This window comes from Xanthomonas sp. D-109 (assembly GCF_017746095.1).
In the GTDB taxonomy this organism is placed as follows: Bacteria; Pseudomonadota; Gammaproteobacteria; order Xanthomonadales; family Xanthomonadaceae; genus Xanthomonas_A; species Xanthomonas_A sacchari.
Window position 1 is genome coordinate 65,759 of sequence record NZ_JAGHWV010000006.1, and the last position, 230,686, is coordinate 296,444.

Annotated in this window: 180 protein-coding genes and 1 riboswitch (1 of these 181 only partly in view); of the genes, 78 read left to right on the top strand and 102 right to left on the bottom strand. The window is 68.5% G+C overall.

Annotated elements, in window-relative coordinates; translation table 11 throughout:
* Positions 1 to 332 precede the first annotated feature (332 nt).
* On the top strand, positions 333 to 626 hold the full coding sequence (locus J7357_RS06480; RefSeq protein WP_017910345.1) for a DUF2782 domain-containing protein: 294 nt from the start codon (positions 333 to 335) through the stop codon (positions 624 to 626).
* A 46-nt stretch (positions 627 to 672) separates the two neighbouring features.
* Here J7357_RS06480 and J7357_RS06485 read toward each other — a convergent pair whose 3' ends face one another.
* The 4 genes from J7357_RS06485 to J7357_RS06500 all read right to left on the bottom strand — a co-directional run bounded on the left by J7357_RS06485 (position 673) and on the right by J7357_RS06500 (position 3,444).
* Entirely contained in the window at positions 673 to 1,095 is a 423-nt protein-coding gene (locus J7357_RS06485) for a hypothetical protein (RefSeq protein ID WP_209245473.1), read from the bottom strand.
* Between the two features lie 55 nt (positions 1,096 to 1,150).
* A complete protein-coding gene (locus J7357_RS06490) occupies positions 1,151 to 1,846 on the bottom strand; it encodes a hypothetical protein (RefSeq protein ID WP_244667327.1) in 696 nt (231 codons plus the stop codon).
* Positions 1,847 to 2,351: 505 nt separating this feature from the next.
* Positions 2,352 to 2,798: a universal stress protein gene (locus J7357_RS06495; RefSeq protein WP_209245474.1), complete on the bottom strand. Its 447-nt coding sequence runs from the start codon at positions 2,796 to 2,798 to the stop codon at positions 2,352 to 2,354.
* Positions 2,799 to 2,883: 85 nt separating this feature from the next.
* Positions 2,884 to 3,444 (bottom strand): sugar O-acetyltransferase, encoded by a 561-nt coding sequence (locus tag J7357_RS06500; RefSeq protein ID WP_209245475.1) that lies wholly within the window; start codon positions 3,442 to 3,444, stop codon positions 2,884 to 2,886.
* 222 nt (positions 3,445 to 3,666) lie between these two features.
* On the opposite strand from J7357_RS06500, the gene J7357_RS06505 reads away from it, so the two are divergent.
* From J7357_RS06505 to J7357_RS06535, 7 genes are all read left to right on the top strand, one after another.
* Entirely contained in the window at positions 3,667 to 3,963 is a 297-nt protein-coding gene (locus tag J7357_RS06505) for a hypothetical protein (RefSeq protein ID WP_244667328.1), read from the top strand.
* Positions 3,964 to 4,254: 291 nt separating this feature from the next.
* Positions 4,255 to 6,192 (top strand): M61 family metallopeptidase, encoded by a 1,938-nt coding sequence (locus J7357_RS06510; protein ID WP_209245476.1) that lies wholly within the window; start codon positions 4,255 to 4,257, stop codon positions 6,190 to 6,192.
* Between the two features lie 118 nt (positions 6,193 to 6,310).
* Positions 6,311 to 7,051, top strand: a complete 741-nt coding sequence (locus J7357_RS06515; RefSeq protein WP_209245477.1) for an endonuclease/exonuclease/phosphatase family protein — start codon at positions 6,311 to 6,313, stop codon at positions 7,049 to 7,051.
* A complete protein-coding gene (gene clsB / locus J7357_RS06520) occupies positions 7,048 to 8,253 on the top strand; it encodes a cardiolipin synthase ClsB (protein WP_209245478.1) in 1,206 nt (401 codons plus the stop codon). Before J7357_RS06515 ends, clsB begins: the two co-directional genes overlap by 4 nt.
* Positions 8,250 to 9,185 carry a UPF0104 family protein gene (locus J7357_RS06525; RefSeq protein ID WP_244667330.1) on the top strand — a complete coding sequence of 312 codons (936 nt, stop codon included), beginning with the start codon at positions 8,250 to 8,252 and terminating at the stop codon, positions 9,183 to 9,185. The genes clsB and J7357_RS06525 overlap by 4 nt, the downstream gene beginning before the upstream one ends.
* A 215-nt stretch (positions 9,186 to 9,400) precedes the next feature.
* Positions 9,401 to 9,907, top strand: a complete 507-nt coding sequence (locus tag J7357_RS06530) for a hypothetical protein (protein ID WP_209245480.1) — start codon at positions 9,401 to 9,403, stop codon at positions 9,905 to 9,907.
* A gap of 54 nt (positions 9,908 to 9,961) precedes the next feature.
* Complete coding sequence (locus J7357_RS06535) at positions 9,962 to 10,507, top strand: hypothetical protein (RefSeq protein ID WP_209245481.1); 546 nt, start codon at positions 9,962 to 9,964, stop codon at positions 10,505 to 10,507.
* Between the two features lie 36 nt (positions 10,508 to 10,543).
* On the opposite strand, the gene uvrD is transcribed toward J7357_RS06535, so the two are convergent.
* Together uvrD and J7357_RS06545 are read right to left on the bottom strand one after the other, a co-directional pair.
* Positions 10,544 to 12,745 carry a DNA helicase II gene (uvrD, locus tag J7357_RS06540; protein ID WP_209245482.1) on the bottom strand — a complete coding sequence of 734 codons (2,202 nt, stop codon included), beginning with the start codon at positions 12,743 to 12,745 and terminating at the stop codon, positions 10,544 to 10,546.
* Positions 12,746 to 12,815: 70 nt separating this feature from the next.
* On the bottom strand, positions 12,816 to 13,697 hold the full coding sequence (locus tag J7357_RS06545; protein ID WP_209245483.1) for a LysR substrate-binding domain-containing protein: 882 nt from the start codon (positions 13,695 to 13,697) through the stop codon (positions 12,816 to 12,818).
* Between the two features lie 115 nt (positions 13,698 to 13,812).
* On the opposite strand from J7357_RS06545, the gene J7357_RS06550 reads away from it, so the two are divergent.
* Positions 13,813 to 15,342 carry an MFS transporter gene (locus J7357_RS06550; RefSeq protein ID WP_209245484.1) on the top strand — a complete coding sequence of 510 codons (1,530 nt, stop codon included), beginning with the start codon at positions 13,813 to 13,815 and terminating at the stop codon, positions 15,340 to 15,342.
* Between the two features lie 168 nt (positions 15,343 to 15,510).
* Here the strand turns inward: J7357_RS06550 and J7357_RS06555 are convergent, their stop codons facing one another.
* From J7357_RS06555 to rpmB, 4 genes are all read right to left on the bottom strand, one after another.
* Positions 15,511 to 16,935 (bottom strand): FAD/NAD(P)-binding protein, encoded by a 1,425-nt coding sequence (locus J7357_RS06555; RefSeq protein ID WP_209245485.1) that lies wholly within the window; start codon positions 16,933 to 16,935, stop codon positions 15,511 to 15,513.
* Positions 16,936 to 17,046: 111 nt separating this feature from the next.
* Entirely contained in the window at positions 17,047 to 18,465 is a 1,419-nt protein-coding gene (cls, locus tag J7357_RS06560) for a cardiolipin synthase (protein ID WP_010342732.1), read from the bottom strand.
* A gap of 159 nt (positions 18,466 to 18,624) precedes the next feature.
* On the bottom strand, positions 18,625 to 18,792 hold the full coding sequence (gene rpmG / locus J7357_RS06565) for a 50S ribosomal protein L33 (protein WP_169411268.1): 168 nt from the start codon (positions 18,790 to 18,792) through the stop codon (positions 18,625 to 18,627).
* 10 nt (positions 18,793 to 18,802) lie between these two features.
* On the bottom strand, positions 18,803 to 19,039 hold the full coding sequence (rpmB, locus tag J7357_RS06570; protein WP_010342733.1) for a 50S ribosomal protein L28: 237 nt from the start codon (positions 19,037 to 19,039) through the stop codon (positions 18,803 to 18,805).
* A gap of 300 nt (positions 19,040 to 19,339) precedes the next feature.
* Here rpmB and J7357_RS06575 point away from each other — a divergent pair, with 300 nt between their 5' ends.
* Genes J7357_RS06575 through J7357_RS06590 form a run of 4 tightly spaced genes read left to right on the top strand, consistent with a single transcriptional unit; the run spans position 19,340 to position 25,401 of the window.
* Complete coding sequence (locus J7357_RS06575; protein ID WP_209245486.1) at positions 19,340 to 19,678, top strand: hypothetical protein; 339 nt, start codon at positions 19,340 to 19,342, stop codon at positions 19,676 to 19,678.
* A gap of 56 nt (positions 19,679 to 19,734) precedes the next feature.
* Positions 19,735 to 20,988, top strand: coding sequence for a TolC family protein (locus tag J7357_RS06580; RefSeq protein WP_209245487.1), 1,254 nt, complete (start codon positions 19,735 to 19,737; stop codon positions 20,986 to 20,988).
* Positions 20,985 to 22,181, top strand: coding sequence for an efflux RND transporter periplasmic adaptor subunit (locus tag J7357_RS06585; protein ID WP_209245488.1), 1,197 nt, complete (start codon positions 20,985 to 20,987; stop codon positions 22,179 to 22,181). Before J7357_RS06580 ends, J7357_RS06585 begins: the two co-directional genes overlap by 4 nt.
* Before the next feature lie 10 nt (positions 22,182 to 22,191).
* Complete coding sequence (locus tag J7357_RS06590; RefSeq protein WP_209245489.1) at positions 22,192 to 25,401, top strand: CusA/CzcA family heavy metal efflux RND transporter; 3,210 nt, start codon at positions 22,192 to 22,194, stop codon at positions 25,399 to 25,401.
* 57 nt (positions 25,402 to 25,458) lie between these two features.
* Here the strand turns inward: J7357_RS06590 and J7357_RS06595 are convergent, their stop codons facing one another.
* The 9 genes from J7357_RS06595 to rsmG all read right to left on the bottom strand — a co-directional run bounded on the left by J7357_RS06595 (position 25,459) and on the right by rsmG (position 33,542).
* Positions 25,459 to 27,273 carry a DUF885 family protein gene (locus tag J7357_RS06595; RefSeq protein ID WP_209245490.1) on the bottom strand — a complete coding sequence of 605 codons (1,815 nt, stop codon included), beginning with the start codon at positions 27,271 to 27,273 and terminating at the stop codon, positions 25,459 to 25,461.
* Positions 27,274 to 27,571: 298 nt separating this feature from the next.
* The gene (locus J7357_RS06600) at positions 27,572 to 28,108 is read right to left on the bottom strand and encodes a transposase (protein ID WP_244667332.1); all 537 of its coding nucleotides are present in this window, start codon (positions 28,106 to 28,108) and stop codon (positions 27,572 to 27,574) included.
* Positions 28,109 to 28,430: 322 nt separating this feature from the next.
* Positions 28,431 to 28,772, bottom strand: coding sequence for a lipid-A-disaccharide synthase N-terminal domain-containing protein (locus tag J7357_RS06605; RefSeq protein ID WP_209245491.1), 342 nt, complete (start codon positions 28,770 to 28,772; stop codon positions 28,431 to 28,433).
* A 1-nt stretch (position 28,773) separates the two neighbouring features.
* Positions 28,774 to 29,496, bottom strand: a complete 723-nt coding sequence (locus tag J7357_RS06610) for a glycosyltransferase family 2 protein (RefSeq protein ID WP_209245492.1) — start codon at positions 29,494 to 29,496, stop codon at positions 28,774 to 28,776.
* 82 nt (positions 29,497 to 29,578) lie between these two features.
* Complete coding sequence (locus tag J7357_RS06615; RefSeq protein ID WP_209245493.1) at positions 29,579 to 30,544, bottom strand: NAD-dependent epimerase/dehydratase family protein; 966 nt, start codon at positions 30,542 to 30,544, stop codon at positions 29,579 to 29,581.
* 203 nt (positions 30,545 to 30,747) lie between these two features.
* Entirely contained in the window at positions 30,748 to 31,056 is a 309-nt protein-coding gene (locus J7357_RS06620) for a helix-hairpin-helix domain-containing protein (protein ID WP_017908743.1), read from the bottom strand.
* Between the two features lie 36 nt (positions 31,057 to 31,092).
* Complete coding sequence (locus tag J7357_RS06625) at positions 31,093 to 32,013, bottom strand: ParB/RepB/Spo0J family partition protein (protein WP_010342746.1); 921 nt, start codon at positions 32,011 to 32,013, stop codon at positions 31,093 to 31,095.
* Positions 32,013 to 32,810 (bottom strand): AAA family ATPase, encoded by a 798-nt coding sequence (locus J7357_RS06630; protein ID WP_010342747.1) that lies wholly within the window; start codon positions 32,808 to 32,810, stop codon positions 32,013 to 32,015. The genes J7357_RS06625 and J7357_RS06630 overlap by 1 nt, the downstream gene beginning before the upstream one ends.
* 90 nt (positions 32,811 to 32,900) lie before the next feature.
* The gene (gene rsmG / locus J7357_RS06635) at positions 32,901 to 33,542 is read right to left on the bottom strand and encodes a 16S rRNA (guanine(527)-N(7))-methyltransferase RsmG (RefSeq protein WP_010342748.1); all 642 of its coding nucleotides are present in this window, start codon (positions 33,540 to 33,542) and stop codon (positions 32,901 to 32,903) included.
* 95 nt (positions 33,543 to 33,637) lie between these two features.
* Between rsmG and J7357_RS06640 the strand changes: the two genes are divergently transcribed.
* Positions 33,638 to 35,245: an alkaline phosphatase D family protein gene (locus J7357_RS06640; protein ID WP_209245494.1), complete on the top strand. Its 1,608-nt coding sequence runs from the start codon at positions 33,638 to 33,640 to the stop codon at positions 35,243 to 35,245.
* Positions 35,246 to 35,311: 66 nt separating this feature from the next.
* On the opposite strand, the gene J7357_RS06645 is transcribed toward J7357_RS06640, so the two are convergent.
* Positions 35,312 to 35,929 (bottom strand): 4'-phosphopantetheinyl transferase superfamily protein, encoded by a 618-nt coding sequence (locus J7357_RS06645; protein ID WP_209245495.1) that lies wholly within the window; start codon positions 35,927 to 35,929, stop codon positions 35,312 to 35,314.
* A 141-nt stretch (positions 35,930 to 36,070) separates the two neighbouring features.
* Between J7357_RS06645 and J7357_RS06650 the strand changes: the two genes are divergently transcribed.
* A complete protein-coding gene (locus J7357_RS06650; protein WP_010342751.1) occupies positions 36,071 to 36,322 on the top strand; it encodes a GlsB/YeaQ/YmgE family stress response membrane protein in 252 nt (83 codons plus the stop codon).
* A 64-nt stretch (positions 36,323 to 36,386) separates the two neighbouring features.
* On the opposite strand, the gene J7357_RS06655 is transcribed toward J7357_RS06650, so the two are convergent.
* The 10 genes from J7357_RS06655 to J7357_RS06700 all read right to left on the bottom strand — a co-directional run bounded on the left by J7357_RS06655 (position 36,387) and on the right by J7357_RS06700 (position 47,051).
* Positions 36,387 to 36,818: a GFA family protein gene (locus tag J7357_RS06655; RefSeq protein ID WP_209245496.1), complete on the bottom strand. Its 432-nt coding sequence runs from the start codon at positions 36,816 to 36,818 to the stop codon at positions 36,387 to 36,389.
* On the bottom strand, positions 36,815 to 37,591 hold the full coding sequence (xth, locus tag J7357_RS06660) for an exodeoxyribonuclease III (protein ID WP_209245497.1): 777 nt from the start codon (positions 37,589 to 37,591) through the stop codon (positions 36,815 to 36,817). Before xth ends, J7357_RS06655 begins: the two co-directional genes overlap by 4 nt.
* Before the next feature lie 79 nt (positions 37,592 to 37,670).
* Entirely contained in the window at positions 37,671 to 38,318 is a 648-nt protein-coding gene (locus tag J7357_RS06665; RefSeq protein WP_209245498.1) for a hypothetical protein, read from the bottom strand.
* Between the two features lie 203 nt (positions 38,319 to 38,521).
* On the bottom strand, positions 38,522 to 39,406 hold the full coding sequence (locus J7357_RS06670) for a peptidylprolyl isomerase (RefSeq protein ID WP_209245499.1): 885 nt from the start codon (positions 39,404 to 39,406) through the stop codon (positions 38,522 to 38,524).
* A 95-nt stretch (positions 39,407 to 39,501) separates the two neighbouring features.
* Positions 39,502 to 40,515 (bottom strand): glycerophosphodiester phosphodiesterase family protein, encoded by a 1,014-nt coding sequence (locus J7357_RS06675; RefSeq protein WP_209245653.1) that lies wholly within the window; start codon positions 40,513 to 40,515, stop codon positions 39,502 to 39,504.
* 585 nt (positions 40,516 to 41,100) lie between these two features.
* The gene (locus J7357_RS06680; RefSeq protein ID WP_209245500.1) at positions 41,101 to 42,537 is read right to left on the bottom strand and encodes a coniferyl aldehyde dehydrogenase; all 1,437 of its coding nucleotides are present in this window, start codon (positions 42,535 to 42,537) and stop codon (positions 41,101 to 41,103) included.
* Between the two features lie 212 nt (positions 42,538 to 42,749).
* On the bottom strand, positions 42,750 to 43,439 hold the full coding sequence (gene yjjG, locus J7357_RS06685; RefSeq protein WP_209245501.1) for a pyrimidine 5'-nucleotidase: 690 nt from the start codon (positions 43,437 to 43,439) through the stop codon (positions 42,750 to 42,752).
* A gap of 119 nt (positions 43,440 to 43,558) precedes the next feature.
* Positions 43,559 to 45,292 (bottom strand): cation acetate symporter, encoded by a 1,734-nt coding sequence (locus J7357_RS06690; RefSeq protein WP_209245502.1) that lies wholly within the window; start codon positions 45,290 to 45,292, stop codon positions 43,559 to 43,561.
* Positions 45,289 to 45,606 (bottom strand): DUF485 domain-containing protein, encoded by a 318-nt coding sequence (locus J7357_RS06695; RefSeq protein ID WP_209245503.1) that lies wholly within the window; start codon positions 45,604 to 45,606, stop codon positions 45,289 to 45,291. Before J7357_RS06695 ends, J7357_RS06690 begins: the two co-directional genes overlap by 4 nt.
* Before the next feature lie 32 nt (positions 45,607 to 45,638).
* Positions 45,639 to 47,051, bottom strand: a complete 1,413-nt coding sequence (locus J7357_RS06700) for a DcaP family trimeric outer membrane transporter (RefSeq protein WP_209245504.1) — start codon at positions 47,049 to 47,051, stop codon at positions 45,639 to 45,641.
* A 215-nt stretch (positions 47,052 to 47,266) separates the two neighbouring features.
* Here J7357_RS06700 and acs point away from each other — a divergent pair, with 215 nt between their 5' ends.
* Positions 47,267 to 49,210: an acetate--CoA ligase gene (acs, locus tag J7357_RS06705; protein ID WP_209245505.1), complete on the top strand. Its 1,944-nt coding sequence runs from the start codon at positions 47,267 to 47,269 to the stop codon at positions 49,208 to 49,210.
* Between the two features lie 136 nt (positions 49,211 to 49,346).
* On the top strand, positions 49,347 to 50,012 hold the full coding sequence (locus J7357_RS06710) for a response regulator transcription factor (RefSeq protein ID WP_010342764.1): 666 nt from the start codon (positions 49,347 to 49,349) through the stop codon (positions 50,010 to 50,012).
* Between the two features lie 42 nt (positions 50,013 to 50,054).
* Here J7357_RS06710 and J7357_RS06715 read toward each other — a convergent pair whose 3' ends face one another.
* From J7357_RS06715 to J7357_RS06740, 6 genes are read right to left on the bottom strand one after another with little or no spacing between them, the layout of a single operon-like run.
* Positions 50,055 to 50,720 (bottom strand): epoxyqueuosine reductase QueH, encoded by a 666-nt coding sequence (locus J7357_RS06715; RefSeq protein ID WP_209245506.1) that lies wholly within the window; start codon positions 50,718 to 50,720, stop codon positions 50,055 to 50,057.
* Positions 50,717 to 51,607 (bottom strand): 3-hydroxyisobutyrate dehydrogenase, encoded by an 891-nt coding sequence (gene mmsB / locus J7357_RS06720; RefSeq protein WP_209245507.1) that lies wholly within the window; start codon positions 51,605 to 51,607, stop codon positions 50,717 to 50,719. The genes J7357_RS06715 and mmsB overlap by 4 nt, the downstream gene beginning before the upstream one ends.
* Entirely contained in the window at positions 51,604 to 52,737 is a 1,134-nt protein-coding gene (locus tag J7357_RS06725) for an enoyl-CoA hydratase/isomerase family protein (protein ID WP_244667351.1), read from the bottom strand. Before J7357_RS06725 ends, mmsB begins: the two co-directional genes overlap by 4 nt.
* Before the next feature lie 38 nt (positions 52,738 to 52,775).
* Positions 52,776 to 53,585 (bottom strand): enoyl-CoA hydratase, encoded by an 810-nt coding sequence (locus J7357_RS06730; RefSeq protein ID WP_209245509.1) that lies wholly within the window; start codon positions 53,583 to 53,585, stop codon positions 52,776 to 52,778.
* Positions 53,582 to 54,760 carry an acyl-CoA dehydrogenase family protein gene (locus J7357_RS06735; protein WP_209245654.1) on the bottom strand — a complete coding sequence of 393 codons (1,179 nt, stop codon included), beginning with the start codon at positions 54,758 to 54,760 and terminating at the stop codon, positions 53,582 to 53,584. Before J7357_RS06735 ends, J7357_RS06730 begins: the two co-directional genes overlap by 4 nt.
* 11 nt (positions 54,761 to 54,771) lie before the next feature.
* A complete protein-coding gene (locus J7357_RS06740; RefSeq protein ID WP_209245655.1) occupies positions 54,772 to 56,286 on the bottom strand; it encodes a CoA-acylating methylmalonate-semialdehyde dehydrogenase in 1,515 nt (504 codons plus the stop codon).
* A 137-nt stretch (positions 56,287 to 56,423) separates the two neighbouring features.
* Positions 56,424 to 56,625, bottom strand: a riboswitch (cobalamin riboswitch).
* A gap of 479 nt (positions 56,626 to 57,104) precedes the next feature.
* Between J7357_RS06740 and mntP the strand changes: the two genes are divergently transcribed.
* Positions 57,105 to 57,680, top strand: coding sequence for a manganese efflux pump MntP (gene mntP / locus J7357_RS06745; RefSeq protein ID WP_209245510.1), 576 nt, complete (start codon positions 57,105 to 57,107; stop codon positions 57,678 to 57,680).
* 85 nt (positions 57,681 to 57,765) lie between these two features.
* On the opposite strand, the gene J7357_RS06750 is transcribed toward mntP, so the two are convergent.
* The 4 genes from J7357_RS06750 to J7357_RS06765 all read right to left on the bottom strand — a co-directional run bounded on the left by J7357_RS06750 (position 57,766) and on the right by J7357_RS06765 (position 66,894).
* Positions 57,766 to 58,353, bottom strand: a complete 588-nt coding sequence (locus tag J7357_RS06750) for a 2OG-Fe(II) oxygenase (protein WP_209245656.1) — start codon at positions 58,351 to 58,353, stop codon at positions 57,766 to 57,768.
* A gap of 97 nt (positions 58,354 to 58,450) precedes the next feature.
* Entirely contained in the window at positions 58,451 to 61,162 is a 2,712-nt protein-coding gene (locus J7357_RS06755; protein ID WP_209245511.1) for a TonB-dependent receptor, read from the bottom strand.
* Positions 61,163 to 61,484: 322 nt separating this feature from the next.
* The gene (locus J7357_RS06760) at positions 61,485 to 63,341 is read right to left on the bottom strand and encodes a sulfotransferase family protein (protein ID WP_209245512.1); all 1,857 of its coding nucleotides are present in this window, start codon (positions 63,339 to 63,341) and stop codon (positions 61,485 to 61,487) included.
* A gap of 121 nt (positions 63,342 to 63,462) precedes the next feature.
* The gene (locus J7357_RS06765) at positions 63,463 to 66,894 is read right to left on the bottom strand and encodes a NahK/ErcS family hybrid sensor histidine kinase/response regulator (protein WP_209245513.1); all 3,432 of its coding nucleotides are present in this window, start codon (positions 66,892 to 66,894) and stop codon (positions 63,463 to 63,465) included.
* Between the two features lie 893 nt (positions 66,895 to 67,787).
* Here J7357_RS06765 and J7357_RS06770 point away from each other — a divergent pair.
* Positions 67,788 to 70,214, top strand: a complete 2,427-nt coding sequence (locus J7357_RS06770) for an AAA family ATPase (protein ID WP_209245514.1) — start codon at positions 67,788 to 67,790, stop codon at positions 70,212 to 70,214.
* A 214-nt stretch (positions 70,215 to 70,428) separates the two neighbouring features.
* On the top strand, positions 70,429 to 70,974 hold the full coding sequence (locus J7357_RS06775; RefSeq protein WP_343237396.1) for a gluconokinase: 546 nt from the start codon (positions 70,429 to 70,431) through the stop codon (positions 70,972 to 70,974).
* A gap of 240 nt (positions 70,975 to 71,214) precedes the next feature.
* Here the strand turns inward: J7357_RS06775 and J7357_RS06780 are convergent, their stop codons facing one another.
* Complete coding sequence (locus tag J7357_RS06780; protein ID WP_209245515.1) at positions 71,215 to 71,829, bottom strand: DNA-3-methyladenine glycosylase; 615 nt, start codon at positions 71,827 to 71,829, stop codon at positions 71,215 to 71,217.
* Positions 71,830 to 72,152: 323 nt separating this feature from the next.
* The gene (locus tag J7357_RS06785) at positions 72,153 to 74,300 is read right to left on the bottom strand and encodes a S46 family peptidase (protein WP_209245516.1); all 2,148 of its coding nucleotides are present in this window, start codon (positions 74,298 to 74,300) and stop codon (positions 72,153 to 72,155) included.
* A 350-nt stretch (positions 74,301 to 74,650) separates the two neighbouring features.
* Between J7357_RS06785 and J7357_RS06790 the strand changes: the two genes are divergently transcribed.
* Positions 74,651 to 76,453: a wall associated protein gene (locus J7357_RS06790; protein ID WP_343237397.1), complete on the top strand. Its 1,803-nt coding sequence runs from the start codon at positions 74,651 to 74,653 to the stop codon at positions 76,451 to 76,453.
* Positions 76,454 to 77,220: 767 nt separating this feature from the next.
* Here J7357_RS06790 and J7357_RS06795 read toward each other — a convergent pair.
* The 8 genes from J7357_RS06795 to J7357_RS06830 form a co-directional block, all read right to left on the bottom strand.
* Positions 77,221 to 77,520 (bottom strand): immunity 53 family protein, encoded by a 300-nt coding sequence (locus J7357_RS06795; protein WP_209245517.1) that lies wholly within the window; start codon positions 77,518 to 77,520, stop codon positions 77,221 to 77,223.
* Entirely contained in the window at positions 77,517 to 78,449 is a 933-nt protein-coding gene (locus J7357_RS06800; protein WP_209245518.1) for an RHS repeat-associated core domain-containing protein, read from the bottom strand. Before J7357_RS06800 ends, J7357_RS06795 begins: the two co-directional genes overlap by 4 nt.
* A 141-nt stretch (positions 78,450 to 78,590) precedes the next feature.
* Positions 78,591 to 78,902 carry a hypothetical protein gene (locus tag J7357_RS06805; protein ID WP_209245519.1) on the bottom strand — a complete coding sequence of 104 codons (312 nt, stop codon included), beginning with the start codon at positions 78,900 to 78,902 and terminating at the stop codon, positions 78,591 to 78,593.
* A gap of 64 nt (positions 78,903 to 78,966) precedes the next feature.
* Complete coding sequence (locus J7357_RS06810; RefSeq protein WP_209245520.1) at positions 78,967 to 79,284, bottom strand: hypothetical protein; 318 nt, start codon at positions 79,282 to 79,284, stop codon at positions 78,967 to 78,969.
* A 64-nt stretch (positions 79,285 to 79,348) separates the two neighbouring features.
* On the bottom strand, positions 79,349 to 81,853 hold the full coding sequence (locus tag J7357_RS06815) for an RHS repeat protein (protein ID WP_244667333.1): 2,505 nt from the start codon (positions 81,851 to 81,853) through the stop codon (positions 79,349 to 79,351).
* 25 nt (positions 81,854 to 81,878) lie between these two features.
* Positions 81,879 to 83,729, bottom strand: coding sequence for a hypothetical protein (locus J7357_RS06820; RefSeq protein WP_209245522.1), 1,851 nt, complete (start codon positions 83,727 to 83,729; stop codon positions 81,879 to 81,881).
* Between the two features lie 215 nt (positions 83,730 to 83,944).
* On the bottom strand, positions 83,945 to 87,784 hold the full coding sequence (locus J7357_RS06825; protein ID WP_209245523.1) for a translocation/assembly module TamB domain-containing protein: 3,840 nt from the start codon (positions 87,782 to 87,784) through the stop codon (positions 83,945 to 83,947).
* Positions 87,781 to 89,562 carry an autotransporter assembly complex family protein gene (locus tag J7357_RS06830; RefSeq protein WP_209245524.1) on the bottom strand — a complete coding sequence of 594 codons (1,782 nt, stop codon included), beginning with the start codon at positions 89,560 to 89,562 and terminating at the stop codon, positions 87,781 to 87,783. Before J7357_RS06830 ends, J7357_RS06825 begins: the two co-directional genes overlap by 4 nt.
* A 213-nt stretch (positions 89,563 to 89,775) precedes the next feature.
* On the opposite strand from J7357_RS06830, the gene J7357_RS06835 reads away from it, so the two are divergent.
* Together J7357_RS06835 and J7357_RS06840 are read left to right on the top strand one after the other, a co-directional pair.
* Positions 89,776 to 90,312, top strand: a complete 537-nt coding sequence (locus J7357_RS06835; RefSeq protein WP_209245525.1) for a GNAT family N-acetyltransferase — start codon at positions 89,776 to 89,778, stop codon at positions 90,310 to 90,312.
* Positions 90,313 to 90,314: 2 nt separating this feature from the next.
* Positions 90,315 to 90,857 carry a DinB family protein gene (locus J7357_RS06840; protein ID WP_209245526.1) on the top strand — a complete coding sequence of 181 codons (543 nt, stop codon included), beginning with the start codon at positions 90,315 to 90,317 and terminating at the stop codon, positions 90,855 to 90,857.
* 165 nt (positions 90,858 to 91,022) lie between these two features.
* On the opposite strand, the gene J7357_RS06845 is transcribed toward J7357_RS06840, so the two are convergent.
* From J7357_RS06845 to J7357_RS06860, 4 genes are all read right to left on the bottom strand, one after another.
* Entirely contained in the window at positions 91,023 to 91,673 is a 651-nt protein-coding gene (locus J7357_RS06845; protein WP_209245527.1) for a DUF480 domain-containing protein, read from the bottom strand.
* Between the two features lie 1,226 nt (positions 91,674 to 92,899).
* Positions 92,900 to 93,316 (bottom strand): hypothetical protein, encoded by a 417-nt coding sequence (locus J7357_RS06850; RefSeq protein ID WP_153751371.1) that lies wholly within the window; start codon positions 93,314 to 93,316, stop codon positions 92,900 to 92,902.
* On the bottom strand, positions 93,297 to 108,572 hold the full coding sequence (locus tag J7357_RS06855) for a hemagglutinin repeat-containing protein (RefSeq protein WP_209245528.1): 15,276 nt from the start codon (positions 108,570 to 108,572) through the stop codon (positions 93,297 to 93,299). The genes J7357_RS06850 and J7357_RS06855 overlap by 20 nt, the downstream gene beginning before the upstream one ends.
* Before the next feature lie 79 nt (positions 108,573 to 108,651).
* Positions 108,652 to 110,292 (bottom strand): ShlB/FhaC/HecB family hemolysin secretion/activation protein, encoded by a 1,641-nt coding sequence (locus J7357_RS06860; RefSeq protein ID WP_209245659.1) that lies wholly within the window; start codon positions 110,290 to 110,292, stop codon positions 108,652 to 108,654.
* Positions 110,293 to 110,636: 344 nt separating this feature from the next.
* Here J7357_RS06860 and J7357_RS06865 point away from each other — a divergent pair, with 344 nt between their 5' ends.
* The 3 genes from J7357_RS06865 (at position 110,637) to pyrF (ending at position 113,004) form a co-directional block, all read left to right on the top strand.
* Positions 110,637 to 111,260, top strand: coding sequence for a hypothetical protein (locus J7357_RS06865; protein ID WP_209245529.1), 624 nt, complete (start codon positions 110,637 to 110,639; stop codon positions 111,258 to 111,260).
* A gap of 95 nt (positions 111,261 to 111,355) precedes the next feature.
* Positions 111,356 to 112,273, top strand: coding sequence for a 5'-nucleotidase, lipoprotein e(P4) family (locus J7357_RS06870; RefSeq protein WP_209245530.1), 918 nt, complete (start codon positions 111,356 to 111,358; stop codon positions 112,271 to 112,273).
* Positions 112,270 to 113,004 carry an orotidine-5'-phosphate decarboxylase gene (gene pyrF, locus J7357_RS06875; protein WP_209245531.1) on the top strand — a complete coding sequence of 245 codons (735 nt, stop codon included), beginning with the start codon at positions 112,270 to 112,272 and terminating at the stop codon, positions 113,002 to 113,004. Before J7357_RS06870 ends, pyrF begins: the two co-directional genes overlap by 4 nt.
* Positions 113,005 to 113,182: 178 nt before the next feature.
* On the opposite strand, the gene J7357_RS06880 is transcribed toward pyrF, so the two are convergent.
* The 4 genes from J7357_RS06880 to J7357_RS06895 all read right to left on the bottom strand — a co-directional run bounded on the left by J7357_RS06880 (position 113,183) and on the right by J7357_RS06895 (position 122,072).
* A complete protein-coding gene (locus tag J7357_RS06880; protein WP_209245532.1) occupies positions 113,183 to 114,700 on the bottom strand; it encodes a tryptophan halogenase family protein in 1,518 nt (505 codons plus the stop codon).
* Positions 114,701 to 114,818: 118 nt separating this feature from the next.
* The gene (locus J7357_RS06885; RefSeq protein ID WP_209245533.1) at positions 114,819 to 117,848 is read right to left on the bottom strand and encodes a TonB-dependent receptor; all 3,030 of its coding nucleotides are present in this window, start codon (positions 117,846 to 117,848) and stop codon (positions 114,819 to 114,821) included.
* 91 nt (positions 117,849 to 117,939) lie between these two features.
* Positions 117,940 to 118,992, bottom strand: a complete 1,053-nt coding sequence (locus J7357_RS06890) for a LacI family DNA-binding transcriptional regulator (protein WP_209245660.1) — start codon at positions 118,990 to 118,992, stop codon at positions 117,940 to 117,942.
* Positions 118,993 to 119,006: 14 nt separating this feature from the next.
* Entirely contained in the window at positions 119,007 to 122,072 is a 3,066-nt protein-coding gene (locus J7357_RS06895; RefSeq protein ID WP_209245534.1) for a discoidin domain-containing protein, read from the bottom strand.
* A 378-nt stretch (positions 122,073 to 122,450) separates the two neighbouring features.
* On the opposite strand from J7357_RS06895, the gene J7357_RS06900 reads away from it, so the two are divergent.
* The 3 genes from J7357_RS06900 (at position 122,451) to J7357_RS06910 (ending at position 127,150) form a co-directional block, all read left to right on the top strand.
* On the top strand, positions 122,451 to 123,389 hold the full coding sequence (locus J7357_RS06900) for a hypothetical protein (protein ID WP_209245535.1): 939 nt from the start codon (positions 122,451 to 122,453) through the stop codon (positions 123,387 to 123,389).
* Complete coding sequence (gene plsB, locus J7357_RS06905; protein WP_209245536.1) at positions 123,389 to 126,061, top strand: glycerol-3-phosphate 1-O-acyltransferase PlsB; 2,673 nt, start codon at positions 123,389 to 123,391, stop codon at positions 126,059 to 126,061. Before J7357_RS06900 ends, plsB begins: the two co-directional genes overlap by 1 nt.
* Before the next feature lie 246 nt (positions 126,062 to 126,307).
* Positions 126,308 to 127,150: a DUF2884 family protein gene (locus J7357_RS06910; protein ID WP_209245661.1), complete on the top strand. Its 843-nt coding sequence runs from the start codon at positions 126,308 to 126,310 to the stop codon at positions 127,148 to 127,150.
* 54 nt (positions 127,151 to 127,204) lie between these two features.
* Here J7357_RS06910 and J7357_RS06915 read toward each other — a convergent pair whose 3' ends face one another.
* Positions 127,205 to 127,783 carry a DUF488 domain-containing protein gene (locus J7357_RS06915; RefSeq protein ID WP_209245537.1) on the bottom strand — a complete coding sequence of 193 codons (579 nt, stop codon included), beginning with the start codon at positions 127,781 to 127,783 and terminating at the stop codon, positions 127,205 to 127,207.
* Entirely contained in the window at positions 127,780 to 127,983 is a 204-nt protein-coding gene (locus J7357_RS06920; protein ID WP_010342388.1) for a DUF465 domain-containing protein, read from the bottom strand. Before J7357_RS06920 ends, J7357_RS06915 begins: the two co-directional genes overlap by 4 nt.
* A 165-nt stretch (positions 127,984 to 128,148) precedes the next feature.
* Here J7357_RS06920 and bamE point away from each other — a divergent pair, with 165 nt between their 5' ends.
* On the top strand, positions 128,149 to 128,727 hold the full coding sequence (gene bamE / locus J7357_RS06925; protein WP_209245538.1) for an outer membrane protein assembly factor BamE: 579 nt from the start codon (positions 128,149 to 128,151) through the stop codon (positions 128,725 to 128,727).
* A gap of 130 nt (positions 128,728 to 128,857) precedes the next feature.
* Here bamE and J7357_RS06930 read toward each other — a convergent pair whose 3' ends face one another.
* From J7357_RS06930 to J7357_RS06940, 3 genes are all read right to left on the bottom strand, one after another.
* Positions 128,858 to 130,225 (bottom strand): XVIPCD domain-containing protein, encoded by a 1,368-nt coding sequence (locus J7357_RS06930; protein WP_209245539.1) that lies wholly within the window; start codon positions 130,223 to 130,225, stop codon positions 128,858 to 128,860.
* An 11-nt stretch (positions 130,226 to 130,236) separates the two neighbouring features.
* Positions 130,237 to 130,710, bottom strand: coding sequence for a hypothetical protein (locus tag J7357_RS06935; RefSeq protein ID WP_244667334.1), 474 nt, complete (start codon positions 130,708 to 130,710; stop codon positions 130,237 to 130,239).
* A gap of 271 nt (positions 130,711 to 130,981) precedes the next feature.
* Positions 130,982 to 131,545: a hypothetical protein gene (locus tag J7357_RS06940; RefSeq protein ID WP_209245541.1), complete on the bottom strand. Its 564-nt coding sequence runs from the start codon at positions 131,543 to 131,545 to the stop codon at positions 130,982 to 130,984.
* A 143-nt stretch (positions 131,546 to 131,688) separates the two neighbouring features.
* Here J7357_RS06940 and J7357_RS06945 point away from each other — a divergent pair, with 143 nt between their 5' ends.
* Complete coding sequence (locus J7357_RS06945) at positions 131,689 to 131,985, top strand: hypothetical protein (RefSeq protein WP_209245542.1); 297 nt, start codon at positions 131,689 to 131,691, stop codon at positions 131,983 to 131,985.
* A 173-nt stretch (positions 131,986 to 132,158) separates the two neighbouring features.
* Here the strand turns inward: J7357_RS06945 and J7357_RS06950 are convergent, their stop codons facing one another.
* The 5 genes from J7357_RS06950 to J7357_RS06970 all read right to left on the bottom strand — a co-directional run bounded on the left by J7357_RS06950 (position 132,159) and on the right by J7357_RS06970 (position 138,784).
* The gene (locus J7357_RS06950; protein ID WP_209245543.1) at positions 132,159 to 134,363 is read right to left on the bottom strand and encodes a methyl-accepting chemotaxis protein; all 2,205 of its coding nucleotides are present in this window, start codon (positions 134,361 to 134,363) and stop codon (positions 132,159 to 132,161) included.
* Between the two features lie 382 nt (positions 134,364 to 134,745).
* Entirely contained in the window at positions 134,746 to 136,338 is a 1,593-nt protein-coding gene (locus J7357_RS06955) for a choice-of-anchor Q domain-containing protein (protein ID WP_209245544.1), read from the bottom strand.
* 287 nt (positions 136,339 to 136,625) lie between these two features.
* Positions 136,626 to 138,176 carry a cryptochrome/photolyase family protein gene (locus J7357_RS06960; RefSeq protein ID WP_209245545.1) on the bottom strand — a complete coding sequence of 517 codons (1,551 nt, stop codon included), beginning with the start codon at positions 138,174 to 138,176 and terminating at the stop codon, positions 136,626 to 136,628.
* Positions 138,177 to 138,228: 52 nt separating this feature from the next.
* A complete protein-coding gene (locus J7357_RS06965; RefSeq protein ID WP_017912123.1) occupies positions 138,229 to 138,387 on the bottom strand; it encodes a DUF2256 domain-containing protein in 159 nt (52 codons plus the stop codon).
* Between the two features lie 34 nt (positions 138,388 to 138,421).
* On the bottom strand, positions 138,422 to 138,784 hold the full coding sequence (locus J7357_RS06970) for a hypothetical protein (RefSeq protein WP_209245546.1): 363 nt from the start codon (positions 138,782 to 138,784) through the stop codon (positions 138,422 to 138,424).
* 159 nt (positions 138,785 to 138,943) lie between these two features.
* Between J7357_RS06970 and J7357_RS06975 the strand changes: the two genes are divergently transcribed.
* The 5 genes from J7357_RS06975 (at position 138,944) to J7357_RS06995 (ending at position 142,826) form a co-directional block, all read left to right on the top strand.
* Positions 138,944 to 139,480, top strand: coding sequence for a DUF2199 domain-containing protein (locus J7357_RS06975; protein ID WP_209245547.1), 537 nt, complete (start codon positions 138,944 to 138,946; stop codon positions 139,478 to 139,480).
* 265 nt (positions 139,481 to 139,745) lie between these two features.
* Entirely contained in the window at positions 139,746 to 140,018 is a 273-nt protein-coding gene (locus J7357_RS06980) for a hypothetical protein (RefSeq protein WP_244667335.1), read from the top strand.
* A gap of 55 nt (positions 140,019 to 140,073) precedes the next feature.
* A complete protein-coding gene (ttcA, locus tag J7357_RS06985; RefSeq protein WP_209245548.1) occupies positions 140,074 to 140,949 on the top strand; it encodes a tRNA 2-thiocytidine(32) synthetase TtcA in 876 nt (291 codons plus the stop codon).
* Between the two features lie 112 nt (positions 140,950 to 141,061).
* Entirely contained in the window at positions 141,062 to 141,967 is a 906-nt protein-coding gene (locus tag J7357_RS06990; RefSeq protein ID WP_010340613.1) for a recombination-associated protein RdgC, read from the top strand.
* Positions 141,968 to 142,034: 67 nt separating this feature from the next.
* A complete protein-coding gene (locus J7357_RS06995) occupies positions 142,035 to 142,826 on the top strand; it encodes a SprT family zinc-dependent metalloprotease (RefSeq protein ID WP_209245549.1) in 792 nt (263 codons plus the stop codon).
* A 716-nt stretch (positions 142,827 to 143,542) separates the two neighbouring features.
* Here J7357_RS06995 and J7357_RS07000 read toward each other — a convergent pair.
* From J7357_RS07000 to hemH, 3 genes are all read right to left on the bottom strand, one after another.
* A complete protein-coding gene (locus tag J7357_RS07000; protein WP_209245550.1) occupies positions 143,543 to 145,738 on the bottom strand; it encodes a methyl-accepting chemotaxis protein in 2,196 nt (731 codons plus the stop codon).
* A 232-nt stretch (positions 145,739 to 145,970) separates the two neighbouring features.
* Positions 145,971 to 146,813, bottom strand: coding sequence for an alpha/beta hydrolase (locus J7357_RS07005; protein ID WP_209245551.1), 843 nt, complete (start codon positions 146,811 to 146,813; stop codon positions 145,971 to 145,973).
* Entirely contained in the window at positions 146,810 to 147,769 is a 960-nt protein-coding gene (gene hemH / locus J7357_RS07010; protein WP_209245552.1) for a ferrochelatase, read from the bottom strand. Before hemH ends, J7357_RS07005 begins: the two co-directional genes overlap by 4 nt.
* A 167-nt stretch (positions 147,770 to 147,936) precedes the next feature.
* On the opposite strand from hemH, the gene J7357_RS07015 reads away from it, so the two are divergent.
* From J7357_RS07015 to J7357_RS07040, 6 genes are all read left to right on the top strand, one after another.
* Positions 147,937 to 148,833: a YSC84-related protein gene (locus J7357_RS07015; RefSeq protein WP_209245553.1), complete on the top strand. Its 897-nt coding sequence runs from the start codon at positions 147,937 to 147,939 to the stop codon at positions 148,831 to 148,833.
* A 125-nt stretch (positions 148,834 to 148,958) separates the two neighbouring features.
* On the top strand, positions 148,959 to 149,189 hold the full coding sequence (gene tatA, locus J7357_RS07020; protein WP_019798768.1) for a Sec-independent protein translocase subunit TatA: 231 nt from the start codon (positions 148,959 to 148,961) through the stop codon (positions 149,187 to 149,189).
* Between the two features lie 15 nt (positions 149,190 to 149,204).
* Positions 149,205 to 149,747: a Sec-independent protein translocase protein TatB gene (gene tatB, locus J7357_RS07025; RefSeq protein ID WP_209245554.1), complete on the top strand. Its 543-nt coding sequence runs from the start codon at positions 149,205 to 149,207 to the stop codon at positions 149,745 to 149,747.
* Positions 149,744 to 150,478: a twin-arginine translocase subunit TatC gene (gene tatC, locus J7357_RS07030; protein WP_010340865.1), complete on the top strand. Its 735-nt coding sequence runs from the start codon at positions 149,744 to 149,746 to the stop codon at positions 150,476 to 150,478. The genes tatB and tatC overlap by 4 nt, the downstream gene beginning before the upstream one ends.
* Before the next feature lie 636 nt (positions 150,479 to 151,114).
* Positions 151,115 to 152,107, top strand: coding sequence for a trypsin-like serine protease (locus J7357_RS07035; RefSeq protein ID WP_244667336.1), 993 nt, complete (start codon positions 151,115 to 151,117; stop codon positions 152,105 to 152,107).
* Between the two features lie 97 nt (positions 152,108 to 152,204).
* Entirely contained in the window at positions 152,205 to 152,504 is a 300-nt protein-coding gene (locus J7357_RS07040) for a hypothetical protein (RefSeq protein ID WP_209245556.1), read from the top strand.
* Positions 152,505 to 152,515: 11 nt separating this feature from the next.
* Here the strand turns inward: J7357_RS07040 and J7357_RS07045 are convergent, their stop codons facing one another.
* The 3 genes from J7357_RS07045 to J7357_RS07055 form a co-directional block, all read right to left on the bottom strand.
* A complete protein-coding gene (locus tag J7357_RS07045; RefSeq protein WP_209245557.1) occupies positions 152,516 to 153,409 on the bottom strand; it encodes a BPSS1780 family membrane protein in 894 nt (297 codons plus the stop codon).
* Between the two features lie 47 nt (positions 153,410 to 153,456).
* Entirely contained in the window at positions 153,457 to 154,227 is a 771-nt protein-coding gene (locus tag J7357_RS07050; protein WP_209245558.1) for a glutamine amidotransferase, read from the bottom strand.
* A gap of 103 nt (positions 154,228 to 154,330) precedes the next feature.
* Positions 154,331 to 156,151 (bottom strand): GspE/PulE family protein, encoded by a 1,821-nt coding sequence (locus tag J7357_RS07055; RefSeq protein ID WP_209245559.1) that lies wholly within the window; start codon positions 156,149 to 156,151, stop codon positions 154,331 to 154,333.
* 76 nt (positions 156,152 to 156,227) lie between these two features.
* Here J7357_RS07055 and glyQ point away from each other — a divergent pair, with 76 nt between their 5' ends.
* Together glyQ and glyS are read left to right on the top strand one after the other, a co-directional pair.
* On the top strand, positions 156,228 to 157,136 hold the full coding sequence (glyQ, locus tag J7357_RS07060) for a glycine--tRNA ligase subunit alpha (protein ID WP_010340858.1): 909 nt from the start codon (positions 156,228 to 156,230) through the stop codon (positions 157,134 to 157,136).
* Between the two features lie 164 nt (positions 157,137 to 157,300).
* Positions 157,301 to 159,562, top strand: a complete 2,262-nt coding sequence (glyS, locus tag J7357_RS07065) for a glycine--tRNA ligase subunit beta (RefSeq protein ID WP_209245560.1) — start codon at positions 157,301 to 157,303, stop codon at positions 159,560 to 159,562.
* Positions 159,563 to 160,199: 637 nt separating this feature from the next.
* Here glyS and rep read toward each other — a convergent pair.
* Positions 160,200 to 162,176 (bottom strand): DNA helicase Rep, encoded by a 1,977-nt coding sequence (rep, locus tag J7357_RS07070; protein ID WP_209245561.1) that lies wholly within the window; start codon positions 162,174 to 162,176, stop codon positions 160,200 to 160,202.
* Between the two features lie 132 nt (positions 162,177 to 162,308).
* On the opposite strand from rep, the gene J7357_RS07075 reads away from it, so the two are divergent.
* The gene (locus tag J7357_RS07075) at positions 162,309 to 162,929 is read left to right on the top strand and encodes a thymidine kinase (RefSeq protein WP_017912189.1); all 621 of its coding nucleotides are present in this window, start codon (positions 162,309 to 162,311) and stop codon (positions 162,927 to 162,929) included.
* A gap of 168 nt (positions 162,930 to 163,097) precedes the next feature.
* The gene (locus tag J7357_RS07080; RefSeq protein ID WP_209245562.1) at positions 163,098 to 163,862 is read left to right on the top strand and encodes a sel1 repeat family protein; all 765 of its coding nucleotides are present in this window, start codon (positions 163,098 to 163,100) and stop codon (positions 163,860 to 163,862) included.
* Between the two features lie 204 nt (positions 163,863 to 164,066).
* Here the strand turns inward: J7357_RS07080 and J7357_RS07085 are convergent, their stop codons facing one another.
* Positions 164,067 to 165,671: a glucan biosynthesis protein D gene (locus J7357_RS07085; RefSeq protein WP_010340796.1), complete on the bottom strand. Its 1,605-nt coding sequence runs from the start codon at positions 165,669 to 165,671 to the stop codon at positions 164,067 to 164,069.
* A gap of 217 nt (positions 165,672 to 165,888) precedes the next feature.
* Positions 165,889 to 166,701, bottom strand: a complete 813-nt coding sequence (mutM, locus tag J7357_RS07090; RefSeq protein WP_209245563.1) for a bifunctional DNA-formamidopyrimidine glycosylase/DNA-(apurinic or apyrimidinic site) lyase — start codon at positions 166,699 to 166,701, stop codon at positions 165,889 to 165,891.
* Between the two features lie 173 nt (positions 166,702 to 166,874).
* On the opposite strand from mutM, the gene J7357_RS07095 reads away from it, so the two are divergent.
* Positions 166,875 to 167,888 carry a cytoplasmic protein gene (locus J7357_RS07095; protein ID WP_209245564.1) on the top strand — a complete coding sequence of 338 codons (1,014 nt, stop codon included), beginning with the start codon at positions 166,875 to 166,877 and terminating at the stop codon, positions 167,886 to 167,888.
* 7 nt (positions 167,889 to 167,895) lie between these two features.
* Entirely contained in the window at positions 167,896 to 168,198 is a 303-nt protein-coding gene (locus J7357_RS07100) for a hypothetical protein (RefSeq protein ID WP_209245565.1), read from the top strand.
* On the opposite strand, the gene J7357_RS07105 is transcribed toward J7357_RS07100, so the two are convergent.
* Together J7357_RS07105 and J7357_RS07110 are read right to left on the bottom strand one after the other, a co-directional pair.
* On the bottom strand, positions 168,164 to 168,508 hold the full coding sequence (locus tag J7357_RS07105; protein ID WP_209245566.1) for an EF-hand domain-containing protein: 345 nt from the start codon (positions 168,506 to 168,508) through the stop codon (positions 168,164 to 168,166). The two genes, J7357_RS07100 and J7357_RS07105, sit on opposite strands and share 35 nt — an antisense overlap.
* 59 nt (positions 168,509 to 168,567) lie before the next feature.
* Positions 168,568 to 169,764 (bottom strand): fatty acid desaturase, encoded by a 1,197-nt coding sequence (locus tag J7357_RS07110; RefSeq protein ID WP_209245567.1) that lies wholly within the window; start codon positions 169,762 to 169,764, stop codon positions 168,568 to 168,570.
* Positions 169,765 to 169,896: 132 nt separating this feature from the next.
* Here J7357_RS07110 and J7357_RS07115 point away from each other — a divergent pair, with 132 nt between their 5' ends.
* Entirely contained in the window at positions 169,897 to 170,739 is an 843-nt protein-coding gene (locus J7357_RS07115; RefSeq protein ID WP_209245568.1) for an ATP-binding cassette domain-containing protein, read from the top strand.
* Positions 170,740 to 170,898: 159 nt separating this feature from the next.
* Here the strand turns inward: J7357_RS07115 and J7357_RS07120 are convergent, their stop codons facing one another.
* Positions 170,899 to 171,363: a helix-turn-helix domain-containing protein gene (locus J7357_RS07120; RefSeq protein WP_209245569.1), complete on the bottom strand. Its 465-nt coding sequence runs from the start codon at positions 171,361 to 171,363 to the stop codon at positions 170,899 to 170,901.
* Positions 171,364 to 171,496: 133 nt separating this feature from the next.
* On the opposite strand from J7357_RS07120, the gene J7357_RS07125 reads away from it, so the two are divergent.
* On the top strand, positions 171,497 to 172,402 hold the full coding sequence (locus J7357_RS07125) for an NAD(P)H-binding protein (protein WP_209245570.1): 906 nt from the start codon (positions 171,497 to 171,499) through the stop codon (positions 172,400 to 172,402).
* A gap of 27 nt (positions 172,403 to 172,429) precedes the next feature.
* Here the strand turns inward: J7357_RS07125 and mnmE are convergent, their stop codons facing one another.
* From mnmE to rpmH, 5 genes are all read right to left on the bottom strand, one after another.
* Positions 172,430 to 173,773: a tRNA uridine-5-carboxymethylaminomethyl(34) synthesis GTPase MnmE gene (mnmE, locus tag J7357_RS07130; protein ID WP_209245571.1), complete on the bottom strand. Its 1,344-nt coding sequence runs from the start codon at positions 173,771 to 173,773 to the stop codon at positions 172,430 to 172,432.
* A gap of 31 nt (positions 173,774 to 173,804) precedes the next feature.
* Complete coding sequence (locus J7357_RS07135; RefSeq protein WP_209245572.1) at positions 173,805 to 176,546, bottom strand: tetratricopeptide repeat protein; 2,742 nt, start codon at positions 176,544 to 176,546, stop codon at positions 173,805 to 173,807.
* 101 nt (positions 176,547 to 176,647) lie between these two features.
* Positions 176,648 to 178,381, bottom strand: coding sequence for a membrane protein insertase YidC (gene yidC, locus J7357_RS07140; protein ID WP_209245573.1), 1,734 nt, complete (start codon positions 178,379 to 178,381; stop codon positions 176,648 to 176,650).
* A gap of 18 nt (positions 178,382 to 178,399) precedes the next feature.
* Complete coding sequence (gene rnpA, locus J7357_RS07145) at positions 178,400 to 178,837, bottom strand: ribonuclease P protein component (RefSeq protein ID WP_029561743.1); 438 nt, start codon at positions 178,835 to 178,837, stop codon at positions 178,400 to 178,402.
* 38 nt (positions 178,838 to 178,875) lie between these two features.
* The gene (gene rpmH / locus J7357_RS07150) at positions 178,876 to 179,016 is read right to left on the bottom strand and encodes a 50S ribosomal protein L34 (RefSeq protein ID WP_003469983.1); all 141 of its coding nucleotides are present in this window, start codon (positions 179,014 to 179,016) and stop codon (positions 178,876 to 178,878) included.
* Between the two features lie 261 nt (positions 179,017 to 179,277).
* On the opposite strand from rpmH, the gene dnaA reads away from it, so the two are divergent.
* From dnaA to J7357_RS07210, 12 genes are all read left to right on the top strand, one after another.
* Positions 179,278 to 180,618, top strand: a complete 1,341-nt coding sequence (gene dnaA / locus J7357_RS07155; RefSeq protein ID WP_209245574.1) for a chromosomal replication initiator protein DnaA — start codon at positions 179,278 to 179,280, stop codon at positions 180,616 to 180,618.
* Positions 180,619 to 180,938: 320 nt separating this feature from the next.
* A complete protein-coding gene (gene dnaN, locus J7357_RS07160) occupies positions 180,939 to 182,039 on the top strand; it encodes a DNA polymerase III subunit beta (RefSeq protein WP_010340416.1) in 1,101 nt (366 codons plus the stop codon).
* Between the two features lie 507 nt (positions 182,040 to 182,546).
* Entirely contained in the window at positions 182,547 to 183,647 is a 1,101-nt protein-coding gene (recF, locus tag J7357_RS07165; RefSeq protein WP_209245575.1) for a DNA replication/repair protein RecF, read from the top strand.
* Positions 183,648 to 183,759: 112 nt separating this feature from the next.
* Positions 183,760 to 186,222: a DNA topoisomerase (ATP-hydrolyzing) subunit B gene (gene gyrB / locus J7357_RS07170; protein ID WP_209245576.1), complete on the top strand. Its 2,463-nt coding sequence runs from the start codon at positions 183,760 to 183,762 to the stop codon at positions 186,220 to 186,222.
* 82 nt (positions 186,223 to 186,304) lie between these two features.
* Positions 186,305 to 187,150 carry a type II CAAX endopeptidase family protein gene (locus J7357_RS07175; RefSeq protein ID WP_209245577.1) on the top strand — a complete coding sequence of 282 codons (846 nt, stop codon included), beginning with the start codon at positions 186,305 to 186,307 and terminating at the stop codon, positions 187,148 to 187,150.
* Between the two features lie 68 nt (positions 187,151 to 187,218).
* Positions 187,219 to 188,025, top strand: a complete 807-nt coding sequence (locus J7357_RS07180; protein WP_209245578.1) for a M48 family metallopeptidase — start codon at positions 187,219 to 187,221, stop codon at positions 188,023 to 188,025.
* A 159-nt stretch (positions 188,026 to 188,184) separates the two neighbouring features.
* Positions 188,185 to 189,378: a tetratricopeptide repeat protein gene (locus J7357_RS07185; RefSeq protein WP_010340411.1), complete on the top strand. Its 1,194-nt coding sequence runs from the start codon at positions 188,185 to 188,187 to the stop codon at positions 189,376 to 189,378.
* Positions 189,379 to 189,530: 152 nt separating this feature from the next.
* Positions 189,531 to 190,205 (top strand): energy transducer TonB, encoded by a 675-nt coding sequence (locus tag J7357_RS07190; RefSeq protein ID WP_209245579.1) that lies wholly within the window; start codon positions 189,531 to 189,533, stop codon positions 190,203 to 190,205.
* Positions 190,206 to 190,302: 97 nt separating this feature from the next.
* On the top strand, positions 190,303 to 191,067 hold the full coding sequence (gene exbB, locus J7357_RS07195; protein ID WP_010340667.1) for a TonB-system energizer ExbB: 765 nt from the start codon (positions 190,303 to 190,305) through the stop codon (positions 191,065 to 191,067).
* 40 nt (positions 191,068 to 191,107) lie between these two features.
* The gene (locus J7357_RS07200; protein WP_010340666.1) at positions 191,108 to 191,533 is read left to right on the top strand and encodes a biopolymer transporter ExbD; all 426 of its coding nucleotides are present in this window, start codon (positions 191,108 to 191,110) and stop codon (positions 191,531 to 191,533) included.
* 3 nt (positions 191,534 to 191,536) lie between these two features.
* A complete protein-coding gene (locus J7357_RS07205; RefSeq protein WP_026143210.1) occupies positions 191,537 to 191,950 on the top strand; it encodes a biopolymer transporter ExbD in 414 nt (137 codons plus the stop codon).
* Positions 191,951 to 192,275: 325 nt separating this feature from the next.
* Positions 192,276 to 192,683, top strand: a complete 408-nt coding sequence (locus tag J7357_RS07210; RefSeq protein WP_010340664.1) for a biopolymer transporter ExbD — start codon at positions 192,276 to 192,278, stop codon at positions 192,681 to 192,683.
* A gap of 194 nt (positions 192,684 to 192,877) precedes the next feature.
* On the opposite strand, the gene J7357_RS07215 is transcribed toward J7357_RS07210, so the two are convergent.
* The 3 genes from J7357_RS07215 to cls (J7357_RS07225) all read right to left on the bottom strand — a co-directional run bounded on the left by J7357_RS07215 (position 192,878) and on the right by cls (J7357_RS07225) (position 195,486).
* Positions 192,878 to 193,630, bottom strand: coding sequence for a pyridoxine 5'-phosphate synthase (locus J7357_RS07215; protein ID WP_209245580.1), 753 nt, complete (start codon positions 193,628 to 193,630; stop codon positions 192,878 to 192,880).
* Positions 193,631 to 193,644: 14 nt separating this feature from the next.
* Entirely contained in the window at positions 193,645 to 193,911 is a 267-nt protein-coding gene (locus J7357_RS07220; protein ID WP_010340662.1) for a hypothetical protein, read from the bottom strand.
* Positions 193,912 to 194,013: 102 nt separating this feature from the next.
* Complete coding sequence (gene cls, locus J7357_RS07225) at positions 194,014 to 195,486, bottom strand: cardiolipin synthase (protein ID WP_209245581.1); 1,473 nt, start codon at positions 195,484 to 195,486, stop codon at positions 194,014 to 194,016.
* 386 nt (positions 195,487 to 195,872) lie between these two features.
* Here cls (J7357_RS07225) and J7357_RS07230 point away from each other — a divergent pair, with 386 nt between their 5' ends.
* A complete protein-coding gene (locus J7357_RS07230; protein WP_209245582.1) occupies positions 195,873 to 196,958 on the top strand; it encodes a PA0069 family radical SAM protein in 1,086 nt (361 codons plus the stop codon).
* A gap of 117 nt (positions 196,959 to 197,075) precedes the next feature.
* On the opposite strand, the gene J7357_RS07235 is transcribed toward J7357_RS07230, so the two are convergent.
* The 6 genes from J7357_RS07235 to J7357_RS07260 form a co-directional block, all read right to left on the bottom strand.
* Positions 197,076 to 197,783 carry a 2OG-Fe(II) oxygenase gene (locus tag J7357_RS07235; RefSeq protein WP_209245583.1) on the bottom strand — a complete coding sequence of 236 codons (708 nt, stop codon included), beginning with the start codon at positions 197,781 to 197,783 and terminating at the stop codon, positions 197,076 to 197,078.
* Between the two features lie 205 nt (positions 197,784 to 197,988).
* Positions 197,989 to 198,261 (bottom strand): hypothetical protein, encoded by a 273-nt coding sequence (locus J7357_RS07240; RefSeq protein ID WP_019799074.1) that lies wholly within the window; start codon positions 198,259 to 198,261, stop codon positions 197,989 to 197,991.
* 190 nt (positions 198,262 to 198,451) lie between these two features.
* Positions 198,452 to 198,949, bottom strand: a complete 498-nt coding sequence (locus J7357_RS07245; RefSeq protein ID WP_244667338.1) for a hypothetical protein — start codon at positions 198,947 to 198,949, stop codon at positions 198,452 to 198,454.
* Between the two features lie 93 nt (positions 198,950 to 199,042).
* Entirely contained in the window at positions 199,043 to 199,366 is a 324-nt protein-coding gene (locus J7357_RS07250) for a hypothetical protein (RefSeq protein WP_010340655.1), read from the bottom strand.
* 256 nt (positions 199,367 to 199,622) lie between these two features.
* A complete protein-coding gene (locus tag J7357_RS07255) occupies positions 199,623 to 200,639 on the bottom strand; it encodes a class 1 fructose-bisphosphatase (RefSeq protein WP_209245585.1) in 1,017 nt (338 codons plus the stop codon).
* A gap of 118 nt (positions 200,640 to 200,757) precedes the next feature.
* A complete protein-coding gene (locus J7357_RS07260; protein ID WP_343237398.1) occupies positions 200,758 to 201,225 on the bottom strand; it encodes a MarR family winged helix-turn-helix transcriptional regulator in 468 nt (155 codons plus the stop codon).
* A gap of 68 nt (positions 201,226 to 201,293) precedes the next feature.
* On the opposite strand from J7357_RS07260, the gene J7357_RS07265 reads away from it, so the two are divergent.
* Positions 201,294 to 202,778, top strand: a complete 1,485-nt coding sequence (locus J7357_RS07265) for an FAD-dependent oxidoreductase (RefSeq protein ID WP_209245586.1) — start codon at positions 201,294 to 201,296, stop codon at positions 202,776 to 202,778.
* Between the two features lie 218 nt (positions 202,779 to 202,996).
* Here the strand turns inward: J7357_RS07265 and J7357_RS07270 are convergent, their stop codons facing one another.
* Positions 202,997 to 204,199 (bottom strand): amino acid aminotransferase, encoded by a 1,203-nt coding sequence (locus J7357_RS07270; RefSeq protein ID WP_209245587.1) that lies wholly within the window; start codon positions 204,197 to 204,199, stop codon positions 202,997 to 202,999.
* A gap of 129 nt (positions 204,200 to 204,328) precedes the next feature.
* On the opposite strand from J7357_RS07270, the gene J7357_RS07275 reads away from it, so the two are divergent.
* Together J7357_RS07275 and J7357_RS07280 are read left to right on the top strand one after the other, a co-directional pair.
* Complete coding sequence (locus J7357_RS07275) at positions 204,329 to 206,455, top strand: TonB-dependent receptor (RefSeq protein ID WP_209245588.1); 2,127 nt, start codon at positions 204,329 to 204,331, stop codon at positions 206,453 to 206,455.
* Positions 206,456 to 206,745: 290 nt separating this feature from the next.
* Complete coding sequence (locus J7357_RS07280) at positions 206,746 to 207,249, top strand: hypothetical protein (RefSeq protein WP_209245589.1); 504 nt, start codon at positions 206,746 to 206,748, stop codon at positions 207,247 to 207,249.
* A gap of 363 nt (positions 207,250 to 207,612) precedes the next feature.
* Here J7357_RS07280 and J7357_RS07285 read toward each other — a convergent pair whose 3' ends face one another.
* A complete protein-coding gene (locus tag J7357_RS07285; protein WP_209245590.1) occupies positions 207,613 to 209,511 on the bottom strand; it encodes a sigma-54-dependent Fis family transcriptional regulator in 1,899 nt (632 codons plus the stop codon).
* Positions 209,512 to 209,756: 245 nt separating this feature from the next.
* On the opposite strand from J7357_RS07285, the gene adh reads away from it, so the two are divergent.
* The 3 genes from adh to J7357_RS07300 all read left to right on the top strand — a co-directional run bounded on the left by adh (position 209,757) and on the right by J7357_RS07300 (position 212,836).
* Positions 209,757 to 211,286 carry an aldehyde dehydrogenase gene (adh, locus tag J7357_RS07290; RefSeq protein WP_209245591.1) on the top strand — a complete coding sequence of 510 codons (1,530 nt, stop codon included), beginning with the start codon at positions 209,757 to 209,759 and terminating at the stop codon, positions 211,284 to 211,286.
* A 126-nt stretch (positions 211,287 to 211,412) separates the two neighbouring features.
* Positions 211,413 to 212,441: an alcohol dehydrogenase AdhP gene (gene adhP, locus J7357_RS07295; RefSeq protein ID WP_209245592.1), complete on the top strand. Its 1,029-nt coding sequence runs from the start codon at positions 211,413 to 211,415 to the stop codon at positions 212,439 to 212,441.
* A complete protein-coding gene (locus J7357_RS07300) occupies positions 212,441 to 212,836 on the top strand; it encodes a DUF779 domain-containing protein (protein WP_209245593.1) in 396 nt (131 codons plus the stop codon). The genes adhP and J7357_RS07300 overlap by 1 nt, the downstream gene beginning before the upstream one ends.
* Positions 212,837 to 212,935: 99 nt before the next feature.
* Here the strand turns inward: J7357_RS07300 and J7357_RS07305 are convergent, their stop codons facing one another.
* On the bottom strand, positions 212,936 to 213,238 hold the full coding sequence (locus tag J7357_RS07305; protein WP_019801302.1) for a hypothetical protein: 303 nt from the start codon (positions 213,236 to 213,238) through the stop codon (positions 212,936 to 212,938).
* Between the two features lie 158 nt (positions 213,239 to 213,396).
* Between J7357_RS07305 and J7357_RS07310 the strand changes: the two genes are divergently transcribed.
* Both J7357_RS07310 and J7357_RS07315 read left to right on the top strand, forming a co-directional pair.
* Entirely contained in the window at positions 213,397 to 213,792 is a 396-nt protein-coding gene (locus tag J7357_RS07310; protein ID WP_209245594.1) for a hypothetical protein, read from the top strand.
* A complete protein-coding gene (locus tag J7357_RS07315; RefSeq protein ID WP_209245595.1) occupies positions 213,792 to 214,772 on the top strand; it encodes a Ku protein in 981 nt (326 codons plus the stop codon). The genes J7357_RS07310 and J7357_RS07315 overlap by 1 nt, the downstream gene beginning before the upstream one ends.
* Before the next feature lie 42 nt (positions 214,773 to 214,814).
* On the opposite strand, the gene lldD is transcribed toward J7357_RS07315, so the two are convergent.
* The 4 genes from lldD to J7357_RS07335 form a co-directional block, all read right to left on the bottom strand.
* A complete protein-coding gene (gene lldD / locus J7357_RS07320) occupies positions 214,815 to 215,975 on the bottom strand; it encodes an FMN-dependent L-lactate dehydrogenase LldD (protein WP_209245596.1) in 1,161 nt (386 codons plus the stop codon).
* Positions 215,976 to 215,988: 13 nt separating this feature from the next.
* Positions 215,989 to 216,789 carry a transcriptional regulator LldR gene (gene lldR / locus J7357_RS07325; RefSeq protein ID WP_209245597.1) on the bottom strand — a complete coding sequence of 267 codons (801 nt, stop codon included), beginning with the start codon at positions 216,787 to 216,789 and terminating at the stop codon, positions 215,989 to 215,991.
* 103 nt (positions 216,790 to 216,892) lie between these two features.
* Positions 216,893 to 217,348, bottom strand: coding sequence for a DUF2214 family protein (locus J7357_RS07330; protein WP_209245598.1), 456 nt, complete (start codon positions 217,346 to 217,348; stop codon positions 216,893 to 216,895).
* 10 nt (positions 217,349 to 217,358) lie between these two features.
* A complete protein-coding gene (locus J7357_RS07335) occupies positions 217,359 to 217,940 on the bottom strand; it encodes an isoprenylcysteine carboxylmethyltransferase family protein (protein ID WP_209245599.1) in 582 nt (193 codons plus the stop codon).
* A 224-nt stretch (positions 217,941 to 218,164) separates the two neighbouring features.
* Between J7357_RS07335 and J7357_RS07340 the strand changes: the two genes are divergently transcribed.
* The 5 genes from J7357_RS07340 to J7357_RS07360 all read left to right on the top strand — a co-directional run bounded on the left by J7357_RS07340 (position 218,165) and on the right by J7357_RS07360 (position 223,819).
* The gene (locus tag J7357_RS07340) at positions 218,165 to 219,262 is read left to right on the top strand and encodes a histidine kinase (protein WP_209245600.1); all 1,098 of its coding nucleotides are present in this window, start codon (positions 218,165 to 218,167) and stop codon (positions 219,260 to 219,262) included.
* Complete coding sequence (locus tag J7357_RS07345) at positions 219,259 to 219,891, top strand: response regulator transcription factor (protein WP_010340637.1); 633 nt, start codon at positions 219,259 to 219,261, stop codon at positions 219,889 to 219,891. Before J7357_RS07340 ends, J7357_RS07345 begins: the two co-directional genes overlap by 4 nt.
* A 356-nt stretch (positions 219,892 to 220,247) precedes the next feature.
* On the top strand, positions 220,248 to 221,453 hold the full coding sequence (fabV, locus tag J7357_RS07350) for an enoyl-ACP reductase FabV (protein ID WP_209245601.1): 1,206 nt from the start codon (positions 220,248 to 220,250) through the stop codon (positions 221,451 to 221,453).
* Between the two features lie 459 nt (positions 221,454 to 221,912).
* The gene (dcm, locus tag J7357_RS07355; RefSeq protein WP_209245602.1) at positions 221,913 to 223,052 is read left to right on the top strand and encodes a DNA (cytosine-5-)-methyltransferase; all 1,140 of its coding nucleotides are present in this window, start codon (positions 221,913 to 221,915) and stop codon (positions 223,050 to 223,052) included.
* Positions 223,049 to 223,819, top strand: a complete 771-nt coding sequence (locus tag J7357_RS07360) for a hypothetical protein (protein ID WP_209245603.1) — start codon at positions 223,049 to 223,051, stop codon at positions 223,817 to 223,819. The genes dcm and J7357_RS07360 overlap by 4 nt, the downstream gene beginning before the upstream one ends.
* A 533-nt stretch (positions 223,820 to 224,352) precedes the next feature.
* Here the strand turns inward: J7357_RS07360 and J7357_RS07365 are convergent.
* The gene (locus tag J7357_RS07365; RefSeq protein WP_209245604.1) at positions 224,353 to 225,375 is read right to left on the bottom strand and encodes a sugar kinase; all 1,023 of its coding nucleotides are present in this window, start codon (positions 225,373 to 225,375) and stop codon (positions 224,353 to 224,355) included.
* Positions 225,376 to 225,671: 296 nt separating this feature from the next.
* Between J7357_RS07365 and J7357_RS07370 the strand changes: the two genes are divergently transcribed.
* Positions 225,672 to 228,449, top strand: coding sequence for a TonB-dependent receptor (locus J7357_RS07370; protein WP_209245605.1), 2,778 nt, complete (start codon positions 225,672 to 225,674; stop codon positions 228,447 to 228,449).
* A gap of 421 nt (positions 228,450 to 228,870) precedes the next feature.
* Positions 228,871 to 230,686, top strand: the 5' end (the start) of a protein-coding gene (locus J7357_RS07375; RefSeq protein WP_209245664.1) for a LamG-like jellyroll fold domain-containing protein. Its footprint extends 1,997 nt past the window's final position; 1,816 of the gene's 3,813 nt are visible here — the first part of the coding sequence; it begins with the start codon at positions 228,871 to 228,873; its stop codon lies beyond the right edge, outside the window.

The following is a 230,686-nucleotide window of genomic DNA, read 5'->3' on the forward strand; positions in this document are numbered from 1 at the left end:
ACTTGCTCCACGAGGCTGCGCCCATACCCTCATCCGCCCCTGCGGGGCACCTTCTCCCGAGGGGAGAAGGGAGAGCCAAAGCCCCTCTCCCATCGGGAGAGGGGTTGGGGTGAGGGTCCGGCGCGAAGCGACGCGCTGACTTGCTCCACGAGGCTGCGCCCGGACCCTCATCCGCCCCTGCGGGGCACCTTCTCCCGGTGGGAGAAGGGAGCAGCGCGAGCCCCTCTCCCGTCGGAGAGGGGTTGGGGTGAGGGTGCGGTCACCATTCGCACACCGCACGCAGACACTCGGCGCATACTCTGCGCCATGTCCTGCCTGTGGAGTACACCGCAATGAAAGCCCTGATCCTCGTTCCGCTGTTGCTGCTGGCGGGCTGCGCCTCGACCGGCCTGGGCCCGGACGGTGCACCGATGGACGTGCGCGGCGCGGAAACGACCCAGCGCAAGATGGACAACGGCGATACCGTCGACGAATACCGCGTGGGTGGTCAGCTGCGCATGGTCAAGGTGACCCCGGCGCGCGGCCCGGCCTACTACCTGTACGACCGCAACGGTGACGGCCACATGGAAGTGGACGGCAGCAAGGACAATGTCTCGCCGGTGTACTGGAAGCTCTACAGCTGGTGATTCACGCCGCGACGGCGCGGCATCGCCAGCACGTTCGCCGGCCCGGTCAGGGATCGAGCCGGCAATAGGCGCCCGGGGTGTATCCGAAGCTATCGCTCATCGCCTGACGGAACTGGGCGAAAGTGAAGTCGGTATCCACCCGCATCAGCACGCCGGCATAGGCGCCGCCGGTGCTGCCGCTGCCGGTGCCCCACTGCACCTGCCAGGTCGCATACGCGTTACCCCCGTGGCTCTGCTTCTTCTGCAGATCCACGCGCAGGCCTTTGACCAGTTCCATGTCAGGAATCACGCCTTCGCTGTTGGCGTAGTTCGCCGGGATTCGAATCACCGTCGTATCGTTGACCTTGTTGCGCGATACGCCGACATAGTTGGCGATCTTCGTCGCGAGGTATTCGTCGAGCACATGCGTGCGGATCTTTTTGGTGGCAGTGCTGAACGTGCCGGTGCCATTGTTGGTGTAGGTGGCCATGGAAAACGTCCTTTGGGGTTGGTGGATGCCCGGATGGGCGCAGGCGCTGGACCGGTCAGAGTTGGTGCAGGCGATGAATGAACGCGTCGCGGTCCTGCATGGGCTGATCTGTGGCGATCAGCGGCTTGCCCTGCCAGGTCGCCGAGCGCACATGGGCTAGGGTCGCCTTGGCATCGCCGAGGTCGTCGGCATCCAGGCCACCGACGCTTGCAGTCAACTGCGCATGACGGAGCAGCACTCGGTCGCGCATCAGGTAAACCACTTGGCTGGACGACGCCGTGGTCACCTCGGCTAGCGCGGTCTCGGTCTGCTGCACTAGTGCCGGCAGCCGGTGCGAGGCCAGCAGTTCGTTGCGAGTGGTGGTGCAGATGCACGACCAGCCGGCGAACACGCCGTTCTCGGTGAGCAATGGAGCCAGTTGCGGCAGCGAGGCCAGTGAGAAGCAGGTATCGACGACCAGTGCCGGCGTGCGAATGCCGATGGCGACAAGATCCGCAATGAAGCCCTGAAAGACATCGGCCTTATCACAGCCGTTGAACTGGCGCGGTATGCCTTTACCGTCGACATCACCGTGGCCGCCGCCAATCCATACCATGTCGTACTGCAGCTGCGGGGGGCCTTGCTCGGTGCGCGGCAAGGCGGCGACGATCCGGTCGTGATCGAGTAGCGTCTTGCCCGGGTGTTGGATGGCATGCACGCCCTTGGGGAAGCGATTAGCCAGATGCGGCGGGTGAAACGCGAGAATGGACATGGGCGGGATCCGTTGGCATGGAGGGACGATGCCCACGCGGCGTACCGCAGGCTCGCGCACCGGTATGACATCGGCGTCCAGCATCGGCGGCGTCGACCGTGCCGCCCATCGGCAAATTGCTGACATCGGCCTGCCTCGCGGCGGAGAGTGGCGCACAACCTGGCGATGCTCTTACGCAGTCCGTGCCAGGGTCTTGCACGGGGCGCTGCATGGCCGTGTAGAGCGTGAGCAGATCAACCGCGCCGTAGTGCTCGATCCGCACGCACGACACCCTGCGTCATGCATGGCTCCCGCCGCCGCCGACAGCCGTGGGGGGGGGCGTGCCTGACGCCACGGTCGTACGGTCCGGCTTGGCGCTACCAGCCTGACAATTCCCAGCCAGGGACTGCGCGCGCTACCGCGATACGACAGACGCGCGTGCACCAACGCCAGCCGGTACGTGGACGCTATCCGGAACGACCGCCTGCCGCGGCGTAAGACGGTGTGGCTCGCGCCCGCGTGGACGTCAGCGGATCACCAGCACCGGGATCTGGCTGTTGGCGAGCACTTCCGCCGTCTGGCTGCCGAGCAGGACCCGGCTCATGCCGCGGCGGCCGTGCGAGGTCATCACGATCAGGTCGCTGTTGCAGGCCACGGCCATGTCGATGATGCCCTCGGCGGCGTAGCGGTCGAGCACGTGACGGCCGTGCGCGGTCACCCCGGTCGCTTCGGCGGCGGCCAGGGCCGGCGCCAGGATCTTCTGCGCGCCGGCTTCGCGGTCCTGGCGGTATTCGGGGCTGGCCTCGTAGCCGACGCTCCAGCCCATCGCGTCGTACATGCCCATCGCCCACGGCTCGGACACGGTGACGATATCCACGTCCGCGCCGAGCGCGGCGGCCAGCGCCAGGCCCTGTTGCAGGCCCTTGGCGGACAACTCGGAACCATCGATGGCGATCAGGATGCGCTTGTACATGGCGGTGCTCCGGTAACGCCGCGCGTGGCGGCCAGGAAAGCATTGCACACCCGCTGGGCAGCGCCCGCCTTGACCCGGATCAAATTCAGTCGCTGTGCGGCTTCAGCGGCCGTGCCGGATTGCCGGCCACGCGCGCGCCAGCCGGCACATCGCGGGTGACCACGCTGCCGGCGCCGATCACCGCGTCGTCGCCGATGGTCACGCCCGGCAACACGATCGCGCCGCCGCCGATCCAGACGTTGCGCCCGATCATGACCGGCCGCCCCAGTTCCAGCCCTTCGGCGCGCTGCGCGGCCTCGCGCGGATGATCGGCGGCGTACAGCTGCACCGCCGGCCCGATCTGGGTGCCGGCGCCGATGTGCACCGGCGCCACGTCGAGGATCACGCAGTTGAAGTTGAGGAACACGTCCTCGCCCAGGTGGATGTTGTAGCCGTAGTCGCAATGGAACGGCGCCCGCACCACCGCGCCGCGTCCCACCGAACCCAGTCCTTCGACCAGCAGCGCGTGCCGCCGCGCCGGCGGCTCGGCCAGCGCCGCGTTGTAGCGCCGCATCCAGGCGCTTGCAGCGTCCTGCTCGGCCTGCAATTGCGCGTCGTTTGGGCGATACGCCTCGCCGGCCAGCATCTTCTCTTTTTCGCTTCGCATCCTTGCCCTCCCAGGCAGTGGTCGAACGGGAATGATCGCATCGCGCTGCGTCACGGCGCGTGTCCCCTGCCGGCGACGCGCAGGCGGCAGCCACGGCGACGTCGTGACCCATAGACCACGCCGCATTCACCGTCCAGCAACGCCCACGCGTCCGATCATCGAACGCCCGCGCCGGCACATTCCAGCCTGCGTGGACTCTCTCCCAGACAAAGGCGGTGCGCGATGTCCGAACGTGTGGAAGCAGGTCAGATGGTATTCGTCGCCGATGGTGAAGTCGGTGTAGGTGCGGTACGCGAGGTCCGTGACGGCGGCGCAACGTTCGTCGTCAACATCGAAAATGGCGGCGACTTCGTGGTGCCGTCGAGCGCGGTACGCGACGTGCATTTCGGCAAGGTGATCCTGGCGGTGGAGCGGCTGCCAGAGCCGCTGCGTGAGGCGTTGCGGCATCCGCATGATGCGGAGCTGCCAACCTTGACCTATGCCGCCAGCGATCCGAGCGACGGGGCGCTGAAGGACTGAGGCGGCACACTTCCAGCTGCAACACCGAAGCTGCGATGCAGCCGGAGTCCGGGGGTTGCGCACTTGGCGGCCGTCCACAGCGGGACAGCGCTGGACGACCAACGCTGTCGCCAGGCGCTGGAGGGATACCGCTGTCGCGCGGCCTTCCCGGGATCACAGCCCGGGAGCCGTGGCACCGGGATGAACGGCATTGCCTGGCACCTGCGTGACCAGGCCGGGCAAGTGCGCCGGCGACGGCGGCAGGTGCTAACGTTCCGCGCTTCGCATCCCATCCCGCTCCCGGAGCCGCGCATGTCCGCCACCGCTTTTCCCGTCTCCCGTCGCGCCCGCCGGGCGCTGGTCCTCGGCATCGGTCTTGCGCTCGCCAGCGCCGCGCAGGCGCAGGTGGTGCGCGCGCCCGACGTGCCGGCACCGCAGGACACGCCCTATCCCGGCACGCTGACCCTGCAGGTGGACGCCGGCGACGTGCGTCAAGGCATTTACCGGGTACACGAGACCATCCCAGTCAGCGCCGGGCGGCTGACCCTGCAGTACCCGCAGTGGATTCCAGGCGACCATTCGCCGGGCGGGCCGGTGGCGATGCTGGCCGGCCTCACCCTCACCGCCAACGGCAAGCCGCTGCCGTGGCGCCGCGACACCTTCGACGTGTACAGCTTCCACGTCGACGTGCCGCAGGGCGTGAGCACGATCGACGCCAGCTTCCAGTACCTGTCGCCGCGCGACGACGGTTTCGAGATGACCGACAAGATGCTGCAATTGGAGTGGAACAAGGTCGCGCTGTACCCGGCCGGCCACGACACCCGCGGCATCACCGTGGCGCCGAGCGTGACCCTGCCGGCCGGCTGGGAATTCGGCACCGCGCTGGAGACCGCCAGCCGCAACGGCGCCACCACCACCTTCAAGCCGGTGGACTTCACCACCCTGGTCGACTCGCCGATCTATGCCGGGCGCTACTTCAAGCGCGTGGACCTGACCCCGGCCGGCGGCGCGCCGGTGCATCTGGACGTGGTCGCCGACGCGCCGCGGTTCCTGGACATCAGCGCCGAGCAGCTGCAGGCGCACCGCAATCTGCCGGTGCAGGCGATCAAGCTGTTCGGCTCGCACCACTACGCGCATTACGACTTCCTGTTCTCGCTGTCGGACGTGCTGGGCGGCAACGGCCTGGAGCATCACCAGTCCAGCGAGAACGGACTGGCTGCCGACTACTTCAGCGCCTGGGACGAAAACGCGCCGGACCGCGACCTGCTGGCGCACGAGTACACGCACTCCTGGAACGGCAAGTTCCGGCGCCCGGCCGACCTGTGGACGCCGACCTTCAACGTGCCGATGGGCGACTCGCTGCTATGGGTCTACGAGGGCCAGACCCAGTACTGGGGCTATGTGCTGACCGCGCGCGCCGGGATGTGGACACCGCAACAGTTCCGCGATGCGCTGGCGATGACCGCGGCCAACTACGACCGCAACCGCGCCGGCTTCCGCTGGCGCTCGCTGGAGGACACCACCAACGACCCCACCGCCGCGCACCGGTCCCCGCTGCCCTACCGCAGCTGGCAGATGAGCGAGGACTACTACAGCGGCGGGCAGATGGTGTGGCTGGCGGTGGACGCCAAGCTGCGCGCGATGAGCGGCGGGCGCAAGTCGCTGGACGACGTGGCCAAGGCGTTCTTCGGCATCGACGACGGCAGTTTCGCGGTCAAGACCTACACCTTCGACGACGTCGTCGCCGCGCTCGACGGCGTGGTCCACTACGACTGGGCCGACTACATCAACCGCCGCGTCTACCAGGTGGACCCGCCGCTGCTGGAAGGCCTGCAGGCCAGCGGCTGGAAGCTGGTGTACACCGACCAGCCCAGCGCATTCGAAAAGCAGTACGACGGCCGCCACCAGTCGGCGCGGCACCGCTACAACTTTGCCTGGTCGATCGGCCTGGTGATGAACGACGACGCCAGCATCAACGACGTGCTGTGGGACGGCCCGGCGTTCAAGGCCGGGGTCAGCAGCGGCGCCACGGTGCTGGCGGTCAACGGCCAGGACTACTCGCGCGACACGCTCAAGCAGGCCATCGCCGACGCCAAGGGCGGCAGCGCGCCGATCGTGCTGACGCTCAAGTACCAAGGCGGCGTGCGCGACGTGCCGGTGAACTATCACGACGGCCTGCAGTATCCGCACCTGGTGCGGGTCGAGGGCACGCCGGACTACCTGAGCAAGATCATCGCTGCACGGCGCTGAGCCGACACCGCCGCCGCTGCCGGCAATGCAGCGGCGGCAAATGCGCGACGCGACACCGTCACGCGCCGCACGCGGACGCTGACGACAATGGCAGCCGTAACGTCCGTCCTGCCCCGGCATGCCTGCGATCGAGTTGCTGACCATCAATGCGCACATGGGCTTCAGCGTGCTGAAGCAGCGCTTCATGCTGCCGGAACTGCGCGCGGCGATCCGCGCCCTGCCCGCGGACCTGGTGTTCCTGCAGGAAGTGCTGGGCGAACACCAGCTGCATGCCGGTCGCCACGCCGACTGGCCGGCGCAGAGCCAGTACGAATTCCTCGCCGATGCGCTGTGGCCGCAGTTCGCCTACGGCCGCAATGCGGTGTATCCGCATGGGCACCACGGCAACGCGCTGCTGTCGCGCTTTCCGATCGCCTCCTTCGTCAACCGCGACGTCTCCATCGCCGGCCACGAGCACCGCGGGCTGCTGCATGCGGTGCTGGAGATCCCCGGGCATGCCGTGGCGCTGCATGCGATCTGCGTGCACCTGGGCCTGCGCGAGGCGCACCGGCGTCGGCAGATCGGCCTGCTCGGCGCGCTGATCGCCGAACTGCCGGCGCAGGCGCCGCTGATCGTCGCCGGCGACTTCAACGACTGGCGCCAGCATGGGCATCCGCTGCTGCAGCGGCACGGCCTGACCGAGGCCTTCGCGCAGCTGCATGGACGCGTGGCGCGCAGCTTCCCGGCGCGCTGGCCGCTGTTGCCGCTGGACCGCATCTATGTGCGCAACGTGCGCATCGAGGCCGCGCGGGTGCTGACCGGCCGGCCATGGTCGCACCTGTCCGACCACGCCCCGCTGCATGCCAGGATCGTGCTGTGAAGCGGGCGGCGGACCGCGACACGCGCTGGCGCCAGGGCCATCGCCTGCAGTTGCTGGAGAACGGCGATGCGTACTTCCCGCGCGCCTTCGCCGCGATCGACGCGGCCCGGCACGAGGTGTTGCTGGAGACCTTCATCTGGTTCGAGGACAAGGTCGGCCTGGCGTTGAAGGACCACCTGGTCGCCGCTGCGCGCCGCGGCGTGCGCGTGCACCTGCTGGTGGACGCGTTCGGCTCGCCGGATCTCTCGCCCGGCTTCGTGCGCGAACTGACCGAGGCCGGCGCCGAGCTGCGCCTGTTCGACCAGCAGCCGACCCTGCTCGGCGTGCGCCTGAACGTGTTCCGACGCATGCACCGCAAGCTGCTGGTGGTGGACGGGCGAATCGGCATGATCGGCGGCATCAACTGGTCGGCCGATCACCTGGCCGATTTCGGCCCGGAGGCGAAACAGGACTACGCGGTGGAGGTACAAGGCCCGGTGGTAGCGGACATGGTCGCGTTCGTGCGCCGGACCCTGGCCACCCACGGCACCGGCGCGGGGTGGGCGCCGCAGGAGAACGTCGATGTGCCGCCCGCCGGCGCGGCCGAGGTGTGCTTCCTGCCGCGCGACAACGCCGGTCGTTCCCGCAGCATCGAACGCGCCTACCGGCAGGCATTCCGCAATGCACGGCAGGAGATCGTGCTTGCCAACGCCTACTTCTTCCCCGGCTACGGCTTCCTGCGCGACCTGTGCGCCGCTGCGCGCCGCGGGGTGGCGGTGAAGCTGATCTTCCAGGGGCAACCGGACACGCCGCTGGCGCTGTTCGCCGCACGCGCGCTGTACCGGCATCTGGTCGATGCCGGCGTGCAGATCTTCGAATACTGCGAGCGCCCGTTCCACGGCAAGGTCGCGGTGATCGACGGTCACTGGAGCACGGTGGGATCGAGCAACCTGGATCCGCTGAGCCTGGCGCTGAACCTGGAAGCCAACCTGGTGATCCGCGATGCCGCCTTTGCGCGCGACCTGCACGGGCGCCTGCAACGGCTGATGCAACGGCACTGCCGCGAGGTGGTGCCGGCGCAGGTGCCGCGCGGGTGCTTCTGGCAACCGCTGCTGCGGCCGCTGCTGTTCCACCTGCTGCGCAACGTGCCGCAGTGGGCCAGCCGACTGCCCAAGCGCACGCCGCGCACCGCGGTGCTGCGGCGCAGGCGGCACGCGCCATGAGCCGACCGCGCAAACGCTGGCGCGTGCTGCGTCGTTTCGCCTACCTGGCCTTCCTGGCGCTGGTGGCGGTCCTGCTGGTACGTGCGGCGCGCACGGTGGACTGGGCACAAGTCGGCACCACTCTCGCCGGTTACGGTGCCGGCACCCTGGTCGCCGCGACCGGGGTGACCCTGGCCAGTTACCTGCTGTATGCCGGCTACGATCTGGCCGCGCGACGCTACGCCGCGCATGCGGTGCCGGCGCCGCGGGTCATGGCGATCGCCGACATCGCCTACGCGTTCAGCCTGAATGTCGGCGCGCTGATCGGCGGCACTGCCCTGCGCTATCGCCTGTACGGACGCGCCGGGTTGGGCCTGGCGACGATCAGCCGCGTGGTCGGCTTCGCCATCGCCACCAACTGGGTGGGCTATCTGCTGCTGACCGGCATACTGCTGGTCAGTGGGCGCCTGCGCATGCCGGCACAGTGGCCGCTGAGCGGCGCGACACTGCCCTGGATCGGCGCCGCGATGCTGGCCGCGGTGCTGGCGTATCTGATCGCCTGCCAGCGCGCGCATGGCCGCACGCTGCAGGTGCGCGGCCATGTCCTGCACCTGCCGCCGTTGCCGCTGGCGCTGCTGCAACTCGGCCTGGGCACCGGCAACTGGGCGCTGATGGGCGCCCTGCTGTACGTGCTGATGCCGGCCGGCGTGGCCTACCTCTCGGTGCTCGGCGCACTGCTGGCGGCGGCCGTGGCCACCGCCATCGCCCACGTGCCGGCCGGCATCGGCGTGCTGGAAGCGGTGGTGCTGCCGCTGTTGGGATCGCAGGCGCCGCAAGCGGAACTGCTGGCGGCATTGCTGGCCTATCGCGCCTTCTACTACCTTGGCCCGCTGCTGCTGGCCTGTGCCGGCTATGCGCTGCTGGAGGCGCGGCGACGGCGTGGCGTGGGCTGAGCGAGGCCGTGTGCGCGGCGGATCCAGACCCTTGACCACCGTACTTGTTGCGATACGCCCCCGGTGCTAGCGTCGCAGCGCACGCGTCCTGGAGCAGGACGGTCATGCCGCCGCACGGATGCGCTCTTCGGCACCCCGGCACGGTTGACCGAGCGAACGCGCGCAGCGCACAGCATTGGCTGTCCTCATTGCTGCACACCATCCCGGGAGGTCGCATGAAACTGCTGTTCGCCGTCGCGCTCGCGACGCTGCTGTCGCCGTGTCTGTCCGCATCCGCCGCACCCGTTGCGCCCTCGCCCCTGCTCGGCAACTGGGCCGTGGACGTGGCGCGCCTGGATCGGGCACCCCAGGACCGGCCCAAGGCCGTCACCCTGCGCTTCAGCGAGGCGGGCAAGGGCAAGTGGGCGGTCAAGGTCGACATTGCCGAACAGGGCGGCGGCACCATGCATGCCGAAGGCGTCGCCGCGCTCGATGGCCGCGCCACGCCGGTGAAGAACAACTTCGAGGCCGATGTCTTCGCCCTGCAGATGCCCGCGCCCAACGTGCTGGTGATGATGCTGTCCAAGGACAGGAGCGTGGCCTCGACCCGCATCTACACCGTCGCCGCGGACGGCCGCTCGATGACCGAGACCGTGTGCGCATTCGCGCCGGACGGCACGCCGACGATGCGCACCAACTACTTCACCCGCGTCGCGGCATCCTCCGCGCCGTCGCCACGCTGACGCATGCGCCTGATAGCGCGGTGCTCGCGCAGATCGAGACACGAGCTGCGCCGGATGGCGGCTGCGGCCATCTGCATAGGTCTGCTCGGCGGCTGCGGCGCAGCGGGATCACCATCGCATCCCTCGCGCAGCGAACCGCCGCGGGTCTGGATCGGCATGCCGTGTTCGGCAACGACACAGCAGCAGGATCGGCATCTGCTCGTATCGCCTGCCGACGATGCGAGAATCTGCGTGGATAGCGGTGCAGCGCGCCTGGACTACCGCCCGGATGCGCTGCGCATCATCGTTTACCGCAATGAGGTCGCCGCAGTGCTGTTGCAGTGCGCATCGGCGCAACAGGCGGCGACGTTCTTTCGCGAAAACCAGGGCAAACGCGCAATTCTGGTCGTGGGTGACATTGCCATCAATGAGCCTCACGTGTCATTGCCCACGATGGGGTGCGGGTGGCTATCCGCCAGCGACCTGCAGGACGCCATCACCCAATGCGAGCGCATCGCCAGCGCCTGGTCACGGCCGGCGCAGCGCTGCTGGACCCTGTGCGATCAGGCCGGAAACGCGGGCAATGACGGCATCTGCATCGCGCGCAAGCGCACGCCCTGATCGCGAGGCGGCACGAGGTCCGCCTGCTGCCGCCACTCACAACACCGTCAGATTGGCGTACGCCATCACCAGCCACTTGGCGCCGGCCTCGTCGAACTGCACTTGCACGCGGGCGTGGGCGCCGCTGCCTTCGTAGTCGATGACCACGCCGCCGCCGAACTTGGGGTGCTGCACGTTGGCGCCGAGCTTGATCGCCGGGGCCTCGATCACGCTGTGCCCCAGGCTGCGCGGCGCGCCCAGCGAGGCGCTGCGCGAGACCTGCACCTTCGGCCGCACTTCGTGCAACAGTTCGCGCGGGATCTCGCGCAGGAAGCGCGAGGGCACGTTGTAGTTGTCCTGGCCGTGGATGCGCCGCGACTCGGCGTAGCTCAGCACCAGCTTGTGGCGGGCGCGGGTGATGCCGACGTAGGCCAGGCGACGCTCTTCCTCCAGGCGCCCGCTCTCTTCCAGCGAACGCGCACTGGGGAACAGGCCGTCTTCCATGCCGGCCAGGAACACGATCGGGAATTCCAGTCCCTTGGCCGAGTGCAGGGTCATCAACTGCACGCCTTCTTCGCCGGCCTGGGCCTGGCCTTCGCCGGCCTCCAGCGAGGCGTAGGCCAGGAACGCGACCAGCTCGGTCATCGCCTGGCGGCCTTCGTCGGCGTCCTCGTCGCCGTCGGCGCGCACGAAGCGCGAGGCCACCGAGACCAGTTCGTCGAGGTTGTCGGTGCGCGATTCCGAATCCAGCCCGCCGCGGCTCTCCTTGCCCCAGTGCTCGCGCAGGGTGGAGCGCGCCAGCACCTGGTCGATCTGTTCGGGCAGCGGCAGCCCGGCCACGTCCAGGGCCAGTTGCTCGATCAGGCCGAGGAACAGGCCCAGCGCGTTGCGCGCACGCGCGGCCAGCTCACCGCCCTGCTGCGCGGCCTGTCGCGCCGCCGCCCACAGCGACAGCGACTGCGCGCGCGCCAAACGCCGCACTTCGTCCAGGGTGCGGTCGCCGATGCCGCGCGGCGGGGTGTTGACCGCGCGCTCGAACGCCGCATCGTCGGCGCGGTTGGCGACCAGGCGCAGGTAGGCCAGGGTGTCCTTGATTTCGGCGCGCTCGAAGAAGCGCATGCCGCCGTAGACCCGGTACGGCACCTGTTCGGCGATCAGCGCCTCTTCGAACGCACGCGACTGCGCGTTGCTGCGGTAGAGCACCGCCGCCTCGCTGTAGCTGCCGCCGTCGCGCACCCATTGGCGCACGCGCTCGACCACGTAACGCGCCTCGTCCACCTCGTTGTAGGCGGCGTACAGGTCGATCGGCTCGCCGTCGCCCGAATCGGTCCACAGCTGCTTGCCGATGCGGTCGGGGTTGTGCGCGATCACCGCGTTGGCGGCGTTGAGGATGTTGGCGCTGGAACGGTAGTTCTGCTCCAGGCGGATGGTCTGCGCGCTGGGGAAATCGGTGAGGAAGCGCTGCACGTTCTCGACCTTGGCGCCGCGCCAGCCGTAGATCGCCTGGTCGTCGTCGCCGACCACGAACACGTGGCCGCTGTCGCCGGCGAGCACGCGCACGAAGGCGTACTGGATGGCGTTGGTGTCCTGGAATTCGTCGACCAGGATCTCGCCGAAGCGGGCGCGGTAGTGCGCCAGCAGCGCCGGGGTGTCGCGCAGCAGTTCGTGCGCGCGCAGCAGCAGTTCGGCGAAGTCGACCAGGCCGGCGCGGTCGCAGCGCTCCTGGTACAGCGCGTAGGCGTTGCGCAGGGTGGTGACCCACTCGTCGCGCGGTTCCGGCTGGATGTGCTGGGCGCGGCGGCCCTCGTCCTTCTGCTGGTTGATCCACCACACGATCTGCTTGGGTGGGTACTTGCCCTCGTCCAGCTCCAGCTGCTGCACCACGCGCTTGACCAGCCGCAGCTGATCGTCGGCGTCTAGCACCTGGAAGCTCTCCGGCAGCTTCGCGTCCTGCCAGTGCAGGCGCAGCAGGCGGTGCGCCAGGCCGTGGAAGGTGCCGATCCACATGCCGCGGCTGCCGTTGCGCAGCTGCAGGTCGGCCCGGTGGCGCATCTCGCCCGCGGCCTTGTTGGTGAAGGTGACCGCCAGGATCCCGTGCACCGGCACGCCATGCACCTGGTGCAACCAGGCGATGCGATGGGTGAGCACGCGCGTCTTGCCGGAGCCGGCGCCGGCCAGGACCAGGTAGTGGCCGGGCGCTGCGGAAACGGCCTCGCGCTGGGCGGGGTTCAGATCGTCGAGCAAATGAGAGACATCCACCCGCGCATTTTAGCCGGTGCGGCGGCGCAGCGGCTGCGACAGTGCGCGTCGCCCGGCACACGACGTGGCGTCAATCGGTGCGGAACAGCCGTTCGGCGAGGAAATCCACGAACACGCGCAGCTTCGGCGACAGTTGCCGGCGCGACGGCCACACCACGAAGAACGCGCCGCCGTCGGCCATGTGCGCGTCCAGCACCGGCTGCAGGCGGCCGTCGGCCAACGCGTCCTGCGCCAGGAACGCCGGCATGCAGGCGATGCCCAGGCCGGCGATCGCCGCGGCGCGCACCGCTTCCATGTTGTTGCAGGTGAGCACCGCCGGCGGCAGCGGCGCCGGTTCGGCCAACGGCCAATCCTGCGGCTTGCCGGTATCGGGAACGCGGAACAGCACGCCATCGTGCGCGACCAGCTCCGCCGGGGTCTGCGGCACGCCGCGGCGGCGCAGGTAGTGCGGCGCCGCGCACAGGCAGAAACGGAACGGCCCCAGGCGCCGCGCCAGCAGCCGCGAGTCGGCCTGCACGCCGCTGCGGATCACCGCGTCCAGGCCGTGTTCGAGCAGGTCGACCACGCGGTCGTCGAACTCCAGGTCCAGCTCCACGTCCGGATAGCGCTGGCGGAATTCGGGCAGCAGCGGCACCAGGAAGCGGTAGCCGATGGTCGGCAGGCCGACCCGCAGCCGCCCGCGCGGCGCCTGCCGGGTCTGCGCCAGCGCCTCCTCGGCCTCGCGCAGGTCGGCCAGCACGCGTTGGCAATGCTCCAGGAACAGCGCGCCCTCGGCGGTCAGCGCGATGCGCCGGGTGGTCCGCTGCAGCAGGCGCACGCCGAGCGCGCGCTCCAGCACGGCCACGCTCTTGCCCACCGCCGAGGCCGAGATGCCGAGCACGCGGCCGGCGCCGACGAAACTGCGCTGTTCGGCGGCACGGACGAAGGCGACGATGCCGGTGAGGCGGTCCATGCCGCGATATTAGAGCGTTCCATTCCGCAAAGCGCGGAGGAGCGGGTCCTTTTTCGCAGATTGCCGCCCCGGTATCTCTAGTGGCCTTTCGACACCCGCCGCCAGAGCCGCCTAGATGACCGCCGCTTCGCCTCCCGATTCCACTTTCCTGCCGCGCCGCGGCGCCGCCCTGGCCGCGGTATGCCTGGCCGCCCTGGCGCTGCCGCTGAACTTCTCCGGCGGCGCCGTCGCCACCCCGGCGATCGGCGCGGCCCTGGGCGGCAGCGCACTGGCCCTGGCCTGGATCACCAACGCCTTCATGCTCAGCTTCGGCAGCCTGCTGCTGGCTGCCGGTGCGCTCGCCGACCGGCATGGGCGGCGCCGGGTGTTCCTCGTCGGCCTGGCGCTGTTCGCCAGCGCCAGCCTGGGCGTCGCCGTGTCCGGCTCGGTCGCGGCGATCGACCTGTGGCGGGCGCTGCAGGGCGTCGGTGCCGCCGCCGCACTGGCCGCCGGCACCGCGGCGCTGGCGCAGCTATACATCGGCGCGGCGCGCACGCGCGCGTTCAGCCTGCTCGGCACCACCTTCGGCACCGGCCTGGCGTTCGGCCCGCTGGCCGCCGGCGCGCTGAGCGAACGGCTGGGCTGGCGTGCGATCTTCTTCGGCGTGGCCGCGGTCGCGGCGCTGGCGTGGGCCCTGGCCGCGCGCTGGCTGCCGGCCTCGCGCGACCCGGCCGCCGGTCCGCCCGACCGTGCCGGCGCGCTGTGTTTCAGCGCGGCGCTGGCGCTGTTCACCACCGGCCTGATCCAGGGGCCGCACAGCGGCTGGGGCAGCCCCGCGACACTGGCCCTGCTCGGTGCCGCCGCCCTGTTGCTGCTCGGCTTCGTGCGGATCGAACGGCGCCGCCGGCATCCGCTGTTGGACCTGAGCCTGTTTCGTTACCGGCGCTTCGTCGGCGTGCAGTTGCTGCCGGTCGCCACCTGCACCAGCTACGTTGTGCTGTTGGTGCTGCTGCCGCTGCGCATGATCGGCGTGGATGGCGCGCCCGCCGCCAGCGCGGGCCTGACGCTGCTGGCGCTGTCGGCGCCGATGCTGCTGGTGCCGAGCCTGGCCGCGGTGCTGGCGCAGCGCATCGCCCCAGCCTGGCTGTCCGCGGCCGGCTTGGCCGTGGCGGCGGTCGGCCTGTGCTGGCTGGGCGCGCGGCCACCGGCGCAGGCGCTGCCGGCATTGTTGTTGATCGGTGCCGGCACCGCCCTGCCCTGGGGCCTGATGGATGCGCTGTCGGTCAGCGTGGTGCCGACCGAACGTGCCGGCATGGCCGCCGGCCTGTTCGGCACCCTGCGCGTGGCCGGCGAAGGCATCGCCCTGGCCAGCGTGGCCGCCCTGCTCGCGGCCTTGGTGCACGCGCGGCTGGCCGCGGTCGCGCCGCTGCTGCCGCACGCGGCCCTGGCGGAGACCGCACAGCGGCTGGTCGCCGGCGATCTGTCCGCCTCCATGGCCGAGGGCGCGCTGTCCGCGACGCAACTGCGCTTGGCCTACGCGGCGGCCTTCGGCACGCTTAGCCGGGTGCTGGCGGCGATCACTGCACTGGCGGCGATCGCGATCTGCCTGTTGCTCGGGCGCACGCCGCAAGACGCGGTGGATGGGGCCTGTGAGACCCGCCTGTAGGAGCGGCAATGCTCGTCGCGGCTAGAAACGATGCAAAGGTCTGGTCGCCGTAGGAGCGGCTTCAGCCGCGACGGGCCTTGCCGACATCCCGGTCGCGGCTGAAGCCGCTCCTACAAAGAAGGTCACGGCTGCCCCGCGCGCAACCGCGGCCGGCATGCGCCGCGGCGCTCAATGCACCGCAGACACCGACAACTCCAGCGCCAGCAGCGCCTGCGCGGTCTGCTGCGCCTGCACCCGCAGCTCGGGGATCGCCAGGCTTTCCCACAGGCTGCCGATGCGCAGGCTACCGAGCACGCGGATACGCGGCGTGGCGTGGCCATCGGCGTCGAGCAGCGCGCCGTCGGCGGCGCTGCCCACGCCAATGCCATGCGGCCCCGGCTGTGCATGGCCGCACCCCAGCAACTGGTGCAGCAGCGGATTGCGCATGGTCTGCGCGCGCAGTTCGACGCCGGTGGCGTTGATCACGCAGTGCGCGTCGAGCTGCAGCGGCACGCCGTCGGCGCCCGTGCCGTTGACCTGCACGCAGGCGCCAACCGGGAACACCGTGTCCAGCCGCGCGCGGTGCAGGCGCAACTGGCCGACCCGGCGCATCGCCTGCAGCTGCGCGAACACCGGCGCGGCAATGCGGTGCCGGTGCACATCCCAGTAGCGCACCACGTGGCGCAGGAAGCGGCGCTGCTCGGTCACCGACAGCGACTGCCACAGCGCCTGGCTCAGCGGGCGTATCCGGTCCATCACGCTCTGCCAGGGCCGGCCCTGCGCCTGCGCCGCGGCCGCATGGCGGCGCAGCGCGCGCACCCGCTGACGCAACGGCATCGCCAGCAACGCCTGCGCATCGAAGTCGGCCGGCGCGCCATGGGCGGCGTGCGGCAACGGCAGCAAGGCATGCCGCGAGACCACGTGCACCGGGCCGCGGTGCGCATTGGCCAGCAGCGTCAGCACGCTGTCGGCCATGCTCAGCCCGGAGCCGACGATGCACACCGTGGCCTCGCGCGGAATCGCCTGCAACTGCGCATAGTCCCAGGCCTCGATCCGCGACGGCGCGTCGAGACTGGGGGCACCGCGCGCCGGCAGCGGACGCAGGCTGTTGCCCAGCGCCAGCACCGTGGCACCGGCGTGCAGCTGTCCACCGTCGTGCAATTGCAGAATCTGACCGCCGGTCGGTTGCGGATGCAGCGCCAGCACGCGCGCCTGCCGCCATTGCAGGCGCGCCGGCCCGGCGGCCTGCGCCTGCAGCAGGCGCGCGCGCAGGTAGGCGGCGTAATGCCGGCGCTGCACGTAGGCCTCGGCCAGCGCCGTGCGCGCCAGCTGCGGATACAGGGCCTGTTGCTGCAGCCAGTCGAGGAAGTCGTCGGGCGCCTCGGCGAAGGCGCTCATGCGCCCGGCCGTCACATTCAACAGGTGCTCGGCGCAGGGCGTCGCGTAGGCCACGCCTTGCGCCAGCGCCGGCTGCGATTCGATCAGTTGCACGCGCAGCGCCGTACTGGCCTGGCGCAGCAAGTGCAAGGCGACCAGCACGCCGGCCGCGCCGCCGCCGACGATGGCGATGTCGCAGTCGTCGTCGACCGGTTCGCTGGGCACAAGCTCATTCATGCGGCGATTGTAAGGGAAGCCCCCACCGACCCGGCCCGCGCCTGAGAACCGTCGCGCATGTGCCGGCACCGATCGCGCATGAGCGCGTCATGCGCCTGTCATCGGCGTGCGTCACATCAGCGCATCGGCCAGGCGCGCGATGCCTTCGCGGCTGCGCCGCCAGGCCGGCCGTTTGCGCCAGTCCTGCAACGTCAGCACCCGCGCGTCGGCCAGGTAGTCGGCCTCCACCGCGCGCAGCCGCTGCACCACCGCGGCGCTGTAGCACAGCATGCCGACCTCGGCGTTCAACGCGAACGAGCGGATGTCCAGGTTGATCGAGCCGACCAGGGCGATGCCTTCGTCCACGCTCAGGTGCTTGGCGTGCAGGAAGCACGGCCGGTACAGCGCGATCTTGACCCCGCTGCGCAGCAGTTCGTCGTAATAGGCCTCCTGCGCCCAGGCGGTGAGCCGCTGGTTGTTGCTCTCGGACAGGATCAGTTGCACGTCCACCCCGGACAGGGCGGCGATGCGCAGCGCGCTGAGCGTGGCCTCGTCCGGCACGAAGTACGGCGTGACCATGACGATGCGCCGCCGCGCCAGATGGATCAGCGCGTTGACCGTGTCGCGCGCGTTCTCGAACGGATACGCCGGCCCGCTGGGCAACAACTGCGCGGCGACGCCGCCGCCGTGGATGGAGGCGGGCGCGACCACGCTCAGGCGCTGCCCGGTCTCGATGAACCAGTCGCTGGCGAACACCGCCTCCAGGTGCGCCACCACCGGCCCCTGCACGCGCGCCACCAGCTCGCGGTTGGGATGGCCGGGCACGAACTGCGGTTCAGCCAGGTTCTGCGAACCGATGTAGCCGACACGGTTGTCGATCACCGCGATCTTGCGGTGGTTGCGCAGGTCCATGCGGCCGCTGCGGCGCCAGCGCAGCCCGCCCGGCAACAGCGCCTGCACCTCGACCCCGGCCGCATGCAGGCGCTTGCGGTAGCGGCGCAGGCCGCGGCGGCCGCCGCGCGCATCCAGCAACAACCGGCACTGCACGCCGCGCGCGGCGGCGCGCAGCAGCGCCGCGCTCACCGCATCGCCGACCGCGTCGTCGAACATCAGGTAGTACAGCAGGTGCACGCGCTCGACCGCCGCGTCGATGTCGTCGATCAGCGCCTGCAGCGAGGGCGCGTAGCGGTCGAGCAATTCCACGCTATTGCCGTGGGTCGGCATGAAGTCGCCCTGGCGCTCGACCAGCGGCACCACTTCGGCGACCACGGTGTCGGCCGGCGGCGCCCAGCGCAGCGCGGTCAACGGCACCTGCTGCTCGCGGATCACCTGCGAGGCCAGCGCCTGGCGGCGGATGCGCTCGCGCGACAGCCAGGGGTGGCCGAGCAGCAGGTACAGCGGCAGCCCCAGCAACGGCACGAAGCCCACCAGCAGCAGCCAGCTGCGCGCCGCGCCGGGCGTGGTGCGGGTGGGGATCCACAACAGCGCCACCAGCCGGATCAGCCAGTCCAGCGCCAGCAGCCACGTGCCTTCCAACCAGACCGGCAGCATCGCGATCCTCGCAACCCAGGTCGCCCGATTCTGCGGACTGCGCCGGCAAACGCAACCATGGCCGCAGCGGCGGCGGGGTTTTCCATCCTCCAGACGCACGAAACCCGCCTTGCGGCGGGTTCCGTGTCCAGCGTGAACAGCGATCCGAGGATCAGCCGATCACTTGATCTTGCCTTCCTTGTACAGGACGTGCTTGCGCACGACTGGATCGTACTTGAGGAATTCCATCTTCCCCGGGGTGTTCTTCTTGTTCTTGTCCGTGGTGTAGAAGTGGCCGGTACCGGCCGAGGAAATCATACGGACCTTATCGCGCTTGCCTGCCATGATGCTCTACTCCTCAGACCTTTTCGCCGCGCGCACGCAGCTCAGCCAGAACGGTGTCGATGCCGTTCTTGTCGATGGTGCGCAGCGCGTGCGCGGAAACCTTCAGCTTGACCCAGCGGTTCTCGCTGGCGACCCAGAAACGGCGCTCGTGCAGGTTGGGCAGGAAACGACGGCGGGTCTTGTTGTTGGCGTGGGAGACGTTGTTACCCGTCTGCACACGCTTGCCGGACACTTGGCATACGCGGGACATTGCGCACCTCGATAGTAGTTTGGTCGCCCATAGCCTGGGAGACGGCGGCCCCGGTAGCCCTGCGGCCACCACGCGACGTGGGAAATCAAACGGTTACGCTGGGAGAGGCCGGCCGGAGATCGCGCATCCGGCCGCCGGCCCCGACCTCGTCGGGCACAGCGAGCCGCGCATTATGCAGGCGATCAAGGGCTTGTGCAAGTTGTCCACAGGACCAGGCGCCGCGCGCAGGTCCGGGCCGATGGATCAGGCGGGCGTTGCTATTGTATCCGGCGCAAGCCGCTTGCTAGCCTCGTCCAGACCATGCGCCGCCTGTTCCGTCCACTGCGTACCTCCATGCTGATGCTGCTGCTGGCGGCGTTCGTGGTCGTGCCGGTGGCCGATGCGCTGGCCTGCGCGCTGGAGCCGGAATCGGCCGACGCGGTGCACGCGCCCGCCGCGGCGCATGCCGATGGCGAGGACAGCGACGGCAAGCATGCCGGCGCCTGCAGCCACAACCATTGCCACCACTCGAATCTGAGCCTGCCGGCGAGCGCCCTCGCCGTGTTCGGCGCGCCGCGACCGGCGCGCTGGATGCAGGCCGTCGACGCCTCCCCTGCAGGCGTCGTCCAGGACGGATTGAAGCGCCCTCCCAGAGCGTGAGTTGAGCGTGTCCCGCGATCGCGGGGTTCCGTTTCCCTCACCTCTGGAATTTGCTCATGTCGACTCCGACACGTCGGCCGCCGCGCGCGGCCGGGCGGGTCGTCGCCGTGCTGCTGGGCCTGGCCCCGGCCGCGCTGGCGATGGCGCAGACCGCCCCTTCGTACGACAGCTTGCTGCAACGTCTCGACCAACTGCCCGGCAGCCGCGTCGGCGCGGCGCTGACCGAGGCCGCCGATGCGCGCGCCGAACAGGCTCGCGCGCTGCCCAACCCGTCGCTGTCCTTGTCCACCGAAAACGCCTGGGGCAGCGGCACTTATGCGGGCACCGCCCGCGCCGAAACCTCGCTGACCCTGTCGCAACCGCTGGAACTGTGGGGCCAACGCGGCGCGCGCATCCGCGCGGCACGCGCCGACGCCGACGCGGCCGCCATGCGCGGCACGCAGCATCGCAGCGAGGCCGCCAGCGAGATGGCCTCGGCCTACGCGCTGGCCGAAAGCGCGCTGCGCCGTTACGCGCTGGCCGAAGAAGCGCAGGGCCTGATCCGCGACGACGCGGCCGCCGTCGAGGCGATGGTCGCGCAGGGCCGCGAGCCGCAACTGCGCGCAGTGCAGGCGCGCAGCGAAGTGGCCGAGGCCACCGCGGCACTCGACGAGGCGCAGGCGTTCCGCGACGCGGCGCTGGCGCGCCTGGCCGCGATCGCCCTGCTGGAGACACCGGTGCAGTCCCTCGACGGTGGCCTGCTCGACCGCGCGCCGCCGTCGCCGCGCGCCACCGAGGCGACAGCGCTGCCGGTGCGCATCGCCGCCGCGGAGGCCGAAGCCGCCGACCGCCAGGTCGAGGTGGAGCGCAAGCGCGCCCTGCCCGAGCTGAGCCTGACCGCCGCGCAGACGCGTTTGCGCGAAGACCGCGCCCATGCCTACACGCTCGGCCTCAGCCTCAGCCTGCCGCTGTTCGACCGCAACCGCGGCGGCATCCGTGCCGCCAGCGCCGAACGGCGCGCAGCCGAGGCACGGCTGGAGCAGCAACGCCGCGCCAGCGCCGCCGACCGCCTGTCCGCACTCGCCACGCTGAAGGCCGCCGACAGCCGCACGCGCGCGGCCGACGCGAGCGTGGCCGCCGCGCAGGAGGCCTACCGCCTGGCCCGCATCGGCGTCGACGCCGGACGCATCGCACAACTGGAGCTGCGCAGCACCCGCGCGGCGCTCATCGCCGCGCGCGGCACCGCGGTGGACGCGCGCCTGGCGCGGGTCGCGGCGGAAATCGCATTGGCCCGCCTGGAAGGGCGCGCGCCGTTCATGGAGGCACAATGAACCTGTCCCGTTCGATCTCCCTTGCCGGCAGCGTGCTGCTGGCGCTCCTGCTGGCCGCCTGCGCCGGCGACAGGCAGGCCGCCCCGGCGGCCGACGACGCGCACGACCATGGCGCCGAGGGCAAGGACACAGCCCACGCACCGGTGGCCAAGACCGATGCCGCTGCCCACGCAGATGCCGATGCCGGCGACGTGGTGCGGCTGACGCCGCAACAGATCGCCGCCTCCGGCCTGGACGTGGTCGCAGTCGGCCGCGGCGGCGGCGCCTCGGTGCGCCTGGCCGGCCGGGTCGAACCGGCAGTGGGCGCGCGCGCCTCGGTGGCCTCCACCGTGACCGGGCGGGTCGAGCGCGTGCTGGTCGCGCCGGGTGCCGCGGTGCAGGCGCAGCAGCCGCTGGCCATCGTGATCAGCGGCGAGGCCGCGGTGTTCCGTGCCAATGCGCTGGCGGCCGCGGCCGAGGCCAAGGCCGCCGGGCTGGCGCATGCCCGCGACCGCGCCCTGGTCGAACAGGGCGTGGTCGCGCGCCAGGAGCTGGAAACCTCGCATGCGCGGGCGCTGGCGGCGCAGGCCCAGGCCGCCGCCGCGCAGGCGCAGGCCGCGGCCAGCGGGGCCCCCGATGCCAGCGGCCGCGTGCGCATCGTCAGCCCGGTGGCCGGCATCGTCGGCAACGTGCAGGTCACGCCCGGCAGCGTGGTCGCGGCCGGCAGCGTGGTGGCCGAGGTCGCCGATCCGGCGCTGAACGAGCTGGTGTTCAGCGCGCCGCCGGCGCTGGCGGCGCAGGTCGCGCCCGGCATGGCGCTGGAGGTGCGCGGGACGGGTGGCAGCTTCGCCGCCCGGGTCACGGCGGCGGCGGCCGACCTGCGCCAGCCGGGCGGTGCCGCGGTGATCCGCGCGATGCCGGTCGATACCCCCCTGCCGCCGGCCGGCTCGCCGGTCTCGGCGGTGCTGGTCACCGACGGCCAGGACAGCGCGCTCAGCGTCCCCACCGATGCGGTGCAGACCGTCGAGGGCCGCAACGCGGTGTTCGTGGCGGTCGCTGGCGGCTTCAAGGCGCAGCCGGTGCTGGTCGGGCGGCGCGCCGGCGACCGCATCGAGATCCTCGGCGGACTGCGCGGCGACGAGCGCGTCGTCGGCGCCAACGCCTTCCTGCTCAAGGCCGAACTGGCCAAGGGCGATGCCGAACACGGCCACTGAGGAGGCGACCATGTTCAACCTCATGATCGACACCGCCGTGCGCTACCGCTGGCTGGTGGTGACCCTGGCCGCGCTGCTCGCCGCCGTGGGCCTGTTCCAGTTGGGCAGACTGCCGATCGACGCGGTGCCGGACATCACCAACCGCCAGGTGCAGCTCAACACGGTGGCACCGGCCCTGACCCCGGAGCAGATCGAACGGCAGGTGACCTACCCGCTGGAAACCGCGCTGGCCGGCATCCCCGGCCTGACCGCCACCCGCTCGCTGTCGCGCAACGGCTTTTCGCAGGTCACCGCGATCTTCACCGATGCGACCGACCTCTACTTCGCGCGCCAGCAGGTGGCCGAACGCATGCGCGAGGCGGCCGAGGAGTTGCCCGACGGCGTGACGCCGCGGCTGTCGCCGGTGACCACCGGCCTGGGCGAGGTGCTGATGTGGACGGTGGACTTCACCGCGTTCGACCCGTCCCGGCTGGCACGACCGGGTGCGGCGGGCTGGCAGGCCGGGGAGGTCTACCGCACGCCGGACGGCGAGCTGCTGCGCACGCCGCAGGAGCGCGCCACCTATCTGCGCACCGTGCAGGACTGGATCATCGCGCCGCAGATGCGCTCCAGCCCCGGCCTGGCCGGCGTCGACACGGTCGGCGGCTACGTCAAGGAATACGGGGTGCATCCGGACACCGCCAGACTGGCCGCGCACGGCCTGGGCCTGGCCGACCTGGTCACCGCCCTGCAGCGCGCCAACGTGCAGGCCGGCGCCGGCTTCGTGCAGCGTGCCGGCGAAGGCCTGGTGGTGCGTGCCGATGGCCTGGCGCTGAGCGCCGACGATCTCGCGCAGGCGCCGGTGGCCATCCGCAACGGCATCGTGGTGCGCGTGGCCGACGTGGCCGAGGTCGCCTCCGGTCGCGCCCCGCGCCTGGGCGCGGCCAGCCGCAACGGCCACGAGGCGGTGCTGGGGACCGCGCTGATGATCGCCGGCGGCAACAGCCGCACCGTGGCGCAGGCCGCGGCCGCGCGGCTGGCGCAGGTGAACACGTCGCTGCCGCCGGACATCGTCGCGGCACCCGTGCTGGACCGCAGCGTGCTGGTCAACGCGACCATCAAGACGGTGGCCAGGAACCTCACCGAAGGCGCGCTGCTGGTGGTGGTGATCCTGTTCCTGCTGCTGGGCAACCTGCGCGCGGCCGCGATCACCGCGCTGGTGATTCCGCTGTCGTTCCTGTTCGCGGTGATCGGCATGCACCGCTTCGGCATCAGCGGCAACCTGATGAGCCTGGGTGCGCTGGACTTCGGCATCCTGGTGGACGGGGCGGTGATCGTGGTCGAATCGACCCTGCTCATGCTCGGCCAGCGCCGCGCCGCGCTGGGCCGCGGGTTGACCGCCGCCGAGCGCCTGGGCGTGGCCGCCGAAGCGGCGCGCAAGATGGCGCGGCCGGCCGCGTTCGGGCAGTTGATCATCCTGCTGGTGTTCGCGCCGATCCTCACCCTGCAAGGCGTGGAGGGCAAGACGTTCCAGCCGATGGCCGCCACCTTCATGCTGGCCCTGGTCGGCGCGTTCCTGTTTTCCTTCACCTTCGTGCCGGCGATGGCGGCGCTGCTGGTGCGCGAGCCGCCGCTGCCGGACGACGCGGGGCATGCGGCCGGGGGGGCACACGAAACGCGGCTGCTCCGCGCGCTGCGCACGCGCATCGCGCCGGTGATCCACACCGCCGTCGCGCATCCGCGCACGGTCGCCGGCGGTGCGGTGGCGATGCTGCTGGCGGGCGTCGGTGCGTTCGCGCTGCTGGGCCGCGAGTTCATGCCGACGCTGGACGAAGGCAATGTGGCGATGCAGGCGCTGCGCGTGCCTTCCACCTCGCTGGAACAGTCGCTGGCGATGCAGTTGGCGCTGGAAAAGGCCATCGCCACGCAGCCGGAAGTGGCAACGGTGTTCTCGCGGACCGGCACCGCCGAGGCGGCGATCGACCCGATGCCGACCAACATCTCCGACAGCGTGATCGTGCTCAAGCCGCGCAAGGAATGGCCCGATCCGGCGCTGGACAAGGAGCGGCTGGTGGCCCGCCTGGAGGCGCTGGCGGGGCAGCAGCTCGGCAACAGCTTCGAGTTCAGCCAACCGATCGAATTGCGCTTCAACGAACTGATCTCCGGCGTGCGCACCGACCTGGCGGTGATGATCTTCGGCGACGACTTCGGCCAGTTGCAGAAGGTGGCCGAGCAGATCGCATCGAAGCTGCGCGCAGTGGAAGGCGCGGCCGACGTGCGGGTGGAGCAGATCTCCGGCCTGCCCACGCTGGATGTGACCATCGACCACACGGCGGCGGCGCAGGTCGGACTGAGCGCGGCGGACGTGAGCGACGCGCTGGCCACCGGCATCGGCGGCCGCGCCGCCGGCAAGATCTTCGAGGGCGACCGCCGCTTCGACGTGGTGGTGCGGATGGACGATGCCGCGCGCAACGATCCGGATCAGCTAGCCGCGCTGCCGATCGCCACGCCGACCGGACAGGTGATTCCGCTGGCGTCGGTGGCGCGCATCGCCGTCAGCGAAGGGCCGAACCAGATCAGCCGCGACAACGGCAGCCGCCGCGTGGTGGTGCAGGCCAACGTGCGCGGCCGCGACCTGGGCGGTTTCGTCGGTGCGGCGCAGGCCGCGGTGGCCGACGTGCCGTTGCCGCCGGGCGCCTACCTGAGCTGGGGCGGCCAGTTCGAGAACCTGCAGCGTGCCGAGCGGCGGCTGGCGACCGTGGTGCCGGTGGTGTTCCTGCTGATCGGCGGCCTGCTGTTCATGGCCCTGCGCAGCGTCAAGGAAGCGGTGCTGGTGTTCAGTTGCGTGCCGCTGGCGCTGGTCGGCGGCCTGCTCGCCCTGCTGCTGCGCGGCATGCCGTTCTCGGTGTCGGCCGCGGTGGGGTTCATCGCCGTCTCCGGCGTGGCCACCTTGAACGGCCTGGTGCTGATGCAGGCGATCGGCGAGCGCATGGAGGCCGGCGACCTGCCGCTGCAGGCGGCGATCGACGGCGCGGGCAGCCGCCTGCGCGCGGTGCTGACCACCGCGCTGGTGGCGATCGTCGGCTTCATTCCGATGGCCATCGCCAGCGGCTCCGGTGCGGAGGTGCAGAAACCGCTGGCGACGGTGGTGATCGGCGGACTGATCACCGCCACCGCCCTGACCCTGCTGGTGCTGCCGACCTTCGCCGCACGCGTGGCCGGGCCACGCCACGCCGGCTGATCCGGCGCAGGCCTGCGCCCTTCCCGCAGGAAGTGGCGCCGGCCTGTGCGGCGGCGGTCAGGCCTTCTTCTTGCGCGCGGCGATGTAGGCGCGGATCTGCTGCTGCAGCACCGGCAGCGGCACCGAGCCCTGCTGCAGCACCGCGTCGTGGAAGGACTTGATGTCGAAGTCCGGGCCGAGTTCGCGCTCGGCCTCGGCGCGCAGGTCGAGGATGGTCAGCTCGCCGAGCTTGTAGCTCAGCGCCTGGCCAGGCCAGGAGATGTAGCGGTCGACCTCGGTGGTGACCTCGTGCTCGCTGAGCGCGGTGCGCTCGCGCAGGTAGGCCTGCGCCTGCGCGCGGGTCCAGCCCTTGTGGTGCACGCCGGTGTCGATCACCAGGCGGCAGGCGCGCCACATTTCGTAGCTGAGCCGGCCGAAGTCCTCGTAGGGCGTGGCGTAGATGCCCATCTCCTTGCCCAGCTTCTCGGTGTACAGCGCCCAGCCCTCGCCGTAGGCGGAGATGTAGTTCTCGCGGCGGAACGCCGGCTGGGCGCCCTGTTCCTCGGCCAGCGCGCCCTGCAGGGAATGGCCCGGCGAGGACTCGTGCAGGGTCAGCGCCGGCAGGTTGTACAGCGGCCGCGACGGCAGGTCGTAGGTGTTGAGCCAGTAGGTGCCGACGCCGCCGCGGCCGGCGGTCCAGAACGGGGCGATGTCCGCCGGCACCGGCACGATGGTGAAGCGCCCGCGCGGCAGCGTGCCGATGAACTTGCCGACCTCCCCGTCCACGCGCTTGGCGATCCACGCGGCGCGATCGAGCAGTTCCTGCGGGGTCTTCACGTAGAACTGCGGATCGGTGCGCAGGAACTGCAGGAACGCCGGGAAGGTCTTCTGCCCGGCCGGCGCGTGGAAGCCGACCTGCTGGATGATCGCGTCCATCTCCTTCTGGATCCGCGCCACCTCGCGCAGGCCGAGCTGGTGGATCTGCTCGGGGTCCATGTCCAGCGTGGTGTACTCGCGGATCTGCTGCCGGTAGTAGGCCTTGCCGTCGGGCAGGGCTTCGGCCGCCAGCGTGGTGCGCGCCTGCGGCATGTACTCCTGGCGATAGAAGGTCAGCAGCTGCGCGTAGGCCGGGATCACCTTGTCGCGCAGCGCCGCCTGCGCCTGCGCGCGCAGTTGCGCCTGCTCGGCGGCGGGAATCTGCGCCGGCATCTGCTTGAACGGCGTGTACAGCACCGCGGCGGTCGGATCCTTCAGTTCGGCCACGTTGGCGATGGCGCCGTCGCGGCCGTCGAGCACCGCGCGCGGCACGCTGAAACCACGCTTGAGCCCGGCGCGCATGTTGTCGGTCTGCTGTGCGAAGTAGCGCGGCACGTCCTCCAGCCGCGCGATGTAGGCGCGGTACTCGTCGGGCGTGCGCAGCGTGCGCCGGGCCATGAATGCCAGGTCCGACCAGAACGCGCTGTCGGAGTTGAACGGCATTTCGTAGGCGCGCAGGCGCACCGACGCGGCCAGGTTCTCCACCTGCGGCCGGTAGATCGCCAGGTTGACCTGGTTCTCCGGCGAGAGCTGGGCGGCATCGAGCGTGTCCAGCTGCCGCAGCACGTCGTCCCATACCTTCAGGCGCGCGGCCTGCGCGGCCGCGCCGACGTCGGGCAGATGGGTGTTGTCGCCGCTGCTGTCGCTGTCCTCGTCGGCCTGGCCGAGCTGGGCCTGGCGCCAGGCCCACTCCTTCTCGTAGATGGCCTGGAAGCGCGCATCGGCGGCGCTGGCGTTGGCCGTGGCCGGGGTTGCACTGGACGCTGCCGACGCCGGCGGTGCGGCCAGTGCGGGCGTGGCCACGGCGAACGCGATCAGCAGGGAAATGGCCAGCGGGGTCTTGGCGAGCATCGGCATGGGCGGCACACGGCGGGAACGGATCGTCGATGATCGCACCACCACCCTGCCTGGCGGGTGGGCCGGAAGTCCTGTGGGGGCGTGGAACGAACGCCAAAGCACGGCAATCCAACCGAATGGAGCGGCAGCAGCGGGATGGTGGCCCCGTGTGGGAGGGACTTCAGTCCCGACGCGGAATCCTCAACGCGCTCGGCAATTTACTGTGCCGGCATTGCGCGCGATGCTGACAACTGCAGACGCTTGGTGGAGAAGCTCGATAGCAGGAAGAACACGCCCCATCATGGGACTGGCCCGCCCCTCATGCCGTTCTGCGCGTGCCAGCCACCAACGCAGCTTGTTCATGCTCCAGCGACGCGTCCATCGGCATCCGCAGCCACACCGCATCCCAGTACGGGTAGTCCCCGACCCGGCGAACCAGCCCTGCACGCAATGGGTTGGCGACAATGTAGCGCGCTGCCGGCAGCAACTGCCGCGTATCGCGCAGCGCGCGATCGTGGAACCCCTCCATCCACACCGCGCCGCCACGGCCGCGCGCGTGATTGGCCGCCCTCGCGGCGCGGCCCTTGGCCTCGCGCATGACGGTCGGCAGCGCGGCACCGTGCTCGAGCATGACCAGTCCATGCCAGTGATCGGGCATCAGCACCCAGCACAGCAACTGCGCGCCGACCCAGGTGCGGGCATGGCCCAGGCAGGACGCGGCCGCCCAGGCGCATCGCCAGTCCTCGAACAGGCGTTGGCGCTGCCAGGTCACCGTGGTGACCAGATAGATGCGGCCGGTCTCGCTCCAGCGCCCGGCACGCAGCGCGCGGTAGCCTCGGGGCAGTCGGGTGTGCATGACGCCAGGGTTGCAAGGCGGATGACACGACACCATCGGGGATGGACTGGGGCAGGCGTAAGGAAACCTGCGCGCCTAGCGTCAGAAATCCGGTGCTCGCTGCTGTGTGCCGCGGAGGGCGGCACTACCGAGACCTTGAAAATTCAGGCGTCGGGACTGAAGTCCCTCCCACATGCGGGGCCTTGGCGTCATCGGCGGCAATGACGGTAGAACCACTGAGGTGTGGAAGATGCGCGCGTCGGGACTGAAGTCCCTCCCACAGTGGCCAGCTGCGATCGGGGGGGATTACGCGCCCCTGCAATCGCGCGCAGCGGCACCGCGCTCAGTGCGTCGCGCGGTCGCGGTGCCAGCCGCGGTGCTTGATGTCCAGGTACAGGCTGTAGAAGGCCGTGAACGCGGGGAACAGGTTCTGCAGCACGCCCACCGAGTCCTGCTTGGCCGAGAACATGAAGTAGCTCAGCGTCATCAGGCTGCCGACCACGCTCATGTACCAGAACAGGCGCGGGATCACCGGCTTGCCGGCGCGCTTGGAGGCGACGAACTGCACCAGCCAGCGGCCGCCGAACATCAGCGCGCCGACGTAGCCGATCAGCTTCCAGCCGGTGACGTGCAGCCCGGTCCAGTACAGCGCCTGGATCGGTTCGTTGAGGAAGCTCGCCTCCATCTCAGCGCTCCTGCACCGCGGTGCGGCGGCTACGCGCGATCAGCCAGGCCACACCGCGCAGGTCGCGGATGCCGACCAGGGCGCGGTTGAGATTGTTGTACTTGGACACGCCGGAGGTGCGGTGGCGGTGGTTCACCGGCACGCTCAGGGTCTGCCAGCCGGCGCGCTGCATCAGTGCCGGCAGGTAGCGGTGCATGTGGTCGAAGTACGGCAGGTCCAGGAATGCCTCGCGCTCGAACAGCTTGATGCCGCAGCCGGTGTCCGGGGTGTCGTCGCGCAGCATGCGCGCGCGGATCGCATTGGCCCACTTCGAGGCCCAGCGCTTGCTCCCCGAATCCTGCCGCGACACCCGCCAGCCGGCGAACAGCTTGACCAGCGGCTCGGCTGCCTGGCGCGCGGCCAGCAGCTTGGGAATGTCGGCCGGATCGTTCTGACCGTCGCCATCCAGGGTGGCGATCCACAGCCCGCGCGCGGCCTTGACGCCGTTGCGCACCGCGGTGCTCTGCCCGCTCTGGCTGACATGGTGCAGCACGCGCAGCTCCGGCGTGGCCGCCTTCAGCCCTTCGAGCACCGCCAGGGTGTCGTCGCGCGAATGGTCGTCGACATAGACGATCTCGAAATCGATCGTCCCGCGCAGTGCGGCGACGATCTCGGCGACCAGCGGCGGCACGTTGTCGCGCTCGTTGAACACCGGGACGACGACGGAAAGGGAAAGCTGGCTCATGGATTCGGCAGGGCTGGGCGCGGGGGCGCGTGGGGGAAAAGCGGGGCATTGTGCCGCGGACCGATGATCCGCGGATGAAGCGTCAGGCGGCGGCGCCGAAATACTCCCGGCACCAGGCCACCACCTGCGGCAGGCCGACCTCGATTGGGGTGCTCGGATCGAAGCCGAACGCGGCGTGGGCCCGCGCAGTATCGGCCATCGTCTCGATCATGTCGCCCGGCTGCATCGGCCGGTACAGCTTTTCGGCGCTGCGCCCGGCGGCGGCCTCGATCACCGCGATGAAGTGCTCCAGTTCCACCGGGGTGTGATTGCCGAGGTTGAACACGCGGTGCGGCACCGGCTCGCTGGAGGGGTGATCGAGCGCGCCGAGCACGCCGGCGACGATGTCGGCGATGAAGGTGAAATCGCGGCGCATGCGCCCGTGGTTGAACACCTCGATCGGGCGCCCGGCCAGCACCGCGCGGCTGAACAGCAGCGGCGCCATGTCCGGGCGTCCCCAGGGGCCGTACACGGTGAAGAAACGCAGCCCGGTGGCACGCAGGCCGTACAGCTGCGCATAGGTGTGGGCCATCAGTTCGTTGGCGGCCTTGGTCGCCGCGTACAGCGAGCGCGGCTGGTCGATGCGCTGGTCCTCGGAGAACGGCGGGGTCGCCGAATCGCCGTACACCGAGCTGCTGGAGGCGTAGACCAGGTGCTCGACGCCGCGGTGCCGGCACAGCTCCAGCATGTTGACGAAGCCGACCAGGTTGCTGTCGACGTAGGCGTAGGGATTCTGCAGCGAATAGCGCACCCCGGCCTGCGCGGCCAGGTGCACCACGCGGGTCGGCTGCACCTCGTCGAACAGCGCGGCCAGGCCGTCGCGGTCGGTCAGGTCCAGGGTGCGGATGTCCGCGCCCGCGCACAGCGCGGCGACGCGGTCGCGCTTGAGCTGCGGGTCGTAGTAGTCGTTGTAGTTGTCCAGGCCGACCACCAGCTGCCCGGCGGCGCGCAGTGCGCGGACGGTGTGGGCACCGATGAAGCCGGCGGCGCCGGTGACGAGAGTGGGCATGGCGGAATCCTGGAAAGCGAAAGACGAAGAAATAGCGGGCGTCGCGGCCGGGCAACGCTCAGGGCAGCCCGGCGTTGATGCCGCCCGGATCGACGGCGCCCGCTGCGCGATGCTGCAGGATCAGGCTGCCGCCCGGGCTGATCTGCGTGTCCTGGTGGCTCATGCAATGCTCCGGTGGCTGCCCCGCGCCGCGGCGCGCGGCCTCAGCGCAGGGTCAGCGGCGCGTCCTTGGCCAGCGCCGCCTTGCGCTCCTTGCTGAACTCCCACCACGGGCGCGGCGTCTCGCCCTGCATGAAGCGCACGATCGACAGGAACACGTCGATCACGCAGTGGTCGTGCACCACGCCCGTGCGCAGGCACAGCTGCGCGTACATGTCGTACGGATCGCGGCCCTGCAGATGCGCCGGCACGCGGATGCCGATCAGGCGCAGGTCCTTCTCGCAGGCCGGCCCGACGTTGGGCAGGTCGGTCAGGCGCAGCAGGTGGTGACGGTCGACCTTGCTGGGATGCATGGCGGTGGCGGTCCTGGCGGACGCGGGCGGCGGCGCTCAGGCCTGCCGCGGACGCAGTTTCTCGAGCACGCCGTCCAGCGTGTCCAAATCGGTGTAGTGGATCACCAGCTTGCCCTTGCCGCCGCGGCCGTGGGCGATGGACACCTTGGTGCCCAGCGACTCGGACAGCTCGGTCTCCAGCGAGGCGATGTCGGCCTGCGGCGCGGTGCGCGCCGGCTTGGCCTTGCGGTTGCTCGGCACCTTGCCGGCGGCGAACTGCTGGGCGCGGTGCTCGACCTCGCGCACCGACCAGCCCTGGTCGGCGGCGTCGGAGGCCAGGCGGCTGGCCAGCTCCGGCGACAGCGTCAGCAGCGCGCGCGCATGGCCCATCTCCAGGCGCCGCGCTTCCAGCAGCGCGCGGATCGCCGGCGGCAGTTCCAGCAGGCGCAGCAGGTTGGACACCGAGGCACGCGAGCGGCCCACCGCCTCGGCGGCCTCGGCGTGGGTCAGCGAGAACTCGTCGATCAGCCGCTGCAGCGCCTGCGCCTCTTCCAGCGGATTGAGGTCCTCGCGCTGGATGTTCTCGATCAGCGCCATGGCGATGACGGTGCGGTCGTCCAGCTCGCGCACCACTACCGGCACTTCGCTCAACCCAGCCAACTGCGAGGCGCGCCAGCGGCGTTCGCCGGCGACGATCTCGAAGCTGCCCGGCGCCAGTTCGCGGGCGACGATCGGCTGGATCACGCCCTGCGCCTTGATCGACTCGGCCAGCTCCTGCAGCTTGGCCTCGTCCATCTCCTGCCGCGGCTGGTACTTGCCCGGCTGCAGCTGCCCCACCGGCAGGCGGCGCAGGCTCTCGCCCGGCTGCACTTCGGCGGTGGGCACCGGCGCGGCCGCGCCCTTCGGCCCCAGCAGCGCTTCCAGGCCACGGCCGAGGCCGCGCTTCTTCGCTCCGAGGGCGGGGGGCTTGGCACTCATCAGACGGTCTCCATGGCCGGCATCGGCCGATTGCGTTCGTTGCGGCGGCGCACGATCTCGCCGGCCAGTCCCAGGTAGGCGACGCCGCCACGCGAGGTGCGGTCGTAGCCGACGATGCTCTGGCCATGGCTGGGCGCCTCGGCCAGGCGCACGTTGCGCGGCACGATGGTGCGGAACACCTTGTCGCCGAAGTGGTTGGTCAGCTCCGCCGACACCGCGTTGGCCAGGTTGTTGCGCACGTCGAACATGGTGCGCAGCACGCCTTCGATCTCCAGCGCCGGGTTCAGCTCGGCGCGCAGCGCCTCGATGGTCTCCAGCAGCGCGGTCAGCCCTTCCAGCGCGTAGTACTCGCACTGCATCGGCACGATCACCGAGTCGGCGGCGGTCAACGCGTTCAGGGTCAGCAGCGACAGCGCCGGCGGGCAGTCGATCAGGATGAAGTCGTAGGCCTCGCGCAGCGGCGCCAGCGCGGTCTTCAGCCGTTGCTCGCGCGCCGGCTGGTCCATCAGCTGGATCTCGGCGGCGGTGAGATCGATGTTGCCCGGCAGCAGGTCGAAGCCTTCCGGCGCGGTCACCCGGATCTGTTCGGCGCTGCTCTCGCCGAGCAGCACGTCGCAGGTGGAGGCGGCCAGCTCGCGCTTGTCGATGCCGCTGCCCATCGTCGCATTGCCCTGCGAGTCCAGGTCCACCAGCAGCACGCGCTGCGACTGGCGGGCCAGCGCCGCGGCCAGGTTGACCGCGGTGGTGGTCTTGCCGACGCCGCCCTTCTGGTTGGCGATGGCGATGATGCGGGCCATGCGGGAGCCTCGTCGGCGATGGGGGTGGGACCGGGCATTATGCGGTCACAGCACCCCGTGGCGGAAATCGGGGTCGGCCGCGGTCGCCGCTCAACCGCGCTCGACCACCACCAGGTGGCGGTCGGCGCCCAGGCCGGGGACCTGCAGCGGGTGCACCGTCGGCGCCACCCAGCCCGGCGGCAGCGCGGCGATCTCCTCGTCCGGGCGCACGCCCTTCATCGCCAGCAGGCGCCCGCCCGGGCGCAGCAGGTGGCCGCCGACGGCGACGATACCGGCCAGGGTGTCCAGCGCGCGAGCGGTCAGCAGGTCGTAGGCGCCGGCCTCGTCCAGCGCCTCGGCGCGCGACTCGGCCACCCGCGCGTTGTCCAGGCGCAGCTGGCGCACCGCCTCGCGCAGGAACCGCGCCTTCTTGCCGTTGCTTTCGACCAGGGTCACCCGCAACTGCGGCCGCGCGATCGCCAGCGGGATGCCGGGCAGCCCCGGCCCGGTGCCCAGGTCGGCCAGCGCGCCCTCGCTGGCGAACGGCTGCATCGCCAGCGAATCCAGCAGGTGGCGGGTCACCATCTCGTGCGGGTCGCGGATCGCGGTCAGGTTGTAGGTGCGGTTCCAGCGCGTCAGCAGCGCCAGGTAGGCCAACAGCGGCGGCGCCAGCGCGGCGGCGTCCAGGCCTTGCGCGTGCAGGCCCTGCTCGAGCGCGACGCGGACGGAATCGGGAAGGGAAGCATCGGTCATCGGTGGATTATCGCAGGTGGCGCCGCGCGTGCTGCCATGTTGCGGACATCGGCGCGCGCGAGCATTGTCGATCGTCTTCAAGCACGCTTCCGCCCATGTCCGACCTTGCAGACACCCCCACCGCGCCCGCCGACGCCCCGCACGATCCCGGCCGCCGCCGGGTGCTGGCCGGGCTGGGCCTGCTGGCGGCGACGCCGCTGCTCAGCCCGTTCGCCCGTGCCAGCGGCAGCGCCGATCCGTTCACCCTGGGCGTGGCGGCGGGCGACCCGCTGCACGACGGGCTGGTGCTGTGGACCCGGCTGGCGCCCCAGCCGCTGGCGCCGGACGGAAGTGGCGGCCTGCGTGCGCCGGTGCCGGTACGCTGGCGCGTGGCCACCGACGAGGCCATGACCCAGGTGGTCCAGCGCGGTGTGGCGACCGCGCATCCGCGCTGGGGCCATGCCGTGCACGTGGAGGTCAGCGGCCTGCAACCGGGACGGCCGTACTGGTACCGCTTCGAGGCGCTGGGCGCGCAGAGTCCGCTAGGGTGCGCGCGCACCGCACCGGCGCCGGGCGCCCTGGACAGCGCGCGCTTCGGCTTCGTGTCCTGCGCGCACTGGGAAGAAGGCTATTTCAGCGCCTACCGGCATCTGGCCGCGGAGCGCCCGGACCTGGTGTTCTTCCTCGGCGACTACATCTACGAGTACAGCCATCGCGGCGAGGAAGCCGCCGGCCTGGTGCGCACCCACGGCAGCGGCGACTGCGTCGATCTGGCCGGCTACCGCAACCGCTATGCGCTGTACCGCACCGATCCCGACCTGCAGGCGCTGCATGCGGGCTCCGCCTGCGTGGCGACCTGGGACGACCACGAAGTGCAGAACGACTACGCCAACCGCTGGTCGCAGGACCCGGCCGTGCCCACCGCCGCCTTCCTGCGCCGCCGTGCCGCCGCCTATCAGGCGATGTACGAGCACTTTCCGCTGCGCGCCCGGCATCGTCCGCACGGCCCGGACATGCGTCTCTACCGGGCCCTGGACTACGGCGCGCTGGCGCGCTTCTTCGTCCTCGACGGGCGCCAGTACCGCAGCGAGCAGCCCTGTCCCCTGCCGAACGGCTGGCGCGGCGGCCATGTGGCGACATCTGCCTGCACGGCGCTCGCCGACCCGGCGCGCAGCATGCTCGGCGCGGGACAGGAGCGCTGGCTGTACGGCGGCTTCGGCCGCTCGCAGGCGCGCTGGAACGTGATCGCGCAGGATCTGCTGGTCGCGCCGATCCTGCAGCACGACCGCGACGGCCATGTCGGGCACTGGACCGACGGCTGGGACGGCTATCCGGCCACGCGCACGCGCATGCTGGACGCGATCGTGCGCAGCGGCCTGCGCAATCCGGTGTTCTGGGGCGGCGACATCCATTCCTACTGGGTCACCGACCTCAAGGCCGATGCGGCCGATCCGCAGTCGCGCACCGTGGCGACCGAATTCGTCGGCACTTCGATCACCTCCGACGGCCCGCCGCAAGCGGAGATCATGCAGCGGCTGCCGGACAATCCGCACGTGCGCTACGCCGAGAGCCGCCAGCGCGGCTATGTGTCGGTCGCGCTGAGCCCGGCGCGGATGGAGACCCGGCTGCAGGCGATCTCCGAACGCCGCGATCCGCACGCCACGGTGTCCACGCTCAAGCGCTTCGTGGTGGAGGATGGCCGCGCCGGTGCGGTCGAAGACTGAGGCACGGCACACGCGGCGCCTGCCGCGGGTCGGCCGCCAGCGGCGCACCGGTGCGCACGGCGATCGCTACGGCAGCGCCGCAGGGATCCAGGCCAGCGCCGCGCGGTAACCCGCGACCGGCGCCCATTCGTGCAGATGCCAGGCGTCGGCCTCACCCAGGCCCGGGTCGCACCAGACCAGGCGCAGCGCGCCGCCGGCGTCCTCGGCGAAGCGCAGCCGGTGCAGGCCGAAGGCGATGCCGTGGCCATGCGCCTTGAGCAGCGCTTCCTTGGCGCACCACAGGCGGAAGAACAGCGCCTCGCGCGCCGGCATCGCCAGCGCCGCCAGCAGCGCAACCTCGTCCGGGTGGAAGAAGCGCTGCGCCAGTTCCAGCAGGCGCGGCCGCGGCCGCTGCCGCTCGATGTCCACGCCCAGCCGTGCGTGCGCAGCCACCGCCACCAGCAGGTAGTCGCCGCTGTGGCTCCAGCCGGTGTCCAGGTGCGCCAGCGGTGCATGCAGCCGCGGCCGGCCGCGCGCATCGCGATGCAGCGGCAACTGCGCCGCCGGCAGCGCCAGCTCGCCGGCCAGCAGGCGCCGCGCCTGCGCTTCGCCGGAGGTCCGTGGCGGATGCGGGCGCAGCCACAGCGCCACCGGGCCGAGGCGCCAGTCCGGTGCCTCGGCGCCGTCGGCGGCGACCGGGGGCATCGGCGCGCTCACGCCGCACCCACAAAGCGCAATGGCCGCTGCGCCACGGTGTCGCCGCTATACGACCGCTTCACGGCAGCGCTTCTTAAATGGCGCGCACCCCACCGCTCCTGGTGCGGGCCGAACCGAGGAGTCTGACGCATGGGCATCATCATCTGGTTGATCGTCGGCGGCATCGTGGGCTGGCTGGCCAGCATCATCATGCGCCGTGACGCACAGCAGGGCATCATCCTGAACATCGTGGTCGGCATCGTCGGCGCGCTGATCGCCGGCTGGCTGTTCGGCGGCGGCATCAACCAGGCGATCACCCTGTGGACGTTCCTGTACTCGCTGATCGGCGCGATCATCCTGCTGGCGATCGTCAACCTGGTCACCCGCGGCCGCGCGCGCTGACGCGTCGCCTTTACCGCTTGCGCAAACGCCCGGTTCGCCGGGCGTTTTGCGTTTGCGGCCGCGCTCACGGCGCGGCGCGGTCGGCCGGATGGCGCACGCCGTCCTCGACCGGCACCGCGATGGCCAGCGCATACGGGTCCACGCCCTCCAGGCAACCGACGTTGTAGCCGTACAGGCTGGGATCGGAGCGGCGCCGATGATGCGTGTAGATCCCGCAGGTGCCGCAGAAGTAGTGCTGCGCGGTGTGGGTGTGGAACTGGTACAGGCGCAGCGCCTGCTCGCCCTCGCGGACATGCAGGGCCGCCAGCGGCACCGAGGCGACGATGGCGCCGCGGCGCCGGCACAGCGAGCAGTTGCAGCGGCGCGGGTCGACGATGCCGTGCGGCAGTTCCAGGTCGATCTGCACCGCGCCGCAGTGGCAACTGAGCCGGTGCAGCGGCGAGATCGCGGTGTCGCCGACCTTGTCGATGCAGCGACGCACATGGCGCTCGCTCATGCGCCTGGCTCCAGTTCGATCCAGGCCGGCGCGTGGTCGCTGGGGCGCTCCCAGGTGCGCGGTTCGCGATCGATGCCGGCGGCGCGGGTGCGCGCCTTCAGCGCATCGGACACCAGGGTCAGGTCGATGCGCAGGCCCAGGTCGCGGCGGAAGCCGGCCTGGCGGTAGTCCCACCAGCTGAACAGGCCGCCATCGGCGTGGTGCAGGCGGAAGCCGTCGTGCAGGCCGAGGGCGAGCAGCTTGTGCAGGGCGCCGCGCTCGGCGGTGGAGGTGAGGATGTGGTTGTCGCTCCACACCAGCGGATCGTGCACGTCGCGCGCGTCCGGGGCGATGTTGAAGTCGCCCAGCACCACCAGCCGCGGATGCCGCTGCAGTTCGTCGCCCAGCCAGGCATGCACCGCCTCCAGCCAACGCAGCTTGTAGGCGTACTTGTCGGTGCCCACGTCCTGGCCGTTGACCACGTACAGATTGACGATGCGCAGGTCGCCGACGGTGGCGGCGATGGCGCGCTTCTGCTCGTCCTCCAGGCCCGGCACGCCGATCTGCACGTCGTCGATCGGCAGGCGCGAGAGGATCGCCACGCCGTTGTAGGTCTTCTGCCCGGCGAACACGCTGCGGTAGCCGGCCTCGGCCAGTGCCGTGTCGGGAAACTTGTGGTCCTCCAGCTTGGTCTCCTGGATCCCGACCACGTCCGGCGCGAACGCGGCCAGCCACTGTTGCAGGTGCGGCAGGCGCACGTTGAGCGAGTTGACGTTCCAGCTGGCGATCTTCAAGGGAAATCCGGGACGGGGAAGCCGGCCGCTATTCTGACCGCAGCCGCGGCAGCGGCCAAACCCGCAGGCCGCGGGCCATTCAGCGCCGCGCGCAACACTGCGCGAACAACGCCGGCGCCAGACCCAGCGCCTGCTGCCGCTGCGCCTCGTTCAGGCCATCGAGCAGTTCGTCGGCACCGACCACCTGCTCGGGCGGCGGGAACGGTCGCTCCGGCGCCTGCCGCGCGGCCAGCTGCCAGGCCGCGGCATACGGCGGATCGGCCACCGCCAGCCACGGCGCACGCAGCAGTTGCGCCAACGCGTCGATCGATCCGCGATCGCCGTGCAGGGCGCGGTCTTCCAGTTGCGTCACCACGTCCTCGGCGTCGCGCTCGTCGGCGGCCGACAGCGGCACGGGTTGCCCGTCCGCACCGACGCTGCCGCCGCGCGCGAGCAGTTGCGTCACGCGTTGCGCCAGCAGTTGGCGCTGCGCGTCGGCATCGCCGGCAGCGGCCGCACTGCGCAGCATCGCCTCGACCTGCGCGGCATCGAGCCGGGCGACGCCGCGGCACGCCGCGACACGGCGCTGTTCGGCCAGGCGGCGGGCCGTCGCCTCTTCCCTGCTGCCCTCGTCCATGCCCGGCGGCAGCACCGCGCTGGGCGCTGGCGCCTGCGCGCGCTGCCGGCAGTCCAGCGCCAGCAACGCGGTGGCGGACAGCCGTTGCGCCTCGTTGGCGCCGGCCGGCACCGTGGCGAGGGAATCCGCGGCGACCGCGACGACAGGCGCAGCGGTCGCAGCCGGTGGCGACCGTGCTGGCGAAGGCCGCGTTGCCTGCGCGAGCGCGGTCGTCGGCGCTGCAGCCGGCCAGCACAGAAACGCCAGCGCTGCCGCCACCGCGGCAGCGCCCCCCAACCACACCGCCAGCGCAGCACGCCGCCGCACCTCCGGCCTCAGCGCGCGGCGGCCGCGTAGGCGGCGTGGTCGAACGCCATCGGTTGCGCCTGGCGCAGCCGCTGCATGGCATCGGCCGCGGCCTGTTCGCGCAGTTGCAGATCGATCTGCCCGCGCACCGCCTCGAAGCGCGCGTCGGTCTTCGTATCGAGACGGATCAGGTGATAGCCGTCGGGGCCGCGCACCGGCGCGGACACGTGGTCCACCGCGAGCTGGCGGATCGGCGCGACGAAGGCATCGGCCAGGTAGCGGCCGAAGGTCGGCGACAACTGCCCGCCCTCGCCGGCGGTGGCCGTGTCGTCGGATTCGCGCATGGCCAGGGTGGCGAAATCGGCGCCGCCGTCGAGCTGGCGCTTGAGCGCTTCGGCGCGCTGCAGGGCCTGCGCCTCGGTCAAGCGATGCCCGGCGCGCGGCCCGCCCTGCGGATTCAGGGCCACGAACAGATGGCGCAGGTGGTATTCGGTGTAGTCGTCCGGATGCGCGGCGAACTGCTGGCGCAGCATGCGCTCGTCGATCTGCGCGTCGCTCAGCAGGCGCGCCTGCGCGGCGTCGGCCAGGATCGCGTCGGCGGCACGGCGCAGGCGGGCGGCCACCACCGGATCGTCCTGCAGATGCTGTTGCCGTGCCTGGTCGAGCAGGATGGCGCGGTCGGCGAAGCGGCGCACCACGGAGTCGTCGTCGATGCCGGCGTCGCCGCGCGTGCCGTCGCTGGCCAGCGCGCGGTACTCGCTGGCGGTGAACTGCTGCGCGCCGACCCGCAACACCACCGGATCGGCGGCGGCGGACTCGGCGGCCGGCGCGGCGGATGCGACGACGGCGCCCAGCGTGCAGGCGGCCAGCGCGATGGTCAGGGCGACGGTGGACTTGGCAAGGGAAAGGGACATGCGCTTCTCCAGGAGAGGGCGGCGCGCGGCGCCGGAGCGCCGCGGCCGCGACACGGCGGCCGACCGCGGGGTCGGCCGCCAGGACGTGCAAGGACTCAGTCGTGCTTGCCGCGCGCCTTCAGGTACGCGATCGCCGCCTTCGGGTCGTCGGTGGTGATCAGGCTGAACGCCTCCTGGTTGACGATGAAGTTGAGATCGCCACGGTTGTCGGCGGTGTCGCGGCCGCCGGAGTAGGAGAAGTACAGGTCCGACAGCCGATAGCAGCAGGCGCCGCTGTTCTGGTAGAACTGCCCGGCCAGCGGGCTGTCCGGAATCGCCTGGAACACGCCCACGCGCGCGCCGCGTTCGCGCACGCGGTCGGCGTCGCCCTGCAGCAGGCCGCCGACCTGCTTGACGTTGATCTCCATCGCCTGCTTGGTGTCGAGCCAGGCCGACACGGCGTTGTCGACGTTGATCTTGGTCAGCATGTTGGTGGTGAACACCGGGATGCCGACCATGCTGCTGCCGTCGGCACGGAACGCCGAACGGGTCGGGTACAGGGTCGCATTGACCTTGGCCGCGACGAAGTTGGCCGAAGCCACCGAGAACGCGGCATCGGCCGCACGCGACACCGCGCGGACCGCATCGGCGGTCTTGATGTCGAACACCATCGGGGTCTTCAGGCCGTGCTGCTTGAAGTAGGCGAACAGGTCGTCCACGCGCGGCACGTGGTAGCCGGTGGTGGTACGGCGGTCCGGGGTCAGCAGGAACAGGCCGCTCACCGCCGACCACGGGGTCACCGTGATCGAGGGGTTGTAGCCCTGGTTGTTCATCGGGTCGTACTTGGTTTCGCCACGACGGCTGGTCCAGACGTTGGTGGTCCGGCCGAGGTTCCAGTCGTGCAGCACCACCGGCACGCCGTCGCTGGTCATCTTGATGTCCAGTTCCACGCCGTCCATGCACTGGTCGTTGGCGGTCTGCAGCGCGCCGCGCGAGTTTTCCGGCATGTCGGCGATGCCCGAGTACTTGCCCCACAGGCCACGGTGGGCCAGCACCATGGTGTCGCCGCTGCTGTCGGCGAACAGGATGTTGCTCATCTTGGTGCCGACGGTGTCGTTGCAGTTGGCCATGGCCAGCTGCGGCACGACGGCCAGCACCGTCAGGGCGGCGAGCACGCGGCAGGCGCGCGCCAGGGGCGAGGGAACGAATGCGATCTTCATTGGGCTGCGTCCGGTTCTGAAGGAAAGGGGGAGACACGGGGGACGAGCGCCGGTCAGGTCGACGCATGGCGGCATCTCGTGTGTTGCGCTCCACGCGGACGTCTCGCGCAGGAGCCTGAGCCGCCGTGATCGGCGGCGGCATCGGGGCGAGAAGCTAATAACTTACTGTGAATTATTTATTTCCGGGGTGCGACCCGGGAATGGACTGTGGACTGCGCCACGATTTGCTGCCGTTTGGGCTGCGATGCGTCCCGGTGGCGGGGTCGGTCGGACCCCGTCTGTGAGGCGACCGACGCGTGCACCTCGGGATCGGGCTGGGCTCCGCCGGTCGCGGCTGAAGCACGCCTCTAGCGATCGCTTCCTTGGCGAGACACGCATTTCCCCTGCAGGAGCGGCTTCAGCCGCGAGGCCTTACCGGTAACGCCTCGCGGCTGAAGCCGCTCCTACACGCGCGCCCGCCATGCACGCGCGCACTAGACGCCCAGTACGCATCGCTCACCGCAACAGGAACGAAAGCATGCGCGCGATCCGCGCGTACGGCGGCTTGAGCAGATCGGTACCGGCGCGGCGCGCCTGCCACAGGATCGGCAGGGCCTTGCTGAAGGCGTCGAAGCCGGCGCGGCCGTGGTAGGCGCCCATGCCGCTGGGGCCGATGCCGCCGAAGGGCAGTGCGTTGGCGGCGAAATGCAGCAGGCTGTCGTTGACGGTGACGCCGCCGGCGATGGTGGCGTGCAAGATCGCCTCGATCCGGGCGCGGTCGTGGCTGAAGGGATACAGCGCCAGCGGCCGGTCGCGGCCGTTGATCTCGGCGATGGCCGCATCCAGCGAGCGGTAGCTGCGCAGCGGCAGGATCGGGCCGAAGATCTCCTCCTGCATCAGCAGCGCATCGTCGCCCGGCTGCAGCACCACGGTCGGCACGATCAGTCGCTCGCGCTCGGCGCGTTCGCGCTCCACGGTGGCCAGTTCGATCACTTCCAGGCCGCGCGCACGGGCATCGTCCAGGTAGCCGCGCAGGCGCCGGTACTGGCCGGCGTTGACGATGCGGGTGTAGTCCTCGGCGCTGGCGAAATCGCCATAGCGCGCCAGCACCTGCGCGCGCAGCGCCTGCACCAGCGCCGCCTCGCGGCCGGCGTCGATCAGCACGTAGTCCGGGGCGATGCAGGTCTGCCCGGCGTTGAACCACTTGCCGGTGGCCAGGCGCGCGGCGGCCTGCTCCAGCGGGTAGTCGGCGCAGACGATGGCCGGCGACTTGCCGCCCAGCTCCAGGGTCAGCGGGGTCAGGTTGGGCGCGGCCGCCGCCATCACCTTGCGCCCGACCGCGGTGGAGCCGGTGAACACCAGGTGGTCCAGCGGCAACGCGGCGAACGCCGACGCCACCTCGGCCCCGCCCAGCGCCACCGCCACCCGCTGCGGCGGGAACACCTCGGCCAGCAGCGACTGCAGGAACTGCGCGGTGCGCGGGGTGTGCTCGGAGGGTTTCAGGTAGACATGGTTGCCGGCGGCAATGGCGGTGGCCAGCGGGATCAGCGCCAGGTTGACCGGGTAGTTCCAGGGTGCGATCACCCCGACCACGCCGACCGGCACCGGCCGCACTTCCGCGCGCGCCGGCCACAGCCGCCAGCCGGCGCCGACCCGCTGCGGGCGCATCCAGCGCTTCAGATGGCGCAGCAGGTGATCAATCTCGCCGAGCACGGTCATGCCGTCGGCCAGCAACGATTCGTGGCGCGAGCGGTGGCCGAAATCGGCGGCGATGGCATCGGCCATCTCCGGCAGCCGCCGCTTCAGCGCCGCGCGCAAGCGCAGCAGGTCCTCGCGGCGCTGCGCCCGCTCCGGCTTGGCCGCCTGCCAGGCCGCGCGCAGGCGCTGCAGGGTGACTGGCAGGGCGGCCAGCGGCGTGTCAGCGGAAGCGGCGTCGGCGGCGGAGGTCGGCATGGGCGCACTATACGATGGCGGTTGCGGCGGCCGTGCGCGCAGGCCGCGGGTCGGCAGCGCGCGGCCGCGCGCCCTCGGTCTCACAGTGGGTCGCGTCGGGGCTGAAGTCCCTCCCACAAGGGGCACCCCAACATTGGCCGCGAACTGGAGTTTCCACCTGTGGGAGGGACTTCAGTCCCGACCCGATGGCGCCAGGCACGCGAGCAGATGTGCTACAGCGACGCCGTCTCCTCCAGCAACCACGCCTGCAACTGCGCCAGCGAGGCGACCTGGTGGTGCGGCACGATGCCCTCCGGCGCGGCGGCGCCGTGCGCGTTGAACCAGCAGGTGTGCAGCCCGGCGGCAAGGCCGCCGGCGATGTCGGCCTGCGGGTTGTCGCCGACCATCAGCACCTGCGCCGGTAGCGGATCGCCCAGTTGCGCCAGCGCGTGCGCGAAGATCCCCGGGTGCGGCTTGGCCACGCCCACCACCTCGGAAATGGCGATGACCTCGAAGCGGTCGTGCAGGCCGGTGCGCTGCAGGCGCGCGGTCTGCAGCGCGCCGAAGCCGTTGGTGACCAGCCCCAGGCGCGCGCGCCCACGCAGCGCGTCGAGCAGGTCCACCGCTCCGTCCAGCGGCGCGCACAGCTCGGCCATCGCCGCAAGGAACGCCGTATTCAAGGTCTCCGGCGCGGTCTGCAGGCGCTGCGCCCAGTCGGCGAAGCGGCGCTGCTGCAACTGCAAGGCGGTGATCGCGCCGTTCTGGTACTGCACCCACAGCGGCCGGTTGCAGGCGGTGTATTCGGCGTAATCCGCCTCGCCGAACTGCACGCCGTAGCCGGCGAACATGCGCTGCAGGCCGGCGAAGGCGTCGAAGTGGAACAAGGTGTCGTCGGCGTCGAACAGGATCCAGCGATAGCGCATGCAGGCGACCGGGGCGGCAAGGGCCCGCCATGGTAGCCGCTGCCCGCAGACACGACGACGCCGGCACAAGGGCCGGCGTCGCGTGCGGCGATGGCCGCGTCCTGCTTAGGCGAGCGTGCTCAGTGACCCGACCCGCGCGAGGCGCCCAGCCCGGTCTCGGCGCGGATCTGCTGCGCCTTGAACGCGGCGCGTTCCTTGCCGGCCTGTGCGCTGCGGTCCAGCACCGAGAACAGCCAGATGCCGACGAAGCCGATCGTCACCGAGAACAGCGCCGGCGAGGTGTACGGGAACGGCGCCGAGCCGGTCGGGTTGCCCAGCGTGTCCACCCACACCGACGGCGACAGCACGGTCAGCACCAGCGAGGAGATCAGGCCCAGGAAGCCGCCGATCACCGCGCCGCGGGTGGTGCAGTCCTTCCACAGCAACGACAGGATCAGCACCGGGAAATTGGCCGAGGCGGCGATGGCGAAGGCCAGCGACACCATGAAGGCCACGTTCTGCTTCTCGAACACGATGCCCAGCAACACCGCGATCACGCCCAGCGCGATGGTGGTGACGCGCGACACCTTCAGTTCCGAGCCCGGGGCTGGATTGCCCTTCTTGATCACCGTGGCGTACAGGTCGTGGGACACCGCCGAGGCGCCGGACAGGGTCAGACCGGCGACCACCGCCAGGATGGTGGCGAAGGCCACCGCGGAGATGAAGCCCATGAACACGTTGCCGCCCACCGCATTGCCGACCAGCACCGCCGCCATGTTGGCCGCACCCTTGCCGCCGTGGATGGTGCCGGTGGCGACGTCGGCGAACTGCGGGTTGGTCAGTACCAGGGCGATGGCGCCGAAGCCGATGATGAAGATCAGGATGTAGAAGTAGCCGATCCAGGTGGTGGCCCACAGCACCGACTTGCGCGCCTGCTTGGCGTCGGGAACGGTGAAGAAGCGCATCAGGATGTGCGGCAGGCCGGCGGTGCCGAACATCAGCGCCATGCCGAAGGAGATCGCCGAGATCGGGTCCTTGACGAAGCCGCCCGGGCCCATGATCGACAGGCCGGCAGTGGCCGCCTCTTCCGGCGAGGCGCCGCCGTTGGCCGCCACCGCGGTCTTCACCCGCACGCCCTCGGCGAACAACGCCTCGAAGCTGAAGTTGAAGTGCCACATGATGGCCACGGCCATGAAGGTCACGCCGGTCAGCAGCAGCACCGCCTTGATGATCTGCACCCAGGTGGTGGCGGTCATGCCGCCGAACAGCACGTAGACCATCATCAGCACGCCGACCAGGCTCACCGCCACCCAGTAGTCCAGGCCGAACAGCAGCTTGATCAGCGCGCCGGCGCCGACCATCTGCGCGATCAGGTAGAACAGCACCACCACCAGCGTGCCGGAGGCGGCGAAGCTGCGGATCGCGGTCGGCGCGAAGCGGTAGCCGGCCACGTCGGCGAAGGTGTACTTGCCGAGGTTGCGCAGGCGCTCGGCCATCAGGAAGGTCAGGATCGGCCAGCCGACCAGGAAGCCGATGGCGTAGATCAGGCCGTCGTAGCCGTTGGTCATCACCGCCGCGGTGATGCCCAGGAACGAGGCCGCCGACATGTAGTCGCCGGCGATCGCCAGGCCGTTCTGGAAGCCGGTGATGCCGCCACCGGCGGTGTAGAAATCCGACGCCGAGCGGGTCTTCTTCGCCGCCCACTTGGTGATCCACAAGGTGCCGGCGACGAAGAAGGCGAACATGGAGATCGCCACCCAGTTGGTCGGCTGCTTGTCGGTCTGGCCGACATCGCCGCCGGCGGCCAGGGCCGCGCCGGCCGGCAGCAACGCGGCCAGCAGCAGCAGCAGAAGGAAGCGCAGGTGCTTGCTCATTGGCGGGCGTCCTCGAGGATGGCGGCGGTCAGCTGGTCGTATACGGTGTTGGCGCGACGCACGTAGATCGCGGTGATGGCGATGGTGAAGACCATCACCCCGATCGCGATCGGGATGCCGATGGTGGTGACGCCGCTGCCCATCGGCTGGGCCAGGAACGCCTTGTCGAAGGCGATCAGACCGATGAAGCCGAAGTAGGCCAGCAACATCAGGATGGTCAGCGTCCAGCCCAGCGCGTTGCGCTGGCGCTTGAGCGCGTGGTACTTCGGATTGGCGTCGATCCTGGCGATCAGCGCGTCGTTGGAGAGGCTCATGAGATGGCTCCGGTAAGTGGCCGCGGCGCGGATCAGAAGCTGTACTTGGTGGTGAACTGCAGGCGGGTGATGTCGCCCGTGGCGCCGCTTTCGATCTCGCGCTTGCCGTACATCAGCTCGGCGCCGATATCGACCTTGGGCAACGGCGAGTAGAAGACGTTGCCGCGGATGCTCTGCACGCTTTTGGTCACGGCCAGGCCGGTGCGCGCGGTGTCGTTGTCGTAGTCGCTGCGCGCGTAGATCAGGTTGGTGCGCAGCTTGGGCGAGAACGCATGGCGCCAGCCGACGTAGCCGGCGACCACGCCGACCGTGTCGAGGTCGCGGTCGGCCGCGTCGTACACCGCGTTCTGGGTGATGCCCAGGCCGATGTAGCGGCCGATGCCTTCGCCGCCGGTGAGCTGGTAGAACAGGCTGTCGCTGTCGCTGGCCACCCACTTGCCGCCCAGGGTCAGACCGCCGGAGGCCTTGCTGGCGTCGGCGCCGGTGGCGCGGTTGTCGACCTTCTGCTGGCCGACCACGCCGGCGACGCCGAAGCTGCCCCAGTCGCCCTTCCAGCCGTAGCGCACGGTCAGGTCCGGGAGCGCGCCGCGGTCGGAACTGGCGGTGCTGACCACGCCGGCCACGCTGCGCGTGTACAGGGTGGTTTCGGGGTTCTCCAGGGCGATGCTGAAGCCGCCGTTGGTGTAGCGCAGCTGCGCCTGGCGCACGAACACCACGCCGTCGGTGGGGCCGATGAAGTCGGCCGCTTCCGGCAGCGCCGCCGGATCCATGAAGTTGGACCAGGTCTGGCCGGCCAGCCAGTGGTTCCAGTACATGTAGGCGTGACGCAGGGTGGCGCCGTAGGTGTTGGTGGCGGTCTGGGTGCCCAGCGCGTTGCCGAAGAAGTCCAGTTCCACCAGCGCGCCGGCCTTGTTGCCGCCTTCGGTGACGCTGTCCACGCCGAAGTTGATCCGCGAGAACTTGGCGTGGGCGTTGTAGTCGGTGCCGGACTTGGCGCCACCCACCGGGGTCTGCCCGGGCAGGTACAGCGCGCGGCCGGTGGCGTCGTCGGCGAGCTGGCCGTCGCCGGTGCGGGTGGCCAGGAAGTCGGCCTTGATGAAGCCGCCAACCTTGAAGGTGGTGCCGGGCGTGGCGCCCGGGGTGATGGTGGTGACCTGGATCGGGGCCTTGCCGGCCGGCGGCGCCGGGGGTGGCGGCGGCGGCGCGGCCTGGGTCGAGCGGACCGCGGCGACCTCGGTCTGGGTCTGCGCGATCTGCCCCTGCTGCTGTTGCTGCGCGGACAGCAGTTGCTGCACCTGCCGCTCCAGCTCGGCCACGCGGGTCTCCAGCGCCTGTTCGCGCGCCGAGGGCTTGCCTTGGGCGAAGGCCGCGCCGGGCGCGACCAGGGCCACCAACAGCGCCGCCGCCAACGGGCGACGCGCCAAGGATGCGATGCGGTTGCTCATTACTCCCTCCCGAATAATGGATGGCCGCACGCATGCGCACGGCCGTAGCCCAGCGTGCGCGAGCGCGGCGGGCGCGCCTATTGGCCATTAGTCGAACGTCGGCTGAGTTACGACCATCGTCTAAGGCCCGGCGCGTGTGCGCTTGACGTCGGATGCGGCACACTGCGCGTTGACGCGCCGCCGCATGCGGCGCCCCGTTCAATGCAGAGGGAACCATGGCCGATCTCTACCCCGTCGATCCGCAGTTCGCCGCCCGTGCGCGGGTCGACAAGACCCAGTACCAGACCCAGTACAAGGCATCGGTGGAACAGCCGGAAGCGTTCTGGGGCAAGGTGGCCGAGCGCCTGGACTGGTTCAGGAAGCCGACCCGGATCAAGGACGTCAGCTTCGCCCTGGACGACTTCCGCATCCGCTGGTTCGACGACGGCGAACTCAACGCCAGCGTCAACTGCCTCGACCGGCAACTGGCCACCCGCGGCGACAAGACCGCGCTGCTGTTCGAGCCGGACAGCCCGGACGCGCCGTCCTACCGCGTCACCTATCGCGAGCTGTACGAGCGCGTGTGCCGGCTCGGCAACGCGCTGCGCGCGCTGGGCGTGCGCAAGGGCGACCGTGTCACCATCTACCTGCCGATGATCCCCGATGCCGCGGTGGCGATGCTGGCCTGCGCGCGCATCGGCGCGATCCACTCGGTGGTGTTCGGCGGCTTTGCGCCCAACTCGATCGCCGACCGGGTGATCGACTGCGGCAGCAAGCTGATCATCACCGCCGACGAAGGCCTGCGCGGCGGCAAGAAGATCCCGCTCAAGGCCAACGTGGACGCGGCGCTGAAGCTGCCCGGCACCACCAGCGTGGAGACCGTGCTGGTGGTGCGCCACACCGGCGGCGCGGTGGACATGCAAGCCCCGCGCGACCGCTGGTTCCACGATGTGGTCGACAGCCAGCCGGCCGAATGCGAACCCGAGCGCATGAACGCCGAGGATCCGCTGTTCATCCTCTACACCTCCGGTTCCACCGGCAAGCCCAAGGGCGTGCTGCACACCACCGCCGGTTACCTGCTGTACGCCGCCTACACCCATGAGACCGTGTTCGACCTGCGCGAGGACGACATCTACTGGTGCACCGCCGACGTCGGCTGGGTCACCGGCCACAGCTATATCGTCTACGGGCCGCTGGCCAACGGCGCCACCGCGCTGATGTTCGAAGGCGTGCCGAACTACCCGAGCGTGTCGCGCTTCTGGGAGGTCATCGACAAGCACCAGGTGACGATCTTCTACACCGCCCCGACCGCGATCCGCGCGTTGATGCGCGAGGGCGAGGCGCCGGTCAAGCAGACCTCGCGCAAGAGCCTGCGCCTGCTCGGCAGCGTCGGCGAGCCGATCAATCCCGAAGCCTGGCGCTGGTACTACGACGTGGTCGGCGATGGCCGCTGCCCGATCGTGGACACCTGGTGGCAGACCGAGACCGGCGGCATCCTGATCACCCCGCTGGCCGGCGCCATCGACCTCAAGCCCGGCTCGGCAACGCTGCCGTTCTTCGGCGTGCAGCCGGCCCTGGTCAGCGCCGACGGCGAGATCCTGGAAGGCGCCACCGAAGGCAACCTGGTGCTGCGCGATTCCTGGCCGGGGCAGATGCGCACCGTGTACGGCGACCACCAGCGCTTCATCGACACCTATTTCCGCACCTATCCGGGCAGCTACTTCACCGGCGACGGCTGCCGCCGCGACGCCGACGGCTACTACTGGATCACCGGCCGCGTCGACGACGTCATCAACGTCTCCGGCCACCGCATCGGCACCGCCGAGGTGGAGAGCGCGCTGGTCGCCCACCCCAAGGTGGCCGAGGCGGCGGTGGTCGGCTTCCCGCACGACATCAAGGGCCAGGGCATCTACGCCTACGTGACCCTGGTCGCCGAGGAACAGCCCAGCGAGGCCCTGCACAAGGAACTGGTGGCCTGGGTGCGCAAGGAGATCGGCCCGATCGCCGCCCCCGACCACCTGCAGTGGGCGCCGGGCCTGCCCAAGACCCGCTCGGGCAAGATCATGCGCCGCATCCTGCGCAAGATCGCCGAGAACGCCCCCGACCAGCTCGGCGACACCTCGACCCTGGCCGATCCATCGGTGGTGGATTCGTTGGTGAACGAACGACTCACGCGCTGACGCGCGTCGGGAATGGGGAATCGAGAATGGGGAATGGGAAAAGCCGTTCCCCGTCGCTTCGCCATCTTGGGCACCCGACGTTCCGCTTTTGCCGTTCCCATTCCCCACTCCCGATTCCCCATTCCCGGTCCCACCCATGCCCACCCTGCTGATCGCCGACGACCATCCCCTGTTCCGCGAGGCGCTGCGTGGGGCGGTGCAGCGGGTGATGCCGGGGGTGCAGTTGTACGAGGCCGACAGCGTCGAGGCGCTGTACGCGCTGGCCGATCGCCACGCCGATGCCGATCTGCTGCTGATGGATCTCAACATGCCCGGTGCGCAGGGCTTCAGCGCGCTGGTGCACATGCGTGCGCTGCATCCGCAGTTGCCGGTGGTGGTGGTGTCCGCGCGCGAGGAGCCGACGGTGATGCGGCGCGCGCTGGACCACGGTGCGTTCGGCTTCATTCCCAAGTCGGCCGACTCGGACACCATCGGCCTGGCCCTGGGCACGGTGCTGGACGGCGAGCACTGGGCGCCACCGGAAGCGCACAACGTCCCGCCCACCGACCGCGCCGAGCGCGAGGTCGGGCAGCGCCTGCGCGAACTGACCCCGCAGCAGTTCCGGGTGCTGCAGATGCTCGGCGCCGGCAGCCTCAACAAGCAGATCGCCTACGACCTGGGCGTGTCCGAGGCCACCATCAAGGCGCACGTCACCGCGATCCTGCGCAAGCTCGGGGTCACCAACCGCACCCAGGCGGTATTGCTGGCCGGCAAGCTGGCCATCGACAGCGACGCGATCGTGCTGCCGCCGGAAGAGGACTGAGCCGGCAGCGGTCCCGCGCCGGCTCCGGCCTGCAGGCGCGGCTCAGTCCGACGGCGTGCCCTCGTCGTCGCCGTAGAACAGCACGCCGAGCTTGATCCGCTCGCGGCCCTGCGCGCGGCGGTGGCGATTGGTGTCGCGCAGCGAATACACGCAGCCACAGTACTCCTGCTGGTAGAAGCGCTCGCGTTTGCTGATCTCGACCATGCGCGCGGCACCGCCATGCTTGCGCCAGTTGTAGTCCCAGTAGGTCAGGTCCGGGTACGGGGCAGCCGCACGGATGCCGCTGTCGGTGATCTGGCGCATGTCCTTCCAGCGCGAAATGCCCAGCGAACTGGTCATCACCGCATAGCCGTGCTCATGCGCGTACAGCGCGGTGCGCTCGAAGCGCATGTCGAAGCACATCGTGCAGCGGATGCCGCGCTCGGGCGCGTTCTCCATGCCCCGGGCGCGGGCAAACCAGTTGTCGGTGTCGTAGTCGGCATCGACGAAGGGCACGCCATGCTGTTCGGCGAAGCGGATGTTCTCCTGCTTGCGCAGCTCGTATTCCCTGGCCGGGTGGATGTTGGGGTTGTAGAAGAACACCGTGTAGTCGATGCCGGATGCGACGAACGACTCCATCAGTTCGCCCGAGCACGGCGCGCAGCACGAGTGAAGCAGCAGGCGCCCGCCGCCGCCGGGCAGGGTCAGGCGTTCGCGGACATTGCTCATGGGGCCTGCGCCAACAGTTGCACGACGCTGGAGAAGTCCAGGCCGCCGCGGCCGTGGCGGCGGTTCAGCGCGTACAGGTTGCGCGCCAGTTCGCCCAGCGGGATCGCCGCGCCGGTGGCCATCGCCGCTTCCGCGGCCAGGCCCAGGTCCTTGAGCATCAGGTCGCTGCCGAAGCCGCCGCTGTAGCCGCGCGAGGCCGGCGCCTGTTCCAGCACGCCTGGCCACGGATTGCAGACCTCGGTGGCCCAGCTGCGGCCGGTGCTGACCGCCATCATTCGCGACAGCGCCGCCGGATCCAGCCCATGCGCGGCGCCCAGCGCGAGCGCTTCGCCGGTCGCGGCCATGATCACCCCCAGCGCCATGTTGTTGCAGAGCTTGGCGACCTGCCCGGCACCGGCCTCGCCCATGTGGAAGATGTTGCGGCCCATCGCCTCCAGCACCGGCCGCGCGCGCTCCAGGGTCGCGACCGGGCCGCCGACGATGAAGGTCAAGGTACCGGCAGCGGCGCCGGCGGTGCCGCCGGACACCGGCGCATCCAGCGGCTGCAGGCCGCGGGCCTCGGCCGCGGCGGCCAGGGTGCGCGCGGAGGCGGGAGCAATCGTGCTGCTGTCGATAAGCAGCGCACCCGCGGGAATGTGCGCGAGCAGCCCCTGCGCACCGAGGAACAGGTCTTCGACGTGGCGGCTGGCCGGCAGCATCGAGATCACCACCTCGGCCTCGGCGACCGCGGCCATCGCGCTGTCGGCCGCGTGCGCGCCAGCGGCGGCCGCGGCCGCGAGGGCGGCAGGGTTGAGGTCGAACACGCGCACCACGTGCCCGGCCCTGACCAGGTTGACGGCCATCGGGCCACCCATGTTGCCCAGGCCGATGAAGGCGATCTGGCTCATGCGGGAGTCTCCGTGTGGCGGCCGAGATCGGCCAGGGGGTGGGCCTGCGCCGGCCAGGGCGCATGGAAGAAGGCGCGCGCCCAGTCGGCGGACGCGGCGTCGAGCGTGGCCGGCCGCCAGCGCGGGGCGCGGTCCTTGTCGATCAGCAGCGCGCGGATGCCTTCGGCGAAATCGCCATGCGCGGCGCAGTGCAAGGCAACGGTGTACTCCAGTCGAAACACCTCGGCCAACGACAGCGACGCGGCGCGCTGCTGCAGTTCGAAGGCCAGCCGTGCCGAGCCCGGCGCGCCGGCGGCCAGCGTGGCCTGCGCGGTCGCGATCCACGGATCGGTGGCATCGAGGCCGGCAATCGCCGCCACCACCGCGTCCAGCGTGGGATGCGCGCAGGCGTCGGCGATCGCCGCGGCGTGCCGTTGCAATGGACCGGCCGGCGCAGGCGTGGCGAAGCGGGCCAGCACCGCGTCGAGCGCGTGCGAAGTATCTTGCGCGGCGGCCGGCCAGATCGTGGCCTGCAGCGCGGCCAGCACCTCCGCGCGCGCCGCATCCGGCACGTGCACGTCGGCCAGGCCGGCGTGGAGCGCGTCGCCGGCGCACAGCGGTGCGCCGGTCAAGGCCAGGAACAGGCCGGCATGCGCCGGCACCCGCGACAGCAGCCAACTGCCGCCCACGTCGGGAAACAGGCCGACCGTGATCTCGGGGAAGGCGAGCCGGGACCGTTCGCCGACCACGCGGTGGCTGGCACCCGCCATCAGCCCGATCCCGCCGCCCATCACGATGCCGTGGCCCCAGCACAGCACCGGCTTGGGGAAGGTGTGGATGCGGTAGTCGAGCCGATACTCGGTTTCGAAGAAGGCCTCGGCGTGTGCATCGCCGCGCGGCTCCACGTGCAGGGCGGCGCCTTCGGTGGCGCGCTCGCGCATCCCGCGATACAGGCCATGCAGGTCGCCACCGGCACAGAACGCTTTTTCGCCCGCGCCCTGCAGCACCACCAGCGCCACTGTCGGATCCTGCGCCCACTGCGTCAGCTGCGCATCCAGCAGGCGTGCCATCTCCAGCGACAGGCCATTGAGGGTGCGCGGCGCGTTGAGCGTGGCGATTCCGATGCGGCGGCCGTCGCCAGCGGCTCGCATCTCGAACAGCACCGGGGACTCGTCGGCGGCGAGCGCGCTCACGCGTTCCTCCATGTCGGCGCGCGCTTGCCAAGGAAGGCGTTGACGCCCTCGGCCTGGTCGGCGCTGTCGAACAAATCCACGAACGCCTCGCGCTCGCTGACCAGCGCGCTCGCATGCGACTGCGTGCGGGTCGCCTGCACCAGGCGCTTGGCCGCGGCCACGCTGATCGGACTCTGCCGCGCCGCCTTGGCCGCCCATTCCAGCGCGCGCGCCAGCGCCTGCCCGGTCGGCACGACCTCCTCGACCAGACCGATCCGCAGCGCGGTCTCGGCATCGACCCGTTCACCGAGCAGGATCATGCGCTTGGCCCAGCCTTCGCCGACCAGTCGCGGCAGATTCTGGGTGCCACCGGCGCAGGGCAGCAGGCCCACCGTCGCTTCGGGCAGGGCCATCTGCGCCTGCGCCTCGGCGATGCGCAGGTCGCAGGCCAAGGCCGCTTCGAGCCCGCCGCCCATCGCATAGCCGTTGATCGCGGCGATGCTGACGCCGCGGAATCCGCTCAGCGCTTCGAAGGCCTCGCCGAAACGCCGGGCCGCGTCGCGCGCCAGCGCCTTGTCGCCGTCGGCGAACTGATTGAGGTCGGCACCGGCGCTGAAGAACTTCTCGCCGGCGCCGACGAGCACCAGCGCATAGATGTCCCGATCCGCGTCCAGCGCGCCGACCAGCGCGCGCAGCGCGCGCAGGCTGTGCACGGTCCAGGTGTTGGCCGGCGGATTGGACAGGGTGACCACGGCGGTGTGGCCGTCGATCCGCAGGCCCAGCCCGGTCCAGTCCCGGCTGCGGTAGGAGGTGTCGGCAACGCTCATCGCAATTCCTCTTCGGTGTTCAGCAGGTGGCGCGCGACGATCACGCGCATGATTTCGTTGGTGCCCTCCAGGATCTGGTGCACCCGGCTGTCGCGCAGCAGGCGTTCGACCGGATACTCGCGGATGTAGCCGTAGCCGCCGTGCAGCTGCAGCGCGTCGTTGCAGATCGAAAAGCCCGCATCGGTGGCGAAGCGCTTGGCCATCGCGCACCACACCGTCGCATCGCGGGCGCCGGCATCGAGCTTGCGCGCGGCGGTGTGCACCATCTGCCGCGCGGCGACCAGTTGCGTGGCCATGTCGGCCAGGGTGAACTGCAGCGCCTGGAACTCGGCGAGCTTCTTGCCGAACTGGCGGCGCTCGCCGAGATAGCGCCGCGCCGCGTCCAGGGCGCCCTGCCCCGCGCCCAGCGAACACGCGGCGATGTTGAGGCGGCCGCCGTCGAGACCGCGCATGGCGATGCGAAAGCCCTCGCCTTCCTCGCCCAGTCGGTGCGCGAGTGGCACGCGCACGCCGTCGAAGCTCACCGCACGGGTCGGCTGGCTGTGCCAGCCCAGCTTGTCCTCGTTGCGGCCGTAGGCGATTCCCGCCGCATCGGCCGGCACCGCGAAGGCGCTGATGCCGCGCGCGCCGTCCTCGCCGGCGCGCGCCATCACCACCAGCAGGTCGGTCGCGCCAGCGCCGGAAATGAACGCCTTGCTGCCGTCGATGCGGTAGCCGTCGCCGTCGCGCACCGCCCGGGTCTTCAACGCGGCCGCGTCGGAGCCGGCACCGGGTTCGGTCAGGCAGTACGAGGCGAGCTTGCTGCCGCTGGCCAGCGCCGCGCCCCACTCCTTGCGCACCGCCGGCGTGGCGAAGCGGGTCAGCATCCAGGTGGCCATATTGTGGATGCTGATGAAGGCCGCGGTGGACGGATCGACCGCGGCCAGTTCCTCGAACACGATCGCCGCATCCAGGCGCGACAGCCCGCTGCCGCCGGCGTCCTCGTCCACGTACAGGCCGCAGAAGCCCAGTTCGCCGGCCTTGCCGATCGCCTCGCGCGGAAAGATCCCGTCCGCGTCCCAGCGCGCCGCGTGCGGCGCCAGTTCGGCCTGGGCGAAGCCGCGCGCGGCCTCGCGATAGGCGCGCTGCGCCTCGTCCAGGCCCACCTCGGCCGGCTGCTCCAGCGGCCACTGCATCGCCGTGGCCATCACGACAGGCGGATCGTGGTGTTGACGCCCTGGCCGGCGCCGGCGTCGTCGAACCAGCGCGCGGTGACGGTCTTGGTCTGCGTGTAGAACTGCACCGCCTGCTTGCCGTAGGGGCCGAGGTCGCCAAGCTTGGAGGCGCGCGAACCGGTGAACGAGAACAGCGGCACCGGCACCGGGATCGGCACGTTGATGCCGACCTGGCCGACGTCGATCTCTTCCTGGAATTTGCGTGCGGCGGCGCCGGATTGGGTGAACAGCGCCGTGCCGTTGCCGTTCGGATTGGCGTTGACCAGGGTGATCGCCTCCTCCAGCGTCGCCGCCTCCAGGATCACCAGCACCGGGCCGAAGATCTCCTCGTCGTAGATGCGCATGCCCGGCGCGACCCCGGAGAAGATCGTCGGGCCGACGAAGTTGCCGAGCGCGAACCCGGGCACGGTCGGGTTGCGTCCGTCCAGCTCCAGCGTCGCGCCTTCGGCGATGCCCGTGGCGATCAGCGCTTCGATGCGCTCGCGCGCACTGCGCGAGATCACCGGCCCCAGGTCGGTACCGGGTTCGCTGCCGGCGTTGACCTTCAGCGTCTGCGCCTTGGCCACCAATGCGGGAATCCACTGCCGCGCCGCGCCGACCAGCACCACCGTCGAGGCGGCCATGCAGCGCTGCCCGGCGGCGCCGAAGGCCGCCCCCACCAGTGCATCGAGGGTCTGTTCGCGCGCCGCATCCGCCAACACCACCGCATGGTTCTTGGCGCCCATCATGCATTGCACGCGTTTGCCGGCCAGCGCCGCGCGCTGGTAGACATGGGTGCCGACCTTGGTGGAGCCGACGAACGACAGCGCCTTGATGTCGGGGTGGTCGCACAGCGCATCGACCACCTCGGCGCCGCCGTGCACGACGTTCAGCACGCCCTTGGGCACGCCCGCCTGCAACGCCAGTTCGACCAGCCGCATGGTCACCAGCGGATCCTGCTCGGAGGGCTTGAGCACGAAGGTGTTGCCGGTGGCGATGGCCATCGGGAACATCCACAACGGAATCATCGCCGGGAAGTTGAACGGGGTGATGCCGGCGCACACGCCCAGCGGCTGCAGCAGCGTGTAGGTATCCACGCCGTTGGCCACGTTGTTGGCCAGTTCGCCCAGTTGCAGGTTGCCGATCGCCGCGGCCTGTTCCACCACTTCCAGGCCGCGGAACACGTCGCCTTCCGCATCGGCCAGGGTCTTGCCCTGCTCGCGGGTGAGGATCGCCGCCAGCTCGCCCATGTGCGCACGGATCAGCTGCTGGTACGCCAGGAAGATCCGCGCGCGGGCGCCGATCGGCGTCTTGCGCCAGCTCGCGAACGCGCGTCGTGCGGCGGCCACGGCAGCGTCCACTTCCGCCGCGGTGGCGAACGGCACGCGCGCGAGCACGTCCTGGGTCGCCGGATCGACGACCTCGCGCCACTGGCTGCTGCTGGATTCGACGAACGCGCCGTCGATCAAGAGCTTGACGGTCGCCACCTCGGCGCCGGTCCGGGTCATCTGGTTCACGGGTCCTGTCTCCTCATCGCATCACCACCGGGCGGGCGGCGATGGACAGGACAAGCGAACGCGCGGCGCAGGGCCCCGACGTCGTTCGACTCGCCAGGTTGCCCACCGCAACACCCGAGAAAGAACGTCGCAGGACGTCCACGTCAGGCCGGTCTCCGGGCTTGCGAGCGATGCGGGAACCGCATCACCCCGACACCTTCCCGCTTGCGCAGTGGTCTGTTGTCGGGTGTTTTCGCCTACCGTTGCGGGGGCAGCGCCGGCATCGGACCGGCTTCCCGTTTCACCCGATGCGTCTTGCGACGACCAGGCACCTGAAGCGTGACCAGTGTAGTCGCGCCGCAGCGGCGGCAACACGCTGCAGCGCAGCGCGCGGCGTTACGTCGGCATGCTGCGCGCCGTTGCTCACCGCATGACGCTACGTCCGCCCGCAGCGACCGGCATGCATCACCAGCGAGCGAGGACCACATCGGCGACCCGAACACGCCGCACCGATCGCACCGCTGCGCGCGGTCGCCGCATCGCGCATGGATGCCGGCGAGCGCCAGGCGCTATAGCCGTTGCTAAGAAGAGAAGCTGCAGGTTCGCGTGCGTTCCAGGGATGTTCGCCGCAGTTGGCCGCTGTTAGACTGCGCGTCCCCTTGGGGAGTAGCCTGCTGTCCGACCTGCGCGGACAGCGCCCGTATCAACAGACTCGGCCGATGCGCCGTGGTACGGGCAGCCAGTTCGGTTGGCGAGACCAGCGGCGAGTGCGCAAGGCGAAGGCCGGGCGCGCGCGCTCGTCGTTGTCGCCTGTCCCGGTACGGTCCCCCATGTCGTTTCTTTCGATCCTCCTGCTCGGCATCGCCATGTCGACCGACGCCTTCGCCGCCGCGGTCGGCAAGGGTGCGGCGATGCAACGTCCGCGCTGGGCCGACGCGCTGCGCGCCGGCCTGATCTTCGGCTGCATCGAAGCACTGACCCCGGCGCTGGGCTGGGTCCTCGGCCAGGCCGCATCCAAGTACGTGGTCGCCTTCGATCACTGGATCGCCTTCGGCCTGCTCGGCGCGCTGGGCGTGCACATGATCGTCGCCGGCCTCAAGCCGGAGTCCGACACGCCCGAGGAGGCCGCGCCCAAGCGCCACGGCTTCTGGAACCTGGCCGCCACCGGCTTGGCCACCAGCATCGACGCGATGGCGGTGGGCGTGGGCCTGGCCTTCCTCGACGTGAACATCGTCGAGGTCGCGGCGATCATCGGCCTGTGCACGCTGACCATGGTCACCCTGGGCATCATGCTCGGCCGCGCGCTCGGCGCACTCGCCGGCAAGCGCGCGGAGATCGTCGGCGGCGCGCTGCTGATCGCCATCGGCAGCACCATCCTGTTCGAGCATCTGCATGGTGCAGGTTGAGCGACGGGGCGCTGGTGCGGCCGGGATTCGGGATTGGGGATGTGCGGTGACGTGCGTGAGCATCCCGCACTGACGGCGCCTTGGGTCAGGCCGGCTTGGCGGTGAATTCGAGATAGGTGGACAGGATGTACTTGTCGCCGCTGCGCGGCGGCAGGCCCGCGTGCAGGAACATCCAGTACGGCGGGAACACCAGCAGGCGGCCGGCGCGCGGCGCGACCTCCAGGTCCAGGTCGAGGAAGCGGGTGTGCCCGCCCTCGGCCACGTCGTTGAGATACCACAGGAACACCAGGTAGCGCCCGGTCTCCGCGTCGCAGGCGTCGAAGTGCGGCTGGAAGCGTTCGCCGGCATCGGCGCGGTAGCGCTTGATCCGCAGGTCGGCCAGGCGTGGCCGCCACGGCACCTCGGCGGTCAGGCCGAGATCGGCGTTGTAGCGGGCCAGGGCCGCGCGCACCTGTTCGATGAAAAAACCCTGGAACGCCGGATCGGCGAGCCGGGTGACGTTGAGTTCGGTCCAGGCGCTGTCGTCCAGCCCCGCACGCTCGCCAGCGCCGTTGCGGCTGTGCTGGGCGGCGGTCTGCTCGAACTGCGCGATGAGCTGCGCGCAGAAGCCAGGATCCAGCGCCGCGTCGTAGACGCGGACGTAGTGGCGCAGGTCGGTCTGGTTCATGCGCATCGGCATGTTGCCCCCCTCAAGCAGAACGGCGCGCCCACAGGGACGCGCCGTCGTACGCTCCGGCGCCGCCCGCGCAGGCGGGCGGCACCGGCTCCACTCAGAAGCGGTAGGTGGCCCGCATCCAGTAGTAGCGGCCGAGCGTGTCGTAGGTGCTCACGTCGGTGTTCGCGTTCAACACGTTGTTCTGGTACATGACCGGCGGCTGCTTGTTGGTCAGGTTGTCCACGCCCAGGTCCAGGCGCAGGTTGGCGCCGGCCATGTCGTAGCCCACCTGCAGCGAGTGATACATGTAGCTGCCGTAGTCCAGCACCACGCCCTTGATCGCCGCATCGGCGGACATGTTCTGGGTCAGGTCGCCACTGCCGACCTGCACCTTGCCGATCCAGCGGGTGGTCCAGCTCGCATCCCAGTTGCCCAGCTTCCAGCCGACCAGGGCGTGCGCGCGCCAGTGCGTGTAGTTGCCGTAGGACGAGTTGTAGCGGCCGGCCATGTGCACCACCGTGTCCCCGGTGTCGATGTCGTAGCGGTGCAGGTAGGTGCTGTCCACGGCCACGGTGAACTTGCCGAACGCGGTCTCCGGCAGCACGTAGTTGGCGCCGAGGTCGATGCCCTGGGTGTTGAGCTTGCCGATGTTCACCACCGGCGTCTGGATGTAGTTGATGTTGCCGGCGCTGACGGTGCCCGCGGCGTAGCGGTGGATGTAGCTGCAGTACGGGCTGTTGTCGTCGTTGTAGCAGAGGTCGGCCACGGTCTGCGCGGAGATCGACTGGATCAGGTCGTTGAGCTTGACCTTCCACCAGTCGAGGTTGACCGACAGGCCCGGCACGTACTCGGGGCTGTAGACCAGGCCGTAGTCGAAGGAGGTGCCCTTCTCCGGCTTGAGCTGATAACCGACGTAGCTGGACCCGGACACGATGCCGTTGGTCTGCGACAGGCCCGAGCCGTTCCAGCCGGTCGGCACGCCGGCGCAGGCATTGGCGTGGCCGCTGCCGCTGTAGCCGATGCACGGGTCGACGAAGTTCGGCGAGTCGGCGGTCGGGCCCTGGTAGATGTCGCTGATCGTCGGCGCACGGAACACCTGCGCCGCGGTGCCGCGCACCATCAGGTCGTGGATCGGACGCCACTCCACCTGGAACGAGGCGCTGTTGTTGCCCGAACGCACGCTGCTGTAGTCGGAATAGCGGTCGCTCAGGGTCAGGTTGAGCGCGCCGACCGGCGAGGACTGCTCCAGCACCGGCACGAACAGCTGGGCGTACGCCTCCTTGACGTTGAAGCTGCCGCTCAGCGGCGAGGAACACGCTTCGGAGGAGACCGCGCAGGTGTTGTCGCTGTTGATCAGCGCATTGGCCGAGACCGTGGAGTTCAGGCTCTCCTTGCGGTACAGCGCGCCCACCGCCAGCTGCGCGGCGCCGGCCGGCATTTCCCACAGGCTGCCGTTGGCGCTGGCTTCCCACTGGCGCATGATGGTGGTGGTTTCCTGGCGCGGAATCGATTCGTTGCTCTTCAGCCAGGCGATGGTGTTGGCGTTGCTCTGGTCGAAGATGTTGACCTGCCCGCTGTCGATCGCGCTCTGCAGCGCGGCGTAGTCGACGTAGCCGTGGCTCCAGTTGCGCTGGCGGTAGTGGCCGTAGTTGAAGTTGGTGTCCCACACCCAGCTGCTGTCGCCGATGCCGCCCTTCAGGCCGATCACGTCCTGGTCGGTGGCGGTGTCGTAGAAGCCTTCGCGCTGGCCCAGGGTGGTGAAGCGCGAACGGAACTCGTAGCCGTTGGGGCCGAACTCCACGCCGAACGGGTTGTACGGGTTGTTGGCGGCGATGGTGATGCCGTCGCTCTGCGCGTCGAACGGCAGCGGCGCGATCGCGAAGTTCGACATGGTGTGGTTGTGGTAGGCGTTGACGTACGCCTGCATCGAGTCGGTGATGTTGAAGCTGCCGAGCACGAAGCCGCCGACGCGCTGCTGCGGGGTCAGCAACAGGTTCTCCGCCTGGTAGTTGTAGGCGTCGGCCGAGGAGCTGTAGCACTTGTAGCCGCCGCTGCCGTTGCTGGTCAGCGCGCCGTTGGCGCTGCAGCCGTTGGCCGCCAGGGTCGCCGCCGGCAGCTTGTAGTAGCCGCTGGGCGTGCGGCTGGAACCGCCCTTGTAGACGCTGCCGCTGGACAGGTACATCGCGTACTTGGAGAAGGCGCGGTTGGCGCTGGAGACGTCCTTCTGCTTGTTGTAGTCCAGGCCGACCACGACGTTGCCGCGGTCCCAGGTCTTGCCGAAGGTGAAGCTGCCGCCCTGGCGGGCACCGTCGCCGCGGCTGGTCTGGCCGTAGTTGGCCGAGACTTCGCCGCCTTCGAAATTCTTGCGCAGGATGAAGTTGACCACGCCGCCGATCGCGTCGGAGCCGTACATCGCCGAGGCGCCGACCTTCAGCACTTCGACGTGGTCGATCATGTTGGCCGGGATCGAGTTGACGTCGTTGTTCTGGATGCGGTGGCCGTCGATCAGGATCAGCGTGCGCTGGTCGCCGAGGCCGCGCAGGGAGATGGTCGAGGCGCCGTCGCCGCCGCCGTTGTTGACCTGCGGGTTGGTCGCGGCGCCGGCGATGCCGGGCAGCGCCTGCAGCAGGTCGCCCAGGGTCTGCTTGCCGCTCTGCTGGATCTGCTGGCGATCGACCACGGCGACCGGGCTGGCGGTCTCCACATCCACACGGCGCACCAGCGAACCGGTGACGGTGAGCTTGTCCAGCGTCACCGGCGCGTCGCCGGACGCGGACGCCGCCGGCGTGGCGCTCTGCGCATAGAGCGTGGCGGGAAGCGTCGCCATGGCCAGGCAAACGGCGTGAGCGAGTCTGTTCTTTGCTACGGACATCGGGAAGACCTCATGTGATGTGCGACAAGCGCCGGCTGCACGCAGGCGCGAACCATCCCGGGCGCCTCGACGGCGCGGCGGGTGAAATGGATGCCTCGGGCCAGCGGTTCATTAGAGGACCGTCAGGCACTTGTTAGTTTTTTATAAGAAGGGTGTTGTTTCGGTGTGCCAGCGTGCGCCAGCCCCTGACAAAAACACCGCTTCAACCGCGGTACAGCGCGCGCGGCGTTTTGCCGTTCAACCCGCAGACGGGAACGGTTCAGACAAGCCGCAACGCTCAGGCGGCGCGGTAGTTCCAGCGTTGCAGGAACGGTTGCAGCACCGGCAGCACCGGCGCGAACGCGTCGCGATAGGCGTGCCAGCGGTCCAGGGCCTTGCGGTTGATGCCTTCCACCACCTGCGCGTAGCTCGGCGTACTGATGAAGCCCTTGTCCTGCGCGTGCCGCTGGAACTCCAGCAGCCGCTCCGGCTGCTGCAGCTGCAGGAATTGCCCCAGCCGCGCCACCTGCGCCTGCGGGTCGGCCACCAGATCCTCGTAGCGCAACTCCAGCGTGCGCGGCTGCAGCAAGGCGGCGTGATACAGCCAGAAGTCCATCGCATCGGCATAGCCGCGCGCCAGCCGCGGCAGGCTGGCACACAGCAGGGCGAAGGCCGGCGAGCGGAACGCCTGCATGTAGCAGCTCAGCAGCACGTCGCAAGGGTGGCGCAGCGCCAGGATCACCGGCGCCTCCGGGAACAGCCGCCGGATCAGCGGCAGGCGCAGCAGGTTCAGCGGGTTCTTGTCGACCAGGCGCTGGCCCGGCTGCAACTGCACCACCCCGCGCACCGCCTGCCAGTACTCGGCGCGCAGCGCGTCACAGGCGGCATCGTCGAGCTCGCCCAGTCCGTCCGGCCAGGCCACGCCGCGCGCCTCCAGGCGGTCGGCCAGCCCCTGCAGGAACGGCCGCTCGTCCATCGCCACCAGGTGCGGGTGGGCGTCGAGCATCTGTTCCAGCAAGGTGGTGCCCGAGCGCGGGAAGCCGACCACGAAGATCGGCGAGTCCGCCATGGCCGGCGCGGTCACCGGCCGCGCCGCGGCATGGCGCGCCGAATCCCAGCGGGCCTGCGCGACCGGCAGCGGCGGTGCGTCCGCCGCCGCCAGTTCCGGCACCAGTGCGGCCAGGCCCTCGACTTGGCCGGCATGGCCCTGCTCGCACGCATCCAGCGCCTCGTCGTGACGGCCCAAACGGTCGCAGACCCGCGCCAGGGCGAAGAACAGGTTGCTCTGCTTGCGCCGGTCGACGGCGCTGCCGTGAGCCAGTAGCCCGCGCAGCAGCGCGTGCGCCTGCTCCCAGTGGCCCTCGCGCATGGCCAGCACCGCCAGCGCATTGGCGGCGTCCTGGCGCACGTCGGGGTCGTCGATCCGCTCCGGCGGCGGCAGCTGCGCGGCCGCCTCGCGCGCCTGCGGCAGGCGGTTGGCGCGCTCGAGCACCAGCACCAGCCGCGACCAGGCCCGCGCCGGCTGCGCCATCGGCCCCTCGGCGCAGGCGCGCAGCAGAGCGCAGGCGGTGTCGGTCTCGCCGCCCTGCGACAGCAGCCAGGCCAGTTCCACGGTGGTGTCCGGATCCAGCGGCGGCCACTGCCGCCAGTCGGCGATCAGCGCCTGCACGCGCTGGAAGTCGCCGCATTCGTGACAGGCCATCGCCGCGTGCACGCACAGCGGCGGGGCTTGCGGCGCCAGCGCATGCGCGTCGAGCAGGTGTTCGCGGGCCGCGGCGTAGTCGCCGGCGTCCATCGCCAGCAGGCCGAGGTTGTGGTGCGGCAGCGGATCGTCCGGCGCCAGCGCGCGGGCGCGCAGATAGGCCTCGCCTGCCGGGCCTGGGTCGCCGGCCTCGCGCAGCGCCGTGCCGAGGTTGTTCCAATGCGCCACCTCGTGCGGCTCGCGCTCGGCCAGCCTGCGGTACACGGCGGCGGCCGGCGCCGGCTGGCCCTGCATCTGCAGGCTCATCGCCAGCAGGCTGCTGGCCAGGACGTCATCGGGATGCTGCCGCAGGTAGGCGCGGGCACCGTGTTCGAGCGTCTGCGCCTGGCCGGCCTCCAGCGCCGCCAGCAGGTCCGGGAGCGAGGGCATCGCGGGGGTGTCCAGGGAGGTCATGCGCAGGCGGATCGTGGGTGGTCCACCACCTTAGCCGCCCGCCCGCGCCGCGCGCCACGCCGGCCGCGCCGCGGCGTGCCACACGGCACATACATTGCCGTTACAAGGACGTTCGATACCGCTAGATCGGATCGTGGTAGGCGGTGAGGAAGGCGCGCAGCGAGGCCGGCTTGACCGGCTTGGTCAGCAGCCGGTAGCCGCGCTCGCGCGCCTGCAGCTTCAGTTCGTCGCGACCGTCGGCGGTGAGCAGCGCGCCGGCCACCGGCCCGGGCATCGCCGCGCGCAGCGCATCCAGGGTCTCCAGGCCGTCGAGGCGGTCGTGCAGGTGGTAGTCGACCAGCATCACGTGCGGTGCGCACGCGGCCTGCGCCAGCGCCGCGTCGACGGTGCTGGCGCAGATCACCTCCACCTGCCAACGGCCGAGCAGCGCGCGCATGCCGTCGAGGATTTCCTGGTCGTTGTCCACGCACAGCACGCGCAGCCCGGCCAGCGAGTCGGCCGCCGCCGCCGCGCGCGGCGCGCGTTGCTGCGCCTGCGGCGGGGGCGCCGCCCGCGGCAGGGTGATGGAGAACATGCTGCCGTGGCCGACGCGGCTGCGCGCATCCAGGTCGTGGCCGAGCAGGCGCGAGATGCGCTGGCAGATCGACAGGCCCAGGCCCAGCCCCTGCTCGCCCCAGTCGAACGGCTGCTGGTAGCGCTGGAATTCGTCGAAGATCTGCTGCATGTGGTGCGGCGGGATGCCGGGGCCGGTGTCCCAGACCTGCAGTTCCAGCGCCGCACCGCGGCGGCGCATGCCGAGCACGATGCGGCCCTGGCGGGTATAGCGCAGCGCGTTGGCGAGGAAGTTCTGCAGCACGCGGCGCAGCAGGCGGCGATCGCTGCGCACCCACAGTGGCCGCGCGTACACGTGCAGGCGCAGGCCACGGCCGGCGGCGATCGGACTGTACTGCGCGGCCAGTTCGCGCAGCAGCAGGCCGGCATCGATGTCCTCGATGGTCGGGCGCAGGCCACCGGCGTCCAGCCGCGACACATCGAGCAGGCCATCGAGCAGTTCCTCGGCCGCGCGCAGCGAGGCGTCCACGCGCTCGGCCAGATGCCGCTGCTCCTCGTTCTGGTGCGCATCGCGCAAGGCCGAGGCGAACAGCCGCGCGGCGTTGAGCGGCTGCAGCACGTCGTGGCTGATCGCGGCCAGGAAGCGGGTCTTGGACTGCTGCGCCAGTTCCGCCTCGCGCGAGCGCTCGGCCACGCGCTGCTCCAGGGTCTCGTTGGCCTCGAGCAGGGCCTGCTCGGCGCGCTTGTAGTCGGTGATGTCGTTGTAGCTGGTGACATAGCCGCCGCCCGGCAGCGGCTGGCCGCGCATCTCGATCACCTTGCCGTCGCTGCGGGTGCGTTCGAACACGTGCGGAGTGCCGGCGCGCATGTGCGCGATGCGGCGGGCGATCTGGTCTTCCACCTGGCCGCCCCCCAGTTCGCCGCGCTCGGCGTTGTAGCGGATCAGGTCGGCGACCGGGCGGCCGACGTAGAGCATGCCGTCGGGATAGCCGAACATCTGCTGGTAGCGGCGGTTCCAGGCGGTCAGGCGCATCGCCGGATCGACCACGCTGACCCCGGCGCTGATGTTCTCCAGCGTGGTGGACAGGATCTCGCGGTTGAAGCGCAACTCCTGCCCGGCCTCGTCGAGCACCGCCACCACCTCGCCCAGGTCCATGCCCGAGCCGCGCAGCAGGCTGGTCAGCACCAGGCGCGCGGAGGCCGCGCCGATCGAGGCGGCGAGCAGGCGTTCGGTGAACTGCACCCACACGCGGTCGGCCACCGCGGTGGGCTGCGGCTCGCGGCCGAGCAATTGCGCCTGTTCGGCGAAGGCGCGGCGGGCGTGGCGCTCGCCGACCATGCGCTCGGCCAGCGCCTGCAGATCGACCACGCGCACCTGCCCGAGCCAGTCGCCGGCCACCGCCGGGCGCTGCGAGTACGGCTCCAGGAACGGCGCCGCGCGCAGGCGCTCGTCCAGGCCAGGACGCCAGCGCGCCGACACCAGCATCATCGTGCCGACGTTGACCAGCAGCGACCAGAACGTGCCGTGCGCCAGCGGGTCCCAGCCGCTCATGCCGAACAGCTGCTGCGGGCGCAGCCAGGAGATGCCGAACGGCCCGTCCAGCAACCAGGCCGGCGCCAGCCAGCCGGCCTGGGTCAGCGCCGGCAGCAGCAGCGTGTAGATCCAGGTGGCGAAGCCCAGCACCATGCCGGTCTCCACGCCCTTGCGGCTGGCGCCGCGCCAGTACAGCCCGCCGATCACCCCCGGCGCGAACTGCGCCACCGCGGCGAAGGCCATCAGGCCGTACGACGCCAGCGTCGTGTCGTTGCTGCTGCTGCGGTAATAGCCGTAGGCGATCAGCGCCAGCAGCAGGATCGCCAGACGGCGGATCCACAGCACCTTCGAGGCCACGTCGGCGCCGGCGGCCTGGTGCCCGCGGCGGCGCAGTAGCACCGGCATCACCAGGTCGTTGCTGATCATCGTCGCCAGCGCGATGCTGGAGACGATGACCATGCCGGTGGCGGCGGAAAACCCGCCCACATAGGCGACCAGCGCCAGCGCGGTACGGCTTTCGGCCAGCGGCAGCGCCAGCACGATGCTGTCGTCGGCCACATCGCCGCCGCCGAACAGCGCGATGCCGGCCGCGGCGATCGGCACCACCATCGCCGAGATCAGCACCAGGTACAGGCCGAACAGCCAGCGCGCCTTGCGGATGTCGCCGACGTCGCTGCACTCCACCACCGCCACATGGAACTGCCGCGGCAGGCACACCAATGCCAGGAAGCTGAGCAGGGTCTGCGAGATGAAGCCCACCGGCGGGGTGTTCTGGAACAGCGTGCGCGTGGACTGCAGCACCTGGCCGCCGTCGCGTGCGGACAGCCATACGTAGGCGAACACGCCCACCGCCACCATCGCCAGCAGCTTCACCACCGACTCCAGCGCGATCGCCAGCATCATGCCGTGGTGGTGCTCGGTGGCATCGACCTGGCGGGTGCCGAACAGGGTGGCGAACAGCGCCATCCCCAAGGCCACGTACAGCGCCGGATCGGCGTAGAACGGCGCACCGGCGCTGGACTGGCCGCTGAGCACCTGCAGGCTCATCGCCACCGCCTTGTACTGCAGCGCCAGGTACGGCACCACGCCGACCAGGGCGATCACCGCCACCAGCGCGGCCAGGCGCCGCGAGCGGCCGTAGCGCGAGGAAATGAAGTCGGCGATGGACACGGTGTTCTCGCTGCGCGCGATCAGCGCCAGGCGCTCGACGATGCGCCAGCCGAACAGCAGCATCAGCAGCGGGCCCAGGTAGATCGGCAGGTAACCGGCGCCGTTGCGCACCGCGCTGCCGACCGCGCCGTAGAACGTCCACGACGAGCAGTACACGGCCAGCGCCAGGCTGTACACCGCCGGCCGCAGCCACGGCCGTTCCGGGTACAGCGGACGGCGGTCGCCCCACCACGCCACCGCGAACAGCAGCGCCGCATAGCCGACCGATACCAGCAGCAGGATCCAACTGGAAACCAAAGGCGAGCCCCCACGACGATGCGTGCAGTCTAGAGGGTGCGATGCGTTTCGGCGTAGTCGGGAGTTCGGGGCTCGCTGCGTCTCGCTTGGGCTGCGCGTGCACCGGGCTGGTTGCCGCGAGGCAGGTGCGGCGACTGCGCCTACACGGAAGCGCTCCCCCACCGGCGAGCACGGCGCTTCTCGCCTCTTTTCCTGCGCCCCCCCCTTTGCACGCAGCCCAGTTAAGCAGAATCACCGCTCGGTTGCGGTGCGGCATCCAATGTCCGCGGCGGACGCAGGCATGCCGCAGGCTCTGCTTCTGCTTTTGCTGTTAATTTGCAGGACCCTTTTGGCGCTGCAGCCACGGCAAGGCAAAGCTTTCGCCTTGCGGCGAGTTACTTTTCTTTGCTTGTGCAAAGAAAAGTAACCAAAAGAAGCGCTTTACCACAGCCGAAGGCTGGTCAAGCACACCCCGCCTCGCGCCCTCCGCGCTACGCGCTCCGGGTCCGCGTCCAGCCCGGGGATTCGCGGAAGGGGCATCCTGCCCCTGCCGCGAACGGCGCACATCCATGTGCGCCGCCCCTTCGGGTTTTTCCCCGGGCCGGCCGCCGCTTCGGAAGGGAACCCGATAACGCAAAGGCAACAACCAAAGCAACGGCAACAGCCGTCATGGAATTGCAAGTCTTGCGTAGGAGCGGCTTCAGCCGCGACGAACGAAGCCCTGATGGTCTCAAGACCCACCCGCGCCTCGCGCCCTATCCTTCTCCAAGATGCCCTCCTCCCATGGCAGCAGCCGCTTCACGCGCCGGCCTGCCGTGTCCAGCAAGGGCAATCCAACCTGCAGCCAACCACCGCAGCCCCGCCGGCGCTCGGGCTAAGATGCGCGCGGTGACCACCTGCCCCCGCTCCCGCTGATGTCCGGCATCCCGGCCGCCGTGCCGACGCCCCCACCGTCGCTGCAACAGCAGACGCAGCGCCTGCTCGCGCAGGTGCAGCAGGCGCAATCGCGCCAGGCGCAGGCCGATGCGGATATCGAGCGGCATCTGCCGGCTGTGGAGCAGGCGGCTGCGGCAATCCGGCACCGCTTCGCTGCGCACGCCAGGATCGCGGCGCGGGCGGCGGTACGGCGCGAGCGCCGCCGCGCCTGGGGACCGGCGTTGCTGCTGCGGCCGCTGCTGCCGGACTGGCGCTGGCGCGCGGCCTTGATCGGCATGCTGGTGCTGGTCCTGCCGTGGACGAGCGCACACTGGCTGGGCGAGACGCGCAGCTTCCTCGTCTGGTGGCGCCAGGTCGCCCTGCACGGCGATGGCGGCCTGCTGCTGCAAAGCCTGCTGCCGTCGCTGCTTGCGTACGGTCTGCTGGTCGTCGCCGGTGCGCAATTGCTGGCGTGGCACCACAGCCATGCCGAACGGCGCGCACTGCAGGCGTTCGCACGCCTGCCGCTGGCGCTGGTGCAGGTGGCCGATGCCACGCAGCACGATCCAGGGTCGACCTATCCGGTGACCCGCGCGCCCTGGCCGCAGCGCGCCCTGCACGGGCGCTGGTCCATTCCCGCCACGCAGGGCGATCTGTCCGGTGCGCGGCTGCTGGCCTTGCACGACGGCAGCGAGGACCCGCGCCTGCAGGCGCTGATCGTGCTGCCCGATGCCACCCATGCAGCGGCCCTGATCCTCCTCGACGCCGACCTGGCCGCCGACGCTGCGCCGTCGCTGCAATCGCTGGCGCTGGCACTGGCCGAAGACGCCGCCGTCGATGGCGCGCCGATCGCCGCGCTGCACGACCACGTGCAGGCCTGGGAGGTCGCGCGCGGCCAGCAACGCGCGCTGCAGCAGCGGCTGCAGAGCCTGGATGCGGTGCAACGGCACTGGGCCGACATCGCCCTGCCCGACACCACGCTCGACCAGATCCTGAAGCTGGTGGACCTGTTCGTGTCCGGGCGCCAGCCGTCGCCGAAAGGCATGCTCCTGCACGGGCCGCCGGGCACCGGCAAGACCCTGATCGCGCGCAAGCTGGCGCGCCATGCCGGCTGCCATTTCGAGGCGCTGGGCATGGCCGACCTGAAGGCCGCGCACGTCGGCCACACCGGCCCCAAGGTGCAGGCGATCTGGCAGCGCTGCCGCGCGCAGGCGCCGGCGATCCTGTTCATCGACGAATGCGAAAGCGTGTTCGCGCGTCGCGGCGGCGCCGACAGCGACAGCTTCGGCGCCGAACTGGTGCAGACGTTCCTGGCCGAATGGGACGGCTTCCATGAGGCACATGGGCAGGTGCTGGTGATCGGCGCGACCAACCGCCCGGCGCTGCTGGACGACGCGATCCTGTCGCGCTTCACCGCCAGCATCGCCATCGGCCTGCCCGACGCCGCGGCGCGCGCCCGCATCCTCGGCGCCGAACTGCAACGTGCCGGTTTCACCCTGGCGCCGGACGCGCAGGTGATCGCCGACAGCACCGGCCTCTCCGGCCGCGACCTGCACACGCTGGTCGCGCGCGTCGCAGCCGAGTGCGTGGACGGCACCCTGGACAACGCCACCCTGCACGCGCACCTGCGCGCACTGCGCGGCAAAGGCTCCACTGCCGTCGCCACGCTCGGCTGGGACGACATCGTGCTGCCGGCGGCCACCGTCGAGGAGTTCGTCGGCCTGGGCAAGGAACTGCGCAATGCCGAGACCCTGGCCACGCTCGGCGTGCCGGTGCCGCGCGGGATCCTGATGGTCGGCCCGCCGGGCACCGGCAAGACCCAGGTCGCACGCATCCTCGCCAGCCAGTCGGGCCTGGCCTTCATCGCCCTGAGCAGCGCCGACCTCAAGGCCGGCTATCTCGGCCAGTCCGGACAGCGCGTGCAGGCGGCGTTCGAGCGCGCGCGGGCGCAGGCGCCGTGCATCGTGTTCGTCGACGAACTGGACATCGTCGCGCCGGCCCGCGGTGCCGACGGCGACGATGCGTATACCCGCGAGATCGTCGGCCAACTGCTGCAGGAGCTGGACGGCGTCGCCAGCCATGCGGGCCAGGTATTCCTGCTGGCCGCCAGCAACCATGCCACTGCGATCGACCCGGCGCTGCTGTCGCGGCTGGACCGGCAGATCACCATCGCCCTGCCCGACCGCGCGGCGCGGACCGCCATCGTCGCGGGCCTGCTGCGCGGCAAACCGCTGGATCTCGACGCCGACGCCGCGGCGACCTGGGTCGCCGAGCGCAGCGACGGCCAGTCCGGCCGCGACCTGCACAACTGGATCAGCCGCGCCATGCGTCGCGCCGTTCGCCGCACCTTGCAGCACAGCGACGATGCGTCCGGCACGCGACTGCAGTGGGACGATCTGGTCGAGACGGCGTACGCGACGATGTAGACGCCGAGCCCGAAGAACCAAGCGCGCTGTGTAATCGGAAGAACGGGCCGAAGCTCCTGTGGGAGGGGCTTCAGCCCCGACGCCAGAATCCATACAGAACCCAGTTGCCACTGCGCACACCTCAACAGCAGCGCAAGACCCAGTTACAGAATCACTGACGTCCACACAACGCCCACACTGGCATCATGTGGGCGACCCCACGGGACCGCAGCACGTGACCCACGCCCCCTCATCCCCGCCGCCGCGCGCCGAAGCCATCGTCGTGATGGGCGTGTCCGGCAGCGGCAAGACCAGCGTCGCCCAGGCACTGGCGGCGCACTACGGACTCACCTTCCTGGACGCCGACGACTTCCACAGCGCCGCCGCCAAGGCGCAGATGGCGCATGGCATCCCGCTCAGCGACGCGCAGCGCGCGCCCTGGGTCGCGGCCCTGGCGCAGCGCCTGGGTGCATCGGTCGATGCCGGGCAGAGCGTGGTATTGGCGTTTTCCGGATTGCGCAAGGCGCATCGGCAGCAATTGCGCGACACCGGCGTGCCGATGCGCTTCGTGTTCCTGCACGCAGCCGCACACGTGATCGCCGAACGCCTGGCCGCGCGCCACGGCCACTTCATGCCACCGGCGCTGCTGCAAAGCCAGCTCGACACATTGGAACTGCCGCTGGACGAGGCCGACGTCATTTCGGTGGACGTGGACGCACCGTTCGCCACGGTCGTGGCCGATGCCATCGCGCAACTGGATGCGAGCGCCGCGATCGCCTAGCGTGTGCCTTGTCGGCATATCCTCAGCCATGCGCCCGTTTGTGGCGGTGGTGACGCAGGTTGCCCGTCGTAGGAGCGGCTTCAGCCGCGACGAACGAAGCGAGGGTCCCTGAGGAAATGCGTTCGTCTCCGAGCCAAAGCGCCTTCCGTCACCACCGCATTGCGGCCTTTCACTCGTGACGGCGGGCAAGGCACTGACCCTCTTGCAGCGTGTAGTGCGACGATGTCTACAAGCGCCACGCTACCCTCGGCGCTTCGCCCGACTCACCACGAAACGCGACACGTTCGGCTCGTCGGGCACATGCCAGCGCCACGGCGCCTCCATCGCCTTGCTGATGCCGATCCGTGTGGTGACGACCGGCGCGGCAGGCGGCGGCGTCCCGTCCTGCCCTAGCCACAGGCGCGACTGCAGCGTGGTCAGGTCCAGCCCGTTGTCCGCACCCGACACCCCCAGCGCCTTGGCCAGGCGCCCTGGCCCACGGGTGAGATCGGCAGCGCGCACCGCACCCCGCGCCGACTGCATCGCATCGACCCCGGCCACAGGCGCCAAGGCGCGGATCAGCACCGCATGCCCCGGCGCACCGCCACATACCGCATTGAGCGCCCAATGCATGCCATAGATGAAGTACACGTACAGATGCCCGGGCGGGCCGAACATCACGCGCGTGCGCCGTGTCATGCCGCGGAACGAGTGCGCCGCCGGATCCTCTGCACCGCAGTAGGCCTCCACCTCGACAATGCGCCCGCAGCGACCGTCGGCGGTGACAAGCAGTTTGTTCAGCAGCTCCGGCGCCACCACGCGCGCATCGAGCGCGTAGAACGCGCGTGGCAGTGGCGTAGCGGCTAGAGGTTCCATTGGATCAGTCTAAGTGCTGCATCGCAGTGGCGGAGTGAGCCGCGGCCGGCGCAGCCCACACCCATGACGTCGGTCTCCCGACCGCAGCGCATGATGCTCATTGTGGGAGGGACTTCAGTCCCGACGCATGACGGTGTCCGGTATCGGGATCGCCGTTCTGATCTCCGACGGCGCAATGCATCGAGGTGAGCGCCAAGGGCTCACCCTTCCGAAGCAGCTGCGGACGATGCCGCCGCCGCACGAGCGCACAGGGCACAGGGCACAGGGCATGCCCTATTTCGCTAGATGCAATGCCAAGCGACATATGCGCCCAACCCGCCCAATCACTCCTGCGGAACGTTCAACTCCTTCAGCAATTGCGGCGCCGGATACACCTTGGCCATCAGCCAGCGCAGATAGCGCATGTCCACGTGGATCGCACGCTTGTAGCGCGGGTCGTACCACCAACTGGCGCTGACCGCCTCCCAGTTGCTGTCAAAGTTCAGCCCGATCAACTCGCCGCGCGCATTGAGCACGGGCGAGCCGGAGTTGCCGCCGGTGGTGTCCAGGTTGGTCAGGAAGTTCACCGGCTGCGTCTTCGACTGCGGATCGACCGTGCTGCCGAAGTCGCCCTTGGCGATCGCCGCCAGCAGTGGCTTGGGCGCATCGAACGGTTCCTTGCCGGTGTTCTTCTCGACGATGCCGGCCACCGTGGTCAGCGGCGCGAAGCTGACCGCATCGCGCGGCGCCAGCGGCTCGACGCGGCCATAGCTGATCCGCAGCGTGCTGTTGGCATCCGGATACACCGCTCGGCCCTGCTGCTTGCGCCAGGCGAACAGTGCACGCATGTAGGCCGGGCGCAGCCGCAACTGCTCGCCCTCGCGCGCCTTGCGCTCGTCGTCCAGCCGCAGCTGCGCCGGCACCAGCGTGGCGGCCAGCGTCAGCAACGGATCGGCCGCAGGCGCCTTGCCCTCGCGCGCGGCAGCGAAGCGGGACAGGCGCTCGGCCTCGGTGCCCAGCGCCGTGCCGGCATAGGCCTTGTCCAGCGCCACCTGCAATTGCGCCTGGGTCCGCCCGAACGCCGCATCGAACTCCGGCACCCGCTGCGCATCCGGCAACTGCTGATAGCGTGTCACCAGCGTCGTCAGCAGCGCCTTCTCCACGGTCGGCGAATAGCGCCGCTGCACCTGCTTGAGCATGCCCTCGATCAGCGCCAGGTCGCGCTGCTGATAGCCGCTCTCGCGGCGATCGTCGGGCTTACTTGCCTCCAGCCGCAGTCGCTCCAGCGTGAGCGCCGAGCGCAACGCCTGGGTCTGCGTGGCGATCAAGCCCAACAGCAGATCGCGCTCGCGCAACGCCGACGCCTGGCCGAGCACCTTCTGCAGCGTGGCGATATCGCGCGCATCGCTGCCGCGGGTCGCGGCAAGCATGCCGCGTTCGTCCTGCGCGCGCAGACGCACCGCATCGCTACGCTGCAGCCCTTCCAGTTCGCCGGCCGCCCGTTTGCGATTGTTCTTCAGCGACTGCAGCTGCGACGCGTAGCGCGTGCGCGCCTCCGCATCGGCCTTGCCCGCCGCCTCGATCACCCCGATCAACTGGTCCAGCACCGCCACCCGCTGCGGCAGCGTCGCCTCCACCTGCTCGGCAAACTCCGCCGCCGTGCGATGCCGGTAGGTGATGCCGGGGTAACCAGCCAGCATCGCGAAGTCGCCAGCCTTCGGCCCATCGGTGGCGATCTGCAGATGCGCCGGTGGCTGGTAGGGCACGTTGTCGGCGCTGTAGTCCGCCGGCTTGCCGTCCTTGCCCACGTAGGCGCGCAGCAAGGTGAAATCGCCGCTGTGCCGCGGCCACATGAAGTTGTCGATCTCGTCGCCGTAGTTGCCGATCGCCCGCGGCGGCGCATACACCAAACGCACGTCACGTAGCTCCAACTGGCGGATCCGGTAGAAATCGGTGCCGTAATACATGTTGGCCACGCTGCAGCGCACCCCGGCCTCGCGCTCGCAGTCGGCGACGATGCGCTTGCTCGCCGCATCCAACGCATCGTAGTAGGCGCGCCCGGTCTTGCCCTTGGCCGGCCCCAGCACCTGATCGGTGACCTTGTCGAAGCCCACCGTCACCAGCACCCGGAAATCCGGATTGGCCGCACGCTCGTCGGCGCGATCCCGCGCAATGAACCCGTTCTCGATCAGGTTCTCCTTGGCCGAGGTGTTGTACTGGATCACCCCGTAGGCGACGTGGTGATTGGTCAACAGCAACCCGTCCCCGGACACGAACGCCCCGGTCCCGCCTCCGACCTTCACCACCGCACTTAACGGCGGCTGCGTGACCTCGGCCAGCGCCTGCGGATCGCCCTGGAACCCGGCCTCGCGTAGCGGCTTGGCCAACTCCGGCAGCTGCGATGGCATCCACATGCCTTCGTCGGCATGGGCGGTGGCGGTGAGGGCGAGGCTTAGGGTGAGTGCGGCGGTGAGACGGTTGGGAAGGAGCATACGAGTTAGGGCACGGGATAGATCTCTGACCTTAGCGTGAGCAAGGTGGAGGGACAACCAAATGCATGCATGCAACCCTGCATCAGCTTTGGAAATTTTTAAGCCATCAACAGAATGCATAAATAAATGAATGAACTTCCCGACGCTTGCCGCGACATAACCTTGAATCAAATTTCTCTACCGCAACCTGCTCACCACTGAGAGCGCCGCCACATTTGAATCCAACATCTGTCTAGTTCTTTTCGCGCTGGCGTGCTAGTGTCATGCTGGGGCTCTCAGTAGGTATTGCGGCGCTTTAGCAAAGCCTATTGAGTAGAGGAAGCAATATGTAACTCCTAGCTTTTAGTTTCGTGGGCATTAAAACTTATAGCTCCAAATGGGGGAATACTGTGAAGTACACGGCGTTGGCGCTTTTATTTTTCTCAACATCTGCAAGTGCGCAGTACGTCAGCACTGAAAAGACCTATGATGAAAGACTTAGAAAGGCTAACTCCGTCTCTGCGCTGAACAATGATCTTTTTGGAGACAGCATTAATCTGAAGGATGGCACAGTTCAGTTTTCGCAAACGGATGTGTCTCTGCCGATAAATGGCAACTTACGCCTGGACTTCACAAGGCACACCCCTCGCCAGAAGCAAGGGCTGGATCGAGCTGCAGCGCCGCTAGGAGCTGGTTGGGAGATCGATATTCCTTACATGATGGGGACTTACGATACCCGTACTGGATGGGATGCACGAGGCAGTTTGGCGCGTTGTAGTAGCCCTGTGCTCGCACCATCAGAACGAGTCGGCCCTTCCCCCGATTACAATACTCGTGTCATGTCCTCCGAAATGTATTGGAGCGGCATATTCATCAACGCACCTGGTGTTGGATACGAAAGCTTGTTGAAGCTGGTTTCTGGCCAACCCGTGCCTCAGGATGGCGCCAACTACATTGGGGCAGCAAATGGTTTTTGGCGTGTAAGCTGCATGCCCAGTATTCGGAATGGCACGGGCGAAGGATTTATAGTTCGCACGCCCAATGGGAATAAATATTACTTCGACTGGATGGCGACACGCAATGCAGCCGATGTATTGGTTTCTGAATATTACCGGGATGCAAACGGTGATGGTACAAGTCCCGCTATGACACTTGTACCAACTATGGACGTCTTTCTTTATGCGAGCAAGGTAGAAGACAGATTTGGTAATTACATAAATTACAATTTCGACCCACAAAATCCGAGTAGACTTACGTCTATGGTGTCCAGCGATGGAGCACGTATTGACGTGTCATATGACGGAACTGGGAAGGTTTCTGAGGTTCGCAGCGGAGCATCGGTGTGGAGGTATACATACATCGATACCTACTATGGCAAGAAACTTTCCGATGTCGCATTGCCGGATCAGTCGCACTGGAGCTTTCCTGTGAATAATGCCGTGAATTACGGCGTAATGTCATGGTACATGGTTCCTCCCACGCTTCCTGCTAGCTTCTATATGAATAGTTGCGCGCAATCAGCGAATGGCTTCCGCTCTCAAGATCCCGCCGATAGCGCTTATGTGAATGTGATCACTATGCGCCATCCGAGTGGCGCGCAAGGCGAGTTCACGATACGCAGCTTGGTTCACGGCTCCGACAATACACCCGGCGGCTGCGGCTTGTTCGGTTCCAGCTCCAGCGATTTTTGGTTTGGTTCTTACGGCATTCCAAATGCCTACCTTGCACGCTCCATCATTGCCAAAAAGATCAGCGGCCCGGGAATCGATGAGTTGAACTGGAGTTATAGCTATCAGCCCAGGTGGTCGTTCGACAATGGATGTAGCTCTGGCTGTACTTCTGTTACCACAGTCCAGCAGCCTGACGGGTCATCCATCCAGTATATATTTGGCAACTCCTACACGCAGGATTTCGGTGACCTCCTCTCCGAGAAAATAAGTCGCGACGGATTAATTATTCAACAGACCAGCTATTTGAAGGATGATAGTACTTCGACTCCATATCCAGCCACCTATGGAAGCTTGATCGCGCCTAAGGGCAACCCGCTTAGTACTAGACTCCGCCCTATAAAAGAACTGCGATTACAAAGAGATGGCACCAATTACTTAAGACGCGTTAATTCTTTCGATCAAATGGGCCGGCCAAGTATGGAGACAAAATCTAGCATCCCATAGAGGTATACCGCCTTGGGTAGCGATCGCGTTCAAAAGTTCAGCCTTGATCGTAGGAGTTTCGTCCATGCTGGGCATAGGGGCGCGCGCCGCACCTCCAGCTGCTTTTTCTGCTTACACCTCTTTACCAAGCATCGCCGGGTTCGATGACGGCCGGCGCATACAGCAGTGATGACCCAGTTTTCGTTGAGGCCCTTGTAGGACAAATTGCCATCAAAGGACAGCCACATCTGCATACCGCATTCGTATGCCCATCTACCCATCGCCCTGCCGCAGAATTTTCTGCCATTGTCGTTGCGGCTCACGTTTGGACATACCGCATTGAGCGAAAGGCGACTGAGGACTCACGTGAAAACATAGCCTAAAATTGGGCGTTTGACCTTTTGACGACCGCTTAGTTTGGGGCGTTGTCGACGATGATATGGCCCCTGCTCACCCCAACTACGCCGTGCAATCGAAGACAAAGTGCATGGCAGACCTCGTTGGCCACCATCGGTCGCAGCAAGGATGCACGGCACGCCGACCAGCGTCTTCTTACGCTTACGCCTCAACGCCGTGCTGCACTCGTGCAGTTCAATTTGAGGCACTTTTTCAACAGGCGATTTTCGGTCTCCATCTCCTTCAAGCGATTTGGTATCCCAGCACGCTCATCACGCCAAAATTCCTACTCCACAAGAGTAGGAGTCCTCATTCAAATCATGCTTGCGAAAAAGTCGTCACGATCATGCTGGCCATCCTATAAAGACGACAAAGCCAAGCCCATCTGCCACCTAACTTTTATCGGCCTCCGCTATCCGCAGGAAAACATCTACCATTTCTGCCAAATTCAATGCCCCTCCGCAGGACACAAACTTATCTCCCGTGACTTCATATTGAATCCAATCGATCTCACTTCGCTCAATAATGCTCCTCTGCATGATAATCCCCTCAAGCTCAGTATCGGAGATGTCTATTCTCAAAATCCAGCCAGGATTATCCAGCGTCTTTATTTCCACGCCATAAGTATGTTCCCAGTCTTCATCGCACTGAGATAAATACCATTTTTGTAATTTTTCAAATTGTTCGTTCATCGTTGCCTCGGAAGATCGTCTGGTTCCGCCGGCCTAACATTTCTGCCTCCGCCTTCACTTACGTGCGGCGTGGGAACTACCGTACCATCGGAATTTCTGTGTTCGCTACCTGTCACATCTACACGCTTCACCTGCTGAAATCCTGAAGGATTTTTCGGATTAACTTCATATGTCGCCGTATTCGTTATTTTGCCATTGACATCACGTTTCAATACTGAGTGCGCGCCACCTGCATTTGAATCCGGCTTAAGCTTGTTCTTTGCTCTTCCAGTAAGAGCTCCACCTATAGCTGCTTTTAAAACAATGCTTGCTATTGCTGAATTTGAATAATCTCCCTTGTCTATAAAATCACCGACTGCCTTCCCTGTCTCTGCGCCGGCTGGCGCAGCTTTTCCACCTCCCGCCGTGGTTGTAGCTGCGCGCTCTCCGCCTTCCCAAACTTTTAACCTTTCAGGGTCGTTGCGAAGCATGTAGCCAACAGCTGCACCGTAAGATCTTTCAGCCGCAACACTATCCTGTCTCCCATCTGGGTCAGTGAACTTGTACGGGTTATTGCTGGCATACTTATATCGATTGAAATTAGAACCAGAAATGGATTCTGTGGCAACTGAATCATCACTGATAAATCTTCCAATGCTTTGATCATAGTATCGCTGCTGCATGTAGACAAGCCCGGTCGCCGCATCCATGACATGACCCGTATAGCCGGGCCCATCCCAAACAGGGCGATTCAACAAACTGCCATACGGCTCATACTCACTGCGCTCGACAGCGTTGCGATCTTTGTCCGTCACCAACACTGGTGATCCCAAACCGTCCGTATGGATGTAGCGGATCGTCTGCGCCGAAGCGCCAAACCCAAAAAGCAATGAAAGGGCGGCTACAGCCATCAGGCGCATTGCCGCACGAATTCCTTGGAAATTTGACATCACTCGTCCTTACGAGTTTGAACCATAGATGTGCGATGTAGAGTCGAATTTTCCAGTAGAAGTCAGACCGACAACGCTTCCCCTAGCAGCACTGCAGAGTGCAGTACAAACCATATTTTCTGTTCGCGTAAGATGCGCGTCCTACTTAAGGTAGACCTCGACGATGGCACAATCCTTAGTCTGCACATCGATCTTTCGCTTGTTGATCAATGCCGTCATGAATGTCGCAAGCAATGCCTTGCCGCCCGGCTGGTCCTCCTGAAATTGTAAGACGGGATTTCCTGGTGCGGTAGCCTTGCACTCCGCAGGTATGGAGGACAACCAGATGAAGTGGCTCGCATTGGCTTGGTAGTTGCCCAGTTGCACTACCTCGACGTTCTGCATCCATTCGTTTGCCGATGCTTGTACGCTCGAAAGAGCAAAAATTGCCAATACACTCCATCTAGCGCTCATAATTCGAACTCTCTTTTTGTACTGAGTGGTGCTTTCCGAAAATTGGTCTAGCTTGTATGCAAACTCACTCAACCATGTAGATGAACTTCCCCGTACACGACGTGTCGCTGTCGTCCATGATCAAGGTCACGCGTTTCCCACTGACGAATGCTGACATCAACATCGCGTAGATCGCCTTGTTGTTCTCTTGATCCTTTGCCCAATAAACCGGCTTTCCGGCGGCGCACGTGGCATTTCCCTCGCTCAGGATAAAAGGGATCTGGGTAGGCATGTAGGTCGCTTCGATCTGCGTCACCTTGCCCGTGATGAATTGCAAGGCACTCGCCGAATCGCTGTAAGACATCCAGAACAGCGCACACCCCAACATCAAGATCAAACGCATAAAAGTTCTCCGTTAAGAAGTTAAAGATTAGATTGCGGATGCCGTTCTTCCGGCGCCGCAAGCATCAACTGTTCAGCAGCAGCTGATACAGCAGCGGCACGATGTCAACAGCAGGCCGCTGATCGTGCGTTACGTTAGAAGCCGCGGTGCAGTTACCGTCTGCCGTGCACGCAGTCACGCGGTACGAGTATGTGCCCGCCGGCCTGACCAACGAGGTCCAGTTACCCTGGCCGCCGTCGTAAACAGCGGTCCAGGTCACGCCGTCCACGCTCTCTTCCACCACATAGCGCGTCGCGCCAGAGACCGGGTTCCAGTTCACGTAGTCCTTGACCGAGAGCGCCTGCCCCAGCGGCCAGTCGGCTTCGGCGACGAGGCTGCCGCCCAACAGGATGTAGTCGGTGGACTTGGACTGGCGCAGGTTCTTCTGGAAGCGCAACGCCCCGGACTGGTCGTACAGCGAGCCGATGTTGCCGGCGCTCTGCAGCGCCAAGGTGCGGCGGCCGTTGCCGTCGTAGCGATATGTCTCCTTGCCGGTGGCCTGGCGCAGGCGATTGCCGTAGTCGAACACGAAGGCCTGGCCGTTCTTGTTGCTGAGGTTGCCCTGTGGGTCGTAGCTCATGCCGATCACCGTGCTGCCGCCGCAACTGCCGGTCTTGACGTTGGTGAGCTGCCAGTTGGCGTCGTAGCAGTAGTAGTGATCGCGGCCTGGCGCGACGACGTGGGTCAGGTTGTCGAGGACGTCGTAGCTGTAGGTCGCGACGCTGAACATCGGCGACTCGGCCCTGACCAAGCGATCCAGACCGTCGTAAGTCATGTTGCGATTGCCGCGGCCATCCCGTCCGGTGGCGCCATCGCTGATGCTGGCCACGTTGCCGTTGACGTCATACTTATAGCTATCGCTGAGGAACGCGACGCCGTTATAGGCATCCTGGCTGGTCTCGGGAAGCTGGCGCGCGTTCTGCGTCAGGGTGTGGACGATGCCGTTGCCATAGGTGAACTGCTTGATCGCGCCATTCGGGTAGTAACTCACCCCGGTAGCGTAGCTTCCGGCCTGAGTGGGCTGGCCCAGGGCATTGGGCGCGTAATCCACGGTCTGTCCGGACGGATAGCGATGCGCCGCAAGATGGCCATTGGCGTTGTAGCCGTAGCCGATCGCCCAGGTTTCGCCATCGGCCTGGCCCTGGCTTTCGGCGATCAGCAGGCGACGCTTGTTGTAAGCGTAGCTGTTGTAGGTGGCGATCCCGTTGTTAAGCGTGGTGATCTGCTTGACCGCACCATCGGGCCAATAGCTCAAGGCCTGGTTGCCGTTGCCATCCGGGAAGCTCAGCGCCTTGATCCGGTTGCGCACGTCGTAGCTGCGATCAACCCGGCGGCCGGAGGCAAATGCGGCATCCGCATCGCAGGACGTGCTACTGGGCAACGAGAGGCCCGACGCACTCCAAACGAGGTTACCCGCGGCATCGTAACCATTGGCAGTAGCGCCGGTTTCCGGCTCCACCGTTTTGCATAGTTGCTGATAGCCGTCGTAGACATAGCTGCGGGTCACCGACACCGCGCCATTGGCGTCACGGCGGCGGATTGACAAGGGCTTGCCGAAGATGTCGCGGTTGATGTCGGTGTAAGCGCCTTCCGGATGCTGGATCCAGATCGGTGCGGTGTAATCGGGCTTGTCGAAGACCTGGTAGCCGGTCACCGTCTGATTGCCACGCGGATCGGTGACACGGGTCTGATTGCCCTGCAAATACTCTGTCAGCGTTGTGAGCAACTGCTGTTCCGAATCCTGCGACACCGACACGACGCGCCCCAATGCGTCGTAGGTCGTCCATGTACCAGTGGTCAGGTTATCCGTCACTCCGGCGTAAGAAGCGAAGATCTGCCTGCCATCCTGATCGTAAGCGAAGCGTTGGAACCGCTGTGTCGCGCCCGCACCGGCGTCGTATTCGAGCGTGACGATCGGACGCCAGAGCGCATCAAAGTAGGTTTCCTTGCGCGCGTTGCCTGTCGACAGGGTTTGCTTCCAGTGGCCTGGAGCAAGACCGTATTCAGTTGCGTTGACTTGTGAGAACGACAATGCGGTGGCGTTCCATGCCACGTTGTCGCCAGAAGGGTACGCAATGTTCGTCAGCCGTCCGACCGCGTCGTAGTCGTAGGTCGTGACGTTACCGAGTTGATCGACTACAGCCCGAATCCAACCATTGTCGTCGACCGAGGCCGAAAGTCTCGTCCCATCGGCAAATGTGATGCTTTGCGGCAGTCCACGCTTCCAGCCTGACATTGCGGTGACGTTGCCGTTCCCATCCTTTAACGACGCCAATGTGCCATCTGCGTTGTAGCTCGATGTGGTGACCAATTTGCCAAAACGATACTCCTGGATCGGCAATGACGATGCCGCATCATAGGTGTACTTGACCTCCACGATGGAGGTTTGGACATCGGTGATATCGGCAACCTGGCCCAATACCCACGACGATAGATTGTCGTAGTACGTTGTCTTTTCCTGCTTGCTTGCGGCACATGCAAATCCGCATGCGCCAACCGTCAGCACGATGAAGGTAGAAATTGCTCGCATATGCGCCCCTGTGAACGTCCTTGACCTACTGGAAATAGCTGTTGATCGCCGTCGGGCGCATGAACTGATCGAAGCAATATCCACTATCGCAGTCGGATCTGACTTCCCATACATAGGTACTGCCGTCCTGCACGATCGTTTTCCTGATCAGCGGATGCATCTGGCCCGTAAACGGTCCTGCCCAGCCCTGACTGTCCACGGAGTACCCGCCCCCTTCATGTTTGGGATACTTCTGCGACGAACTGGTTGGGGCATACTCGTACGATACGGAACCAGCGACAACACCGTCCTTGATCGTTTCTTCGCGCTGCAACTGGCCGTAATTGATCTTCCTATCGGTACCGTAGTAATAGCGATGGATCCTACCTGCCGGATCGGTGACAGACGTTACCGATGTATATGGCGCCTGCCAACCAGGGCTATAGTTGTATGTCCACTCTTGTGTGTTCGTAGTCAAAGAGGACAGAGACTTTTTGTACAGGGAAGCGATTTGGTAAGCGCTAGATTCGCTTATATAAAGATAGAAGTTAACGATGCCGTAGGGCCCCTCCTGCTTAGGCTGGAGAGTGCACTCGTAGGGGTCGTCCTGCGTCTGCCTCGTACCGTGGATCAACTTTCTAACCCAGTATTTTGCAACTAGTCCAGAGGGATGCTTGATTTGTATCCACGCGTCCTCACCAGCTCCCGGAGCTGTTTCTGAATATTTTGTTCCGAGATTAAGCTTGCAATGCCCCCACAGTTCATTGGTATTTGCTGTAAGCACATGCTTGAAATCAGACTCATAGTCGAACGCCCAAGAGCTTCCGTCCGGCAGAGCTACCGAGCGCAGCCTATTGGCCGAGCCATAAGTATCATAACCATAGATCCATCTTCGCCCATTCAAAGATACGGAGGCAATCTGGCCCGAGTCGTTGTAATTCAAACTTATACTTGGTCCCTCGCTGGCTCGGATGGCAGTCAATCTCGACGGGCTGGAGGAATTATAATCATAATAAACTGCGTTACCAAATCGATCCTCGGCCTTGGTGGCAAATAGAAAATATTCATTGCGCGGAACCGAAACATAGATCTGGCAGTGTTGGGTGGAAGGAACATCTGGCATATTATTCAAAGCCAAGGTACTTGCCACAACCGAACCGTTATCATGGGGGCAGTTGGTTTCAAGCAAATACGTGGTTGGCCTACTCACCATCCAATCAAACGTCAATCTTGTTCCGTCCGGCAGAAGCACCACGAAACCTTCACCCGTACCATTTTTAATGCTGGGCGTACAAGTGGCGCGCCAGTTGGATCTTGAAACTTTCTTATAGGCGTTGCCGTCATTTGGCATCGCGTGGCCGAAAGGTGTTCTCAGAAACTCCGCACCGCGCCCAGGTATATTGGCATAAACACCTGTGTAGTAATATTCCGAACTGTATGAGACCATGCTGAAAGGCGTAACGCCCTGTACTGGAGGCGCCGCATCGCCCTTGCTGCAGCGGTTCCCACTCCCGTCCACACCAAGCCAACCGGTGCGTGCATCAGCTACTACTTTCAGGTAAGGGACATCCAGATCCCACATCAACCCGAATGGTGAACCATTCCGATATGTATTTCGGCCCTGCTGATCAGGCATTTGATCTTGAATGCTCAGCGTTCTTCCTATCGACATGGGAAGGCCGCTATTCAATTCCACGGACACGTCGACTTGCCGGAAGGACAGCGCTCCGTCAAGCATCGAGACCTGCTCTCCAAAGGCATCCGGGCCTAGCGGCGCAATGTCCATGCTGGTTTTTACCGATCTATTGTATTGATCGATAACCGATTGCGCGTGCGCAATCGAAAACGCGCAAAGCGTCGCGCCGACCAGTGCGGCCTGACAGAGCAACTTGTTCAAAACTCCCCCTGTGGCGCGCGCGCCGCCTATGTTGCGGCATGACCAACGACTTGTGGTCACATCGTACAGGTGGCACGCCGCGTAACGCGTTGACTGAAAAAGAAAATTAGCGCCGCAGCCGACCATACATGCAGGACGGCGGCGTTTTTTTAGCGCTTCACTTTCCTAAACCAGCTAGACAGTTGTCAAGGGGATTTTTGTGACCGTTGCGGTCCCTACTTCTCCTTCCGCCAATTCACCGACCCACGGTTCTCCACCGTGCTCGATTCCACCTCGGCGTCGAAGCCGCGGCCCAGCAGATATTTCAGCGTCAGGACCGAGCCGCTGCCGATCAGCGACACGCCGTAGCTGACGTAAAGTTTCGGCGAGAGATATTTGCCGAAGCCCACCACCGAGCCGCCGAGGGTGCGCGACTGGCTGACGCCGGCGTCGTCGAAGCCGAGCCTGGCGCCGAGTTGCGAGGCGAGCAGGCCGCTGCCGGCCGACAGGGCGCTGGCCGCGGCGGTGACCTGGTCGGCCTCGGCGCTGCTGGTGTTGCTGAGGCTGCGGCCCAGCACCAGGTAGGACATCGCCTCGGATTGCGACATCGACGGGTCCGACCACACGTCCGCATGCGGGGCGGTGGCGCGGCCGGTGACGTCGATGCCGGCGGTGACGTCGCCGACCTGGCGCTGCGCGCGGATGTTGATGCGCGGGTCGGAGACGATGTTGTTGCTCCAGGTGAGCTGGCCGCGGGTGATGGTCAGGTCCTGGCCGTACGCCTTGTACTTGCCGCTGACGTCCAGCCCGCCGGTGGCGGTGGTTTCGCGGCCCGGCCGCGAGCGCACCTGCATGGCGCCGGTCAGCGCGCCCTTGAGGCCGAAGCCGGCCATCTTGACCTGGTCGCCCAACGTCACGCGCAGGTCCATTTCCAGCGGCGAGGTCGGCGTGGCCTCGGGGTCGGCCGGGTCCAGCACCACCACGTCCTCGGACAGCGAGGTGCCGCGATCCAGCCGCTCCAGGTCGATGTCGGCCGACGGCACGGTGACCTGGCCGCTCAGCATCATGGTCTTGTTGGCGATGCCGAACTGCAGGTCGGGATTGGCCACCGCGCGCAGTTCGGCGGTGTTGGACACCAGCACGTTGGTGCCGCGGATGTTCAACTGCAGCGGCGTGCGGTCGCCGTACCAGGACAGGCCGCCGTCGACGTTGAGTGTGCCTTCGCCCGACTTCACCGAGGCGACGATGCGCGCCGAGCCGTCCGGCTGCGCGTCGAAGCGGCCCTTGCCTTCGCTCAGGGTCAGGCCCAGCGCCGGCAGTTCGCCGGTGAAGTTGCTGAGCGTGGCGTCGCCGCCCATCGCCAGTTGCGAGCGGGTGCCGCGCAGGCTGACGTGGCCTTCGACCAGTCCCTTGGGCCGGACCAGATCCGGTGAGAACAGCTCCAGCCAGTACAGCCGCGCCATGTTCATGTAGATCTCGCCATTCAACGGCGCGTACGCGTCCCAGCCGGTGTCGACGGTGGCGTCGACGAAGCCGTCGCCCTGGAAGCCGATGCCGAGCTTGGAATGGATGTGCTGGGCGCTGAAATCGGTGACGAAACTGAACTGGTCGTAGCGCAGCAGTTCGCCGCGGGCGTTGTCGCCCAGGCGCAGGCCGCCTTCGCGCGAGGCCAGACGCAGCGAACCCTGCCAGGCGTTGCCGGCCGGCTTGAAGCTGCCGTCGATGGACAGGTCGCCGCGCAGGTACATCTTGCGGCCGTTGCTGGGCGGCAGCCACGGCTGCACCAGCGCCAACGGCAGGGCGTCGCCGCGCAGGGTCAGGCCCTGCTTCGGCCAGTCGGCGGACACGCACAAGGCGCCGCCGCTGCCCGGGGCCAGGCAGCTCTCGGACAGGCTGAAGGCGCTGCCGGCCACGCTGAAATTGGCCGCCTGCCGCAGTTGCCACGGTTCGCCCTTGGCCGGGGCGATGCGCAGCGTGTTCAGGGCGCCCTGCCAACGCGCGCCGTCGCGGCGCACCTGCCCGGCCAGGGCCAGCGCGCCCATGTCGTTCTCGGTCTTGGCGTCGAGTTGCAGATTCTCGGCCGCGCCGCGCGCATCCACGCTCAGTGTCTGCAGCAACACGCCGGCATTGATCGCACTGCCGCGTAGGGCGAGTTCACCGCCGTTGCCGCGCCAGGGCAAGCGCCCGCGCAGGCTGAGGCTGTCGGCGCTGTAGCTGTCCCATTTCAGGCCGCTGCCGGTGAGGTCGGCGGTGAGATCGGGCGCGTCGCGGCGGCCCTTGACCTGCACGCTGCCGCGCAGGCTGCCGGCGCCGCCGGGCAGCAGGTCGGCCAGTTGCAGCGGCTGCAGTTGCGCATCGATGTCGAGCTGGTCGCCGACCTTGCCCTGCGCCTGCAGGCGACTGTCGCCCAGGCTCAGTTGCAGCTTGCCCTCGCCCTGGCTGCCCTGCAGGGCGAGCTTGGCGTTGGCGTCGAGCGGGCGGCTGCGCAGGCGTCCGTTCAAGCGCGGGATGTCGAGCGTGGCCTGGTAGCCGGCGGCACTGCCGTCCGGCCGCGCCGGCAACTGCTTGCCCTGCGAGGCGAAGGTGCCGGACAGCTTGCCGTCCCAGCCCGGTGCGAAATAGCCCGGGTCGAACCCGGCCAGCGTGCCCTGCACGTCCCAGTTCAATTCCGGCACCCAGGCCACGTTGCCGCCCAGGTCGAGGGTGCCGCTGGGCATGGTCGCGCGCACCTGCTTCAACTGCGCCTGGCGATCGTCGCCGCGCACGTCCAGCTGCAGGTTGGCGCTGTCCTTGCCGCGGGCGACGGTGGCCTCGCCGTAGGTGGCCCATTGCTTCAGCGTGCCGGCCACGCCCAGATTGGCCTCGACCAGCTTGATCGGCACCGCCGGTGCATCTGGAGTGGACGGATCCGGCGCGGTGGCGAAGCTCATGCCGCTGGCGTTGACCGCAAAGCGCAGCTGCGCATTGTCCGGGTCGCGCAGATCGGCGGTGCCGCGCAGGCGCAGTTGCCCGTCGAACGCACGCAGCTGCAGCGGCGCGACGGTGAGCACCTGGTTGTCCAGGCTCAGGTGCGAGGGATCGAGCACGAGCTTTTGCCCGTCGCGCGATAGTTCGCCCTGCAGGTCGGCATTGCCGCCCTTGCCCTTGGCATGCAGGTCGAAGGCAAGCGGCACGGACGCCGGCGCGTCGTCGGTCGGCGGCACCAGCAGCGACGGATCCAACGCCTTGCTGCTGGCGGCGAACTCCCACACCGGATCGGTGCGGCCGGTGAACACCAGGGTGGCGCGCAGCGGCGCCGGTGCGTTGCCGGCGATGGCCACTTCCATCTTGTCCAGGTCGCCGCGCGCAACCAGACCCAGGCGCGCGGGGGTGCGCCCGCGTGCGGCCGGCAGCACGGCGCTGGCGGTGAGGTCGGCCTTGTAGTCCTGTCCCGGCAGGTAATCGCCATTGACGCGGAAATCGCCGCGGTCGCTGTTCACCACCACCTGGGTGGCACGGAACTCGCCGTTGGCCACTTCCACGCCACCGCGCAGCGTGCGGATGTCGATCATCGGCTGCTGCGCCTGGGTGATGCGCAGGCCGTCGATGGCGATGCGGTCGGCCTGCAGCGCCAGCGGCACTTTGATCTGCGGCAGCGACTGCGGCCAGCGCGGCAGTTCGAACGGTTCGTCGCTCTTGGCCAGGTTAAGCGTGGCGTTGGTCAGCTCCAGCGCGTCCAGTTGCAGCTTGCGCCCGAGCAGCGGGCGGATGTCCGGATCCAGGTAGGCGCGCTCGGCGGTGAAGTGGATCTCGTTGTAGCGGAAGTCCAGGTTGTGCAGGATCAACGGACCGGCCAGCGGCCCTTCGGCGCGCTCCCAGGTGAGCGTAGAGCCGGCCGGCAGCCGTGCCACCACCTGCGCCAGCAGTACGTCGCGCCCGGCCACGGTCTGCAGCAGCCAGTACAGCGCGATCGCCGCCAGCAGCACTAGGCCGGCCACGGTCAGCGCCGAGCCCCACCAGAAGCGCTTGCGCCGGTAGAAGCGCGGGCGCCGCGGCGGCGGCGTGGCGGGCGACGTCGGCTCCAGCGGCGCGCTCACAGGTTGGCTCCGATGTTGAGATAGAGCTGGAACTGCGAGTCGGGATCGTTCAAGCCATGCGCGATGTCCACCCGCACCGGCCCGACCGGCGAGCGCCAGCGCAGGCCGAAGCCGACGCCGGTATGCCAGTCCGGCGTGTCATCGAACGCGCTGCCGCTGTCGACGAACACCGCGCCGCCCCATGGACCGCCCTTGAAGTAGTGCTCGTACTCGGCGCTGCCGGTGAGCACGTGCTTGGCGCCGAGCGCGAAGCGGTCCGGCCGCGCCGTGCGCGGGCCGACCTCGCGGAAGGCATAGCCGCGGATGCTGTTGTCGCCGCCAGCGAAGAAACGCAGGCTCGGCGGCATCGCCACCAGCGCGTCGGTCCAGGTGCTGCCGGCTTCGCCGCGCAGGATCAGGCGGTCGTTGTCGCCGATGCCGTGGAACCAGTTCACCCGCATGTGCGCCTGCACGAAGCTGGCATCGGACCCCACACCCTCGGCGCCGCCGCGCAGGCTGATGTTGCCGCTGAAGCCCTTGCGCGGGAACACCTTGTCGTCGACGCCGACGTAATCGGCTTCGATCTGCGGATAGAACAGCGTCGAGGTCTGGTACAGCGCGCCGTCGAACACCTCGTCGGTGGCGTAGCGCCAGCGTTCGCGCAGCGCGTTGATCGAGGCGATCGCGGTCCAGTGCTCGTTGATCTGGCCGCTGCGGCTGCCGGTGAGCTTGACGTTGCGCAGGTCGATGTAGTCGGTCTGCTCGTCGTAGACGCGCAGCGAGGTGGTGTACCAGCCGTCGAGCCAGCGGAACGCCGGGATCCGGTAGCTGGTGATGAAACTCTTGCGCTTCTGCGCATAGTCCAGCTGGGTGCTGAGCTTGTGCCCGCGCGCGTTGACGTAGCGGCGGTCCACGCCCAGGCGCACACCGGCGCCGCTCTCGCTGCCGTAGCTGAGGCCGGCGGTGTAGATGCTGCGCTTGGCGCGGGTGAGGTTGACGTCCACCGGCACGTCGCCGTTGGCGTCGGCTTCTTCCGGCTTGGGCTGGATGTCGATGACGCTGAAGTAGTCGAGCTTGACCAGCGACTCGCGCAGGCGGTCGAGCTTGCCCTCGTGGTAGTAGCTGCCTTCCTTCCAGTACACCAGCGGATCGAACAGCTTCTGGTTGAAGTAGTCCTGATGGAAGCGGATCGGGCCCATGTTGTAGCGGCGGCCGCTGTCCCAGCTCAGGTCGATGTCGGCGGCGTGGTCGGCGCGGGTCACCTCGACCTTGCGCTGGGTGAAGTCGGCATCGAAGTAGCCGCGCTCGGCCAGGCGCCGGGTGATGGTGACCTTGCTGGTCTCGTAGACGCTGCTGACGAAGACGTCGCCCTGGCGCGGGCGGAAGTTCTTCAGGTCCTCGCCCAGGTAGCGGTCGTCCTCTGCCGGGCCGGTGATACCCACCTGGAAATTGCGCACCCGCACCGGCTCGCCCTTGTCCACGTGCACCACCACGGTCAGCTTGTCGTCCTGGCGTGGCGCGTCGACGGTGATCTTGGGAGTGAAGTAGCCGAACGGCTCCAGCGCCTGCCGAGTCTGGCTTTCGGCCTGGCTCAGCAGATACTCCAGGCGCGACTCGCCCTGGTCCTTGCCGATGGCGTCGTACAGCGACAGCGAGACCTGGATGTTCTCGATCATCGCCGCGTCCTCGTCCTTGTTCAGGCCCTGGATCTGCACCTTTTCGATGACGCCGCGGGCCTCGGCGAGGCCGGCCAGGGAGAGCAGGGACAGGACGGTGGCGAGACGGGGGATGGGTCGCATGTGCGTCAGAATACCGGCACCCCATGTGAAGCTGTTAACTAGACGTTTGTTACCTGTGACCGGGATGTCGGGTGCATGGCATTTGTAGGGGCATTCGTGCTTTCCGGACTCACGGCATTCGGAGCGTCTACGCCGGGAACCGCGCTGCGCCTGCGCCCTTGCCAAGCCACGGCGACGGCGCCACGCTGGCGCCCCGACCCGCAGGAACACCGCATGTCCACCGTGATCGCCACCGCGCGCCTCGTACTGCGCCGACTGGACCCCGAGCGCGACGCCGCGCCGATGCTGGCCCTGCTCAACGACCCCGGCTTCCTGGCGCACATCGGCGACCGCGGCGTGCGCGACGAAACGCAGGCCAGCCGCTATCTCGCCGATGGCTCGGTGCGCAGCTACGCCGAGCACGGCTTTGGCCTGTATGCGGTGGAGCGCCGCGACGACGGCGCCTGGCTTGGTGTGGCGGGGCTGGTGCTGCGACCGACCCTTCCCGCCCCTGATCTGGGCTATGCCCTGCTGCAACCCTATGCGGGCCAGGGCTACGCCAGCGAGGCGGCGCGCGCGGTGCTGGATTACGCGCGCACCGTGCTCGCGCTGCCGCGCGTCTACGCCATCGTGGCTCCGGGCAATGCGCGCTCGCTGCGGCTGCTCGCCGCGCTGGGCTTCGTCGCCCAGGGGCGGGTGCGCCTGAGTCCGGAGGCGGCCGAGGTCGAACTGTATCATTGCGAGTTGGATGCACCCGAGGAGCACGCCTGAGCATGGACACCTTGCACACACTGCGGCTGTTCGCCAACTACAGCCAATGGATGAACCAGCGTCTCTACGCCGCGGCCGCGACCCTGCCGGACGCCGCGATCACCGAGCCGCGCGGCGCCTTCTTCGGGTCGCTGTTGGGCACGCTCAACCACTTGGTGGTGGCCGATACGATCTGGCTGCAGCGCTTCGCCCAGCATCCGGCACGGCACCCGGCGCTGCAGGCCATCGCCGCCACGCCGGTCCCCACCGCCCTGGATGCGCCGCAGGCCGACTGCCTGGCGGACCTGCGGACGCAACGCGAGTCCCTGGATACGACGATCGCCGAGTGGATGTCGCAACTGCATGCCGATGACCTCGACGTAGCGCTGCGCTATCGCAACACCCGTGGCGAATCGCACGGCCGGCGCTTCGGCGACCTGCTGCTGCACTTCTTCAACCACCAGACCCACCATCGTGGCCAGGCCACCACCCTGCTGAGCCAGGCGGGTGCCGATGTCGGTGTCACCGATATGCTGGCGGTGATTCCGCAGGTGGAGATGGGGTGATCCTGCGATCGCGGGGCGCTGCGCTTGGTGCGTGCCTTGATGTTTAGGGCACCTGTAGTAACGCGCCTTGCCGCGGTTTTGCGGGGGGGGGGTCTGCCGCCGCTCCTACAAGTGAGCGTTCTTTGGTTAACCAGAGGCTTCGTTTAGAAGCCCATCCACGCAGCGTCACTCGTGCGCGAGCTGCGCCTGCAACTGCGCCACGATCTCGCGCAGCTCCGCCACCTCGGCCTCCAACGCCTGCACCCGCCCTTCCAACTCATCGTTGCCCGAGGCGGTCGGCCGCGCCTTGAACGTGGCCGCCAGCGCCTCCGCATCCACCGGACCGGTGAGCAAATGCATGTAACGGTCCTCGCGCTGCCCGCTGGCACGCGGCAACTGCACCGCCAACTGACGCTGCGCCAGCCGTTCCAGCTGATGGCGGACATCGTCCGCATCGGCGAAGCGCGCCATACGCTCGGCGCGCGTCAGCAACTCATTGACCGTCTGCGGGCCGCGCAACAGCAGTAGGCCGAGCAGAGCCACCTGTTGCTGGGTCAGATCCAGCGCCGACGCCAAACGATGCTCGTAGCGCTCGGCGCGCGAAGAGAACTGCTGCCGTACCAACCCGCGCCCCTCCAGTTGCCGCAGCGCATGCTGCACATCGCCCGGACTCAAGGTCATCACCGGCTCACGCGAGGTCTTCTGATTGGCCGCCACCACCGTCGCATTGACTGTGAGCGGATACGCATCCGGCGTGGTCGCCTCCTTCTCGATCAGGCAGCCGAGGGCGCGGGCTTCGGTGGCGGAGAGAACAGGGATGCTAGCAGTGTCAGTCATTGTGTGAGCTTCTTATTAGTCAGGCGCGAAGCATACTGCCGGAAAAGGTAATTCGGGATAGCAGTCGCAAAGCTACGTCAAGATAGTGATTTTACTCCTCACCCCAGAACTTCCCTGGTGGTGCGTATTCTCCGCCATCCAGTACTTGGCACCATCCGAAACGCGCATAAAACATCGCCAAATCAATTATCTTGGAGATTACCACTTAAATGCTTCAACGTTATAAGCGCGTTGGCAAAATGAGTGTGTCTACAACTGGCTACTGCGACAGCCCTTAACTCGAGCTCCTGTCGACTCCAATCGACGACAACGCCGGCCACTTCAGGAACTGTGTCAGAGAACTGAATTTAAAATTCACTTGAGACCCGGAAAATGCATGGCGTTTTTTCTTTTCTCAAGAAGCATGTCAATTATCATATTCTTGGGAAAGCGAATTTTTAGCGTCATTCTCGTAACCTTCAGGAAGCAGCTGCAATAAAATTTACTTAAATAGATAGCTTCTAGCTTGACCAGCCATTCAGAGGAGACCTGATCTGAGACTCGGATAGAGCATTTTAGATATGCAATTTTATTCTAAAAGTATGTTCAATATGGCCTGGCTCCGCATCCAAATTTGATACTGGTGTGGATCAAAATTCACAGATGCGCTCTGCCCGCTTCCTGATAAAGTGGGTCTTCACGCATAATCCTTAGAACTTATGATCAATTACAGAGTGTTCGCAAAATATGGCTAAGAGGCACATTTTTTCCTCACTAAGATTCGGTAGATTTTTCCATAGCTTTTTTGCAATGCGCATAAAAAAATTAAAGTAACGCGGCTCAACTTACAACTACATCCAGGGAACTCCACAATGGTGGAAGCCCTAGGGTTTCCATGTATGTTCCGAAATCCACGAATGGCTCAAGTCCTACAGCCTCAGACGAGAACCATGTAGCTTCACATTCTTGGCAGATGTACAGCAGTCTCCCAGTGGATTTAATTTTAACTTTGCAAATATCGCCTTGTTCACATCTTGGACAGAGCATCTCTAACCCTGCTTGACGGGATATTTATTTATTGACTTATTTGTTCCCGGCGCACAATAACTTTAATGTTTTTCGCCAGAGGTTCCAAACTCAAACATACGTCAGCACCATTTGGAGGCACATACTTGTCCAAGTGACTTTTTGTCAGTGCTTCTAATATAAATTTCTGCTCCCCACCTTAATTAATTAGAGGAAAATATTCACGAACATGTCCGCCCCCATTTTCCACCAGACCACTCAAGCCAGCCCTTTAGATAACTTACCGATTCACCATCAAGCTGAACTAACAATTCATTCATTAATGCCTCATCTTTTTCGGCAAGCTTGTACAGTTCTTCAAGAAGTCCAGTAGCAACTACAGTTGAGAGACCCTCATCACCACACTTCATTGCTGATTCTATTAGCGCGAAGATTTCTTTCCTTTTCCGAAATGAACCGCTTTTAATTTCTTCGCCTACAACATTTCCTAGTGAAGAAAATATTAAGGTCCAAGGAACATCCCCCTCCAGCTCAGGCAAAAAATAAGAACAACTTTCCTCAATTTTATGGGCGGGAAAGTTCATAGAGAAGACTAGATAAAAATCCTTTATTTTTGCTTTACTTTCCTCTGAGAGCATTTTTCATATCCTCCATCACATGTTGAGCAGCAGATCTATCTGAAAATGATGCGCCAGGATTTTCGTCAAGCCATCTTTGAAGCGCTATTATGCTATCCGCCGCTTTTTGAGAATGAAACTTCCCACCAACTGATTGGCCAGTTTTCAATTCATGTCTGACAGCATCAGCAGTACTGCCAGAACCGACCTTCGCTCCATCACGGTAAAGTGTGTCTATGATAGAAGATAGCCTCGGATTAGAAACTTCCGGCTTAGACATAGATGCGAGCAGATATTCTCTCAGCCTTGCACCGGAAGCAGCATCAGCCATTCCATCGGAGCGAATGAGCGGAGGCGCGCTAGCTTCACTATCAGCAATAGCAGATGAATGAAGAACCGATCTTTCACTGGTGCTGCCAGCTGCATCGGCAACCTCTCTAAGTCCCGTCCGCGCAACGGTGCTGCCACCCGATGTCAGAAAGATCTCAGCGACAGTGGCAGCACCGAGGAATCGCTCATCGAATGCAGATGTGCCCGATACCGATGCACCAGTGAAGTAGTTAGTTGCCTGACCAGGCTTATAAAGATCTTGCCATGCGGCGACGGTGGTTCCGGTTTGATCCAGAATCCCTGGAAGCATCATCCCAAATATGCCCATGCCAGGCAGGCCACCCGGGATTTTATCGAGTGCGTTGTAGAGCTTCTGCCCGTTCGTGGGGAATGTACGGGACACCGTGCTAGCGAAAATGGCATCCTCTGGATCTACACCGTTTGCCGCCCAGTAGTCCGCCATCAGTTGGTCGAACCGCTGCAGCGTGTGTTTTCCTCCTTCCTCATCCATCAATGCGTTGGCCAAATCCACGTTGATCGCGTAGTCGGCATCGCGTGCTTTATCTAGCTCGTTGATGGCATCGACGATCTCACAAGACCGCTTGTTCGCGGCGGCGCATTCCGCCTGCGCAACCTTTTTCAGTTCGTTCTCGTTCTCTTTCAACCAGTTGTTTTCCACTGCATTCCGCGCAACTGTGCTTCCCACCGCCGCGTCGCTCACGCTGCCGCCCGTCATCCCGCCGACAAGCGCACCGACCGCTTGCGACAACGCTAGGATCGTCTGCTTGTCCTGCTCGGATAGATCGCTCGGCTTGATGTCGGCGCCATAGAGCGTCTTCGTTAGGTATTGCGCCGCAGCTTCGCCACCCGCTCCAGTCAGTGCACCGCCTACGGCGGAACTTCCATTCGCCTCGGCCAACACCGCACCCAGCAGCGCGTGCGACAACAACTGCAGCGACTTGTTCGGATCGCTGCCATGGTTGGTGTCGAAGGTCTGCCCGATCAGTTGCGCCGCGTAAGGCGCCAGCGCATTGCTCGCCACTTGCGTGCCGCCCTGGCCTGACACGCCACCAACCAGTGCGGTCGTCACTGCTTGCAAGGCACGGTTGTATTCGCCACCCGTGCCCCATTGCTTTTCTTTGGCGTAAGCGTCGCTGTAAGCCGTGCTCTGACTAAGCAGCACGTTCTGCTGCGCCGTCGGGTCCAGCTTTGCGAATGCCTCTTGCTCATCGCTATTGAGGCCTTTCAGGTAGGCATCGCGCGCCTCGGCAGTCTTTTGTGCCGCGTTGGCTGCGATGTCACCTGCCACCTGCCGACTGGTCTCCAGCACCGTCCCGGCCGCCGCACCCATCGCCTGCTGCTCGGCCAACACCTTGCGCACGTCCGGCAGCGTCGCCAACGCCTCGTTCGCCTTGCTGGCATCGGTGTTGATGCCCGTCTCAGCCGCCGTGGTGCGCTTGCCGCCGATCGTGATGTTGCCTTCGGTCAGCGTGGCGCGCGTGGTCGTGCTGTCGTTGCCGCTTTCGTACATCGGCAAGCTGCCGCCCAGCCCACCGCTGTTGGCTGCGCCATAGTTCCCATTGGCGATGTTGCTGCCGATGTTCTTGGCTTGGTCGCCCGCGCTCACTGCCACCGGGTTGCCATTGGCATCGGTGGCCGGCGTGCCGCTGTAGCCGAACCCGCCGGCGAGACTGCCGGAGCTGGCCGAGTAGCCCATCCGGTTCTGCAGGTCGCTGAAGGTCAGCGAGTTGGCAGTCAGGTCGCTGTTGTCCGCATTGGTGCTGGCGATCGCGCCGCCGATCAGGTTCACGTTGCCCGCGTCGACGTGGTAGCCGCCCTTGCCGGCGAACAGGCCCGATTGTTCGGTCACGCCGGAGGAGTTGCCGTTGGCCTTGGCCGTGCTGGCGTAGCCGCTGGCGTCCCACGCGGTACCGAAGGACACCTGGATGCGGCCGCCATAGCCGCTCTCCTTGGACTGGATGTTCGAGGTGTCCTGCAGCGACTCGATGGTCAGGTCGCCGCCGGTCTGCACATCGATGCGGTCGGCCTTGGCTACCGCGCCGCGCAGCGTGGTGTCGCCCTTCGAGGTGAGAGCGATGTTCTGCGCGGCCAACTCCGTGTTCTTCCATGTCGCGCTGTCGGCGTTGGAGGAATGACTGCCGACGCTGGCCTGCGCATAGGCATAGACGCCGGTCTGCGCGCCGACCGAGGCGCCCACGCCCACTTCCAGGCCGGCATTGCTGCCCTTGCTCTGTTCCGAGCCCGAGGACTTGCCTGCTTCCAGTACCAGGTCGCGTGCCGCGTCCAGGCTCAGATTGTCGCCCGCCTTCAGGTTGCCCTGCACCACGTGCAGGTCGCCGCTGGTGCTGGTCAGGCTGACGTTGCCGCCGCCGCTGATGGTCGAGCCCTGCGCGGTCTGGCTGCCGGCCTTGTACTTCTCCGTGCTGGTGGCATAGCCCACGCCGGCTTCCACGCTGACCAGCGCGCCGCTGCCGGCACCGCCGGCCATGCTGCTGATGGCGCTGGCGGTCTGATAGCCGTTGGCCGCTGCCGCCATGCCCTGCATCGCCGACAACCTGCCGTCGGAATTGCGCGCCGCATCGACGTTATTGATCAGGTCGATCAGCGGCGATTTCACCCGCGCGAACGCACCGATCTTCAGCGTGTCGTCCTGCGAGGACGCGGCGTGGCTGTCGTTGGCGGTGAGCAACTGGATCGACGCGGCAGTCACGTCCACGTCCTTGGCCGCGACCACGTTGCTGGCGCTCTGCGTGTAGGTGCCGCCCGCGCTCAGGTTGACGTTGCCGCCCAGGCTGCCGACGCTGCTAGCCACCTGCGTCACCGTGGCGTTGTCGTCGCGGTGCTTCTCGGTGTGATAGCCGGAGAAGCGTTCGGTGTCGGAGATGACCACCGTGCCGATCGCCTTGTTGTCCGAGACGTTGGCGTTGCCGGCGGTATCCTGCCCGCTCTGGATGGTCAGGTCGCCGGCGGCGTGCATGGTCACATCGCCCTGTGCCGCTATGTTACTGGCGGTAAGGGTGATGTCGCCCTTGGTCGTGCTCAGGTTGGCGTTGCCGCCCACCGACAGTTGCGTGCCGGTGATGGTGTCGGTCTGGCCGTTGCCGTTGCCCTTCTGGTTGTAGTTGCCGAACGGCAGGCCCGCCGCATTGTTGAAGCTCCAGCCCTTGCCGCGGCTGTCGTTGCCGCTGGACTCGGTGGTATGCGCCACGCCCAGGTCGATGTTCTGGCTCGCCAGCAACAGCGCGTTGCCCTCGGCCGACAGTTGCGTGCCCTGGCTGGTGATCGAGCCGTCGCTGGCGAGCAGGGTCAGGTTGCCGCCGGCGCTGACCTGGCTCACCCGCGCGGTGCTGGTGCTGTCGTTCTGGTTGGCGTTGGAGCGGTGCGAACCGGCCTGGATCACCACCGGCGTCAGCGCGGCCGCGGTGCCGGCCGTATCGCCCTCGGCGCGCCGGCTGAGCTTGCCCATGGTCGAGCCGCTGTCGGGCATGTTGCTGGTCGCCGAATCGCGTGCGCTGCGATACGCCGCGGCCGGGTCGTAGGTCACGCCGATGGAGAAGCCGCTGGACTTGCTCGACTGATTGGACTGGTTGTCCACCGTGTCCTGTGCCGCGAGCAGCGCGATGTCCTTGGCCGCCAGGGTCAGGTCCTTGCCAGCGGCGACGTCGGAGGCACCGATGGTCAGTTGATCGCCGGCACTGATCAGCAGATTGCCGTTCTTGGCACCGACCGCCGAGGCCACCTGGGTGGTGCTCTCGGTGCTGCTGTCGCTGCTGCTGCGCGACTTGCCGTAGCCGAGGCTGGCCACGCCGCCGGAGAAGCTGGCGCTGAAGCCGGATTTCTTCTGGGCGCTGCTGTGCGCCTCGCTGCTCTGGTCCTGCGCCGAGACGATAGCCACATCGTTGCCGGCCACCAGACGCGCGTCCTGCTGGGCCAGCACGGTCGAGCCGACCACGGCGATGTCGTTGCCTGCCTTGATCTGCACGCTGCCAGCGTCCAGCGAGGTGCCGACGGCCAGGCTGTCGTGCCACTCGTCATGCGTCGTCGTGGTCTTGCTGGACAGGAAGCCCTTTTTCTTCTTCTGCATGTCCTGCACGGCGTCGTGCTGCTCCTGCGCGGCGAGCAGTTTGACGTCGTTGCCGGCGGACACGGCCAGGGCGCCCTTGTCGGTGAACACGTTGGCCGCGGTCAGGTTCACGTCGTGGCCGGACTGCAGGGCGATGTCGCCGCCGGCGGTGAACTCGCTGCCGTGGACGGTCTCGTCGCGGGTGCTGGTGGTCTGTTTGAAGCGCTTGCGCGTCTCCAGGGTGGTGCTGCTGTCGACCGTGGTCAGCGTGGTGCTGTTGAGGTCGTTGCCGGCGACCACGGCCAGGCCGTTGCCGGCGTCGAGCTTGGCGGCAGTCAGGTTGACGTCGTGGCCGGCGCTGAGCACCAGGTTGCCACCGGCGGTGAGCGCCTGCTGGTCGATGTCCTGGGTGGTCGTGGTGGTGACGACCCTGGTCTTGCCCTGACGGCTCTGGTCGGTGACGGTGCGGCTGTCGCCCAGCACCGACGTGACATTGAGATCGTGCCCGGCCGCGGCGATCAGGTTGCCGTCAGCGCTGACCTGCGCTTGGCGGATGGTGAGGTCGTTGCCGGCGGCCAATTGCAGGCTGCCGCCGGTGGCGATGCTGGCGCGCACCGTGGCCTTGCCGTTGGCGTCGGTGACCGGGGTCAGCGACAGGTCGTGCCCGGCCTGCAGGGCGGCGTCGCCGCCGGCGGCGATCGCCACGCCGTGCAGTTGCAGGTCGTTGCCGGCCTGCAGGGACAGGTTGTTGCCGACGGTCAGGCTGGTGCCGTCGCCGCCGCGGGTCAGGCCGGACTCATCGCGCAACGCGGTCGGCTGCAGCGTGAGGTTGTTGCCCGCCAGCAGCGCGGCGCTGTTGCCGGCCTGCACGGTGGTGCCGGTCAGGCTGAGGTCGCGGCCGGCCTGCAGCAGCAGGTTGTTGCCGGCAGTGATGCCCGAACGCAGGTCGCCACCGGCGAGGGCGTCGCGGGTGGTGCTGGTGAGGTCGCGACCGGCGCTGAGCAGCACGTCGCGGCCGGCGATCTGGCCACCGAGGTTGAGCAGGTCCTGATTGGCCTGCAACTGCACGGTGCCGCTGGACACGATGCGGCCCTGGTTGAGCAGGTTGCCGGCGGTGGCGCTGACGTTGGCGCCGCTGATGGTGCCGGTGTTGCTCAGGCCGGCCGTGGCGTTGAGCGAGACGTCGCCGCTATCGCTGGCCAGCAGCGCGCCGTCGCTGCGCAGGGTCAGCGCGGTCTTCGACGACAGGTATACCACCGGCACCAGCACCTTCTGGCCCTGGTACTCCTGTTCCACCATCCACACGATGTCGTGGGTCAGCGCGGCGACCTGATCGGCGGTCAGCGCCACGCCCACGCTCAGGTGCAGGGTGCCGGCCTCGGCCACGCCGCCGTCGAGCAGCGCGCGGTACTGGGCCACGCCGTCGGCGTAGTTGCCCAGGTAGCGGCGGCCGGTGAGCTGGGTGATCTGGTCCAGCACCAGGCGCTGTTCGTAGAAGCCATCGCCCAGGCGGGTCTGCGTCCACTGCGGATCCACGCCGAGCTTGTCGAGCAAGTAATCGCTGCTGATGAAGTTGTCGTAGTCGACGAAGCGCGGATCGGTCTCGATCAGGTAGCGGCGGCCAGGGGCGCTGGTGTTGGCCTTGACCCCGCCCAGGCCGTTGGCGGCGCGACCCAGCGTGTTGACGCTGGCGCCGTTGCTGCCGACCAGGCGGTACAGCCCGCCCATCGGCAGCACGATGGTGCCCAGCGGCGCGCCGACGCCGCCGACCACCTGCGGCACCTGGCCGGTGCCCGGGTCGATCTGCTGGTACTGGCCTGGCACGCTGCCGGCGGTCAGCACCGCCTGCGCGGTGCCGGCCTGGACCTGGCTGCGGCTGCCGCTGCCGGCGCCGCCGAGCTGGGCCTGCACGCCGCTGGCCTGGACCTGGGACGCAGTGGCGCTGCTGCCGTCGGCCAGGGTGGCCTGGCCGTCGTCGATGCGGATGGCACCCAGGCTGGCGGTGGCGATGTGGTTGCCGACGTTGGCCTTGGTCGGCGTCGCAGCGGTCTGCGCCTGCACGGCGATACCGCCGGCGCCGTCGGCGCTCATCGTGCCGTACCGGTTCAGGGCCCCGCCCTGGGTGGCGTTGAAGGAGGCGCCGCCGATGCTGCGGCCGTCGCTGCCGACCGCGCCGTTGCTGATGGTGGCGCCGCTGATGGACACACCCTGGCCGCCGGTCATGTTGGCGGCGAGGGCGATGTAGCTGGTGGTGCTGGTGGATGATCCCTTGTCTTCGCTCGACTCTTCGTAATAGCAAATCACCTTCTTGCCGGCCGGGTGCATGCAGTCGTTGGTGATGGCCGTGACGATGTGCTCGTAGTCCTTTTGCTCGACCTTGCGGTTCAACGCGAGTGCCTGGTTAAGCACGGACTCGTTGCCGACAATCATCCCGTCCGAGAGACCGCCCACACTGCGTTGGTTGACACCCAATACGCCCGCTGCCGCGATCGTGGAAACGTTGTTGGAAACGCTGCCCGACAGGAAAATGTTGCCGCCAGCGGCGATTCTGCCCTCGGCGCTGGCCGCCAGCAGCCGCTCCTGCTCGATCACGTTGTAGCTCCGCCACACACCCGGCGACTTTCCTGTGTACGGCTGCTGCGCAGACGCTCCATCCGCGTTGCGAATCTTGGTGTGCGTCAACTGTTCATCGGGCATGCCCGCGTTGGCGCTGGCCTGTTCCTGTGCCGACAGCGGGCCGGTCTGCGTGCTCAGCACCCGTCGCCGATTGTTGATCTGATTGGCCGCGATCAGGATGCTGCCATCGGCCTCAATGCTGCCGGAGACGTTGTCCAGCGTGCCGGTGCGCGCGGTGAGGGTGCCGTTGCCGTCGCGCGCGGCGCCGATGGCGATGTTGCCGAGGCTGAAGATCTTCGCGTCGCGGTTGACCAGTTGGTCGCGCACCAGCAGGGTCATGCCGCTGGTGGCGCCGATCAGCGCACTGCCGTAGGCGGCGTTGTCGGTGGCGCTGCCCAGGTCGGCGCCGTTGACCAGGGTGCCGGTGTCCACCAGCACGTTGCCGCCGACCAAGCTGCCGGTGTTGGACACAGATCCGGCAGTGACCTGCAGGTTGCCGCTGGCGGAGAGGTCGCCGGCGTTGGTGACGCTGCCGCCGGTGTTCAACTGCACGTTGCCCGAGCGCATGCTCGCGCCGGCGAGATTGCTGATGTTGCTGGCGTTGATGCCGAGACTGCGCCCGGCCTGCAGCGTCGATGCGTTGACGAAGTTGCCGCCCACCGCCAGGCGGAAGTCGCCGTTGCTGGTGATGTCGGCACCGGCGCGGTGGGTGTAATCGCTGCGGATGGTCAGGTCGAGCAGGTTCTGGCCGAGGATGCTGCCGCCGCCGTCGAAGCCGACGGTGTCGATCACCACGTCGCCTGCGCCGCCGGCGCTGCTGCCGGCGCCGATCTGGCCGCCGCTGTTGCTCAGGCTCTGCAGATTCAGGCGCACCGCCTGTTCGGCCTTGATCTTGCCGTTGCGGTTGTCGAGCGTGGCGCCGCTCCGCTGCAACAGCATGCTGGCGCCGGCGTAGACGCTGCCGCCCTGGTTGTCGAGCGCATTGGTGTTGGCGATCAGGTCGCCGCCGGCCACCAGTTGCCCGCCGCCGTTGACGATGCTGGCGGCGTCGAGCACCACGCTGCCGCGCCCGCCCAGGCTGCCGCCGACGTTGCGCAACTCGCCGCCGGTGGTGAGCCGGGTCAGGCCGCCGCCGTTGTTGACGATGCTGCCCTGGCTGTTGTCGATGCGGCCGCCGGACAGGCTCATGGCGTTGCCGCTGTCGAGCTGGCCGCCGCTGTTGAGCAACGCGCCGGTGACGGCGAGGCTGAGGTCGCGGGCGGCGCCGATGCGGCCGCTCTGGTGGTTGTCGAGCTGGCCGCGCGCGGTCAGCGCCAGGTCGCGCCCGGCCTGCAAGGTCCCGCCGCTGTTGCTCGCGTTCTCTGCGCCCACGGTCAGATCGGTGCTGGCGCCGATCACGCCCGCGTCGTTGTTCAAGGTATGCGCCAGATCCACGCGCAGGTCGCCACCCGCACCACCGCTGCTCAGCGCCTGCATCGTGCCGCCGCGGTTTTCGAGGCTGTCGGCGCGCAGCACCAAGCTGCCGCCGGTGGCCTGCACCACGCCGAGGCGGTTGTCGAGCGCACCGCTGCCCAGTTGCACATTCAAACCGCGCCCGGACACGCTGCCGCCGATGTTGCCCAGGCCGGCCGCGGTGACGCTGGCATCGCCGGCCGCGGCGATGGCACCGCCCTGGTTGTCGAGCGTGTTGCCGGTGCTGAGCTGCAGCTGGCCCTGGGTCAGGATGCGACCGCCGGCATTGCCGAGGGCGCCGCTGCTGCTGACCGTGAGCGTGCCGCTACCGGCGTGTTCGATGCGCCCTTGCGCGTTGTTGATCGACGCCGCGCCCAGTTGCAGGTCGCTGCCGTTGCTGACCAGGCGGCCGCCGCCGTTGTCGAACGCGCCGGTGACGGCGATGCGGGTGGTCCCGCTGCCGCTCTGCACCAGGCTGCCGCTACCGTTGCGCAGCGTCGCAGCGCCCAGGTCCAGGCCCGCGGCCTGCAGCGTGCCGCCGACGCTGTTGAGCGCGCTGTTGTCCAGCGCGCCACCGGCGCGCACGGTGAGCAGGCCGCCGGCGAGCAGATCGGCGCCGCGGTGGTCCACGTCGCCGCTGGCGGTGAGGGCGACGTCGCCGCCGACGCGGGCGGTGCTGCCGGCCAGCGCGAGTTGCGTGGCATCGGCGGCGAGGTTGCCGGCGGCGATCAGGCGGCCGCTGGCGCTGAGCGTGCCATCGGCATGCAGGGTCAGCGCGCCGCTGTTGCCGAGGCTGCCATCGGCGCGTACGCCCGCCGCCGCAACGCCGCCGATGGCGACGTTGCCGCCGCTCAGGCGCAGATTGCCGCTGGACAGGGTCTGCCCGGCGTTGTCGATGCGCTGGCCCTGCATCGCGATGTCCGCGCCGCTGACGGTGCCGCGCTGGAGCACGCCGGCGTCGCTGCCGAGCACGACCTGGTTGGCGTTGAGGGTGCCGGCCACGGTCAGGTCGCCGTGCGATTGCAGTTGCAGCGTGGTCGCGGCGCTGAGGGCGCCGCTCTGGGTCAACGCACCGCCGGCCTGTGCGCTGAAGGCGCCGGCCGAGGCCAGGGTGCCGCCCAGGTTCAGATCACCCTGGCTGACCAGGGCCACGTCGCCGGTTTCGCTGCCGAGCTGGCCGCTGCTGGCGACGCTGGCCGCCTGCACGCGCAGGGCGCTGCCGGCGATCAGGTCGCCGCGGTTGTCGACGGCGCCATTGGCGGTCAGCGCCAGGCGCTGCACGCCGTAGCTGCGCCCGGTCTGCTGCAGCGAACCGACATCCAGTTGCAGGCGCTGGCGCGCACGCAGCGCGCCGGCGTTGCTGAGCAACCCACTCACGGTGAAGGTGCCGTTGCCCAGGGCGGCGAGCAGGCCGCTGCTGCCGTTGGTGGCACTGGCGGCGGTCAGGCTCAGGTCGCTGCCGGCGACCACCTGGGCGGCGTTGTCGAGCGCGCCGGTGGCGCGCAGGTCGATGGTCGATGCGGCCTGCACCAGGCCGCCGAGCGCGAGAGCGCCCGTGCTGGTCATCGCCAGCGTGGTGCCGGCGTCGACGGTGCCCTGGCTGTCGATGGCAGCGCCGCTCAACTGCAGCGCGCCGGTGCTGTGCAGCACGCTCTGGCTGCCGCTGCGCAGGGTGCCGCCAGCTTGCAGGGCGGCGTCCTGGCCGGCGCTGACGCTGCCGTTTACTTGCAGGTCGCGCTGCGCCTGTGCCTGCACTCCCTGCGTGGTGGCGAGTTGGCCGCCAAGCGACAGGTCGCGCCCTGCGCGCAGGTCCAGCGCCTGTGCGCTGAGCGTGCCGGTCTGCAGCAGATCGCCCTGCGCCTGCGCGCTGAGTGCGCTGGCGGCGGCGACGGTGCCGCCCAATTGCAGATCACCCTGGCTGGTCAGCGCGACCTGTCCGCTCTGGCTGCCGAGCTGGCCGGTGCTGGCGATGCGCGCGGCATCGAGTTGCAGGTCGCGCTTAGCGATCAGTTCGCCCTGGCTGTCGATGGCGCCGCTGGCATGCAGGCTCAGCGTGTCGCCGGCGTAGGCCTGGCCGCTGTGCTGCAGATCGCCGACCTGCAGGGTCATGGCCTGGCCGGACTGCAAGGTGCCGGCGTTGGCGAGGGTGCCGGCGGAGGTCAGGGCCAGTGCGCCCTTCGCGGCGAGGCTGCCGCCCTGGGCATTGGCGATGCCGGCGGCGGCGACGTTGAGGTCGCGGCCGGCCAGCACCTGCGCGGCATTGGTCAGTTGGCTGCCCGCGGTCAGCGCGACGTCGCGCCCGGCCTGGGCGACGCCGGCCACGGCCAGGGCGCCATCGCTGCGCAGCGCCAGATCGGTGGCCGCGTCGAGCGTGCCGCGGCTGTCGAGGCTGCCGCCTTGCAGGGTGATGGCGCCCGCCGCGCTCTGCAGCACCGCCGCGTTGCCGGTGGCGACGCTGGCGCCCTGCAGTTGCAGGTCGCCGGCGGTCAGGGCCTGGCCATCGACGCTGAGCGCACGCTGCGCCTGCAGCGTCGCCCCGGTCGCGCTCTGCAACCCACCGGCAACGCCGACATCGCGACCGCTCAATGCGATGGAACGCGCCTTGGCCACGCCATCCAGGCGCAGGTCGCCCAGCGCGGTGGCGTTCAGTGCCTGCGCGGCGATCACGCTGCCGCCCAGTTGCAGGTCGCCCTGGCTGGTGAGCGTGACCTGTCCGTTCTGGCTGCCGAGCTGGCCGCTGTTGCTGAGGCTGCCCACGTCCACCAGCAGGTCGCCACCGGCGATCACGTTGCCGCGGTTGTCCACCGCGCCGCTGCTGCGCAGCGTCAGCGCCTGGCCGGTGGACAGCGTGCCGCTGTGCTGCAGGCTGCCGGCCTGCAGCGTCAGCGCCTGCTCGCCGCGCAGCAGGCCGGCGTTGTCGAGCAATCCATCGACGTGCAGATCCAGCCCACGGCCGGCGGCCAGCGTGCCGGCGGCGCGGTTGACCGCGCTGCCCGCCTGCACCTGCAGATCGCGCCCAGCCACCACGCGGGCGCTGTTGTCGAACCCACCGGCGGCGGTCAGCCGCACGTCGTTGCCACCCTGGGCGATGCCGGACAGGTGCAGCGCGTCCTGGCTGTGCAGGGTCAGGTCGGTGCCGGCGTCGAGCGCGCCCTGGCTGTCGATGCTGCCACCGTCCACGGCGATATCCGCGGTGCTCTGCAGCACCGCGGCGCTGCCGGTGCCGACGCTGGCGCCGCGCAGTTGCACGCTGCCGCCGGCCAGCGCCTGCCCGTCCAGCTGCAGCGCGCGCAGCGCCTGCGCCTGCAGGGTCGACGCACTTTGCACCGTGCCGGCCATGCTCAGGTCGCGCCCCGCCTCCAGCTGCACGGACTGCGCCTTGCTGGTGCCGGCGTGGAGCAGATCGCCCGCCGCCTGCAGGCGCAGCGCGGTGCCGGCGATCTGGGTGCCGGTCAGTTGCAGATCGCCTGCGCTGACGATGCCGAGCTGTCCATCCTGGCTGCCGAGCTGGCCGCTGCTGGCCACGCTGCCGGCGGTGATCGCCAGATCGTGCTTGCCGATCAAGTCACCGCTGTTGGTCAGTGCGGTGGCCGCCTGCACGGTCAACGTATCGCCGGCATAAGTGCGGCCGCTCTGTTGCAGGCTGCCCACGGTCAAGGTCGCGGCCTGGCCGGCCTGTACCAGACCGGCGTTGTCGAAGTTGCCCTGCACGCTGGCGTCGAACGTCGTCTGCGCGAGCCACTGGCCTTGCGCCTGGTTGCTGGCGCTGGCGGCGGTGAGCTGCAGCGCGCGCCCGGCGAACACCTTGGCCTGGTTGTCCAGAGTGCCATCGGCCAGCACCGCGACGTCGCGCCCGGCCTGGGCGAGGCCGGCCAGGTGCATGTCGCCCGTGCTGTGCAGGCGCAGATCGGTGCCCGCGTCCAGCGTGCCCTGGCTGTCCAGCGCCGCGGTGTCCACCTGCAGGGTGGTCGCGCTCTGCAGGATGGCGCCGTTCCCCAGTGCGACGCTGGCGGCGTTGACGCCGACCGCGCCGCTCGCACTGGCCTGGCCGTCCACGCGCAGCGCACGTTGCGCCTGCAGTTGCAGGGTGTCGGTGCTTTGCACGGTGCCGGCCACGCCCAGGTCGCCCGCGGCAGCGAGCTGCACGCCGGCCGCACGCAGGCTGCCGCGCTGCTGCAGATTGCCCAACGCCTGCGCGTTCAAGGCGCCGGCGGCCACGACCACGCCATCGAGTTGCACGTCGCCGCGGCTGTTCAGCACGACCTGGCCGCGCTGGCTGCCGAGCTGGCCGCTGCTGGCGAGACTGCCAACATCGAGCTGCACGGCGTCACCGCCGACTAGGTCGCCTTGATTGGCGACGGCGCCATCGACGGTCAGCGTCAGCGTCGTGCCGGCATTGGTCGAGCCGGTCTGCGCGAGGCTGCCGGCGCGCAGGCCGAGCGCACCGCCGGCGTACAGTTGGCCGTCGTTGGACAGCACGGTCGCGCTGCTCAGGCTGGCATCGCCCAGCGCCGACAGGCTGGCGCCAGCGGCATTGCTGAGGCTGCTGGCGTTGGCGCTGAGGGTGCCGCCGGCCACCACCTGGGCCTGGCTCTGCAGCGCCCCGGCACTGCTCAGCGCGAGGTCGCCACGCGATTGCACGGTGCCGGCCAGCGACAGGTCGCCGGCGCTGCGCAGCGCCAAGGTCGTGCCGGCGTCGAGCACGCCGGCCTGAACGATGCTGGCGCCGTCCAGCGCCAGTGCGCCGCCGCTCTGCACCTGCCCGCTCTGCAGCAACGCGCCCTGCGCACGCAGCGTGGCGTTGCCGCCGGCCGCCAGGGTGGCGCTGCTGCGCAACTGGCCATCGGCGCTCAACTGCAGATCGCCATCGGTGCGGACCACGCCGTCCAGCGTGGCGTCGCCGGCCGCCTGCAGTTGCGCGCTGCCTGCGCCCAGGGTGCCCGATTGCAGCAAGGCGCCGCCGGCCTGCGCGGTCAGCGCGCCCTTTGCCGCAACCTGCCCGGCCAGGGCCAGGTCGCCGCGGCTGCGCAGGGCGACGTCGCCGCCCTGGCTGCCGAGTTCGCCGCTGCTGCGCAGTTGCGCCGCGTCCACGCTCAGCGCCGCGCCGGCCACCAGGCTGCCGCTGTTGTTCAGCGCCGCAGTGCTGGCGAGCGTGGCGTTGCGCCCGGCGTAGCTGCCGCCGGTGTTGCCGACGCTGGCCGCGTCGATGCGCAGGTCGCGTCCGGCGTACACGGTGCCGGCGTTGTCGAGCGCGCCCGGCGTCGCCAGCGCGATATCGCCACCGGCCGAGACCACCGCCCCGGCCGCATTGCCGATCGCCGCCGCACCCAGGTCCAGGCGCCCGCCGGCGCTGAGCTGGCCGAGCGTGTCCAGGCGTCCACCGGCCTGCACGCTGGCTTCCTGCCAGGACTGCGCGAGGCCGGACAGGCGCATGTCGGCGTCGCTGCGCAGGCTGAGGCCGGCGCCGGCGTCGAGCACGCCGGCGGCGTCGATCCGCGCCGCCTGCACCGCCAGGCTGCCGGCGCTCTGCACGGTGCCGCCTTGCTGCAGCCAGGCCGCTCCGGCCTGCAGCTGCGCCGCGCCACCGGCGTAGGCGCTGCCGCTGCTGCGCAACTCGCCGCTGGCACTCAGCGCCAGCGTGCCGCCGCTGTAGAGACTGCCGCCTGCGTCCAACTCCGAACCGAACAGGGTGATGGCGCCGGCGCTGCTGCGCCCGCTGTGCGCCAGCGCGCCGCTGGCGGCGGCGTCGAGCAGGCCGTGGGCGATGGTGTCGCCGCTCAGCGCCAGTTGCGCGGCGCGCAGGCGCACGCCGGCCTGCTGCGAGCCAAGGACGCCCTGCTGGCTCAGCGCGCCGGCCGCACGCAGGTCGACGTCGTCGCGGGCCACCGCGGTGCCGGCCAGGCTCAGCTGGCCGGCGCTGTCGATCTGCAGGCTGCCGCTCTGCGCGGACAGGGTGCCGCGGCTGACCACGCCCACACCTGCCTCGGTGGCGATCAGGCGGATGCGGTCGGCATACATGCCGCCCAGGTACGCCACGTCGATGCCGATCGCCGGCGGTGCGCCGTCGCTGCCGGGCAGCACCTCCAGCAGCATGCCGTCGTAGCCGATGCGCTGCGCACCGGCGCTGGCCAGCAGGTCCTTGGCCCACACCGAACCGCCGACGCTCAACTGCCGCGACAGCAGATCCAGACGGTCGACGTTGTAGGCGTCCAGACCGTTGCTGCCGATGCTCAGCGCGCCGCCGGTGATGGAGAAGCCGTTCAAGGCGCCGTCGGCGCCGAGCAGCGGAGTGCCGGTGGCCAGGGTGACGCGTGAGGTGTTGAGGAAGCCGCAGCCGTCGCAGACGATGCCGTTGGGGTTGGCGATCACCAGTTGCGCCTTGGCCCCGGCGATTTCGGTATAGCCCTGCAGGCGGCTGGTGGTGGAGGTGACTTCGTTGAGGATCAGCGTGGCCGCGCCACTGTTCTTCAGGTTGTCGTTGCCGGCGATGTAGCCGCCCAGTTCGGTCTTGGAGATCTGCGCGCTGTTGTTGAGGATCAGGCCGTTGCTGCCGACGTCGAAGCGCGAATAGCGGTTGTGCGAGACGCCGCGTGCGTTGGGAGCGACGATGTCGACCACCGGCACGCCGTTGGCGGCGGCCTGCTGGCCGGGCTGGCGCCCGTCCGGATTGGCGACCGGTGCGACCTGCGCGTAGAGCGGCAGGGAGGTCCAGGTGACGGTGCAGCACAGCAAGGCGGCGAGGCCGCGCTTGAGCGGCTCGAGCAGGCGGTGGCGGCGGTCGTCGGTACGGTCCATGTGCATCGTCGTCTCTCTCGTGCCGCGCACCGCGGCAAAACCCATCGCGTTGCCTGCCGCCGGCCGGCGGCAGGACGTGTCAGAACTGGTAGATCAGGCGCACGCCGTAGGCCGGCTGCGCGCTGTGGAAGTCGCGCGGCGCGTGCAGGTCCCAGCCGGCAAAGCCATCCCAACTGAGCCCGCCGTGCGCGCCGCGCACGCCGACGAAGCCACCGACCAGGCTGCGCCCGGCCAGGCCGGCGGCGCTGGGCCCGGCGATGCGGCCGGCATCCACGCCCAGGTACGGGGTGATGCCCAGGCGCTGCACCGGCAGGTTGAGGCTGTTGCGCCAGTACGCGCCGCGCTCGGCGCCGAGGGTGCGTTCGCCGTCGAAGCCGCGCACGCTGTAGCGCCCACCCAGGGTGATGAATTCCGAACCCAGCAGCAGGTGCGGGGACGTCTGCGCATGCAGGCTGCTGTCCCAGCTCATCGCCACCGGGCCCAGCGCGAACGGCAGGCCGGCGCTGACATCCAGCGTCGTGACGCCGTAGCGGTAGCCGGGGAAGCCAACCGCCGGGTCGTAGCCGGTCCACTGCCCGTCGAACCAGGGCGTGCCGCGGCGGTGGCCCAGGCGCGTATCCAGTTGCAGCTTGCCCAGGTAATGGCGATGGCTGAGATACAGCTCGGCGCTGGTGGTGTGACGGCGCTGGATGCCGATCTCCACACCGTCCAGATAGCTGCGCGCCGCGCGCTTGGCCACCACCATGCCCAGCGTGGTCTTGCTGGTGCCGGTGCGGTGGATCACCCGCTGCAGATCCAGTTGCGCGCTGTCGGAGCTACCGCTGGACTGGAAGCTCTGGCGGAAGCCGTCCACCTGCTGGTGGTAGCGATACGACGACAGCGACAGCGAGGCCGTCCACCAGCCCCACGGCACGCTGTAGGACAGGCTGTTGCCGCGGGTGCCGCGCGCAGCGCCATCGTCCACCAGGTCGTGGTTGTAGCCGATCGAGAGCAGATCGTTGATGCCCAGCGGCGCATCCAGGGCGAAATCGACGCCACCCTGGTAGCGGCCGGTCGCCTGCACGCCCGAGTCGTCAGCGTTGAGCACCGCGCGCCACCGCTTGCTGCGCTGCACGGTGATCAGCAGGTCCGACTCGCCCGGCTGCTCGCCCGGGGCGATGTCGATCTTGGCGTCCTGCGACGGCACCCGCTTGAACTGCTCCACGCCCTGCTCGATCGCGCGCAGGTCGAGCACGTCGCCCGGCCGCAGCGGCAGCGCACCGCGCCAGAACACACGGCCGTCCGCCGACTGCACCCGCACCTGGCGCAGGCGCCCGGGCAGCAGTTCGAAGCGCAGCTCGCCGCGGGACAGGTCCTGCGCCGGCACGCCGATGCGAGTGGTGACGAAGCCGCGCGCGACCAGTTGGTCCAGCGCGCGGCGGCGGATCAGGTCGATGCCGGCCGTGCCGATGCAGCGGCCCTCGTAGCGACGCAGCGACTGCCACAGCCAGGAAAAACGCGCCGCGTCGGGGCCGCCGCCGCTGAGGCGGACGCGCTGGATCGGGAAGCACAGGGCTTCGGTCGGCAGGCTGGTGCTGCGCATGTCCGCCGGCGCTTCGGCCTCGCGCGGGCCCACGAACGGCGCCTGCCGATCCTGCTCCTGCTGCCGCTGCACCTGCTCGGCCTGGCGCAGCTGTTCCTGGCGGTCGAGCGTGCTCGGCGGTTCCTGCGCCTGCGCCATGGGCGCGCCGGCAAGCAGGCACGCAGCCAGCACAATGCGAGAAGCTCCTTTTCTCCAGCGATCCACTGCAACGTCCCCTGTGACGCTTCCCGCATTTGCCTGCAGGTACAGGCGCGATCGCGCTGCAGCGCACCAGGCGCCGCGTCGCGCGGTTTTCCGTACTGCGAAGTGTGGTGCAAACCACAACGCAGCGGCATCCGGAGGCTCCCGACACGCTGTCAGGAAATTCCCTGCAAAACAGGCACTTACGTGAATTGCGTCACTTTCATGGAGGATGCACGTCACAACTGGCGCGCGATCCACGGCGGCTGCCACACTCTCGGCTCACACCGCGAAGGCTCCGCATGCTGCCGCTCACCCTCCTGCTGGCCCTGGCCGCGCCCGCTGCGCCCGGCGCCGTGCCAATCCACACCGCCGCGCCCCCGACGCCGACGGACTGCCGCGCGGTATCGGCCGCGCTGGCCGAGACCAAGGTCTGCGATCCACGCCGCGGCGTCCTGCATCTGGCCTATCGCGCCGGCCGCGTCGTGCTGCAGGTGCCGGGGCGCGCACCGACCGTGCTGGAGACCATCCCACGCGCCTACGCACCGGAGCTGATCGGCAGCGCGCGCGCCATCCGCCTGCTGCCGACCCGGTTGCAGCCGTATCTGGCACGCGACCGCCTGCTGTACCTGTCGGTGCGCCGTTCCTCGCCCGGGGACGGACATGGTTACTGCGGCGCTGGGGCGGAGATGGCGCTGACCGTGGTCGACCTGCAAGGGGCGCCTGCGATCCTGGCCCGGGTGCCGGTGTCCAGTTGCCTGGACAACATCGATCTGGACGCACCCGACCTCGACGACCTGACGCCCTACGCCGTGCGCGATGGCCGCCTGCGCATCCGCTTCAGCACCTATGCCGGCCACGACAGTGCCGACCCCGTCGAGGCAGTGCTCGCCCCGGATCTGCGTGCGCTGACGTTCGCGCCCTGAGCGCGGCGGCCTGCCTGCGCCACCGCGCGCTGCGCCGCGCCGGTCATCGCAACCGGCTAAAATCCGCGGTTCATTCGCCCAGGTTCCCACGCCCGATGACGCCGATCGCCCGCACCGCACTGGCCTGCGCCGTGCTCGCCCTGTCCGCCTGCAAGCCGCAGGCGCAGGTCGCCGACCCCGCCGCCAAGCCGGCTGCCACCGCCACTGCCGCGTCGACCGCGTCCGCCGCCAACCCGGGCGCGGCCGACGACAACCTCAATGCGGTGCTGTGGATGCAGCGCTCGGCCGAGTACCAGGCCATGGCCGAGCAGACCTATCGCGCCGCCGCCGACCGTCTGGATGCGGCGCTGAAGGAACCGAACTGGGACGCGCTGGTGCCGGAGGAACGCGGCAACGCCGCCGCCGGGTTGAAGCCGGCGGTGGTGATGGACGTGGACGAGACGGTGCTGGACAACTCGCCGTACCAGGCGCGGCTGATCCGCAACGGCAAGGAATACGACGAGGTCACCTGGGACCAGTGGGTCGCCGAGAAGAAGGCCAAGCCGATCCCCGGCGTGGTCGATTTCGCCAAGGCCGCCACCGCCAAGGGCATCACCGTGCTGTACGTGACCAACCGCGCCGTGCACCTGACCGACGCGACCCTGGCCAACCTGCGCAGCGCCGGCCTACCGGTGGCCGACAACAGCGTGCTGCTGGGCCTGGGCACGGTGGTCAAGGATTGCGAGCAGAACGGCTCGGAGAAGAATTGCCGGCGCAAACTGGTCGGCCAGCAGTACCGTGTGTTGATGCAGTTCGGCGACCAGCTCGGCGATTTCGCGCAGGTGGTGGCCAACACCCCGGAGGGCCGCGCGCAGTTGCTGCAGCAGTATCACGACTGGTTCGGCGAGCGCTGGTGGATGCTGCCCAACCCCAGCTACGGGTCCTGGGAACCGGCGCTGTTCAACAACGACTTCACCCAGTCGCGCGCCGCCCGCCACCAGGCCAAGGTGCAGGCGCTGGAGCTGGCGCAGTGAGCCGCGCGCCGCTGGCGCTGGCGCCGCATGAGCGCCTGATCTTCGCCCTCGACGTGCCCGGGCGCAGCGAGGCGCTGGAGTGGATCGAGCGGCTCGGCGATGCGGTGGCCTTCTACAAGATCGGCATGGAACTGCTGGCCTCGGGCGAATACTTCGACGTGCTGGACACGCTGGCCGGGCGCGGCAAGCGCGTGTTCGTGGACCTGAAGTTCTTCGACATCCCGGCCACGGTGGGCGGGGTGATCCGGCGGCTGTCGCAGTGGCCGGTGGACTACTGCACCATCCACGGCTGGCACCCGGCGATGATGCAGGCCGCGGCCGAGGCCAACGGCAGCGACATGCGCCTGCTGGCGGTGACCGTGCTGACCTCGATGGGCCGCGCCGACCTGGCGTCGATGGGCATCGACCGCGCACCGGAAGACGTGGTGGTGGAGCGCGCGCTGGCCGCGCAGGCGGCCGGCATCGACGGCGTGATCGCCTCCGGCCAGGAAGCGGCACCGATCCGCCGCGCCACCGGCGCCGGCTTCTCCATCGTCTGCCCGGGCATCCGCCCGGGCGGTCCGGTCGGCGACGACCAGCAGCGCACCGTGGGCGTGGCCCAGGCCTTCGCCGACGGCGCCGATGCGATCGTGGTCGGCCGGCCGATCCGCCAGGCCGCCGATCCGCGTGCGGCGGCCGAGGCCATCCAGCAGGAGATCGCGGCGACGCTGGCTGGCCGCTCTAGTCATTGATTTTAAATCAATGGTTTAGGCGATAAATTCTAAAGTGTTGCTTTAGCTTCGGCGTGCCGGTAGCATGCCCAGCGTCCGGCTCTGCCGGAGATGTGCCATACCGTTCTCCGGCTTCGGTCGGATTTGAAGAGGCCCGCGCCTGGTGCGCGTGGCCTCTTTTTTTGTGCCCGCGTCGCGCTCAGGCGGGCCTAGCCGCGCAATAGCGGTCGATGAAGGCCTGGTGCGGCGGCATCGCGTCGGCGCAATGGCCGATGGTCTGCTCGACGCTGGCCATGAAGCGCTCCAGGTCGGCCTGCGGCACCTGGTCCACCAGCGGGTGGTAGGCGCGCGGCAGGATGCCCTGCCCCACCATCACCTGCACCCAGCTGATCTCGGCGAACATCTCATCGCCGTTGCGGTAGAAGCGACCGCTGTCGCGGAACAGGTCCAGCGTCTCCTGCAGTTCCGGCGTGATCGGCATGCTGCGGCAGTGCCGCCAGAACGCGCTGTCGTCGCGCTCGGTGGCGTGGTAGTGCAGCAGCAGGAAGTCGCGGATGCGGTCGAATTCGAACGCGATGCGCTCGTTGTAGCGCCGCACCAGCACCGGGCTGATGCCCTCGCGCGGGAACAGTTCCAGCAGCTTGGAGATGCCGGACTGGACCAGGTGGATGCTGGTCGACTCCAGCGGCTCCATGAAGCCGCTGGCCAGGCCCAGCGCGATCACGTTGCGGTTCCACACCTGCTTGCGGCGGCCGGTGACGAAGCGCAGCGGGCGCGGATCGGCCAAGGCCGGGCCGTCGAGGTTGGCCAGCAACGTGGCGGCGGCCTCGTCGTCGCTGATGTGCGCGCTGCAGTACACGTAGCCGTTGCCGGTGCGGTGCTGCAGCGGAATGCGCCACTGCCAGCCGGCCGCGCGCGCGGTGGCGCGGGTGTACGGCGTGGGCGGGCCGACCTTGGCGCAGGGCACCGCCAGCGCGCGATCGCACGGCAGCCAGTGGCTGAAATCGTGGTAGCCGGTGTGCAGCGCCTGCTCGATCAGCAGCCCGCGGAAGCCGGAGCAATCGATGAACAGGTCGCCGGCGATCGTTTCGCCCGACGCCAGGCGCACCGCGCGCACGTCGCCCGATTCCGGATGCAGCTGCACCTCCTCGACGATGCCCTCGCGCCGGGTCACCCCGCGCTGTTCGGCGTAGCGACGCAGGAAGCCCGCGTACAACGCCGCATCGAAATGGTAGGCGTAGGCGATGTTGGCCAGCGGCGAGTTCGGCGGCACGTCGGTGGCCGAGGTCATGAAGCGGTCGCGCTTGGCGGCGACGGTGTTGAGCGTATAGGCGCCCAGCGGCTTCGCCTTGCCGGCCAGCGCCTGCTTGAACCAGTACTGCTGGAACGGCAGCAGCCCGAGCGGATGCCCGATCTCGGTGCCGAAGCCGTGCACGTAGGACGTGCCGGGGCGCTGCCAGTCGGCAAACTCGATGCCGAGCTTGAAGCTGCCCTGGGTGTGGCGCACGAACTCGGCCTCGTTGATGCCGAGCAGGTTGTTGAAGGCCTTGATGTGCGGCACGGTGGCCTCGCCGACGCCGACGATGCCGATCTGTTCGGACTCGATCAAGGTGATGCGGTAGTCCGGACACAGCACACGCGCCAGCGCGGCAGCGGCCATCCAGCCGGCGGTGCCGCCGCCGACGACGACCAGGTTGCGGAGAGGAGCGGCGATCATGCGTGCATGGTCCTGTACCGAAGAAAGGGGCGACCGCAAACGCGGACGGGGCCACGCGGCCCCGTCCGTTGAAACCCCACGCACGCCGGTCGGGCACGCGCGTGGGTGATGCGGTGGATCAGAACTTGGCGCCGATCTCGAAGGTCACGGTGCGCGGCACGTACATGATGTCGCCGGTCTTGTTGATGCTGATGTTGGGATCGTACCGGCCATTGCTGCCGAAGTCGTTGTAGACGTACGTGTTGTAGTTCTTGAAGTTGAAGGCGTTGAGCAGGTTCACGCGCGCCGACATCTTGAAGTCCTTGTACACGGTGAAGTCCTTCGACGCCTGGAAGTCGACCGTGCGGTAGCCCCAGATCTTGCCGCCGACCAGGAATTTGCCATTGCCCGGCGGAATCGCCGCGACCTGCTGGCAGGTCGCACCATCGGGATCGGTCTTGCCGTAGCACGCGATGGTGTTGATCGGTTCCGGCGTCGCCAGCACCACCTTGGCACCGAAGGTCATGCCCCACGGACCGTCGATCGAGCCGGAAGCCACGAAGCGGTGGCCCGCCACGGCGTCGGACTTCACGAACGGATAGTCGTGGATGGTGGCCTTGTCGAAGCCGAACGGCTCGTCGATGTTGCGGTTCTGACGCGCATTGGTGTGCGTGTAGGACAGGGTCAGGCCCCAGCCCGATTCCTTGGTGTAGGGCTTCTCCGCCGACAGCAGCACCTGGGTGGTGCGCTGCTCCAGGCCATTCATGCCGATGATGGTGTTCTTGTAGCCGGGCACCGGCTCGCCCCACGGCGCGCTGCCGTTCTGGAAGTACGCGCCGTTCGGGTAGCGGTTGATCAACGACATGGCGAAGCCGTCGTAGCTCAGATTGCGCTGCACGGTCACGTCGGTCAGCCAGTCGCCGACCTGGTTGCTGATGCCGATGCTGTACTGGTCGCTGTACGGCGTCTTCAGGTGGTTGTTGAACATGAACAACTCGCCGCTGCCGCTGACGCCGGCGATCGCGTTGAGGTTGTCCATGCCGTTGAGGTACTTCGTATCCCACGGCACGCACACGCGATCGCTGCGGTAGCACTGACCGGTCGCCGGATTCTGGAAGAACACCGCGACCGGCGACAGCGCCGCCTTGCTGGTCTCGTACGCCATCTGCTCGAAAAGATTGCGGTCGTACGACCGCCCGGCACCGCCGTGCAGCACCGCGGACTGATCGCCGAAGAAGTCATAGGAGAAACCCAGGCGCGGCTGCCATGCATCCTTGAAGTTCTTGCGGTTGTGGCCGTTGCTGATGTAGTCGGCGGCATTGACGCCGCTCGGCAGCAGGCGATCGGCCCAGGGATGGCCCGGGTTCGCCGGATCGTCGGAGTACAGCGCCTGCACGAAAGCGGCCGAGGTGACGAAGTCGGTGTAGGCCGGGTTGTCCTCGTAGTCCCAACGCACGCCGATGTTCAGCATCAGCTTGTCGTTGACCGCCCAGTCGTCCTGCAGGTAGATGCCGTACTGCTTGGCCTTGGTGGAGACCACCGCGCTCTGGCCCGGGGTGGCATACGGCGAATAGAAGTCAACGCGGTAGGGCGTGGAGGCCACGCCGTTGGCGTCGACCGAGTAGCTGAACTGCGGGTTCAAGGACGCGGCATCCTGCGCCGTCAGCTTGATGTCCTTGTAGTTCACGCCCATCTTGATGGTGTGGTCGCCATGCCACTGGAAGCTGGTGAAGGTCAGGTCGTTCTGCAGCGACCAGCCTTCCTGCTGACGCTTCTGCACGCTGGCGCCACCGGCCGGTCCGGTGGACAGGAAGTTGTACTCGCCGATGTTCGGATCGGTGTAATCCAGGTAGTTATAGATCACGCCGTTGCCGGTGCTCATCGGCAGCGGATCGTTGCGGCCGTCCTCGCGGCTGACGATCAACTCGTTGTACCAGGCATCGGCGCTATGCGCCCAGCGCAGCGCGACACGCTTGTCCTTGTTGATCTTGTCCAGGCCGTGATCGGTCGCGTTCTGCCCACCGACGTTGTCGGTCTGGGTCTCGTCGCGGACCTGCGCGCTCAGTTCGAAACGGTCGCGGTCGGTCGGCTCGAAATCGATCTTGCCGAAGTACAGGTCTTCGGTGAACGGCAGGTTGGCCGCGCCGTACTGGCTGGACAGGTTCGCCGGCAGGAAGCCGACATACGGCGCCGCCTTGGCATCGGGATAGATCGTGCGCGGCACGACATTGTCCTTGCCTTCGTAGGCGAAGAAGAAATGCATGCGGTCCTGCAGGATCGGGCCGCCGATCGCGAAGCCGTATTCCTTGGTCTGCGAGTCCACCTTGTTGCCGGTCGCTTCCTCGGCCGGGCTCTTGTCGCGCAGATCCTGGTCGGTGTAGCGGTAGAACACCTCGCCGTGGAACTCGTTGGTACCGGACTTGGTGGCCGCGGTGACCGCCGCGCCGCTCACCTGGCCGAACTCGGCCTTGTAGTTGGAGGTGATGACCTTGTACTCGCCGATCGCCAGCTGCGGGAACGGGTTGCCCTGGCTGTCGTTCTGGCCGGCGATACCGCCCTTGGCCACGTAGCTCTTCTGGCTGACGCCGTCGATGTACAGATTGCCGGCGCTGCTGTTGGAGGCGCCACCGCGCAGCGTGGTGTGACCCTGCGAGTCGATCTGGAACACCATGCCCGGCACGGTGTCGGCGAACTCCAGGAAGTTACGGGTGGCCTGCGGCAGCTGCTCGATCTGGTGCAGCGACACCACGTTGCCGACTTCCGAGGTCTTGACGTCCTTCAGCAGCGGCGCGCTGACGGTGATGGTATCCAGCGTGGTCGCGTTGCCGCCGGCGGCCGAGGAGCCGGCGTCAAGATCGACGGTGGACGAGGACGCCACCTGCAGGGTCACCGTCTTGGTGACGCCGTTGGCCTCGACCTTGTAGGTGCCCGGCGGCAGGCCGACCACGGTATAGCTGCCGTTGGCGGCGACCGGCGCGCGGCGCACCGAGCCGGTGGCGATGTTGGTGACGGTGACCTCGGTGCCGGCCTGGGCGGCGGCAACCTGACCACGCAGCGTGGCGTTGCTGGACTGCGCCATCGCCGGCATCGTGGCGAACAGGCAGGTGGCCAGCGCGCAGCACAGCAGGCTGCGTGCGGGCAGATTCGAGGCGGAACGCGGTTTCTTCATGACGAAAGCCCTCCCAGGGCGGTCAACGGGATCATTGTTGTGTTCTTCTAGGTGCTGCAAAAAAACGACATCGGTACTGCGCGCGTCGGTGTCAGTCCATGGCGGTCCCTCGCTGGGCACTGGAAGCACGAACGATGAGTTGCGGGGCGATCGCGCCAGCCGACGCTGCCGACGCTGCCGACGCCGCCGGAGCGGCGTGCGGCTCCAGTGCGGCGAGCAACAACTGCATGGCGCGGGCGCCGAAGCCGGCGATGTCCACGCGCATGGTCGTCAGGGCCGGATGCACGTAGCGTGCCATCGGCACGTCGTCGAAGCCGGCCAGGGCGATGTCCTCGGGCACGCGCAGCCCGGCATGGGTGAAGGCGAACAGGCAGCCCAGCGCCATCATGTCGTTGGCGGCGAACACCACGTCCGGGCGCTGGCCCTGCAACAGGGCTTCGCCGGCGCGGTAGCCGGAGGCCTCGTCGAAGGCGCCGGGCAGCACCAGCGGCGCCACCTGCGGGCAGCGCTCGCGCAGTTCGTCGCGATAGCCGCGCAGGCGCTCGCGCGCGTCGAAGTTGTCGTCCGGCCCAGCGATGAAGGCGATGCGGCGGTGGCCCACGTCCAGCAGGTGGCGGGTCATGGCGCGCGCGCCGCCGTAGTTGTCGACGTTGAGTACCTGCGCCTCGCCGATGCGCTCGGCGCAGTTCATCAGCACCGCCGGCAGCGTGCCGGGCAGCATGTCGGCCGGATCCTCGGCATCGCCGGCCAGGGATGGCGACATGATCAGCAAGCCGTCCACGCGCCCGGGCATGCGCCGCACCGCCAGCCGCTGCTGCTCCGGTTCGCCGTGGTAGCTGGACACCAGCAGGTGCAGGCCGCGCTCGCGCGCCACCGTATCGATGCCGCGGATCAGTTCGGAGAAGAACTCGCCGTGCAGGTCCGGCAGCACCACGCCGATGGTGTGGGTGCGGCGGCTGCTCAGGCTGCGCGCGGCGTGGTGCGGCACGTAGTGCAGGGTGCGCGCGGCTTCCAGCACGCGCGCGCGCACCGACTCGGCCACGTGCTGGTGGCCGTTCATGGTGCGCGACACGGTCGCCACCGACACGTTGGCCAGGCGCGCCACGTCCTTGATGGTGATGTTGGCGCGCTGGTCCTGCGCCATGACGGGGGGCGGGCTCACCAGCGTGCCTCCAGGGTTCGGAACGGCTTGGACAGGGTCACGCCGCCGGCGTCGTATCGGTCGATCCGGCGGCCGTCCACGCGCACCTGGGTCGGCCGCGTGCGCGTCGGCCAGACCACGCGCACGGCGGTGCCGGCGCGCAGGCCGCTGTCGAGTTCGACGCGCAGCCGCCCGTCGCGCTGGCGCGCGCGCAGGCCGAGCGTGCCGTAGGCGGTGGGCAGGCGCTGCACGGCCAGGCCATCGTCGGCGAGCCAGGCCGGCGGCACGCCGGGCAGCAGCACCAGCGCGTCGTCGCCCTCGTGCATGAGCATGCCGAACAGCGTGCGCGCGTACTCGGCGCCGATCCAGGTATGCGGCATGTCGCCCAGGTAGCGCGGGAAGCGCAGCCGCGATTGCACCACCTCGGCCAGCACCTGCCATTCGAACGGGCGGCGGTCGCGCAGCAGGTCCTGCAGCAGTTCGTCGGCCACCTGCGGCTGGTCCAGATGCACGTAGGTCAGCACGTTGCGCATCTCGTACGGGGTGTAGGCCCACAGCGCATTGGGCTGCTTGCGCTGGCGCACGTCTTCCAGGTAGCGCGCGAAGGTGGTGCGCAGCGCCGCATCCGGCAGCAGGTCCTGCTGGCCGGTGGGATCCAGGGCGATGGAGACGCTGGTCGGATCGCCGTCGCCCAGGTCGGCCGCAGCCGGAATGTAGTCCGCGCCCTTCCACGCCATGGTGGCGCGGATCGAGGTGGCCAGCGAGGTGCGCAGCGCCGCGTACTGTTCGCGCGCCCAGGCCGCGGTGGCGGCATCGCCCAGCGATTCGGCCAGCCAGGCGCCGTCGTGCCAGCCCTTCAGCGCCCAGTAGTCGTCCCAGTAGCTATGGGTGGGGCTGGAATAGCCTTCGTGGCTGATCGACGGGGCGAGGATGCCGCGGAAGCGTTCCGGCGCGGGTTGCTCGGCCATGTAGCCCGGCACCAGGGTGCGCTCGCGCAGCTCCTGCAGGAACTGCATCGCCAGCTTCACCTTCGGCAGGTAGGCGCGCACGCTCTCCGGGCCGCCGTCCAGCCGCGCCACGTCGGCGACCAGAGCGATGTACTCGCCCTGGCTGTCGTACTCCAGGTCCGAGCCGAAACCGTCGTTGACGCTGCCGTCGTCGTTGAGGATCGGCGAGACCAGCCCGTTCGGGTGCACCGCATGGTCGCTGTACCACTGCAGGTAGTCGCGTGCGACCTGCGCCTGGCCCATGCGCAGCAGGATCGCCGAGGTGGCCATGCCGTCGCGGATGAAGGAACGGTTGTAGTTGCGCGGCCCCGGCTGCATCGCCGGGCCGGTCTGGTTGATCAGCATGTAGGCGGCCTGCGCGCGCAGCATGTCCACCAGGCTGGCGTCGGGCAGGCGCAGGCCGACGTTGCCCAGGCGCTGCTGCCAGTCCGCGGAGACCTGCTCGGCCAGCGCGTCGAAGCTGCGGCCCGCGTCGCCACGGCCGGCGGCGAGCAGGGCGTCGCGGTCCAGCGGCGGCGCCGGCGGCAGGCGGCCCTGGGCGTCGGCGCTGGCAGTGCCCAGCGGGAACGCCAGCACCACGTCCTGTTGCGCACCCGGCGCCAGGCGCACCGTGTAGGTCAGCATCGCCGCGGCCAGGCCGTCGGCGTCGTGCGCCTGGTGCTGCGCCGGCAGCGTGCCGGCGGCGACATGGCGGGTGATCTCGGTGGCGCCGTTCGCGCCGAACGCCTCGGCGCCACCGCCGCTGGGCGTGCTCAGCGAGGTCAGCAGCGCGCGGCCGTCGACCTGCACGGTGCCGCCGTCGACGGCGATATCGTGGATCGGCGACAGGCCGCCGTTCTGCCACGGCGGATTCATCTGCATCGGCCGCACCAGCAGAGAGAGGGTGCCGCTGACCGGCGTGGTGCCGATGTTGCGCAGGCGATGGCGCAGCAGCGTCACCGGCTGGCCGCCGCGTTCGATCGCGAAGGTCTCGCTGCGCAGTTCCAGCCCCGGCTGCGGCGACCAGCGCACCGACGGCATCGGCTTCCAGCCATCGCGCAACGCGTGGGTCAGGGCATGGCCGTCGGCCCCGGCAGCGGTGCCGGACACGTCGCGCCACAGCGGCTGCACCAGCGGCGCGCCCTTCCACGCCTCCAGGTTGCCGTATTCGTCGAAGATCGACTTCTGCCGGCCGGCGTGGATGCCGACCGCGGTCCAGTAGGTCTGCTGCATGTGCAGCGAGGCCGGGAACAGCACGCGCGTGGCGCCGCGCTGCGCGGCGACCTGGTAGCGCTTCATCGGCGTCATCACCGCCTTCGGCCCCAGCAGGCGCAGGCGCGCCAGGGTTGGTGCGACGCCACCGGGCGCGGCGTCCACGCGCAGGCGCAGCGCGCGCACCGGCAGCGGCGCCGTGCCGGCCAGGTAGGCGCTGTCGCTGTCGCCGGCCTGCGGATCGTCGGCCAGCGTGCGCCAACGGCCCGCGGCATCCTGCGCCTGCAATTGCGCCGCGCCATGCGCGCCGGCGAACTCGACGATCAGGCCGGCGCTGTCGAACGCGCGCGGGAAGGCGATGTCCAGTTGCCGCGCCTGCGCGCCCTTGCCCGGCATCGCCACCGCCGCACCGCCCTGCCACAGCGCCGCAGCGTCGGCTGCGGACACGCCACGCAATTGCGCAGCGTCGGCGCCCAGCGGCTGCATCTCGTAGATCGACACGCCCCAGTCGGCGCTGCGCGCGGGCGCGGCCAGGCGCAGGTAGCGGGCCAGCTGCGGCGCGAAGAACACCGTCTCGGTGCCGCCCAGCGAATCGGTCATCGTGTAGACCGTGTCCCAGCGCTGGCCATCGCGCGAGGTCTGCAGCAGGAAGCCCTCCGGATTGGAGGTGTCCCACTGCAGGCGCACGCCGCCGACCTGCGCGGCGCGGCCCAGATCGATCTGGAACCAGTGGCCGGGACTGAAGGCGCCGGCAGTGCGGGTGCTGGCGTCGCCGTCGATCAGATAGCCGATCGCCTGCGCCTTGACCTGCTTGGAGGAACTGGATGCCTGCCATTGCGCACGCGGCGGCAGGCGGCCGTCCTGCGCCTGCACCGGGGCCGTCATCGCAAGTCCGCACAGGACTGCAGACAACACCCAGGCGCAGCGGCGCGCGCCACCGTGACCGAGCACTCGGATGATCTCTGACGAATATCGCACTGGGTCCCCCGGCCAGCACCGCCTCAATCGAGGTGGGCGGACGTTAGCAGCAACTGCAAGCGGTTACATGATGCGTTGCAACATGTGCAATCCCCTGGCACGTCTGGTCATACGCCGACATGCCTGTCCCGACCGTCCCACGCCGGGTCATGAAATGTCCTGCCGCGACAAGCCCAGCCCCCTGGATGCCTGCCAGTGCTCCCCGCGCCACACCCCCGCCCGGCTTGCCGGAATCGCCCGCGCCCAGCAAGATGCGGGACGTTTTGGGGAACGAGCCCGCACCGTATGCCGTCCTGCCCGACCCGGGTCATCTCCTCGCGCGCGCTGTGCGTCCTGCTGTTGGCGATGCTCGCCCTGGCCGCGGGCGGATGCAAGCGCACGCCCGCCGAACTGCCCGGCGCCAGCGCCGAGCCGGCCGCCGCGGTGCGCACGCTGGCGCGCGCGCTGCAGCGCAACGACCTGCTCGGCTACGCCCAGGCCGCGGTGCCGCCGGCCCAGTACCAGCGCCTGCAGCAGGCCTGGAGCGAAGACCGCAGCCGCTGGCCGCTGACCGAACTGCCGCTGGCCGAACGCCTGCCCGAGGTACTGGACACCCTCGCCGCGCCGGACGCCGAGCGCCAGCTGCAGCGCGCCTTCGACGCGCAGTTCGGCGGCCAGGCGGCGAGCCTGAAGCAGGCGGCGCACTCGCTGGGCCTGTTCGGCGTGCAGTTCCTGCGCAATCAGGGCCACTACACGCCCGAGCAGCGCGGCCATTACGTGCAACTGGTGCAGGCGCTGAGCGCCTGGGCCGCGCGCGCGCCGCTGTCCGAGCGCAAACGCGCGCAGGCGGCGCTCGCGCGGCTGTGCGCGAGCGCGCGCCGCACCGGCGTGCGCAGCGATGCCGACCTGCGCACCCTCGGCATGGACGACAGCCTGCGCCGGCTGGGCCCGTTCCTGGCCGACCTCAAGGCGGTGCTGGCCGACTACGGCCTGGACCTGGACGCCAGCGCCGGCGCGCTGCGCACCGGCCTGGTGAACCAGCAGGGCGACCAAGCGGTGGTGCGCATCCAGTACCCGCTGGACGGCGAACAGATCGACACCACCGCGGTGCTGGTGCGCCGCGACGGGCACTGGTACCTGCGCGACACCCTCAGCGAGGTGGATGCGCTGCTGGCGGCCAGCGCCGGCACCGCCGCCGCGGCCGCGGCACCCGCCGCCGACCCCGCTCCGCCGGCTAAGCGATAATGGCCCCGATGCCAGAACAAAATCCCCTCCCGTTCCCCGACGACGCCGCGGCCGCACGCGCGGCCGACGCGGCCCGTGCGCCCGCCGACGCGTCCCCCGCCGACCCCGGCGCCGCGCCCTCTTCGACCGTCGTCCCCTCCACCCTGCCCGTGGCCGCGCCCGCCGCGCGCCAGGGCAAGGGTCCGCTGTGGGCGCGCCTGCTCGGCCGCCTGGCCGATCCCTGGCTGGGCCTGAAGATCGAACCGGCCGAGCCCGGCCAGTACAACGACGGCCGCCCGGTGGTGTACGTGCTGGAGGACTACGGCCTGTCCAACGCGCTGATCCTGGACAAGGCCTGCCGCGAATCCGGCCTGCCCTCGCCGCTGGTGCCGCTGCCCGGCGACCCGCTGGGGCGCAAGCGCGCCTACCTGGCGTTGTCCCGGCGCAGCAGCAACCACGCGCTGCTGCCGGAACAGCGCGGCGCCAAGACCCACTCCGATTCGCTGGCCAAGCTGCTGCAGGCGCATCGCGAGCGTCCGGAGCTGGACATCCACCTGGTGCCGGTGTCGATCTTCGTCGGCCGCGCCCCGGACAAGCAGAGCGGCTGGTTCGCCGTGCTGTTCTCGGAAAACTGGGCGCTGGTGGGCAGCTTCCGGCGCCTGCTCGGCGTGCTGCTCAACGGCCGCAGCACCATCGTGCGCTTCGCCCCGCCGGTGTCGATGCGGCAGACGGTGGAGGAAGGGCTGCCGCCCGAGCGCACCGTGCGCAAGCTGCAGCGCGTGCTGCGCACCCATTTCCGGCGCATCCGCGAGGCGGTGATCGGCCCCGACCTGTCGACCCGGCGCCTGCTGGTGGACCAGGTGCTGGCGGCCGAGCCGGTACGCGAGGCGATCGCCGCGCAGGCCAAGCGCGACAACAGCAAGCCGGTGGACGCCTGGCGCAAGGCGCACGCCTACGCCTGGGAGATCGCCGCCGACTATTCCAGCCCGGTGGTGCGTTCGGCCAGCTTCCTGCTGACCCACGTCTGGAACCGCATCTACGCCGGCGTGCTGGTCCACCACCTGGACAAGCTGAAGGACGCCGCGCCCGGGCACGAAGTGATCTACGTGCCCAGCCACCGCAGCCACATGGACTACCTGCTGCTGTCCTACCTGCTGTACGAACGCGGCATCGTGCCGCCGCACATCGTGGCCGGCATCAATCTCAACCTGCCGGTGGTCGGCACCCTGCTGCGCAAGGGCGGCGCGTTCTTCATCCGCCGCTCGATCAAGGGCAATGCGCTGTACTCGGCGGTGCTCAGCGAGTACGTGGCGCAACTGGTGGCCGGCGGCTACTCGATCGAGTACTTCGTCGAAGGCGGACGCTCGCGCACCGGCCGCCTGCTGCAGCCCAAGGGCGGCATGATCGCGATGACCCTGCGCGCGTTCCTGCGCCAGCCGCGCAAGCCGGTGCTGTTCCAGCCGATCTACGTCGGCTACGAGAAGCTGATGGAAGGCAACAGCTACCTCGACGAACTCAGCGGCCGGCCCAAGGAGAAGGAATCGATCTGGGCGCTGCTGTGGGGCATCCCCAAGGTGCTCAAGCAGAACTACGGCCAGGTGGTGGTGAACTTCGGCGAGCCGATCCCGCTGAGCCAGGTGCTGGCGCAGCGCGCGCCGGAATGGGACGGCCAGCCGCTGGGCGAGGACGAGAAGCCGGCCTGGTTGAACGGCACCGTCGATGCGCTGGCGCAGCAGATCCAGGTGCACATCAACGCCGCCGCCGACGTCAATCCGGTCAACCTGCTGGCGCTGGCGTTGCTGTCCACGCCCAAGCACGCCATGGGCGAGGCCGACCTGATCGCGCAGATCGAACTGTGCAAGAAGCTGCTGGCGGAACTGCCGTACTCGGACCGGGTCACGGTGACCCCGCACTCGCCCGAGCGCATCATCGCCCACGCCGAGGAGATCAACGTGCTGACCCGCACGCCGCATCCGCTCGGCGACGTGCTCAGCGTCAACGGCGACAACGCGGTGCTGCTGAGCTACTTCCGCAACAACGTGCTGCACCTGTTCACTGCGTCCTCGTGGGTGGCCTGCTGCTTCCAGAACAACCGCCGCATGAGCCGCGCCGGCCTGCTGCGGCTGGGCCGCACCGTGTACCCGTTCCTGCAGGCGGAACTGTTCCTGCCGTGGAGCGAGGACCAGTTCGCCGAGCGCATCGAACGCACCATCGAGGTGTTCGTGCGCGAAGGCCTGCTGCTGCAGCTCGCCGAGGACGATGGCAGCGTGCTGGCGCGCAACACCGGGCAGACCGACGAAGTGTTCCGCCTGCGCGCCATCGGCCACTCGCTGCAACAGGCGTTCGAGCGCTATTACATCGCCATCTCGGTGCTGGTGAAGAACGGCCCGGGCAAGCTCGGCGCCGGCGAACTGGAGAGCCTGTGCCAGCAGGCCGCGCAACGCCTGAGCCTGCTGTACGCGCCGGCTGCGCCGGAGTTCTTCGACAAGACCCTGTTCCGCGGCTTCATCCAGAAACTGCGCGAACTGAAGCTGGTGTGGCCGGACGCGAACAGCAAGCTGGTGTTCGACGAGCGGCTGGATGCGTGGGCGAAGGATGCCAAGTTCATCCTTGGCCGCGAACTGCGCCACACCATCGAGCGGGTCAGCCCGGAAGCGGCCAAGGTCGAGGAGCCCCCGGTTCCGCAGGATTGAGGAAACGCCCACCTCCGACCGCCGCGCGGTGGCATTCTGGCGCGTGGCGACGCGCCAAACACAAGGGCGCCCTGGTATCACTGCGGCGCGGCGCGTGGCGACGCGCCAGACACAAGGGCGCCCCGCTATCACTGCCGCGCGGCACAGTGACTTCCGACACGCGACCGTGGGCCGGTGCGGCCCGAGCATGCTTGAAACTCCCTGCTGCGGGTTCCGGCGATGCGCACAGCTCCTCTCTTCGCTCTGTTGCTGCTTGCCGGCTCCAGCGGCCTCGCGTGGGCCGACCAGGACGATGACGGCGGCAAGCACGACCATCGGCCGCAGGTGTCCTCGCGCCAGTGCGGCCTGAGCACGCCGTTCAACGTGCTCGCCGACACGGGCGGCATCTGGCTGACCCGCAGCGACGGCGATGGGCCGCGCGAGATCTTCTTCCATGCCGGCGAATTGAGCGTGGATCACCGGGTGCAGCAGATCGGCGACGCCGATGCGCAACGGCTGCTGGAGATGGAACGCGAAACCCGTGCGCTGATGCCGCAAGTGGCCGACCTCTCGCACGAGGTGGTCGATCTCAGCTACGACGTGCTCGGTTCGGTGGTGGAGATGCTGACCGGCAGCGCCGGCAACGCGCGCAAGATCGAACGGCTGCGCACGCACGCCAATGCCTACGTCGATGGCACGCTCGGCAAGGGGCGCTGGGACCAGGAGGCGTTCGACGACCGGTTCGAGGACTACGTCGAGACGCAGGCGGAGAGCTTCGTGGGCAGCATCACCCGTCACGTGCTCTGGCAGGTCATGACGGGCCGTGGGGACGCCATCGGCGACCGCGCCGACCGCATGGATGCCGCCCTCGAGGCGCGGCTGGATGCGCGCAGCAAGGGGATCGAGACCAAGGCGCAGGCGCTTTGCGCGCGGGTGGTGCGGCTGGATCAGCTGCAGCAGGCGCTGGAGTACCGCTACCGCGGCCAGCCCCTGCGCCTGCTCGCCGCCTCCGAGGACGGTACGCCTGGGCAGAGCACTGCCGCCCTCGTCGGCACCGACGATACGCCGCGCAGCAATGCGGTCACGGTGCCGTCGGTCCCGACGCATTGAGCCTGACGCCGCCGCTGGAGCGTGGCGACGCACCAATCGCGCTGTCAGCACCGCTCAGGCGTCGAACAGGTCCCCGGTGCGCGGTCCGGCATCCGCCGCATCCGGCGGATAGACCAGCTGCCCCTGCGCATCGCTGCGCGCGGCCGGATTCAGCGTCGCCGGCTCCTGGCGGCCGATGTCGATCAGGTGCACCACCGGGTGGCCGTGGTGCAGCAGGTGGTCGCAGACGATCTGGCGGTGGCACTGCCGCCAGTACGCCTCGGCGCACATGATCGCGCACGCGCCGTCCTCGCCGAAGGCCTGCAACTCGGCCAGCGCCTCGGCGAATTCGGCGCCCAGCGCGTAGTCGGCGTAGTTGTGGAAGCCGACGCTGCGCCAGTGGCCGTTGCGCTGCGGATCGACCCCCGGCTGCCTGCCGCGACGCCCGCCCAGGGCGCGGAAGTGCCGGTAGGCGATGCCTGCCGCGGCCAGCGCCGGCGCCAGCGCGCTGCCGTCGAACTGTGGGAATCGCCGCGAATATGGAAACGCGCGCACGTCGGCCAGGCGGGTGACGCCGACGCCCTGCAGGATCTGCAGGAAGGTCTCCAGGCTGCGCGTGGAATGGCCGACGCTGAAGAAGGTCGCCGCGCTCACGCCGGTTCGTCGGGGATCAGCAGATGCTCCAGACGCATGATGCAGTCCTTCAGTTGCAGCTTGCGCTTCTTCAGCCGCTTGGCTTCCAGCTCGTCGTCCAGATTGGCCGGGATGCGCTGCAGCTGTTCGTCGAGCGCGCGGTGCTCGCGACGCAGGGCGTCGATGCGCAGGGAGATCTCGGCGGGCGTCAGGGTGTCCACGAGGTTCGAGCATACACAGGCCGGCGGTCCGCCGTCACCGTGCAACGCGCCGCTATCCGGGGCGCGGGCCAGCCGGCACAATGCGCGCGGGCGCCGCGGCGGAGGCGGCGCCCTCCCACCCTCGTGCCACCCGCGGCAGGATCGCCGCGCCGAAAGGAGTCAGCCATGCGTTCGTTCCGTTCCCCGTTCGTTCTCGCCCTCGCCCTGGCGGCAGCCCTGCCGCACCTGGCCGCGGCGGCCGATCCCAAGTTCTCCGGCTTCCTGTGCTGCAACATGCGCAGCGACGGCAGCTGGATCAGCGACAGCAACTACGCCGAAGACGGCAAGCAGGTGATTCCGGCCGGCACGCCGGTGCAGGTGACCGGTTACGGTCGCTACCGGGTCAATGTGTTGATCGACGGCAAGAAGCAGTCGATCGGCAACGACTACAGCCGCGACCTGGGCAACGAGGCCTTTGCCCAGCGCTACGTGGTCGCGCAGGATCCCAAGGCAAAGCTGGCGGCCTACCCGCCGAAGATCCGCGAGGCGATCACCGCCAACCGCGTGACCAAGGGCATGACCCGCGAACAGGTGCTGATGGCGCTGGGCTATCCGATCACCAGCGAGAACCCGAGCCTGGATGCGCCGCTGTGGCGCTACTGGCTCGACAGCTTCAACGAGTTCCAGGTGTCCTTCGACGGCACCGGCAAGGTTGAGAAGGTCACCGCCGACCCGAAGACCCAGAACCTGGTCTGGCAGCCGTAAGCCCAGTGTGCCCTGGCGCCGCGCTCCCGACGCGATGGGAGGCGGCGCGAGCGGCGCGCCGTGGCCGCGGCCTGCCACGACCATGGCCCACCGAGGCGGCAGTACCGCGCGCGCTGCCGCCCTGCTGCGCTCAGCGGCTCAGCACCTGCGGCGGATCGTTCCGCGTCGGGCCCTGTTGCGACGCCTGCAGCGCCTGTTCCTGCTCCTGCGCCTGGCGTTGCGCCTGCCCCTGCTGCGCCCCCAGTTGCTGCAGTTGCTGGTAGGTCTCCTGCGCCGGCCGCGCGATCGCCTCGCTGGTCGGCATGTGCGCGCGGTTGGCGTAGGGATCGGGCGAGACATCGCCGCCGCTGCGGTACACGAACGCCAGTTCGCCGCCCTGGTAGGAAGCAGTCGGTCGGTTGAAGCCCACCGCCAGCTGGTCGCGCTCGCTGAAGCCGTTCTGCCTGGCCAACAGGGTCAGACTGGCGGTCATGCGCTCGCTGTTGTCGTCCCACCCCTTGCCGATCGCCTGTTCGGCCTGGGCCACGCCGTTGCGTACCCGCTCGTGCAGGGCGCGGTCTGCGGCACCCGGCGCGGCAGTCGGCTCGCTGGCGCGCGGCGCAGGCGGTTCGGGTGTCGGCGCCGGTGCGGAGCCATCGCGGAATCCCGCCGGCAGCACATCGCCCGGCACCTGCGCGGCATCGATGCCGAGCGCCTTCAGGTCGGCATGCACCACCGGCGGCGTGCGCTCGGGGTGCTGCGCCTGCGCCCGGTCCTCGGCATCGGCGATCTGCGCCAGCGCGCGCTCGCCATAGTTCTGCGGATAGCCGCGCGCGTCGTAGAACAGCTTGCCCATCGCCTCGACGTTGCGCGGATTGTCGGCGTCGATCTTCAGATCCTTGCCGAAGCTCAGCCCGTCCTTGGCGGTGTAGGTGGCTTTGCTGCCCACGCCGTGCTTGTCGATGTAGCTCGCCATCTCGCTGCTGGCGTTGTACAGGTCCTTGAGCGTGGCCTTGGGGTTGTTGCGGGTGACGTAGTCGGCCAGCGTGTTGACCCCGGCGATCTCGTCCTTGGCCTCGCGGGTGCGCTGTTCCTGCCCGTAGGCCTTGAGCGTGGTGGTGTAGTCGTGCGGCGAGGGCGAGGCGGCGATGCCGTCGACCTTGGCGGCGAACGCGGCATCGCTGCGGTCGATGGCGGCCTTGTTGATGGCATGGCCGATCTCGTGGCCCAGCACGATGCGGGCGGTATTGGCCGAATCGTCGCGCGGCGCGTTCATCCTGGCCGTGGCCAGCACGTCCATCGGCAACTCGATCTGCCCGGTGCGCGGGCTGTACGCGCCGGTGCCCGCCTCGGGACTGGGCGCAAAGCCCGACAGCTGCTGTTGCCCGATCGCCTGCTCCACGCGCGAGCGCAGCTCCGGCGTGTTGTCCAGCATCTGCCGCAGCGCCTGGCCTTCCTTCGGATGCGCCTGCGCGAAGGTGTCGACCATGCCCTTCAGGCGTTCGTCGTCGTGTGCCATCTCCGCGCTCCTTAGCCGTCGACCAGGATCTGCAGCATCTCCACGCACGCCTGCGCATCGTGCTCGCCGGCGTCCTTGCCGACGAAGGCGTACACCGCGACCGCGCCGCGCTCGAAATGCCAGCGACCGGCGCTGCCCTGACGTGGCGGTGCGATCCAGCGCGGCACAAAGCCGGCCGCGACCAGTGCCTGGCGATACGCGTCCAACGATTGCGTGCACTGCGCCGGCGCCGCGCCCGGCGCGGGGGTAAAGCGCAGGTCCAGCCGCGACGGCGGGGCAGCGTCGGCATCGGCGACCGATTCCAGCGTGTAGCCGCCACCGCCGGCGAGCGTGCCGGACGCGCTGAACGCATGCCCGCCTTCGTCCTCGACCTGCAGACCCGTCTGCGCCGCGACCTGCGCGGCGACCAGATCCTGCCTGCCGCCGATCGCCAGGATCAACCGTACTACGCCTTGTGCCAGCTGCTCTGGCGTCATCTCCGACATGGTCCGCTCCGTGTGTGCAGGGGTGATCGAGGGGGAAGAGGAATGCGCGCCGGCACAGGCTGCCAGCAGCGCGGTGGCCAGCAGCAGGGCCGCGCGCGGCGCCGGGCGCATGCCGGCTGCGCGCCGCGACCGGCGGCCATTGCGATGAAACATCCGCTCCATGAAACGCCTCTCCGTCGAGCGCCTGCCGCGCACCGCAGCGCGGCCAGGCTTGGGTGTGCGATTGTAGCCAGCGCACCAGGGTCGCGCAGCCCGCCGCTGCGCTGGCGCGTCAGTCCCAGTCGGCGCGCCGCTGCCAGACGAAGCCGGGCAGGTCGATGCGCTTGCGCGGCGTGCCATCCCAGTCCACGGTGAAGCCCGCCGCACGCAACGCCGCGGCGACCTGCTGGCCGACCGCCTGATCCGCCTCCTCACGCCCTTCGAGATCGCCGAACGCCAGCATCAGCCCGCCACCATCGATGGCACGCTCCATGTCCTGGCCGTGATAGAAGCAATAGCCGTGGTAGCGCCGGTCCGGCGTGTCGGCCACCGCCTGGTTCACTTCGACGTGACCGTCGGACATGGTGTAGCCGGCATTGGCCAGCGCGCAGATGCCGACCTCGTGCAGCCGCTCGAACAGCGCCTCAAGCCGATCGCAATCGGTCTGCGCCGGCCAGGTCTGCTCCGCCTGCTGCTTGGCCTGCCACTGGCTGGCGACCGAGGCGCGCAGCATCGCCTCATCGCAGTCCTCCTCGATGATGTCCTCGATCATCTCCTGGATCTCGTCCTGGGAATAGAAGCCGGACCAGACCCATTTGCGGATCTCGTCGTACACGTAGGCGTCGGATTCGTTCACGGTCGCTCCTGCGGTCTTCGGCGCATGCCGCGCGCACTGTAGCAGGGCCGTCGATCTGCTCTACGCGTTCATCGTGACGCTGCTGTCGCTGCCGACCTTGGGATTAGACTGATGCCCGGGATTTTTCCAGGGATCAGCGCTTGATGAGGACCGTCTTCGGCTGGCTGTTGCTCGTGTCCGGCAGTTGGATACTGGGCGCGGTCCTGAACGAACTCGCATCGCGTAGCGGCCTGATCGAGCTGGCCCACGATCGCCGTGGCGAATGGTCCGCCGTGACGACACCCATCATCGCGAGTGTCGGCGTGTTGTTGAGTTACTGCGGTGCGCGTTGGCTGATCCTGAAGACGACCTGCAGGCCATGGCACGTCGCCGGCACGGCCGTTCTGGTGGTGTTCCTCTCATTCTGTTGGCTGACGTCGCGCTTCCACCACGCGGTCTGATGATGGACGTTCAACCGCGCACAGCGTGGCGCCGCCGGAGCCGTTGGCGGCGGTGTCGTTGCGGACCACGATTCCGCGCTGCGAACATACGCCGTGCAGCCTTCTCCCCGGGGAACCCGCGGAGAGGCACGGCGCGCGCGCTACGGTCAGCGGCGCGCGCCGTCTCTACGCCCTTAGCAGGCGTGTTCGACCAGTAACGGCGCCGCCTGACGCGGACCACGCCGCGAGGTCGAGGTACCGGCCGTGCCCAAGGGCTTGGCCTGGCTCCGCGCCGGCATGTCGCCGTTGCTGCCCGCCACGCGGAACAGCGTCACCGCCTCGCCGAGCTGGATCGCCTGCTCTTCCATCGCCTGGGCCGCCGCCGCGGCTTCTTCCACCAGGGCGGCGTTCTGCTGGGTGGCCTGGTCCATGTGGGTGATGGTCTGGGTGACCTGCTCGATGCCGCTCGACTGCTCCTGCGAAGCGGCCGAGATCTCGGTCATGAAGTCGGTCACGCGCTGCACGCTGGCGACGATCTCGTGCATGGTGCTGCCGGCGCTGTTGACCAGCAGCGAGCCTGCGTCCACCTTGCTCACCGAGTCGTCGATCAGCTGCTTGATCTCCTTGGCGGCTTCGGCCGAGCGCTGCGCCAGCACTCGCACTTCGCTGGCGACCACGGCAAAGCCGCGGCCCTGCTCGCCGGCACGCGCGGCTTCCACCGCCGCGTTCAGGGCGAGGATGTTGGTCTGGAAGGCGATGCCGTCGATCACGCTGGTGATGTCGGCGATCCGCCTGGACGAGGTCTGGATGCCGTTCATCGTGTCGATGACCTGGGCCACCACCGTGCCGCCTTGCGACGCCACCGCGGTCGCGCCGATGGCCAACTGGTTGGCCTGGCTGGCGCGTTCGGCATTTTGGCGCACGGTGGAGGTCAGCTCCTCCATCGAGGCGGCGGTTTCCTCCAGGCTGGCGGCCTGCTGCTCGGTACGACGCGAGAGATCTGCGTTGCCGGCAGCGATCTCGCCGGCGGCGCCGGTGATCTGCCCGGACGCATGCTGGATGCGGCCAACGATCCCGGTCAGCTGGGCCACGGTGGCATCGGCATCCTCGCGCATCTGCGCGAACACGCCCTGGAACTGACCCTCCATGCGCGTGGTCAGGTCGCCGCTCGCGATGTCCTGCAGCAGCTTGGACAGGGCCTGCAGATTGCCGTCGGTGGTCGCCATCAACTGGTTCAACCCCTCGACCATCTCGCGGAAGTCGTACTGGAAGCGCGCGGTGTCGCCGCGCACGGCGAAGTCGCCGGCGGCCGCGGCGTCGACCAGTCGCCCGATCTCGGCATTCATCGCCGACAGATTGCGCTTGACCTGGTCCATGGTCTCGGTGAGCGCGGCCTGCTCGCCGGGCAGGCGATCCATGTCCTGCGACAGGTCACCGATCGCATAGCGTCCCATGATCTCGAGCAGGCGCTGCTGGAGGCTCACATGCATGTCGAGCAACGCATTGCTCTCCCGCACCATGCGCCCGTACTCGCCGGGAAACGCGTGCTCGTCCATGCGCCGGCTGACGTCGCCGTGCTCGTGATGCCTGGCCACCTGCGACTGCGCCGCCATCACCGCCTGCAACTGCGCCTGCATGCGGTCCATGCTGGTCAGCAGACGGCCGGTCTCGTCCTTGGGCTGCGGCGGGATCCGATGGTCCAGCCGGCCCTGGGCGATGGATTCGGCGATCTCCGTCGCGCGCCCGAGCGGCCCGGCCAGGCTGCGGGTGATCAGCACGCTCAAGATCGCGCCGAGCACCGCCGCCAGCAGGCCGAACCCGATCAAGGCACGATTGCTGAACAGCAGGGCCGCCTGGATCTCGTCGGAACTGAGCGCGTTCTGCCGGATCTGCAGATCGACCGCGTTCTGGATCACCTGCACGCGCCGCGCCAGCAACGGCGCCGCATCGCCGTACAGCAGTTGCCTGGCCGCCTCGATCTCGCCGGAACTGGCCAGCGCCAGCACCCGGCTGTTGACCGACCGTGCGGCTGCCTGCGCGTCATGGATCTCCTTGCGCATGGCAAGACCTGCCGGCGTGCCCGGCAGGGCGTCCAGGGCCTTGCGACGGCGATCGTTGTCGACGCGGATCTCCTGGATCTTGGCGGCGAGCGCCGGGCGCTTGTCGGCCGGCGAAAGCATCATGTCGCGCAGGTAACGCTCTGCGCTCATATTGTTGCGCAGCATGGTGTACAGCAGTTCGGTCTTCAGGTTGTTCTCGTGGACGATCTTGTCGACCGCCTGGCGCACGTTGTGGAACTGATAGAGCGCCAAGGTGGAGGATGCGCCGAGCAGCACGATCAGCAGGCCGAACGACAGCGCAAGGCGCTGACTCACCTTGAAGGAGTGAAAGAAATGCATCGGGGGGACTCGCGAGGGGGGTACCTCTATCGGTCTCAACCCCGCGAACTTGACCCCAAGCGAGCGACCCAGGTCCCAAATCCGGACATTCGCAGGCGCAGATGTCGCTGGCGTCGCATCACCGCGCGGCACCGCCGATGCCCAGGAAAGCAGATACGCCACCGTATCGTCCGCAGCGCGCGCGACAGTCGCGAACGGCGTTGTTGGCGCACACCACAACGCGCGTCATGCCTGCAACGGCGCTGTTTGCGCGGCATCGGCCGTCGCCTGGCCCACGTCGTCAGGCGCACCGGACAAGCTGCGGCGCATGCAGAGCGCGCGGTCGCACCGGACAAGCCGGCGCGACCGCGCGGTGCCATGCACGTCATGACCGTGAATCGGCCTACTTGACCTCCACCGCGCCGAGATCGCACACCGCGGTATTGCGGGGATTGCCGCGCTGGTCGATGGCGGTGCAGCCGCTGCCTGCATTCAACGCCGGGCTGTTGGCCGCAGGCAGCATGGTCAGGGTTGGCCCGCCGTTGCTGGCGGGGGCCGACAGCAACGGATCGGCCGCTTTCACGGTGCCCGCGGCCAGGCAGGCATTCGGCCACACCGCGCCCTTGGCCGAATACTCGATCAGGTTGTTGCCGGTGTTGCTCTGGTTGTTGCAGAACACGCGCTCGGTCTTGGAATACAGGATGCTGTTGCGGAGGTGGAACCTGTCGCCGAACAGCGTCACCCACGGCGTGTTCTCGGCGAAGGTGACGTTGTTGAAGCGCACGCTGGGGCTGCCCTGGTCGCCGTTGGCCGGCTGCCAGCCGACATGCTGGATGGCCGCGCCCACGCCCTTGGCGGAGTTGCCGTAGAAGGTGCTGTTGCTGACGTCGCAGGCGCCATAGCAATCCAGGTACAGCGCGCCGGCGTTGCCCTGTTCGGCCTTGTTGGACAGGAAGCTGGTCTCGGCGACGCTGATGGTCCCCGGCGTGGTGATGGTGGTGCCGGCGTGCGAGGTGTCGGTGAAGCCCATGCTGATGCGCGCGCCGCCGCCGGGGCCGCCAGTGGCGACGTTGTTGGCGAAGGTGGAGTACTTCACGTCGATGGTGTCCGGCGCGTATGCCCACAACGTGGCGCCGCCGGAGCCGTTGGCGGCGACGTTGTTGCGGACCACGGTGCCGCACATCGCCAACGTGCCGCCACTGCCGACGCCACCCTTGAGATAGCCGGCCAGCGATGCGCCGTCGGTGTCGATCGCCCCGCCGCCGCCGAAATTGCCGGCATCGGGGAATCCTTGCGGCGCATTGATCGCCTGGTTGTTGGCGAATTCCGAACCGACGATGGTCAGCCGGCTGAGCTGGGTGTACAGGGCGCCGCCGAGCCAGGAGCTGTTCTTGTAGAAGCCGCTGCGGACGATGGTCACCTCGGCGTCGCTGCCGGCGAAGATGGCGCCGCCGCCGATGCTGCTGCGGTTGGCCAGGAACTGGCTGTTGATGACTTCCAGCTTGCCGCGGTAGCCGACCTTGATCGCGCCGCCGCCCCAGGTGCCCGGGTCGTAGGCCTGGTTCGATGCAGGCTGCACGGAGCTGCCGTTCTGCAGTTTCAGGTTGCGCACCGACAGCTCGCTGCCGGCATTGACCAGCAGGATCCGGGCGGATTGGCGGCCGTCCAGGGTGATCCTGCCCTGGCCGTCGATCACGGTGGGCGCCCCCGCCGCGATGACGATCGAACGGTCGACCGCGATGCTGGTCGGCTTGGCGCCGCAGCTGAAGGTGATGTAGCCGCCCTGCGCGACGGCGGAGGCCAGCGCGCTGGCGGTGCAACTGGCCTGCGTACCGTTGCCGACCATGGTGGTCGCGGTCGGCAGCACCCAGGCCTGCGGCACGCTGCATTGCGGCGCCGCGGGGACCGCAGCGATCGCCGTGGCGGTGGTCATGAGGGCAAGGACACCCAGCGCGCGTGCGCCGGTGATGAGGGAGAACGTCGTGGTCATGATCATGCTCGATAGGGTTGCGGGGGAACAACACGACGCACAACAGTCATTCGACTGTCATCCACGTCGCTGACACCTCGAGTGCAACCGGCAGCCTGCGCTGACCGGCGGCACAGGGTGCTTGAGCGCGTGTGGAGCGGCCACAACGCAGGTAGCAGATCGCGCGATTGCACGGTCCGCTAATGCGACAGTGTGCCGATACGCGGCGCATGGCACGGTTTGAATGCGTCGCAAGGCACGTTCCCGTGCCGCACCCGATCGCGGCGTGCATGCGGCGCGGTGACCGGCCCGCGCTACAGCGTGTCCAGACGTTCGCGCAACTGCTGCGCCTGCGCGCGCAGAGCCTGCAGTTGCGTGGCCGGCAGCTTGCCGAGCTGGCGGTAGACCACGTCCAGGCGGCGATTGCGCCCCAGCGTGTCCTGGTGCCGCGCGAAGAAGTCCCAGTACAGCGCGTTGTACGGACACGCATGCGAACCGGTCTTCTGCTTGCGATCGTAGCGGCAGCCCTGGCAGTAGTCGCTCATGCGGTCGATGTAGGCCGCGCTGCTGACGTAGGGCTTGGTCGCGAGCAGGCCGCCGTCGGCGAACTGGCTCATGCCCACGGTGTTGGGCAGTTCGACCCATTCAAACGCGTCGATGTAGACGCCCAGGTACCAGCGGTGCACCGCGGCCGGATCCAGGCCGGCGAGCAGGGCGAAGTTGCCGATGACCATCAGCCGCTGGATATGGTGCGCGTACGCATCCTGCAGCGATTGGCCGATGGCGTGCTGCAGGCAGCGCATGTGCGTCTCGCCGGTCCAGAACCAGGCCGGCAGCGGCGTGTCGTGGCCGAGCGCGTTGCGCGCTTCATAGCCCGGCATGTGTGCCCAGTAGATGCCGCGCACGTACTCGCGCCAGCCGAGGATCTGCCGTACGAAACCTTCCACCGCCGCCAGCGGCGCGGCGCCGGCGCCATAGGCCGCCAGCGCGCGCTGCACCACTTCCTGCGGCCGCAGCATCTTGGTGTTGAGAGCGAAGGAAAGCTGCGAATGGAACAGGCGCGGACTGCGCGTGCTCATCGCATCTTCATAGCGGCCGAAATGCGGCAGGGCGTCGACGATGAAGCGATCGAGGCAGGCCAGCGCCTCGGCGCGGTTCAGCGGCCAGCGCACCGCCTCTGCCTGCGGCTGACCGAAACTGTCCACGCCGGCGGCCTGGATGCTGGCCCACAGCGCGCGGTGATCGTGGGTCGGGCGCGCATCGGGCGGTGGCGGCGGCTCGCCATGCCAGGGCTGGCGATTGTCGTGGTCGTAGTTCCACTGCCCGCCCTCGGGCGTGCCGTCCGCCGCCAGCAGGATGCGGTGGCGCTTGCGCATGTGCCGGTAGAAGTGCTCCATCAACCATTGCGGGCGCCCGCGGAAAAAATCCGCCAGCTCGCCGCGGCGCGTGTAGAAGTGCATGCTGTCCACCGCCTCGACAACGAAGGCCTGCGCCGCGCGCCACTGCCGCAGTTGCTGGTCCAGGCGCCATTCGTCCGGATCCTGGTACTGCAGGCGCTGCGCACCGTAGTGCGCCATCAACGCGCCGAGATTGGCGGGGATGGACTGGCGATTGCTGGCATCGTCGATGGCCACGTAGCGCACGCGGTGGCCGGCGCTGCGCAGATGTCCGGCGAAGTCGCGCATCGCGGCGAACACCGCCAGGATCTTCTGCGCATGGTGCAGGACGTAGTCGGTCTCCTGCCGCACTTCCATCAGCACATACACCACGCCGGGATCGCGCACGTCGAACCAGGCGTGCTCGGGATCGAGCTGGTCGCCGAGCACCAGGCGCAGGGTGTGGGCGGTGGAGGGCAGGGGACTCACGCAGGGCGGCACGCCTGCTGGCATGCGGTGCGCCAGCGCACGGCCCGGCGGCTCACGGCGCCTCCGGCGCGCGCACGCGCTTGCGCTCGCCACGGCAGCGATCGGAACAATATTTCACCTCGTCCCAGACCTTCTCCCATTTCTTGCGCCAGCGGAACGGCCGGCCGCAGTGCAGGCAGGGCTTTTCCGGCAGATCCTGTTTCTTGCGCATGCGCGATCCGCAGTTCGCTCAGGGTCGCTGTCGCTTACGGCTGCGCCGGCCACTCGCGGAACACCACGCAGACCGTGGTGGGGTCCAGCATCGCGAACTCGCGTGCGCCCCATGGCTTGAGCGCGACGGTACGGCAATTCGGATGCAGCCACTGCGGCGCACGTGCCGACAACTCGGCATAGATCGTGTCGATGCTGTCGGTTTCGATGCCCAGTTCCGGCCGGTCCTTCGCCGCCCACTCGGCGTTCTCCACCAGATAGGCCTTGGCGCCGTCGCGTGCGATCACCGCCATCGTGGCGTCCTGGTACAGCACCTGGAATCCCAGGCCGTCGACGAAGAAGTCCAGCCCGTCCTGCATGCGCGCGTAGAAGATCTTGGGGATGAGGTTCTTGAACATGGGGCGACCTTGCGTCGGTGACCAGTGGCGAGTGTAGCGGGCCGGTCCCAGCACGGCATGACGACAAAAACAGGGTCGCCGGATGCCTGCCGCGCGCGGAGGCTGGCGATGCCGCAGGCGGCTACACTGGTCAGCCTTCTTGTCGCCTCGACCCCAGCCATGACGTTCCGCTTCACCTGCAGCGCCTGCGATCAGGTCCACGAAGGCATGCCCGGCTTCAGCGTTGCGGCGCCGCAGAGCTATGCGCTGATTCCGGAGGCGCAGCGCGCCACCCGCTGCGAGCTGGGCTCGGACGATTGCGTGATCGACGAGGCTCACTTCTTCGTCCGCGGCTGCATCGAGATCCCCGTGCATGGCCACGCCGAGCCGTTTTCCTGGGGCGTGTGGGTCTCGCTCAGCGAAGCCAGCTACCTGCAGTGGGTCCGCTGCTTCGACCAGCCGCAGCGCGCGCATGTGGGGCCGTTCTTCGGCTGGCTGAACACACGCCTGTCGCCGTATCCGGAGACCGCCGGCCTCAAGACGCAGGTCCATCTGCGCAACGACGGCATTCGCCCATGGATCGAACTGGAGCCAACCGCGCACCCGCTCGCGGTCGAACAGCGTGAAGGGATCTCCGAGCAGCGGGTGGCCGAACTGTATGCGCTGATGACGCACACATCCATCTCCGTTGCGACGGACCAGGGGACGACGCCATAACGCTGTCGTCGGTGTGGATGTTTGTGGGCCGCGGGCCGCGTTTCCGTCCGGTGTAGCGGAGGCGTGGAGCCGCGCGCGGCGCCGCAGCGGTACGCTGACCCAAAACCCGGTCGGCGTCGGCGCGTAAGACTCGGCGGTGTACGAAGGCCCATTCCGACCGCGCATCAGCACTACGAAACTGGCGTGTAGGCTCTGCGCGAGCATCGCACCCGCGAAGCGGTGACGTCGCACGCCGCATAGGCACCGCCCCGAATCGGAGCAGCACATGGGATATGAGTATCGCCTGAGGTTTGCCGGCGCCGATCCAGCAAAGACACGGCAAGCCATCGGCCAGCTGCCGGGCGTGGAAGATGCAGACGCGCGCGATGCCGGCGCCGCCGCCGCGCTGGCACGACCGATGCCGGACGCGGTGATCTGCTGCACCGCAGACGGCCTGTCCTTTTGCGCGAACACCAGCGAGGGACTGCGCTGCCTCGGCACCGTCATCGCCCGCCTGACCAGCACGTTCGGGGCGGTCGAGGTGGCGGAACTGGAATGACCGGCAACGCCGCCCGCGCGGTGCTGCGCCAGCCACGCCGACTACACTACCGCCGATGACCTCGCCCCTGCCCCTGCCGCCGCTGCACCCGCTCGCCGATCCCGCACCGCCTGCCGCCCGCAACGCCGCGACGCTGGGCAAGCGCCTGTGCCGGCAGGTCGGCCAGGCCATCGCCGATTTCGGCATGATCGGCGCCGGCGACAAGGTCATGGTGTGCCTGTCCGGCGGCAAGGACAGCTACACCCTGCTGGACATCCTGCTGCAGCTGCAGCGCAAGGCGCCGGTGCCGTTCGAGCTGGTGGCGGTGAACCTGGACCAGAAGCAGCCGGGGTTTCCCGCCGACGTGCTGCCGACCTACCTGCGCCAGCGCGGCGTGCCCTGGCATGTGATCGAGCAGGACACCTATTCGGTGGTCACCCGGGTGGTGCCGGAAGGCAAGACCCTGTGTTCGCTGTGTTCGCGGCTGCGCCGTGGCGCGCTGTACCGCTACGCCGCGGAGAATGGCTTCACCAAGATCGCGCTGGGGCACCACCGCGACGACATTGTCGCCACGTTCTTCATGAACCTGTTCTTCCACGCCAAGCTGGCGGCGATGGCGCCGGTGCTGCGCAGCGACGATGGCCGCCACGTGGTGATCCGGCCGCTGGCCTACGTGCGCGAGGACGACATCGCCGCATACGCGCAGGCGCAGGCCTTCCCGCTGATCCCCTGCACGCTGTGCGGCAGCCAGGAGACGCTGCAGCGCCGCCAGGTCGGGCAACTGCTGCAGCAGTGGGACCGGGAGCATCCGGGGCGGGTGGAGCAGATCGCCCGCGCGCTGGGCAACGTGCATCCGGCGCAACTGGCCGACCGCGCGCTGTTCGACTTCGCCGCGCTCGGCGGCGCCGCGATGGCGCCGGCCGGTGCCTGGGCGGACGACGCGCCGGGCTGACCCACCTCGCTGAACCGCCCGATGCGGTACCCGGGCGGGCACGATGCGACAATGGCCACCGCTCCCCGGCGCACGCCGCCGGACCGTTCCGTTTCCTTCCGCTGGATGCTCAATGTTCTTTCGCAATCTGACCCTGTTCCGCTTTCCCACCACGCTCGATTTCTCCGAGGTCGAAAAGCTCCTGCCGGAGGCCCTGCTCAAGTCGGTCGGCCCGCTGGAAATGAGCTCGCGCGGCTTCATCTCCCCGTTCGGCCGCGACGAGCAGGAAGCGCTGTCGCACCGCATCGCCGATTTCCTGTGGCTGACCGTCGGCGGCGAGGACAAGATCCTGCCCGGCTCGGTGGTCAACGACCTGCTTGCGCGCAAGGTCGCCGAGATCGAGGAGAAGGAAGGCCGGCGCCCCGGCGGCCGCGCCCGCAAGCGGCTCAAGGACGACCTGATCCATGAGCTGCTGCCGCGTGCCTTCGTCAAGTCCTCGCGCACCGACGCCATGCTCGACCTGCAGCACGGCTACGTCGCCGTGGACACCTCCAGCCGCAAGACCGGCGAGAACGTGATGTCGGAGATCCGCGGCCTGCTCGGCAGCTTCCCGGCGCTGCCGCTGAATGCCGAAGTGGCGCCGCGCTCGATCCTCACCGGCTGGATCGCCGGCGAACCGCTGCCCGAAGGCCTGAGCCTGGGCGAAGAGTGCGAGATGAAGGATCCGATCGAAGGCGGCGCGGTGGTCAAGTGCCAGCACCAGGAACTGCGCTGCGACGAGATCGACAAGCACCTGGAAGCGGGCAAGCAGGTCACCAAGCTGGCGCTGGTGCTCGACGACCACGTGTCCTTCGTGCTCGGCGACGATCTGGTGATCCGCAAGCTGAAGTTCCTCGACGGCGCGCTGGACCAGCTCGAGCATGCCGACCAGGACGGCGTGCGCGCCGAGCTGGACGCGCGCTTCGCGCTGATGAGCGCCGAGGTGCGGCGCCTGTTCCTGCTGCTGGAAGCGGCGCTGAAGCTGAGCAAGGCCGACTGATGCCGCGGCGGAGGCGGCCGCACGCGGCTGTCACCGTGCGCACCCGCACCGGCGGTATGCTGTGCCCATGCCCGATCTGCTCCGTCGCCTGATCGCGCCGCCCCCGGCGGCCGTCGAACGCGACCTCGTCCGCTTCCGGTTGGACGAGCGCGAAGTCGAGGTGCTGCGCGTGCGCGACCCGCGCGCGCGGCGCATCAAGCTCAGCGTGGACGAACGCGGCGCGCGCCTGACCCTGCCGCTGCGCGCCAGCCTGGTCGCCGGCGAGCGCTTCCTGCTGGAGAACCGGCAATGGCTGGCGCAGCAACTGTCGCGCTATGTCGCCGCCGAGACGCTGGCGCCGCTGCGCCCGGGCGAGGCTGGTGAACTGCCGCTGCGCGGGCAGTCGCTGCCGGTGGCCTGGCACGATGCCCGCTACGCGCGCATCGCGCTCGTCGATGGCGTGGCCCAGGTGCACCTGCCGCCGCGCGGCGGCGATGCGGCGCTGCGCCGCGCGCTGCGCGATTTCTACGAGGCCCAGGCCCGCGCCGACGTCGGCCGCTGGCTGCCGCGCTACCTGCCGTCGCTGCCGCGCGCCCCGCGCGCGGTGCGCTACAAGGTCATGTCCTCGCAGTGGGGATCGCTGGCGCCCGACGGCAGCATGGCGCTGGACCTGGCGCTGGTGCTGGGGCGGCCCTCGGCGTTCGAGTACGTACTGGTGCACGAGCTCTGCCACTTGATCCAGGCCAACCACTCGCCAGCGTTCTGGCACGAAGTGGAAGCGCGCTTCCCCGACTGGCGCGCCGAGCGCACCTGGTTCCATCAGCACGGCCGCCAGCTCAAGGCGCATCTGCGCTGGCTGCTGCGGCCCGAGCGCGACTGAAGAGCGGATCCACGCACGATGGAAGATGCGCCGTAGGAGCGGCTTCAGCCGCGACGGGCGTCACCGGGAAAGCCTGTCGCGGCTGAAGCCGCTCCTACAAAACAAGCTGCACACGCCACTTGGCCGAGCACGCTCTTCGAAGCGCCCGGACGACCTCGCGGCGCTGCTACACCAGACCGCGGCTGAACACCGAACATCGCGGTGCGCGCGGCGTCAGCGGCGAGGGTGCGGATGGGTAGCGAATCGGACAAGCATGCTGCGCTGCGGCACGAGATGGCGCGACGGGGATGCGAACAAGAGGGATAACGACTGTGGGTAGGTGCGCCGCTGCGGGCGCATCGCGGTGGGTTGGCCCAGCGCTGCGGAAGCAGAACTCCATGCAGCGCCCGGTAGGCCCCCTCTCCTCCCGCCTACCGCAAATCAGGCGCGACCTCCGGCGCCAGCGAGGCGGTACGGTCCGAGCGGCGCTACGCCGGCATGTCAGGACGCCGGGATCGAGCCGCGAACACAGGACGTATCGCGTCTACGCCTGTTGACGGCAGGCGCGGGCGCAACTTAAGCGAAAATTCTTTTACACACAAGCTTCACGTTCAGTGTGTAGGGCGCATCCCGACAGCACTGTCCGCAGGCCCCTGACGCCCGCGGATTCGAGGTGACGATGGACGACTACGGGTCGCTGCCTGCGCTGCGCCCGACTTCCCGCTGACGCCTTCGCATCAGGCGCTGCGCGCGTAATCGAAGCCGACCGGCGCAGGCTGGATTGCCAGTACCGGCGGCTCCTCCTCCGCGCGCGGCACCAATGGTGCCGTACCGGCCAGGCGGAACACCGCCACCGCCTCGCTCAGGCTGCCGGCCTGCTGCTCCAATGCATGCGACGCCGCAGTGGCCTGTTCCACCAACGCCAGGTTCTGCTGGGTGCTGCGGTCCATCTGCGCCATCGCCTGGCCCACTTCCTCGATGCCGGCGGCCTGTTCCTGGGAGGCCGCCGCGATCCCCGCCATCAACGCGTTGACCTCGCTCACCGAGGCCAGCACGCGGCCCATGGTGCGGCCGGCGTCGTGCACCTGCGCCGAGGCTACCGCGACCTGGTCCACCGACGCCTCGATCAGGCGCTTGATCTCCTTGGCCGCATCGGCCGAGCGCTGCGCCAGCGCGCGCACCTCGCTGGCGACCACCGCGAAGCCGCGGCCCTGCTCGCCGGCGCGTGCGGCTTCCACCGCCGCATTGAGCGCGAGGATGTTGGTCTGGAAGGCGATGCCATCGATCACCCCGATGATCTCGCCGATCTTGCGCGAGGCCGCTTCCACCCCCTGCATCGTACCGACCGCCGCATCGATCGACGCCCCGCCGTGGCCGGCCACGGTCGCCGCCGCGTCGGCCAGCGCATTGGCGTGGTGCGCGTGCGTGGCGTTCTGGCGCACGGTCTCGGTCAGGCGCGCCGCTGCACGCGCGGTGCGCTCCAGCGTGCCGGCCTGTTCGGCGCTGCGCTGCGACAGGTCCTGGTGGCCGCCGGCGATGGCGCCGGCCTCGGCGTCGATCGCCGCGGCCGCGTGCTGGATGCCGGCCACGATCGACGCTAGCTGGTCGGCGCTGGCGTTGGCGTCGTCGCGCATGTCGGCGAACACGCCGCGGAAGTCGCCGTGCATGCGCACGCCCAGGTCGCCGCTGGCGATGGCGCGCAGCAAGCCCGACAACTGACCGAGATTGCCGTCCACCGTCGCCATCAGCTGGTTGAGGCTCTCGAGCATGATGCGGAAATCGTGCTGGTGCGCGCCCAGGTCGGCGCGTGCGCTGAAATCGCCGGCCGCGGCCGCCTCGGCCAGGTGCCAGATGTCGCGGCTGAGCGTGCCCAGGTTGGCCTTGATCGCATCCATCGCCTCGGAGATCGCGGCCTGCTCGCCGGGCAGGCGCGGCATGTCCTCGCTCAGGTCGCCGATGGCGTAGCGCCGCATCAGCGTCACCATCGACTGCGCGGTGCCCACGTGCAGGTCGACCAGCGCATTGGCGTCGCGCAGCAACTGGCCGTAGTCGCCCGGGAATGCCGCCGCATCGCCGCGACAGGCGATGGCGCCGTCGGCATGCCGTTGCGCCATCCGCCGCTGTTCCGCCAGCACCGCGCGCAGTTGGGTCTGCATGGTCTGCATGCTGCGCAGCAGGTCGGCGGCCTCGTCGTTGCCCTGCGCCGGCACCACCGCATCGAGCTGGCCGGCAGCGATCGCCGCGGCGACGCGGGTACCTTCGCGCAGCGGTCGTACCAGGCTCTGGGTGATGCACCAGCCCAACCAGGCGCTGACCGCCAGCAACAGGCCGCCGCCGAGCAGCAGCAACCAGCGCGCATGGGTCATGGTGGCCACCGCCTGCACGTAGGAACCGTCGCTGAGCGTGCGCAGGTGCGCGGCATTGCGCTGGATCGCCTGTTGCCACTGCGCCAGCAGCGGCTGCAACGTGTACAGGTGCAGGGTCTGCGCATCCAGGTTCTGGTTGTCGGCGGCCAATGCCAGCACCTGCGACTGGAACGGCTGCACCTGCACGTAGGCCTTGTCGATTGCCGCGCGCAGCTGCGCACCGGTGCGGTCGGCCGGGTCCAGGCGCAGCGCGAACAGCTTGCGCCGCGCCTGCGTGTAGTCGCGCTGGGCGTCGCCGATGGCGCGCACCACCGCCTGCTTCTCGTCGGGGTTGGTCAGGATCACATCGTTGAGCAGGCCGATCTCCAGCCGCGCCTGCGCCGCGACCATGGCGTTGGACAGGCGGATCTTCTCCATCTTGTCCAGGGCGATGTCGTCGAGCTGCTGCCGCGCCAGCGCCATCGACGCCAGGCTGGCGACGATCAGGGCGCCGCAGATCAACAGCAGGGCAGCGAAGGCGAAGGTCAGGCGCGGGCCGACCCGGTAGCGGCGAAGGAGGTGGATCATGGGAAGTGCGGCGTAGGGCGGAAGGTGCGCGCTACGCTGTGCGCGAAACTTTTCCGAACCGCGACGGCACGGCGACAACATGCCGAACTGTGACGCCGGAAAGCGCACGACCGCGGCGGGCTGCACAGCGCAGGTGATGTGTGCGTCGCAGTCCGCGTGCGGGGTGCGCGACGGAGCGATGGCGCCGCAGGCGCACTGCGGTGCGGCGACCGCCGCGCCGGCCGCGGCCGCCTCAGAGGAAGTCGTGCAGCAACGCGGCCACTGCCGCCGGTTGTTCCATGTGCAGATGGTGGGTGCCGGGCAGCGTGTGCACGCGGCCGTCGCGCAGGCACGCGGCGCGCTGCAGGCGCAGCGGCTCGGGCAACATGTCCTGGGCCGGATCGGCGAACACCACCGCGGTCGGGCATTCGATGCCGCGCAGCAGCGCCTGCATCTGCGACTCGGTCGCGCGGATCGCCGTCGGCAGGGTCAGGCGGCGGTCGCTGCGCCACACGTAGCCGCCGTCCACCGCGCGCACGCCGCGCTCCACCAGCAGCCGCGCTGCCGGCTCGCTGAGCTGGTTGGCCAGCATCCGCGCCCGTACCGGCGCGGCCAGGTCGGGGAACACGCGCAACGGCGTGGCATTGGCGCGGCGCGTGCTGGCGACGCTGTTGCGCAGCCGTTCCACAGCGCCCGCCTCGCTCTCGGCCAGGCCGCCCAGCATCTCGATCGCCACGAACTTGTCGATGCGCTGCGGCGCTGCGGCCGCGAGCAGGCTGGCGATGGCCGCGCCCATCGAGTGGCCGATCAGCACGAAGCGCTCCCAGCCCAGTGCATCGGCCGCGTCCAGCACCGGGTGCAGGGCGCTGGCCAGCAGGTACTCGGCGCCATCGGGCAGGTCGCTGCTGTGGCCGTGGCCGGGCAGGTCCAGCATCACCAGATCCCACTGCGGCAGGTGCCGGCTCAGCGGCACGAAGCTGGCGGCGTTGTCGAGCCAGCCGTGCAAGGCCAGCGCCTTCGGTCCCTGCGGATCGCCGCTGCGCAATCCGGCCAACGCGCCCACCCGCGACGGGCAGGCGAAGGAACGCAGGCTCATGCGGTGCGGGCCGCCAGTTGCGCCAGCGCGCGCGCGTGCGCCGGGGCGTCGTTGAGGCAGGGGATGTAGCGCACCTGCATGCCGCGTTCGGCGCAGGTCTCGACGAAGCCCATCGCCACTTCTTCCAGGGTTTCCAGGCAGTCGGTGGCGAAGCCGGGACAGAGTACGTCCACCTGCTTGACCCCCTGCGCCGCGAGTTCCCACAGCCGCGGTTCGGCATACGGGCGCAGCCAGCGCTCGGCGCCGAAGCGCGACTGGTAGCCGAGCTCCCACTGCCCGGCCTCCAGGCCCAGCGCATCGGCGATCGCCTGCGCACTGGCTTCGCAGCGCTGCGGGTAGGGGTCGCCGTTGTTGGCCACGCGCTGCGGCAGGCCGTGGAAGGAGAAGAACAGGCGCTCGCCGCGGCCGTGCTGCGCCCAGTGCGCGCGCACGCTGTCGGCGACCGCGGCGACCCAGGCCGGGTCGGTCGGGTAGTCCTCGATCAGATGCACCGGCAGTTGCGGATGGCGCGCCTGCCAGGCCTGCACCACGTCCTCGATCGAGGCGGTGGTGGTGGTCGAATACTGCGGGTACAGCGGCAGCACCACGATCCGGCGCACGCCGGCCTCGCGCAGCGCGTCCAGGGCCGGCGCCAGCGCCGGGGCGCCGTAGCGCATCGCCCAGGCCACGCGGTGCCCGGGCAGTTCGCGCTGCATGCCTTCGGCCAGACGCCGGGTGTACACCGCCAGCGGCGAGCCGTCGGCCAGCCAGACCTGCGCGTACTTCTCGGCCGACTTGGGCGAGCGCCGCGGCAGGATCACCCAGTGCAGCAGCGGCCACCAGAACAGGCGCGGGATCGCGACCACGCGCTTGTCGCCGAGGAACTCGGCCAGGTAACGGGCGACCGCAGGCGCGGTGGGCGCCTCGGGCGTGCCTAGATTCACCACCAGGATGGCGGTCTCGGGTGCGTCGGACATGCGTGCATTGTGGCAGAGCGCACGCCCCACGGCGTGTGGATCCGCTCGATCGCGGCGATCGACGGCGCCTGTACCTGTCGGCGGCGGCACTCATTGCCGATTCATTGCCCTGTGACTAAGTTCAAGTACTTGCAGTATCTTGCTGCGGACCTACTTCGGAGCCCGCCATGCCCCTCCTGCCGCGCCTCGCCCTGTTGTTGAGCACCGTGTTGTTCGCTGGTCACGCCGTGGCCGGACCGGAAGAGGACGAGCGCGCCCGCAACGCGCTGCGCGTGCTGACCGACATCCAGCGGATCCCCGAACAGTCCATCCCCGACAAGCTGCTCGACGAGGGCCGCGCCATCGTGGTGATCCCGGACACGCTCAAGGCAGGCCTGGTGATCGGCGGGCGTCGCGGCCACGGCCTGATGTCGGTCAAGCGCCCCGACGGCACCTGGTCGAACCCGGTGTTCGTCAAGCTCACCGGCGGCAGCATCGGCTTCCAGGTCGGCGTGCAGTCCTCCGACGTGGTGCTGGTGTTCCGCAACGACCGCAGCCTGGACAACATCGTCAACGGCAAGTTCACCCTCGGCGCCGATGCCGGCGTCGCCGCCGGCCCGGTCGGGCGCAACGCCGCCGCCGCCACCGACGGCCAGCTCAAGGCCGAGATCTGGTCGTGGTCGCGCGCCCGTGGCCTGTTCGCCGGCGTCGCCCTGGATGGCGCCGCGCTGCAGATCGACGATGCCGCCGACCTCAACGCCTACGGCAGCAACACCACCCCGCGGATGATCTTCGAGGGCCGCACCACCAACCGTCCGTCCAACGACATCGTCGCCTTCCGCGACAAGCTCGAGGAAGCCACCTACGCCGCGCGGCAGAGCCGTGGCACCGATGGCAGCGGCAATCCAGTTGCCGCCCCGGCACCGGCCATGCCGGCGCCGCCGGCCGCGCCGGAACCGACCGCCGCGCCCGACGCCGCCGCCAGCACCGTACCCCTGCAGGGCCAGACGCAGCCGGCGCAGCAGGGCTTCCAGCCGGTGTCCGACGGCGAGATCCGCACCGAGAAGCTCGACGGCGATCGCTGAGCGCCGTTCCCAACGCCACCTGTCCATCCGTCCGTGCAGGCACGCCTGCATGGCAGGGAAAGGTAACGCGGCGCGGCGCGGTGCGTTATCCTGCGGGTTCCTTACGACTTTTCTGCGAGCGGATCATGGGCAGTCTTAGCATCTGGCACTGGCTGGTCGTGCTGGTGATCGTGCTGCTGGTGTTCGGCACCAAGCGGCTGACGAGCGGCGCCAAGGATCTGGGCAACGCGGTCAAGGAATTCAAGAAAGGCATGCGCGACGAGGACAAGCCCGCCGGCCAGCTCGGCGACGAGACGCGCAGCAGCAGCGAGCCGTCCCGCCAGACCCAGGCCGAACGCGACCGCGACGCGCACTGACGGGACCCCGCCGGCGTGTTCGATATCGGATTCAGCGAACTGCTGGTGATCGCGGTAGTGGCCCTGGTGGTGCTGGGGCCCGAACGCCTGCCCAAGGCGGCGCGCTTCGCCGGGTTGTGGGTGCGCCGTGCCCGCGCGCAATGGGACTCGGTGAAGCACGAACTGGAACGCGAACTGGAAGCCGAGGAACTCAAGCGCAGCCTGCACGATGTGCAGAGTTCCCTGCGCCAGGCCGAAACCGAACTGCGCGACAGCGGCCAGGAGCTGCAGCGGCAGACCGAGGCGCTGCGCCGCGAGATCGATCCGAATCCTCCGGTGTCGCCTGCCGACGCCGCGCCGACAGTCGCGCCGGCAGCCGCCGCCGACACCGCCGATCTTTCGATGCCGCACGCTGCCGACACGGCCACCTCCCTGCCGACGCCGCCGCACGCGGTCGCGCCCGCAGCGTCCGCATTGCCGGCCGCCGCACGCGGTGCGGCCGCACCACATCCGGTGCCCACGGCCGCGACCGCGCAGACCGGCCAGCCGCTCTCCGATGACCCGGAGGCGCCGCGATGAACGTCGAAGCCGAAAGCAGCCTGATCGAACACCTGATCGAACTGCGCGCGCGGCTGATGCGCGCGCTGATCGGCCTGGGCGTGGTGGTGGTGGCACTGCTGCCCTTCTCCAAGCGCCTGTACTCCTGGCTGGCCGAGCCGATGCTGGCGCAGTTGCCGGTGGGCCAGAGCGTGATCGCCACGCACCCGGCCGGCGCGGTCATCGCCCCGCTGAAGCTGGCGTTCTTCCTGGCGCTGTTCGTGTCCGCACCGTGGCTGCTGTACCAGGCCTGGGCCTTCGTCGCCCCCGGCCTGTACCAGCGCGAGAAGCGCCTGGCGCTGCCGCTGCTGGCCTCGGCGGTGGTGCTGTTCTACCTCGGCTGCGGCTTCGCCTACTTTCTGGTGTTGCCGGCGGTGTTCCACTTCCTGACCACGTTCAAGCCGGACGTGATCCAGCTCACCCCCGATGCCGGTGCCTACCTGGACTTCGTCCTGGCGATCTTCTTCGCCTTCGGCGCCAGCTTCGAGTTGCCGGTCGCCCTGGTGATCCTGGCCCTGCTCGGCTGGGTGACCCCGCAGCAACTGCGCGAGGGCCGCGGCTACGCGGTGGTCGGCATCTTCGTGCTGGCCGCGGTGCTGACCCCACCGGACGTGGTCTCGCAACTGATGCTGGCGATCCCGATGTGCCTGCTGTACGAGTTGGGCATCCTGGCGTCGAGCTGGCTGGTGTCGAGTCAGGCGCGGACGCAGTAAGCGAATGCGGCGGTAGACCGCGCGATCGCTTGCGGTGATCTGGGATGCGAATTACGGCAACGCCCTGGCGCGTGACGTATAAAAGTTCCCACGGTCGACTGCACGCCGTCGTTCCGGACACACCGCAACGGATGCCCCCTGGGGGCCGCGAATACGCCAAGGAAGGTGCCGCGTGCGAATGACTGCCGGTACACACGACCAAGACCATTCCCTTGCGCGCACGCTGATTGCCCATGCGCGGGTGCTGTCGCTTGCGCGACGACGTGATCTGCGGATTCAGCGGTGCGATGCGCTTCCACGGCGCGGCGCTGACCTCGTTGCGGTGCGCCACTCCCCGCCATTTCGCCAACGCTGCAGCTGAGTCAGAGAAAGGTGTGTTGCCGGCTTGTGGCCGACGCTGGATCGCGCGATCCGCATACACGGCGTCGGAGCCGCACACCATTGCAGGAACATCGGCACCGGGCCGCATCCCGGCCCTGCCGACACGGTCATGGAAGACCGTATTCGTGGCGGTGTGCACGTCCACGCCGCCACCCCCTGTCCCTGGCGGACGGGCAGGCCGGGAGTGCGCAGGACGTCGCCTCGACCCGGCTTCTCTCGCAATGAAGCAGTATCCCAATGACCAAGGAGCACGTCATGAAACGTCTGGCTGCACTGGGATTTACCTTGCTGGTATCGACAGCGGCGACCGCGGCGGTCGCGGGTACGCCGTCGTTCCAGAAACTGAGTGGGAAAGCGAAGTTCATCAACGGCGACAATCTGGTGACCGGCGTGTCCGCGGAAACCGCACCCCCGACGGACACGCGCTTGCAGAGCCCGCAACAGAAGGCCTCCGGCCTGAGCGCGGTGATGGTCACCCGCAATGGCGACCAGTACGCGTCGCCGGCAAGCGCGGAGGACGTGGCACTCTTCGAAGAGGCGATCAGGGCGATGGAACTGCTCGGCCGCCTGCCGGACTCCGTGCCCGGCACGCCGCCGCTGCGTCCCACCGACCACGGTGACGGCCGCGCCGTCCCCAACGTGGTGATCGGGACCGACGAGCGGGTCCAGGTGACCACCACCACCGTCGCGCCGTACTGGCACATCGGGCGCATCGGCATCGGCTGCACCGGAACGCTGATCGGGCCCAAGCACGTCCTGACCGCCGGCCACTGCGTGTCCGATGGCGCGGGCAGCTGGTATTCCAGCCTGGACTTCACGGTGGCCCAGAACGGCAGCTACCAGCCGTGGGGAACGGCGACGTGGGCGCGTGCCATCACCACGACGGCGTGGCTCAACAACGGCGACAGCAACTACGACTATGCGCTGATCGTCCTGAGCACGGCGCCCCATGGCGGCAATGCGGGCTGGGGCACCTACTCGGGAGGCACCCATACCATCACCGGATATCCGGGCGACAAGCCGTTCGGAACGATGTGGAGTGCGTCCGGGGGCGTGTCCACCAGCGGCTCCTACCGGCTCTGCTACACCATCGACACCGCCGGCGGCAACAGCGGGAGCGGCATCTACGACAGCGGCTACGTCGTCCGCGGCGTCCACACCACCGGCTCGTCGAGCCAGAACTGCGGGACGCGGCTGACCAGTACCGTCTTCAACACGCTGCAGAACTGGATCGCCGACAACCCGTGATGCGCGCACGGTGACGATCCTGCGTGATACCGCCGTGGTGCAGCGGGCGACTGCGCACCACGGCGTTGGCCGAACCCGCGATGCAGGAGGAGGTGGAATGAGACGAATGCTTGTCACGACGCTGCTACTGCTGGCGGGCTGCAGCCTGGGCAGTGGGCCGGCCGCGAATCGCGAGCCGCTGGAATCCGCGCTGATTATCGGCAGCGCGCAATCCCCGGACCCCGTGCTGGCCCGGGTCATGGAACTGAAGGCGCAGGGCGTGGTGGAGGGCGTCGTGGTGTACGAATCGTTCCCCGTGCAGATCCGCCTGCGCGCACCCAGGCGGGTGATCGACGAACTGCAGGCGATTCCGCGGGCGGCCCAGCGCACGCCCGGCGACGGCAGCGGCCGCCGCTGAGTCAGCCGCGATCAGGCTTCGATGACATTCGCTGGCGGCGCGACGGCTGCGGCATCGCCGGCGTGCACGAACATCTGCTTCCAGGCCACGTACACGATGCCGGCGATCGTCGGCGACAGCACCGCCATCAACAACACCTGGATGATCAGGGCCGTCATCGTGGTGCCGACCAGCAACTGCAGTACCAGCATCACCACGGCCAGCGCGAAGTAGAACGCGAACATGGCCAGGAAGGCGAGCACAAAGAACACCAGCATGGCCGGCAGGTTGTGCAGGCAGGCGCGCAGCCCGTGACCGATGGCGGCCACGCCATTGCGGCCGTCGAACATAACCTGCGGCGCGAACAGGAACAGGGTCAGCGCCACCCCCACGACACCGACCGCCACCAGCATCAGCCACATCACGATGCGCAGCGCCGGCAGGGTCGCGATCAGATCCTCCACCTGCTTCGGATCAGGCTGCGCGCCGGACTGGCCCAGTTCGTTGAGCTTGAGCATCACCGTGTTCAGCTGCATCAACCCCTCTGGACGGATCACCACAACGGCGAGGAACGACAGCGCCAACAAGGCGATCGCCTGCGGCAGCACCGCCACCAGCAGGTTCGGCGCGCGGCTGCCGTGCAGGCCCTGCAGCAGGTGCGCGGGCTCGGCGCTGCGGCCCTGATCGACCTCGCGCACGGCCCACACCAGCCCGCCGAACAGCAACGGCCCGGCCAGCCCGATGAGCATTTGCGCCAACATGCCCAGGATCGGATGGAGCGCGCTCAGGAACACCGCAAGCAGTGTCGCCAGGCCCCAGATCACCCCGAGCCGGCCCAGCGCCCACGGCGCCCGTCGCAGCAGGGCCACGCCACCCAACAGCCATTCCGCGCCGGCCGAGGCCGGCAGCTTGCGAATCTCGATCATTGCCAATCCGAAGTGGGGGACGCCGTACAGCGCGGCGACTGCACAGATTATCGCGGTTTTGCCTGGCCGCTGCTGTGCTGCCCGCGTGCGTGCTGAACGAAGCGCCGCAACAGTTTGCGTGCCAGCGGTGCGGCGCTGACCTCGCGGGCGATGGTACGGGCGCAGCGTCCGGCGCTGCGTAGACAGTCCGCGCGCGCCTGCACGTAGCCGCGCATGTGGTGGGTGGCGAACTCCGGGTGGAACTGCACGCCCCAGGTCGCCTCGCCCCAGCGGAACGCGTGGCACTGGTCCTGCGCCGAACGGGCCAGCACAGTGGCGCCGGCCGGTGCGCGCAGCACCGTCTGCAGATGCGTGGCATGCGCAGGGAAGCGCGCCGGCAGACCGGCGAACAGCGGATCCTCGGCGGCGGGCGGATGCAGTTCGATGTCCACCGTGCCCGATTCGCGCCCGGCCGGATTGTAGGCCACCTCCCCGCCCAGCGCGTGCGCCAGCAACTGGTGGCCGTAGCAGATGCCCAGCAGCGGCGTGCCGTCCTCGGCGGCCGCGCGCAGCCAGTCGGCCGAGCGCTCGCTCCAGTCGGCGCGGTCGGTGACGAACGCCGCCGAGCCGGTCACGATCACCCCGGCGAAGTCGTCCCGCGCCGGCAAGGCGTCCCCGGCGGCGACATTGGTCACCACCGTGTCGTGCTCGGCCAGGCCGGCGGCGACGCGGATCCAGTGCGGGAAGCGTCCGTAGCGCCGCATCGTCGCCACCGGTTCGCCGGTTTCGAGGATCAGGAAGGGCGCAGCACGGCGACGGACGGGAGAAGCGAACGGCATGGTGGGATTCTAGACGCCGTCGCCATGGATTGTTCAAGGCCGCGCGGCGGTGGCGGCATAGCCATATAACTAGCGATCATGAGGCGGGGAAGCGCCCCGCGCTTCACTCCCGCGGCGGCAGCACCGACAGCACTTCCTCGATGGTGGTCAGGCCAGCGGCCACCTTTTCCAGGCCGGCGCGGCGCAGGGTGCGCACGCCCTCGTCCTGAGCGGCGCGGCTGAAGCCGGCCAGGTCCATGTCGGCGCGGATCAGGGTGCGCAGGCGCGGGGTCACCGGCAGCAGCTCGTACAGGCCGACCCGGCCCAGGTAGCCGGTGCGGCGGCATTCCAGGCAGCCGACCGGGGCATAGGGTTGCAGCGCCTCGGGCAAGGCCTCGCCCGGCTCGCGCAGCGCATCCCACTCGTGCGCCTCCAGGGTGTGCGGGCGCTTGCAGTGGCCGCACAGGGTGCGCACCAGGCGCTGCGCCAGCACGCCGTTGAGGGTGGAGGCGACCAGGTAGTGCGGCACGCCCAGGTCGAGCAGGCGGGTGATCGCCGAGGGCGCGTCGTTGGTGTGCAGGGTCGACAGCACCAGGTGGCCGGTCAGCGAGGCCTGCACCGCCATCTGCGCGGTTTCCAGGTCGCGGATCTCGCCGATCATGATGATGTCCGGATCCTGCCGCAGCAGGGTGCGTACGCCGCTGGCGAAGTCCAGGTCGATGTTGGTCTGCACCTGCATCTGGTTGAACTCGGTGGCGATCATCTCGATCGGATCCTCCACGCTGCACACGTTCACGTCCGGCGTGGCCAGGCGCTTGAGCGTGGAGTACAGCGTGGTGGTCTTGCCCGAGCCGGTGGGACCGGTGACCAGCACGATGCCGTGCGGGCGCTCCACCAGCGCATTCCAGCCGGCCGCTTCCTGCGGGCTGAAGCCGAGCTGGTCCACGCTCTTGAACGCGGCGTCCGGGTCGAAGATGCGCATCACGCACTTCTCGCCGAACGCGGTGGGCATGGTCGACAGGCGCATCTCGGTCTCGCGCCCGCCCGGCGAGCGGGTCTTGATGCGCCCGTCCTGCGGGCGCCGCCGCTCGGCCAGGTCCATGCGCCCGAGCACCTTGATCCGGCTGACGATGGCGGTCATCACCGCCGGCGGCACTTCCAGCACCTTGTGCAGCACGCCGTCGATGCGGAAGCGCATGCGCCCGGCCTCGCGCCGCGGCTCCAGGTGGATGTCGCTGGCGCGCTGTTCGTAGGCGTACTGCAGCAGCCAGTCGACGATGTGCACGATGTGGTGGTCGTCGGCGTTGACGTCGCCGCCGCGGCCCAGTTCCACCAGCTGCTCGAAGCTGGGCAGGCCGCTGCTCTGCTCGGTGCGCCCGTCCTTGGCGCCGCGCACCGAGCGGGTCACGCCGAAGAACTCCATCGTGTAGCGATGCAGGTCCAGCGGGTTGACCACCACCACTTCGATGCGGCGCCGCGCCAGGTGCTGCACGTCGCCGAGCCAGTCCAGTGCCAGCGGTTCGCTGGTGGCCACCAGCAGGCGCTCGGGCTGCAGCGCCAGCGGCAGGATGCGGTGGCGGCGCGCGTAGGCGTGCGAGACCACGCCGGTGACCGCGGCCACGTCGACCCGGGTCGGATCGATGCGCAGGTAGCGCAGGCCGCAGCGCTGCGCCAGCCATTCGGTCAGCCGTTCCAGGCTCAGTTCGCTGCCCGGCGGGCGGGTGGCGGCGAGTTTCAGGTTGGACAGCAGCACCAGCGGATGCACGTCGCTGGCGGTGCGCGCGGTCTGCGCCGAGAACTGCACGCGGCCGCGTTCGGCCGGTGCGACCAGGCCGTCGGCGAGCAATGCGGCGGCCACGCGTTCGAAGCTCAACCGGCCCGGCGGCAAGGCCACGGTGGGTTCGACGGGCGACGACGCGGGCGGCGCGGCAGGGCGCGAATCCATGGTCCAGGTCCGGTGCGCGGAAGTCCCCGCGAGTCGGTCGCTATACTAGCGCACCCCTCAACCGGCCCCCTGCGAGATGTCCGTTTCCCGGTCCGTTCCGATCACGTTCCAGGGTCTGATCCAGACCCTCAACCAGTTCTGGGCGCAGCACGGCTGCGTGCTGATCCAACCTTTGGACCTGGAAGTGGGCGCCGGCACCTTCCATCCGGCCACGTTCCTGCGCGCGCTCGGGCCGGAGCCGTGGAACGCGGCCTACGTGCAGCCGAGCCGGCGTCCCACCGACGGCCGCTACGGCGAGAACCCGAACCGCCTGCAGCGCTACTACCAGTACCAGGTGGCGATGAAGCCGAACCCGGACAACATCCAGCAGCTGTACCTGGATTCGCTCAAGGCGCTGGGCATCGATCCGCTGGTGCACGACCTGCGCTTCGTCGAGGACAACTGGGAATCGCCGACGCTCGGCGCCTGGGGCCTGGGCTGGGAAGTGTGGCTCAACGGCATGGAAGTCACCCAGTTCACCTACTTCCAGCAGGCCGGCGGCCTGGAGTGCAAGCCGGTGCTGGGCGAGATCACCTACGGTCTCGAGCGCCTGTGCATGTACCTGCAGAACTGCGACAACGTCTACGACCTGGTGTGGACCTACGGCCCCGACGGCACGCCGGTCACCTACGGCGACGTCTACCACCAGAACGAGGTGGAGCAGAGCGCGTACAACTTCGAGCACGCCAACGTGGCCGAACTGTTCCACCGTTTCGATGCGTGCGAGCAGGAAGCGCAGGCGCTGGTCGAGGTCGGCCTGCCGCTGCCGGCCTACGAACAGGTGACCAAGGCCAGCCACGCCTTCAACCTGCTCGACGCACGCCGCGCGATCTCGGTGACCGAGCGCCAGCGCTACATCCTGCGCGTGCGCGCGCTGGCGCAGGCGGTGGCCAAGGCCTACTACGCGCAGCGCGAGAAGCTGGGCTTCCCCGGCGTCAAGAAGTGACCAAAGCCCCTCTCCCCCCGGGAGAGGGGTTGGGGTGAGGGTACGTCCTCGCGGATTACCCTCTCCGCACCCAAAGCCGCAACGCTCCGCCGCACCCTCATCCGCCCCTTCGGGGCACCTTCCCCCGCAGGGAGAAGGGAAAAACCGCTAGCAAGGTCTGACACATGAGCCAACACCTTCCCCTGCTGATCGAACTGGGCACCGAGGAACTGCCGGTCAAGGCATTGCCGGGCCTGGCCCAGGCGCTGTTCGACGGCGTGATCGCCGGCCTGGAGAAGCGCGGCATCGCGGTCGAGCGTGGCGACGCCAAGCCGCTGTCCACACCGCGCCGGCTGGCGGTGCTGCTGCCCGGCGTGGCCGTCGAGCAGCCGGAGCAGCGCGCGGAAGTGCTCGGCCCCTACCTCAACATCGCGCTGGATGCGGACGGCCAGCCGACCAAGGCGCTGCAGGGGTTCGCCGCCAAGGCCGGGATCGACTGGACCGCGCTGGAGCGCACCAGCGACGCCAAGGGCGAGCGCTTCGTGCACCGCGCGGTGAACCCGGGCGCGCGCACCGCCGCGCTGCTGCCGGAGATCCTGCGCGAGGCGATCGCGGCGATGCCGATCCCCAAGCCGATGCGCTGGGGCGACCACGACTACGGTTTCGCCCGGCCGGTGCAGTGGCTGGTGCTGCTGTTCGGCAGCGAGGTGGTGCCGATGCCGCTGTTCGGCGTGGAGACCGGCCGCGACAGCCGCGGCCACCGCTTCCTGCACGACGCGCCGGTGCCGCTGGCGCAGCCGGGTGACTACATGGCTGCGCTGCAGGCCGCACAGGTGCTGGTGGACCCGGACGTGCGCCGCGCGCGCATCGTCGCCGAGGTCGAACAGGCCGCGCGTGAGGCCGGCGGCAGCGCGCGCATCGCCGAGGACAACCTGGAGCAGGTGGTGAACCTGGTCGAATGGCCGTCGGCGGTGCTGTGCAGGTTCGAACCGGCGTTCCTGGCGGTGCCCCAGGAAGCGCTGATCGAGACCATGGAGAGCAACCAGAAGTTCTTCCCGGTGCTCGATGCCGGCGGCAAGCTCACCGAGCATTTCATCGGCATCGCCAACATCGTCTCGCGCGACGTCGCCGAAGTGGCCAAGGGCTACGAGCGGGTGATCCGCCCGCGCTTCGCCGACGCCAAGTTCTTCTTCGACGAAGACCTCAAGCAGGGCCTGGAGGCGATGGGCGCCGGGCTGGCCAGCGTCACCTACCAGGCCAAGCTCGGCAGCATCGCCGACAAGGTGCAGCGCGTGGCCGCGCTGGCCGAGGCGATCGCCGCGCAGGTCGGCGTGGACCCGGCGCAGGCGCGCCGCGCCGCCGAACTGAGCAAGAACGACCTGCAATCGCGCATGGTCAACGAATTCCCGGAACTGCAGGGCATCGCCGGCCGCCACTACGCGCTCGCCGCCGGCGAGCCCAGCGAGATCGCGCTGGCGATCGACGAGGCCTACCAGCCGCGCTTCGCCGGCGACGACATCGCGCTGTCGCCGCTGGGCAAGGTGCTGGCGATCGCCGAACGCCTGGATACGCTGGCCGGCGGGTTTGCCGCGGGGTTGAAGCCCACGGGCAATAAGGATCCATTCGCGCTGCGGCGCAATGCGCTGGGGTTGGCGCGGACGGTGATTGAGAGTGGGTTTGATGTTGACCTGCGGTGGCTTGGCTGGTTCGCTAGCTTGCTCGTCCACAACTCAATGACAACGCAGGTTTCGGTCTCGCTTCTGCAAGATATAAACAGTCTGATTGGGCGGGCTGAGTCTGCGGGTATTTTTAAAGCCGACGATCTTTATAAATTGTTCGCTGATCAGAAGCTTAAGGAAGGCCCCGCTAGCGCTCTCTTTGATGCAACAGATGCGCTATTCGACTTCATCCTCGACCGCCTGCGCGGCTACTACTCCGACAAGGGCGTGCCGGCAACGCAGTTCAACGCGGTGGCCGCGCTGTTCTCGGTCGCGGCTGAAGCCGCTCCTACGACGGTGCCAGCAACCACGGCGCTGGGTTCGCTGTACGACTTCGACCGCCGCATCGACGCGATCGGCACCTTCGCCGCGTTGCCGGAGGCCGAGGCGCTGGCCGCGGCCAACAAGCGCATCCGCAACATCCTGCGCAAGGCCGAGGGCGAGATTCCGGCGCAGGTCGACGCGGGCCTGCTGCGCGAGCCGGCCGAGCGCGCGCTGGCCGAGGCGGTGGAAGCGGCGATCGCCGAGACCGACGGCGCGCTGCGCCAGCACGACTACGTGACCGTGCTGAACTTCCTGGCGCGGCTGCGCCCGCAGGTGGACGCGTTCTTCGACGGCGTGATGGTCAACGCCGACGACCCGGCGCTGCGCCGCAACCGCCTGGCGCTGCTCAAGCGCCTGGGCGACCGCCTCGGCAGCGTCGCGGCGATCGAGCACCTGTCGGCGTAAGCAGCAGAGGCGTCGAACCGGAGACGGGCCGCCTTGCGCGGCCCGTTCTCGTTTTGCGGGTAGAACTCCTGCGGCAATGCACGGCGCCAATGGCTTCGGCACACCGCAATGCGTCGGGACTGAAGTCCCTCCCACAGTGCAGTCCCCTGCTGTCCGCAAGCCCCTGCAGGCGCGTTGCTTGCGTCCTCCACAACAAGCGTGTGCAAGCGCCCGCGCTAAGCCCCTCTCCCGTCGGGAGAGGGGTTGGGGTGAGGGTGCGGCGCGAAGCGAACCGCGGAGTGTGAGTGCACGAGGCTGCGCCCAACCCTCATCCGCCCCTTCGGGGCACCTTCCCCCAAAAAGGGGGCCGTGGTCCCGCAGGGAGAAAGAACAGCCGACTAGCCCCTCTCCCCCCGGGAGAGGGGTTGGGGTGAGGGTACGGCGCGAAGCGACCTGCAGAGATTGAGGACACGAGGCTTTGCCCGACCCTCATCCGCCCCTTCGGGGCACCTTCCCCCAAAAAGGGGGCCGTGGTCCCGGTGGGAGAAGGAACAGCCGACTAGCCCCGGCGTACATCCGCACGTCCTCTCCCAGCCACGCCGCTCACGACGCACCCCGCCATTACGAATCCCCAATCCCAACTCCCCAATCCCCGCCTTCAATCAAACAACGCCTGGATCGCCGCCAGCCCCGCATTGGCGCGCTCCTTCTTGCGCACTGCGTCGGCCACCGGGTCGGCGCCGTCGCGCTGCATTTCCTCGGCCGGGATCTCGTCGAAGAAGCGGCTGGGCTTGAGCCGGATGTGCTCGCCGAACTTGCGGGTGAGCTTGCTGTAGCTCATCCACAGCTGCTCCTTGGCGCGGGTGATGCCCACGTACAGCAGGCGCCGCTCTTCCTGCAGATTGCCCTCTTCCAGGCTGACCTCGTGCGGCAGCACGCCATCCTCACAGCCGACGATGAACACGTAGCGGAACTCCAGACCCTTGGACGCGTGCATGGTCATCATCCGCACCTGGTTGCCGCCGTCGTCCTTGTCGTTGCGCGACAGCAGCGCCAGCTGCGCGGCCAGGTCGCCGACGGTGGCGCCGCGTGGGCCGCCCTCGAACCACTTGGCCAGTTCTTCCAGGTTGCCACGGCGGCGCTGGAAACTCGCTTCGTCCTTGCACTGGCTGCGCAGTTCGCGGATCAGCCCGGATTGCTCGGCGAGCTGGCGCACCACGTCGGCCGAGGACAGCGTGGTCGAGGCCGCGCGCAGTTCGTGCAGGATGTCGACGAAGTCGCTCAGGCCGTTGGCCGCGCGCGGCGGCAACTGCTGCAGCGCGCCCACCGACTCGGCCGCGCGCGACATCGGCAGGTGCTTGGCCGAGGCCAGTTCGGCCAGCTTGGCCAGCGAGGTCGCGCCGACCTCGCGCTTGGGCGCCTGCACCGCGCGCAGGAACGCCGCATCGTCGTCGGGATTGACCAGCAGGCGCAGCCAGGACAGCACGTCCTTGACCTCCTGCCGCTCCAGGAACGCGGTGCCGCCGGTGATGTGGTACGGCACACTGGCCATCTGCAGCGCCTTTTCCAGCGGCCGCGATTGGAAGTTGCCGCGGAACAGGATGCAGAAGTCGCTCCACGGCACCTGCTTGGCGGTGCCCAGGTAAGCGATCTCGGCAGCCACCTTTTCCGCCTCGTGCTCGCTGTCGCGGCACTCCCACACGCGGATGCGCTCGCCGTCGGCCTGGTCGCTCCACAGCGTCTTCAGGTGCTCGTGCGGGTTATGCGCGATCAGGGCGTTGGCCGCGCGCAGCACGCGGTTGGAGCAGCGGTAGTTCTGCTCCAGCTTGATGATCTGCAGGGCCGGGTAGTCGCGGCCCATCTGCATCAGGTTTTCCGGATTGGCGCCGCGCCAGGCGTAGATGCTCTGGTCGTCGTCGCCCACGCAGGTGAAGTTGCCGCGCGGGCCGGCAAGCATCTTCAGCAGGCGGTACTGCGCGTCGTTGGTGTCCTGGCTCTCGTCCACCAGCAGGTAGCCGATGCGTTCGCGCCAGGCCATCACGATGTCCTCGTTCTCCTCCAGCACCTGCACCGGCAGGCGGATCAGGTCGTCGAAGTCCACCGCGTTGAAGGTGCTCAGCCGCGCCTGGTAGCGCTCGTACAGGCTGGCCGCTTCCTGCTCGCGGTTGCTGCGCGCCGCCGCCATCGCCTGCTCCGGCGACAGCCCGGCGTTCTTGGCGCGCGAGATCAGGTTCTTGGCGTCCTCGATCGCATCGGGCTTGGCGCCGGGCATCAGGTCCTTGATCTGCGCGGCGGCATCGTCGGCGTCGAAGATCGAGAAGCCACGCTTCAGGCCCACCGCGGCGTGTTCGATCTGCAGGAACTTCAGCCCCAGGGCGTGGAAGGTGCAGATGGTCAGGCCGTCGGCCGCCTCGCTGCGGATGCGCTTGGCCACGCGTTCGCGCATTTCCTTGGCCGACTTGTTGGTGAAGGTGATCGCGGCGATGCGCTTGGCCGGGTAACGGCCGCTGGCGATCAGGTGTGCGATCTTTTCCACGATCACGCGAGTCTTGCCGCTGCCGGCGCCGGCCAGCACCAGCAACGGACCCTCGCAATGCAGGACCGCGGCGCGTTGGGGAGGATTGAGACCGTGCATGAAGACTTCCCTTGGCCGCCTAGTGTACCGGGCGCCCGCCGGCGGCGACGTCCCCGCCGTCCCCCTGCGCTGAACCGGTTCGCCAAGCGCAGGCCGGCCGAGGCGCGCGGCCGCCGCGCTAGAATCGGCAGCATGGCGAAACTGTATTTCTACTATTCGGCGATGAACGCCGGCAAGACCACCACGCTGCTGCAGTCGGCGCACAACTACCGCGAGCGCGGCATGCGCACGGCGATCCTGACGCCGCGGCTGGACCACCGTGCCGGCAGCGGCGTGGTCGCCTCGCGCATCGGCCTGCGCGCCGACGGCATGCCGTTCGTCGCCGAGACCGACCTGCTGGCCACCCTCGAGGCCGACATCGCCAGCCACGGGCCGCTGCATTGCGTGCTGGTGGACGAGGCGCAGTTCCTCAGCCGCGCCCAGGTCTGGCAACTCAGCGAAGTGGTCGACCGGCTGCGCATCCCGGTGCTGTGCTATGGCCTGCGCACCGATTTCCGCGGCGAGCTGTTCGAGGGCAGCCAATATCTGTTGGCATGGGCCGACGAGCTGCAGGAGATCAAGACCATCTGCCACACCGGCAGCAAGGCGACGATGACCGTGCGCGTGGACGAGAACGGCCACGCGGTGCAGGACGGCCCGCAGGTGGAGATCGGCGGCAACGAGCGCTACGTGTCGGTCAGCCGCCCCGAGTTCAAGAAGATCATGCGCGGCGAAGGCCGCATCGATCCGCTGCAGATCGCCCTGCCGCTGTAATCCGGATGTCACCACTGACGCACCGCGCTGGTGCGTCGCACCCGGATGCGATGAACCATGGCTGACGCGTGCTGAGTGCGCCTCTATTCCTATGCCATCAGTCTATGGAGCGCACCCGGACGGCGTGTCTAGAATCGCGCCGATCGCTCACTCATGGGATGAGGAAACATGCTTTCGTTGAAAGGATTTTTCGCCGGCAGCGGCACTGCACTGACCGTCGCGTTGTTGCTCGCCCTGCCCGGCCCCGCCGCTGCGGCCCCGGGCGACCACACCTTCCAGGACATCCCGGCGCAGGTGCTCACCGACGGCTTCCTCGAAGCGCACCTGGACCTGTTCTATCGCCGTGCCGGCATCCGCGCCGACAAGAAGGGCGACTACGCCGAGGCCAGGAAGCAGTACCAACTGGCCGCGCGCTACGCCGACAAGCCGTCGCAGGCGCGGCTGGGCGAGATGTACTGGGAAGGCCAGGGCGGTGCCGCCGATCACGTGATGGGCTTCCTGTGGATGGCCCTGGCCGCCGAGCGCGGCTACGACCAGTTCGGCGCGCGCAAGATGGAGTACTGGAACCAGCTGACGCCGGACGAGCGCAAGCGCGCGGTCAAGCTCGACAAGTCGATGCTGGCCGACTACGGCGACCAGGTCGCCAAGCCGCGCCAGGAAGCGGTGCTGCGGCGCGAGGCGATGCGCAGTACCGGCGGCCTGCTCGGCCACTCCGGCGCGGCCGGCCCGCTGTCGATCAACGGCCCGCGCGGCGGCAGCATCGATCCGGAAGTGTTCTACGCCAAGCAGTTCTGGGAACCGAGCGCGTACTGGAAGCTGCAGGACCAGGTATGGGACGGCCGCACGCCGGGCCGGGTCGACATCGGCGATGTCGAGGACATCAGCACGGAAGGTGCGCCGCAGAAGCCGCCGCAGGAGCCCGACAAGCACTGAACGCGGAGCCGTTTCCGCGTCGGGACTGAAGTCCCTCCCACAGCAACCCATTGCCGGGACCGCGCCTCCTTGTAGGAGTGGCTTCAGCCGCGACACGCGAGGCGCACTACGCTCGCACACCCGGCTGCGCCAGGACTGAAATGCGAGCGCAATGCCCGATCCAAGCACACGCGCGCTGCCGGCAGGCAGCGCGCGCGGTTGCGCTCAATACAGCTTGCGCTCTGCTGCCGGCGGCGGCGTCCACTGGTACAGCCAGGTTTCGGTGAGCGGGCGCTCGCCACTGCGCAGGTACAGGCGGATATCGATTTGCTCGGTGCCGTCGTCCGGCGGCACCACGTCGAACATCGCGCGGTAGCCGGAGATCTCGTGCAACGGCCGCGCCGAGACGATCTCGGTGCGGCCGCGGTTGAGCTGCAGCACCGCTTCGACCTTGGCGTCCTTCTCCTTGCCCAGCTTGGCCAGTTCGCCACCGGCGAAATCCACCGCAAAGCGCCAGGAGAAATAGTGCCGCTTCTGCCCGACCACGCCGCCCAGGCCGGTGCGCGTGGCCACGCAATGCGCCAGCGGCGAGGACGCCGGCGCCTGCGCGCCCCAGTACAGGCGGTAGCCGAACAGCAGCTCCTGGCCCGGCTGCGGCTTGTCCTGCGGATTCCAGAACGCGACGATGTTGTCGAAGGTCTCGTCGACGGTGGGGATCTCCACCAGTTGCACCGAGCCCTTGCCCCAGCCCTGCTTCGGTTCCACCCACAGGCACGGGCGCTTCTCGTAGAACACGCCGTCGTCCTGGTAATGGTCGAAGTTGCGGTCGCGCTGCAGCAGGCCGAAACCGCGCGGGTTCTCGTCGACGAACATGTTGAAGCGCAGGTGCGGCGGATTGCACAGCGGCCGCCAGATCCACTCGCCGCCGCCGGTCCACATCGCCAGGCCATCGGTGTCGTGGATCTCCGGGCGCCAGTCCCAGTCCATGCGGCGGTCGTTCTCGCCGACCTGATACATGCTGGTGCACGGGCCCAGGCCCAGCCGCTCGATGGTCTTGCGCGGATACAGCGCACTGTCGATGTCCATCAGCAGCACATCGCCATTGGTGATCGCAAAGCGGTAGGCACCGGCCACGCTCGGCGAATCCAGCAGCGCGTACACCACTACCGTGTCCGAGCCGGCCTTGGGCTGCTCCAGCCAGTAGGCGATGAAGTCCGGGAATTCCTCCGGGCCGCCGGTGCCGGTATCGATCGCCAGCCCGCGCGCCGACTGACCGTACTGTCCCTCCTTGCCGACCGCACGGAAGTAGCTGGCGCCGAGGAAGGCGGCGAAGTCGCGCTCGGTGTCCTGCTTGGTGTTGAGGCGGAAACCGGCAAAGCCCAGTTCCTTGGGCAGCGGCTTGCCCTTCAGCCCGCTGCTGCCGTAGTCGAACGCCGCGCTGTCGTAGGCCAGTTCCTGCGCCTGCCCGTCGACCAGGTCGAACATGTGCACCGGGGTCTTGAAGTACAGCCCCAGGTGGAAGAACTTGGCCTGGAACTTCGGGCCCTGCTCGGCCGCCCACAGCGCGTGGTCCTGGCGATAGCGGATCGACTGGTACTGGTCCCAGGTCAATCCTTCCACCGGCGCCGGCAGCACCCGCTTGTGGCTCTGGTACGGCGCCTCGGCCATGGCCCGCGCGTGGCCCTTGAGCCAGGCGTAGTCGAACGGCTGCGGCTTGCCCAGGCGGCGCAGGCCCACCGCGGGGGCCGCCTGGCCGAGCATCGGCATCGCCGGCAAGCCCATGGCGGCGAAGGCGGCGGCGGCGTTCTTGAGGAAATCGCGTCGTTGCATGGCCGGGATCGAAACGGAAAAGGACGCCCATCATAGACAAGCGGCGCCGAAGGTGGCGGTGAGGGTGCCCGTGCGAGGGAGTCCACGGGCGCAGGCATGCCGGATCGCCGAGCGCTGACGCGTACGACGCGTGTTTTGGCCGTCGGGAACGGGCAAGCCGGCTGTGTCCGCCGAGCCCGCTGCCTCATCGACGCGCCACGGCGAGCGCCGCCATCGCTCAGCGCTGGCAGTGGCCGCACCAGACGCTGGCGCGCTGGCCGATGCTGGCGTGGCGCAGCGTGCGCCCGCAGCGCTTGCAGGCCTCGCCCTCGCGGCCGTAGACCGACAGTTCCTGCTCGAAGTAACCCGGCGCCCCGTCGGGGCTGATGAAATCGCGCAACGTCGTGCCGCCGCGCTGGATCGCATAGCCCAGGATCGCCTTGGCCGCGTCGGCCAGGCGTGCGTAGCGCGCGCGCGAGACCTCGCCGGCCTCGCGCAGCGGACTGATGCCGGCCTGGAACAGGCTCTCGGCCGCGTAGATGTTGCCCACCCCGACCACGATGCGCTGATCCATCAGGAAGGTCTTGACCGGCGCGGTGCGGCCGCGGCTGAGCCGGAACAGATGATCGCCGTCGAACGCATCGGACAGCGGCTCCGGCCCCAGCTCGGCGAGCAGCGGATGGGTCTCGCCCGGCGCCTGCCACAGCAGGCAGCCGAACCGACGCGGATCGTTGAAGCGCAGCACGCGCCCGTCTTCCAGGCTGATGTCGACGTGGTCGTGCGCCCGCGGCGGCGTGTCGCCCGGCAGCACGCGCAAACTGCCGGACATGCCCAGATGCAACAGCGCGCTGCCGACCGCGGTGTCCAGCAACAGATACTTGGCCCGCCGGCGAATGCCCTCGATGCGCTGCCGGGGCAACCGCTCGGCCACCTCCGGCGGAATCGGCCAACGCAGATCCGGCCGCCGCAGGATCACCCCATGAATACGCCGCCCCGACAGATGCGGCTCCAGGCCGCGCCGGGTGGTTTCGACTTCGGGGAGTTCGGGCATGATGGTACGGTCGCGGAGAGTCGATAGCGGGATTCGGAAACTGTAACACCAGGGTGATGTCGCTCTTGTCTGTAAGCAGGGACGCGCTGATCCTGGTGCAGCTAGCCGGCAGCCCCATCGGACGTAACCCACGCGTCCGTCAAGGAAGCGCAATTCTCAAGGAGATGAATCCAATGTCCCAGATGACGTATCGCCTGTTGTCGGCGCTGCTGTTTTTCGCTGCAGCGACGGTTTCTGCGCTCGCCTGTGCTGAAGAGATGGAGGAACGCACCGCAATTTTCGAAGATGCGAGATCCGCCATGAAGAGTGGCGACATCGCGGCACTCGAACGGCAAGCGGCGGTCTATCGAACGAAGCAGTCCAGGACCTCCAGTGGCGTCTGGAAATTGAGCCTGCTGCATAGCGGCGTCGGTCGCTATTTCCGTACTGGGTCATACAGCGAGGCGGCGTGGGCGGAAAGGGAGAGCGTCGCCAAGCGTTGGATCGCGGCATATCCGAAGTCTCCCAGCGCACGAATCGCCTATGCAGCATGGCTCTCCAGTCGCGCCTGGAGCCATCGCGGCAATGGCTATGCCAGTACGGTCCGTCCGCAGGACTGGGCGCCGTTCAAAGCCGGCATCGAAGCGACCCGGCAGTATCTTGAAGACAACAAGCAGATCGCGTCGCTGGATCCTGAGTGGTACGTCGAGATGGAAGGCGTCGCCAAGGTACAGCAGTGGGACGATGACAGGTTCCAGGCGCTGATCGACGAAGCGATGGCGCGGTACCCTGCGTACTACGAGATCTATTTCCAGGCGATCGAGTTCTATTCGCCCAAATGGGGAGGCAACGCTACCGACATCGAACGCTTCGCTGCAATGGCGATGAAACGCACGCGGGCACGTGAGGGCAAGGGACTGTACGCACGCATCTATTGGTACGCCTCGCAATCGATCTACGACGAACGCTTGTTCACCGAATCACTGGCGCGCTGGTCGACCATGCGTGCTGGCATCGACGACGTGCTCAAGGTCTATGCGGACGAATGGAATTTGCAGAATTTTGCCCGCTTCGCCTGCCTGGCGCGCGATCGGGAGAAAGCCCTGGAACTGATCGAACGCGTGCGCGGACCCACCTATACCGAGGTCTGGAAAGGGGAGGAAAATTTCCAGCGCTGCAAGGCCTGGGTCTTGGACGGCGTCACCTGATGCGCGAATGCGTTTGGATCCTGGATCGCGAGGCGACGTCGCGCTGATGCGGATAAAAGCCGTCACCATGCTGCCGTCCATGCACCGCAAGCTTGCGGCGATGTATTGCTTGCTCGCCTGGGTGATGGTGAGCCTGCAGACGCAGGTGACCGCCATTGCCTTTCTTTCTGTCGCGCTGCTGCACCTGGTTTCTGCTCGCAGACTCGCCTCTGCGCCGGACACCGCAGCGCCAGCCCCGGAATTGGCGCGCACAGCGCGCGCCGGATCGGCGTCCCCTACTGCGGCGGCGCAGCCAACTCCCGCGCGCTGAGGTAGCCGTCGCCGTTGGTGTCCTGCTTGCGGAAGCGCGCGGTCAGGGTGGCGAGGTGTTGTGCACGGGTGATCGGCGGGCCGCGGCCGCCGGGCAGTTCGGCCGGGCTGAGGACGCCGTCGTGGTCGAGGTCGCGCGCGTCGAAGGCGTAGCTCATCCAGGCCAGGTATTCGTCCAGGCTGACGCGGCCGTCGCCGTCGCGGTCCATGCGCTGCAGGTAGCTGGCGGTGCTGTCGATCGACTGCGCCTGCGCATCGACGATGCCGGCCACGGTCGCGACGCACGCGATGCCCAGCGTCAGCCCGGCCATCAATGACGAACGCCGCGCAAGGCGGCATTCGTGCGGCGGAGTAGGCGTTGCGCCGCGGCTCATGCCAGGGCGTAGCCCTTCAGCCGCGCGGCGTAGGCCTGGAGCGCGGCGATGCCGCTGGCTTCGGCATCGTGGCACCAGGCCTGCAGGTGCTTGAGGCGTTCGCTGGCGTCATGGGTGCGCGCTTCCAGCAAGGCCGCCAGGCGTGCGCGGTGCTCGACCAGCGTGCGCATGCGCGGACGCTGCGCCACCCAACGCTGCAGTTGTTCACGCGCGTCGGGCTTGAGCCAGCGGCCATCGTCGACCAGGCCCTTGCGCAGGCGCCGCGGCAGCAGCTTGCGCAGCTTGGCACCGGCCTGGGCGGCTTCCTCCTTGAGCGCGGGCGTGAACACGTTGCGCTGGTAGTCGGTCATCGCCTGGAAGCGATGCGACAGCAGCGCGCGCAAGGTGTCGGCATCGGGCACGGCGATGTTCGGGCGCACGTCCAGGGTCGGCGCCACGCGCAGGATCTTGGCCAGGCGCAGGGCGGCCAGCGCGCGGATCGCGATCCAGCCGATGTCCAGTTCCCAACGGCGCATCGAGAAGCGCGCCGAGCTCGGGAAGGCATGGTGGTTGTTGTGCAGTTCTTCGCCACCGATCCACAGCGCCCACGGCGTCAGATTGGTCGAGGTGTCGGCGGACTCGAAGTTGCGGTAACCCCACCAGTGACCCAGGCCATTGATCACACCCGCGGCCCAGAACGGGATCCAGGCCATCTGCAGCGCCCACAGTGCGACACCGGGCAGGCCGAACAATGCGAAGTTGACCACGAACAGCGCCACCGGCCCCAGGTTCGCGTACGGGGTGTACAGGTGCCGCTCGATCCAGTCGTCCGGCGCGCCCTTGCCGTACTGCTCGATGTCGCCGCGCTGGGTGCGCGCTTCGCGGTACAGCTCCACGCCACGCCAGAACACGCGGGCGATACCCTTGGTCTGCGGGCTGTGCGGGTCTTCCTCGGTCTCCACCTTGGCGTGGTGCTTGCGATGGATCGCCACCCACTCCTTGGTGATCATCGAGGTGGTGAACCAGGTCCAGAAGCGGAAGAAGTGCGACAGCAGCGGATGGAAATCCACGCCGCGGTGCGCCTGGCTGCGGTGCAGGTACAACGTCACCGCGAAGATGGTGAGCTGGGTGAACAGCAACAGCACGGCCAGCATGCCCCACCAGCCGACGCCGAGCAGGCCGTTGCCGAGGAAGTCGAGGATCGCGTCAAACATTGCCAGAAGCTCCAGAGCGTAGGACGGCGTGGGGTCAGAACATGATGGGGGTTGCGACTGCAAACTTCACCCGGCGCTCGCGTATGGTATTCAGCCGCCAAGCGCTTCCGATCACAGAACGGTGTCGGTTCCATGTCAGTCGTTTCTTCCCAAGCAACCCCTGTGCCAGCAGCGACGCCGTTGATCGAACTCGACCGCGCCAGCGTCGTCCGCGGGCAGGTCCGCGTGCTGCACGCGTTGAACCTGCGTATCGCGCTCGGCCAGCACACCGCCCTCCTCGGCCCGAACGGCTGCGGCAAATCCTCGTTCATCAAGCTCATCACCCGCGAACTGTATCCGCTGGCGCGCGCCGGCGAGGAACCGGCGGTGCGGGTGCTCGGCCAGAGCCGCTGGCAGGTGGACCGCCTGCGCAGCCAGTTGGGGATCGTCACCGGCGATCTCAGCGTCAATCTCGCCGACATGCCTGGGCTGGATGTGGAAAGCGCGGTGCTGTCGGGGTTCTTCGCCAGCTATGTGGTGCCGCCGCACCGCGAGGTGACCGACGCGATGCGCGACCGCGCGCGCGAGGCGCTGCAGGCGGCGCACGCATTGCCGCTGTTGCGGCGTCCCTATGCCGAACTTTCGGCCGGCGAGACCCGACGCGTGCTGATCGCGCGTGCGCTGGTCAACCGCCCACAGGCGCTGCTGCTGGACGAACCCAGCACCGGCCTTGACCTGGTCGCACGCGAGCACCTGCTGGCGACGATGCGCGATCTCGCGCGGCAAGGCATCACCCTGGTGCTGGTCACCCACCACATCGAGGAGATCGTGCCGGAGATCGCGCGGGTGATCCTGCTGCGCGAGGGCCAGGTGTACGCCGACGGCACGCGCGAGGCGCTGCTGGCCGATGCGCCGCTGTCGGCGGTGTTCGGCGGACCGGTGCGGGTGCAGCGCGATGGCGACCGCTACAGCGCGCGGGTGGTTGCGGAGAGCTGATCCGCGGTTGACGAGTTCGGGCGTTCGGGGCCGTCGGGTTTGCGGGGTTGCGAGATGTCGCAGGTGATGCGGGTATGCAGGTATGCGGAAATGTCCGTAGGAGCGGCTTCAGCCGCGACCGGACGTTCTCGGTAAAGCCTGTCGCGGCTGAAGCCGCTCCTACGGGACACATCCACCGTGCGCGGCGCCCACCGTCCGCGCCGGCGCATCGGCCTCGAACGCGGCGCGCGCGCCACGGATCTGCGCGTGGTGATCGGCGGCCCAGCGCACCAGCGGCGCCAGCACCACGCTCAACGAGTGGCCCAGCGGGGTGAGCCGGTACTCCACGCCCGGCGGCACGGTCGGCAGCACCTCGCGCGCGACCAGGCCTTCGCGCTGCAGATCGCGCAGGGTCTGGGTCAGCATGCGCTGGGAGATGTCGGGCACCGCGCGGCGCAGTTCGCCGAAACGGTGCGGGCGCTCGGCCAGCAGCATCACGAACAGGGTGCTCCACTTGTCGCCGATCTGCGCCAGCACGTCGCGCACCGGGCACTGGTCGATGGCCATGCCGGCGCGCTGGTAGTCCTGCAGCTGCTGGCTCAGCAGCGGGTCGCAGGTGGCGGCCGGCGGTACGACGATGTCCATGGCGGTTACCTCAAGGTAAGCAGGGGCGGAAAAAGTGCCGTCTTTACAGGTCGGCCGAGGTCTCTAGGATAGACCAGGTTCCTTTTCCAGACCATGGTGTCTCGCGACGCCGCCCTTCCTCAGGAGACCTGTCATGTCCGCATCTTCCGATTCCCTGCTCGTCACCGGCGCCGGCGGCCACTTCGGCCAGCGCGTGCTCGCGCACCTGCTCGACACCCTGCAGATCGCCCCATCGCGCGTGGTGGCGATGACCCGCCAGCCCGAACGTCTGGCGGCCTGGGCCGCGCGCGGGGTGGACGTGCGCCACGGCGATTTCGACGACGCCCCCTCGCTCGACGCGGCGTTCCGCGGCGCCGGCCGCGTGCTGCTGATCAGCACCGACGCGCTGGACCGCCCCGGCCACCGCCTGCAGCAGCACCAGGCCGCGATCGCCGCCGCCGAACGCGCCGGCGTCGGCCACCTGGTCTACACCTCCTGCCCGGAACCGCACGACTCGCCGCTGCTGCTGGCCACCGACCATGCCGGCACCGAGGACGCCCTGGCCGCCAGCGCCCTGCCCGCCTGGACCGTGCTGCGCAACCACTGGTACTTCGAGAACCTGTTCATGAGCCTGCCGTCGGTGCTGGCCTCGGGCCACTGGTACAGCGCGGCCGGCGACGGCGGCATCGCCCATATCGCCCGCGACGACCTGGCCCGCGCCGCCGCGGTCGCTCTGGCCAGCGGCGACGGCAAGCGCACGCTCACCCTCAGTGGCGCGCGCGCCTACACCACCGCCGAGATCGCCGCGCTGGTCGCGCAGGTGCTGGACGTGCGGATCCAGGTCGTCCCGGTGCCGGTCGAGGGCCTGGTACAGGGCATGGTCGGCGCCGGCCTGCCCGAGCCGGTCGCGCGCATCTATGCGTCCTTCGACACCAACACCGCCGCTGGCCGCGTCGCCACCGTCACCGGCGACTACCAGGCGTTGACCGGGCATGCACCGCTGCCGTTCGAACAGTGGCTGCAGGACAACCGCGTGCAACTGGCCGCGTTGAAGCCGTAAGCAGGCTCGGTGGCGCGCGCGTGCGTGCTACTTGCCGATGCAGAAGCTGGAGAAGATGCGCCCGAGCAGATCGTCGGCGCTGAGCGTGCGGACGATCTCGCCGAGCGCGGCATGGGCCAGGCGCAGTTCCTCGGCGGCCAGTTCCAGGCGTTCGTGCTGCAGTTCGGCGGCGGCCGCGTCGGCATGGGTGGCGGCGCGCTGCAGCGCGTCGACGTGGCGGGCGCGCGCGGAGAACTCGCCGTCGCTGCCCTCGCCGGCCGCGGTGCCGGCGATCGCGCGCAATTGCGCGTGCAACTGCTCCAAACCACTTCCGGTGGCGGCGGACACATAGACGCGCTCGGCGCTCGCCGCGGGCACGGCGGCGAGCAGGTCGCTCTTGTTGTGGATCCACAGGCGCTGCGGCACGTCGGCGATGGCATCGGCGATCGCCGCCTGGCCGGCCTCGGCCTCGCGCGCATCCAGCACGATCAGCGCCAGGTCGGCGCGCTGCAGTTCCTGGCGCGCGCGGCGCATGCCTTCGCGTTCGATCGCATCGCCGCCCTCGCGCAGGCCGGCGGTATCGACCAGGGTCAGTTCCACGCCATCCAGGCGCACGGTCTCGTGCAAGGTGTCGCGGGTGGTGCCGGCGATGTCGGTGACGATGGCGCGGTCGCTGCCGGCCAGCGCATTGAGCAGCGAACTCTTGCCGGCATTCGGCGGGCCGACCAGCACCGCGTGCAGGCCATCGCGCAGGCGTCGGCCGCGTTCGGCGTCGGCACGCAGTTGCTCTAGCGCCGCGCGCACCTGCGCCAGGCCGGCGCGGACCTGCGCACCGCCCAGCGTGTCCAATGCCTCGTCGGCGAAATCGATCGCCGCTTCGACGTGGATGCGCAGGCGGATCAGCTGTTCGGCCAGGTCGTCGACGCGCCGCGAGAACACGCCATCCAGCGAGCGCCGTGCGGCGCGTGCCGCACGCAGGTCGCCGGCGGCGATCAGGTCGGCGATGGCCTCGGCCTGGGCCAGATCGAGCTTGCGGTTGAGGAAGGCGCGTTCGCTGAATTCGCCCGGACGCGCCGGACGCGCGCCGAGTTCGCAGCAGCGCGCCACCAGGTGCCGCAGCAGCACCGGGCTGCCATGCGCCTGCAGTTCCAGCACGTCCTCGCCGGTGAAGCTGCGCGGTGCCGGAAACCACAGCGCGATGCCGTCGTCCACGATCTCGCCCTGCGCGTCGCGAAAACGCGCGTAGCGGGCGCTGCGCGGCACCAGTGCGCCCAGGCCCAGTCCATCGGCGATGGCGGCCGCCGCCGGACCCGACACGCGCACCACGCCGACGCCACCCGCGCCGGGGGCGGTGGCGATGGCAGCGATGGTGTCGGTAGCGGAGGACGGCATGGCGAAGGCAGCAGGTCGGTGATGCGGTGGACTACAGCGTCTGCAACTGGCCGCGCACGTAGGCGGCCGACGCCCCGTTGGGTTGCAGCTCCAGGTAGGTCTGGAAGGCGCGCTTGGCCTTGGCGGCATCGCCCAGCTGGCGGTAAGCGTCGCCCAGATTGACGTAGGCCACCGCGCGCGAGGGATCGATCTTCAGCGTGTTCTCCAGCCAGCGCACGGCCTGCGCGTATTTGCCCTGGCGATAGTAGATGAAGCCCAGGTTGTTGGCCGCGAGCGCAAAGTCCGGGCGCAGCTTCAGCGCCTCGGTGAACTGCGCCTCGGCCTCGTCATAGCGCTTCTCCTTGTACAGCTGCAGGCCGCGGTCGTTGGCGCGCTGTGCACGCTGGCGGTCGGACACCGGACCGGCCGCGGCCGGCACCGCCAGCGGCCGCTCGCCGCCCTGCAGATCCTTGACCACCACCGCCGGCTTGGCCGGAGCTGCCGGCGCGTCGGCGCTGCTGGCGCCCGCGTTCGGGGTCGCGGTCGATGCCGGCGCGGCCGCATCGACGCGGTCGTTCATCGCGATCGCCGCCGAGGACAGTTGCTGGGTGCTGGCGGTGAGGAATTCCTCGCCCTCCGGCACCTGCAGCACGAACTCGCCGCCCTGCGAACCGGGCAGGCTGCCGAACGCAGGGGTCTGCTGCGAAATGCTCGACACAGCCGGCGCCACGTAGGCGGCCAACTCGGTGCCGGTGATCAGGCCGTCGCCGTTGAGGTCGGCCTTGCCCGACAGCGCCTGCAGCAGCACCCAGGTGAATACCGAATGGCCGTTGGGGCCGCTGTCGGCGACCTGTTGGTCGGCGCCGCCGGCGGTGAGCATCTGCCGGGCGATGCGCCGCGCGTTCTCGCGCAGGTAGGCGCTGGTGCCGCCGCCGCGGGTCAGGCCCAGGCCGCTGTAGCACGCGTCCATCACGAACAGCACGTGCTTGGCTTCCAGGCTTTCGGCGATGTCCTGGATCTCGGTCATCGGGATCGCGTCGGTGGCGAACTGCGCCGGGTCCGAGTCGGCCGGGATGATGTAGCCCAGGTCGCGCCCGGAGGCCAGCTTGCGGGTCGCGCCGTGGCCGGCGAAGAACACGAACACGCGGTCGTTCTTGCCGACCCCGCCGTGGGCCAGCCGATCATGGAAGGCGGCCAGGATGTTGTTGCGGGTGGCTTCCTGGTTCTTGAGCACGATCACCTGCGACGACGGGAAGCCGAAGCTGCCGGTGAGCGTCTGCGCGATCGCCTGCGCATCGTTGGCCGCGTACTGCAGCTTGGGCCAGTGCACGTAGTCGTCGATGCCGATGACGATGGCCCACGACTTGTCGTAGCCGCTGGTCACCGCCGGCGCGGCGGCGTTGCTGGCCGCGCGCGCCACGCTGAAGTCGCGCCCGTTCCAGGCGGCGAACTGGTAACCGTCGGCGCTGAGCCGGTCCAGGATCTGCGGCAGCGCCTTGACCGTGCGTTCGTGGATGTCGTGGAACAGCAGGATGCCGCGCTGCTCGCGGCCGACCTGCTCGAGCACGCGCTGCACGATCGACTCCGGCACCGGGTCGGCCCAGTCCAGCGAATCCACGTTCCACATCACCGACTTCAACCCGGCCTCGCCGAGGATCTGCATGCCCTCGGCGTTGCGCGCGCCGTAGGGGAAGCGGAACAGCGGCGCACGCTTGGCGTCGACCGCGCGCAGCATGCGATCGGTGTCGAGGATCTGGCTGCGCAGCGCAGCGCCGGTTTCCTTGGACAACTGCGCGTGGGTGAGGCTGTGGTTGCCGACGGTGTAGCCCTGCTCCATCAGGCTGCGGCTGACGCTGGCCAAAGGCGACAGATCGACCTTGCCATCCGGCTCCAGCTTGCCCAGGTTGCGGCCGACTTCGAAGAACGTCGCCGGCACGTCGTAGCGCTTGAGGATGGCGACGATCTCGTCGGTGTACTCGCGATGCGGGCCGTCGTCGAAACTCAGCACCACGGTCTTCGGCGGCAGGTCGCGGCCGAACACTTCGCGGTCGCTGTCCTTCATCGACATCGGGTAAGGCGTGATCACGCCGTAGTCGCGCAGGATCGCCTCGCGTGTGTACAGCGTGCCCAGGTGGGCGACGTAGTCCTCCCACTTCTCGCGCTTCTGCACGATCGCGCGGGTGCGGTCGAAGCGGCTGAAGATCGCGGTGATCTCGCGGTTGTAGGTGCGTTCGATCTCGTCGAGCGCTTCCAGGTCCTCGCCGATGCGCTGGTGCAGCTTGATCGCCGGCAGCGAGGAATCCTTGCCGATGCGCAGCTGCCAGTCGGCGAGAATCTCGCGGAACGCCAGGCGGTCGGCGTCGTACAGGTCCGGCGCCGATTCGACGTAGTCGAGCAGGCTGCCGACCGCGGCGAAGCGTTGCGCGTCCGGCAGCGCCAGCAGCGCATCGAACTGCTTGGCCAAAGCCTCGCGGCGCTCCAGGCCCTCGTGGAACAGTTGCTGGCCGACGCTGCTGGAGGTCTGCCGGTCGGCCGGCGATTGCTTGGCCTCGGCGGCCAGCAACACGATGATCTTGCGCTGCGCCGCCAGCTGCGCCTGGAGGCCCTGCAGCAGCTTCGTCGCCTGGGCCTGTAATGCAGGAGAGCCTGGAATGGCGATCGCCGGCGTCGATGGCGCGGGCTTGGACGGCGTGGCCGCGCTGTCGGCAGGCGTGCGCTGGCACGCGGCCAGGGCCAAGGCGAGCAGGCCAATCACCACAACGGACGACGACAACGGACGATGGCGCTTGCGCATGACCACGGACTCGCGAGCAAGGCGCTACGGGAAGAACGCAGACGCCGGCGCCTTCCCCGGCCGCATGCGCAACGCCCGCCGGAGGGCGGGCGTTGTCGGGTTTACTTCTTGGCCTTGGCCGGCGGCTTGCCGCTGCCGCCGCCGCCAGCGGTGGCCGCCTCGCCGTGACGCTTGAGCATCCACCACTGCTGCAACAGGCCCAGCGAACCGTTGGTGACCCAGTACAACACCAGGCCCGACGGCACGAAGGCCATCATCACGCCGAACACCAGCGGCATGAACTGCATCATCTTGGCCTGCACCGGGTCCATGCCCGGGGCCGGGGTCAGCTTCTGCGTGAACCACATCACCGCCACGTTGATCACCGGCAGGATGAAGTACGGATCGCGCGCGGTCAGGTCCTGGATCCAGGCGAACCACGGCGCCTGGCGCAGTTCCACCGACTCCACCAGCACCCAATACAGCGCGAAGAAGATCGGCATCTGGATCAGCACCGGCAGGCAGCCGCCCATCGGGTTGATCTTCTCCTTCTTGTACAGCTCCATCATCGCGGTCTGGAACTTCTGCTTGTCGTCGCCGTAGCGCTCCTTGAGCTGCTGGATGCGCGGCTGGAACTTGCGCATCTTGGCCGCGCTCTTGTACTGCGCGGCCGACAGCGGATACAGCATCAGTTTCAGCAGCACCACCAGACCCACGATCGACCAGCCCCAGTTGCCGAGCAGACTGTGCAGATGGCTGAGGATCCAGAACAGGCCCTGGCCGAGCAGCGCCATCACGGAGAAACGGCTGTAGTCGACCACACGGTCGAGGCCGCGCACGTTCTCCTTGGCGATCTGGCTGACCAGCTTCGGCCCGACCCACAGCCGCGCCTCGGTGCTGGCGGTGGCGCCCGGCGCCACGGTGAAGCCGGGGCCACGCGCTTCGATCACATGCCGCGGGCCGTCGTTGGACAGCACGTACAGCGCTTGCTGGTTGGCCTGCGGAATCCAGCCAGTGAAGAAGTGGTGCTGCAGCAGCGCGATCCAGCCACCGGAGATGGTCTGGTTCAGCGGGCCATCGTCCAGGTAGTCCTTGAACGCGCGGCGCTGGTAGCCGTCGGCCGGGCTGAACCAGGTGGCGCCATTGAAGCTGAAGGAATCCGGGTTGGTCATGCCGCGGCTGACGATGGTCGGCACCCGGCTGAGCTTGCGGAACACGTAGCCCTGCCACGGCTTGCTGCCGTGGTTGATGACCTCGTCGTGCACCTGCACGGCGTAATGGCCGCGCTGCAGGGTGTAGACGCGGCGGATGGTCACGCCGTCCGGGCCGTTCCACACGAACGGCACCTGCAGGCTGTCCTGGCCCTTGGCCAGCACGTACTCCTGGCCCGGGTGTTCGGGGCGGAAGCCCGCCGGGCCCGGCGACGGCGAGTTGTGCTCGCCGACCCAGCCGCTGGTGGCGGTGTACGGATGCGCCGCGTCCTCGGTCAGCAGCTGCACCGGCGGGCTGCCGGGCTGCTTGGTCTGCGGGAACAGCAGCAGGTCGGCGTCGAACACGCTGCGGCCGTCCAGGGTCAGGCGCAGCACGTCGGTGGTGACGGTGACCCGCGGTGCGGCGCTGGCCGCAGCGGTCTCGGACGTGCTGCTGGCGGCCGGCGTGGTGCCCGGCACCGTGGCCTGCGGGATCGCCGGCGCATGCGTGGCGCCGGCATCGGCGTCCTGCGCCGGCGGCACCGTGGTCGCCGCCGCGACCGTCGCCGCAGTGGCGTTCGGCGCGTGTTCCTTGTTCCACTCCATCCACAACAGGGCCGCGACCATCAGCCAGGCGAAAATCAGGAAAAGGCGGGTCTGGTTCATCGGACAGGCAAGCTCGGCTCAGCCAGAAGCGGGTTCTGACGTGGAGGTGGGGGAAGAAGGACGAAGAGGCGGCGGCATTGTGCCGTCCGCGGCCTGGGCCGGCAATGCGCCGGCGCGACGCAGCAGGCGCAGATAGGCCTGGCGCAGTTGATCGCCGCTGGCCTGGGCGGCGGCGCTGCGCGCCACCACCACGTAATCGCCGGGCGCCAGCCAGGGCAGCAGCTGCCGCGTGGCCTCGCGCAGCACGCGCTTGATGCGATTGCGCACGACCGCACGCTTGTCGACCTTGCGCGACACCGCCAGGCCCAGCCGCGCCGGGTGCGGCGCACTGCGCCAGTGCAGGCTCATCAGCGGCTCGGAACAGCGGCGCGCGGCATCGAACACGACGCGGTATTCCGCAGACGTGCGAACCCGCGCAGAGCGAGGAAATCGCCTACGCGGGTCGGGATGATTCACGGTCCGGATTGCAGGCGCCGCCTGGGGCGGCGAAGCAATCAAGCGCTCAGGCGCTTGCGGCCCTTGGCGCGGCGGCGGGCCAGGATCTTGCGGCCGTCGGCGGTGGCCATACGGGCACGGAAGCCGTGGTCGCGCTTGCGCTTGAGGTTGCTGGGCTGGAAGGTGCGCTTGGTGGCCATCGGGGCGCTCTGATCTGAATGGGGCGGAAAGAACCGGAAATTCTATAGGACCACTCACACCGCGGTCAACTCCCTGTGACGACGGGAACGGAGGACGGCCGCGCCCGGCCTGTGGATGGATCTGTGAATAGCCATGGGAAAACCATTCCCGACCCTGCGCGCCGGTGGTAGTCTGATCCATCCGCTTTCCTCTCCCACCGGCCGAATGCGCCGCGCCCGAGCGCGCCCTTCATGCCCGGTCTATCGACGAATTTAGATCTGATGGATGCTTGGCCCCGTTGCCTGGAACGTCTGGAAGCCGAATTTCCAGCCGAGGACGTTCACACTTGGTTGAAACCGCTGCAAGCCGAACAGCGCCATGACAACAGCATGGTGCTGTACGCCCCGAACGCCTTCATCGTCGAGCAGGTGCGCGAACGCTATCTGCCGCGCATCCGCGAACTGCTGACCTATTTCGCCGGCAGCGGCGAAGTGCTGCTGCAGGTCGGGTCGCGCCCGCGCGCGCCGGAACCGGCCGCCGCAGCGCCCAGCGAGACCGCGGCGGCGCGTACCCCGGCGCCGCCGTTGCTGGAGCCGTTCGCCGGCAATCTCGATTCGCACTACACCTTCGCCAACTTCGTCGAAGGCCGCAGCAACCAGCTCGGCCTGGCCGCGGCGGTGCAGGCCGCGCAGAAGCCCGGCGACCGCGCGCACAACCCGCTGCTGCTGTACGGCGGCACCGGCCTGGGCAAGACCCACCTGATGTTCGCCGCCGGCAACGCCATGCGCGAGCAGAACCCGAACGCGCGAGTGATGTACCTGCGCTCGGAGCAGTTCTTCAGCGCGATGATCCGCGCGCTGCAGGACAAGACCATGGACCAGTTCAAGCGCCAGTTCCAGCAGGTGGACGCGCTGCTGATCGACGACATCCAGTTCTTCGCCGGCAAGGACCGCACCCAGGAAGAGTTCTTCCACACCTTCAACGCGCTGTTCGACGGCCGCCAGCAGATCATCCTGACCTGCGACCGCTATCCGCGCGAGGTCGAGGGCCTGGAGCCGCGACTGAAGTCGCGCCTGGCCTGGGGCCTGTCGGTGGCGATCGATCCGCCGGATTTCGAGACCCGCGCGGCGATCGTGCTGGCCAAGGCGCGCGAACGCGGCGCGGAGATCCCCGACGACGTGGCGTTCCTGATCGCCAAGAAGATGCGCTCGAACGTGCGCGACCTGGAAGGCGCGCTCAACACGCTGGCGGCGCGCGCCAACTTCACCGGCCGTGCGATCACCACCGAGTTCGCCCAGGAGACCCTGCGCGACCTGCTGCGCGCGCAGCAGCAGGCGATCGGCATCCCCAACATCCAGAAGACCGTGGCCGACTACTACGGCCTGCAGATCAAGGATCTGCTGTCCAAGCGGCGCACGCGCTCGCTGGCGCGGCCGCGGCAGGTGGCGATGGCGCTGACCAAGGAACTGACCGAACACAGCCTGCCGGAGATCGGCGATGCGTTCGCCGGGCGCGACCACACCACCGTGCTGCACGCCTGCCGGCAGATCAAGCACCTGATGGAGACCGACGGCAAGCTCCGCGAAGACTGGGACAAGCTGATCCGCAAGCTCAGCGAGTGAGCCTGGAGAGCAACGAGGGGACAGGCCGAGCCGCGGCTCGGCGATGCGCCGGGCGGCTCCCGCAGGAACAGGTATAAATCGGTGCATGACTTCGCGACAAATCCGGGAGAAACTGTGGATAAAGCGCGACGCGGCGGCGACGGCGAAACTATCCACAGGTTTCCCCACCAGTTCCGGGACAGTAGTACACGGGATTGGGAGCGTTAAAAACTCTTTGTATTCAGTGGCTTGAGCTACATTTGCACCGAATTTCGCTCTACCATCACCACCAAGCTTTTGATTTATTCCACATCTTTTAAAGCATAGGGGCACGGAACCACATGCGTTTCACACTGCAGCGCGAAGCCTTCCTCAAGCCATTGGCGCAAGTCGTCAATGTGGTCGAACGCCGCCAGACCTTGCCGGTTCTGGCCAACTTCCTGGTGCAGGTGCAGGGCGGCCAGCTGTCGCTGACCGGTACCGATCTGGAAGTGGAAATGGTCTCGCGCATTGCGGTCGACGATGCCCAGGACGGCGAAACCACGATCCCGGCGCGCAAGCTGTTCGAGATCGTGCGTGCCCTGCCCGACGGCAGCAAGGTCACCGTGTCCCAGTCCGGCGACAAGATCACGGTGCAGGCCGGGCGCAGCCGCTTCACCCTGGCCACGCTGCCCGCCAACGACTTCCCCTCGGTCGACGAAGTGGAAGCCACCGAACGCGTGGTGGTGCCGGAAGCGGCGTTGAAGGAGCTGATCGAGCGCACCGCGTTCGCGATGGCGCAGCAGGATGTGCGTTATTACCTCAACGGCCTGCTGTTCGACCTGCGCGACCAGACCCTGCGCTGCGTGGCCACCGACGGCCATCGCCTGGCGCTGTGCGAGACCGAGCTGGAGAACGCCGGCGGCGCCAAGCGCCAGATCATCGTGCCGCGCAAGGGCGTGACCGAGCTGCAGCGCCTGCTGGAAGGCGGCGAGCGCGAAGTCGAGCTGGAAGTCGGCCGCGCGCACGTGCGGGTCAAGCGTGACGATGTCACCTTCACCTCCAAGCTGATCGATGGCCGCTTCCCCGATTACGAAGCGGTGATCCCGATCGGGGCCGATCGCGAGGTCAAGCTGGATCGCGAAACCCTGCGCGCGGCACTGCAGCGTGCGGCGATCCTGTCCAACGAGAAGTACCGCGGCGTGCGCGTGGAAGTCTCACCGGGCCAACTGAAGATCAGTGCGCACAACCCGGAACAGGAAGAAGCGCAGGAAGAAGTGGAGGCGGACACCAAGGTCAGCGACCTGGCGATCGGCTTCAACGTGAACTACCTGCTCGACGCCCTGTCTGCGCTGCGCGAGGAGTTCGTGGTGATCCAGCTGCGCGACGCCAACTCGTCGGCATTGGTTCGGGAAGCGAGCAGCGCCCGCTCCCGTCATGTGGTGATGCCGCTGCGTCTCTGACGTTCCCGTTTCGTGTTCCACGTGGAACACGTGCGAAAGCGACCCGGCCTTGTGCCGGGTTTTCTTTTTTTGGAGCGCTGTGAAACTGCTTTTGTCCCGAGGAAAGCGGTGCCGAGTTGTCGCTTCAGGGAAAACGGGGGCCCTCGAGCTCCACGCGGCGTTGGAGCGTCTTCGCCAGCGCGGCCAGCAAGATGGGCAGCTTAGGCGTGTGGCGTTGTCGCTCTGTCAGCCATACACCCCTTGGATGGCTACGCTCCAGCCGCCGCCAGATCCTCATAGAACGTTGCTTTGCTGGAAAGGCCCAGCTGGATCAGGGCAGGCCTGCCCTGCATAGCCCAAGGCATGACTCCCGCGCGACGCCTCGATCAGCCCATTGAGACGGCGCTCGCGCCGCGCCGCGGGCAGCAACGCCTCACGGCACCCGCAGACCATTTTGGGTATGCTGCCGCCCTGCCCCAACCTCGATCTGCGTGCGCCCGGTGCGAGCGCCCTCGCCTCTATCCCCGCATGCACGTCTCCCGTCTCGACTTCCATCACCTGCGCCGGTTCACGACGCTCGAGCTGGCGCCCGCGCCCGGGCTGAACCTGATCACCGGCGACAACGGCGCCGGCAAGACCACCGTGCTCGAGGCGATGCACCTGATGGCCTACGGTCGCAGCTTCCGTGGTCGCGTGCGAGATGGCCTGGTTCGGCAGGGACAGGACGCTTTGGATGTCTTCGTCGAATGGCAGGAGCAGGCGGGCGACCCAGGCACGACTCGCCGGCGCCGCGCAGGCCTGCGTCACAGCGGTCAGGAATGGCGCGGCCGCCTCGACGGCCAGGACGTCGCCCATCTCGGCACGCTGTGCGCCGCGCTGGCAGTGGTCACCTTCGAGCCAGGGAGCCATCTCCTGGTCAGCGGCGGCGGCGAGCCACGGCGTCGCTTCGTCGACTGGGGCTTGTTCCACGTGGAACCTGACTTTCTGTCGCTGTGGCGACGCTATGCCCGCGCGCTCAAGCAGCGCAATGCCCTGCTCAAGAGCGGTGGCAGCGGCGCAGCGCTGGATGCCTGGGACCACGAACTGGCCGAGTCCGGTGAGCCGCTGACCTCGCGTCGCCAGGACTACCTGGACCGGTTGCTGCAGCGCCTGCTCGCCCTCGCCCCGGATCTGGCGCCGGCGCTGGGCATCGCGCATTTGCAGTTCGCGCCCGGCTGGCGGCGCCAGGAGGTGTCGCTGGCCGACGCGCTGCTGCTCAACCGCGAACGCGACCGTCAGCTTGGCTATACCTCGGCCGGTCCACACCGAGCCGATTGGAGCCTCAGCTTCGTCGAGATTCCCGGCCGCGATGCGCTCTCCCGTGGCCAGGCCAAGCTCACCGCCCTGGCCTGCCTGCTGGCCCAGGCCGAGGACTACGCCGAGCAGCGCGGCGAGTGGCCGGTGATCGCCTTGGACGATCTGGCCTCGGAACTGGACCGCCACCATCAGGCGCGCGCTCTGGAGCGACTGCGTGCCGGGCCGGCCCAGGTCTTCGTCACCGCCACCGAAACCCCGCAGGCGCTGGCCGATGCCGGCCTGCCGATCGCGCGGTTCCACGTGGAACATGGGCAGATCCTGGCCCTTTCCTAGCCCGCCGCGGGTCCGGCGGCCCGGGCTGCTATAATTTCTGCCAATCCCCTATCCAGCGGCGCGAACCGGCCCCCGCCTGTCTTCGCCGCCTCGTGGAGCCTACGGCACCCGCATGACCGACGAACAGAACACCCCGCCCAGCAACGGCAACTACGACGCCAACAGCATCACCGCCCTGGAAGGGCTGGAGGCGGTCCGCAAGCGGCCCGGCATGTACATCGGCGACGTCCATGACGGCACCGGCCTGCATCACATGGTGTTCGAGGTCGTCGACAACTCCATCGACGAAGCGCTGGCCGGGCATGCCGACCACGTCGCGGTGACGATCCACGCCGATGGTTCGGTCTCGGTGTCGGACAACGGCCGCGGTATTCCGGTCGGCAAGCACGCGCAGATGAGCGCCAAGCTCGGCCGCGAGGTCTCCGCCGCCGAAGTGGTGATGACCGTGCTGCACGCCGGCGGCAAGTTCGACGACAACAGCTACAAGGTGTCCGGCGGCCTGCACGGCGTGGGCGTCAGCGTGGTCAACGCGCTGTCGGAGAAGCTGCTGCTGGACGTGTTCCAGGGCGGCTTCCACTACCAGCAGGAATTCAGCAATGGCGCGGCCGTCGCGCCGCTGGTGAAGCTGGGCGAGACCAGCAAGCGCGGCACCACCGTGCGCTTCTGGCCGTCGGTCGTGGCCTTCCACAACAATGTGGAATTCCACTACGACATCCTGGCGCGCCGCCTGCGCGAGCTGTCCTTCCTCAATTCCGGGGTCAAGATCGTGCTCGCCGACGAGCGCGGCGAGGGCCGGCGCGACGACTTCCACTACGAGGGCGGCATCCGCAGCTTCGTCGAGCACCTCGCGCAGCTGAAGACCCCGCTGCACCCGAACGTGATCTCGGTCACCGGTGAGCACAACGGCATCACCGTGGACGTGGCGCTGCAGTGGACCGACTCCTACCAGGAGACGATGTACTGCTTCACCAACAACATCCCGCAGAAGGACGGCGGCACCCACCTGGCCGGCTTCCGCGGCGCGCTGACCCGCGTGCTCAACACCTACATCGAGCAGAACGGCATCGCCAAGCAGGCCAAGATCAACCTGACCGGCGACGACATGCGCGAAGGCATGATCGCGGTGCTGTCGGTGAAGGTGCCGGACCCGAGCTTCTCCAGCCAGACCAAGGAAAAGCTGGTCAGCTCCGACGTGCGCCCGGCGGTGGAGAACGCCTTCGGCGCACGCCTGGAAGAGTTCCTGCAGGAAAACCCCAACGAGGCCAAGGCGATCGCCGGCAAGATCGTCGATGCCGCCCGTGCCCGCGAGGCCGCGCGCAAGGCAAGAGACCTGACCCGTCGCAAGGGCGCGCTGGACATCGCCGGCCTGCCCGGCAAGCTGGCCGACTGCCAGGAAAAGGATCCGGCGCTGTCGGAGCTGTTCATCGTCGAGGGTGACTCGGCAGGCGGCTCGGCCAAACAGGGCCGCAACCGCAAGAACCAGGCGGTGCTGCCGCTGCGCGGCAAGATCCTCAACGTCGAGCGCGCGCGCTTCGACCGCATGCTGTCCTCCGACCAGGTCGGCACGCTGATCACCGCGCTGGGTACCGGCATCGGCCGCGACGAGTACAACCCGGACAAGCTGCGCTACCACCGCATCATCATCATGACCGACGCCGACGTCGACGGCGCACACATCCGCACCCTGCTGCTGACCTTCTTCTACCGGCAGATGCCGGAGCTGATCGAGCGCGGCTACGTCTACATCGGCCTGCCGCCGCTGTACCGGCTCAAGCAGGGCAAGCAGGAGCTGTACCTGAAGGACGACAACGCGCTCAACGCCTACCTGGCCAGCAGCGCGGTCGAAGGCGCGGCGCTGGTCCCGGCCAGCAACGAGCCGCCGATCACCGGCGCGGCGCTGGAGAAGCTGCTGCTGCTGTTCGCCAGCGCCAACGAGGCGGTGGCGCGCAATGCGCACCGCTACGACCCGGCGCTGCTGAGCGCGCTGATCGACCTGCCGCCGCTGGACGTCGCCCAGCTCGAGAGCGAGGGCGAAGCGCATCCGAGCCTGGACGCGCTGCAGGCGGTGCTCAACCGCGGCAGCCTGGGCTCGGCGCGCTACGCGCTGTCCTTCGAGCGCGGCAGCGAGCAGAAGCCGGCGATGTTGAAGGTGGTGCGCCGTCACATGGGCGAAGAGCTCACCAGCTGGGTGCCGATGGCCGCCTTCGAGAGCGGCGAACTGCGGGCCTTGCGCGAGGTCGCGCTGGCGCTGCACGGGCTGGTGCGCGAGGGCGCGCAGATCGTGCGCGGCAACAAGACCCAGGCCATCAGCAGCTTCGCCCAGGCGCATGCCTGGCTGTTCGAGGAGGCCAAGAAGGGCCGACAGATCCAGCGCTTCAAGGGCCTGGGCGAAATGAACGCCGAGCAGCTGTGGGAGACCACGGTGAACCCGGACACGCGCCGCCTGTTGCAGGTGCGCATCGAGGACGCGGTCGCCGCCGACCAGATCTTCAGCACCCTGATGGGCGATGTGGTCGAGCCGCGCCGCGACTTCATCGAAGAGAACGCGCTGAAGGTCGCCAACCTCGACATCTGACCGTGGCGGTGCCCGTCCCCGGCCTGCGTGCCGGGACGGGGCGTCCCGCTGCGCCTTCCGCCCGCTTCCGCCCAGGACCGCGATGACCGCACCGCCGTTGCCCGCCACCCCGCTGCCGTTGCCGTCCGCGCCGCCGGCCCGCCCGCGCCGGCCGATCCTCGGGTTCTTCCTCGACGTGCTGCTGGCGGCGGTGGTGCTGCTGGCGGTGAGCGTGCTGAGCGGCCTGGTCTGGGGCGTGATCCGCGGCTTCCAACTGGCGATGGAACTGAAGGCGCACGGCATCCCCGCAGATCGTCTGGCATCGGTGGTGGCGCAGCGGGTCGGCCAGCCTGGCGCGCTGGCGCAACTGCTGATCGCCCTGGTCAGCACGCTCTCCGCGGCGCTGTTGCTGTACTTCCTGCGCCGCCCGGCCAGCGCCGCCGAGCGGCGTGCCTCGTGGCAGGCGGCGCGCACGCCGTCGACCTGGGGCTGGGTGCTGCTGGTCGCGGTCGGGGTGTTCGTCGGCAGCGCGGCGATTTCCGCGCTGGCGGCGCAGGTCGGCATCAAGCCGGTGCCGACCAACCTGCCGTTGATGCAGGACGCGATGGCGCAGATGCCGCTGTTCCTGATCGTGTTCGCCGTGGTGATCGCCCCGGCCTACGAGGAACTGCTGTTCCGCCGCGTGCTGTTCGGGCGGCTGTGGGACGCAGGCCGGCCGCGGTTGGGCATGCTGCTCAGCGGCGCCGCCTTCGCCCTGGTGCACGAAGTACCGGGGACCACCGGCAACAGCCTGGCCGCGACCGCGCAGCTGTGGCTGGTCTACGGCGGCATGGGCGCGGCGTTCGCCTGGCTGTACAAGCGCACCGGCACCTTGTGGGCGCCGATCGCCGCGCATGGCCTCAACAACGCCATCGCGGTCGCCGGGCTGTACTGGTTTGGCGCAACCTGAAGGTTTGTTTGACGAAATGTTAAGACGCGGCCCTCCACACTGCGACGCGTGTCAGGAGGGGGGACCGTATGAAGCAAGTGGTACTTGGCGCGTCGCTCGCGATGCTGCTGGCAGCGTGTGCGACGACGACATCGCCAACCGGGCGCACCCAGGTCGTCGGCGGCATCTCGCAACAACAACTCGACCAGATGGGCGCGCAGGCGTTCGCCGAAGCCAAGGCCAAGGAACAGCTGGACACCGATCCCAAGCGCAACGCCTACGTGCGCTGCGTGGTCAACGCGCTGGTCGCGCAATTGCCCGACCAATGGCGCGGCACCGGCTGGGAAACCGCGCTGTTCAACGACAAGGAACCAAACGCGTTCGCCCTGCCCGGCGGTAAGGTCGGGGTCAACAGCGGCATCTTCAGCGTGGCCAAGAACCAGGACCAGCTCGCCGCCGTGCTCGGCCACGAGATCGGCCACGTCATCTCGCGCCATCACGAAGAACGCATCACCCGACAACTCGGCGCGCAGGCAGGCCTGAGCGTGATTGGCGCGCTGGCCGGCGCCCGCTATGGCCAGGGCGCGGCCGATACCGTCGGCCAGGTCGGCGGCATGACCGCGCAGACGCTGTTCCTGCTGCCCGGCTCGCGCCAGCAGGAAGCCGAAGCCGACGTCGTCGGCCAGCGCCTGATGGCACAGGCTGGTTTCGACCCGGCGCAGGCGGTGGAACTGTGGAAGAACATGATGGCCGCCGGCGGCGACCGTCCGCCGCAGTGGCTGTCCACCCACCCCGATCCCAGTGCCCGCATCGGCGAGCTGCAGCGCGACGTCGCTGCGCTGGAACCGGTCTATGCGCAGGCGCGCAGTGCCGGCAGGACGCCCAAGTGCGGCTGAGCCTGGCGTCGTCCCTGCGCCGGCCGCCGGCACTGTCACAGAAAACGCATCCAAAAACGTTTTCACGGCGTACAGGTTTCTGATAGGTTTGCTGGCTCGGCCGAGGAACGGCCGCTCCGTCTTCCGTGCCGCTCCGGGCGGTATCCACCGAGGTGACCCATGAAATTCCGCATTCGCAAGCAAGCGTTGTTGTCCCTGGTGATCGCCGCCGCCCTCGGTGGCGCGGTGGTGACCGATGCCGCTGCGCAGAGCGATCGCACCGACCACCGTTCCTCGCGCAATGCCAAGAACGAGAAGGCGGCGGTGCTGTTCCCCAACGCCGAGCGCAAGGAGCCCAACGGCAAGCCCTCGTCCAAGCTCGGCAGCAAGCTGCAGAAGCTGATCGACACCTACAACAAGGGCGAGGACTACGCGTCGGTGCGCAGCCAGGCCGATGAGATCCTGGGCAACAGCGGCGCCAACGAATACGACAAGTCGGTCGCCGCGCAGCTGGCCGCGCAGGCCGCCTACAACCTCGACGACAGCAAGGCCGCGCAGGCGTACCTGAAGCAGGCGATCCAGTTCAACGGCCTGGACAACAACGGCCATTACCAGTCGATGCTGATGCTGGCGCAGCTGCAGCTGCAGGACGACCAGACCGCCGAAGGCCTGGCCACGCTGGACAAGTTCCTCGCCGAAACCAAGTCGACCCGTCCGGAAGACCTGATCCTCAAGGGCCAGGCCCTGTACCAGGCGCAGCGCTACCAGGAAGCGATCCCGGCGCTGAAGCAGGCCATCGCCGCGTCGCCGGAACCGAAGGACAGCTGGAACCAGCTGCTGATGGCGTCCTATGCCGAGGCCGGCCAGACCGGCGAGGCGGTCAAGGCCGCCGAGGCGCTGGCGGCCAAGTCGCCCAACGACAAGAAGGCCCAGCTCAACCTGGCCAGCATGTACATGCAGGCCGACCAGATGGACAAGGCCGCAGCGGTGATGGACAAGCTGCGCACCTCCGGTCAGCTGACCGACGAGAAGGAATACAAGCAGCTGTACTCGATCTACGCCAACACCGACGGCCATGAGAAGGACGTCATCGCGGTCATCAACGAAGGCATGCAGAAGGGCATTCTGAAGCCGGACTACCAGACCTACCTGGCGCTGGCGCAGTCTTACTACTACACCGACCAGCTGCCGCAGGCGATCGAGAACTGGCAGAAGGCCGCGCCGCTGTCCAAGGACGGCGAAACCTACCTCAACCTGGCCAAGGTGCTGCATTCGGAAGGCCGCGTGGCCGAGGCCAAGCAGGCGGCGCAGCAGGCGCTGGCCAAGGGCGTCAAAAAGCCGGAAGACGCCAAGAAGATCATCAACCTGAAGTAGCACGCAAAAAAAGCCCCCGATTACCAGTGCTGAAAGTAGTGCAGGTAACAGGGATTGGTATAAGCTTGGAGGTTCCTGCGGTGTCATCGCCGCGTGAACTTGGGTCCCGCTCCACCGCGGGATCCGCCCCCCTTTAATCGAGTCATTGGCGCATGACGGAACAACTGGTCATCCATCGGCATTACGACAAAGATGACGCCTCCGGCCTCAGCTGGCCGCGCATCATCGGTATTGCCTTCGTAATCGCGCTGCACCTTGCAGCGCTGATGTTGCTGCTGATTCCGGCCGTTGCGCCCAAGGCGGTGGCGGAGAAGGAACGCAACATCATGGTCACCCTGGTGGACGCACCGCCGCCGCCTCCCCCGCCGCCGCCGCCGCCGCCGAAGCCGCCGGAAACTCCGCCGCCGCCGGTGAAGAACCTGGCGCCGCCGAAGCCGACCCCGCTGCCGCCGCCGCCGGAAGCCCCGGTGATCGACGTGCCGACGCCGCGCGACACGGACATCGCCACGCCGCCGTCGCCGCCCGCGCCGCCGGCGCAGCCGACCGACATCGGCGCGAGCGTCGATATCTCGTCGAAGAACATGAACCCGCCGAAGTACCCGCCGGCTGCATTCCGGTCGGGCGCACAGGGCGAGGTGATCCTGATCATCGACGTCGATGCCAGTGGTAACGTCACGAACGTTGCCGTCGAGAAATCCAGCCGCAACCGCGACCTGGACCGCGCCGCCATGGAAGCAGCGCGCAAGTGGCGGTTCAATGCCGCTGTCGTCAATGGACAGAAGACCGCCGGCCGCGTTCGCGTCCCGGTCAACTTCGCGCTGAACTGATACAAAGGTTGCGCGGACCGGCGCACCGCCGGTCCGCAAGCCCTGTCTACTCTTTGCACCACCCTCATCACCACCACACACAACAAAGGTAAGCGTCATGCTGCAGGAAATTTTCATCGCCGCTGCTGCGGGGGGCAACAACGCATCGAACGCCCTGTCGCAGATGGGCTTCGAGCACCTGATCACCGAAATGACCTCCAAGCCGGGTGACTTCGCCGTCTCCTGGGTGGTGCTCATCACCCTGATCATCATGTCCGCCTCGTCCTGGTACTGGACGATCATCAACATCTTCCGCGCCACCCGTCTGAAGAGCCAGGCAGACCGCGTCACCAGCCTGTTCTGGGACACCCCGAACGCCCAGGACGCCATCCGTGCGATGGAAGAGCAGCCGGCCTCCGAGCCGTTCTCGAAGATCGCCCTGGACGCTGCGCAGGCCGCCGCGCACCACCAGCGCGCCGAAGCCGGCACCGGCACCGGCCTGGGCGAGACCCTGAGCCGTTCGGAGTTCGTCGACCGCGCCCTGCGTCAGGCCGTGACCCGCGAAAGCACCAAGCTGCAGTCGGGCATGACCCTGCTGGCGACCGTCGGTGCGACCGCGCCGTTCGTCGGTCTGCTGGGTACCGTGTGGGGCATCTACGGCGCGCTGATCAAGATCGGTGCCACCGGCTCGGCCTCGATCGACGCCGTCGCCGGCCCGGTCGGTGAAGCGCTGATCATGACCGCGATCGGTCTGTTCGTCGCGATCCCGGCCGTGTTCGCCTTCAACTTCTTCAGCAAGGTCAACAGCTCGGTGATCGCCAAGTTCGACACCTTCGCTCACGACCTGCACGACTTCTTCGCCACCGGTTCGCGCGTTCGCTGATCCCGGCTAAGTCGTCCACGCAACGTTAACGGAGCCCGTTATGGCTTTCAGTAGTGGTAACAGCGGCGGCCCCATGGCCGACATCAACGTCACGCCCCTCGTGGACGTGATGCTGGTGCTGCTGATCATCTTCATCATCACGGCACCGCTGATGTCCCACAAGGTCAAGGTGGAGCTGCCCCAAGCCAACTTGAAGCAGGATCCGGACAAGGACGACAAGCGTTCGAATCCGATCACCCTGGCGGTCAAGGAGGATGGGTCGCTGTACTGGAACGACGAGCCGATCTCCAAGGAAGCCCTGGAGTCGCGCTTCTCGACCGCTGCACAGCAGACCCCGCAGCCGCCGCTCAACCTGCGTGGCGACCGCACCACCAAGATGCGCACGATCAACGAGATCACCAAGATCGCGCAGAGTCAGGGCATGCTGGACGTCGGCTTCGTTGCGACCAAAGAGAAGGGGAACTGAGCCATGGCGTTCAGCTCAGGAGGCGGCCGTGGTCCCATGGCCGACATCAACGTCACGCCGCTGGTCGACGTGATGCTGGTGCTGTTGATCATCTTCATCGTGACCGCGCCGATCATGACGTACCCGATCGACGTGGATCTGCCGCAGCGGGTCATCAACCCGCCGCCGCAGTTGCGCGATCCGCCGCCGCCGATCGATCTGCGGATCGATGCGTCGAACCAGGTGTTCTGGAACAACAGCCCGGTGGCGGTGACTGCGCTCCCGCAGATGATGGAAAACGAAGTCCAGCGCGATCCGACCAACCAGCCGGAACTGCGCATCGATGCCAATCCGGATTCCGAGTACGAAGTGATGGCCAAGGTGCTGGCCGCCGCCAAGAACTCGGACATGAAGAAGATCGGCTTCGTGCAGCAATAAGCTTCAACGCAATCCGTTTCACCGCAACACCTCAGTCATGACGCGACTGCAAACGCCACCGGAAACGGTGGCGTTTTTTTGTGCGTGCACGCTTGGTTGCCCTGCCCATTGCGACGATGCCGGCCTGCGGTCCGGCATGTAGCGCGGTATGTCGTCCCGAGTGTGGACGTGCCTCCCTTCTCGACTGCACCCGGCCTGGACCGTTGGGAGCTTCGCCGCCGGACCGAGCCGAATCCGCCCCGCGCCTGTCGCCGCCTCTCGCATCCCGCCGCGCCGCGGGTGTAGGCTGGTGGCGCGACACCACAACACCCACAGGAGGCTGGCCATGGCGTTCAGTGCTGCAGGGAATCGGGGACCGCTGGCGGAGATCAATGTCACTCCGCTGGTCGATGTGATGCTGGTGCTGTTGATCATTTTCATCGTCACCGCGCCGATGCTGACGCGAACGATCACCATGGACCTGCCGCAGCGGACGCCGGCGCTCTCCAGACCCCTGCCGCCACCGGACCCGATCCAGTTGCGCCTGGATGCCAGTGGCCAGTTGTTCTGGAATGCCGCGCCGCTGGCCTTGCGCGATCTGCAGCCGCGGCTGCAGGAGGCGATGGCGCAGGCGGCCGGCAATCCGCCCGAGCTGCGCATCGATGCCAGCCCGGACGCCGACTACGAGGCCATGGCCAAGGTGCTGGCGGCGGCCAAGAACGCCGACGTGCAGCGCATCGGTTTCGTGCAGTAACAGGCAGCCGGCGATGCGACGCCACCGTTGTCGGTGGCGTCGCCCGCTCGGGCACCGCACGGCGCCCCGCCAGGGGGAGACAGCCAAAGACCCACGCTGATTGGATTGCGCCGAGCGCGAGCACTGCAGCACGCGATGGCTGCCAAGCGGCCAGTCTGCCAGGGAAGCGCCCTGCCTCGCGTTGCCGGCGTCGCTCAGCGTGCGCCGGCCAGCACTGCCAGATAGGCCTTCACCGTGGCGTCGAGCCCGGCGTAGAGCGCCTCGCCGATCAGCGCGTGGCCGATCGACACTTCCAGCACGTCCGGGACCGTCGCCAGGAACGCGCCGAGATTGGCCTGGGCCAGATCGTGGCCGGCGTTGACGCCCAGTCCGGCGGCCTGCGCGCGGCCTGCGGCGGCGGCGAACGGCGCTGCCGCGGCACTGTCGCCCTGCTCCCACGCGGCGGCATAGGGACCGGTGTACAACTCGATGCGGTCGGCGCCCAGTTCGGCCGCCACCGCCAGGGCGGGATTGTCGGCATCGACGAACAGGCTGACACGGCAGCCCAGGGCCTTCAGCTCGGCGATCAGCGGACGCAGGCGGTCGCTGTCGCGGCCGAAGTCGAAGCCGTGGTCGGAGGTGAGTTGGCCGTCGCCGTCGGGCACCAGGGTGGCCTGCGCCGGGCGCGTCTGCGCGCACAGCGCGATCAGCCCGGGATAGCCGGGCCGCGGTGGCGCGAACGGGTTGCCCTCGATGTTGAATTCGACGCCGCCCTCGCGGGTCAGCTCGGCCAGCGCCAGCACGTCCTCGGCATGGATGTGGCGCCGGTCCGGGCGCGGGTGCACGGTGATGCCGTGCGCGCCGGCATCCAGACAGGCGCGCGCGGCGTCGAGCACGCTAGGCAGGTCGCCGCCGCGCGAATTGCGCAGCACCGCGATCTTGTTGACGTTGACGCTGAGCTTGGTCATCGCCGGTGAATCGCTTACGGCGCCGCGGCGTCGTCGCTGGCGGCGGCCGCGGCGCGGCGCGCCTCGGCCTGCTCGCGCAGCCGGCGCAGTTCGGCCGGGTCGATCATCGGCATCGCGTCGCGCTGGCTGGCGTCGCCGATCTTGGCCACGTACCAGCCGCGTGCCCAGGCCAGCAGGAAGGCCAGCGCGGCCAGCAGGCTCACCACCAGCAACCACATGTGCGGCGTCGTGAACGCCAGAACGAAAGCACCCAGCGCGAGCGGCAGAAAGAGCCAGTACATGACGATCTCCCCAAGGATGGCGCAGTGTAGCGCCGCCGGGCGTGCCGGTTCCACGTGGCGTGACGGCCGGCGAGTACCGGCCCCGGCGCGGGGGGGCCGCGCTTACAGCAGCGGCGAGGTCAGCCGCGCCACCGCCTCCGGCAGCCGGTAGCGCCACAGCGAGCGCTTGCGGTCGTCGCGTACGCGCACCGCATCGGCCATCTCCCCTTCCAGCAGCTCGGCCAGTTGCCTGGTCAGCCCGCGGTCGCGGAACAGCGTGGCGACCTCGAAATTGAGCCGGAAACTGCGGTTGTCGAAGTTGGCGCTGCCGACCAGGCACAGGTCCTCGTCGGTGATCAGCGCCTTGGTGTGCAGCATGCGCGGGCCGTATTCGTAGATCCGCACGCCGGCCTGCAGCAGTTCGTCGAAGTACGAGCGCGCGGCCAGCGTCACCAGCCGCGAGTCGCTGCGCTTGGGCACCAGCAGGCGCACGTCCAGCCCGCCCAGCGCCGCCGAGGTCAGCGCCATGCGTGCGGCTTCGCCCGGCACGAAATACGGCGTGACCAGCCACACCCGCCGCTGCGCCTCGTAGATCGCCGCGACCTGCAGGCGATGGATGCTCTCCCAGGACGAATCCGGCCCCGACACCAGCACCTGCGCCTGGATGCTGCCGGCATCGCGGCTGGGCATGTCGCTGGGCCAGATCCGCGCCATGTCGAAGGCATCGCGGCCCTGGCGGGTGGCGTACAGCCAGTCCTCCACGAACACCAGCTGCAGGCTGCGCACCACGTGGCCTTCGCAGCGCAGGTGCAGATCGCGGTAGGCATCGGCGCGCAGCGCTTCGTTCTCCTCGTCGGTGACGTTGATACCACCGGTGAAGGCGAGGCGGCCATCGATCACCACGATCTTGCGGTGGGTGCGCAGGTTGACCCAGGGCCGCTTGAACTTGAACGGACGCAGCAACTGGGTGGGATGGAACCAGGCGACCTCGGCGCCGGCCTCCAGCAGCGGCCGCAGGAAGCGCTTGCGCACCTGCGAGGAGCCGACCGCATCCAGCAGCAGGCGCACGCGCACGCCGGCGCGGGCGCGCTCGACCAGCGCGTCGCGGATGCGCGTGCCGGTGCGGTCGGGATTGAAGATGTAGTACTCCAGGTGCACGTGATGCTGCGCGGCACCGATGTCGCGCACGATCGCATCGTAGGTGGCGGCGCCGTCGACCAGCCACTGCACGGCGGTGGCCGAACTCGGCGCCAGGCCGGTGGTGGCCTGGGCGATCTTGGCCAGCTCGGTGCAGTCGGCATCCGGCGGGCATAAGCTGCTGTAGTGCTCCATGCCCGAGCGCGAGCGGCCGCGGCGCAGGCGCTGCCGCTTCACCTTCTGCGGGCCCAGCAGGTAATAGATGACGAAGCCCAGATAGGGCAAGGCGGCCAGCGACAGCACCCAGCTCAGCGTGGCAGCCGGCTCGCGCTTCTGCAGCACGATCCAGCCGCTCAGCCACAGGATGTACAGCAGGTAGGCGACGGTCAGATAGGCGCCGATGTGCGGGATGCCGGTCAGCCGGTCCCAGGTGTTCTGCAAAGTCGCGATCACGAGCATCGGCGGATTCTAGAGGGTGGCGCGGAGGTTGCGGCGAAGGCGGCGTCGGCTGGGCATGGTGGCGAGTGGCCTGATCGCGTGCAGCGGCCGTCTGGCTCGCTGGCGGCACATGGTTCTGCGAACCGGCACCGCACTGTGTATGACACGCGCACGCGGCAGCCGGATGACGCCTGCCGTGTGGCGTTCGCGCGCGACGGCGTGCCGGCTCGGCGAAAACCGGCGTCGACGCGCCGGCCACCGAGGAGCACGACCTGCGGCGCTGGCATCGCCTTCGATGCCTGCGCAAGCCGGGGAAGCGACCAAATGGTACGTGCCGGCCTGAAAGATTCAGCGCCGCCGTCGGTGCCGTCGCATCCGCCGAGACGGTCGGCGCGTAGCCTATGCCGATGAGCACCGTCATCAAGGGCCGCGGCGCCGGCAGCCATTTGCCGGGCCGCTTCGAACGGACCGTCAGCCAGGCCGAGGACGACGGCTGGCATCCCGACGACAGCGAGGAATTCGCCGCCCCGCACCTGCGCACCCAGGTGAGCGAGGAGACCGCGCGCAGCATCATCAGCCGCAACCAGTCGCCGGACGTGGGGTTCGCGCAGTCGGTCAATCCGTACCGCGGCTGCGAGCACGGCTGCAGCTACTGCTTCGCCCGGCCCAGCCACGCCTATCTGAACCTGTCGCCGGGGCTGGACTTCGAGACGCGGCTGTTCGCCAAGACCAATGCCCCGGAACTGTTGCGCCGCGAGCTGGCCAAGCCCGGCTATGTGCCCAGCCCGATCGCGCTGGGCATCAACACCGACGCCTACCAGCCGATCGAGCGCAAGCTGCAGCTGACCCGGCGCCTGATCGAGGTCTTCGCCGAGACCCGCCACCCGTTCTCGCTGATCACCAAGAACGCGCTGGTCGAGCGCGACCTGGATCTGCTGGCGCCGCTGGCCCGCGACAACCTGGTCAGCGTGCACTTCTCGGTGACCTCGCTGGATCCGCGGCTGTCGGCCAGGCTGGAGCCGCGCGCCTCGGCGCCGCACGCGCGGCTGCGCGCCATGCGCACCCTGCATGAGGCCGGTGTCCCGGTCGGTGTGATGGTGGCGCCGGTGATCCCGTGGATCAACGACCATGCGCTGGAAGCGGTGCTGGAAGCGGCCCGCGAGGCCGGCGCCGAGTCCGCCGGCTACGTGCTGCTGCGCCTGCCGCACGAAGTGGCGCCGCTGTTCCGCGATTGGCTGCAGGCGCACCATCCCGACCGCGCCGCGCACGTGATGAGCACGGTGCAGCAACTGCGTGGCGGCAAGGACTACGACAGCACCTTCGGCAAGCGCATGCGCGGCGAAGGCGTCTACGCCGACCTGCTGGCGCGGCGCTTCGCCCTGGCGCACAAGCGGCTGGGCTATGCCGAGTCCCCGCGCCGCCGCCTGGACTGCAGCCACTTCGTCAAACCGCTGCCGCCGCGCCCGCCGTCGCCGCAGGGTGTGTTGTTTTGAGCGGGGATTGGGGATTCGGGAGTGGGGATTCGCAAGAGCGGCACGGCGCGGCCTGACGCAGCCACTGCAATCCAGCTGCCAAGAAAGCCGCTTTTACGAATCCCCATTCCCTATTCCCTATTCCCGGCCGTAAAGCGCCTGTGCCGACTGGAACAGGATCCAGCTCGTGGCGATGAACTTGTCGCCGCGCTGCGGACGGTTGCCGCGGTGGGTGTGGGTGAAGGCGGTGGGGGCGATCAGCAGGCTGCCGGCGCGTGGGGCGATCTTGCGGCGCTGGAACAGGAACTCGGTCTCGCCTTCGTCGAAATCGTCGTTGAGGTACAGGGTCCACAACAGGTGCCGGTGCAGGGTCTCGGCGCTGGGGTCGCGCGGGTACAGCTCGCAGTGCCAATACGGATAGCCGCCCTCGCCCGCCTCGTACCACTGCAGGTTGATCGCGCCCGGACGCAGGCAGGTGCGTGCGAGGTTGGACAACGCGGCGTCGTCGAGCAGGGCGAAGTCGTCGGCACCGAGACGGTGCGGCTGGCCGTCCGCGCCCGGCACCTGCAGCATCAGCGGTGAGATCAGGGTCTGCGGGTACTTGCGCAGATAGCCGAGCAGCCCACCGAATACGGCCTGCTGCAGCCGCTGTTCCACGTCGCGCCACGGCTCCAGACCGCTGATGCGCAGGTCGCGGCTGCGCTTGAGCTCGGGAAACACGCCGCTGCCGACTTCGCCGGGCCGCAGTTGGGTGCTGCCGCGCAGGCGCCGCAGGATGGCGGCGCAGTCCTCGCGGGACATGGCGCCCTCGAACACTTCGATGAAATCGGGATGCGTGTCGGACATCGCGCGACCTTACCAGCGATTTCGCGGGGTTGCAGCCGCAGCGAAGCGGCCGCGAGCTGCGGATGTCGTCGCCCGGTGGACCGCACCCCCGCAGCGGCACGTACGGATTGGGTTTTCGCGGTCGGCGAAATCGGCGAGGACGGCATCCATCCACCTTAATTGCGCGGCCATGCGTCAGCGGAACACGCGCTGCCGTGCCTGATGCCTAGCGCGTGTCAGCCGGCGCTGGATTGCCGCGGATCGCGATGCCAAGGAGGGCCAGCCATACTGCCAGCGCCAGCAGGGTGGGCAGTTCGAAGCGACTGGAGTTGTACAGGGTGAAACTCCGGGCGGCGAAGAACAACAGCGTCCACAACGCCAGGTTGATCAGCACGATCCGCTTTCGCCAGCGGTGGCGGGTGAACAGCGCGATGACGGTGGGCATCAGCGCGACCGGTGCGGTGGCGAAGAAGAACAGCACGACGAGGGTCTGGTTCATGGGTTTCCTCCCGCCCGATATGATCAGGTGCACGTGACCAACAGCCAACGGTGCTTGCACTGCGCATGCCGCTGACTGCCGCTACCCTACCGCAGCCGGAACGCCAGGCGACGGTCGCCGCGTCAGATCAGAAGGTGCTCTCTCGAGTGACGGACGGATCCAGCACGCAAGCGAAGGCGCGGACGCGGCCTCAGGGCGCTGTATTCGCCGGCCAGACCCGATCGACCAGGTCGCCGATCTGCATGGGCGCCGCTTGGCCCTCGGCGGCACGCTGCCAGGCTGCTGGCGACGGCCCTTGGCGCTCGGTCGGCGGCGCGCCCCACAGGGTGACGTTGAGCGCGAACACCACCACGCCGCCGCTGGCCTGGAACGGCGGCACCCGCTCCAGCGCCGTGACCAGCGTGTTCGCCACCGTGTCGGGAAGCGCGGGTGTCACATCCAGCCATACCCGGGAACGGCCGCCTGGGCGGACGGCCACCGCCACGAAGCCGGAGGTGGGCCGGGGCGTGCTCACCCGCGACAGTTCACGCGATGCAGTGGCGTCCAGCGCCTTCACGTATGCCGCCAGCGCATCGACGTTCTCGGCACGCTCGCGCATCACCGCTTCGGGCTGCAGCAGCATGAGGTTCTGCATGCGAAAGGATTCGGCAGCCGACACCACGCCGCTCGACATCATCGCCATCAGCATCAGGCACCAGCGCATCGGAACGTCCTTGTCGTCTCGGTGGTTGCATCCCGCCGCGTCGCCGCGCTCCCAACCAAGAGCGCGGCGCGCGTGCGATCAGTACAGCAGGTCGACGTAGTGGATCTTCTTCGCGCCGAAGCCGCCACAGCCCTCGCTGGTCGTGTACTGCAGTACGACCTGGGTCCTGGACGTAGCGGCGGAGAGAATGGCCGAATACTTTTCCTTGGCGATGGCGTCTGCGGAAAAATCGATCACCCAACGCCCATCGGACGCGCACTCGTTGCTGGTCGGCTGGTTCTCCAGCCATACCGAGGCGTAGTTGGATTCGACCACGACGCGGGTGATCTTGCCTTGTTGCGTGGTGTCGGCACAGGCGACACCCGAGACGAGCAGCAGCAACAGCCCGAAGACACGTTTCATTGCACTTTCCCCTGTTTGAATTGTTGAACGGCATCGGCGCGGCGACCGCGCACCCCCCCAGCCGACGCACCGCTTTGCAGCGACCGCCATCGTTCCGGGACGATCTTGCCGAATCGCACTGCGCCGCCTGCAGCGACTTCCCCTTGCACCGACCGCGGGCATGCCTCGGCGATGCGGCACCGACTATACGGTAGCGGTGGCGACAGTCGCCATCGGCCAGGCGATGCCTGGACGCGCGACTGCCGCACCACCGCGCTCAGCCGTGGTGGCTGTCGTGTTCCATGTGATACCGCACCGCCTCGGCCACCTCGTTCTTCGAGCCCAGGAACACCGGCACGCGCTGGTGCAGCTGTTCCGGCTGCAGGCCGAGGATGCGTGCGCGGCCGGTGCTGGCGGCGCCGCCGGCCTGCTCCACCAGCATGCCCATCGGGTTGGCTTCGTACATCAGCCGCAGCTTGCCGGCCTTGCCGGGATCCTTCCTGTCCCAGGGATAGATGAAGATGCCGCCACGGGTGAGGATGCGGTGCACGTCGGCGACCATGCTGGCGATCCAGCGCATGTTGAAATTCTTGCCGCGCACGCCTTCGCTGCCGGCCAGCAGGTCGGCCACGTACTGCTGCATCGGCGCTTCCCAATGGCGCTGGTTGGACATGTTGATCGCGAACTCGGCGGTGTCCTCGGGAATGCGCATGTCGGCCTGGGTCAGCAGGAAACTGCCCTCCTCGCGCTCCAGGGTGAAGGCATGGGTGCCGTGGCCCAGGGTCAGCACCAGCATCGTACTGGGGCCATAGATGCAGTAGCCGGCGGCGACCTGCGCGGTGCCCGGCTGCAGGAAGTGCTCGTCGCCGGGGGTGTCGGTGCCTGGGGGCGCGCGCAGCACCGAGAAGATGGTGCCGACCGAGACGTTGACGTCGATGTTGGAGCTGCCGTCCAGCGGATCGAACAGCAGCAGGAAATCGCCGCTGGGGTACTTGTCGGGCACCGGCTGGCAGTGGTCCATCTCTTCCGAGGCGCAGGCGGCGAGGTGGCCACCCCAGGCGTTGGCTTCGAGCAGGATGTCGTTGCTGAGCACGTCCAGCTTCTTCTGCGCTTCGCCCTGCACGTTGCCGGTGCCGGCATCGCCCAGCACGCCGCCCAGGGCGCCCTTGCTGACCGCGATGGAAATGCGCTTGCAGGCGCGGGACACGATCGTGATGAGCTGGCGCAGTTCCGGGCCGATACGCCCGGCATGCTGTTCTTCGATCAGGAAGCGGGTCAGCGACGTTCGCGACATGGGCAGGACGGCCTTGCGTGAGAAAGGGGACCGCCATTGTCGCGGGTTGCGCCACGGATTTCGATGCGCGGCGCTGCGCGCGCTTCGAAACGCCGCGCATCGGCCCGCGCGCGCGCCGTTATGGCGTGCGCTCGCTGGCTTCCAGGGCGGCGGCGAACTTCGCCATCAGCCGCACCAGATCCGTCACGTCCTGCGGCGCCCAGGAGGCGAAGATCTGCCGGCCGATGCGCTCGCGTGCCGCATCCAGACGGTCGGTCATGTCCTTGCCCTTGGGCGTGACGGTGGCCTCGCGCAGGCGCCGGTCCTGCGCGTTACCGTGGCGTTCGACCAGCGCCATCGCCGCCAGCTTGGCGACCTGGCGGCTGATGGTCGTGTAGTCGCGGCCCAGGCGCTCGGCCAGGTCCACCACCCCGATCGGCCCGAATCGCTCGATCACCACCAGCAGGCGGAACAGCGCCTGGTCCAGGGTCAGGCCGGCTTCTTCCAGCAGCCGCGCATCGTTGCGCGGGCGGTTCATCACGCTGGCGATGCTGACCATGGACAGGTGCAGCGACTTCAGTTCGGGCGAGATATGTGTATCTTGCACTCTTTTGTCGGCAGGCATATCGTCCTCTCCAGTTAAGTGCATTTTGCACATTTATGGAGTCTGCAGCGATGACGATGTCCCCTGAAGTGGTGATCTGCGGTGCCGGCGCGGCCGGTTTGACCCTGGCGATCGAGCTGGCCCGCCGCGGCGTCGCGTTCCGGCTGCTGGAACAGCGCGACCAGCCTTTCCCCGGCTCCCGCGGCAAGGGGATCCAGCCACGCAGCCAGGAGATGTTCGAGGACATGGGCGTGATCCATCGACTGTTCGCTGCCGGTGGCCTTTACCCGGTGTCGCGCACCCATCGCGCCGACGGCAGTTGGGTCGACACGGTCGTGGTGGAAGGCGGTCCCGCGACCCCGGCCGAACCCTACCGCAGCCCGTTGATGGTGCCGCAGTTCCTGACCGAAGCGGTGTTGCGCGCGCGCCTGTCGGAACTGGGGCACCAGGTGGAGTTCGGCCATGCCTTGCTCGATTTCGCGCAGGACGCCGAGGGCATCGCCGTGCGCGTGGCCAGGCCGGCCGGCGAGCAGACCATCGCAACGCGCTACCTGATCGGCGCCGACGGCGGCCGCAGCGCGGTGCGCCGCACGCTGGACATCGGCTTTTCCGGCGAGACATTGGGCGTACGCGCGGTCGTTGCCGACATCGTGCTGCACGGGCTGCCGCGTGATGCCTGGCATGCGTTCCACGAGGACGACATGGCGCGGCGCATTTCGCTGTGCCCGCTGCTGGGCACGGAGTTGTTTCAATTGCAGGCCCCGGTGCCGCTTGTCGGCGAGGTGGATCTGTCGGCCGCGGGCCTGGCCGCCATGCTGCGCGCGCGCACCGGCCGCGACGACCTGGTGATCGAACGCGTCTGCTGGGCATCGGCCTATCAGATGAACGCGCGCCTGGCCGATCGCTACCGCGTCGGGCGCGTGTTCCTGGTCGGCGATGCGGCGCACATCCATCCGCCGACCGGCGGCCAAGGCCTGAACACCAGCGCCCAGGATGCGTACAACCTGGGCTGGAAGCTGGCCGCGGTGCTGCGTGGCGCGCCCGCCGCCTTGCTCGACACCTACGAAGAAGAGCGGCGGCCGATCGCCGCCGCGATGCTGGGTCTGTCCACGCGGTTGCTGGATCGCGCCCACCACGGCGACCAACGGCGCGGTCGCGAGGTGCAGCAGCTCGACCTGCAGTACCGGGCCTCGTCGCTGTCGCTGCAGGCCGACGCGGGCGAGCGCCGGATACAGCCGGGCGACCGGGCGCCGGATGCGCCGCTGCGCGGTGCGGGTGGGCAGCCGGTACGGCTGTTCGAGGTCTTGCGCGGTACCCACTGGACTTTGCTCGGCTATGCCGCCGATCGCGCCCTCGCCCCCGCGTGCCGCGACCTGCACGTGCACATCATCGGCCCGGCCGCGGAACTGCGCGATGTGCACGGCCACTTCGCCGACGCCTACTCACCTCAACCGGGCGAGTGGCTGTTGGTGCGGCCGGACGGCTACGTCGCCGCACGGGTGGCGACCCCGGACCTCGCGGCGCTGATCGGCCATTTCCAACGGCATGCGGCGTGACCTGCGCTGGCGTGACTGCAGTTGGCACAGGGGCCGTGCGGCGACCCAATCGATCGCGCCACACGGCACAGCGCCGCCCGCGTGATCAGACGCCGGGCGCGCGATACGCGCCGCCGTCGGCGTCGGGCATAAAAAAACCGGGAGGCTTGCGCGCTCCCGGTGCGATGTCCTGGCCGGACTGCATCCAGGCCGCCAGACGGCGGCCTCGCCTGCGGCACTCAGCCCTTGTGCACGGTCGCCACGGCCTGGGTCACGTAGTCCAGGTTGTTCTGGCTCAGCGCGGCCACGCAGATGCGGCCGGTGCCGACTGCGTAGATGCCGAACTCATCGCGCAGCCGATCCACCTGCGCCTTGCTCAGGCCCGAGTAGGAGAACATGCCGGCCTGCTGCTGGATGAAGCCGAACTCCGGCGCGCCCAGGGCGGCGAGCTTCTGCACCATGCCGGCGCGCAGGGCGTGGATGCGCTCGCGCATCTCGGTCAGCTCCTGCTCCCACATCGCACGCAGTTCCGGGCTGTTGAGCACCCCGGCGACCAGGGCGGCGCCGTGCGTGGACGGGCTGGAGTAGATGGTGCGGATGATGCGCTTGACCTGCGACTGTACCGCCTTGCTCTCGGCGGCGTTGGCCGAGACCACCGACAGCGCGCCGACACGCTCGCCGTACAGCGAGAACGACTTGGAGTAGGAACTGGCGACCACGTAGTTGTCGATGCCGACCTCGGCCAGCAGGCGCACCGCGTAGGCGTCGTCGTCGATGCCCTTGTCGAAGCCCTGGTAGGCGATGTCCACGAACGGGAACAGATTGCGTTCCTTCAGCAGCTCGGCCACGGTGCGCCACTGCGCCTGGCTCAGGTCGGCGCCGGTCGGGTTGTGGCAGCAGGCGTGCAGCAGCACCACGCTGCCGGGCGCAAGCTGGCGCAGGTCGGCGAGCATGCCGTCGAAGTTCAGGCCGTGGCTGGCCGGATCGAAATAGGTGTAATCGACCACGTCGAAGCCGGCGGCGGTGAACACCGCGCGGTGGTTCTCCCAGCTCGGGTTGCTGATGGCGATGGTCGAGGTGGACAGCAGCTTCTTCAGCAGGTCCGCGCCCACGCGCAGCGCGCCGCTGCCGCCGACGGTCTGCGAGGTGGCGACGCGGCCGGCGGCCAGCAGCGGCGACTCGGCGCCGAACAGCAGTTTCTGCGTGGCCAGGTCGTAGGCGGGCAGGCCGTCGATCGGCAGGTAGCCGCGCGGCTTGGCTTCCTGCGCCAGCTGCTGCTCGATCTGCTGCACGGCGCGCAGCAGCGGGATGCGGCCGTTTTCGTCGTAGTAGATGCCCACGCCCAGGTTGACCTTGGTCGGGCGGGAGTCGGCGTTGTAGGCCTCGGTCAGGCCCAGGATCGGGTCGCCTGGGACCTGTTCCACGTTTGCAAAGAAGGACACGGCGGTACTCGTTCGGTGGCGGAGGTGGGGGCCGGAAGGACCGGAGCCGGCGCGGTCAAACACCTCATCCTAACAAACGCTGCCGCGCTTGGCCGGTGCGGCCGGGCGGCAGTTGGGCGATGATGGGCCATGTCTTCTTCCCTGCCCTCCGCCCTGCTCTGCGGGGCCTGCGCCCTGGCGCTGTCGTCCCTGGTCCACGCCGCTCCTGGCGAGGAGCCGGCCACCACCCTGCCCGCCTTGCAGGTCCAGGCCGCCCGCGTCGGCGGCGTGGCCGATTTCGACCTGCCGGCGTCGCTGACCACCACTGGCCTGGGCGACAGCGACCGCCTCGGCATACAGGCGTCCGAGGCGCTGGTCGGGGTGCCCGGCCTGCTCGCGCGCGATCGCCAGAACTATGCGCAGGACACCCAGCTGTCGATCCGCGGCTTCGGCGCGCGCTCGGCGTTCGGCGTGCGCGGGGTGCGCCTGCTGCTGGACGGCATCCCGGCGACGATGCCGGACGGCCAGGGCCAGCTGTCCAACTTCAACCTGTTCGGCAGCGAGCGGGTCGAGGTGCTGCGCGGGCCGTTCTCGGCGCTGTACGGCAATTCCTCCGGCGGCGTGGTGCAGCTGTGGAGCGCCGACGGCCAGCCCGACGATCCCTGGCGGCTGCGCAGCGCGATCGGCAGCCACGGCACCGCGGCGCTCAGCGCGCAGGCGCTGGGCCAGCAAGGCGAGGTCCACTACAACCTGGCCGCCACCCATTTCAGCACCGACGGCTACCGCGACCACAGCCACGCCCAGCGCACCACCTTCAACGCCAAGATCGGCATCGACCTGGCGCCGGGGCGGCGCCTGGACCTGCTGCTCAACGCGCTGGAGGCGCCCGATGCGCAGGACCCGCTGGGCCTGAGCCGCGCCCAGGCCGCTGCCGACCCGCGCCAGGCCACCGCCGCGGCCAGCCAGTTCGACACCCGCAAGTCCACCCGCCAGGTGCAGGCCGGCGCCATCTTCACCCAGCAGCTGGACCAGCAGACCTGGCGCCTGATGGGCTACGCCGGGCGCCGCGACGTCACCCAATACCTCTCGGTTCCGGTGAGCGCGCAGAGCAACCCGCTCAACGCCGGCGGCGTGATCGACCTGGATGGCGACTACGGCGGCCTCGACGCGCGCTGGGCCTGGCAGGGCGAACTGGCCGGACGCCCGTTCCAGTTCACCGTCGGCGCCAATGCCGACCGCCAGCAACAGCACCGCACCGGCTACGAGAACTTCGTCGGCAGCACCCTCGGAGTGAAGGGCCGGCTGCGCCGCGACCAGCAGGACCGGGTGGAGAACGTGGACCAGTTCGCCCAGGCCTGGTGGCAGTTCGCCGAGCGCTGGTCGCTGCTGGCCGGCCTGCGCCACAGCCAGGTGCGGTTCCGTTCGGACGACGCCTACATCGTCGGCCGCAATCCCGACGACAGCGGCCGCACCGACTATGCCGCGACCACCCCGGTGGCCGGGCTGGTGTTCCGCGTCACCGACGACCTGCGGCTCTACGCCTCGGCCGGGCGCGGCTTCGAGACCCCGACCTTCAACGAGCTCGGCTACCGCCGCGACGGCGGCGCCGGCCTGGCCCTGGACCTGGCCGCGGCGCGCAGCCAGAACCTGGAACTGGGCGCGAAGTGGCGCAACGCCGCCGGCGCCAGTTGGGACGCGGCCCTGTTCCGCGCCAGCACCGACGACGAACTGGCGGTGGCCAGCAACACCAACGGCCGCAGCACCTACCGCAACATCGGCCGCACCCGCCGCCAGGGCGCCGAGACCAGCCTGACCCTGCCGCTGGGCGACAGCGCACAACTGCAACTGGCCTACACCTGGCTGCAGGCGACGGTGCGCCAGGCCTACCTGACCTGCGCCAGCAGCGGCTGCGCCACGCCCACCGCGGTGGTGGCCGCCGGCACCCGCCTGCCCGGCGTGCCGCAGCAGCAACTGTTCGCGCGCTGGCAGTGGCAGCCGCGCGCCTGGCAGTTCGCGGTCGAGGGCGTGGCCGCCGGCGACACAATGGTCAACGACCTGGCCAGCGAGGCCGCGCCCGGCTACGCCCTGCTCAACCTGGAAGCAGCGCGGCGCTGGACCACCGCGCACGGCACCCTGCGCACCTTCGCGCGCATCGACAACGCGTTCGACCGCCGCTACATCGGCTCGGTCATCGTCAACGACGGCAATGGCCGCTACTACGAGCCGGGGCCGGATCGCAGCTATACGGTTGGGTTGCAGTGGGACTTGCCGCACTGAGCCGGTCGTAGGAGGGGAGCATCTCCCAGCGCCATCCGAGCGTGGCGCTTTTCGGTAGTTGGCTGATCGCCGCTAGCGATGGGCGGCACCACGGGATGGGGAACTCCTGTTCGGCGGCGCAGGACTGCTTCGTCAAGCAGCGCCGGATCCCCTGCCCTGACCTGTCCGCGGGCCCTGCGGCACACCGTGGCATGCGCGCTTCACAAGTCGCCGCCGGCGACGCTTAGACGCAGGGATGGCAGCGCCGTATGGATGGCCCATGCAGGCGTCGATGTCGCGGAGGGTTTGCCGTGGAAGACAAGCTCGACCGGTTACTGAGCGACGTCGCCCGGCTCAAGCAGGCGCTGCAGACGCGGAAGACCCCGGCCGAGCGCGCGTTCCGGCTCCTGGAGAAGATGCTGGCGCCGTTGGCGATGGCGGTGTTGGCCTTCTACGGCAATGCCGCCGCGGACAAGATTTCCGCAGGCCAGTTGGCGCTGGCGAAGCTCAGCGTGGAAGACAAGAACAGGGAGTTTGCGCGCTCGTTGCAGAGCAAGTACGTGGAACTCTTCTACGCCGACATCACCTCGGACGATCCCGTGCGGCAAGGCCACGCGCTGGGCCTGCTGCGCCTGATGGATCCACCGCTGGCGCTGCAACTGGCGGCGTTCGTCGCGTCCAGTCCCACGGCGCCGCCGGCGCTCAGGACGCAGGCCGAAGCCACCGGCCGGCAGATCCGGCGCGAACCCCGCGCGCCGTTGCGGCCGCCGTCCACGGCGGTGGCGGCACCGTCGGCACCGGCACGGCCGCGATGAGCCAGGCCGACGGCGGATGCGCGCCGATCAACTGCGGTTGATCGACGCATGTGATGCTCCATGGTCTTGAAGGAACCTGGAGCATCGTCGGCGCCGCCGCGCGCTGCCCGCCGTGTTCGGACGCGGCAGTCGCGGGCGATGTGTACCGCCTGAAAAAGACGCTGGATGCGAAAGCGACGGTCAACCGTGACGCGGCGTTCTGCAGGATCTGTCGCAACTCGGCAAGAAGCACTGCTGTCCTGTAGGAGCGGCTTCAGCCGCGACTGGCATGACCGATGAAGTCGCGTCGCGGCTGACGCCGCTCCTACGAGAAACCCGACGTCGACGACCGCGCGGCGCAGCCGGATACAGCGAAACGCAATCTCAGTGCGCGCCCAACTGCAGCCGCCGGTACAGCGTGCTGCGGCTGATGCCGAGCCGGCGTGCGGCTTGCGAGACGTTGCCGTTGCAGGCGTCCAGAGCCTGGCGCATGGCGCCGAGCGCGAGACTGTCGAGGTCGGCATCGGGCAACGGCATCGCGGTACCGGCGTTGCTGCCCTGCTCTACTGCGCGCACACCGGGCAGATAGGCCGGCAACGCGTCGCTATCGACCAGCGCGTCCGGCTCGCTCAGCGCCACCAGCGTGCGCAGGCAGGCCACCAGCTGGCGCAGGTTGCCCGGCCACGCATAGGCGCTCAGCGTCGCCAGGGCGGCCTCGGTCAGGCGCCTGCCCTGGCCAAGCCGTGTCCACAGCTCGGCGACCAGCGTGCGCCGGTCCGGATGCGCGCGCAGCGCCGGCACCTGCACGCAGTGGTGGGCGATGCGGTAGTACAGGTCGGGGCGGAAGCGCTGCTCGGCCATCGCCGCGTCCAGGTCGCGATGGGTGGCGCAGATCAGTGCGAAATCCAGCTTCACCGGTTTGCCGCCGCCCAGCGGCAGCAGTTCGCGTTCCTGCAGCACGCGCAACAGGCGCGGCTGCAGGGCCAGCGGCATGTCGCCGATCTCGTCCAGGAACAGCACGCCGCCATCGGCCTGGCGCAACAGGCCGGGGTTGCCGTGCTTGCGCGCGCCGGTGAAGGCACCATCCTCGTAGCCGAACAGTTCCGCTTCGATCAGCCCTTCCGGCAGCGCCGCGCAGTTGACCGCCACGAACGGGCGCCCGGCGCGGGCGCTGCGCCGGTGCAGTTCGCGCGCGAACACTTCCTTGCCGGTGCCGGTCTCGCCCTGCACCAGCACCGGCAGTTGCGCGTCGAGCACGCGCCGCGCGCGTTCCAGCGCCAACTCCTGTGCGGCGTCGAACAGCGGTGCGTCGGACGCTGCCACGGCCGAGGGCCGCGACGACGCGGTCACGGTGATCGGCGCCTGCTGCGGGCGTCGCCGCGGACGATCGTCGGCCGGGCTGTCGATGCGTCCGTGCAGCGCCCGTCCCTGCAGATCGAACACGCTGCCCTGCTGGCGCAGCCGCGACAGCGGTTCCTCGAACAGCGCCTCGTAGGGCGCGCGGCCGAGTTCGTGACGTTCAAGCCCGAATAGCCGCAACCCGGCCTGGTTGGCCGCCACCAGGCGGCCGTTGCGGAAGGCCAGCAGCGCCTCGCGTGCGGTGCCGAGCAGCGCCGGGTCGTGATGCACGCGCAGCAGTTCGCAGCCGGGAATGCCGTCGTCGAAATAGCGGTGCTCGATGTTGGCCACCGCCATCCGCGCCAGCGCCAGCGCATGCATGTGCTGCACGCTGGCGTCGCCGGAGATGTCGAGCACGCCGGCCAGGCGGCCGTAGGGATCGAAGATCGGCACCGCGGCGCAACTGAGGATCTGGTGCGGGGCGAAGTAGTGTTCGCCACCGCGCACTTCCACCGAGCGGCTTTCGACGATCGCCGTGCCGATCGCGTTGGTGCCGACCTGGGGTTCGCTCCAGCATGCGCCGGGCATCAGCGCCACCCTGCCCGCCTTGTCGAGGAAGCGCGGGCTGCCTTCGGCGTCGAGGATCCAGCCGGCCTCGTCGGTGAGCAGCACGATGCTGCCGGTGGCCGCGGCGTCGCCGGCCAGGCCTTCCAGTTCGGCGCGGGCCAGCCGCCACAGGCGCTCGTGCGCCTCGCGCAGGGCGCGCAGGCGCGAGGCCTCCAGCGGCTCGATTGCCGGCTTCGCGTCCGCGGCCAGGCCCAGGCGCTGGCAGCGCTGCCACGACTGCAGGATGGTGTCGGGCACCTGCCCGACCGGCGCGCCGCCGCGTTCGAAGAAGGCCCGCCGGGCCTGGCCGAGTTGGTGTTGCGAAGGGTGCTGCGCCATGTCCGGCTCCGCTGTCGCAGATTGCGACACCTGGTGATACGGGTGTTCCGATAAACAGCACATCCGCCGGCGCGGCGCAATCGGCAGGCGTGGCGCGGCGCAGCAAAACCTGACGGGGTGCGTCGCTGTGTCGCGGTGCGAACGCGTGGCGCGGCGCAGCACGCAAAACCTGGCATCGGTCTTGCGCATCTGCAGCTACCCGGACGGGCCTGCCCTGTCCTTTCCGACCGCCGAAGGAGCACACGATGAACGCCGTCAGCACCGCCAAGCCGCATGCCACCGATCCGCAGTCCATCTTCAAGTCGCGCTACGGCAACTTCATCGGCGGCAAGTGGGTGGAGCCGAAGAGCGGGCAGTATTTCGACAACAGCACGCCGATCACCGGCAAGGTGTTCACTGCAGTGGCGCGCTCCAATGCCGAGGACATCGAGGCCGCGCTGGACGCCGCGCACGCCGCCAAGGACGCCTGGGGCAAGACCTCCAGCACCGAGCGCAGCAACGTGCTGCTGAAGATCGCCGACCGCATCGAGCAGAACCTGGAGCTGCTGGCCTATGCCGAGACCTGGGACAACGGCAAGCCCGTACGCGAGACGCTCAACGCCGACGTGCCGCTGTGCGTGGACCACTTCCGCTATTTCGCCGGCGCGGTGCGTGCGCAGGAAGGCGGCATCTCCGAGATCGACCACGACACCATCGCCTACCACTTCCACGAACCGCTCGGCGTGGTCGGCCAGATCATTCCGTGGAACTTTCCGCTGCTGATGGCGTGCTGGAAGCTGGCGCCGGCGCTGGCCGCCGGCAACTGCGTGGTGATGAAGCCGGCCGAGCAGACCCCGGCCTCGATCCTGGTGCTGATGGAAGTGATCGGCGACCTGCTGCCGCCGGGCGTGCTCAACGTGGTCAACGGCTTCGGCCTGGAGGCGGGCAAGCCGCTGGCCAGCAACCCGCGCATCGCCAAGATCGCCTTCACTGGCGAGACCACCACCGGCCGGCTGATCATGCAGTACGCCAGCCAGAATCTGATCCCGGTGACGCTGGAACTGGGCGGCAAGTCGCCCAACATCTTCTTCGCCGACGTGATGGCCGAGGACGACGATTTCCTCGACAAGGCGGTGGAAGGTTTCGTGCTGTTCGCCTTCAACCAGGGCGAGGTCTGCACCTGTCCGTCGCGCGCGCTGATCCAGGAATCGATCTACGAGAAGTTCATGGAGAAGGCGCTCAAGCGCGTGGCGGCGATCAAGCAGGGCAACCCGCTCGATCCCAACACCATGGTCGGCGCGCAGGCCTCCAGCGAGCAGTTGGAGAAGATCCTGTCCTACATCGACATCGGCAAGCAGGAAGGCGCCGAAGTGCTGATCGGCGGCGAGCGCAACGCGCTGGATGGCGAGCTGGCCGGCGGCTTCTACGTCAAGCCCACGGTGTTCAAGGGCCACAACAGGATGCGCGTGTTCCAGGAGGAGATCTTCGGCCCGGTGGTGTCGGTGACCACCTTCAAGGATGAGGCCGAGGCGCTGGCGATCGCCAACGACACGCTGTACGGCCTGGGTGCCGGCGTGTGGAGCCGCGATGCGGCGCGGCTGTACCGCATGGGCCGCGCGATCCAGGCCGGACGGGTGTGGACCAACTGCTATCACGCCTATCCGGCGCATGCCGCGTTCGGCGGCTACAAGCAGTCGGGCATCGGCCGCGAGAACCACAAGATGATGCTCGACCACTACCAGCAGACCAAGAACCTGCTGGTGAGCTACTCGCCGAAGGCGCTGGGCTTCTTCTGACGCGCAGGCAGGGCGGCGGCACGCGCACAGGCGTGTCGTCGCGTTGCCGCCAACTGATCTGGATCAAGGCAATCCGTCGCCGGTCGCGCGATGGTGACATCACCCGTTTTTCTCAGGAGCGTTGCAATGGACAAGACGATGAAAGCCGCCGTGGTGCGGGAATTCGGCAAGCCGCTGGCGATCGAGGAAGTGGCGGTGCCGCGGCCGCAGGCCGGCGACATCCTGGTCAAGATCGAAGCCTGCGGCGTGTGCCACACCGACCTGCACGCGGCCGAAGGCGACTGGCCGGTGAAGCCGAATCCGCCGTTCATTCCCGGCCACGAGGGCGTGGGCCACGTGGTGGCGGTGGGCGCGGGCGTGGACCACGTCAGGGAAGGCGATCGTGTCGGCATTCCGTGGCTGTACTCGGCCTGCGGCCATTGCGAGCACTGCCTGGGCGGCTGGGAAACCCTGTGCGAGACGCAGCAGAACACCGGCTACTCGGTCAACGGCGGCTTCGCCGAGTATGCGCTGGCCAATGCCAACTACGTCGGCCACCTGCCGAAGAACATCGGCTTCGTCGAGGTCGCGCCGATCCTGTGCGCCGGCGTCACCGTGTACAAGGGCCTGAAGGTCACCGACACCAAGCCAGGCAACTGGGTGGTGATCTCCGGTATCGGCGGCCTCGGTCACATGGCGGTGCAATACGCCAAGGCGATGGGCCTGAACGTGGCCGCGGTGGATGTGGACGACGCCAAGCTGGCGCTGGCCACGCGCCTGGGCGCGACGGTGACGGTGAACGCGCGCACCACCGACCCGGTGGCGTACCTGAAGAAGCAGATCGGCGGTGCGCACGGCGCGCTGGTCACCGCGGTCTCGCCGAAGGCGTTCGAGCAGGCCATCGGCATGGTCCGCCGCGGCGGCACCGTGTCGCTCAACGGCCTGCCGCCGGGCCAGTTCCCGCTGGACATCTTCGGCATGGTGCTCAACGGCGTGACCGTGCGCGGCTCGATCGTCGGCACGCGGTTGGACCTGCAGGAGTCGCTGGAATTCGCCGAGCAGGGCAAGGTGGCCGCGACCGTGGCCACCGACACGCTGGACAACGTCAACGACGTGTTCGCACGCATGCATGCCGGCAAGATCGAAGGCCGCATCGTGCTGGACATGGCCGCCTGATGGACGCGCCCGCGCCCACTGACGCGCTGCCGCCGCAGGTGCTGGCGACGCTGCCGGCCCTGCAGCTGATCGCCAAGCTGCGGGCGCGGCACGGCGCGCTGCTGTTCCACCAGTCCGGCGGCTGCTGCGACGGTTCCTCGCCGATGTGCTATCCGCAGGACGACTTCATCGTCGGCGACCGCGACGTGCTGCTAGGCGAGATCGGGCAGGCGCCGTTCTACATCAGCCCGTTGCAGTTCGCCTACTGGAAGCACACCCAGCTGATCATCGACGTGGTGCCCGGCCGCGGCGGCATGTTCTCGCTGGAGAACGGCGAGGGCGTGCGCTTCCTGGTGCGCTCGCGCCTGTTCACCGACAGCGAGTACGCCGCGTTGGAGGCGGCAGGGAAGGTGTAGGAGCGGCTTCAGCCGCGACGGGCGTGACCAGGAACGCCCATCGCGGCCGAAGCCGCTCCTACAGACGTGATGCATCGCGTCGACGCTGCCCTCGGCGTCCTACGACGCCTTCGGCGCCTTCGCCGGCACGAACGGCGACACAGGGTCGCTGGCGGGGAAGGTTTCTTCCAGCGCTTCGTCCTGGTTGGCGTCGGCATGCCGTCCGTGCGCGGTGTCGGGCGTGGAATGCGCCGGCGTGTCCGGCGGGGCAGGGCGATCCTCGCCGGTGCGTGGTTCGTGCTCGACGATGGTCTCGGGCCGGTCGCCGGCGCCGCGGTCTTCGCTGAGCTGCGTCTCGCGCTTGCCGCGTTGTTCGCCGGGGAGGGGGGCCGCGCGGCGCAGCGGGTCGGTGGGCGTGGACATGTCCGGTTCCTCCAGAGGAATGGCGGCGGAGGTCCAGTTCACCGCCGCGGCAGTGAAGCCATTGCGAATCGCGGCCCTTGCACGCGTCGGTCACGAACCGCTAACGGGGCGGGCGCTACTCCTGCGCATCCCCCCGCCGAGCCGCCCGGAGCCCTGCCATGCGCCCCAGCGACCGCCCCGACCCGCTGCTGTTCAACGCCCATCTGGATCCCTTGCCGAGCGTGCCGCCGCCGCGCCGCCGTGGCGCCGCGCCGCGCCCGCACGATGCGCCGGACTACCGCCGCTACAGCCTGGCCGACTACCGCCAGCGCCGTGCGCGCCACCGCACGCCATGGCGCGACCTGTGCCCGGCCTATGCCTTCGCCCTGCAGACTCACGCCCGTGGCTGGCCGCGCGGGCCGGAGGCCGAGACCGATGGCGAATTGGCCGCGCATTGGGACCTGGTGCGCGGCGATTCGCGGCTGGACTGGGACCAGGCGCGGCAGGTGGTCGAGGACGCCTGGCAGGCGCTGGACCACCTGCCGGCGCAGGCGACCGGCATGGAGCCGCACTGATGCCGCGCCCGATCTGGACCGGCACGCTGTCCTTCGGCCTGCTCAACGTGCCGGTGTCGCTGATGTCCGGCGAGCGTCGGGTCGATCTGCACTTCCGCATGCTCGACGCGCGCGACAAGCGCCCGATCCGCTTCGAGCGGGTCAATGCCGACACCGGCGAGGAAGTGCCGTGGAAGGACATCGTCAAGGCCTACGAATACAGCAAGGGCAACTACGTGGTGGTCGAGCAGCAGGACATCGCCTCGGCCGCGCCGGAGAGCCACGAGGCGGTGGAGGTGGAAGCCTTCGTCGACGCCGCCGAGATCGACCTGCGCTACTTCGAGAAACCCTACGTGCTGGTGCCGGGCAAGAAGGCCGAGAAGGGCTATGTGCTGCTGCGTGAGACCCTGCGCAGCACCGGCAAGGTCGGCATCGCGCGGGTGGTGATCCGCACCCGCGAATACCTGTCGGCGGTGATGCCGCTGCAGGATGCGCTGGTGCTGATCCTGCTGCGCTATCCGCAGGAACTGGTGGACCTGGACGACTACACGCTGCCCAGCGGCAAGGCCGCCGACTACCGGATCAGCGCCAAGGAAACCGAGATGGCGGCGCAACTGATCGACTCGATGTCCGGGCGCTGGGACCCCGATGCCTACCACGACGAATTCCGCGAGCGGCTGCACGCGGTGATCCAGAAGCGGATCAAGGCGCAGGAGGGCACCACCCAGGTCGACGAGGACGCCGAGGCGCCGCACCACGAGGACGCCACCACCAACGTGGTCGACTTCATGTCGCTGCTGCAGAAGAGCCTGGAGGCCAAGAAGCGCACGCCGGCCAAACAGGACGAGCGCGTGCCGGTGCGCAAGACCGCGGCGAAGAAGAGCGGCAAGCCGGCCAAGAGCGCGGCCGGCAAGGCCAAGAAGGCGACACGCGCCAAACCGGCGGCGGCCAAGGCCAAGCCGGCTGCGCGCAAAGCCCCGGCACGACGCAAGGCCGGCTAGGGCAGGTCGGTCGCGGCGGCGCCAGGGCCGCCGCGACCGGCGCTACGCCGAGACCATCGCCTCGCGCGTCACCTGCGCCAGCGACTCGCGCGAAATCGACGCGATCGACCTGGCGCCGGTCAGGGTCATCGCCACCCGCATCTCCTTCTCGATCAGGCCCAGCAGGTGTTCCACGCCGGCCTGGCCGGCGGCGGCCAGCGCGTAGACGAAGGCGCGGCCGAGCAGCACCGCGTCGGCGCCCAGCGCCAGCATGCGCACCACGTCCAGGCCGCTGCGCACGCCGGAGTCGGCCAGGATCTTCAGCTCGCCCTTCACCGCATCGGCGATCGCCGGCAGCGCCCGCGCGCTGGACAGCACGCCGTCGAGCTGGCGCCCGCCATGGTTGGAGACGACGATGCCGTCGGCGCCGAAGCGCACCGCATCGCGTGCGTCGGCCGGGTCGAGGATGCCCTTGATCAGCATCGGCCCGGTCCAGTACTCGCGGATCCACTCCAGGTCCTTCCACGAAATCGACGGATCGAAGTTGGCGCCGAGCCAGCCGATGTAGTCGGCCAGCCCGGTGGGGTGGCCGCGGTAGGTGGAGATGTTGCCCAGGTCGTGCGGGCGTCCGCGCAGGCCCACGTCCCAGGCCCAGCGCGGATGCGTGAGCGCCTGCAGCATGCGCCGCAGCGGCGCGTTGGGGCCGCTCATGCCCGAATGGGCGTCGCGATAGCGCGCACCCGGCACTGGCATGTCCACAGTGAACACCAGGGTGGTCACGCCGGCCGCCTTGGCCCGCTCCAGCGCGTTGCGCATGAAGCCGCGGTCCTTGAGCACATACAGCTGGAACCACATCGGCCGGTCGATCGCCGGCGCCACTTCCTCGATCGGGCACACCGACACGGTGGACAGGGTGAACGGCACGCCCTTGGCCGCCGCCGCCCTGGCCGCCTGCACCTCGCCGCGGCGCGCGTACATGCCGGTCAGGCCCACCGGCGCCAGCGCCACCGGCAAGGCCAGGCGTTCGCCGAACAGCTCGGTCTGCAGGTCCAGCGCCGACATGTCGCGCAGCACCCGCTGGCGCAGGGCGATGTCGCCGAGGTCGGACACGTTGCGGCGCAGGGTGTGTTCGGCATAGGCGCCGCCGTCGATGTAGTGGAACAGGAACGGCGGCAGCCGGCGCTGGGCGGCGGCACGGTAGTCGGTGGCGGCGGAAATGATCATCGGGGCAGGGCGGTCAGGGAGAGGAGGGCAGGCGCGAGGCACGCGCGCGGCGCGCATCGTCCTCGTCGAGCGTGCGCAGCGCGCTGTGCACGAATTCCAGGTGCGCGTGCGCGGCGGCGCGGGCGCGTTCCGGGTCGCCGGCCAGGATCGCGTCGCGCAGCGCGCGGTGCTGGGCGTGCAGGGCGGCGAAGATGCGCGGCGAGGCGAACAGTTGCTGCCGGCTCTGCGAGATATTGGCCTGCAGCAGGTCGAACAGGCCGCGCATCACCTGCAGCAGCACGCGGTTGTGGGTGGCCTCGGCGATGGCCAGGTGGAAGTCCGCGTCGGCGTGCGCCTGGGCGGTGGCATCGGCCTGCGCGTGGGTCTGCAGCAGCGCCTCGAACGCGGCGTCGATGCGCGCGCGGTCGTCGTCGGTGGCGCGCAGCGCCGCGTGCCAGGCGGTGGCGCCCTCCAGCGCATGGCGGGCCTCCAGCACGTCGAAGCGGTACTCCGGGTCGGCGTGCAGCAGCGGCAGGAACGGCTGCAGCGGCGCCACCACCTGGTCCTCCGGAGTCGGTGGCCGTTGCACGTAGGTGCCGCCGCCCACGCGCGCCCGCAGCAGCCCCTGGCTGGCGAGCTGGGCGATGGCTTCGCGCAGCACCGGGCGGGACACGCCCAGTTTCGCGGCCAGGGCGCGCTCGGCGGGCAGGCGCGCGTCGACCGCCAGGCCGCGTTGCGCGATCAGTGCGCGCAACTGGGCGGCGACCCGGTCGCTGAGCCGGGCAGGGGGCTCGGCCGCGGTGTCGGCGCTGGCGGCAACGGGTAGATTGGTCATACCGATTTCGTAAAAGCGAAGCGCGTGGTCTGGCCATTAGGCGCCTCGTTTCACGCAACGTCAATCACCGCAGTAACATGCGGCGCCGAATTGGTCATACCAATCAGAACATACGATAGCGCCCCATCGCCGCGGCCAGCACCACCAGGATTGCCACCAGGGCCAGCTCCAGCCCGAGCAAGCGCTGCAGCGTTCGCACCTGCGCGGGCGGCGGCGCCCAGTCCGGCTGCCGCCGCGCCTGCCGGCGCCAGCGCAGCAGGCGCAGCGTCGGCACCAGCGAGAGCAGGCCGATCGCCGCGAAGGTGCCGAGCTTGGCCCAGAACCAGGGGTTGTGCAGGTAGTAGTCGGCGCCCTTGAGTCCGTAGCGCACGCGCAGCGCGCCGATCGCCAGGATCAGCAGCGCGGCCACGCCGTATATGGCGTCGATGTGGACCAGCCGCGTCAGCTGGATGCGCGCCAGCGGCGTGCGCAGCAGGGCCCATTCGGCCACCAGCGCGGCGATCAGCAGCAGCATCGCCAGGTGGTGCAGGGCGGCCAGCAGCAGGTCGACAGTGCCCATCGACGCGGCCTCACCACACCCACGGCAGCAGCCGCCAGCTGTGCGCGGCGTAGTCCGGGTAGTCCTCGGGGAAGGCCTGGGTCAGCATCGCTTCCTCCACCCGGATGCGGCGCAGGAATGCCCAGGTCACCGGCAGCACGACCGCCAGCAGCGACAGCACGTTGCCCATGCCCAGCGCCAGCCCGTAGAACGCCAGCAGCGCGCCGGTGTACGAGGGATGCCGCAGATAGCGGTACGGCCCATGGCGGACCAGGCGGTGGCCTTCCTGGATGGTCACGTCGACGGTGAACCAGCGCGCCAGCACCCGGATCGACCACAGCCGCAGCGCCAGCCCGCTGGCCAGCAGCACGCAGGCCGTCCAGCGCAGCGGCTCCTGCAGGTGCGGCGCATACCGCCACACGCCGAGCATCGACAGCACCACGCCCAGCGCCACCGCCGCGTACAGCACACGCCACAGCAGGCGCAGCGTGCCCTGGTCGCGGGCACCGCCATCGGCGGCGCGACGGCGGCGGCTGAGCAACATCTCGTAGGCGCCCCAGCTCAGGCCGAGCAGCATGAACAGCAGATCCGGATGGCGCAGGGTCAGGGGCATGGCGGCGTCCTCGTGGCGGCGTGCAACAGCGGCATTGCGTGGCAAGGTGGATGAACCGGGCCCGTCCTGCATGTCGATCGTCCGGCATGCAGCGGGTATGGACACAGTGTGCCGCGCGCGCCGTGGTGCGGCAGTGGCCGCAGGTCATGCCGTCCGCCTGCCGAAAGTCACTTTCTGCGCCCGCCCCATTGCCGTCGCATCGGCCCGCGGTCAGCATCGGCCGCATGAACCGATTCCTGCGCGACCTGATCGAACCCAAGCGCCTGGCCGGGCTGCTGACCGTGGCCACCGTGCTGTGGTCGTTCCAGTTCGCGACACATGCGTTGGCCGTCTGGCGCTGGATCGCGGCGACGCTGTTCCTGCTGCCGCTGCTCGGCGCCCACTACCTGCCCGCGCGTTGGCGCGACGCCGCGCTGTGGGTCGAAGCGGCCGCGGCGATGGCCCTGGTCTGGCTGGAGCCGCACGTCGGCACCGCGCCGGTGCTGCTGGTGGTGGTGGTCGCGCAGGTGGCGTTGCAGTGGCCGCCGCGGCCGGTGCTGGCGCTGGCGCTGCTGGCCAACCTGGGCACCTTCCTGGCGCTGTCCGCCGCCGGCATCAGGCATCCGCTGCTGACCACGCTGATCTACGCCGGCTTCCACGCCTTCGCCGGCCTCAGCGCGCACTACGCGCGCACCGCCGAACTGGCGCGCGAGGCGCTGGCGCGGGTCAACGCCGACCTGCTGGCCACCCGCGCGCTGCTGGCCGACAGCACCCGCGACGCCGAGCGCCTGCGCCTGGCCCGTGAACTGCACGATGTGGCCGGGCACAAGCTCACCGCCCTGCGCATCCAGTTGCGCCTGCTGCTGGCCGATCCGGCGCTGGCGCAACGCCCGGAGGTGGCGACGGTGGAGCGGTTGTCCGGCGAACTGCTGGCCGACATCCGCGCGGTGGTGCAGTCGCTGCGCGACGAACGCGGCGTGGACCTGGAGACGGCGCTGTGCGCCCTGGCCGCGCCGTTCCCACGGCCGCAGCTGCAACTGCAGATCGATCCAGCGCTGCGCATCACCGATCCGCACCTGGCCGAGACCCTGCTGCGGCTGGTGCAGGAAGCCCTGACCAATGCCGCGCGGCATGCCGACGCGGCGCATGTGCGGGTGCGCCTGGGCCAGGACCGGCAGCAGCTGTGCCTGGACATCGAGGACGACGGCCACCGCGCCGAGCGCATCCGCGAGGGCAACGGCATCGCCGGCATGCGCGAGCGTCTGGCCGCGCTGCATGGGCGCCTGGAACTGGGCCGCACGCCGCTAGGCGGCATGCAGCTGAGCGCGAGGTTGCCGCTGTGAGCGCGCTGCGGATCGCCCTGGCCGACGACCAGGTGCTGGTGCGCGCGGGCCTGCGCGCGCTGCTGCAGACCCAGGGCATCGTCGTCGCCTGCGAGGCCGACGACGGCCAGGCCCTGCTCGACGTGGTGGCGGCCACGCCGGTGGACGTGGTGCTCAGCGACATCCGCATGCCGGGGATGGACGGCATCCAGGCGCTGCAGCAGTTGCGCGCGCGCGGCGACCGCACGCCGGTGCTGCTGCTCACCACCTTCGACGACTCCGACCTGCTGCTGCGCGCCACCGCCGCCGGCGCGCAGGGCTTCCTGCTCAAGGACGCCGCACCGGAGGACCTGCGCGAGGCGATCGCGCGCGTGGCCGCCGGCGAGACCCTGCTGCAGCCGGTCAGCACCGACCCGGTGCGCGCGCGCTACCGCTATCGCGACGAGGACGCGCCGCGCGACACCTTCAACGAACGCGAAGTGGCGATCCTGCGCCTGCTTGCCGGCGGCTATTCCAACAAGGAGATCGCGCGCAGCCTGTTCTTGGCCGAGGGCACGGTGAAGAACTACGTCTCCACCATCCTCGACAAGCTCGGCACCCGCGACCGCACCCGCGCCGTGCTCAAGGCGATCACCTTGCGCATCATCTGATGCGTGCACAGCGGTGGCGCTGCGACGTCCACCGGCAGCGCGTCGGGACTGAAGTCCCTCCCACAACGATGCCACCGCGCCGTGCCGCAGCCTGCCGTAGGAGCGGCTTCAGCCGCGACAACCGACGGCGCGATGCGTGGTGCGCCGACCAGCGCGATTCACCTCGCGCCAGCGCAGCGCCCGCCGTCGCGACGCCGCCTTTGTGGGAGCGGCTTCAGCCGCGACGCGACACCACCCGAACGCGTGCGCGCACCCGCAGTACGCTCCATACCCCGCCGTGTGCTGCCACCGGGACTTCTGTGCGCCCGCCGCAGACATTAAGATGCCGCGGGCATTGTGCCGACGAGGAATTCACGTTGATCATCCATCCGAAAGTCCGCGGTTTCATCTGCACCACCACGCATCCGCTCGGCTGCGAGCGCAACGTGCTCGAGCAGATCGCCGCCACGCGCGCGCGCGGCATGCGCCACGACGGGCCAAAGAACGTGCTGGTGATCGGCGCGTCCAGCGGCTACGGCCTGGCCTCGCGCATCACCGCTGCGTTCGGCTTCGGCGCCGCCACCCTCGGCGTATTCTTCGAAAAGCCCGGCAGCGAGAAGAAGGCCGGCACCGCCGGCTGGTACAACGCCGCCGCCTTCGATAAGCACGCCAAGGCCGCCGGCCTGTACAGCAAGTCGATCAACGGTGACGCGTTCTCCGACGAGGCGCGCGCCAAGGTCATCGAACTGATCAAGCAGGACATGGGCGGTCAGGTCGACCTGGTGGTGTATTCGCTGGCCTCGCCGGTGCGCAAGCTGCCGGGCACCGGCGAAGTGAAGCGCTCTGCGCTCAAGCCGATCGGCCAGACCTACACCGCCACCGCCATCGACACCAACAAGGACGCGATCATCGAGGCCTCGATCGAGCCGGCAACCGAGCAGGAGATCGAAGACACCGTCACCGTGATGGGCGGCCAGGACTGGGAACTGTGGATCGACGCGCTGGACGCCGCCGGCGTGCTCGCCCCGGGCGCGCGCACCGTCGCGTTCAGCTACATCGGCACCGAGATCACCTGGCCGATCTACTGGCACGGCGCGCTGGGCAAGGCCAAGGTCGACCTCGACCAGACCGCGCAACGCCTGCACGCCCGCCTGCAGCAGCACGGCGGCGCGGCCAACGTGGCGGTGCTGAAGTCGGTGGTGACCCAGGCCAGCGCGGCGATCCCGGTGATGCCGCTTTACATCTCCATGGTCTACAAGATCATGAAGGAAAAGGGCCTGCACGAAGGCACCATCGAGCAGGCCGACCGCCTGTTCCGCGAACGCCTGTACCGCGAGGACGGCCAGCCCGCGGCCACCGACGACGAGAACCGCCTGCGCCTGGACGACTGGGAACTGCGCGACGACGTGCAGGACGACTGCAAGGCGCTGTGGCCGCAGGTGACCACCGAGAACCTGTTCCAGCTCACCGACTACGCCGGCTACAAGCACGAGTTCCTCAAGCTCTTCGGCTTCGAGCGCCAGGACGTGGACTACGACGCCGACGTCGACCCGGACGTGAAGTTCGATTGCGTGGAGCTCTGAGGAGCAGGGATTGGCGAGTGGGGATTCGGGCGTCGTCGTGATCCCGGATCCTGGAGAGAACATGCGGCCGGCAGCGATGTCGGCCGTTTCTGTCTGGCTATTGGCTGATATGAAGCAAATACCCAGACCAGAGCAAGCGCAGCATAGTGGCAGGCCTGACAAAGGCCGCGCAGCGACGGTGGTCTGCGGCACTGGATGGCGACCTGCTCAGCGCTGCGCTTGCGCCTTGCATGACCATGGGTCGATGCCACGTCACGGCAGAAGCCACCCTACAAAAAAGTGCGCGCTATGTAGGAGGCACTTCCCCAGTCTCGCCCAGCGAAAAGAAAGATTTCCTTTCATGCCAAATCTTGAACACCATCGCCGCTAGGGATGATGGCCAACACGGCAGGGCTATGCAGTGTAAAATTGTGCAGATATTGTATGAATGCACAGCGCCCTGTGTGCATAGATGGAAGGATGAAGATGGCATATGAACTAACACAGGAGCGGCGGGACGAATATCGTGCTACATCCATCCGCTCACAACAAAGAAAACAGGCATTCCTGCGGGAAAATCACCTAAATCCTGTCAACTCCCCTCTACGCCGCAAACGGCTGGACCCAGTGGACTTGATGCCGCAATTGGACAGCAACGGCCTGACATGCCTCTCGTTGTTTTCGGGCGGTGGAGGTCTTGACGTTGGGTTTGAGCAGGCTGGGTTCGACCATCAGGCATGCTTCGAGCTACTGGACGTTTGCGGCCAGACGCTACGAACCAACAGACCATCGTGGGACGTGCGATCCGGAGTAGATGACGGCGACGTTAGAAAAGCCAAGTTTTCGCCATTTCGTGGCGTTGATGTGGTTCATGGCGGACCACCGTGCCAGCCGTTTTCCGTTGCTGGCAAACAAGCCGGAGCCGAAGACCCCCGGAACATGTGGGGCGATTTCGTTCGTTGTGTGGTCCAGGCGCGACCACGTGCATTTGTTGCAGAGAACGTCGTCGGTTTGCTAGACAAGAAGTTTGAGTGTTTTGTTCAACGTGTAATCATCGACCCTCTTGCGTCGGATTACACAATTTTCAAGTTCAAGCTTGCTGCTCACGACTTCGGCGTACCGCAAGCACGCCGCCGAGTTTTCTTCGTAGGCTTCCGGGCCGCCCGCGATGCCGCCAGGTTTCAGATTCCTCAGCCAACGCACGGCGATGTGGAGGACCTGCTATGTCCGCTTTTACCTAGAAATACCGCGCGGATGAGCCTTGGCCTACCCGATACAGGATATGACGATGTTGCTCCAACATTGCGGTCTGGCTTCACCGGCCCCAGGAACACGACCGGTATCTTGAACAGCAAGGCGGCGCTGAACATTTGGAACGCTCTGGAGATATGGCCAAACGGCGTTCAAAAGACGCACTCGCTTGCAATGGCTTACCCACCGGAAAACGGACACTTTCGGCTTTCTGTTGATGATTGCGCTTTATTGCAGGGCTTCCCCGGTGATTGGAAATTCTCCGGCGCGGTATATCAAGCGCTTGGCCAGATTGGTAATAGCGTGTGCCCTCCGGTCGCGTATGTCGTCGCTCGTGAGGTCGCAAGGGCTTTGGGTGTAGCGCAATGACGGTTCAGGACGACGAGCGCGAGCGCGAACTATCGGCACTCTTTGGGTTGGATTGGGATGCAGCCCATGAGAGGCATGGTGTTGATGCGCTTCTCCCTGATGTCGTCGTTGACGGAGTCAATTACCAGTTCGAGGTCGAAGTTAAGTCGTCTACTGCATTTGACATTGGGACGGCACGAGACTTTGGCATGTCCCACATCGAGCGCTGGCGAAAGATGTTTTTTGTCTTCGGTTTCTATACAAAGGAGCGCCGTCCGGAACTGCGGACGAGCCTTTGCTTGACGCCCATGGACATGGAGCCATGGCTTGCCGGGAAAGAGGCTCAAATTCTCATCGACTACAAACTGGCTGAGTGCCTTCCGCATCGCTTGCAGCTCGATGACCTTTTCTCCGTATGCGGGGAGCGTGACACGTATTCGATCGAAGACGCGAAGAAACTACATAAGCAGCAGTACAGCGCTGCCCAGTATGTAGCCGCTGCGGATGTGGTCCAAGATGGCGTGCCCTGCATTTCCCAAGCGAACATGCTTAAAATTTTGAGGGAGCGAGCTTTGTATGTCGCGCAGCGTGGGGCTACCGTCAATAATCCTCACATCACCAAGACATACCTCACGCCGTTCTTGGGCACGGATCGAGAAGTCATTGGGCGAGTTAACTGTGCGGCAAAGATGCGTGCGCTGGCGGAAAGTTTCATAAGACAGCACCCGGGGCACCCATCCGCAACGATCATGCCTCCAACCGGCTTAGCAGGTATGGCTGGACTGTGAGGCATCGCCAAAAGCTAGTGCTTGTTTTGGCGGGGCATAACCTTTTAAGTTAAAAAATTTCAGTTCGAGTCCGGGTGCAGTCGGTGACATACAAGCGCCTGAAAATTGCTCGTCGTGCTGGCTCGGACCATACGGCTCGCGCAACCGATAAGGCGAATCTCTCGGGATGCAGCGAGCAGGATCTATGGTGGGGATCGTCGGGCGACTTTGCTACCAAATGGTCTCCAACGGCGTAGTACACCACCAAGGCCGGCTGGGGTGTCCGTCTGCGGTTTCGCGCTTTGGCTGCTTCCAGGAGCTTGGTGCGGAATGCCCATCTTCCTAGCAAGCTGCCAATGTTCAAACGAGCACGTCCTTGCGGTGCAAGCGTAGCACGCGTGTAGTCGGCTCCGGGCTTTGCTATCGCCCTTGGCGCACGTGTTGAGCAGGTCGAACAGTGTGCGGTTGTGGCGCTCGGTCTTGGTGTCGTAGGCGGCAAGCTCGAACGCAGTGGCCTTGGCCCTCTCCGCGCACGATTCCCCACTCCCAGCCCCTCACCGCTTCACATCGAACCGTGTCGCCCCCACGCACGCCCGCACCTCGGCTTCGCTCAGCGCCAGCACGTCGCCCGGCAGCGTGTGCTTGAGGCAGCCGGCGGCCAGGCCGAAGCGGATCGTCGCGGTGTCGTCCCATCCGCGGCTCAACCCGTGCAGCACGCCGGCGGCGAAGGCGTCGCCGCCGCCGATGCGGTCGACGATGCCGCTCAACTCTTCGGCCGGCGCCTGCGCCACGCTGCCGTCGCGGCGCAACAGCATCGCGCCCAGGCTGTGCCGGTCCACGCTGTGCGCCACGCGCTGGGTGCAGGCCATCGCCTGCAGCTGCGGGAACGCGGCGAAGGCGTCGCGCGCGCCCGCTTCCACCCGCGCCTGCACGCTGTCCTGCGGATAGCGGTGACCCAGCACCACCTCCAGGTCGCGGTAGTCGGCGAACAGCACGTCCGCCTGCGCCAGCAGCTGCCGCAGGATGCCCGGCGCATCGCCATTCCAGGCTTCCCACAACTTGGGCCGGTAGTTGCCGTCGAACGACACCCGCACCCCGGCCGCGCGTGCCGCCTGCGCGGCCGCCAGTGCCGCCGCCGCGCCGCGTTCGCCCAGCGCCGGGGTCACCCCGGACAGGTGCAGCCACTGCGCGCCCCGCAGCAGCGCAGGCCAGTCGTGCTGGTCGCCCGCATCCAGCGCGAAGGCCGAGCCGGCGCGGTCGTAGGTGACTTCGCTGGGCCGGTGCCCGGCGCCGGTGCTGAGGAAGTACAGGCCCATGCGCCCGGGCACGAAGCGCACTCCGCCGGTGTCCACGCCATGCCGGCGCAGTTCGCCGGCCGCGGCCTGGCCCAGCGGGTTGTCCGGCAGTACGCTGACCACCGAGACGGCATGGCCGAAATGCGCCAGCGCCACGCCCACGTTGGCCTCGGCGCCGCCCACCTGCACCTCCAGCCGTGGCGTCTGCAACAGCCGTTCGTGGCCGGGCGCGCCCAGGCGCAGCAACAGTTCGCCGAAGCAGACGATGCGGGAAACGGTCATGGCGGGCGGATCCGGGCGGCCGAAGGGACGCCAAGCATGCCGCGAAACGCGCACCTCGGCCAGAAAAACTGACTAGCGGTGTCATTTTCGTGCGACAGCACGCGGTTCGGCACTGGCCAGCGTCGCGATCGTGCGCTATCTCATTGACTGAAAAGACCCTGTGGTCGCCGGGCACTCTGTTGCGCTGCAAGATGCCGCAATGTTTCGCAACTGTTAACGTTGGTTTTGACTAGCGGTGTCATTCGCGACAACGCCCGTAGTTCAACGCCGTCATGGAACCCTTGGGAGGGGAGGACATGCAATCACGTACCGAACGCCGGAAGACACCGGTTACCTTGCTCGCGCTGTCGATCGGCCTGGCCCTGCAGGCCGGTGCGCTGCAGGCGCAGGAGGCGCCGGCGTCCGCGCCGCCCGCCACGGCCTCGGCCGATGCCACCACCGAGCTCGACACCGTCGTCGTCACCGGCTACCGCGCCAGCGTGGAGAAGGCGCTGGACATCAAGCGCGCCGAAAAGGGCATGGTCGACGCCATCGTCGCCGAGGACGTGGGCAAGTTCCCCGACACCAACCTGGCCGAATCGCTGCAGCGCATCCCCGGCGTGGTCATCACCCGCGACGCTGGCGAAGGCCGCAACATCTCCGTGCGCGGCCTCGGCCCGGACTTCACCCGCGTGCGCATCAACGGCATGGAAGCGCTGACCACGGTCGGCGCCAGCGACCAGAGCGGCGGCACCAACCGCGGCCGCGGCTTCGACTTCAACGTGTTCGCCTCGGACCTGTTCACCCAGATGGTGGTGCGCAAGACCGCCTCGGCCGACGTCGAGGAGGGCTCGCTGGGCGCCACGGTCGACCTGCGCACCGCGCGGCCGTTCGACTACGACGGCTTCACCTTCGCTGCCAACGGCCAGGCCACCTACAACGGCATGTCGCAGAAGGCCGATCCGCGCATCGCCGCGCTGGTCGCCAACACCTGGGCCGACGGCACCTTCGGCGCGCTGATGTCGGTGGCCTATTCCGAGCGCCAGGTGCTCGAGGAAGGCAGCGGCACCACGCGCTGGGCCAACGGCCCCAGCAACAACGGCTACAGCGCCGCCTCGCCGTTCGCCGCGGCCAACAGCGCCAACGTGTTCAGCCCGCGCATCCCGCGCTACACGCAGATGGAGCACGAGCAGAACCGCCTGGGCGTGACCGGCTCGCTGCAGTGGAAGCCCAACGACAGCACCGAGTTCTCGCTGGACGGCCTGTACTCGAAGATCGACGCCAAGCGCGACGAGCACTACATCGAGGCGATCAGCTTCAGCCGCGGCCGCTCGCAGAACGGCAAACCGGACATGATCGTGCGCGACGGCTACGTCGACCCGGCCTCCGGTGCGCTGCTGTACGGCCGCTTCGACAACGTCGACATCCGCTCGGAGAACCGCCACGACGAGTGGAACACGGTCTTCAAGCAACTCACCCTCAACGGCGAGCACCGCTTCAGCGACACCTTCAAGATCACCGGCGAGATCGGCAGCTCCAGTTCCAAGCACCGGAATCCGATCCAGACCACGATCATCATGGACAAGAACAACGTCGCCGGGTACAGCTACGACTACCGCAACAGCTACACCTCGCCGGTGTTCAACTACGGCATCGATCCCACCGCCGCCAACGGCTGGACCCTGGCCGAAGTGCGCATGCGTCCGCAGTCGGCCAACAACAGCTTCGACACCGGCTCGTTGAACTTCGAATGGAACCTGGGCCCGAACTTCACCCTCAAGGGCGGCGTGCTGGCCAAGAACTACGGCTTCGACACCAAGGAGTTCCGCCGCGCCTCCGAGACCAGCGTGCCGACCTTCGCCACCGGCAACCGCATCGTGCCGGTCGACCTGGTGACGCTGGCCGGGCTGAAGGGCATCGAAGGCACCCCGTCGAACTGGGCGGTGCCCGACCTCAACGGCATCGCTGATGCGCTGGGCATCTATAGCGGCACCGGCACCTGGACGCTGACCGAGCGCGCGGTCAACACCCGCAGCGTCGAAGAGAAGGACCGCGGCGCGTGGTTGATGGGCGACTTCGCCTTCGACATCGGTGCGATCCCGTTCTCCGGCAACATCGGCGTGCGCTACGTGAAGACCAACCAGTCTTCCACCGGCTACGCCCTGGTCGGCTCCAACCTGATCAACACCACGGTCGAGCGCGACTACCACGACACCCTGCCGTCGCTGAACCTGGTCGCCGAGATCACCCCGGACTTCCTGATCCGCTTCGGCGCCGCCAAGGTGATGACGCGTCCGGGCCTGGGCAGCCTCACCCCGGGCGTGACCGTCGCCGTGGCCGGCGGCGCGCGCACGGTCAGCGGCGGCAATCCGAACCTGGATCCGATCCGCGCCAAGACCGCCGACCTCGGTTTCGAGTGGTACCTGCAGGAAGGCGCGATGCTCGGCCTGGCGCTGTTCTACAAGGACATCGACAGCTTCGTGCAGACCGCGCGCACCATCGCCCCGTACTCCAGCAGCGGCCTGCCGGTCAGCCTGCTCGACGGCACCGGCGCGGCTGCCACCGACGACTTCGTCTTCAGCGTGCCGCTCAACACCCCGGGCGGCAAGCTGAAGGGCGCCGAGTTCAACTACATCCAGCCCTTCAGCTTCCTGCCGGGCAAGTGGGCCAACTTCGGCACCCAGCTGAACTACACCTACGTGCAGTCTAAGATCCAGTACGTCACCGGCACCGGCGCGCTGTCGTTCAACACCGACCTCACCGGCCTGTCGAAGAACTCGTACAACGCCACGCTGTTTTACGAAGGCGAGCGCTTCAGCGGCCGCGTGTCGCTGACCCACCGCGACGGCTACCTGACCCAGGTGCCGGCCACGGAAACCGGCTTCGACATGCACGGCATGCGCGGCACCAATGTCGTCGACGCCAAGCTGACCTACAAGATCGACGAGAAGATCGACATCAGCCTGGAAGGCTCGAACCTGACCAACGTGCCGTACTACGAGTGGGTGCAGACCAGCGCGGGCGGCGCGCAACTGCCGCTGACCTACAGCGAGACCGGCCGCCAGTACGCGATCGGGGTGCGTTACAAGTTCTGATGGTTGCGTGCGCCGGTGCCGCGCTGCGGCATCGGCAACGCCCCGCTGCCCGCATACTCGCGGGCCGGGGAGGGAGATCGACGCTTGCCGTCATGGTGCGCGCCGATCGCAAAGGAGCGAGATGAAACAGGCAATGTGCCGCAGCGCTATGCGCGCTGCCCGTGGTATGGCGTCAATGGGTGTCTGGGCATGGCAGCGCCTGGGGGCACATGCGATGCGATGCCTGATAGCCATCGGCTCCGTACGCACGTCATCGGATATGCCGGCATCGCGCGTCGCGGCTGAAGCCGCTCCCACATGTGTGGTACTGCACTGTGGGAGCGGCTTCAGCCGCGACGCGCTGTCCCGACCGCCTTCGGCACGGCAAGGCTTTGCTGCACAAGCCTCCAACCTGCATAGAGCACGCCGCATCGCGCATTACATCGCCCTGCACTGCATCCTCGCACTCCCCACCATCGCCACCGCCGCCGCCCCCGAACTCCTGTTTCGCGTCTCCGCCGACCAAGGCCTGGACGCCGACGTCGCCCACGGCGACCCGACGCCCAACTTCCGCGACAAGATCGCCCTGGTTCCCACCGGCGTCTCCGGCCAGGCCATCGAATGGGCCGACGACGGCGTGCTGTCCTGGAACGCCCCCGGCAACCTCTACGCCCAGCGCGGCACGCTGTCGTTCTTCTGGCGCTCGCGCTACCCGGTGGGCGAAGCGCCGTTCGTGATCTTCCGCGTCGGCTACGCCGACCACACCAGCTGGGACATGGCCTGGCTGCGCATCGACTGGAACGGCCACGGCTTCGATGCCTTCGTCACCGACGCCAACCTGGCGCGCACCCGCGTCTCCTTCAAACTCGACAAGGTCCCCGCGCCCAGCGCCTGGACCCACCTGGCCTTCGCCTGGGACGAGACCCGCGGCGTGCGCCTGTACGTGGACGGCAAGGAAGCCGCGCGCGTGGATTGCGCGCAGGCCTGCGCCGATGGCGGCTCGCTCGACTTCGACGCCGCGCTCGACCAGCTCGGCCTGGCCGCGCGCGTGCTGGCGCCGCACCAGGTGCAGAGCCGCTACAACTTCCTGCGCGGCAGCGACGTCGACGAGATCCGCGTCTACGACCGCATGCTCGACGCCGCGGGCGTCGCCGCGCTGGCCCGGCAGCAGGAACCGCGCAGCGCCGAGGTCGTGCCCGACAGTGCCGCACGCAAGGCCTGGCTGCATCGCTTCGGCTGGGACCACGGCCGCGCTCCGCCGGCGCTGGATGCCCCGTCCACGCGCATCCGCAAGGTCGAGTTCGCCGACGCCAAGGACCTCAAGGAGTGGATGTGGAAGGCGACCGACGGCATCGCCGAGACCACCTGGCCCGGCGTGTATAACCGCTCGCGCCTGCCCGGCCGCAACGACTACTTCCAGTTGCCCGACTGGAACGTCTACGTCGAAGGTGGCAAGGCGCTGGACCTGGCTCTGCCCGACGAACCGTTCAACCGCATCGAACTGCGCGGTGCCGCCTACGGCCAGGCCACCTATGCCGCCGCTGGCGCCACGCCTGCGCCGCTGTTCTCGCGCGCCCAGGGCACCGTGCGCAGCGTCGACCAGTTCGAACGCCGCCGCGGCGGCCACCTGCGTTTCACCAATGTCGCCCAGGAAACCCCGATCCAGGAGATCTGGGCCTACGACGTCGGCGCCGGTGCCGAGCCGGCCACCCCCAGCGCCACGCTGCGCTACACCGTGCGCAGCGACATCGCCCCGGACTACGCCAACCTCGCCGCGCTGCGCGCCTACATCGCCGGGCGCTACCCGCCGGACGAGCGCAGCACCGTGGTCGCATTGCCGACCAAGGCGCCCTCACGCAAGCGTGCCGACGACAAGACCGCGGTGCAGCCGCTGCCCATCGTGCATGTGCTCATCCCCTCCAACCTCGGCGACGCACCGGCCGCGCAGCCGCTGATGCGCAGTTGGTCCTACGGCTGGGAGAACATGCACGATGGCCTGGACGGCATCGCCATCGACCTGCCGGCGCTGCAGCTGCCGGCTACGCACAACGGCCTGATCCCGCTCAACATCCGCGTCAAGGATCCGATCTGGCCCGGCCGCGACATGCTCGACGTGTCGGTGTCGGTCGCGCCGGGGCAGGCGCGCACGCTGTGGCTGGATCTGCGCGACCGCATCCTCACCGACGACAGCCTGATGCTCAGCATCGCCTCGGCCGCCCCCGGCTTCGACGCGCGCGCGCTGGACGGCGCGCAGATCC

What these genes read in the sequence shown, in the direction of transcription:
- J7357_RS06855 (WP_209245528.1), bottom strand. Translation starts at nt 108,572, where the DNA reads ATGGACCGTACCGACGACCGCCGCCACCGCCTGCTCGAGCCGCTCAAG.
- J7357_RS06890 (WP_209245660.1), bottom strand. Translation starts at nt 118,992, where the DNA reads ATGGCGCAGGACCAGCGCGCCAACATCACCATCAAGGACGTGGCGCGC.
- yidC (WP_209245573.1), bottom strand. Translation starts at nt 178,381, where the DNA reads ATGAACCAGACCCGCCTTTTCCTGATTTTCGCCTGGCTGATGGTCGCG.
- J7357_RS06900 (WP_209245535.1), top strand. Translation starts at nt 122,451, where the DNA reads ATGCCGTCCTGCCCGACCCGGGTCATCTCCTCGCGCGCGCTGTGCGTC.
- tatA (WP_019798768.1), top strand. Translation starts at nt 148,959, where the DNA reads ATGGGCAGTCTTAGCATCTGGCACTGGCTGGTCGTGCTGGTGATCGTG.
- J7357_RS06950 (WP_209245543.1), bottom strand. Translation starts at nt 134,363, where the DNA reads ATGCATTTCTTTCACTCCTTCAAGGTGAGTCAGCGCCTTGCGCTGTCG.
- J7357_RS06780 (WP_209245515.1), bottom strand. Translation starts at nt 71,829, where the DNA reads ATGGAACCTCTAGCCGCTACGCCACTGCCACGCGCGTTCTACGCGCTC.
- J7357_RS06710 (WP_010342764.1), top strand. Translation starts at nt 49,347, where the DNA reads ATGCCCACCCTGCTGATCGCCGACGACCATCCCCTGTTCCGCGAGGCG.
- J7357_RS06530 (WP_209245480.1), top strand. Translation starts at nt 9,401, where the DNA reads ATGAAACTGCTGTTCGCCGTCGCGCTCGCGACGCTGCTGTCGCCGTGT.
- J7357_RS06740 (WP_209245655.1), bottom strand. Translation starts at nt 56,286, where the DNA reads ATGACCCGGACCGGCGCCGAGGTGGCGACCGTCAAGCTCTTGATCGAC.
- J7357_RS06545 (WP_209245483.1), bottom strand. Translation starts at nt 13,697, where the DNA reads ATGGACCGCCTCACCGGCATCGTCGCCTTCGTCCGTGCCGCCGAACAG.
- yjjG (WP_209245501.1), bottom strand. Translation starts at nt 43,439, where the DNA reads ATGCGCTATCGCTGGATCCTGTTCGACGCCGACGACACCTTGTTCCAC.
- J7357_RS06735 (WP_209245654.1), bottom strand. Translation starts at nt 54,760, where the DNA reads ATGCAGTGGCCGCTGGAGCAGCCGGCCGAGGTGGGCCTGGACGAGGCG.
- J7357_RS06715 (WP_209245506.1), bottom strand. Translation starts at nt 50,720, where the DNA reads ATGAGCAATGTCCGCGAACGCCTGACCCTGCCCGGCGGCGGCGGGCGC.
- J7357_RS06600 (WP_244667332.1), bottom strand. Translation starts at nt 28,108, where the DNA reads ATGCACACCCGACTGCCCCGAGGCTACCGCGCGCTGCGTGCCGGGCGC.
- ttcA (WP_209245548.1), top strand. Translation starts at nt 140,074, where the DNA reads ATGACCTCGCCCCTGCCCCTGCCGCCGCTGCACCCGCTCGCCGATCCC.
- tatC (WP_010340865.1), top strand. Translation starts at nt 149,744, where the DNA reads ATGAACGTCGAAGCCGAAAGCAGCCTGATCGAACACCTGATCGAACTG.
- J7357_RS07255 (WP_209245585.1), bottom strand. Translation starts at nt 200,639, where the DNA reads ATGTCGCGAACGTCGCTGACCCGCTTCCTGATCGAAGAACAGCATGCC.
- J7357_RS07245 (WP_244667338.1), bottom strand. Translation starts at nt 198,949, where the DNA reads ATGCTGATGGCGATGATGTCGAGCGGCGTGGTGTCGGCTGCCGAATCC.
- J7357_RS06845 (WP_209245527.1), bottom strand. Translation starts at nt 91,673, where the DNA reads ATGACTGACACTGCTAGCATCCCTGTTCTCTCCGCCACCGAAGCCCGC.
- J7357_RS06645 (WP_209245495.1), bottom strand. Translation starts at nt 35,929, where the DNA reads ATGCCCCCGGTCGCCGCCGACGGCGCCGAGGCACCGGACTGGCGCCTC.
- J7357_RS06865 (WP_209245529.1), top strand. Translation starts at nt 110,637, where the DNA reads ATGCTGCCGCTCACCCTCCTGCTGGCCCTGGCCGCGCCCGCTGCGCCC.
- adhP (WP_209245592.1), top strand. Translation starts at nt 211,413, where the DNA reads ATGGACAAGACGATGAAAGCCGCCGTGGTGCGGGAATTCGGCAAGCCG.
- J7357_RS06690 (WP_209245502.1), bottom strand. Translation starts at nt 45,292, where the DNA reads ATGAGCAAGCACCTGCGCTTCCTTCTGCTGCTGCTGCTGGCCGCGTTG.
- J7357_RS06805 (WP_209245519.1), bottom strand. Translation starts at nt 78,902, where the DNA reads ATGAGCGCTAGATGGAGTGTATTGGCAATTTTTGCTCTTTCGAGCGTA.
- J7357_RS07220 (WP_010340662.1), bottom strand. Translation starts at nt 193,911, where the DNA reads ATGTACTGGCTCTTTCTGCCGCTCGCGCTGGGTGCTTTCGTTCTGGCG.
- J7357_RS07000 (WP_209245550.1), bottom strand. Translation starts at nt 145,738, where the DNA reads ATGATCCACCTCCTTCGCCGCTACCGGGTCGGCCCGCGCCTGACCTTC.
- J7357_RS06995 (WP_209245549.1), top strand. Translation starts at nt 142,035, where the DNA reads ATGCCCGATCTGCTCCGTCGCCTGATCGCGCCGCCCCCGGCGGCCGTC.
- cls (WP_010342732.1), bottom strand. Translation starts at nt 18,465, where the DNA reads ATGCTGCCGGTCTGGTTGGAAGGCACGTGGCTGCTGGCGCTGGACTGG.
- J7357_RS06695 (WP_209245503.1), bottom strand. Translation starts at nt 45,606, where the DNA reads ATGAGCCTCTCCAACGACGCGCTGATCGCCAGGATCGACGCCAATCCG.
- J7357_RS07240 (WP_019799074.1), bottom strand. Translation starts at nt 198,261, where the DNA reads ATGAACCAGACCCTCGTCGTGCTGTTCTTCTTCGCCACCGCACCGGTC.
- J7357_RS06680 (WP_209245500.1), bottom strand. Translation starts at nt 42,537, where the DNA reads ATGCCGACCTCCGCCGCCGACGCCGCTTCCGCTGACACGCCGCTGGCC.
- acs (WP_209245505.1), top strand. Translation starts at nt 47,267, where the DNA reads ATGGCCGATCTCTACCCCGTCGATCCGCAGTTCGCCGCCCGTGCGCGG.
- J7357_RS07175 (WP_209245577.1), top strand. Translation starts at nt 186,305, where the DNA reads ATGACCGCACCGCCGTTGCCCGCCACCCCGCTGCCGTTGCCGTCCGCG.
- J7357_RS07205 (WP_026143210.1), top strand. Translation starts at nt 191,537, where the DNA reads ATGGCGTTCAGCTCAGGAGGCGGCCGTGGTCCCATGGCCGACATCAAC.
- J7357_RS06930 (WP_209245539.1), bottom strand. Translation starts at nt 130,225, where the DNA reads ATGGCACACGACGACGAACGCCTGAAGGGCATGGTCGACACCTTCGCG.
- J7357_RS07200 (WP_010340666.1), top strand. Translation starts at nt 191,108, where the DNA reads ATGGCTTTCAGTAGTGGTAACAGCGGCGGCCCCATGGCCGACATCAAC.
- J7357_RS06700 (WP_209245504.1), bottom strand. Translation starts at nt 47,051, where the DNA reads ATGAGCAACCGCATCGCATCCTTGGCGCGTCGCCCGTTGGCGGCGGCG.
- J7357_RS07085 (WP_010340796.1), bottom strand. Translation starts at nt 165,671, where the DNA reads ATGCAACGACGCGATTTCCTCAAGAACGCCGCCGCCGCCTTCGCCGCC.
- J7357_RS06550 (WP_209245484.1), top strand. Translation starts at nt 13,813, where the DNA reads ATGACCGCCGCTTCGCCTCCCGATTCCACTTTCCTGCCGCGCCGCGGC.
- J7357_RS07180 (WP_209245578.1), top strand. Translation starts at nt 187,219, where the DNA reads ATGAAGCAAGTGGTACTTGGCGCGTCGCTCGCGATGCTGCTGGCAGCG.
- J7357_RS07050 (WP_209245558.1), bottom strand. Translation starts at nt 154,227, where the DNA reads ATGCCGTTCGCTTCTCCCGTCCGTCGCCGTGCTGCGCCCTTCCTGATC.
- J7357_RS06885 (WP_209245533.1), bottom strand. Translation starts at nt 117,848, where the DNA reads ATGAAGAAACCGCGTTCCGCCTCGAATCTGCCCGCACGCAGCCTGCTG.
- rpmB (WP_010342733.1), bottom strand. Translation starts at nt 19,039, where the DNA reads ATGTCCCGCGTATGCCAAGTGTCCGGCAAGCGTGTGCAGACGGGTAAC.
- J7357_RS07340 (WP_209245600.1), top strand. Translation starts at nt 218,165, where the DNA reads ATGAACCGATTCCTGCGCGACCTGATCGAACCCAAGCGCCTGGCCGGG.
- J7357_RS07135 (WP_209245572.1), bottom strand. Translation starts at nt 176,546, where the DNA reads ATGCGCAAGCGCCATCGTCCGTTGTCGTCGTCCGTTGTGGTGATTGGC.
- J7357_RS06605 (WP_209245491.1), bottom strand. Translation starts at nt 28,772, where the DNA reads ATGGAGGCGAGCTTCCTCAACGAACCGATCCAGGCGCTGTACTGGACC.
- J7357_RS07190 (WP_209245579.1), top strand. Translation starts at nt 189,531, where the DNA reads ATGACGGAACAACTGGTCATCCATCGGCATTACGACAAAGATGACGCC.
- J7357_RS07035 (WP_244667336.1), top strand. Translation starts at nt 151,115, where the DNA reads ATGAAACGTCTGGCTGCACTGGGATTTACCTTGCTGGTATCGACAGCG.
- lldD (WP_209245596.1), bottom strand. Translation starts at nt 215,975, where the DNA reads ATGATCATTTCCGCCGCCACCGACTACCGTGCCGCCGCCCAGCGCCGG.
- J7357_RS06515 (WP_209245477.1), top strand. Translation starts at nt 6,311, where the DNA reads ATGCCTGCGATCGAGTTGCTGACCATCAATGCGCACATGGGCTTCAGC.
- rep (WP_209245561.1), bottom strand. Translation starts at nt 162,176, where the DNA reads ATGCACGGTCTCAATCCTCCCCAACGCGCCGCGGTCCTGCATTGCGAG.
- J7357_RS06505 (WP_244667328.1), top strand. Translation starts at nt 3,667, where the DNA reads ATGTCCGAACGTGTGGAAGCAGGTCAGATGGTATTCGTCGCCGATGGT.
- mutM (WP_209245563.1), bottom strand. Translation starts at nt 166,701, where the DNA reads ATGCCCGAACTCCCCGAAGTCGAAACCACCCGGCGCGGCCTGGAGCCG.
- J7357_RS07330 (WP_209245598.1), bottom strand. Translation starts at nt 217,348, where the DNA reads ATGGGCACTGTCGACCTGCTGCTGGCCGCCCTGCACCACCTGGCGATG.
- plsB (WP_209245536.1), top strand. Translation starts at nt 123,389, where the DNA reads ATGGCCCCGATGCCAGAACAAAATCCCCTCCCGTTCCCCGACGACGCC.
- J7357_RS06970 (WP_209245546.1), bottom strand. Translation starts at nt 138,784, where the DNA reads ATGTTCAAGAACCTCATCCCCAAGATCTTCTACGCGCGCATGCAGGAC.
- J7357_RS07185 (WP_010340411.1), top strand. Translation starts at nt 188,185, where the DNA reads ATGAAATTCCGCATTCGCAAGCAAGCGTTGTTGTCCCTGGTGATCGCC.
- J7357_RS07095 (WP_209245564.1), top strand. Translation starts at nt 166,875, where the DNA reads ATGTCCCAGATGACGTATCGCCTGTTGTCGGCGCTGCTGTTTTTCGCT.
- J7357_RS07335 (WP_209245599.1), bottom strand. Translation starts at nt 217,940, where the DNA reads ATGCCCCTGACCCTGCGCCATCCGGATCTGCTGTTCATGCTGCTCGGC.
- mnmE (WP_209245571.1), bottom strand. Translation starts at nt 173,773, where the DNA reads ATGCCGTCCTCCGCTACCGACACCATCGCTGCCATCGCCACCGCCCCC.
- J7357_RS07310 (WP_209245594.1), top strand. Translation starts at nt 213,397, where the DNA reads ATGCGCCCCAGCGACCGCCCCGACCCGCTGCTGTTCAACGCCCATCTG.
- J7357_RS06575 (WP_209245486.1), top strand. Translation starts at nt 19,340, where the DNA reads ATGCGCCGCCTGTTCCGTCCACTGCGTACCTCCATGCTGATGCTGCTG.
- J7357_RS07305 (WP_019801302.1), bottom strand. Translation starts at nt 213,238, where the DNA reads ATGTCCACGCCCACCGACCCGCTGCGCCGCGCGGCCCCCCTCCCCGGC.
- J7357_RS06670 (WP_209245499.1), bottom strand. Translation starts at nt 39,406, where the DNA reads ATGTCCCTTTCCCTTGCCAAGTCCACCGTCGCCCTGACCATCGCGCTG.
- J7357_RS06895 (WP_209245534.1), bottom strand. Translation starts at nt 122,072, where the DNA reads ATGACGGCCCCGGTGCAGGCGCAGGACGGCCGCCTGCCGCCGCGTGCG.
- J7357_RS06860 (WP_209245659.1), bottom strand. Translation starts at nt 110,292, where the DNA reads ATGGCGCAGGCGCAGGAACCGCCGAGCACGCTCGACCGCCAGGAACAG.
- J7357_RS07055 (WP_209245559.1), bottom strand. Translation starts at nt 156,151, where the DNA reads ATGGATTCGCGCCCTGCCGCGCCGCCCGCGTCGTCGCCCGTCGAACCC.
- J7357_RS06965 (WP_017912123.1), bottom strand. Translation starts at nt 138,387, where the DNA reads ATGCGCAAGAAACAGGATCTGCCGGAAAAGCCCTGCCTGCACTGCGGC.
- J7357_RS07115 (WP_209245568.1), top strand. Translation starts at nt 169,897, where the DNA reads ATGTCAGTCGTTTCTTCCCAAGCAACCCCTGTGCCAGCAGCGACGCCG.
- J7357_RS06945 (WP_209245542.1), top strand. Translation starts at nt 131,689, where the DNA reads ATGAGGACCGTCTTCGGCTGGCTGTTGCTCGTGTCCGGCAGTTGGATA.
- gyrB (WP_209245576.1), top strand. Translation starts at nt 183,760, where the DNA reads ATGACCGACGAACAGAACACCCCGCCCAGCAACGGCAACTACGACGCC.
- hemH (WP_209245552.1), bottom strand. Translation starts at nt 147,769, where the DNA reads ATGTCCGACGCACCCGAGACCGCCATCCTGGTGGTGAATCTAGGCACG.
- J7357_RS06850 (WP_153751371.1), bottom strand. Translation starts at nt 93,316, where the DNA reads ATGCTCTCAGAGGAAAGTAAAGCAAAAATAAAGGATTTTTATCTAGTC.
- J7357_RS06655 (WP_209245496.1), bottom strand. Translation starts at nt 36,818, where the DNA reads ATGAGCGAGCGCCATGTGCGTCGCTGCATCGACAAGGTCGGCGACACC.
- J7357_RS07040 (WP_209245556.1), top strand. Translation starts at nt 152,205, where the DNA reads ATGAGACGAATGCTTGTCACGACGCTGCTACTGCTGGCGGGCTGCAGC.
- J7357_RS06800 (WP_209245518.1), bottom strand. Translation starts at nt 78,449, where the DNA reads ATGTCAAATTTCCAAGGAATTCGTGCGGCAATGCGCCTGATGGCTGTA.
- J7357_RS06625 (WP_010342746.1), bottom strand. Translation starts at nt 32,013, where the DNA reads ATGAGTGCCAAGCCCCCCGCCCTCGGAGCGAAGAAGCGCGGCCTCGGC.
- J7357_RS06535 (WP_209245481.1), top strand. Translation starts at nt 9,962, where the DNA reads ATGGCGGCTGCGGCCATCTGCATAGGTCTGCTCGGCGGCTGCGGCGCA.
- J7357_RS06730 (WP_209245509.1), bottom strand. Translation starts at nt 53,585, where the DNA reads ATGAGCGTTGCCGACACCTCCTACCGCAGCCGGGACTGGACCGGGCTG.
- J7357_RS07215 (WP_209245580.1), bottom strand. Translation starts at nt 193,630, where the DNA reads ATGACCAAGCTCAGCGTCAACGTCAACAAGATCGCGGTGCTGCGCAAT.
- J7357_RS07125 (WP_209245570.1), top strand. Translation starts at nt 171,497, where the DNA reads ATGTCCGCATCTTCCGATTCCCTGCTCGTCACCGGCGCCGGCGGCCAC.
- J7357_RS06975 (WP_209245547.1), top strand. Translation starts at nt 138,944, where the DNA reads ATGACGTTCCGCTTCACCTGCAGCGCCTGCGATCAGGTCCACGAAGGC.
- J7357_RS07265 (WP_209245586.1), top strand. Translation starts at nt 201,294, where the DNA reads ATGACGATGTCCCCTGAAGTGGTGATCTGCGGTGCCGGCGCGGCCGGT.
- dnaN (WP_010340416.1), top strand. Translation starts at nt 180,939, where the DNA reads ATGCGTTTCACACTGCAGCGCGAAGCCTTCCTCAAGCCATTGGCGCAA.
- J7357_RS07080 (WP_209245562.1), top strand. Translation starts at nt 163,098, where the DNA reads ATGCTTTCGTTGAAAGGATTTTTCGCCGGCAGCGGCACTGCACTGACC.
- dcm (WP_209245602.1), top strand. Translation starts at nt 221,913, where the DNA reads ATGAAGATGGCATATGAACTAACACAGGAGCGGCGGGACGAATATCGT.
- J7357_RS07235 (WP_209245583.1), bottom strand. Translation starts at nt 197,783, where the DNA reads ATGTCCGACACGCATCCCGATTTCATCGAAGTGTTCGAGGGCGCCATG.
- J7357_RS06880 (WP_209245532.1), bottom strand. Translation starts at nt 114,700, where the DNA reads ATGATCGCCGCTCCTCTCCGCAACCTGGTCGTCGTCGGCGGCGGCACC.
- J7357_RS07275 (WP_209245588.1), top strand. Translation starts at nt 204,329, where the DNA reads ATGTCTTCTTCCCTGCCCTCCGCCCTGCTCTGCGGGGCCTGCGCCCTG.
- J7357_RS06840 (WP_209245526.1), top strand. Translation starts at nt 90,315, where the DNA reads ATGGACACCTTGCACACACTGCGGCTGTTCGCCAACTACAGCCAATGG.
- J7357_RS06650 (WP_010342751.1), top strand. Translation starts at nt 36,071, where the DNA reads ATGGGCATCATCATCTGGTTGATCGTCGGCGGCATCGTGGGCTGGCTG.
- recF (WP_209245575.1), top strand. Translation starts at nt 182,547, where the DNA reads ATGCACGTCTCCCGTCTCGACTTCCATCACCTGCGCCGGTTCACGACG.
- dnaA (WP_209245574.1), top strand. Translation starts at nt 179,278, where the DNA reads ATGGATGCTTGGCCCCGTTGCCTGGAACGTCTGGAAGCCGAATTTCCA.
- glyS (WP_209245560.1), top strand. Translation starts at nt 157,301, where the DNA reads ATGAGCCAACACCTTCCCCTGCTGATCGAACTGGGCACCGAGGAACTG.
- J7357_RS06810 (WP_209245520.1), bottom strand. Translation starts at nt 79,284, where the DNA reads ATGCGTTTGATCTTGATGTTGGGGTGTGCGCTGTTCTGGATGTCTTAC.
- J7357_RS07105 (WP_209245566.1), bottom strand. Translation starts at nt 168,508, where the DNA reads ATGGCCGGGCTGACGCTGGGCATCGCGTGCGTCGCGACCGTGGCCGGC.
- rsmG (WP_010342748.1), bottom strand. Translation starts at nt 33,542, where the DNA reads ATGACCGATGCTTCCCTTCCCGATTCCGTCCGCGTCGCGCTCGAGCAG.
- J7357_RS06590 (WP_209245489.1), top strand. Translation starts at nt 22,192, where the DNA reads ATGTTCAACCTCATGATCGACACCGCCGTGCGCTACCGCTGGCTGGTG.
- J7357_RS06935 (WP_244667334.1), bottom strand. Translation starts at nt 130,710, where the DNA reads ATGTCGGAGATGACGCCAGAGCAGCTGGCACAAGGCGTAGTACGGTTG.
- adh (WP_209245591.1), top strand. Translation starts at nt 209,757, where the DNA reads ATGAACGCCGTCAGCACCGCCAAGCCGCATGCCACCGATCCGCAGTCC.
- J7357_RS06830 (WP_209245524.1), bottom strand. Translation starts at nt 89,562, where the DNA reads ATGCGACCCATCCCCCGTCTCGCCACCGTCCTGTCCCTGCTCTCCCTG.
- J7357_RS07230 (WP_209245582.1), top strand. Translation starts at nt 195,873, where the DNA reads ATGAGCACCGTCATCAAGGGCCGCGGCGCCGGCAGCCATTTGCCGGGC.
- J7357_RS06815 (WP_244667333.1), bottom strand. Translation starts at nt 81,853, where the DNA reads ATGCGAGCAATTTCTACCTTCATCGTGCTGACGGTTGGCGCATGCGGA.
- J7357_RS06870 (WP_209245530.1), top strand. Translation starts at nt 111,356, where the DNA reads ATGACGCCGATCGCCCGCACCGCACTGGCCTGCGCCGTGCTCGCCCTG.
- J7357_RS07365 (WP_209245604.1), bottom strand. Translation starts at nt 225,375, where the DNA reads ATGACCGTTTCCCGCATCGTCTGCTTCGGCGAACTGTTGCTGCGCCTG.
- J7357_RS06760 (WP_209245512.1), bottom strand. Translation starts at nt 63,341, where the DNA reads ATGACCTCCCTGGACACCCCCGCGATGCCCTCGCTCCCGGACCTGCTG.
- exbB (WP_010340667.1), top strand. Translation starts at nt 190,303, where the DNA reads ATGCTGCAGGAAATTTTCATCGCCGCTGCTGCGGGGGGCAACAACGCA.
- J7357_RS06580 (WP_209245487.1), top strand. Translation starts at nt 19,735, where the DNA reads ATGTCGACTCCGACACGTCGGCCGCCGCGCGCGGCCGGGCGGGTCGTC.
- J7357_RS06480 (WP_017910345.1), top strand. Translation starts at nt 333, where the DNA reads ATGAAAGCCCTGATCCTCGTTCCGCTGTTGCTGCTGGCGGGCTGCGCC.
- mmsB (WP_209245507.1), bottom strand. Translation starts at nt 51,607, where the DNA reads ATGAGCCAGATCGCCTTCATCGGCCTGGGCAACATGGGTGGCCCGATG.
- J7357_RS06615 (WP_209245493.1), bottom strand. Translation starts at nt 30,544, where the DNA reads ATGCCCACTCTCGTCACCGGCGCCGCCGGCTTCATCGGTGCCCACACC.
- J7357_RS07210 (WP_010340664.1), top strand. Translation starts at nt 192,276, where the DNA reads ATGGCGTTCAGTGCTGCAGGGAATCGGGGACCGCTGGCGGAGATCAAT.
- J7357_RS06675 (WP_209245653.1), bottom strand. Translation starts at nt 40,515, where the DNA reads ATGGCCAACTGCAACGACACCGTCGGCACCAAGATGAGCAACATCCTG.
- J7357_RS07045 (WP_209245557.1), bottom strand. Translation starts at nt 153,409, where the DNA reads ATGATCGAGATTCGCAAGCTGCCGGCCTCGGCCGGCGCGGAATGGCTG.
- J7357_RS06750 (WP_209245656.1), bottom strand. Translation starts at nt 58,353, where the DNA reads ATGCGCATGAACCAGACCGACCTGCGCCACTACGTCCGCGTCTACGAC.
- J7357_RS06610 (WP_209245492.1), bottom strand. Translation starts at nt 29,496, where the DNA reads ATGAGCCAGCTTTCCCTTTCCGTCGTCGTCCCGGTGTTCAACGAGCGC.
- J7357_RS06490 (WP_244667327.1), bottom strand. Translation starts at nt 1,846, where the DNA reads ATGTCCATTCTCGCGTTTCACCCGCCGCATCTGGCTAATCGCTTCCCC.
- J7357_RS06620 (WP_017908743.1), bottom strand. Translation starts at nt 31,056, where the DNA reads ATGCATCCCAGCAAGGTCGACCGTCACCACCTGCTGCGCCTGACCGAC.
- J7357_RS07285 (WP_209245590.1), bottom strand. Translation starts at nt 209,511, where the DNA reads ATGGCGCAGCACCCTTCGCAACACCAACTCGGCCAGGCCCGGCGGGCC.
- J7357_RS07110 (WP_209245567.1), bottom strand. Translation starts at nt 169,764, where the DNA reads ATGTTTGACGCGATCCTCGACTTCCTCGGCAACGGCCTGCTCGGCGTC.
- J7357_RS06955 (WP_209245544.1), bottom strand. Translation starts at nt 136,338, where the DNA reads ATGATCATGACCACGACGTTCTCCCTCATCACCGGCGCACGCGCGCTG.
- J7357_RS06525 (WP_244667330.1), top strand. Translation starts at nt 8,250, where the DNA reads ATGAGCCGACCGCGCAAACGCTGGCGCGTGCTGCGTCGTTTCGCCTAC.
- J7357_RS06725 (WP_244667351.1), bottom strand. Translation starts at nt 52,737, where the DNA reads ATGCGAGCCGCTGGCGACGGCCGCCGCATCGGAATCGCCACGCTCAAC.
- J7357_RS06795 (WP_209245517.1), bottom strand. Translation starts at nt 77,520, where the DNA reads ATGAACGAACAATTTGAAAAATTACAAAAATGGTATTTATCTCAGTGC.
- J7357_RS07360 (WP_209245603.1), top strand. Translation starts at nt 223,049, where the DNA reads ATGACGGTTCAGGACGACGAGCGCGAGCGCGAACTATCGGCACTCTTT.
- cls (WP_209245581.1), bottom strand. Translation starts at nt 195,486, where the DNA reads ATGCTCGTGATCGCGACTTTGCAGAACACCTGGGACCGGCTGACCGGC.
- J7357_RS06495 (WP_209245474.1), bottom strand. Translation starts at nt 2,798, where the DNA reads ATGTACAAGCGCATCCTGATCGCCATCGATGGTTCCGAGTTGTCCGCC.
- J7357_RS07300 (WP_209245593.1), top strand. Translation starts at nt 212,441, where the DNA reads ATGGACGCGCCCGCGCCCACTGACGCGCTGCCGCCGCAGGTGCTGGCG.
- rpmH (WP_003469983.1), bottom strand. Translation starts at nt 179,016, where the DNA reads ATGGCCACCAAGCGCACCTTCCAGCCCAGCAACCTCAAGCGCAAGCGC.
- J7357_RS07005 (WP_209245551.1), bottom strand. Translation starts at nt 146,813, where the DNA reads ATGAGCCTGCGTTCCTTCGCCTGCCCGTCGCGGGTGGGCGCGTTGGCC.
- J7357_RS06485 (WP_209245473.1), bottom strand. Translation starts at nt 1,095, where the DNA reads ATGGCCACCTACACCAACAATGGCACCGGCACGTTCAGCACTGCCACC.
- J7357_RS06500 (WP_209245475.1), bottom strand. Translation starts at nt 3,444, where the DNA reads ATGCGAAGCGAAAAAGAGAAGATGCTGGCCGGCGAGGCGTATCGCCCA.
- glyQ (WP_010340858.1), top strand. Translation starts at nt 156,228, where the DNA reads ATGTCCGTTTCCCGGTCCGTTCCGATCACGTTCCAGGGTCTGATCCAG.
- J7357_RS06640 (WP_209245494.1), top strand. Translation starts at nt 33,638, where the DNA reads ATGTCCGACCTTGCAGACACCCCCACCGCGCCCGCCGACGCCCCGCAC.
- mntP (WP_209245510.1), top strand. Translation starts at nt 57,105, where the DNA reads ATGTCGTTTCTTTCGATCCTCCTGCTCGGCATCGCCATGTCGACCGAC.
- J7357_RS07250 (WP_010340655.1), bottom strand. Translation starts at nt 199,366, where the DNA reads ATGAAACGTGTCTTCGGGCTGTTGCTGCTGCTCGTCTCGGGTGTCGCC.
- J7357_RS07015 (WP_209245553.1), top strand. Translation starts at nt 147,937, where the DNA reads ATGCCCCTCCTGCCGCGCCTCGCCCTGTTGTTGAGCACCGTGTTGTTC.
- J7357_RS07120 (WP_209245569.1), bottom strand. Translation starts at nt 171,363, where the DNA reads ATGGACATCGTCGTACCGCCGGCCGCCACCTGCGACCCGCTGCTGAGC.
- J7357_RS07370 (WP_209245605.1), top strand. Translation starts at nt 225,672, where the DNA reads ATGCAATCACGTACCGAACGCCGGAAGACACCGGTTACCTTGCTCGCG.
- J7357_RS06980 (WP_244667335.1), top strand. Translation starts at nt 139,746, where the DNA reads ATGGGATATGAGTATCGCCTGAGGTTTGCCGGCGCCGATCCAGCAAAG.
- J7357_RS06555 (WP_209245485.1), bottom strand. Translation starts at nt 16,935, where the DNA reads ATGAATGAGCTTGTGCCCAGCGAACCGGTCGACGACGACTGCGACATC.
- J7357_RS07075 (WP_017912189.1), top strand. Translation starts at nt 162,309, where the DNA reads ATGGCGAAACTGTATTTCTACTATTCGGCGATGAACGCCGGCAAGACC.
- J7357_RS06770 (WP_209245514.1), top strand. Translation starts at nt 67,788, where the DNA reads ATGTCCGGCATCCCGGCCGCCGTGCCGACGCCCCCACCGTCGCTGCAA.
- J7357_RS06595 (WP_209245490.1), bottom strand. Translation starts at nt 27,273, where the DNA reads ATGCCGATGCTCGCCAAGACCCCGCTGGCCATTTCCCTGCTGATCGCG.
- bamE (WP_209245538.1), top strand. Translation starts at nt 128,149, where the DNA reads ATGCGTTCGTTCCGTTCCCCGTTCGTTCTCGCCCTCGCCCTGGCGGCA.
- J7357_RS06785 (WP_209245516.1), bottom strand. Translation starts at nt 74,300, where the DNA reads ATGCTCCTTCCCAACCGTCTCACCGCCGCACTCACCCTAAGCCTCGCC.
- J7357_RS06990 (WP_010340613.1), top strand. Translation starts at nt 141,062, where the DNA reads ATGTTCTTTCGCAATCTGACCCTGTTCCGCTTTCCCACCACGCTCGAT.
- lldR (WP_209245597.1), bottom strand. Translation starts at nt 216,789, where the DNA reads ATGACCAATCTACCCGTTGCCGCCAGCGCCGACACCGCGGCCGAGCCC.
- J7357_RS07100 (WP_209245565.1), top strand. Translation starts at nt 167,896, where the DNA reads ATGCGTTTGGATCCTGGATCGCGAGGCGACGTCGCGCTGATGCGGATA.
- J7357_RS07315 (WP_209245595.1), top strand. Translation starts at nt 213,792, where the DNA reads ATGCCGCGCCCGATCTGGACCGGCACGCTGTCCTTCGGCCTGCTCAAC.
- J7357_RS06630 (WP_010342747.1), bottom strand. Translation starts at nt 32,810, where the DNA reads ATGGCCCGCATCATCGCCATCGCCAACCAGAAGGGCGGCGTCGGCAAG.
- J7357_RS06585 (WP_209245488.1), top strand. Translation starts at nt 20,985, where the DNA reads ATGAACCTGTCCCGTTCGATCTCCCTTGCCGGCAGCGTGCTGCTGGCG.
- J7357_RS06835 (WP_209245525.1), top strand. Translation starts at nt 89,776, where the DNA reads ATGTCCACCGTGATCGCCACCGCGCGCCTCGTACTGCGCCGACTGGAC.
- J7357_RS06510 (WP_209245476.1), top strand. Translation starts at nt 4,255, where the DNA reads ATGTCCGCCACCGCTTTTCCCGTCTCCCGTCGCGCCCGCCGGGCGCTG.
- J7357_RS06755 (WP_209245511.1), bottom strand. Translation starts at nt 61,162, where the DNA reads ATGGCGACGCTTCCCGCCACGCTCTATGCGCAGAGCGCCACGCCGGCG.